We start from the raw sequence: 228,813 nt of genomic DNA, 5'->3' as shown, positions 1-228,813 counted from the left end.
GCGGAAACCGAGCGTCGCTTTTCGGGATCACCCTCTAACACGGCTCACCAGGCCGGAAAAGCAGCCGATTTGCCCGGCGGCGCAGTTGCATTGGCAACGTTACCGACTATATTCCGGCCAAATTTGGCGGGGCCGTCAAATTCCCAGAACGGTTAAGGCGGCTGTTTTTAAAATTCAGGAGTACCTCGATGTTCGTGACACCGGCATACGCCCAAGGCATCGGCGGGGACTCGTCCGCAATGTTTATCCAGATCGTGCCGTTTGCTCTGATTTTCGTGATCATGTATTTTCTGATCATCCGGCCGCAGCGTACGCAGCTAAAGAAGCGCGGCGAGATGCTGGCGGCGGTTCGTCGCGGCGATACCGTTGTCACCGGCGGCGGCTTGGTCGGCAAGGTGACCAAGGTGATCGACGATAACGAGCTGGAGATCGACCTTGGCGGCGGCACCAAGGTGACGGCGCTGCGCTCGACGATCGCCGACGTACGCGTCAAGGGCGAGCCGGTGGCAAACCAGAACGCCAAGAAATAACCGAATTGAAGGCGGAACGCAGCCGCTTGTACGCCTGAACGGACGATAACCAATGCTCTATTTTTCGCGCTTCAAGATGATCCTGATCTGGCTGGCCGTGGCCGCCACAGTGGTCCTCGCTGCGCCCAATCTTTTCTCGGCAAGCACGTTGGCCCAACTGCCCAGTTGGGTGCCGAAGCGGCAGATGACGCTCGGCCTCGACCTGCAGGGCGGCTCGCACATCCTGCTCAGGATGGATCCGAACGATCTGATCAAGGATCGGCTGGAGACGACGCGCGACGAAATCAGGACGCTGCTGCGCGATGCCAAGATCGGCTATACCGGCCTTGCCGGGTCGGGGCGCACGGTGCAGGTCCGCATCACCGATCCCGCACAGATCGACGCCGCCAAGAACGCACTGAAGCCGTTGACCAATCCGGTGGCGGCCGGCCTGTTCAGCGGCGGGTCCATCCAGGAGATGACCCTGGATGATTCCGAGGCCGGCCTGCTTAAATTCACCGTCACCGATGCCGGCATCAAATACCGTACGTCGACGGCGCTGACCCAGTCGATCGAGGTTGTCAGCCGTCGTGTCAACGAACTGGGAACGACCGAGCCGATCGTGCAGCGGCAAGGCGACGACCGCATCCTTGTGCAGGTGCCTGGTTTGCAGGACCCGCAACGGCTGAAGGAAATTCTCGGCCAGACCGCCAAGCTGACCTTCCAGATGGTCGACCAATCGATGCCGGTGCAGGATGCGCTGAACGGCCGTCCGCCGCCGGGGTCCTCGGTGCTGTATTCGCAGGACGATCCGCCGGTTCCGTATCTGATCGAGAACCGCGTCATCGTTTCGGGTGAAAACCTCGTCGATGCCCAGGCGACGTTCAACTCGCAGACCAATGAGCCGGTGGTTTCGTTCCGCTTCGATTCCAAGGGGGCGCAGCGGTTCGGCCAGGCGACAGCGCAGAATGTCGGCAAGCTGTTTGCCATCATCCTCGACAATCAGGTGATTTCGGCGCCGCGGATCAACGAACCGATCCCTGGCGGTTCCGGCCAGATATCGGGGAATTTCACTGCCGAGAGCGCCAACGATCTCGCCGTGCTGCTGCGCGCCGGCGCCTTGCCGGCGACCCTCACCGTGATCGAGGAGCGCACGGTTGGTCCTGGCCTCGGCCAGGACTCCATCCATGCCGGCAAGGTCGCCGGCATCATCGGCTCGATCCTGGTGGTGGCGTTCATGTTCGTCGCGTACGGTTTCCTCGGCTTCCTCGCCAACATCGCGCTGGCGGTGCATGTCGCGATGATCGTCGGGCTGCTGTCGCTACTTGGCGCGACGCTGACCTTGCCGGGTATCGCCGGTATCGTGCTGACCATCGGCATGGCGGTCGATTCGAACGTGCTGATCTATGAGCGTATTCGCGAGGAGCGACGTGCCGGCCGCTCGGTGATCCAGGCGATCGATACCGGCTTCAGCAAGGCGCTGGCGACCATCGTCGATTCCAACGTCACTTCGCTGATTGCCACCGTGGTGCTGTTCTACCTCGGCACCGGGCCAGTGAAGGGTTTTGCCGTCACCTATGCCATCGGCATCCTGACCACGGTCTTCACCGCCTTCACCTTCACCCGCCTGCTGGTGTCGATCTGGCTTCGCCGGGCCCGTCCGAAGGAGTTGCCACGGGCGCCGGTGACCTTCATTCCGCCGGGAACGAAAATTCCGTTCATGGGCATCCGCCGCTGGACGTTCACACTGTCCAGCGTGCTTTCGGTGCTGTCGGTCATCGGCTTCATGACCATCGACATCAATTACGGCATCGATTTCAAGGGCGGCTCACTGATCGAGGTGCAGTCCAAGGCCGGCAATGCCGATCTGGCCGACATCCGCGGCAGGCTGACGGAACTCAATATCGGCGAGGTGCAGGTTCAGCAATTCGGCGAGCCGAACGACGTTCTGATCCGCGTCGGTACCCAGGAGGGCGGCGAGAATGCCGAGCAGACCGTCATCGACAAGGTGCGCGGCGAGCTGCAGGACCAGTATGATTTCCGCCGCGTCGAAGTGGTCGGGCCGACGGTCTCGGGCGAGCTTGCCAAGCAAGGCACCATTGCCATGCTGGTCGCGCTGCTCGGCATCCTGATCTATGTCTGGTTCCGCTTCGAGTGGCAGTTCGCGGTCGGCGCCATCGTTGCGACCGTTCACGACGTGGTCATGACGATCGGCTTCTTCGTCCTCACCGGCCTCGAATTCAACCAGTCGTCGCTGGCGGCGATCCTTACCATCATCGGTTATTCGCTCAACGACACGATTGTCGTCTATGACCGTGTTCGCGAGGATCTGCGAAAATACAAGCGAATGCCGCTGCCGCAACTGCTGAACAATGCCATCAACGAGACGCTGTCGAGGACGACGCTGACCTCGGTGACGACGATCCTGGCGCTGCTGGCCCTGGTGCTGTTCGGCGGCGAGGTGATCCGCTCGTTCACCATGGCCATGCTGTTCGGCGTCGTGTTCGGCACCTATTCGTCGATCTTTATCGCCGCGCCACTGCTTATCCTGTTCAAGCTGCGACCGCAGGCCACAGCGTCGGACGAGGAAAAGCCGGTGGGCGGCGGCAAAGCCATAGCCACCTGACGGCTTGCCTCAAAAGTGGTCAAGGGCATCGTCATCCGCGAGGCGCATTTCCCCGGCCGCGCACCGATCGAGGCTTACGGCAACGGCGGCTTCCGTTTTGCCGACATGTCGCATCGCGGCTCGCTGCTGTGCCTGCCTTCGGGCATCTATGGCTGGGAGCCGGCCGATCCGCTGGCGCTGACGGCAGCGGATTTCGCCAAGCTGTTCAACGAGGCAGACAAGGTCGAGATCCTGCTGGTCGGCAGCGGCAAGGATCTGAGGCCGTTGCCGGCCGCGCTGCGTGCCGCGCTGAAGGATGCCGGCATTTCCGCCGATCCGATGTCGACCGGGGCGGCGGTGCGGACCTACAATGTGCTGCTGGCTGAAGACCGCGCCGTGGCCGCAGCACTCATCGCCGTCGACTGACGTGGCCGAAAACACCAAACTCGTCATGGAGACGGTGCGCGCCGCTGATCATGACCGCTACCTGACCGCGCTCTACGCGCCCGAAGACAAGCGGGACGCGCTGTTTTCGCTCTATGCCTTCAACGCCGAAATTGCCGGCATACGCGACCGCATCCACGAGGCGCTGCCGGGCGAGGTGCGGCTGCAATGGTGGCGCGACGTCATCGCAGTCGAAGAGGATGGGGCTGAGGTCGGCCATCCCGTGGCGGACGCGCTGAAGGCGACTATTTCCGCCCACCATCTGCCCAAGGCCGCTTTCGAGAACATGCTCGAAGCGCGCATCTTCGATCTCTATGACGACCCGATGCCGTCGCGCAGCGACCTCGAAGGCTATTGCGGCGAGACTGCCGCAGCACTTATCCAGCTTGCGGCGATGGTGCTCGATCCGGTCGAAGCGCCGCGCTTTGCCGAGCTTGCCGGCAGGGCAGGTTGTGCGCAGGCGATGACCGGTCTGCTGCTTCTGCTGCCGCTACATCGCGAGCGGGGACAGTGCTTTGTGCCGGCCGATATTTTGGCGGCGGCGGGATCCTCGCCGCAAGAATTCGTTACAGGTGACGGCGGGCCGGGCGCGGAACGCGCCGCTGCCGCGATAATCGCGCTGGCACGGGAACATCTTTCCGCCTTCGAGCAGGGGGCGTCCGCTCTACCGGTTTCGCTGCGCCCGGCGTTTCTGCCGCTGGCTCTTTCGGGCGCCTATCTCGACAAAATGGAGCGCGCCCGCCGCTCGCCTGTCAAGGAGGTGGCGCGGCTCTCTGTCCTGCGCCGGCATTGGCTCTTGTTCCGGCGCGCGACGCGGGGCTGGCCGGTCGCATGAAGGCTGCCGCGTAGCCAACCCGACCGTTATTCCGCAGCTTCCGCCTGGGAAGGCAGCCCCAGCCATTCGCGGCAGGCGGCGAGCGCGCGCGACGTTACCGCGTGCCGCTTGGCGACCGTCTTGTCCTTGCCACGCAGACGCTTGCCTTCGATCTTCGGCGCGTCCACCGGCGGGAACAGGCCGAAATTGACGTTCATCGGCTGGAAGGAGCGCTTTCCCGGCTCATCGTCTGAAACGATATGGCCGCCGGTGATGTGGTTGAGCAAGGCGCCGAAGGCGGTGGTCAAGGGCGGCAGCGACGGCGCATGGCCAAGCCTTTCGGCGGCTGCAAAGCGCCCGGCGAGCAGGCCGATGGCGGCGCTCTCGACGTAGCCCTCGCAGCCAGTGATCTGGCCGGCAAAGCGCAGGCCGGGCCGCGACTTCAACTGCAGCGACGCGTCGAGCAGCGTCGGCGAATTGATGTAGGTGTTGCGGTGCAGGCCGCCTAGGCGGGCAAATTCGGCGTGTTCCAGCCCGGGGATGGTGCGGAATATGCGCACCTGCTCGGCGTGCTTCAGCTTGGTCTGGAAGCCGACCATGTTGTAGAGCGTACCCAGCGCGTTGTCCTGCCGGAGCTGGACGACGGCATACGCCTTTACAGACGGATTATGCGCATTGGTCAGCCCCATCGGCTTCATCGGCCCGTAGCGCAATGTCTCGACGCCGCGCTCGGCCATCACCTCGATCGGCAGGCAGCCGTCGAAATAGGGCGTGCCTTCCCATTGCTTGAATTCGGTCTTCTGGCCGTCGACCAGCGCCTGCACGAAGGCAAGGTACTGCTCCTTATCCATCGGGCAGTTGATGTAATCCTTGCCGGTGCCGCCGGGACCGACCTTGTCGTAGCGCGACTGGAACCAGCAGATATCCATGTCGATCGTGTCGAAATGGACGATCGGCGCGATGGCATCGAAAAAGGCGAGCGCGTCGGCGCCGGTTGCTTCCGCAATCGATTGGGCGAGCGAAGGCGCCGTCAGCGGGCCGGTGGCAACGATCGCCTGGTCCCAGTCCGCCGACGGCAGGCCGGGCACTTCCTCGCGACGAATGGTGATGAGCGGGTGCGCTTCGAGCTTTCTGGTGACCGCTTCGGAAAATCCGTCGCGGTCGACGGCCAGCGCTCCGCCGGCCGGCACCTGATGCGCGTCGCCGGCGCTCATGATCAGCGAACCGGCCAGCCGCATTTCGGCGTGCAGCAGGCCGACGGCATTGGTTTGCGCATCGTCAGAGCGGAAGGAGTTGGAACAGACGAGCTCGGCCAGCCCGTCGGTCTTGTGCGCGTCGGTACCGCGGACGGGACGCATTTCATGCAGGACAACTGGAACGCCGGCTTCGGCCGCCTGCCAGGCGGCTTCGGAGCCGGCGAGACCGCCGCCGATAACGTGAATGGGGTTCTTGTCCATGAGCGCCGAAATAGTCGCTTGGCGCAAGGATTGCAATTGCCACGCGGGAGAATGGCTGACGGGGGAAGCCGCCCCAAAACAACAACACCCGCCGGGGGAGGAGGTCCGGCGGGTGTCGTTTTGTTGGTCGATCCTCGGGAGGAGGTGAAGATCGACCGTATTCGTCATCGCCGGGGAGGAGGTCGGCTTTGACGAAATTCCTTTCGCCATTTGAAAGGGCGCGAAACCCTTTTTAGAAACAGCGCCCGCCGGGGGAGGAGGTCCGGCGGGCGCCGTTTTTGTGGTCAACCCTCGGGAGGAGGTGAAGGCTGACCGTATCCGTCAGGGTCGGGGAGGAGGTCGACCCTGGCGAAATTCTTGTTGTTAGATCGCCCTGCGAGCGACCATCTTGATCTCGTCGCGGACGATGCCGAGATCGTTGAGCTGGCGGTTCGACAGGCGACCCAGCTCGGTAACCGTCTCGCGGTACACGCGCCAGTTACGATAGTTGCGGATCAGGTTCATTGTCGTTCTCTTTTCAAAACTGGTTCGGACCATTTGCGGCCCGAAGGATTAGACCGCCTTGCGGGCGACGTAGTGAATGTCGCTGCGGCTGATGCCGAGATCGGTCAGTTCACGGGTGCTCAGGCGGCTCAGCTCGGACACGGTGTCCCTATAGCGGCGCCAGTTGCGATAGTTGCGGATCAGGTTCATGGTAGTCTCGTTTCGTCTTTCTTTCGGATCATTCCGTCTTTGTGTGCACCGTGAAAATAGGTGGGGTCATATCGATTTAAAAGCGCTATTGGTGCATGGCAGCAATGCAAATTGTGCAATGCAGCATTAACGCGCGTCCAGTTTTCCGCCCAGATCGGAAAATGCCGTTAAGTCAAACGCTTGGCAGGACGAGCTAAAAGAACCAGGGAAAGGGGGAGGGCATGGCGAGCTATTCGTCACGGGTCAGGTCGGATATCGCGCGATGGCAGCAGGCCGGCCTGATCGACGCGCCGACAGCCGAGGCTCTAACGCGCGACGTCGAGGCAAACGAACGCAAATCGCTGAGTTTCGGCTCGATCCTGGCGATGATGGCGGCGCTGCTGTTCGGCGCGGCTATCCTGATCTTCATCGCCGCCAACTGGGAAGTCATCCCGCGGCTGGTGCGGGTCGCGGCACTTTTTGCCGTTATCCTTGCCGGCTATGTCGGCGGCGCGGTGCTGAAGATGCGCGACCATGCGGCGATCGGCGAAGCACTGTGGATCGTCGCGGCGGCGGCATTCGGCGGTTCGATCGCGCTGATCGGCCAGATGTATCATTTGTCGGGCGACGAGGCCTCGGCCTTGATCACCTGGGGGGCCGGCACGGCGCTGGCGGCGGTGGCGCTGCGCTCAAACCCACTGACCGTCGCTGCCGTCGGCATCGCCGATGCCTGGCTGTTCCTGAGAGGGTTCGACTACTTCCGGCGCACGGAATTTCCGCATCTCTTCGTGGTCATGGCGCTAATACTGTTCGCCGTTTCGTTCTGGACGCGCAGCCAGGCGGCGCGCCACCTGATCATCCTGTCGGTCCTTTTCTACCTCGTGCTGTTGGCCATGGAATACGACACGCTGCAAGTCGCCATCCCGCTCGTTGCCGCGTCGGTGCTGCTTTTTACCGCTGCGATTTTTGCTGCCGGGCCGGTCGAGAGGGTTTTGCAACTCGGCGGCAGGTTGACCTTGCACGCGCTGATCGGCTTTCTCACCGGACTGGCGATGATCCAATTCGAACTGGCGGATGAAAGCAGCTACAATAGCGGCTTTGCCATTGCCTCGGCTGTTGCGCTGGCCGGCATCATCGCGGCGATCGTGCTGGGCGGCCGCGAGAGCCGGGGACTGCGCTGGGTTGCCTATGCGGGCTTCGCCTTCGAACTCGCCATCATCTATGTGGTGATGCTGCAATCAATGCTCGACACGGCAGGCTTCTTCCTTGCGGCGGCGGTGCTGCTCGCCGTTCTTGCTTTCATTATCATCCGCATAGAAAGGCGCATGAACGCCTCGAACATGACAGGAGCGGCGGCATGATGACCGGCAAAAGACTGATCATCTCGGCGCTGGTCCTGGCGCTCGTCCAGATCGGCTTTCTGAGCTGGATCATCGCCGGACGCGCCGCGATCCTGCGCGATGGCAAGCAGGTCCTGCTCAAGGTCGAGCCGATCGATCCGCGCGATCTCTTGCGCGGTGACTACATTCTGCTCGGCTACGACATTTCACGCATACCGGTGAAACTGATCGGCAACATTCCGGCCGGCAAGCTTTCCAGCGAGGAAACGTCGATCGTGGTCAGGCTGAAGCAGGGCGCCGATGGCTATTGGGGGCCGACCGCGGCCTGGTTCGGGCAAGCGCCGGCGCCGGCAGCATCCGATGAAGCCGATATCGTCGGACACGTCTCCGAGGGCTGGAATATCAGCCAGGGAGCAACGACGATCGCGCCGGAGTACGGCATCGAGCGCTTCTATCTGCCGGAAGGCGAGGGGATGGCGATCCAGAACGACATGCGTGTGCGGCCGTTCGGCATCCGGGTGGCGATCGCGGCCAACGGCACGGCGCAGATCAAGGCGCTGGTGGACGGCGACAAGACACTGTTCGAGGAGCCGCTTTACTAGATCGCGCTACGGCCTTGGCAATGATCTCCTGCGCCAAGGCTCGGAGGAGCTTCGAGTGGCCTGCCACCCCAAGCTCGAAGAGCGAAGGGTGGTGCGGATGAAGGGACTCGAACCCCCACGCCTTTCGGCACTGGAACCTAAATCCAGGGCGTCTACCAATTCCGCCACATCCGCATTGCCCGGCCAATCCCATGTAGCCATCATTCTGTCAATGTCAGAGCCCACATCGGCATCATTGGCCGGAATGCAAAGATGGTTGAAAATCAGCGTCGCCTGTGACAAAAGGCGTGTCGAATGTGACGGGACGCGACGATCCGCTTCTGCAGAATGTGATAAGAAGTAGGAAAAACAAAGACTTATTCACATTTTGGAGCGTATTTCTGGAGGATTTGTGCCGCGTTGAGCGGACAGATCGCCAAGTCCCGCACCAAAAGCCATTCCCGGCAAGATCATACCGGCAGGCTGTAAACGGCAGGGGCCGTTTGACGGCCTCATTGGTGGAAACAAAGGTTTTATGATGCAGGTCACCGAAACGCTCAACTCCGGTCTCAAGCGCGAGATCAAGATCACCGTGCCGGCCGGTGACATGGAAGCCAAGCTGATGGCGCGGCTCTCCGATGCCAGGAACAAGGTCCGCATCAACGGCTTCCGCCCCGGCAAGGTGCCGGTGCAGCATCTGCGCAAAGTCTACGGCAAGTCGTTCATGGCCGAAGTGGTCAACGAGATCCTCAATGATTCGACCCGTTCGATCATCACCGGGCGCGGCGAAAAGGCCGCCATGCAGCCCGAAGTGATCATGACCGAGGACGAGAAGGAAGCCGAGAAGATCCTGGCAGGCGGTGCCGATTTCGAGTTCCGCCTGAACTATGAGGTCATTCCGCCGATCGAGATCAAGGATTTCTCCGACATCAAGGTGACGCGCCAGGTGTTCGACGTGCCGGATGAAGAGATCGACGAGCAGGTCAAGCGTGTCGCCGAATCCGCTCGGACCTACGAGCCGAAGACCGGCAAGGCCGCCGAGGGCGACCGCGTGACCATCGATTATGTCGGCAAGATCGACGGCGAAGCTTTCAACGGCGGCGCCGGCACCGATCAGCCGCTGGTGCTCGGCTCGAAGGAATTCATCCCCGGCTTCGAGGACCAGCTGGTCGGCAGCAAGGCCGGCGACGAGAAGCAGGTCACGGTTACCTTCCCGGAAAACTACCAGGCGGCGCATCTGGCCGGCAAGGAAGCCACTTTTGACGTGACGGTCAAGGAAGTGTCGAAGCCCGGCGCGCTTGAGATCAACGACGAGATGGCCAAAAATCTCGGCCTTGAATCGCTGGAGCGCCTGCGCGAGGTGGTGCGCGGTCAGATCGAGAACCAGTTCGGCTCGATAACGCGCCAGAAGGTCAAGCGCCAGTTGCTCGACCAGCTCGACGCTGCCTACTCGTTCGAGGCGCCGTCCAAGCTCGTTGACGCCGAGTTCAACAACATCTGGAACCAGGTCAATCGCGATCTCGAAGCTGCCGGGCGCACCTTTGCCGACGAAGAGACGACTGAAGAAGAAGCGCGTGCAGAATATATGCGGCTTGCCGAGCGCCGTGTGCGTCTCGGCCTGGTTCTCGCCGAAATCGGCGAGAAGGCCGGCGTCACGGTGACGGACGAGGAATTGCAGCGCGGCCTGTTCGAGCAGGTGCGTCGCTATCCGGCCAACCAGCAGCAGGAAGCCTTCGAATTCTATCGCAACAATCCCGAAGCGCTGAACACGTTGCGCGCGCCGATGTTCGAAGAGAAGGTGGTCGACCATCTGCTCGGCCAGATTTCGGTCACCGACGTCAAGGTCAGCAAGGAAGAGCTGCTGGCCGACGAGGAGGATACGGATACAACCAAGGCCAAGCCGGCGAAGAAGGCGGCTGCGAAAAAAGCGGACACCAAGAAGGCCGACGACGACGCTGAAGAGCCGAAGAAAAAGGCCGCGCCGAAGAAGAAGGCCGCCAAGGACGCTGAATAACGTCCCTGCTGAATTCCGAAAGGCCGCCTTCTCGAGGCGGCCTTTTTCGTTGTGGCACAGACGCAACGGATTTCACGCATCTGGCGCTCGAGGTAGCGATATGAAGCTTTGATGATTATCTGCGCTGGGTTGCTGACCGCAGCGGTTGTTGGAGGCATCGTTGAGACAGTTCTTCGGTATCGGAAGCGTGGCGGCGGCGTTCCTGCTTGCGTCGGTCTGTGGCATTGCCCAGGCTGATACGGTTCTCGACAACTGGCGGTTCGACAAGAGCAGCGATGGCCTTGTCACCGCCTCGCTTTATGCGACCAACAAGCTCATCACCGGCGGCGGCGCATTGAGCTACAGCCCGGTTTTGACGATCGCGTGCCGGACCGCCGGCGAACCGCGTTGGAGCGAATGGCTGCAGCTGAGCGACACCGTTTCCGCCAGCCGAACCATCGCCATGTCGGTGACTGTCGGCCAATCCGGCAAGCTCAACGAAAGCTGGTCGGTCGGCCCGCGCAGCAGGATGCTGGTCCGCGACGGTGCCGACGGCATCAGGCGACTGATTGCCGCGGACCGGCTGCTGCTGTCCTGGCGGTTCGGGCTGCTGTCGGGGCGCGGCAAAGCCGAGTTTGACCTCACCGGAGTTGAAGAGGCGATCGGCCGGATCGCCGCCAGCTGCAACACCAAATTGCCTTGAGCAGATTGTCCGCATTAAACCTTGGCACGGCCGAACTCTATCTGCCGGCCGGGTTCCGTGGTATGTAGGTGCCGCAACCCCAGGCAGTGGATATCCGTTCTGCCATTCAAGAGCGCATGCCAGCGGACTAAATGTCGGCCTGTGCAGGTCAGCCAGGGCAAATTGGCGATCAGGGAGGAAATGCCATGCGTGCCTTTGTGTTTTTTGTCATCATGTCCGTCGCCACCGTCATTGCCGGCCCCTCGCGGGCACAGGATGCCGCGGCGGGTGAGAAGGTCTTCGCCAAATGCAAGGTCTGCCATATCGCGGACAAGGATCAGAACAAGGTCGGCCCGTCCTTGAACGGCGTCATCGGCCGAACGGCCGGCACGCATCCAGGGTTCAGCTATTCCAAGGCCATGACCGAGGCCGGCAAGTCCGGCGTCAAATGGGATGAGGCCACGCTGACGACCTACCTTCACGATCCCAAGGCGATGGTCAAAGGAACCAAGATGGCATTCCCCGGCCTCAAGAAGGACGAGGACGTCGCCAATGTCATTGCTTATCTGAAGCAATTCTCCAAATAGCCCGGCTCTTCCGCCGGATCTTGGTATAGCAAACAGGTCGAGGCATAGCCTCGGCCGCAATCTGCCGGCAGTGTCGGTGGGGAGGGCGACTCGTTGCAAAAAAGACATTGGCCGGCTAGGCTGCCATTCCCATCGGTGGTCGTCTGAATGTCGACTGAAGAAAGCCGTCTCAAGGATACCGGCATCCGCCTCTCGGAGGCGACGGCGGGTGATTTCTTTGCGCTTTTGAAACCACGCGTCATGGCACTTGCCGTGTTTACGGCCTTCGTCGGCCTGATGATGGCGCCCGGCGTGATGAATCCAGTTATCGCCTTAATTGCCATCGGCGCAATCGCGGTTGGAGCGGGAGCCGCCGGCGCGCTCAATATGTGGTACGACGCAGACATAGACGCCTTGATGTCTCGCACGTCCAAGCGACCGATTCCGTCCGGTCGCGTCACGCCTGGCGAAGCTCTCAGCTTCGGTCTGGTGCTTTCCGCACTGTCGGTCATGACGCTCGGCGTGCTGGTGGGGTGGCTCGCCGCATCGTTGTTGGCGTTCACCATCTTTTTCTATGTCGTTATCTACACGATGTGGCTGAAGCGCTCGACGCCACAGAATATCGTCATAGGCGGCGCGGCAGGCGCCCTTCCTCCGGTGATCGGGTGGGTTGCTGCAACCGGCGCAATCGGCATTGAAAGTCTCATCCTGTTTCTGATCATTTTCCTCTGGACGCCGCCTCATTTCTGGGCGCTGGCCCTTTTCAAGGTCGGTGACTATGCCGCGGCTGGGGTCCCGATGATGCCGAATGTGGCCGGCCAGCACTCGACCAGAAAACAAATCTTCGCCTATTCACTGCTCTTGGCGCCAATCGGCGTGCTCCCTTGGGGTTTCGGCTTCGCGAGCGGATATTACGGCACTGCTTCAGCCGCGTTGGGTGCAGGTTTCATTTGGCAGGCCTGGAAGGTTCTCGTCGCCGACAAGGAGATGAAGCCGGCAAAGGCGCTGTTTGCGTATTCGATTGTCTATCTTTTCGCAATATTTGCAGCGTTGCTTGCCGACACCATTGTAATGCGAGTGATCGCTTCAGCCGACTATTGACCCCGGCTCAAAACATCACATTGGCAGAGCACAAAATCCCAGCAACAGCAGAATAACGACGCCAAGGCCGAGTATGAGAACTGTCCTTCCGTCCATGACCTTCACCTTCGACTAGAAGAGCATATCGGAGAACGGCGTCCGTAGCTAGTCAGGCTACCCGGGACCTCTTACTCCCGGGCCTTCCTACAAAGCGCGACAAGTCCCCCGCATGAGAGTATATTGATCATGGTGCAGGTCGCGGTTTGCGTGGGCCAATCATGCGGAACGGCAGCACCGTAAAACGCGACCTTACCGGACCTGGTCTGGAGGAATGGTCATGGCAAGCTTTCACGTAATAGCAGGCGCCAGCGAGACGCTGGAACACACCAGAATTCGAAAAATCGGTGTCTCCGATCTTTTTGATGCGCTCAGGCGTGGCGTCGATGATTTCATGGTCAAGCCGTCGCACATCGTTTTTCTCTGCCTGATCTATCCGATTGCGGGTGTCGTGCTTGCTGTCTGGACATCAGGTAACAACACGCTGCCATTGCTGTTTCCGCTTGTGTCCGGCTTTGCACTGATTGGTCCGTTCGCGGCGATCGGCCTCTATGAGATCAGCCGGCGACGGGAAGCCGGGCTCGACGCCTCGTGGAGGCACGCCTTTGAGGTCAGGAGTTCTCCAGCACTGCCGGCTATTGCAGCGGTCGGCGTCATGCTGCTTGCGATCTTCATCGCCTGGCTTTTGACGGCCCAGATATTCTACCAGACCCTGTTCGGCCCGGCGCCGCCGCAATCGCTGTCCAGTTTCATCAGTGAAATATTTGCCACGGGACGCGGCTGGACGCTCATCATCCTGGGTCACGCCATCGGCTTCGTGTTCGCCGCGGTTGTGTTGTGCACCACGGTCGTCGCATTCCCGTTGTTGCTCGACCGCGATGTCGGCGCCTACGAAGCCATCCACACCTCGGTGCGCGTTGTCCTGGCCAACCCGATCGTGATGGCCGTGTGGGGCCTTATCGTCGCCGTCGCCCTGATCGTCGGCTCGCTGCCAGTGTTCGCCGGGTTGGCAGTCGTGCTGCCGATCCTTGGTCATGCGACCTGGCATGTCTATCGGAAAGTTGTGGAATCGCCGCCGGCCACCAGACCGTGAGCTGAAAAAAACCAGCCCTGCGCGCACCGGTGAAAGTGCCGGTGCGGGCAGGTGGGGCAGAGCTTTCAATAGGCCGGGTGGCTGAAACGGGCCTGGCGCGCGTCCTTTGTCAGGTCGCGAAAATCCCTGCCGCTCACATGCACCAGCGTCCTATGATCACCGCCCTCGAAATAGATTTCGGGAGCGTCGCCGAGGCTTTCATCGAGGACCACTGGCACATCATAGGCAGCGCCGATCGGTGGCACAGCGCCGACATCGCAATCGCCGAACAACGAGACCACCTCGTCTTCGGAGGCAAGTCCAAGAGGCTTCTCCATGACATCCTGCAATGTCGCGAGTTCTATCCTGTGCGTGCTTGGAACCACGGCGAGCGCGTAGCCACGGTCGTGGTGAACGACCACCGATTTGGCCATTATGCTGCCAGGCACATGTGCCGCAATGGCGGATTGTCTGCTTGTCGCCGTGCGGTGATGCTCGACGGTGTCGTAGGAAATTCCTTTCCTATCGATGAAGTCCTTCAGTCTGGTTGCGATGGTCATCTTGGGCGCCCCTTGCTGGTGTTCGCGACGCATGTGGAAACGCCGGCATCGCCTGTCGTTTCCGATACCAACAGAAATGGACCAGTCGTGGATTGTTTCAAGGCGAAGGCTCCAGGACCGGACGGCCCGGATCCGGATTGTATGTCAGGGCCCGGCTCCGAAAAACGCCATTCGGGTGAGAAGCGTGTAGTCCGCTTCGAAGACCATCATCGTCACGAACACCAGAACCAGCACCGGCGGCAGGATAATTGCATATGCCAGTGCCAGCCGTTCCCAGGCCATGTGCATGAAGATGGCGACGATCAGTCCTGCCTTGAGGATCATGAAGATCAGGATCAGCGACCATCTGAGATAGCCGTGGAGACCGAAATAGTCGACCAGATAGGAGCAGGTGCTGAGGATGAACAACCACGCCCAGACCACCAGATAGAGCTTGATCGGGTGCTCCTGATGAACCTCCGCCGGGGTAACGCCGGTCGTCGTCGCATCATGGGTACGGGCGCTGTCCAGTGCGTGTTGTCCCAGGCCGTTTGCGGTTGCTTCAGCCATGTCCTGCCTCTCACCAAAGATAGAAAAATGCGAAAATGAACACCCAGACCAGGTCGACGAAATGCCAGTAAAGCCCCATGATTTCGACGTTCTCGTAGCGGCCCCTTCGGCTGGTGAAGAAGCCGGGCCGTCCGACATCGTAATCCCCGCGCCAGACCTTTCGCGCCACGATGATCAGGAAGATCACCCCGATCGTCACGTGCGTGCCGTGGAAGCCGGTGATCATGAAAAAGGATGCGCCGAACTGGGCAGCGCCCCAGGGATTGCCCCAAGGCCGCACGCCCTCGGTGATCAGCTTGGTCCATTCGAAGGCCTGCATGCCGACGAAGGTCGCGCCGAGTGCTGCGGTCAAGAGCATCAGCACTGCCGTCTTGCGGCGGTCGCGGCGGTAGCCGAAATTGACCGCCATGGCCATCGTTCCGCTGCTCGAGATCAGCACGAAGGTCATGATGGCGATAAGGATCAGTGGAATGTCGGAGCCACCGATGCGCAGGGCGAAGACCTCGCTCGGATTGGGCCACGGCACACGTGTTGAGATACGCGCGGTCATGTAGGAGAGCAGGAAGCAGCCGAAGATGAACGTGTCGCTGAGCAGGAAGATCCACATCATGGCCTTGCCCCAGGACACGTTTTTGAACGCCCGCTGATCCGAGGACCAGTCGGCGGCGATGCCTTGCCAGCCTGCGGGCCGCGGCTCTGTTCGGCCGATGTGGGCCAGTGTCGTCTCTGCCATCCGCCCGTTCCTCCTAGGTCAGCAACCCTCGGCAAATGTCGATTAAAGTCGAAGCCCAGCCGGCCAGAAGCGCAAAGATGGCGAGCCAGACGAAAAGCAGGAAATGCCAGTACATGGCGCACAGCTCGACACTGAGGCGAAGCCGCTGCGGCTGCGCTCCGTTCCAGGCGCCGACGCTCGTTCTGCCCAGCCCGACCAGTCCTCCCAGTATATGCAGGCCATGCATTCCCGTTAGCAGGTAGAAGAAGCTGTTGGCCGGATTGGATGCCAGAAAATAGCCATCCGCACTCAGTTCCCGCCATGCCACAAGCTGTCCAATCAGGAAGACGAGCGCCGTGAGTCCAGCGGTGGCGAGGCCGAGCCTGACCATATCCACTTGACCCTTGCGCACCGCGAGCGAAGCGCACTGTATCGCGATGCTGCTCAAGACCAGTACGCCGGTGTTAAGCCAGAGCAGGGGCGGGATGGGCAGCGGCCGCCAATCCGACAGCGCCATGCGCATGAAGTAAGCACTGGTGAACAGCGCGAACAGGCAGCCGACGACGGCAAGGAAGACGCCGAGACCGATCTTTGCGGTCGGCAGCGCCGATCGGTCCAGAGCGACAAAATCCCCGATCATACCTTGCTCGAGCCACGGCTTCGTCATTAGCCGCTGATGGGAAAGCCACCACCCGGCAATACCGGCGATCACGAGCAGGAAGACCAGGATTACGCTCATGCCGGCTCCCTGGAGGGCGCGAAGGAGCCCGGAACGTTTTGCGGTATGAAGTCCTCCTTGGCTCCCGGTACGCTGTAGTCATAGGCCCAGCGATAGACGATCGGCAGATCCTTGCCGAAATTGCCGTGGGCGGGCGGTGTTTCGGGCGTCTGCCACTCGAGCGTCGTTGCCCGCCACGGATTGCCGCCAGCCTCACGGCCATGGCGGATGCTCCAGATGAGATTAAACAGAAACACAATCTGAGCAAAACCGACTATAAAAGCCATGATGCTGATAAACGAGTTCAGGTGGTGGGCCGATTCCGTCATGATCGTCATGTCGGTCAATTCGTTGTACCGCCGCGGCACGCCCATCAAGCCGAGATAGTGCATGGGAAAGAAGATCAGATAGGCGCCGAGGAAGGTGACCCAGAAATGGAACCGGCCCAGTGTCTCGTTCAGCATCCGGCCGGTGACCTTCGGATACCAGTGATAGATCGCGCCGAAGATTACGATGATCGGGGCAACCCCCATGACCATATGGAAATGGGCGACGACGAACATCGTGTCCGAAAGCGGAACGTCGACGACGACATTGCCAAGAAATAGCCCAGTCAACCCGCCATTGACGAAGGTGACGATGAAGGCCAAGGCAAAAAGCATCGGTATGGTGAGGTGGATGTCGCCGCGCCACAGCGTCAGCACCCAATTGTAGACCTTGATGGCTGTTGGGACGGCGATGATCAATGTCGTTGTGGCGAAGAAAAAGCCGAAATAGGGATGCATGCCACTGACATACATGTGGTGCGCCCAGACCACGAAGCTCAGCGCGCCGATGCCGACGATGGCCCAGACCATCATGCGGTAGCCGAAGATGTTCTTGCGCGCATGGGTGCTGATCAGGTCGGATACGATGCCGAAGGCCGGAAGCGCCACGATGTAGACCTCCGGATGGCCGAAGAACCAGAACAGATGCTGGAACAGGATCGGGCTGCCGCCGCCGTGCTGCAACTGTTCGCCCATCTCGACGATCGCCGGCATGAAGAAGCTGGTGCCGAGCGCCCGGTCGAGCAGCATCATCACGCAGGCGACGAACAGCGCCGGGAAGGCGAGCAGTGCCATGACGGTGGCGGTGAAAATACCCCAGACAGTAAGCGGAAGGCGCATCAGCGTCATGCCGCGCGTGCGCCCCTGCAGCACCGTCACGACATAGTTCAAGCCGCCCATGGTAAAGCCGACGATGAACAGGATCAGCGAGACAAGCATCAGGATGATGCCCCAGTCCTGGCCGCCTGGCGTACCGGTCATGATCGCCTGCGGCGGATAGAGCGTCCAGCCGGCACCCGTCGGTCCGCCGGGCGCAAAGAAGCTCGACACCAGGACCAGCACGGCGAGCAGATAGATCCAGTAGCTCAGCATGTTGACATAGGGAAAGACCATGTCGCGAGCACCAACCATCAACGGGATCAGATAGTTGCCGAAGCCGCCCAGGAAGAGTGCCGTGAGCAGGTAGATCACCATGATCATGCCGTGCATGGTGATGAACTGGTAGTAGGCTTCCGGGGTGATGAAGTCGAATGTGCCGGGGAAGCCGAGTTGCAGCCGCATCAGCCAGGATAGCACCAGCGCGACCATGCCGATCGCTGTCGCCGTCGCCGAATACTGGATGGCGATGACCTTGGCGTCCTGCGAGAAAACGTATTTCGTCCACCAGCTGTGCGGATGGTAGAGTTCCATTTCCGCGACTTCGGCCGGCGGTACCGCATCTGCAGGTGTGATATCGACCATAGGAACACCTCCGTGCCCTTCTCGGCCAGCCCGACAGTTCGGACTTGCCGCATTAACTTCAATCCCGACGGCGCGCCGTCGTTCCGGTTTCCTACTCTGCCGAGCCCATCTGCTGGGGCGCGGACAGCTGCGCAAAAGTCTGCTGCTGGCCAAGCCACGCCAGATAGTCTTCCTGAGTATCGACCATGACCACGCCATGCATCATCGGATGTCCCTGGCCGCAGAGTTCGGCACACAGGACCTGGAAGGTTCCGGTCTTGGTAGGAGTGAACCAGAAATAGGTGACCGAGCCCGGGATCATGTCCATCTTGGCGCGGAATTCCGGCACGTAGAAATCGTGCAGCACATCGATCGAGCGGAGCAGCATCTTGACCGGTTTGCCTACCGGGAGGTGCAGGTCGGCCGCTTCCACTACGACATCGTCCTGACCGTTGGCATCGGTGGCGATGACGCCGAGTGGATTTTCAGCGTTGACGTCGCGAGTGTCGGATGTGCCGAGCTTGCCGTCCTTGCCGGGGAGGCGGAAACTCCATTGCCACTGCTGGCCGACGACTTCGACCTCGGTTGCGTCGCTTGGAACGGTAACGAACCGGCTCCAGACGAACAGGCCTGGAACGAGCAAAGCGGTGACACCAACCGCGGTGACGACCGTCAGCCAGGATTCGAGCCGCCTGTTCTCAGGTTCGTATGCCGCCTGATTGCCTTCCCGATGACGGAAGCGGAAGACGCAATAGGCCATGAAAAGAACCACGGCGGCGAAGACGACACCGGTGATCCAGAAAGTTATGATGATGGTGTTGTCGATATAGTCCCAGTTCGAGGCAATCGGCGTCCACCACCATGGGCTCAGGAAGTGGAACAACACCGAGCCCACAACTATCAGAACGAGTACAAGCGCAACGGCCATGTCCCGGTTCCTCCCGGTATTCCAAGCGGCGCAAGCCGTCCCGGGAAATACCAAGTGCATCATAACTTGATTTGCGATGAAAATTCTAGAGCCGGCTGTGGGAAGGGCAAAAATACCATTTCGCGGCGCTGGCGGTCCTTCGGTTCGGCGGTGATCAGCGGCAGGCCCTCATCTATTTCCAGCTCACCCGCCCGATGCGGCCACGCGGCAAACATCGTCAGCGTGGAGTAGCCGGCAATGGCGGGCACGCCGAATGCGCCTAGCAGAACCACCGGAACGGCGATCGTCGGGGATCCCTCCACCTGCTCGACCGACAGCTCGACGAAGGGAGTGGAGCCACTTTATTGGCCGGCAGATGTCACCCGCCAAACTGTGTTGCCGACGTCGTCGGCGATGAGCAGGGCCCCGGTTTTGTCGACAGCCAGGCCGACAGGCCGGCCGCGCGCCTTGTTGTCCTTGTCCAGGAAGTCAGTCACCACGTCGGTAGCGACGCCGCTCGGACGGCCGCCGCTGAATGGTACGAAAACTACCTTGTAGCCATTGAAGCGCGTGCGGTTCCAGCTGCCATGCTCGCCAACGAAGGCGCCGCCGCGATATGCCTCGGGAAGGCTGGTTGCCGCATAGAAGGCCAGCCCCAGAGGGGCGACGTGGGAACTCAGTGCATAATCCGGAACGATCGCTTTTGCGACCAGGTCCGGACGTTGGGGCATGACGCGGGGATCGAGATGCTGGCCGTAATAGCTGTATGGCCATCCGTAGAAGCCGCCATCCTTTACCGAGGTCAGATAATCCGGCACGAGATTGGGGCCGAGCTCGTCGCGTTCATTGATCACTGCCCAGAGCGCCCCGGTCTGCGGCTCCCAGCTCAGGCCGTTTGGATTGCGCAAACCGCTGGCGAAAATGCGCGACCGGCCGGTGGCCCTGTCTACCTGCCAGATGGCGGCGCGGTTCTTCTCCGCCTCGATGCCGTTTTCGGCGACGTTGCTGTTCGAGCCGATGCCGACATAGAGCAGCGAGCCGTCGGGGCTTGCCACCAGGCTCTTCGTCCAATGGTGGTCGATCGGGCCGCCGGGCAGGGCGGTTAGCGGCGTCCCGGGCGCGGTGATCTTTGTGTCACCGGTGTTGTAGGGATAGCGGACGATGGAGTCGGTATTGGCGACGTAGAGATCGCTTCCCACCAGCGCCACGCCAAAGGGGGAGCTCAGGTGGTCGAGGAATACGCTGGTCAGCTCCGGCTTGCCATCGCCATCGGCGTCGCGCAGCAGCGTAATGCGGTTGCTTGGGCCGCTGTCGCCGCCCGAGGTGACCCAGGATTCGATCCAGCCCATCACCAAATCCTTGGGCCGTTTGATCGGTTCGCCACCCGGCGCCTTGGACTCGACCACCAGGACGTCGCCATTGGGCAGCACATAAAGCGACCGCGGATGCTGCAAGCCGTGGGCGAAAGCCTGGATCTGCAGCCCCTGCGCGACTGTCGGCTTCTCGTCGCTCTTCCATCCGACCACGGAAGCGAGATGCATCGGCGGGAAGAAATATTGGATCGGCTCCGGCAGTTTTGGATTCGGCCCTATCTGACTGCTGGGGTCCGGGTCGTTGCCGCTGCACGCTGCAAGAGTGATCGCCGCAGTGCAAACTAGGACGGACACCGCGATGCGCCTGGTCTGACCGATGGAGCTTGCTATGCGCATCAATCCGCCACTCCGACGTGATGCCTGTACACCATGGACCAGCCCAGCCAACCGGTGAAGATGAGGACGAGCACGACAACCGCCGAGAGGATCAAGCCTGTAGGAACGATGGAGGTCCATGCATCGCGGGTGTGCACGAGCATGTTGATGATGGATAACGCCAGCGCCAGAAGATTGCCGAGCACGTGCGGCCAGGCGGGGGGCTGTGCCCTTATCAGCGGATTGGCCAGGAAATCGATCAGCCCCGCGATCGCTGCCAGGCAGCCCATGATCACGCCGACGGTAACCAGCCAAGCGGAGAAGTCAGCCCACATCATCTCCGCTGTTCGCCAATAGGCTAGATCCGTCAGCAGGGTGCCGACGAAGCAGGCGATCGGAAATGGCACGAGCATCGGATGAATAGGATGTCCCGCAATCCTGGCCGTCGAACGCGGATTGTCACCGACCATAATGCGTCATCCTTCCTATTCTCGTCCAAACAAACGCCGCCTGCCCGGCCTCCAGCGGCTGTTGCCGAGAGGCCGGCAGACGACCGATAGATCCGTCAGGCCCAAAAAAGGGCGCTGGCTGGCTGCGCCTGTTAGGCGGCGGACTGGGTCGGCGGGTTCTGATACATCATCCAGAGCTCGATCGCCGCCAGCACGGCGACCAGAATGCCGATCACGACATGCACGGTCATCGCCGTGGACGCCTGGAATCCAAGCACCCAGGGCGATGCGAGAACCCACAGTCCGACGACCAGGTTCACCCACTCTTCCCACACGGCAAATGCTGCGAGGGCGGCAACCGAAAGCACGACAATCAAGATTCCGCTGCCGAGGGCGTTCTGCGTCTGCGGGCCTGCCGCAAAGGTGAAGATCCAGGGGGAGAAGAACAGAATTGCCCCAAGGATCAGGTTGGCTACGTCACAGAGCCTGGCGTTTGTCCACTGGTTCATGGCATCCTCCATAAGGAGCGTTTATGGCTCCTGAGTTCGGCAAGGTGGTGCCTGAGTTCGGTGAGATGCGCCCGAAGCCGCTCACTCCGTGTCAAGGTAGTGCCCTGCCCGGCTGGAATTCCGCATCTGGCGGTACTCCAGCCAAATCCGGCTATCTAACTGAATTCCGGGCTTTATGTTCCATTCGGCACCGGCACGCCTGGATCACTTGGTGGTGATCGAGCGATCCAAAGCTGCCTGTCAGGGGGCGGCGGGGCGGCGGCGCGTAGCTCATTCTGTCTTTTTATCGAGCCGGTGAAACATTTCTCATGGATCGCAGTTCTTGGATGCAGAGGAGTTGAATAAGGGCAACCTGATTGCACGGGAGGAGCACGGACGGCACAACTATAAATACGCTCTGCATAGAATACTTCGCAACTGGAAGCTCTCGCTTGTCTTGGTTGCCGCCGAAGCTTGTTTGAAAGACGGCGATCGCCGCCGAAAAGATTTCTAAATGAAAATAGCCCAGATCGCGCCGCTAACCGAATCCGTGCCGCCCCGAACCTACGGTGGAACGGAGCGAATTGTTTCGTATCTGACCGAAGAACTTGTCCGACAGGGCCACGAGGTGACGCTGTTCGCCAGCGCCGATTCTCGTACCTCAGCCGAGCTGGTGCGGTGTTGCGACGTCGCGCTGCGCCTGAACCCCAGGGTCCAGGACGGTGGTCCGCACCATGTTATGATGCTTGAACGGGTGCGCCGGCGAGCCGGTGAATTCGACGTTTTGCATTTCCACGTCGATGTTCTGCACTTCCCCATAATTCGGGATTTTGCCAGACGAACGGTTACCACGCTTCACGGCAGGCTCGACCTGCCCGATCTGGCGCAGCTTTATGCGATGTTCGACGACGTTCCCCTGGTCTCGATTTCCTTCGACCAGCGCCGGCCCATGCCGCCCGTCAATTGGGTTGGAACCGTGCATCATGGCCTACCCCGCGATCTTCTGCCGTTCCACCCGAACACCTCCGGCTATCTTGCGTTTCTCGGTCGCATCTCGCCGGAAAAGGGGCCGGAAGCGGCCATACAAATAAGCGGCACGGGCCGGGTTTCCCCTGAAGATCGCCGCCAAAATCGACAAGGTGGACCAGTCGTTCTGGAAGGAAAGGGTCGAGCCGCAAGTGCTGCGGCATTCGAACGTGGAGTTCATTGGCGAGATCGATGAGCGGCAAAAGGCGGATTTTCTGGGCAATGCGAAAGCGCTTTTGTTTCCGATCGACTGGCCGGAACCCTTCGGTCTCGTAACGATCGAAGCAATGGCCTGCGGTACGCCGGTGGTTGCGTTCCGGCGTGGCGCCGTCCCGGAGATCATCGATGACGGTGTGTCCGGATGGATCGTGGATACGGTGGAGGAAGCCGTGGGCGCGCTCCGGCGCATAGACAGGCTCGATCGCGCACGAGTGCGGCAGACGTTCGAGAAGCGGTTCACGGTCGAGCGCATGTGCAGCGATTATCTGGCACTCTACCGAGCACTCACGAGCGGCACGGCAGACGCAGTTGCCCCCACAAACGAGCTCTCCAGAAATATCGCGATGGTGGCTGTGCCGGGCTGAGGAACCGACTGATCCACATACAGACCACGACGGCGGAGTCCGGGAGCGCCTGCGGGGTCTTGTCGCCGGGCGCGGCGATCGCGCCAGAAGCCTTTGATCAGCAGCAAGCCTTCCCGGGACTAATGCTTTCGCGAGCGGCGTCGTACTGCCGCCCGGTCCGGATTGACGCGCGCTACTTTCGCTGCAAAGGTGCTTTAACGACTTGTTTACCATGCGTCGGTCAGGGGTGGGGGAATTTGGAACGGTTTCTGGGCGCGAACCGCCTTAATTGGGATGATCGGGCCGAACTGCACTCGACCGACACGACGGGCAGCTACCACATCGAGAATGTGCTGGCCGGCGGATCCAATCTCTATGAGCTGGAAACGCGCGAGCTCGGCGATATCGCCGGCAAGGATATCGTCCACCTGCAGTGTCACATTGGTCTTGACACGATCAGCCTGAAGAATCTCGGCGCAGGCAGCGTGACCGGGCTCGACTTTTCACCGACGGCGATCGTGGCGGCGCGGGATTTTGCTGCGAAGGCAGGCACCGACGTGCGCTTCGTGGAAGCGCCACTGTTCGAGGCGGTGGAAGCGCTCGGCCGGACCTTTGATATCGCTTACGTTACCTGGGGTTCGGTAAACTGGCTGGACGACGTGTTCCGTTGGGCGCGGGTGGTTGCCGATCTTCTGCGACCCGGCGGCCGCCTCTACATGGCCGAGGGCCATCCATTGCTGTTTCAGTGCGATCGAAAGGCCGCGGCCCTGGAATTGAAGCACGACTGGCGAACGCCGATAGCTCGGCCGCTCGCCTGGAACGAGGAACTGACCTACACCGGCGATGATCGCATCTTGAAGCATCCTCGCTATTATGAATGGATCCACCCGATCAGTGACGTGGTGAATGCGCTGATTTCAGCTGGTCTGACGCTCGATTTTCTCAATGAGCATGACACGGTTTCGTGGCAGCACTTTTCATTTGCCGTGCGGGCCGGCAAGGATATGTACGGCTTGCCGGAGAACTCTCCCAAGATACCGATGGCTTATTCCATTGGCGCGACGAAGCGCAGCGTCGGCAAGATACCATACCTTGTGTCTCCCAAGGCGATTGAGGGGCACTAGTCCAGGTCAACGCTCCAGAGTACTCGGGTCGGAGCGTCGACTTGTGCAATCGCGCTCGCGCTCCTCGATCTTCCGAGCAAGCCAGGTCTAGCCGGCCTCTCTCTCGGTCCGCTTCCACAGACGAGCGCCTTGAGATGAGCAGATCTCCTCGCGAATGGTCGACAGACGCTGGATCGCCGGCGCCAGCGCATCTCAATCAGTGGGACCATGGCAGTGGAAGTCGGCAGCTGGCTCCAACCGCTCGGGCCTGCAACATCAGCAACGGTCGGAAGTGCAAAAGCTCTAAGGAGCGTGAAGGTCAAATTAAACATTGAAAGCTAATGTTCCTCATCGGGTCGACCCGAAAACCTGAAATGGCACTTGAGGAATCGCCTATTGGCTTTTTTCCGCGCTAGGTTCGGCGGCATCAAGGAGGTCGTCTTTTCGTCGGCAAATATTCCGGCGGCGATCGCGCTTGTCGTCATACTTATCAGCGCTGCGTTCGCGGAGCACCAGAACAAAGTCGTCTCGGACCAGGCCGTCCGTTCGGACGTGCTGACCAAGGTCAACCTCATCCGCGCCAAGCTCGAAGGCAATATCAACGGAAACCTTCAACTCGTGCGTGGATTGGTCTCCGCGGTCGTGACCGAGCCCTATATGGGACAGCAACGCTTCGCCTCACTCGCGAGCAATCTGTTTGGCGCCGACTCGCAATTGAACAATATTGCCGGCGCGCCCGATCTGGTCGTTTCCCTGATGTACCCGATGGAGGGTAACGAGCAGGCGATGGGCCTGGACTACCGCAAGAACGAACGACAGCGTGCGGCTGCGCTAAGGGCGCGAGACGAACGCAAGCTGGTGCTTGCCGGCCCCGTCGAGCTGAAGCAGGGAGGACAAGGCTTCATCGGCCGCTTTCCGGTTTTCGTGCGGAGCGCGGGCAATACGGAAAGGTTCTGGGGCATCATTTCCGCCGTTGTCGACGTGCAGCGTCTTTATCGGGCGAGCGGGCTGCTTGACGACGATCTCGGGATTGACATAGCGCTGATCGGCAGGGACGCTCTCGGCCAAAATGGAGACCAATTCTACGGTAGTGAGCGGATCAGCAAAAGCGATCCGGTGACAGCCGACGTTGTGCTCCCGTCCGGTTCGTGGCAAATCGCGGCCATTCCCAAAAATGGCTGGCCTTCGACGCCAAGCAACGCATGGTTGTTGCGCGCTATCATGGCGACGGCCGGAGCCTTGGTTGTGTTCCCTTTCCTGGTCACAGGCCGCCTGATTGGCGAAAGACAGCGCAATTATGCGGAATTGCGTCGATTGTCACGACGCTTGGAACTCGCCCTGGAAGCTTCGGCTATTGGGGTTTGGGAACACGATCTCGCGACCAACGAGCTTACGTGGGATGATCGCGTCAACGAAATATATGGCAAACCAACCGGCGAGCACCGGGGCTATCCAGACTGGGCGGGAGCAATCCACCCAGATGATTTGGCTGGCGCCAACGCGGACTTCGACAGGGCGGTGGCCAGCGGACGACCATATTTGTCGGAGTACCGGATTGTGCGTCAGGATGGCGAGATCCGTCATGTCCGGTCCAAGGCGATCGTTTACCGGGTCGCAAACGACACCCCAAAAATGATCGGCGCGGAATGGGACGTGACTGCCGACGTCCTGCTGAACAAGGATCTGGTTCGTGCAAAACAGCTGTCCGAGTCGAAAAATGCAGAACTCGAGTCGGCCAAAGCGCGCATAGAGCACATCGCGCTTCATGATTCGCTGACCGGCTTGCCCAACCGGCGTTACCTCGACCAGGTACTGGAACATTACGCGGCAAACGCCAGGCGCTCAGGCGGGCACGCGGCACTGCTTCACATAGATCTGGATCGGTTCAAGCACATCAACGATACGCTGGGCCACGCCGCCGGTGACGCGATGTTGGTTCACGCGTCAACCGTGCTCAGGTCGAAGGTCGGCGACGAGGGATTCGTCGCCCGTATCGGGGGAGACGAATTCATCGTTCTGTGCGTGGTGCGCGACGATACCAAGCAGCTGGCGCTGCTCGCCGACCGCGTCATCAGCCAGATGCGCGAACCGGTCTACTATCAGGGTCATCGATGCCGTTTTGGTGTCAGCGTGGGAATCGCTGTCGACAACGGAAAAGATGTCGAAGCCAAACACCTGCTGGTGAACGCCGATATCGCGCTTTACCGAGCAAAGGGGCGGGGGCGCAATCGATACGAATTCTTCACAGACGCGATGCAAAGCGAAATCGTCGATACCAAGCGGATTGCCGACGAAATTCTCGGCGGCCTCGAGCGCAACGAGTTCATCCCGTTCTACCAGCCCCAATTTGACGCAAAGACGCTCGAAATCGTTGGGGTTGAGGCGCTGGCGAGGTGGAAACATCCAATAAAGGGTATTTTGGCGCCCGACGTCTTCCTGAGGATTGCAGAAGAACTGAACGTTGTCTCGATCATCGACCAAGCCATATTGAAGCAATCGCTTTCGGATTTCGAAGCGTGGTCCGCTGCAAAACTTCACATTCCGCGGGTGTCGGTCAATGTCTCGGCCAGGCGCCTTCAGGATGAGGAGCTCATCAAGAGCCTGCGAGAGCAAAATATCAAGAAGGGAACAGTTTCGTTTGAGCTTGTTGAGTCGATTTTCCTGGACGAGAACGACGACCTTGTCACGTGGAACATCGAGCAGATAAAAGAACTGGGGATTGACATCGAAATAGACGATTTTGGTACCGGTTACGCTTCGATGGTCAGTTTGCTGAAGTTGCAGCCGCGCCGGCTGAAGATAGATCGGCAGCTGGTCACCCCAATCGTCAAATCGCCGCAGAGAAGGCAGGTTGTCTCGTCGATCATTGAAATCGGCAAGTCGCTGGGTATCGAGGTCGTGGCGGAAGGCGTCGAGACGATGCAGCATGCACGGCTACTTAAGGGCCTGGGCTGCGACATATTGCAGGGTTATGCCTTCGGCCACGCGTTCGATTCCGAGGGACTTAAGACCTTTGTCCGATCGCGACGCCTGCGCACGGCCAGCTGAGCCTCGGCGCCAGAATTTATCGAGCCGACCGCCTTCACGTTGCGGTACATAGGCGTACAGCGGACAAAGCTGAAAACAACGCCAAACCTCAGATCAGCAGCAGCCCCTTCATGCTGGAGTGGCCTTTCCTGCCGATGATGATGTGGTCGTGAACGGCAATACCAAGCGGTTTGGCCGTCTCGATGATCAGCTTGGTCATCTCGATGTCGGCGCGCGACGGCGTCGGGTCTCCCGACGGATGGTTATGCGCCAGAATGATCGCCGTGGCGGAGAGCTCCAAGGCGCGCCTGACCACCTCGCGCGGATAGACCGGTGTGTGGTCGACGGTGCCGACCTGCTGGACTTCGTCGGCGATCAGCGCGTTTTTCTTGTCGAGGAACAGGATGCGGAACTGCTCGCGCTCCTCGAAGGCCATCACCGACCGGCAGTATTCGAGAACCTGCGTCCAGGTCGACAACAGCTCGCGGCCGGCGATCTCGCCGCGCGCCATGCGCTGCGCCGATGCCGCAACCACCTTGAGGTCGAGCGCCACCGCCGGGCCGATGCCCTTCACCTCCTGCAGGCGCTCGACGGACGCACCGAGGACCTCGGCCAATGTACCGAAGCGTGCCAGCAATGCCTTGGCGACCGGCTTGGTGTCGGCGCGCGGGATCAGCCGAAACAACAGAAGCTCGAGCAGTTCGTAGTCGGGGAGGGTGTTGGCACCGGCGGCGAAGCGCTCGCGCAGGCGGTCGCGATGGCCGAGATAATGCGGCTTGTCGGCGGCCACCGCCTTCGCGGGCGATCGCACTGGCCTTTCGGGAAAGAAGGCCCGCTCGTCGTCGTTGCCGTTCATGGCTGCCCCACCCAGCATTTGCCGGGCAAGGTAACGCCCGATCTGCCAGACACTAGGCCCGCAGGCCGGGGCGGTCGAGGTTTTTTGGCGACAGCGTGAAGATCTCGCAGCCGGTCTCGGTGACGCCGATCGTGTGCTCGTACTGCGCCGACAGCGAACGGTCGCGCGTCACCGCGGTCCAGCCGTCCGACAGCACTTTCACATGCGGCCGGCCGAGATTGATCATCGGCTCGACGGTGAAGATCATGCCCGGCCGCATCTCGACGCCTTCGCTGGCGCTGCCGTAATGCAGGATATTCGGCGCGTCATGAAACAGCCGGCCAACCCCGTGGCCGCAGAAATCGCGCACCACCGAGCAACGCTCGGTTTCGGCATAGGTCTGGATGGCGGCGCCGATGGCGCCGGTTCGGGCGCCCGGCTTGATTGCCGCGATGCCGCGCATCAGGCACTCATACGTGACTTCGAGCAGCCGCTCCGCGGCACGCTTGATCGTGCCCACCGGATACATGCGCGAGGAGTCGCCATGCCAGCCGTCGAGGATATAGGTGACGTCGATATTGACGATGTCGCCATCCTTCAACGGCTTGTTGTCGGGTATGCCGTGACAGACGACGTGGTTGATCGAGGTGCAGGATGATTTCGTGTAGCCACGGTAGTTGAGCGTCGCCGGAAGCGCGCCATGGTCCATCCCGAACTCGAAGACGAAGCGATCAATCGCTTCGGTGGTGACGCCGGGCGCCACAATCGGTGCCAGTTCGTCGAGGCAGCGCGCGGTGAGATCGCAAGCCTTGCGCATGCCGACAAAACCTTCCTCGTCGTAAAGACGGATCTGGCCGGTGTTTCTGAGCGGTGCCGTGGCGGCGTCGAGATAGGTGACCATTTTATCCGTCTTGCAGGGATGCGGGGCTGGATGAGCCTCGGCGAGAGAAACCTTCCCAGATTTGGCACTGGAAAGCGCAAGGTTCAAGGACGAACTGCCAGCGACGGGCCGAAGACCGGCGATATTCACGCCTGGGGGCATTCTCCTTGCCTCTAGCGGCCCATACTTCGCTGGGTTCATTGACCACCGTAGTGACGACACATTTCTAGGCGAGAAGCGGCCCAAGCATTAAGCCGCCACGGCAATTTTTTGCGACGAACGGCGTTGCTGCGGGGGTGTCAGTTCGGGAGAGATCGAATGGACAGACTGCAATTCGAGGTGCCGGTGCGGATCGCGCCTGTGCCCGGCCAGCCGGTCGAGGAAATCTACAGTGTCGAGCAGGCGCTCGATTTCCTGCAAACATGGCCGGTTCGCCGGAAGGGACCAACCTACCAGGCCGCGTTCAATGCCTGTTTTGGCGCCACGGTGGACATCGTCGAGACCGAAGACGCATGGCGGGCCTTCATGGCCTTTTGCCGGGTGAGCGGCCTGCTTGCCAGGGACATGATGGTTCCGCGCAAGCGCGGCGGCGAGGCGAGGGGACTGCGGGCTTAGACAGCCTTCGACGAAGTCCTCAGTCGTCTTCGCCTCTTCTTGCCGACACCCCTATCAGAGTGGCGGGTCCAGCAGAGCTGGCGCAGCATCACGCTGGCGATAGACATATGCCAAGTTGAAATGCTGGTACGCCCAAGGGGAATCGAACCCCTGTTACCGCCGTGAAAGGGCGGTGTCCTGACCGCTAGACGATGGGCGCGCTCAGATGTGAGCGCTTATAGTTGCGTCACGACAAACCGGCAACCCGTCTGCCGCCGGCTGCGACAACTTTTTTCCTTTGGCTCCAAACCGCGTGTTTTTGCCGGCGAAGCTGGTTGCGGCAAAGTACAACGTCGCCGGGGAAGGGGCGTCGCGGCGCCGGAAAGAACCTAGCCGCGCCTGCGGCAGCGCCAGTTCCAGTCGCGCTCGGGGCCGACATCGACATGGACGGATTCGGTGTGGCAGTAGGTGCCGACGCCGCCGCGGCCCGGCATGGTGCGGATGTAGCTCGCCAGTTCCCACTTCGAGACGCCGGGAACCTGGATGTCGGCGGCGGCGCAGTACATATGCAGCGAATTCTTGGCGCCGTTGGCGCGGCGGTTGCGGGCCGGATCGCGATAGCCGGAGGTGACCGTCATCTTGCGGCCGTAGTGGCCTTCGATCGTCTTCAGCACGCGAACCAGCGACGGCTTCAAGCAGGCGACATCGACGCTTTCGTTCTGTTTCAGGAGGCCGTTGGGCGCCAGCCGGGCAAGGCCGGCGGCGGAGGCGACCTGGTAGGCGCCACCCGAACCTTCGTCTTCGTTGAGATCGACGTCACTCTCATCGTCGAGGCCGGATTTGCGCTTGATCTCGAACAGCGCCGTCTGTCGCACGCCGGGCAGCGCATCGGCCGTGAAGTGACTGGTATCGCCCGTCGACACCAGCTGCACCGGCTTTTCAGCCGGATTGGCCGAGGCCAGGGTGACGGTAGGTGTTGCCGCAGGCGTCGCCTTGGCCTGCATGACCGTTGGCTGCCCGCCCGCTCTGCTGTTGGCCGGCGAAGAAGGTGCCGCCGAAGCAGGCGTGGCGCTGAACAGTGAGGCCAGGAAGTTTTTCTTCGGTGCGTAGGCCTGTGGCTGCGGCATCTCGCCGGCGGTCACATAAACCGGGTTGGTCATCGCCGGTGCGGCGGCCTTGGCGTCGGGCTTCGATGCATCAGCACTGTTCTGCGCCACGGCCTGTTCGGCTGTCTGGGCGTTTGGTTGCAGCGGTTGCGGCGTGTGTCCCGCGATCGTCTCGGCTGCCGTGGGGACGGCGATCGGGAATCCAGCGTCGAGCTTGGCCCCTGGCTTGGCCACCGGCACATAGGCGACCTGCTCGGGAAGGTTGGCGTCGCCGTCGGCATTCATCGTCATTTGTGCGCTTGTCATCTGCGACGATGATGCGGCCGTGCTGGCCTGGGGCGCACCGGCGGCCGTGCTGATTTCGGTAGCCGAGGTATTGTAGCCTGGCATGCCGACCGACATGGTCGGGTCGCCGGCCGAGGTGCAGGACGCCAGGAGCACCGAGAAAAGCGCCGCCACAATGGCGCGGCTTTCTCCCTTCGCGAGGCGCGATCCTGCTGATCTCAAAACAAAATTCCCCCTCGATATCCGACCGGTTCGTCATTGGCGCGGCGTCGAAACGTCTCGTCGAAATGACCCTTGTTCCCCGAACCGGAAACGAGACCTGTGTCAAATCTGCAAGCCTCAAAGTAATTTGGCGGCTAGAGGATGAATCAAGGCTGCTCAGGGTTGACGGCACCATTTCGCCCGCTTTTGGCGGCGCGTCAACTCACCACACATTACAGATGGTTACACGCGCACCTTGACATAGGTGCCGGGGGCTTCGCCTAGAACTTGCATATGCTCGCCCGGTTTGCGGGCCGGTACGCGGGTATTGTCCTTGGCTTCGATCCAGCGTTGCCAGTGCGGCCACCAGGAACCGGGATGGTCGGTGGCCCCGGCGAGCCACTGGTCGAAGTCGCCGGCCGGCTTGCCGCCGGTCCAGTAGTGATATTTCTGCGCCACCGGCGGATTGACGACCCCGGCGATGTGGCCGGAGCCGGCCATGACGTAATCGACCTCGCCGCCGAAATATTTCGAGCCGAGGAAGACCGAAAGCGCCGGCGCGATATGGTCCTCCTTAGAGGCGAGGTTGTAGACCGGAATGGTAACGTCCTTCAGCGAAACCGTGCGGCCCGCCAGTTCCATCATGCCTTGCGAAAGCCTGTTCTCGAGATAGCAATTGCGCAAATAGAAGGAATGGTTGGCAGCGCCCATGCGGGTCGAATCGGAATTCCAGTACAGCAGGTCGAAAGGCAGGGGATCCTTGCCGCGCATGTAGTTGTTGACGACATAGGGCCAGATCAGGTCGCCCGAGCGCAGCATGTTGAAGGCGGTCGCCATCTTGGTGCCGTCGAGATAGCCTTTCTCGTTCATCGCCTTTTCGACGGCCGCGACCTGCTCCTCGTCGACGAACACTTTTAGATCGCCGGCATAGGTGAAATCGACCTGGGTGGTGAAGAAGGTGGCGGATTTGATGCGGTTGTCGCCTTCCTGCGCCATCAGTGCCAGGGCCGCCGCCAGAAGCGTGCCGCCGACGCAATAACCGATGGCGTTGACTTGCCTTTCGCCGGTGGCCTTCTCGATCGTGTCGAGGCCGTATTGCAGGCCCTCCCTGATATAGGCCTCCCAGCTCTTGGCGCCGTGCCGCTCGTCCGGGTTGATCCAGGAGATGACAAAGACGGTGTGGCCTTGCTCGACTGCCCAGCGAATGAAGGATTTTTGCGGGTTGAGGTCGAGGATGTAGTATTTGTTGATCCATGGCGGGCAGATCAGCAGCGGCCGCTTGAGCACGGTGTCGGTAGTCGGTTCGTATTGCAGGATTTCGGCGACGTCGCTGCGGCCGACCACCTTGCCGGGAGTGGTGGCGAGATTCTTACCGATCTCGAAAAGCGAATAATCGGCCTGCCGCAGCTTCAGGTCGCCCTTGCCGGCGGCAATGTCCTCGGCCAGCATCTTCATGCCGCGCACCAGGTTTTCGCCGTTGGAGGCGACAGTCTCGCGAAACAATTCCGGATTGGTCAGGATGAAATTCGACGGCGAGATGGCATTGGACACCTGCTTGACATAAAAGCCGGCCTTGTGGCGGGTGTGCTCGTCCAGGCCGTCGGCGTGCTCGACCAGTTCGGCCGCCCAGCGCGAGGTGACCAGATACGCCTGTTTGAGGAAATCGAAGAAGGCGTTGCGGCCCCATTCCGGGTCCTGGAAACGCTTGTCACCGCGCTCGGGCTTGACCGCGTCCTCGGCGTCCTCGGCGCCGGCGCCGATGCGCTGGACGGCGTTGGCCCAGACGGTCATGTAGCCGGAAAACAGCCGCGTTTGCGCCTCCAGCGCGCGCTGCGGGTCGGAGAGCCAGTACTCGGTGAGCTTGGAGAACGTCTTCACCATGTCGACGACCGGCTCAGCGACGTGATCGCGCACCTCGCCTTTTTCCCGCGGCTCGGCCCATGCCGAGGCGGCCTTGCCGGCCTGCTCGATCATGCGAGCCATGTTCAGCGCGAAGCGTTCCGGGTCCTTCACCAGATATTGCTCGACGGTCGAAGGTTGGTCATCTTCCGCTTTGCCCGAATCGGGTGTTTTGGACATGGTTCGCGGGGTTCCTCCCGAAGCGTTTTGTTGACATATTACCATGGGATACCGAACAGGGTCCAATGTGCTCTAACCCGGCCGCCAGGAAAACAACATGACGATTAATATTGGCAAGAACGTTTTTTCCGGCACTGGTCGTTTTTGCCGCATGGCGCTCGTCATGTTGGCGATGGCCGGTTGCACGAGCAGCAACATGGAAGGTGCGGCGCCCGCCACCGGCCTTGTCGGCGCGAAGGACACCGGTTCCTATCCGAACCTGAACATCCGGCCGCAGGTGGCGGCCGAGCAATTCACCGACGAGGAAAAGAACGCCAAGCTCGCCCAACTGAAGGCCGAGGAGCAGAGCCAGGCCGCCAAGGGCGGCGGCGTCAAGGTTGCGGACCAGGCAGCGCTGGACCAGCTGGCAAAAAAACACGGCGCCGAGGCGCTGAAGCAGATCGAAGGCAAATGCGACCCCGCTCTCGACCCTAGTTGCAAATAGGCTTATACGCGCGACCGCAACCTCACTGTCTGGAACTGCCATGGAAGAATTTCACAAGGTCCGCCGGCTTCCGCCCTATGTCTTCGAACAGGTCAACCGGCTGAAGGCCAGCGCGCGCTCGCGCGGCGCCGACATCATCGACCTTGGCATGGGCAATCCGGACCTGCCGACGCCCAAGGCCATCGTCGACAAACTCTGCGAGGTGGTACGCGATCCGCGCACGCACCGCTATTCGTCGTCGCGCGGCATTCCGGGCCTGCGTCGTGCCCAGGCCAACTACTATGCCCGCCGCTTCGGTGTGAAGCTCGACCCGGACAGCCAGGTGGTGGCGACGCTCGGCTCGAAGGAGGGCTTCGCCAATATGGCGCAGGCGATCACCGCCCCCGGCGACGTGATCCTTTGCCCTAATCCGACCTATCCGATCCATGCGTTCGGCTTCATCATGTCGGGCGGCGTCATCCGCTCGCTGCAGGTCGAGCCGGACGACGGCTTCATCCCGGCCCTGGAGCGCGGCATCCGCCATTCGATCCCGAAGCCGCTGGCACTGATCCTCAATTATCCGTCCAATCCGACGGCACTGGTCGCTTCGCTCGATTTCTACAAGGAGGTGGTGGCCTTCGCGAGGAAGAACGACATCATCATCCTGTCGGATCTTGCCTATTCGGAGATCTATTTCGACGGCAATCCGCCGCCTTCGGTGCTGCAGGTGCCGGGCGCCATAGACGTCGCCGTCGAGTTCACCTCGATGTCGAAGACCTTTTCGATGCCGGGCTGGCGCATGGGTTTTGCGGTCGGCAATGAACGGCTGATCTCGGCGCTGACGCGAGTGAAATCCTATCTCGACTACGGCGCCTTCACGCCGATCCAGGTGGCGGCGGCGCATGCACTCAACGGCGATGGCGCCGACATCGCCGAAGTGCGCGACGTCTACCGCAAACGCCGCGATGTCATGGTCGACGCTTTCAGCCGCGCCGGCTGGACCATTCCCGCACCGGCGGCATCGATGTTCGCCTGGGCGCCGATCCCGGAGCCGTTCAAGCACCTTGGCTCGCTTGAATTCTCCAAGCTCCTGATCGAGCACGCCGACGTCGCGGTGGCGCCGGGCGTCGGCTTCGGCGAGCATGGCGACGATCACGTGCGCATCGCGCTGGTCGAAAACGAGCACCGGATCCGGCAAGCGGCGCGCAACATCAAGCGCTTCCTCGCATCCAGCGCCAAGCAGCCGAATAACGTCGTACCGCTCGCCGCGCATCGCTGATTTTCTACACATCGACCGACTGAATGGGGCGTCGCCGGACATGGCTGAAGCGTTGCGTGTTGGAATTGCCGGGCTCGGCACCGTCGGTGCGTCGGTGGCCCGCGTGCTGCGCGACAAGGCGGCTGAACTGACGCGACAGTGCGGACGCGACATCGTCGTGTCGGCGGTTTCGGCCCGCGATCCCAAACGCGACCGCGGCGTTGATCTTGGCACAGCACAGTGGTTCGACGATGCCGTCAAGATGGCGCAGACCGCCGAGATCGATGTCTTCGTCGAGCTGATCGGCGGCGACGAAGGCCCGTCACGCTCGTCCGTCAAAGCGGCGCTCGAGGCCGGCCGCCACGTCGTCACCGCCAACAAGGCACTGCTTGCCAAGCACGGGGTGGCATTGGCCGAGATCGCCGAGAGGAAAGGCGTGCTGCTCAATTACGAGGCGGCGGTGGCCGGCGGCATTCCGGTCATCAAGACGATGCGCGAGGCGATGGCCGGCAATTCGGTGACCCGCGTTTTCGGCATCCTCAACGGTACCTGCAATTATATTTTGACGCGCATGGAAGCCGAGGGCCTGTCCTTTGATGCCTGCCTGAAGGATGCGCAACGGCTGGGCTATGCCGAAGCCGACCCGACCTTCGACATCGAGGGTCACGACACCGCGCACAAGCTGTCGATCCTGACCAGCCTTGCCTTCGGCACGAGGATCGCCGCCAACGATATCTACATGGAAGGCATCTCCAACATCAGCCAGGCCGACATCCGCGCGGCCGGCGATCTCGGCTACCGGATCAAGCTGCTTGGCGTCGCCCAACGCACCGAAAGCGGCATCGAGCAGCGCGTGCACCCGACCATGGTGCCGACGGCCTCGGTCATCGCGCAGGTGCACGGCGTCACCAACGCGGTGGCGATAGAAACCGACATCCTCGGCGAATTGCTGCTTTCCGGCCCTGGCGCCGGCGGCAACGCCACCGCGTCGGCGGTGATCGGCGACATTGCCGACATCGCCAAGAGCCGGCCTGGCTTCCAGCATGGTCCGGTCTTCGGCCGGCCGGCGAAGGAATTGAAGCCTTACAAGAAAGCGCAGATGCGCAGCCATGCCGGCGGCTATTTCATCCGGCTGACCGTGCACGACCGCCTCGGCGTCTTCGCGGCAATAGCCAAGCGCATGGCCGACAACGACATTTCGCTGGAATCGATCGTCCAGCATGCCGCCGGGCCGGAAACCGAGGCACAGAAGACGGTCATCCTGGTGACCCACGAGACGACCGAGGCGGCGGTGCGCAAGGCCGTCGACGGCATCACCAGGGACAGCCTTCTGACCGACAAGCCGCAAGTCATCCGCATCGAGCGGGCCGGATAGCAGTCTCACATTTTGCGTTTAATCGATTGATATTGCTGCGCTTTCAAAAAGGTCCAACGCAGGTCTTGCTGTTGTCACGGGGCTTTGACACAAGAAGCGCGTCTCTGGCGGGAGGCTAAACTGCCAACGAGGATTGTCCATCGATGAATGTGGCCCAGAACATTGTCGCCGGCCTCGACAGGATACTGACCATGGAATTGGTGCGCGTCACCGAACGCGCCGCGGTCGCGGCCGCCAGATTGCGCGGACGCGGCGACGAGAAAGCCGCCGACCAGGTCGCGGTCGATGCCATGCGGCAGGAGCTCAACCGTCTTGCCATCAACGGCACGGTGGTGATCGGCGAAGGCGAGCGCGACGAGGCGCCGATGCTTTATATCGGCGAAGAGGTCGGTACCGGCCAAGGCCCGGCTGTCGACATCGCGCTTGATCCGCTCGAAGGCACGACGATCTGCGCCAAGAACCTGCCCAACGCACTGGCCGTTATCGCCATTGCCGAAAAAGGCAGCCTTTTGTTCGCGCCGGACGTCTATATGGACAAGATCGCGATCGGTCCGGGTTATGCCGACGGCATCATCGACATCGATGCCTCGCCGGCCGAAAACATCGCCAGCCTCGCCAGGGCCAAGGGCGTGCCGGTGGCGGAGATCACCGCCTGCATCCTCGACCGGCCGCGCCATGGCGCCTTGATCGAAGCCGTGCGGGCGACCGGCGCCGCGATCCGTCTGATCGGCGACGGTGATGTCGCCGGGGTCATCCATACCACCGACCCGGACGAGACCGGCATCGACATCTATCTCGGCACCGGCGGCGCGCCGGAAGGCGTGCTCGCAGCTGCCGCCTTGCGCTGCACCGGTGGCCAGATGCAGGGCAAGTTGATCCTCGATACGCCGGAAAAGCTGGCGCGCGCCGCCAAGATGGGCATTTCCGACCCTAAACGGATCTACCATACGCAAGACATGGCACGCGGCGACGTGCTGTTTGCCGCGACCGGCGTCACCGACGGCAATATGCTGGCCGGCGTCAAGTTCGGCCGCAATTTCATCACCACGCATACGATCGTGCTGCGCTCGTCATCGCGAACCGTGCGCGAGATCAAGGCCAGGCACCAGGATCTGGAAAAGTTTTGATTTCGACTCAGTTAGCCGTTGCATATTGTGCGCAATGACAAATTGCAGACGGCGCGTCACGTGACGGGGGAAAGACGCTTTTTCCTCGATGTCAGGCAATCGGCCACCGGCGTTTCCTGGGAACACCGGCTGACCGAGCGCCAGGACATGGCCGCGCTCGCCATCGCGCAAGGTTATGGCGTGCCCGACATCGTGGCGCGCGTGCTGGCCGGGCGCGGCGTCACCGCCGATCAGACCGAGCGGTTTCTGGATCCGACCATCCGCAACCTGCTGCCCGACCCGGCATCGCTGACCGACATGGACAAGGCCGCGTCTCGCATCGCCCAGGCGGTGATGGCCAAGGAAAAGGTGGCGATCTTTGGCGACTACGATGTCGACGGCGCCGCCTCATCGGCGCTGCTCAAGCGCTTTCTCGCACATTTCTCGGTGCCGTCGGAGATCTACATACCGGACCGCATCTTCGAGGGTTACGGCCCCAATCCGGAAGCGATGCGCGAACTCGTTTCGCGCGGCGCGACGCTGATCGTCACCGTCGATTGCGGCACCAATAGTGCTGCTTCCATCGACGCGGCGAAGGCCGCCGGCGCCGACGTCGTGGTGCTCGATCACCATCAGGTCGGCGGGCCGTTGCCGGCGGCGGCTGCGGTCGTCAACCCCAATCGCGAGGACGACCTTTCCGGCCAAGGTCATCTTTGTGCCGCCGGTGTCGTCTTCCTTTGCCTGGTGCAGACCGCGAAGATTCTGCGCGGCCGCCTGCCGGATGCCGCACCGCCGGACCTGCTTGGCCTGCTCGATCTGGTGGCGCTTGGCACCGTCTGCGACGTGGTGCCGCTCACCGGCATCAACCGCGCCTTCGTTATCAAGGGGCTGCAGGTGGCGCGGCAGCAGAGAAACGAAGGGCTGGCGGCACTGGCGCGGGTCTCGCGTATAGGCGAGCCGATCAGCACGTTCCATCTGGCCTTTCTGATCGGTCCGCGCATCAACGCCGGCGGGCGCATCGGCGACGCAGCACTTGGCAGCCGCCTGCTTGCCACCGACGACCCGGTCGAGGCCCGCACCATCGCCGAGACGCTGGACCGGCTCAACCAGGAGCGGCAGTCGATGGAGCAGGAGATGCTGGCCGCCGCGCGCTCAGAGGCCGACGCCGAGCTTGCCGGCGGCAATGGTCCGGCCATCGTGGTCACAGCCAGCAGCAACTGGCATCCTGGCATTGTCGGCCTGCTTGCCTCGCGGCTCAAGGACCATGCAAGACGGCCGGCCTTTGCCATCGCCTTCAACGCCAATGGTGTCGGTACGGGGTCAGGCCGTTCGGTGTCGGGCTTCGACCTCGGCCGGCTGGTGCGCGAGGCCGCCGATGCCGGGCTGATCGTCAAGGGCGGCGGCCACGGAATGGCGGCCGGCATCACTGTCGAGCGGGCGAAGCTCGGCGAACTCAGGGCTTTCTTCGAAGAACGCGCGGCGGTGGATGTATTCCGGCTGCAAGGCGAGGAGAGCCTGGCGATCGACGGTGCGCTAGCGGCCGAGGGCGCGACGCTTGGGCTGCTCGATGCACTAGAGAGGGCAGGGCCGTTCGGCGCTGGGCATGTCGCGCCGGTGTTCGCGCTGCCGCGTCACCGGCTTGTTGATGCGCGGGCGGTCGGCAGCAACCACATCCGCGCCGACCTGCAGTCGGAAAGTGGCGGCCGCATCCAGGCGATCGCCTTTCGCGCCGTCGATACTGCGCTCGGCGAATTCCTGTTCAAGAACAGGGGCAAACCGGTGCACGTCGCCGGCTCGCTGTCGGGCAATCACTGGAACGGCAACCGCACGGTGCAGTTCCGCATCATCGACGCGGCGCTTGCCTGAGAGCTCGCTGCCGCCCTGCCTAAGCGAGGACGGTCTGCAGCCGGGTCAGGTCGCCGATCTGCGCCATCGTTGCCTGGTAGCCGATACGGATCGCTTCGTCTGCGCGGTGGAATTCGGTCAGGCCGATATGGCTGAGCTTCGGCTGCAGCGATATGTCCGGCGGGTCGCCGGCCAGCCTGGCGCGCGAAATGCGGTCCTGGATGATGTTAAAGGCCTCGACCATGACGCCGGTAATGCCGAGCCGCGTCTCGCGCGACTGGCGTTCGGGATCGGCGTGGCCGGCCCTCGGCGCGTCTTTCTCGATGACCAGCTCGCCGGCATTGTGCTTGATCACGGCGGCGCGGCCGAACAGATCGTAGTGAAGGTTCACCGCAACTACGAGCGGCTGCTCGTAGGCACGGCAGACCGAGACCGGCACCGGATTGACCAGTGCGCCGTCAACCAGCACACGCCCATTGCAGGCGACCGGCTCGAACACGCCGGGCAGCGCGTAGGAGGCGCGCATTGCGGTGCTCAACGAGCCGCTCGACAGCCAGATCTCATGGCCGGTGCGGATTTCCGAAGCGACGCAGACGAATGGTTTTGGCAGGTCCTCGAAGCGGATGCCGGCTATGTGCTCGCGCAGCCGCGCATCGAGCTTCATGCCACCGAACAGGCCGCTGCCGCGTAGATTGAGGTCGAGAAGGCCAAAAATGCGCCGCCTGGTCAGGCTGCGCGCGAATTCTTCCAACTCGTCGAGCTTGCCGGCAACATAGCAGCCGCCGACCAGCGCGCCGATCGAGGTGCCGGCGATCATCGACACTTCGATGCCGGCTTCATCAAGCGCGCGCAGCACGCCGATATGCGCCCAGCCGCGCGCACAGCCGCCACCCAATGCCAGCGAAATCCCGGTTTTGCCCGGAGATTTGGTTTCGGATGCGCCCGCGGCCGAGGAGAGGCCATTGGCCTCCCGAACGTCAGGTCTGTTGCGCAATGACGCCCAGTCGAGCATCACAATCTCCCTTGTCCCACGGTCATCCTACAGGCGGGCCGTATCGAAATCATGAATATACGTGGCTGAAGTGCTGCGAATGGTTCATATTGATGGTGTATTGGGCTTTCGATAGGTTTTTTCCGCATCGAACAGCGGCTTGCTGCCGTCGCTGGCAAGCGTCCCTTTGCCATCGCTCAGCCCCACCGTCCGATAAAAGCATGAACGTCGGCCGGTGTGACAAGTTGCTTCGTGACCCAGCACTTTGACGCGCAACCATATCGCGTCCTGGTCACAATCCGTGAGCATCTCGACGACCTGCTGGACATTGCCCGAGGTTTCGCCCTTCTTCCACAGCGCGTTGCGCGAACGCGACCAGTAGTGCGCGATGCCGGTCTCGAGCGTCAGCGCCAGCGCCTCGGCATTCATATGCGCGACCATCAGCAGCATGCCGTCTTCGGCATCGGTGACCACGACAGTGACGAGGCCGGCAGCATCGAAGCGCGGTGAAAGGACCGCGCCTTCCTCGAGTGCCTTCTTGTCTGTTGGAGCTTTCGGGAATTCCAATGCCGACATTCGCCGGTCCTTATCTAGCGAAGCCGGCAGGCCGATCAGATCCTGCCGCCGCGCACCATGGTGACGAAGCGGACCTGCTCTTCGGGTGTGTCCTTGAAGACGCCGGTGAAGGTTGAGGTCAGCGTGGTGGAGCCCTGCTTGCGGATGCCGCGCATGGCCATGCACATATGCTCGGCCTCAAGCATAACGGCCACACCGCGCGGATTGAGCACGTCCTGGATGACCCCGGCAATCTGCGCCGTCATCGCTTCCTGGGTCTGCAGACGATGGGCGAAGATGTCGACGACGCGGGCGATCTTGGACAGGCCGACGACCTTGCCGTCCGGCAGATAGCCGACATGCGCCTTGCCGATGATCGGCACCATGTGGTGCTCGCAATGCGAGTGGAACGTGATGTCCTTGACGATCACGAGGTCATCGTAGCCGGCGACTTCCTCGAAGGTGCGGCCGAGTTCCTCGGCCGGACACATGTCGTAGCCGTTGAACATTTCGCGGAACGCCTTAGTAACGCGCTTCGGGGTGTCGATCAGACCCTCGCGGTCAGGGTTGTCGCCGGTCCAGCGCAACAAGGTGCGCACAGCGGCTTCGACTTCGGCCTCGCTCGGCCGGTCGGTGACCGGCTTTTCCATATAGGCAGACCGCGGCATGAGCTTCTTGATAACGGCGTCCATAAAGGCGTCTCCCGTAGTTCCTCTCTCAGGAGGAACGAGTTGAACGGACCACGACCTTTCGGGTGTCAGAAACTCGCCCGGTTTCCAGCCCGTAAGTGGCGTGAACAGAATTGGGTATGACGAGGTTTGTGGTCGCCTTGTCGATACCCGACTACCGCCATTATATATGTTCGTGCCGAGCGAAAGGAAGACGCCAGAGCGGCAATGACTGTTCGCTGGGCGGCGACGGATTGGAAAAATATGATCGACGATGTCTACAATGCGAAAATTCTGGGTTTTGCCGGAAACATCGCACGGATCGGCCGGCTCGACCGGCCCGACGCAACCGCACGAGCACATTCCAAGCTGTGCGGCTCGACGGTGACCGTCGATCTGAAGATGGATGATGGCGTCGTCAGCGATTTCGCGCATGACGTGAAGGCCTGTGCGCTTGGCCAGGCGTCGTCGTCGATCATGGCGCAGCATGTCGTCGGCGCCAGCGCCGAAGAATTGCGCAGCGTGCGCGAGACGATGCTGAAGATGCTGAAGGAAAACGGCCCGCCGCCCGAAGGCCGCTTCGCCGATCTGAAATACCTGGAACCGGTGCGCGACTACAAGGCGCGCCACGCCTCGACCATGCTGACCTTCGACGCAGTGGTCGATGCGATCGGCCAGATCGAAAAGAAGCGGGCGGAAGAGGCGGCTTAAACCTTGGCAAGAGAACGCCGGCTTTCGGCGAATTCCGCCCGGACCCAGTCGGCAAAAGCCTTGGCTGGCTCGGAAAGGTCATTCAGCCTTCTGGCCACTAGCCAATAGGCGCCCGACGCGACGTCGATGTCGAAAGGCTTGATCAGCGCGCGGGACGCAAGTTCTTCGCCGATCTGCAATAGATCGCCCAGCGCGACACCATGTCCAAGCAAGGCTGCCTGCTTCGAAAGCGAAGCATCGGCCAGCATCGGGCCGCGCGCAGGCACGGCATCAGCCGTCACGCCCGCCGCTTCGAACCAGCGCGCCCAAGCCTGACGGTTTTCTTCGTGCAGCAATGTATAGCGACCAAGGTCGATCGGCTTTTCCAGAGCTGGGCCGGATGCAAGAAGTGCCGGCGACAGAACTGGGGAATCGACGACCGCGGCAAGCTGTTCGGCTTCGCTGCGTGGCCATGAGGTGGCGTGCGCACTGAAACGCAGGGCAAGTTCGGGCTGATCGCCGCGAAACTCTATCAATCTCGGGTCGACCTCAAGGGAAACGTCGATGTCGGGTCGCAACTCGCGAAAGCGGTTGAGCCGCGGCACCAGCCATACGGATGCAAGCGATGGCTCGACGCTGACACGCACCACGGACTGCGTCGGGGCCGCCGTCAATTCCGAAAGCAGCCTGTCGATGCCCTCGAAACTTCTGACCAACTGGTCGAGCAGCCGCTGGCCGGTGTCGGTCAACTCGACGCGGCGATGATGGCGGAAGAACAAAGGTTGGCGCAGGAAGGTTTCGAGCTCGCGGATCTGTCGGCTGATCGCCGCCTGCGAAACATAAAGCTCCTCGGCCGCACGGCTGAAGCTCAGGTGACGACCGGCTGCTTCGAAGCTTCTCAGAGCCGTCAGGGGGAGGTGTCCGCGCTTCATTCGCATAACTCAGAGTTATCTGACGTGGACGTTATACTCGTTTGAAGAGCAAGGCCAGCGGCGCTCTAATCGGTGCTCAAGGAGTGCCGCCATGATCCAGTTTCTCAACATTCTGGGCGATGTGATGCGGATCGCGACGTTTCAATGGTACGACGAGAAACCGCATAGGGATTGGTGCGAGGAGAGGCCGCCGACCAGCGTCGCCGTATGCCGAAGGCCGACGCCCGACCGCTATCCGGTTCGCCCTACCAGGCCATGACGGGATTGCCGGAACGGCATTGCGTTCCTGGCCCGATGCGCACATCTATCGCGTAGGGAAACGCGATGTGGAGACTGCGGTGGTCGGCCAACATCGGCATGCGCACGGCGCCAGGCCGATTCGACAAGGACGCAACTGGTCCGGCCCGTGGCGCAAGACGCCGGGCCGCGTCTTCGGCACGTCGCTTGTCCGACTTTACCAGCTGACGCTGTCCGGCTTCGTCGGCAATTCCTGCCGGCATCTGCCGACCTGTTCCGAATACGCGTACGAAGCGATCGCCCGCCACGGGCTGTGGGCCGGCGGCTGGATGGGGTTTTTCCGGGTGCTGCGCTGCGGACCGTTCGGCACGCACGGCATCGACCGGGTGCCTGAGGCACTGGCTGATCGCTACCTCTGGTTCACGCCATGGCGGTACTGGCGGATCGGGAAAAAACGTGGCGACCTGGACAGTTGACCGCAACTGTGCGGTGCACAGAGGGGTCGCTTTTTACGATCTGGTAGGGTTAACCGCAGCTTGCGCTGACATAGCGCATTTGAGACAAAATCGAGACAAGACACCTCGCTAAGCCGCTCCTGACACCCTTCAGGAGAGATTACCAAATGCGCCGGATGCCGGATAGATCGTCGTCCCTTCATTTTCGCCGTGGTTCTCTACGTCCTGGCGTGGCTGATGGGTTTTCCGATCCGTGCGCAATCGGCGCCGCTCGGGGACGTCGAATGCACGCTGATCGTCGACGCCGCAAGCGGCGAGACGCTGTATCGCCAAGGGACCTGTGATCAGCGCTTCAGCCCCGCCTCGACATTCAAGGTTCCGCTGGCGCTGATCGGCTATGATGCTGGAATCCTGAGCGACGAGCATACGCCAAGCTGGGAGTACAAGGCAGAGTTCAATGCCCCGAAACGGGACCGCAAGACCGTCGACCCGACGATCTGGGAAAGGGATTCGGTCCTTTGGTTCTCACGCGAGATTACGCGCCGGCTCGGCAGCAAACAGTTTGCCGGCTATGTGTCCAGATTGGACTATGGCAACACCGAAGTCTCCGGCACTGCCGGCAAGAATGACGGCCTCACCCATTCCTGGGTGAATTCTTCGCTCAAGATATCGCCGGTCGAGCAGGTCGATTTCCTGCGCAAGCTGCTGGCGCGAAAACTGCCGGTTTCGGACAAGGCCCATGCGATGACCAGCGCGATTGTCCCGACCTTCCGGGCAGGCGGCTGGACGGTGCAGGGCAAGACCGGAACGACCAGGCTCGGCGACAGCGCCGACAAGCGCTCGCTTGGCTGGTTTGTCGGCTGGGCGCAGACCGATGCTCGCAAGATCGTCTTTGCCCGCCTGGTAGTCGATACGAAACGTTCCGACACGCCAAAGGGACTCAAGACGCGGGCGATGTTCCTGAAAGATCTGCCGAATCTCCTCAGGTGACCTACATCCGGCTTTACGGCGCCGAAAACTGCCCATAAAAGACCGCTCGCCGCCGGACGCATCCGGCTCTTACTGATGCATGTCGTAGCGCCAAAACCGCTAAGCAGTCTTGGGCGACATGCATTTTACCACCCGCGCTCGTTTGCGGGACTGGATAGGAGAATCTTATGCTGAATTCCGTTTCCCTGACATTTCCCGATGGTTCCGTTCGCGATTACGACGCGGCGATGACCGGCGCCGGCCTGGCGGAATCGATCTCGAAGTCGCTGGCCAAGAAGGCCGTTGCCTATTCGATCGACGGCACGCTGCGCGATCTTTCCGACCCGATCGGCAGATCGGGCAAAGTCGAGATCATCACCCGCGAGGACCCGCGTGCGCTGGAGCTCATCCGCCACGATGCAGCCCATGTGCTGGCCGAAGCCGTGCAGGAACTTTGGCCGGGAACGCAGGTGACCATCGGGCCGGTGATCGAAAACGGGTTCTACTACGATTTTGCCCGCAACGAGCCGTTCACGCCCGACGATTTCCCGGTGATCGAGAAGAAGATGCGCGAGATCATTGCACGCAACAAGCCGTTCACCAAGGAGGTCTGGTCGCGCGAAAAGGCGAAAAGGATCTTTGCCGACAAGGGCGAGCGCTACAAGCTCGAGTTGATCGACGCCATTGCCGAGGACCAGGATCTCAAGATCTATGCACAGGGCGACTGGTTCGACCTCTGCCGCGGCCCGCATATGGCCGCGACCGGCCAGATCGGCAGCGCCTTCAAGCTGATGAAGGTCGCCGGCGCCTATTGGCGCGGCGACAGCAACAATCCGATGCTGACCCGCATTTACGGCACGGCCTGGGCCGATCAGGCGCAGCTCGAAGCCTATCAGACGATGCTGGAGGAGGCCGAGAAGCGCGACCACAGGAAGCTCGGCCGTGAGATGGACCTGTTCCACTTCCAGGAGGAGGGCCCCGGGGTCGTCTTCTGGCACGCCAAGGGCTGGAGGATGTTCCAGAACCTGGTCAATTACATGCGTCGCCGCCTCGACGAGCAGGGCTATCAGGAAGTCAACGCGCCGCAGGTGCTCGACAAGAGCCTGTGGGAGACGTCAGGCCACTGGGGCTGGTACCGGGACAACATGTTCAAGGTGACCGTTGCTGGCGACGACACCGACGACGACCGGGTGTTTGCGCTGAAGCCGATGAACTGCCCCGGTCACGTCCAAATCTTCAAGCATGGGCTGAAATCCTACCGCGATCTGCCGGTAAAACTTGCGGAATTCGGCAATGTGCATCGCTATGAGCCGTCCGGCGCGCTGCACGGGCTGATGCGCGTGCGCGGCTTTACCCAGGATGATGCGCACATCTTCTGCACCGAGGAACAGCTCGCCGACGAGTGCATCAAGATCAACGATCTGATCCTCTCGACCTATGCCGATTTCGGCTTCGACGAAATCACCGTCAAGCTGGCGACCCGCCCCGAAAAACGGGTCGGCACCGACGCGATGTGGGATCATGCCGAGGGCGTGCTGCAGGACGTGCTCGACAAGATCGCGGCGCGGTCGGGCAACCGGATCAAGACGGGCGTCAATCCGGGCGAGGGCACGTTCTACGGGCCGAAGTTCGAATATGTGCTGAAGGACGCCATCGGCCGAGACTGGCAATGCGGCACCACGCAGGTTGATTTCAACCTGCCTGAACGGTTCGGCGCCTTCTACATCGGCTCGGATTCGGAAAAGAAGCAGCCGGTGATGGTGCATCGCGCCATCTGCGGCTCGATGGAGCGGTTTCTCGGCATCCTGATCGAGAATTATTCCGGCCATTTCCCGCTCTGGTTCGCGCCGCTGCAGGTGATGGTGGCGACGATCACTTCCGATGCCGACGATTACGCCCAGAAGGTCGTTGCGCAGCTGAAGGCGGCGGGGCTGATCGCCGAAGCCGATCTGCGCAACGAGAAGATCAACTACAAGGTCCGCGAGCATTCGCTGGCCAAGGTGCCGGTCATCCTCGTCTGCGGCAAGCGCGAGGCCGAGGAAGAAACGGTCAATATCCGTCGTCTCGGGTCGCGTGACCAGGAATCACTCGGCCTCGCAGCCGCCGTGAAGCTGCTTGCCGACGAGGCGGTGACACCCGACCGCAAGCGCCGCGCGGCCTGAACCAGTCGACCAGCAACGAATGGCGGTGGAGCGATCCACCGCCATTTTTTATATTTTATATGCCTGTCACGCCGCGCGCCTATCTGGCAGATCGATCGACGTGCGCGTCGGCGACGCGCTGGCGCGACCCATGCACAAAGCAGCTTAGAGGGGCGCGTCTCAGTCGGCGCCTTCCTCGGAATCGATGGCCGAAGCCTCGGTGGCCAGAACCTCGATATCCTGGTTGTGCCCAGCCACCACCGTAAAATCCTTCTGGTAGATGCGATCGCGGTTCTTGGCGATGATGGTGTAGTCGCCCTCGGCCAGCACCATCGAGGCAAAGGCGCCGACGGTTTCCTTGATCGGATCGCCGGATTCGTTGAGCAGGGACCAGGAGGTGTCGGCGATCGCCTCGCCGCCTGGTTCGCGCACCAGCTTCATGGTCATCTCGGCGGCACGGTGCTCGACGGTCGCTTCGGTCAGCTTGCCGGCCTCGACGCGGATGTCGGAGCGGATGACCGCGTTCACCGCGCCATAGGTCGACACGACGTGGTAAGTGCCGGCATTGAGCCGCACGACGCTGTTCGGCTCGACATCGGGTATGATCAGGGCGCGATCGCCATCGGCCGCGGCGTGGCTCTCATAGATCGAGAAGCGCAGCTTCTTCGGCGGTATGCGTACCCCGCCGGACAGCACTGCATCGAGCTTGAGGCCACCGGCATCGAGCACGAGACTCTCGCGCTTGGCTTCCTTGCCGACGGTGATGCGCTTGGTGGCGCCGGCCCGCCCGTAGGAGGCGTGGACCAGATACGAACCCGGCTCGAGCTGGAATATGGCGGTGCCGCCATGAGAGGAGGCGACCATCGTCAGCTTGCCGTCGCTGGCCGATTCGGGTTTGAAGACGCGCCAGACTATGCCGCGCGTGATGTCGGCGCCCTTGTCGGTCAATTGCGCCGACAGCGTGATCGCCCCGCTGCTGCCCAATGCCAGCGATGTCTCGCTTTTCGGAGGCGCATAGCCCGAAATTCCGGGAAGCTTCAGCTCGCCGAGGCCGTCTACATCCTGGGCGACGGCAAGCGAAACCGGCACTATCAACAGTGCGGCAGCGAGCCATATCAGGAAAAGACGCAATGTCCCCTCAAACATGCCTTGCGTTGAAGCCCAAGGCGGTGGCAATTTCAAGGCTTAAGAGTCCGGTCGGCTTCTGCTACAGGGCTCTTTGTCCGGCGCGCCGCGCCAATGGCCAAGCCGCCCGATGTCCCGATGGTGCGCTTCAGCTCAAATTCCAGGAGACTTGCGCCCATGGCGTCGCCGATCATCGATCTTCTGCTGACCCGAAATTCCGCGCCGATCCCGGATTTGAAAGAACCGGCACCGGGCGATGCGGAGATCGCGACGATGATCGCCGCCGCCTCACGGGTGCCGGACCATGGCCGGCTGGAGCCTTGGCGTTTCATCCTTTATCGCGGCGAGGCCCGCATCGAGATCGGCAAGAAGCTGGCAGAACTTGCCGAACAGCGCGAAGGGCCGCTGCCGGAAGGCCGGCGCAACCAGGAACTGGCGCGCTTTTCGCGCGCGCCGCTGGTCATCGGCGTGATTTCTATCCCCAGGGAAAACCCAAAGATCCCGCAATGGGAGATGTTCCTGTCCGGCGGCATGGCGGCGATGAACCTGATGCTTGCCGCCAATGCGCTGGGCTACGGCACCAACATGATCAGCAACTGGTATTCCGACGTGCCGGAGGGCAGGGCGATCCTCGGCCTGGCGCCGCATGAGCGGGTCGTCGGCTTCGTCCATATCGGCTCCTACCGGGGGCCAGCGCCGGAACGACCGCGGCCCGATCCGGCAAAGCTCTATGCCGACTATTCAGGGCCGTGGGTGGGATAATTCCGGCGCGGAACAGACCCCTAAGGATCAAGCTCCGATGCCTTGGCTCGCGCCAGGAGCCGCTCTGCGAGCTTGAGATGCGGCCGATCGTACATCTTGCCGTCGATGCCGACGACGCCTGGATTTCCTGCCGCCTCGAACGCCTCGACGATCGCCAGGGCGCTTTTCACCGCTTGCGCCGAAGGCGTGAAGGCGGCGTTGATGACCGGCACCTGCGCCGGATGGATCGCCATCTTGCCGGTGAAACCGTCGCGCTCGGCCTCGGCGCATTCGGCCTCGAAGCCGGCCATGTCGCGAAAATCCGGAAAGACGGTGTCGATTGCCGCGACTTCCGCGGCACTTGCGGCAAGCATGGTCATGGTGCGGGCGAGGCGGAACACATCCGTGTAGCGGCCGTTCCCGTCGCGCGTCGCGCGTGCGCCGATTGCCGCCGACAGATCTTCCGCCCCCCAAGTGACGCCGACAAGCCGCGCGCTTGCCTTGGCGTAGGTTGCAGCGGCCATTACGCCGGCTGCGGTTTCGGTGATGATCGGCAGGATCCTTATCGCGCCATCCGGCAGGCCGCTTTCGGCTTCGTGCACCCTGAGCTTGGCCGAGAGATGCTGGACATCCAGTCCGCTGTTCGACTTAGGCAGCATGATGCCGTCTGGTTTCACCGGCACGAGCGCCGCCAGATCGTCGTCGGTCAGTCCGGTCGAAAGATCGTTGACGCGAACATAGATCGCGGAGCTGGTCCGGTGCCTGTGCGCGGCGATGAAACGCGCCGCTGTGTCGCGTGCCAGACCTTTGTTCTGCTCGGCAATCGAATCCTCGAGGTCGACGATGACCACGTCGGCGCCTACGCCAAAGCCCTTCTCCAGCTTCTTTTCCGAATCGCCGGGAACGAAGAGCAGAGAACGCATCGGCTATGCCTTTTTCATCATCATGGCTTGCCTCGTGCATTTGGCAACCAGCACATCGTTCTGGTTATAGGCGCGGTGCTCGAACTCGACGATGCCGCGGTCCGGCTTCGACCTGGATTCACGCACCGAAACCACCGTGGTCTCGACGCGAATGGTGTCGCCATGGAAGACGGGATGTGGAAACACCGTCTCCTTCATGCCGAGATTGGCGATGGTGGTGCCGACGGTGATGTCGTTGACTGAAATGCCAATCATCAGGCCCAGTGTGAACAGCGAATTGACCAGCGGCTTGCCCCATTCGCTCTTCGCCGCGAAGTCGAAGTCGATGTGCAGCGGCTGCGGGTTCAACGTCATCACCGAAAACAACATGTTGTCGCTTTCGGTCACGGTTTTGCGCAGCGTGTGCGTGAACACTTGGCCGACAGCGAACTCCTCAAGATAAAGCCCGGCCATGGTCGATCTCCTCCGCTGCTTCAGGGTTGATAGGCGTTGCATATAGCGCTCGCAAGCCAGTTAACGAACATGGTGAACCGTTCGTAAACCATTTGTGCCTACGGTCTCCACCAGGGTCAGAAGCGTTCTGGCAAGGGGCGTAAGCAGGCGACATGGTCGTTTCGCATTTCCTGAAATGGATCCATACGGCGAAGGTGTCGGAGCGTGCTGCGGCGGCAACCGCGCTGGCTCGCGCCTATGTCGACTCGGACCTGCCTTTCGAGGACCGCTGCGCTGCGGAGGCGGCGCTGACGCTGCTGCTCGACGACGCATCGTCGAAGGTGCGACTGGCAATCGCCGACGCGCTTTCCATGAGCCACCACGCGCCGCCGCAGATTGTCAGCGCGCTGGCGTCGGACCAGCCCGAGGTGGCCGCTTTGGTACTGGCGCGCTCGCCGCTGCTTACCGATGCCGACCTGATTGATCGGGTTGCCGGCGGCCAGAAAGCGACGCAGAAGGTGATCGCCGACCGGCCGCGTGTCTCGATGTCGGTTGCGGCGGCGATCGCCGAGATCGGTGAGCCGGAGGCTTGCACCACGCTGCTCGCCAACAGCGGCGCCGATATCGCATCCGTCAGCTTTCGCCGCATGGCCGAGCGGCACGGCCATCTGCCTCTGGTGCGCGAGGCGCTGATCGCCGACACCCGGCTGCCCGCCGATTGCCGGCATATGCTGCTGGTCAAGCTCGGGGAGATGCTCAAGGGGTCGCCGCTGGTGCTGGCGCTGATGGGCGCCGCCAGGGCCGAGCGCGTCACGCGCGATGCTTGCATCAAGGCTTCGCTGACGCTGATCGAAGGCACGCGGACAGAGGAACATACCGCACTTGTCGAACATCTGCGCCTGCGCGGCGACCTGACCGCAAGCTTCGTCGTCCGCACCATTGCGCACGGCAAGGTCGACTTCTTTGGTTCGGCGCTGGTCGCGCTCAGCCAACAGTCCGAACAACGGGTGAGAGCACTGCTGGCCGGCGGCCATGACGTGGCTCTGCAGGCACTGTTCCGCAGCGCCGGGCTTGCCGCCGCCACCCACGCCATCATTCTGCGCGCGCTGAAGGTCTGGCGCGAGGTCGCCAACGGCAAACGCCTCGCCGGCGTCCAGGAAGTCAGTTGGCTGATGCTGAAGGAATTGGGCGGACAGTCCGCAGAAGGCGATCTCGCCGGGCTGGTCAAATCGATCCATCTCGACGCGCTGCGCGAGAACGCACGCGGGCACGCGCTGGCGATCGCCGCTGCTTAAACCCGGTCCTTCGCGAAAAAATCCGGAAAATCCTCGATCGCGGCGGCAATGATGCGCAGCGAGGCGGCGATCTGCAGCATTTCGGCTGCTTCGCTTCGCTCCGCGATGCCAGCTGCATATTGCCTGGCGACGGCGACGGTCGCCGTCTGCGGCTCGCCGGGCCGCCTGAACAGCAGCTCGCGTGCCAGACCGCGCAGGAAATTGGCGATGGAAAGTGCTGTTTCAGGTGGGATCGCGGAACTCTGTTGCGCGTTGCGCAGCCGTAGGATTTCGAGGCCGACGGTAACCGCAGCTATGCCGCCGCCGAGAACCGCGTCGCCTTTCTTGCCGGCGTTCTGCAGCAGTGGCATCAACTGGTTGATCCGGTCGTAGGCAAGGCTTTCGAAGGCCGATCGCCGCGGCAGGCGGTCGTGCAGGCAAAGGCGGGCAAGATCTTCGCGCATGGTTTGCAGGATGCGGTTGACTGTAACCCAAGGGTCGGCGGGCAGCACGACGGCGAAGACGCCGATCGCCAGAAGAATGCCGACAAGGACCGCTGCCGAATTGGCGAGGAACGGCTCCGGATCGTAGGTCATGACCTGATGTGGGCTGAGGAAGGCGAGGAAATTGATCGCAAAGGCCGTTGCCACGCCGACGTAACGCGGATTGGCCATGCCCAGTGCCGCTGGCATCAGGATCGGGACGACGAAAACCGCGAACCAGCCAAAGCCCGGCAGCGCTGGAAGTGCTATCTGCCCGACCACAAACGCGAACGGCAGGGCGAGCAACGTGCCCTCGAAGAAGTTCCATGCCGACCGGATCGGATCGGGGCGAGCCGCGAACAGGCTGGAGACGACGGCGACCAGAATGACCGTGCCCGTCGCGTCCGACCATTTCGTCGCCAGCCAGAAGCCGGCGACCAGAAGCGTGGCGATTGCTGCGCGCACGGCATTGCGCGATGCCGCACGATAATCGCGGTGCACCACCAGCGCTGGCTGCCGCCGTTCGCGACTGGCACGAGACGAGGGAGAGCGGAGTGCATCCAGGCCGCGCAGCACTTGCTGCATGGCCTCGGCGAAGTCGGCGGCAATAGTTAGGCGGGTGACAGTGCCAGCCCAGTCAATGTCTTGCCCGGCCGCGATGCCAGGCATCTGCCGTGCCTTGCCGGCGATTGCGTCGAGCCGCGCCACCCAGGGCGCCGTATCGTCCAGCGCGCCCGGCTTGGCTACCAGTTCGCCGACAACGGCCTGCAACTCGGCGCGAACGGGGATGAGGGCTGCATTCTTCGGAGCGGCATGGGCATGCAGCGCACGCGCCGCCGACAGGGCCGACAGAAGCTGGCCGATGGTACGCCGGACCGGATAGGCGCGGGTGGCGAGGCTCGGCCCCTCCAGCCTTGCGTAGGTGCGCATCTCGCCGAGCGTCTGGACGTCGCCGATCAGCTTGCGGTGCAGCCCGGCAAGCTTTTCCGCATCGCCGCCGGAAAAAGCGCCGTCCGCATAGGCCGCCAGGTCGAGAATGCTGCGTTTCAGTCTTGAGATGATGGCGTCGGCGGCCAGTTTCGGCAGGATCAGCCGGCTGGTCAGCGCAGCGCAGACGATACCAAGCACGATTTCCGCGCAGCGCGCCACGGCGAGATCGATGACGAGGTGCGGCTGGCCGAAAGCCGGCAGGCCGATGATCATCGCGGTGTAGCCGGCAAGCGCCGCGCCATAGGCTTCCGGATTGCGTAGCAGCGACGAGACCAGCGAGCAGATGCCGATCCAGACGGCAAGAACTGCAACCAGCAACCAGGGGTTAGCATCGAAAACAGTGGTAATGCCGATCGCCGCCAGCGCGCCGGCAAACGTGCCGAGGAGACGATAAAACCCCTTCGCCAGCACCATGCCGGCGACCGGCTGTGCGACGATGAACACCGTCATCATCGCCCATTGCGGGTGGTCGAGCTTCAGCGCATAGGCGGCCAATATCGCGATGAGGCCGGCCGAAACGGTGCGCAGGGCAAAGATCCAGTCCGAACGCGTCGGCCGCGTCAGGCCAGCGATCCGCGTGCCGATATCGTCCTTCAGCCGCGCCCAGGTCAAGTGCTCGTCTCCAGCTCAGAAGGCCAAGCTAGCGGCGGGAGCTCAGATATCCAGCACTTCCGTCTCGGCGAATTCCGCGCGTTCCTGGATGAAGCGGAAACGGGCCTCGGGCTTGGTCCCCATCAATGCGTCGACCGCATCCTTGGTCGCCGCCTCGGCATCGATAACGTCGACCCTGAGCAGCGTGCGCTTTTTCGGGTCCATGGTGGTTTCCTTGAGCTGGGCAGCCATCATTTCGCCCAGCCCCTTGAAGCGGCCGATTTCGACCTTGCCGCGCCCGGTGAATTCGGTGCGCAGGAGTTCGTCCTTGTGCGCATCGTTGCGGGCATAGGCGACCTTGCCGCCTTGCCGGATCGAATAAAGCGGCGGCACCGCCAGATAGAGATGGCCGCCGCGGACCAGGCTCGGCATCTCCTGGTAGAAAAAGGTGATCAGCAACGAGGCGATATGGGCGCCGTCGACGTCGGCATCGGTCATGATGATGACCCGGTCGTAACGCAGGTCCTCGTCGCGATATCTCGAGCGCGTGCCGCAACCAAGCGCCTGGATGAGGTCGGATATCTGCTGGTTGGCGGCAAGCTTGTCGTTGCCGGCGCTGGCGACGTTGAGGATCTTGCCGCGCAGGGGCAGCACCGCCTGGCTGGCGCGGTCGCGCGCCTGCTTTGCCGAACCGCCGGCCGAATCGCCCTCGACGATGAACAACTCGGCACCGGCGGCGGCATTCTGCGTGCAGTCGGCGAGCTTGCCGGGCAGGCGCAGCTTGCGCACCGCACTCTTGCGCGACACTTCCTTTTCCTGGCGGCGGCGCACCCGCTCGTCGGCGCGCGCGATCACCCATTCGAGCAGTTTCGAAGCCTCCTGCGGATTGTCGGCCAGCCAGTGGTCGAACGGGTCGCGGATGGCGCTTTCGACGATGCGGATCGCCTCGATCGTCGCCAGCCTGTCCTTGGTCTGGCCGACGAATTCCGGTTCGCGGATGAACACCGACAGCATGCCCGCCGCCGAGATCATCACATCCTCGGAAGTGACGATCGAGGCGCGCTTGTTGCCGACCAGGTCGGCATAAGCGCGCAAGCCGCGCGTCAGGACGTTGCGGAAGCCGGCCTCATGCGTGCCGCCTTCGGCGGTCGGAATGGTGTTGCAATAGGAATTGATAAAACCGTCGCCGCCGAACCAGGTTACCGCCCATTCGAGCGAACCGTGGCCACCCTGCTTCTCGCTCTTACCGGCAAACATTTCACGGGTCACCTGGAATTCATCGCCGAGCGAGGCTTTCAGATAATCCTTGAGGCCGCCCGGAAAATGGAATTCTGCCTTGGCCGGCGTCGTATCCTTTTCCCTGATCAGCGACGGGTCGCAGGTCCAGCGGATTTCGACACCGCCGAACAGATAAGCCTTTGACCGCGCCATGCGGTAGAGCCGCGTCGGCTCGAAAGCAGCGCCCTTGCCGAAAATCTGCTCGTCTGGATGGAAGCGGATCTTCGTGCCGCGGCGGTTGTGCACCTCGCCGAGCTGCTCCAGGCCGGTCACAGGAATGCCGCGCGAGAACTTTTGCCGATAAAGTTTCCTTCCCAGCGCCACCTCGACCTCGAGATGGTCGGACAGCGCGTTGACCACGGAAACGCCGACACCGTGCAGGCCGCCGGACGTCTCGTAAACCTTGCTGTCGAACTTGCCGCCTGAATGTAGCGTCGTCATGATGAGTTCGAGCGCCGGCTTCTTGAATTTCGGGTGCGGATCGACCGGAATGCCGCGGCCGTTGTCGGTGACGGACAGGTATCCGTCGGCGGAAAGCTCGACATCGATGAAGGTCGCATGGCCGGCGACCGCCTCGTCCATCGAATTGTCGATGACCTCGGCGAACAGATGGTGCATCGCCTTGTCGTCGGTGCCGCCAATGTACATGCCCGGGCGGCGGCGCACCGGCTCCAGGCCCTCCAGCACTTCGATGTCGGCGGCACTATAGCTCTCGCTGGCGTCGCGGGCCGCCGGCCGCTTCGCCGCCTGCACGAGCGGGTCGGCCGGGCGCGCGGCGGCGCGAGCCGGTTGCGGCTGCTTGTCGAATTTGGCGAAAAGATCGTTATTGTCGTCCATGCCGGTCCTGGATTCCGATGCTGCGAATCACCACCCGATACTGCCACGCTTTTGGCGGGCAGGCGACGGAGGTTCCTGTTACGTTCGAGGATAGGGCTTCTTACTGCAAAACCATTCGACAACCAAGCGGCGGAAATGGGGTCGAGGGTGGAGCATCGACGCTTTGTAAACCCTGTCCGAAGGTTACGCCGCAAGATTGGCTGAAAAAACGGTATTTGCGGACTGTCGCTGACCTATAATGCAGCGAAACCCTCAAGAGGCTGTCGCTTAAGCATGTTGGATTACAGTTCGCTCCTGCTCGCGGCGGCGCTGTCGGGCACGTGCCTTAGCATCACCATGTTTGCGATCTGGTTCAGCGCGCCAAAGGCACGCTTTGTGCTGACGGTGGCCTGCGGCATTCTCGTGCTGGTCGCACATGTCGTGTTGTTCTGGCATTACACCAGGGATCCAAGCGCCTGGCTTTGCCAGATCGTGCTTGTGCTTCTCAGCCTCGGCTTCCTGATCATCTGCCTGTCGGCCATGCAATACCTCGGCATAGGCGACTACAGGCGAGCCATCTTGCCGACCTTGGTTGCGATGGCCGTTTGCGCGGGCGCGACGTATCTCGGGTTTGATGGTGTCGGCTTTATTGTCACCTACGCGACGGTAACGGCGCTGCTCTCGCTCATCGGGGCGATGTTCTGGATTGAGGGTGGTCACGATCGCCGGATATTGCTGGTCGTCTCGTTCCTGAGCGGCGTCTGTGCCCTGTCGTTCGGACTTTGCGGCGCGGTCCTGCTGGTCACGGGCCAATGGGTGCTCGGTGTAGCACCGGACAATTGGGCCGAGCGGGTGAATTCCGTCGTGGCCGTCGCCTGCATGACCGGGCTCGGCGCATTGACGCTCTCCCTGCACCATTTGCAGGCGCAGATCGAACTGAAGGCCGAGACGATGACCGATCCATTGACCGGGCTGATGAATCGGCGGGCGTTGACGGCACTCTACGGCGAGCGGGTCTTCGGTCCGTTCATGTCCGTTGCCATGTTCGACCTTGACCATTTCAAGAGGACGAACGACGTATTCGGTCACCCGGTCGGCGACCAGGTTCTGTGCCGCTTTGCCGCCGTCATCAGGAAATACGCCCGGACCGGCGTCGACGCCTTCCGGTTGGGCGGCGAGGAATTCGTGCTCGTCATGTCGCGGATGACGGAAGAGAAGGCCTATGACATTGCGAGCAAGATCAGCGTCGCCTTCGGCACGGAAGTCGTGGCCACCCAACTCGGTCCGTTGCGAAGCACAGTCAGCGGCGGCATCGGCTTTGGCGGAACAAACGGCACCGGTCTCGACGATGTGCTGGCCGAAGCCGACGCAGCACTCTATGCGGCAAAGCGCGCCGGGCGAAATCGCGTCGTCGTCCGGGACCGGGCGAGCAAGGCCGACGGGCCGGCCTTGCGTTCTGCCTGATTGAGGTTTCTATCTTCTTGTTAGACCCATGATCTTGTCCGAAAACCGGATTCCACTTTTCGGGATCATGATCTATTCCGCCGCACCCAGATATTCCGACAGCGGCGGGCAGGAGCAGACAAGGTTGCGGTCGCCGGCGACATTGTCGATGCGTGACACCGGCGGCCAGTACTTTGCTGCGGTGTCGGCATCGCCGGCTGGATAGGCTGCCTCCAGACGCGAATAGGGATGGGTCCACTGGCCGGCCAATGCCTCGGCGGCGGTGTGCGGCGCGTTGACCAGAGGATTGTCGCCCAACGGCCATTCGCCCTTCGCCACCTTGGCTGCCTCGCCGGCTATGGCGATCATCGCCTCGCAGAAACGATCCAGCTCGCGCTTGGGCTCGGACTCGGTCGGCTCGACCATCAGCGTGCCGGCCACCGGGAACGACATGGTCGGCGCGTGGAAGCCATAGTCGATCAGCCGCTTGGCGATATCGTCGACGCTGATGCCGGCGCTGTCCTTGAGCACGCGGGTGTCGAGGATGCATTCATGCGCGACGCGTCCGTTGCGCCCTTTGTAAAGCAGTGGGAAATGCTCGCCAAGCCGCGTCGCCACATAGTTGGCGGAGATGATCGCCGTCTCGGTCGCCTGCTTCAGGCCGGAAGCGCCCATCATGCGGATATACATCCAGGTGATCGGCAGGATGGAGGCACTGCCGAACGGTGCCGCCGCCACGGCATGGGCCGAGCCTTCGGTGACGTGGCCGGGCAGATATGGCTTCAGATGCGCCTTGACGCCGATCGGGCCGACGCCGGGGCCGCCGCCGCCATGCGGGATGCAGAAGGTCTTGTGCAGGTTCATGTGGCAGACATCGGCGCCGATATCGCCGGGACGGGCGAGGCCGACCAGCGCGTTGAGATTGGCGCCGTCGAAATAGACCTGGCCGCCATGGCTGTGGACGAGGGCACAAAGGTCGCGCGCGCCCTCCTCGAATACGCCATGCGTCGAAGGATAGGTGAACATCAGCGCCGCAAGGTTGTGCGCATGCTCGGCCGCCTTGGCCTGCAGGTCGACCATGTCGATATTGCCGTCCTCGGTGCAGCGCACGACGACGACGCTCATGCCGGCCATGGCAGCACTTGCCGGATTGGTGCCATGCGCCGAGGACGGGATCAGGCAGACGGTGCGATGGCCTTCGCCGCGCGACAGATGATAGCCGCGAATGGCGAGCAGCCCGGCATATTCGCCCTGGCTGCCGGCATTGGGCTGCAGGGTCACCGCGTCGAAGCCGGTGATCTCGGCCAGCCAGCCTTCCAGCTCGTCGATCATGGCGCGATAGCCTGTCGAATGGTTTGCCGGCGCGAAGGGATGCAGGTTGGCGACATCAGGCCAGCTCACCGGCATCATTTCGGCGGCGGCGTTGAGCTTCATGGTGCAGGAGCCGAGCGGGATCATAGCGCGGTCAAGCGCCAGGTCCTTGTCGGCCAGCCGGCGCAGGAAGCGCATCATGTCGGTTTCCGAGTGGTTTTCGCGGAAGACGGGCTGGGTGAGGAACTCCTTGCCGCGCGTTTTTCCGGGCATGGAACTGCCGGCGACAACGACGGCCTTAGCGCCGAAAAGTGCTGCGATTGCCTCCAGATCGGCTTCAGTGGAGGTCTCGTCGAAGCTGATGCCGACATGGTCGGCGTCGATGACGCGCAGCAGCCGGCTGGTCTTTTCTGCGGCGGCGGCAATCGCGCCGGCTCTGCCCTTCACTTCCACGGTCACAGTGTCGAAGCGGCTGTCGCCGAGCACCGAAACGCCCGCTGCCTTGAGGCCGGCAGCCAGGCGGTTGGCCAGCGTGTGGACGCGGCCGGCAATCGCCTGCAGCCCGGCAGGGCCATGCCAGATCGCATAGGCCGTCGCCATGTTGGCGAGCAGCGCCTGCGCGGTGCAGATGTTGGACGTCGCCTTGTCGCGGCGGATATGCTGTTCGCGTGTCTGCAAAGCGAGGCGATAACCAGGACGGCCCTTGCTATCCGTCGACTGGCCAACGAGCCGGCCGGGCATCAGCCGCGTCAGCCTGTCGGAGACGGCGCAATAGGCGGCGTGCGGCCCGCCAAAGCCCATCGGCACGCCAAAACGTTGCATCGGGCCCACGGCGATGTCGGCGCCAAGCCTGGCCGGCGCATCGGTCAGCGTCAGGCCAAGCGGGTCGGCGATGAAGACGACCAGCGCGCCGGCCGCGCGGGCCTTGTCGATTGCTGCCTTGTGATTGCCGTAGACGCCGAACGTATCGGGCCAGGAGACCAACAGGGCGGCGGTGTTGTCGTCGATCACCTCGCCGTCGACCTCGATGCCAAGCGGCTCGGCGCGCGTGCGCACGACGTCCAGCGTCTGCGGGTGCGGCGTGCCGGCCAGTGCCACCTTGGTGCGCTTGTCGCGATGATGGCGCAGCGCGATGCCAACCGCTTCGGCCACCGCCGTCGCCTCGTCGAGCAGCGAGGCCGATGCCACCGGCAGGCCGGTCAGTTCCGTCACCAGTGTCTGGAAGTTGAACAGCATCTCCAGCCGGCCCTGACTGATCTCGGCTTGGTAAGGCGTGTAAGCCGTATACCAGGCCGGGTTCTCGAACAGGTTGCGCTGGATCACCGGCGGCACGTGGACGCCATGATACCCGGCACCGATGAAGCTCTTCTGCACCGTGTTCTTTGCCATCGTCGCCGCGAGCTCGGCCAGCGCTTCCGCTTCGCTTGCGGGCGCGGGCAGGGCCAGCGGCCGGTCGAGCCGGATCGACTTCGGCACTGCCTGGCTGATCAGGGTCTCGACCGAAGGAACGCCGATCGTCGCCAGCATGGCTCTGACGTCATGGAGGCCCGGGCCGATATGGCGAGCCGAGAAGGGGTAGGGTGCTGCGGTCATCTTCCTGGTCCTGCTATCAACCAATATGGGCTTTGTAAGCGGCTTCATCGAGGAGTCCGTCGAGTTGGCGCACATTGGCCAGCTTCATCTTCCACAACCAGCCGTCGCCGGTTGCCGCCGAATTGACGAGCGAAGGATCCGATGACAGCGAGGTGTTGGCCTCGGTGATCTCGCCGTCGACCGGCGCGTAGACATCCGATGCGGCCTTGACCGATTCGACCACCACGGCGGTGTCGCCCTTGGCCAGTTTTCTGCCCAGTTCCGGCAGTTCGACGAAGACGAGGTCGCCGAGCTGCTGCTGCGCGTAGTCAGTGATGCCGACCGTGGCGATGCCGCCCTCGACGCGCAGCCATTCGTGATCTTCGGTGAAATAGGTCTTTGCCATTGAAATCATCCTTTGCGGTAGCGATGGGGCGTGAAGGGCAAGGGGTGGATGTCGACCGGGATTTTCGTCCCGCGGACATCGGCGAACAGTTTTGCGCCGGATTTGGCAAGCGGCGTCTGGACGTAGCCCATGGCGACCGGATGACCGGCCGAGGGGCCGAAGCCGCCTGAGGTGACATGGCCGGCAGGGTTGCCGTCAGCATCGAAAAGGGCAGCACCGGCGCGCACCGGCTGGCGGCCTTCCGGCTTCAGGCCGACGCGTTTTTGCGCCGGACCACGCTCCAGGATGGCGCGCAGCGCATCGGCGCCGATGAAGGCGCCAGAGGCGCGAACCTCCTTGGGGATGGCCCACATCAGCCCGGCGCTGGCCGGATCGATCTCCGGCGTGATGTCCAGCCCGTGCAGGCACAGTCCGGCTTCGAGCCGCAGGCTGTCGCGGGCGGCAAGGCCGACCCACATCACCCGCTCGTCCTCGAGCAGCCTGGCGACGAGGTTTCTTGCATCCGCTTCCGGCAGGCCGATCTCGAAGCCGTCTTCGCCGGTATAGCCGGACCGGCTCATGAACCATTTTTCGCGCGGCTCGATGCCGTGCATGAACACCAGCGAACCGGTCTCGATGCCGGCGCGGGAAAGGGCAGCCCACGCCTCGGGGCCCTGTATGGCCAGGAAGACGCGGTCGAGCGCATCCACTTTTACATCGAAATCGCCCTCTGCATCGAAATTTTTGGCCAGTGCGCGCAGATGCTTTTCGTCGGCGGCGGCGTTGCCGGCATTGGCGACCATCATGAAGCGCTCGGCGCCGAGCCTGGTGACGATCAGATCGTCCAGAATGCCGGCCGCCTCATTGAGGAAGAACGTGTATTTGGACTGGGAAACCTCAAGTGCGCCGGCATCGAACGGGCAGGCGCGGTTCAGAAGCGCTGCTGCGCCCGGGCCGCTGATTTCGAACAGCTTCATGTGCGAGATGTCGAACAGGCCGGCATGCTCGCGGCTGTGCAGGTGCTCCTTCATCACGCCGGCCGGGTAGGTCAGCGGCATCGACCAGCCGGCGAAGGCGCCGAAGCGCGCACCGGCTGCCATGTGCAGATCTTCAAGGGGGAGGTGTTTGGTGTCGTCGCCCGTCATGTCATCTCCAGAGTCGCACGCAAGCGGCCGCGAATGGCGACCAGTCCGTGCCCCTCTGTCTGAAGCCTGAGAGACTCGCGCCCCGTAACTCTGTCGGCAGCGCTTACACCTTCGGCGCGGGGGCAAGCCCCGACTTTCCAGAGTGTCTTTCCCGTCTACGGTTCTTTTGCCTGAGAGATTTCGGGCGATTTCCCCTTCGGCGGCAGCTCTCGCTGCTCTCTCCCACAAACAGGTAGGACTCGGTCAGGAGCCCTCGACTCGTCATCCATAGCCCGTGGACGACACCTTGTCACCTGCCGGCGACATTTTTACTGCCAGGTCTTCTGCGGGCCTTCTTTACAGGCAAGCCTTCGCTAACCACGCCGCTTGCCGGTTTCTCAAGACCTTGCCGATATACCGCATAAGGGCCGGCAATTACCGGCGGCGGGCGGGGAACAAAATGGGCGAATTGATCATGAGCGCGCCGGTGGCCGGGCTGACCTCGAAAAATCGGATCACGGCGGAAGACGTGGTCATGCTGCGCGGCGAAGTGTTCGGCGACGGCGTGGTAACGCGCGGCGAGGCCGAGGCGCTGTTTGCGCTGGATGCAACGGCGAGGGACAAATGCGCAGAATGGCTTGAGTTTTTCGTCGAGGCCGTCACCGATTTCATCGTCCACCAGGAAAAGCCGGCGGGCTATGTTTCGCAAGACAATGCCGACTGGCTGATCCGGACGATTTCGCGCGACGGCATGGTCGACAGCCAGACCGAACTCGAGCTGCTGGTGCATGTGCTGGAAGTTGCCAAATCATCGCCGAGCACGCTTTCCAGCTATGCGTTGGAGCAGGTCGCTCATGCGGTCGTGGACGGCAAGGGGCCGCTGATGACCGGCGGCAGGCTTATCCCTGGGTCGATTGCCAAGGCTGAGGTCGAGCTGTTGCGCCGCATCCTTTACGCCTACGGCGGCGATGGCAACATCGCCATCAGCCGCGCCGAGGCCGAGGTGCTGTTCGAGATCAACGAGCGGACAGCGGCGGGCGACAACGATCCGTCCTGGAACGATCTGTTCGTCAAGGCGATCGCCAATTTCGTCATGTGTTCGGCCGGCTACGAACCGCCGGTGCGCGACGTGGCGCTGCGCCGGGATTCGTTCTTCGAGCAGGCCGATCCGGAGATCGGCGGGTTCTTCAGCCGCATGGTATCGGGCGGCCTGTCCGGCATCATGGAAGCCTATCTCTCACCGGGCGACGTCGAGGCCGAATGGGAATCGAGGAACAAGGCAGCCGAGGCACTGGCCCGCCGCGCCGAGACGGTCGACGCCGGCGAAGCGAAGTGGCTCGCCGAACACATCGGCGACCGGCCGCTGCATGAGAACGAGCGCGCGCTGCTGACGCTGATCAAGCACGCCTCGCCGGAAATCCACCCGGCGCTGAAGCCGCTGATCGACAAGGTTGCGTGAGCCTTTCACGAGCAACCGAGCGTCACTGCCAACCCTGAAGCGATGCGAACGGACAGGCAGCCAATTAACTGGACAGGCTCAAGCGCATCTCTAGCGACTGATTACAGCCGACGGCAGCGCATTAACCTTTCCGAGGACAGGCAACATCAGCCAGGATCGGTAGGCAGCCCTTAAGCGACAATGTCCTGAATCAGGCGCGTGAGTGGGGCTTCGTCGCCGGAAAAGCTTGAGATCATGGCCTTCATTACACGATCGCGATCCAGCTCGTCATCGTCGAAACCATGGCCGGCGTTATCGGCTAATATCGCCAGAAACGCCAGCTGAGTGCGGCCGTTGCCTTCTCGGAAGGGGTGTATCGCATTGATCTCAGCGAGAACGTGCGCTGCGCCAGCTGCAAAGACCTCGGCTGATGTGCTGGAATAATGGCCGGCGGCTGAGAGTTCTCCGAAAACCCGCTGCATCTCGGCATCGATGTACTCGGGGTAGCAAAACCAGTTACCGCCCTTGCCGATGCGGATGGTGCGCGGTTCACCGGCCCACGCATAGACGTCCTGAAACAGGTGACGATGCAGTGCCAGATAGTGCGGATAATCCAGATCACCAGCTGGAAAAGCCTCATCGGCCCGGGTCAGAAACAGAGCGAGCTCAAACTCGTCGAGCTCGGACTGATCATGAATGTCGAGGAGGTTGCGAAGGACGGTCGTGCCCGGATAGCACAGAGGATCGGATTCTGCGGCATAGACCAAGGTCCGCTACTTCTTGCGCGCCTGTTCTTTGATGAGCTTGCGTCGCTCATCACCGCTCAGCCCACGCTGCGAGCTTTGCTCAAGGATATGCCCCATGCGTGGACTTAGCTTCATACCTTCGACGGCGCTGATTTTGGCGCCTCGACTGCTCGTCAGGACATAGTGTCCGCTCTTTGGCGAGCGATCTAATTTGGGGGAACGACTTTTCATCTGGCAACGCTAGCACATGCCGGCCAAGGGGACCAAAGCGAATTTTGCGGCCGTGAAACAGCTGAATCCGACGATCATGGAGCGAGCGCGCCACTGTCGCTGAAATACGGTCGCTGATCGACAAGGTCGCATAAGCAGTCGCGCGACGCTATTGTTTGGCGGGCTCCGGCTTGGCGCTGGTGTCGAACCGCGACATCCATTTGAAGCTGCCGAACCAGTAGCGGCGCACGCCGCCTATGGTGCCGTCGGCGGTGCGCGCGCCGATCCAGTTGTTGACGTATTGGATGAGGCGCACATCGTCCGGGCGCATCGCAAACGCCTCCGGCGTCCGCAACAGCGGGCCGCCCACCATTGTCAACTTCGCGTCATAGAGCCTGGCGGCCATTTGGGGCGTTGGCGATGTCGCGACCATTGCCTGTGCGTCGCCGCCGATGATCGCGGCGAAAACATCTGAGGTATTGTCGAAAGACAGGATGGTCGCCTTGGGAAAAGCTTCCTTCGCGGCGGCTTCATCGGTGGAATTGGACAGCACGGCGATCTTGTATCCCGGCGCCGCCACTGCCTTTCCCGGCCTTTTCCCAAGGCTGGCGATCGTCGCAACCATGCGGATATCGGCGGTGCCGGTCTGGTTGGAGAACACCACCTCGCGTGCGCGTTCCGGCGTGCTGGCGTAGCCAGCCGCGATCATGTCGAAATCACCCTTGAGCAGTCTTGTCTTAAGGTCGTTCCAGGGCACCTCGACCAGCTTCAGGTCGACGCCGAGATCAGACGCCAGCGCACTGGTCAGGTCGACATCATAGCCGGCCAACTTCCCGTCGGCCTTCTTGAGGATCCATGGCGGGTTGAGCGCCACGCCGATCGTCAGTGCCTTCTGGTCGATGATGCGCTTGAGGCTGTCGTCCGCCCGGGCCGGCAGCAGCGACAAAGCCAACCAGGCAGAAAGGGCAAGTATAGTTGTGGCGATCATCTTAGCGCGCATTAATATAACCTCGCTGAGCCCGTCCGGTTGTCAGATTTACACAGAGGTGCCATTCTGTCGATAGCGGACCCTGATGGAGAGTTGCGATGTCGACACGGATGACGGTTACCGGTTCGATGATGTTCCTGGTTTGCATCCTGGGCAATCCGGCGAAGCTTTCGCTGCTGCCGGCGGCAGCGCAGGCTGCGGGGGCAAAACGCGTGGTCTGCTCCAGCGCCGATTACCGCTATTCCTATTGCGGGGTCGATACGCGCCGCGGCGTGCAGTTGACCTCCAGGCTTTCGAAGGCGCGTTGCGTATACGGTAGAAGCTGGGGCTATGACGGCGGCGGCATCTGGGTCGACAATGGTTGCTCGGCCGAATTCGCAGTCGCCGGCCCCGACCGCAATCCCTCTGCTGGCGACGTCGCCGCAGCCATTATCGTCGGCGGCGTGGTAGGCGCCATTCTCGACAACGGCAATTCGCATCGCCATCATTCCGATAATTACTATCCGAAGCCGCGCCCGCGCCGTTACGACCAATCGATCGATCCGACGCCGCAATTCGACAATCAGGGCAACCCCAACTTCGATACCCACGGCAACTACCAGGGACCGCACGGGCTGGGCAAGCTTGTCACCCCTGACGATAATCCTGACCTGAATCCGGCCCTGCGCAGCGACGGCGACGACAGTTAGATGAAGCTTGGGTCAGGTTTCGGTCAGATGCCGCCGTACCAGTCGTAGCCATTGTCCTCCCAATAGCCGCCTCTGCCGCCGCCGAGATTGGCGAAGCCGTCGACCAGCTCGATCTTGTAGAGGTATTTCGGCATCTTGTAGCCGAGCTGGCGCTCGACGCGGACGCGCAGCGGCGCGCCGTTTTCGACCGGCAACGGCTTGCCGTTGAGGCCATAGGCAAGGATCGTCTGCGGATGGCGGGCATCGACCAGGTCGATCGAGCCGTAATATTTGATGTCGCCGGCCAAGCTGCGGTCGATCGTGTCGAGGCAGTGGAACATGACGTAGCGCGCCTGCGGCTTGACCACTGCCTGGTCGAGCACCAGCGACAGCGGCGTGCCGGTCCATTTGGCAATGCAGCTCCAGCCTTCTACGCAGTCGTGGCGGGTGATCTGGGTGCGGCTCGGCATGTTCATCAGCTGCTCGCGGCTCAGCGACAGCGGTTTTTCGACGAGGCCTGAAACCTCCAGCCGCCAGTCGGCGAAATCGCTGGCGAGCAGGCCCTTGTAGAAATCGTCGTCCGGTGCGGTGACGCCGTTCGGCCGCTGTGGCTGGCGAATGTCGGCCTCGGTGAACTCCGGCGCCAGCGCGTCAGCGCCGGCAAGCAGTCGCTGCGCCCGCCAGGTCAGGCCATTGGCGCTTTCGAGGAAGCTGCGCAGGCTGTCGCCGACGCCCAGCTGGCTGTCGAAGGCGTCGCAGCCCGACAGCATGATGCCGGAAAGGCCGAGGCTGGCCGAGGTCAGGAACTTTCTTCGGCTTATCTGTAGCTTGGAGCTGATCTCGAATTTCGCCATGTCAGGCACTCCTCTCTGGCGCATTGTCGCCATGCGCCTGCGGGTCGGTTCGGTACCACCCGGTGATGATGGAGCGCAGCTCGTTGATTGGACCGGCGGCCAGGATCATCAGGATGTGGATAATGAAGAAGGCGACGAGCAGCAGCATCACCGTGAAATGAATGGTGCGCGCCGTCTGTCGGCCGCCGAGCAGATCATTCAGGAACGGCAGCACCGAATCCATGCTCGGCGACATGGCAAGGCCGGTGATGATCATCAGCGGCAGCAGCACGAACAGCACGCCGCCATAGGCCATCTTCTGCAGCGTGTTGTAGTCGCGCGTGTGGTGGAACCTGAGCTTGGCGTGCTCGACAATGTCTCGCGGCAGCCGCCTGAAATCATCGAGGCGCGGGGCAAGATCGCGGCGCAAATGGCCGTTGATCAGGCTGGCGACCAGCCAGACCAGCAGCGTGGTGGTCAGCACCCAGGCAAAGAAGAAATGAACGACGCGCGCGGTGCCGAGATCGTAATAGGAAGGGATCGTCGCCCAGGACGGGAAGGCACGGGAGGTTTCCTGGCCGGCCGGACCCGACCAGCCGAGCACGCCAGTGGTATCGAAGCGCTTGCCGAAGATTTCGGTATAGCCGCGCGGGCCAGTCGCCGTATTCTCGGCGCCAATGGCGAAGACGGTGTTGTTGTAGCCAAAACCCGACTCCTTGCCGATATAGAGCTGCGGGCGGGCGTTGAAGATCTGCAGGCCGGAAAGCAGCATGAAGAACAGCGCGATCGCCCACAGCCAATGCGTCAGCCGCGTCCAGCGCGACTGCCGATAGATCAGCGTCGCATCCGTCGAAGCAGCGCTATCTGCCCCGGTGCTGGCTTCGCCTCTGGCAACTGATTCCATATTTTCCGTGCCTCCCTGCCAAGCGGTTCCGCGGCCTCGTCAGATCTCTTCTCCTCCCAATACGTCGCCAGCCTAAGCGATGTTTCACCCGATCACGGATTTATTACGGACTGCCGAGGCTGACGGCGAGGTTGACCGCGGCTGCCACGATGACCGTGTTGAAGAAGAACGACAGGATCGAATGCACAAGCACGACACGGCGCATTTGCGAGGTCGTGATGTTGGTGTCGGCGGTTTGCGCCGTCATGCCGATCACCGTGGCGAAATAGAGGAAATCCGAGCCTTCCGGCCGCTTGCCGCCCGGGAAGTCGAGGCCGCCGACCGGAATTTTCTTTTTTGTGTCGCCATCCATCGCATCGCCATCCAACCAGTAGATATGCGCGTAGTGAAGTGCGGCCATCGCATGGATGGTCAACCAGCCAAGCGGGATAGACAGCAGCGCCACCATAAGCTCGACGGTGTCCGCGCTCTTCTCCCTGTTGATCAATTGAAACAACGACATGATGGCAATAGCGACGACAATCAGCGTGACCGCGAAGATGGCCAGTACCGGCAGGTCCGTGTCGCCTGCATTCTTGCGCAGATAGCTGCCGGTAAGCCGCGGCATATGGGCGATGACAAGGACGAGATAGGCGGCAAAGAACACATTGGCGCCGATCGAATAGGCAAGCGGCGCACGCCAGACCAGCGCGGCGCCAAAGGCTGCCACGCCGATGCAGGCCGACACCGCGAACGGCGTGTGGCGTCGCATGGGCATCTTGGTCGGGGTACCGGTCGCCATGGCCTTCAGTCCGCAGACGCGGATTTCAGCGCCCGCCGTAGGATGCGGTCAAGCTCGCCGAGGAACCGCGAGCGGTCCTGCGGCGCGAAGCTCGAATTGTAGCCCTTGCTTTCGCCGGTCTCGCGCAGATGCTGCTTGAGATCGCGCATTGCCACCGCCATGCCGATCGTTTCAGGCGTAAACGGGCGTCCGGCCGGACCAAGTACGTGGGCGCCAAGCGCCACCGCGCGCGCGGCAAGCGGGATATCGGCGGTCACCACAATGTCGTTGGACCGGGCATTTTCGACGATCCAGTCGTCGGCGGCATCGGCACCCTTGGAGACGACGACATTGCGGACCATCGGATCGCGCGACGGACGCAAGCCGCCATTGGAGACGAAGGTGACGACGATGCCGTGCCGCTCAGCGACTTTTTCGACCTCGGCCTTCACCGGGCAAGCGTCGGCATCGACGAGAATAGCAGGTGCGGGCATCGTTGTTCCAAATGCGAAAGAGCCGGGCGGCGTCGCCCGGCTCGATCGATGATAGTCGAGCGGCTACTAGGCCGGCAACGCGCCGGATCTCTTGGCCGTCCAGGTGGCGATATAGTCCATCAGTCCTGGATTGAGGCAATCATAAGGTTCGAGCCCGATCGACTTCAGCTGTGACCTTATGCCGTCCATGCGGCTCGGATCGACACCGGACTCGATGATCGAGGAGACAAAGGCGGTGAAGCCCGGCGGCGACCAGCCGTCTTCCTGGAAGCGCTCGGGATGGATGAAGGACAGCCCCTTGAAAGCGTGGTCGCGCTCGACCGGGCCGTGCATGTGGACGCCGCAGCCGGTGCAGGCATGGCGCAGGATCAGCGCGCCCGGATCGACGATCTTCAGCTTGTCGCCGTTTTCGGTCACCGTCACGTCGTTTGTACCGGCAACCGCCACGACCGAGAACAGCGCGCCTTCCGGCTTCCAGCATTTGGTGCAGCCGCAGGCATGGTTGTGAGCGATCTGGCCCTTGACCTTGACCTTGACCGGGTTGCTGGTGCAGGCGCAGACCAGCGTGCCGCCGGCAAAGTCGGCCTTTTCCCGTGGCAGTCCATTGTCGATTTTAGGATGCAGTTTTTCCGGCATTTTTGTCTCCTCCCTTGGTTCTATGCTGGTTCCGTTTCGATTACCGCTTCATTCTCCATACGGTGTTCTTGCTTGACGCGCTCTACCACCTTGAGCGCCTTGCTCAGATATGTATCGCGCACGAGAAACGATATTTCTTCTCTGCCGCGGTCGATCTCATCGAGGTCGATGCGAACGCGGTTGTTATTCCTAAGCGCTACCCAAAGATGTTCGCCGAATTGCCAGCTCTGCATACTGAGCGACTCGCTGAAATTCGGATATCGGATCCGAACCCGGATCAGTACCTCCTTCAATAGACTACCACGCTCCTGATCGACTTGCCTTCATGCATCAGGTCAAAGCCCTTGTTGATGTCCTCGAGCTTCAGCGTGTGGGTGATCATCGGATCGATCTCGATCTTGCCGGCCATGTACCAGTCGACGATCTTCGGCACGTCGGTGCGGCCGCGCGCGCCGCCGAAGGCGGTGCCCATCCAGGTGCGGCCGGTGACCAGCTGGAACGGCCGCGTCGATATCTCCTGGCCGGCGCCGGCAACGCCGATGATGACCGACTTGCCCCAGCCGCGATGCGACGCTTCCAGCGCCTGCCGCATGACTTTGGTGTTGCCGGTGCAGTCGAAGGTGTAGTCGGCGCCGCCGATCTGGTCGGCGCCGCGCTTGGTCATGTTGACGAGATAAGCCACGACATCGCCGTCGATCTCCTTCGGATTGACGAAATGCGTCATGCCGAATTTCTCGCCCCAGGCTCGTCTGTCATTGTTCAGGTCGACGCCGATGATCATGTCGGCGCCGGCAAGGCGCAGGCCTTGGATGACGTTGAGGCCGATGCCGCCGAGGCCGAACACGACCGCCGTCGCGCCTTGCTCGACCTTGGCCGTGTTGATCACAGCACCGATGCCGGTGGTGACGCCGCAGCCGATGTAGCAGATCTTGTCGAACGGGGCGTCGGCATTGACCTTGGCCACCGCGATCTCGGGCAGCACGGTGAAGTTGGAGAAGGTCGAGCAGCCCATGTAGTGGAACAGCTTGTCCTTGCCGATCGAGAAGCGCGAGGTGCCGTCCGGCATCAAGCCCTGACCCTGCGTGGCGCGGATGGCGGTGCACAGATTGGTCTTGCGCGACAGGCAGGACGGGCACTGCCGGCATTCCGGCGTATAGAGCGGGATGACATGGTCGCCCTTCCTGACCGAGGAGACGCCCTTGCCGACGTCGACGACGATGCCGGCGCCCTCATGGCCGAGGATCGCCGGAAACAGGCCTTCCGGGTCGGCGCCCGACAGCGTGAACTCGTCGGTGTGGCAGATGCCGGTTGCCTTGATCTCGACCAGCACCTCGCCATCGCGGGGACCTTCGAGGTCGACCTCCATGATCTGCAGCGGCTTTCCGGCGGCAACGGCGACAGCGGCGCGCGTTTTCATCAGGCAATCCTCCCAAGGCAGTCTGCAATCCAGGTTAGATTTAACTTACCATTCAGCTCTGCGCTATGCACGAAGCGACGTTCTGACCCCGGATTTTCGTCAGCGCCCGCCGATTTGCATGCGGGATAGGCTCCGACTTTGCCTTGACCGGCCCCCTGAAGCCCATAAAACGGGAAGCCCGCAAAAGAAGGGCAGCCGAGGGACGAGGCCTGCATGTTCACAAAGATCCTGGTCGCCAACCGTGGCGAGATCGCCTGCCGCGTGATCAAGACGGCGCGCAAGATGGGCATCGCCACCGTCGCGGTCCATTCCGACGCCGACCGCGACGCCGTGCATGTCGAAATGGCCGACGAGGCGGTGCATATCGGGCCTTCGCCGGCTGCGCAAAGTTATCTGGTCGCGGAAAAGATCGTCGCCGCCTCCAAGGCCACAGGAGCAGAAGCCGTGCATCCCGGCTACGGTTTCCTGTCCGAGCGGGCATCCTTCTGCGAAGCGCTGGAGCAGGAAGGCATCGTCTTCATCGGCCCGAAGCCCAAGGCCATCAAGGCGATGGGCGACAAGATCGAATCGAAGAAGTTCGCCAATGCGGCCAAGGTGTCGACGGTGCCCGGCTGGCTTGGCGTCGTCGAAAACGCCGCCCATGCCGAAAGAATAGCCGGCGAAATCGGCTATCCCGTGATGATCAAGGCTTCGGCCGGCGGCGGCGGCAAGGGCATGCGCATCGCCTGGAGCAAGGCAGAGGTGCGCGACGGCTTCGACCGGGCGCGGTCTGAGGCCAAAAGCTCGTTCGGCGATGACCGCGTCTTCATCGAAAAATTCATCGTCGATCCGCGCCATATCGAAATCCAGGTGCTCGCCGACGCGCATGGCAACACGCTCTATCTCGGCGAGCGCGAATGCTCGATCCAGCGCCGCAACCAGAAGGTCGTGGAGGAGGCGCCGTCCCCCTTCCTCGACGCCAAGACCCGCAAAGCCATGGGCGAGCAATCGGTGGCGCTGGCCAAGGCCGTCGAGTACCAGAGCGCCGGCACGGTCGAGTTCATCGTCGACAGCGACAAGAACTTCTATTTCCTAGAAATGAACACGCGGCTGCAGGTCGAGCATCCGGTGACGGAACTCGTCACCGGCATCGACCTGGTCGAGCAGATGATCCGCGTGGCGGCCGGCGAAAAGCTCGCCATCAAGCAGAGCGACGTCAAGCTGAACGGCTGGGCGGTGGAAAGCCGCCTCTATGCCGAAGATCCGTATCGCAACTTTCTGCCGTCGATCGGCAGGCTGACGAAATACCGGCCGCCGGAAGAGGGAAAATTCGGCGAGGTCGTCATCCGCAACGATACCGGCGTTACCGAAGGCTCGGAAATCTCGATGTTCTACGACCCGATGGTCGCCAAGCTGTGCACCTGGGCGCCGACACGGCTGGCGGCGATCGACGCGATGTCGGAAGCGCTGGACAGTTTCGTCGTCGACGGCATCGAGCACAACATACCGTTCCTGGCGGCGCTGATGCAGCATCCGCGCTGGCGGGAAGGGCGGCTATCGACGGCGTTCATCGCCGAGGAATATCCCGACGGCTTCGCGCCCATTGTGCCGAACAGCGAAGAAAACGCGGTGCTGGCCGCGATCGCAACCGCGGTCGAACTGCTGCGCCGCGACCGGCTCGACCGGCTGGGCGGGCGGCTGGCGCCGCATTCGGGCGCCTTGAAACGCGATTGGGTGGTGAAGATCGGCCGGGATTATCTTTCGGTTGCCATCGTCGAAGGCATGATTTCCATTCCGATGGAGCTCGACCTCACAATCGACGGCGGCAAACCGCTGACGGTGGCATCCGACTGGCGGCCGGGCGATCTCATCTGGCGCGGCACGGTCGGCGGCCGCAAGGTCGCGGCGCAAGTCAGGCCGGTGCTGAACGGGTTCCGCATCGCCTGGAAAGGCATCTCGGTGACAGCCCGCGCCATGCTGCCGCGCACCGCCGAACTCGAAAGGCTGATGCCGGAAAAAGGCGCGCCGGATACCTCGAAGATGCTGCTATGCCCGATGCCCGGCCTCGTCGTGTCGATTGCCGTTGCCGAGGGGCAGGAGGTCAAGGCCGGCGAGACGCTGGCCGTGGTCGAGGCGATGAAGATGGAAAACGTCCTGCGCGCCGAGCGCGATCTCATCGTCTCGAAGCTCAACGCCAGGCCAGGCGATAGCCTTGCCGTCGATGCGGTGATCATGGAATTCGCGTGAGGCCGAAACCCCCGCCCTCGACGCCCGTCAGAAGTTGGCGGGACAGCGCCCCCCTCTGCCCTGCCGGACATCTCCCCCTCCAGGGGGGAGATTGGCAGCCTCGGCGCCTCGCTCGCTCCTGCAACGTTGGAAATTGGCGAAAGCCGAGATGATGGCCAATCTCCCCCCTCGTGGGGGAGATGTCCGGCAGGACAGAGGGGGGCGCGAAGGAACGCGACCTTGCAATTGGTTGGGCACGCTCAGTGGAGGAGGGACAAGGCGAGGCCGCGAGGAATTCGCATTTTTCCCCGTCGCGCCGTATTTTGTTCTTGCTTTGTGCCGGCAGCTATGCTACTAATTTGGGTATGGTGCTAATTGGCTCCAGCGACCCGCCCGCAGTGGCGGGTTTTTATTTGCAGCCTGACGTCGGCGGGACAGCGCCCCTCTCTGTCCTGCCGGACATCTCCCCCACGAGGAGGGAGATTGGCAGCTTCGGTGGCAGCGCCTTTCTGCCGGCGGAAGCGATTGCTAAGTTCACAAAGCTCCAATCACTACCGCTGGACTCGTGTTACCCGGTGCCGGACAATACAATACATCTTCATCGACTGAGTCCTTGTGAGGCGGCGCGAAAAAACCATGGCGGATGAAAGACTTCCACGCGATCCCTTGCTGCGCGAGGCCTATGCAAAGGCGTCGCGGGCGGAGGCGGCGGCGCGTCGATTCATTCATCTGCGTGTGCATTCGGCCTATTCGCTGCTCGAAGGTGCCTTGCAGCTCGGCAAGATCGTCGGCCATGCGGTGCAGGACGAATGCCCGGCAATCGCCGTCACCGACACCAACAATCTGTTCGGCGCGCTGGAATTCGCCCAGAAGGCGGTAAAGGACGGCATCCAGCCGATCATCGGCTGCCAGATCGACCTCGCCTTTTCCGGCGAGGCGAGCGACAGCCAGCGCGACCGCAGGCGGCAAGGACCGGAGATGCGGCCGGTCGTCCTGATCGCCGCAACCGAGGCCGGCTACGGCAATCTGGTCAGGCTGGTCAGCCGCGTCTACCTCGAGACACCGCCCGGCGAAGCGGTGCATCTGACGAGCGAGATGCTGCAGGGCCACACCGACGGATTGATCTGCCTTACGGGCGGACCGCGCGGTCCGATCGGCAGTGCCTTGAAACAGGATCGCCGCGAACTCGCCGAGACCCGGCTCTCGGCGCTCAAGAGCCTGTTCGGCGACCGGCTCTATGTCGAGCTTGAGCGGGTCTCCGGCTACGACCGCGCCATCGAGCAGTCGTCGGTCGACCTCGCCTACCGCCACGATCTGCCGCTGGTTGCCACCAACGAGGCGTTTTTCTTCTCTCGTGAAGACTATGAGGCGCATGACGCCCTGATCGCCATCGCCGAAGGTTCCGTGGTTGCGGCCGACAATCGCCGCCGCCTTTCGCCCGACCACTTCCTGAGAAGCCAGGCCGATATGGCGAGGCTGTTCGCCGACCTGCCGGAAGCAATCGACAACACCGTCGAGATCGCGCTGCGCTGCTCGTATTACCCGAAGACCCGCAATCCGATTCTGCCGCGCTTTGCCGGCCGCGATGTCGCCGACGCCGATGCTGCGGTCAAGGCGGAGGCGCAGGAGCTTGCCAGGCAGGCGCATGAAGGGCTGGAGGCGCGGCTGGCGGCGCACGGCCCGACGCCCGGCTATACCGTCGAGCAATATCGCGAAAGGCTGGATTTCGAGCTCGGCGTCATCGAGAAGATGAAATATCCGGGCTATTTCCTGATCGTTGCCGACTTCATCAAATGGGCCAAGGCACAAGGCATTCCGGTCGGCCCGGGCCGCGGTTCGGGCGCCGGCTCGCTGGTCGCCTATGCCACGACCATCACCGACATCGATCCACTGCGTTTTTCGCTGCTGTTCGAGCGCTTCCTCAATCCCGACCGCGTGTCTATGCCCGACTTCGACATCGACTTCTGCCAGGACCGGCGCGAGGAAGTCATCCGCTACGTCCAGCAGAAATACGGCCGCGACCAGGTTGGCCAGATCATCACCTTCGGCACGTTGCAGGCGCGCGCGGTGCTGCGCGACGTCGGCCGCGTGCTGCAGATGCCTTACGGGCAGGTCGACAAGCTGAGCAAGATGGTGCCGTCGAACCCGGCCAATCCGGTCAAGCTCGCCGACGCCATCGCCAACGAGCCGCGCTTTGCCGAAGAGGCGGAGCGTGAGCCGATCGTGCAGACGCTGCTCGATACGGCGCAGAAGCTGGAAGGTCTTTATCGGCACGCCTCGACGCACGCCGCCGGCATCGTCATCGGCGACCGGCCGCTGTCGGAGCTGGTGCCGATGTACCGCGATCCGCGCTCGGACATGCCGGTCACGCAGTTCAACATGAAATATGTCGAGCAGGCGGGGCTGGTGAAATTCGACTTCCTTGGCCTGAAGACGCTGACGGTGCTGGACAGGGCCGTCAAGCTGATCCGCCGCCGCGGCATCGAGATCGATCTTGCCCACATTCCGCTCGACGACCCCGAAACCTACGCCATGCTGTCGCGCGGCGAGGTGGTCGGCGTGTTCCAGGTGGAAAGTGCCGGCATGCGCAAGGCGCTGATCGGCATGCGGCCCGACTGTATCGAGGACATTATCGCGCTGGTCGCGCTCTACCGGCCGGGGCCGATGGAGAACATACCGACCTACAACGCCAGAAAGCACGGCGAGGAGGAGATGGCGTCGATCCACCCGAAGATCGACCATCTCGTCAAGGAGACGCAAGGCGTCATCGTCTACCAGGAACAGGTGATGCAGATCGCGCAGGAGCTCTCCGGCTATTCGCTGGGCGAAGCCGATCTGCTGCGCCGCGCCATGGGCAAGAAGATCCGCGCCGAGATGGACAAGCAGCGCGAGCGCTTTGTTTCGGGCGCGGTCGAGCGCGGCGTCGGCAAGCCGCAAGCCGACTTCATCTTCGACCTGCTGGCAAAGTTTGCCGACTACGGTTTCAACAAATCGCATGCCGCCGCCTATGCCGTCGTCTCCTACCAGACCGCCTATCTGAAGGCGCATTACCCTGTCGAATTCCTGGCGGCGTCGATGACGCTCGACATGGGCAATACGGACAAGCTCGCCGATTTCCGCCAGGATGCGCTGCGCCTCGGCATCGAGGTGGTGGCGCCGTCGGTCATGACGTCGTTCCGGGATTTCGAGGTCGGCGAGAACCGCATCTTCTATTCGCTGGCCGCGCTCAAGGGCGTCGGCGACGCGGCGGTCGAGCACATCGTCGCCACGCGCGGCGAAAAACCCTTCAAGAGCCTTGCCGATTTCTGTGAAAGGGTCGATCCGAAGATCGTCGGCAAGCGCGTCTTCGAAAGCCTGATCATGGCCGGCGCGCTCGACTGCTTCGGTCATGACCGCGCGGCGATGATGGCCGGCGTCGAGCGGATGATGGGGCTGGCGTCGCTGGCGCAGCAGAATGCCGTCACCGGCCAGCATGACATCTTTGGCGCCTCGCTCGGCGCACAGTCGCAGGCGCTCAACTTGCCGGCGACCGATCCCTGGCTCGCCGCCGACCGCCTGCACCGTGAATTCCAGGTGGTCGGGTTCTATCTCTCGGCGCATCCGCTCGACGAATACAAGGCGGCGCTGCAGAAAATGCGGGTGCAGACCTGGGGCGAGTTTTCGGCCGCCGTCAAACGCGGTGCTGCCGCCGGCCGGCTCGCCGGCACGGTGACCACCAAGCAGGAGCGCAAGACGCGCACCGGCAACAAGATGGGCGTCGTGCAGTTCTCCGACACCTCCGGCCAGTATGAAGCGGTGCTGTTTTCCGAGGGGCTGGCGCAATACCGCGACCTGCTCGAACCCGGCCGCTCGGTGGTGATCACCGTTTCGGCCGAGGACAGGCCTGAAGGCGTCAATCTGCGCATCCAGACCGTGCAGTCGTTGGAGGAAGAGGCAAGCCGTATCCAGAAAGCGTTGCGCATCTTCGTCAGAAATGACGCACCGGCATCGACAATCCAATCGCAGCTTGGCCAGCGTGGCGACAGTCAGGTGAGCATCATCGTCATCAAGGAAGGCGGCGAGGGCGAGGTCGAGATCGAGTTGCCCAACCGCTACCGCGTATCGCCGCAGATCGCGTCGGCGATGCGGGCGGTGCCGGGCGTGGTCGAGGTGGAACTGGTCTAAGAGTTAGCGCACGCTTATGAAGCGGCGATCTCCGCCGGTTGCGGTGCTCTCCGCTGCAGGTTGAGCAGATTTCCCATGAGGATCAGCAGGGCGCCACCGGCGGTGAAGGCGTCGATCTGCTCGTGATAGAGCAGCCATCCGATCACCGCCGACAGCGGCACGCGCAAAAAGTCCATTGGCGAGATGACCGTCGCATCGGCATAGACAAGTGCGCGGGCCATGCAGAAATGCGACGACATGCCGGTGAAGGCGATGAGCAGGATCCACGGCCAGAGCTCAAGCGGCGGGTTGCGCCATTCGTAAAGCGCCGGGACGAGGCCAAGCAGCGACTGGATGATCAACATCCAGAAGATGATGCGCACGACGCTGTCCGTCCGCGTCAGCGACTTGACGAGAACCACCGAGACGCCGAAGCAGACCGCGGCTCCCAGCACGATAACATGCCCCGGATTGACCGCGCCGACGCCCGGACGCACGATGATCACAACGCCGATCAGCCCGAGCACGATTGCCGCCAGCCGTGGCCGGGAGAGCCTTTCGCCGAGGAAAGCGACGGCCAGCAAAGCGGTCCAGATCGGCGTCGTGAATTCGATCGAGATCAGTACCGCAAGCGGGATCAGCGTCAGGGCGTAGAGCCAGGCAGCCTGGCCGGTATAGTGGACGACGTTGCGGGCGATATGAGCCAGCGGGCGTCCGGTGCGCATCGCCGCAAAACCGCCTGACATCATGACCAGCGGCAACAGGATGAAAAAGCCGATCACCGAGCGCAGCTCGAGCACCTGGAAGACGTTTAGTTCGGCCGTCGTGGCACGGCCGGCCACCGACATCGCCAGGAACGAGGCGATCGACAGCGCCATCCAGAACGCGGCCTTGGGGATCGAGGGTGCGGGTGCCATGCGGCTATGTCGCAAGCCGGAGCGCTCATCGCAACCGCTAGCCGACGCATTCGACTGGGCCAGCCGTGCAGCGTTGCAAACAGTGATGTTGAAGCCGGAACCCGCCGCTGAGGGAAGCGTTGGTCCCTCAGTGTTTGCGTGCTGTGTTTTGGATACCAACGAGGAGCGGTCCGATGAAATCACTTGCACGATTTGTACTTGCCGGCTGCCTGACGGCCGGGGCCGGGGCCGGGGCAGCGCATGCCGACGATCCGGATTTTCTTCGCTCATTCCAGGGGAATTTCGCCGGCAAAGGCATCGTCAAGGTGACCACCGATGCGCCGACGGTGAATGTCTCCTGTTATTTCAATTCCGACGCAACGTCGAGCTCGCTATCGCTCGACGGCAGCTGCCGCGGTCTTATCGTGGTAACGCGCGCCATCAGCGCCGATCTCAAATCGAGCGGGACGAAATACACCGGCACCTATGTCGGATCGCGCACCGGGCCGGCGCAATTGAGCGGCAGCCGCTCCGGCAACGCAATCAATCTCGGCATCCGTTGGGCCAAGGAGGTCAATGGCGATCGCAAGGCGCAAATGACGGTCGAGAAGAACGGCGAGAATGGCATGCGGCTGATCGTCGTCGATACCGATCCGAAAACCGGGAAGAGTGTGGTGACCACCCGGATCGATCTGCAGCGCACGTGACTGGGGCAAGTTGATATTCAGGTGAGGCCGGCCTGCGAAAGGCGGTTTCCTGCGCATCCAGTGCTCACGTACTCACAAGTGCGCTCCGCTCCGGTTCTCGGAAACCACCCTTCTCGACTCGGCCTGACCTGAATCTCAAACATGCCGGTATCATTCCTCGACCGGTTCGGGCGGATGGGCATCGCGGCCCTTGCCGAAGGTATAGCCGGTTTCCACCGCCCTGCGGCCGAACTTGCCGCGCAGCGTGTCGATGGCGCCTTCGGCCATGGCGCGCTTGCGTGACTGGACGTCGACCAGGTCGGGCGGGTCCGCCCGGTCATCGTCGGAGAGATCGCTGACGCCAATGCCGAGCAGCCGGTATTTCGTGCCATCCGCTTCCTTGCGCAGCAGCTCGAGCCCGGTCTGAAAGATGCGGTCGGCCAGCCGGGTCGGATCGCCGAGTTGGCGATTGCGCGTGCGGATCTTGAAATCCTGGGTCTTCAGCTTGAGGACGACGGTGCGTCCGGCAATGCCGGATTTCTTCAGCCGGGCCGAGACTTTTTCCGACAGCGCCCTCAGCACCGAAACCAGTTCGTCGACGGAGGCGATGTCGGTATCGAAAGTGGTTTCCGCCGAGACGCTTTTCGCGTCCTGGTCGGGAACGACGCGACGGTCGTCCTCGCCGCGCGAAAGCCGGTAGAGCCGGTCGCCCATGACGCCGTAGCGGCGCATCAGATCGCTACGTTCCATGCGCTGCAACTGGCCGATGGTGCGGATGCCGTCGCGCTCGAGGGTGGCGGCAAAGGCCTTGCCGACCCCCCAGATCAGCGTCACCGGCTGCTCGGCCAGGAAGCCGATAGCCTCGGCCTCGCCGATCACCGAAAAGCCGCGCGGCTTGCGGAAGTCCGACGCCACCTTGGCCAGGAACTTGCAGTAGGAAAGGCCGGCCGAAACGGTGATGCCGATCTCCTTTTCCACGCCGAGTGCGAAGCGCGCCAGCACCACCGCAGGCGGCAGGCCATGCAGGCGCTCGGTGCCGGCGAGGTCGAGAAAGGCCTCGTCGATCGAGAGCGGCTCGACCAGCGGCGTCAGCGCCTGCATCATGGCGCGTACCTCGCGGCCGACGCGCACGTATTTTTCCATGTCCGGCGGCAGGACCACCGCTTCCGGGCAGGCTTCGAGCGCCTTGAACATCGGCATTGCCGAGCGCACGCCGTGGATGCGGGCAATGTAGCATGCGGTGGAGACGACGCCGCGCTTGCCGCCGCCGATGATCAATGGCCGGTCCTTCAACGCCGGATTGTCGCGCTTTTCGACCGCCGCGTAGAACGCGTCGCAATCGATATGGGCAAGGCGCAGCCGGTAGAGCTCCGGATGGCGGGCGAGCCGTGGACTGCCGCAGCGCTCGCAACGGCGTGCCTCGCTGCGCTGAAAACTCAGGCAGTCGCGGCAAAAACCGTGTTCGGGATTGTTGACAGGGGCCGCCATCGCTGCGAACATAAAGAGAACAAATGCAATGGTACGTCAGGACGGATGCCACGACAAGGCGGTGGGCCGGGAGAGAGCTCATGAATACGACCATAGCGCCGCTAGTGCCCGAGCTTTGGGCGGATTTCGAAGATCTTTTCGGTAGGCAAGGCGCCTGCTACGGCTGCTGGTGCACACATTTCCGGCTGTCGCCCGCAGCACGCCGCGCGAGCAACCGGGAGCGCAACAAGGACCACATCAAGGCGCGGATCGAGGCCGGGCCGCCGCCCGGCCTGTTGGCCTTCGAGGGTGGCCAGGCGGTCGGCTGGATGCAGATCGGCCCGCGTGCCGACGTGCCCGAATGGAACAACCAGGGCAGGGGGTCGGCGCCGATCGACCCCGCCGACGCCAGCGATCCGGGCGCCTGGGCGATCTCCTGCTTCTTCATCCGCGCCAAAGCACGCGGCAAAGGCCTGTCGCACCGCCTGGTCCAAGGCGGCATCGAGTTCGCCCGCGAGAACGGCGCGCGGCTGATCGAGGCCTGCCCGATCGACCTGTCGAAGGATTCGCGCTCGATCGGACTGTTCGTCGGCTCGTCGCGGGTCTTCGAAAAGGCCGGGTTCCAGCGATTGGTCGAACGTAAGCCAGGCCGACCGCTGGTGCGGCTGGTGCTTTAGCCGGATGCGCTTTTGGCCTACAGTCGGCGTCTTGCGGCTGCAACGCTGTTTCACTAACACAAGCAATGATTTGGCCCGAGACAACGGAGAATCGACGTGAAGCGTGTATTGCCACTTGTTCTCGCCGTCGCGTTTAGCGCGCCCGCTTTCGCCCAGACCGTCGACAGCCAAGGCGCGAAGAAGCTTACCGATGATCTGGCACATTATTTCGGCAGGCAGGGTTTCGATATCGGGCTGGTGAAAATCACTGCCGACGGCGATGCGTACAAACTCGCCGTCGATTTCAAGCCGCTCGTCGCTTTGCTGTCGAAACAGGATTCCTTCAAGTTCGACGTCACGCCTTACGACATGCGGGTCAAGCCGCGCCAGGACGGGCAGTGGGACGTGTCGGCGGATACGTCGCTGACCGGATCGTTCGATTTCAAGGGGCCTCAAGGGCCGCAGCACATCGACTTTTCGGTGTCGAACAACAAGTTCACCGGTGTGTATGATCCGGCCCTGGTGGCCTTCGTCAGCGCCACGGGGTCAATGGACGCTATGACGATGAAAACCCGGGAGCCGAAGCAAGAGGCCGATGTCTCTGCCGGTGCCGGCACCGCCACGCTAAATTCGACGAAATCGGCGAACGGCGGCATCGATTTCACTGTCGCGGAAAAGATCTTGAATTTTGCTGAAGTCCTCAAAATCAACGATCCCGAGCGAGGGTTGAATTTTCCGGTCACCCTCAATGCGCCGGAACTTTCGGTGCATGCAAACGGCAAGGGTGTTCGGACAAAGCCGTTGATGGATCTGCTTGCTTTTGCCGTCGCTAATGAAGACGAGGCGAAACTGAAAGTAAATCAGGCGGAACTTAAGTCACGTCTCCTTGCGGCGTTGCCTGTCTGGGAAAGAATCGACGGAACGTACGCCTTCAAGGATTTCGCAATTGAGAGCCCAGTCGGCAAGTGGGGTGCGAAGCAGTTGGATTTGGCCAGCGGCATGGATGGCGTCTCCCAGAACGGCAAGATCAACTATGGGATCAAGGCCTCCGGTCTGACGATCCCCCGGCAATTGCTGCCCGCCTGGACTGGTCCACTGGTGCCGACGGATATCGACCTCAACTTCGGCGGTGCCAATATCGATCTCGACACGATGGCGAAGAAGGCGATCGAAGCCTTTGATCTCAATAAGAATCCGCCGTTGCCGGGGGAATTCGGCAAGGCTTTGGTCGCCGATTTCAAGGCCAAGAAACCCAAAGTAATCCTCGGCCACTCGACCGTGAAGAATGGCGACGTCGAAGTCGCCATGGAAGGCGAGATGACTTTCCCGGGCGGCGAAAAGCCTGATGCGACCGTGACCGTCGCTGTGGCCGGCTACGACAGGATCGTCGATGCCTTGAAGGAAGGCGCCAAGAGCGATGAGCCGATGGCGCAGGCCTTCCCCTTTGCGCTGGCCGTCAAAGGTTTTGGCAAGACGCTGCCGGATGGCCGGCTGGAATGGGTGATCAACACCAAGGCCGATGGGTCCGTTTCGGTCAACGGCGCCATGCTGAAGGGGCCGGATGAAGTCCAGGACGACAGCGCCGGCCAGGATGACAACTCGGGCGATGATGGCGCGAATGGAACGGACAATTCGACCGGGGGCGAGGATTCGGACGGCGGCGACAATGGCGGGGCAGGACCGAAGCTGCAGCCCTGAGCGCTCCCATTAAAGCCCCAGAGCGCTCGCGATCTTCGGCGCGGCGTCGCGCCAGTCTTCGACGACTCTGACGCCGTCCGGCGGCGGCGGCAGGAAAGCGCGCAGCGAATTGTCGGCCATCAGATGGAAGAGATACGCATCGGCGACCGAGTTCTGCACCGACACAAGATTGGACGGCTGATCGTCGACGAAAGCGACCGGGCGGCCCTTGTTGCCGCGCAATTTGGCCACCGCCGGTCCCTTGGCCATTTCGGTGGTCAAAAGCGGGTAGGGCAATCCGAGCGCGTCGAGATGCGCACGGCGCACCACGCGGTGCTTGTGCGGCATGGCGGTTAGCAGAACGATCTCGGCGCTGTCGCTAAGCGCTGCAAGAGCATCCTCGGCACCGTCGGTGATGCTTTGCCAAGCGGCCTGGGCGTCAAAGAATTCCCCCAGAAGTGCCGTAACCTCGGGCTGTTCGATCAAACGGCCGCTCGCCGTTTCGGTGATGTTGCCGGTGAGGCGGAAGGAAGCCAGCGTCAGGCCGAAGCCGCGCGATTTGAGGAAATGCGGAAACGGCCGGATGAATTCGAGCACGACGTCGTCGACGTCGAGCACCAGCAGCGGCCGGTCGTCGTCGGCCAGCTCCTCGATCTGCCGCGCCGTCTCGGGATCGTCGCTCATACCGAATGCTCATGATTGTCGTCGCCGAGCGGCAGCGCCCGCAATGCCTTGCCGACTGCGGCCGGCGGCGTCCCGGTCTCCTCGGAAAAACGCATCAGCGTCGGCTCGTGGGCAAGGATGAACTGCAGCACGCCGGCCAGGAATCCAGGCTCGCCCGCCGCCCGGCGGATGGAATGGGCTTCGATGCCGGTGATCGCCAGGAAGCGGGGCAGAAGTTCCGGATCGGCGGCGACGAAGCCCAACGCCTTTACGGCAATGGTTTCCGCTTCCTCGCGCATTGACGCTGCGTTTGCCATCGCTACCTTCCTTCATGGGCGGAATCGTTCTGTTTTCGCAGTAGTGGCAAGTGTCGCCGGCAGCAAGCTCGCCCACCTGGAATCCGAACGCTTTTAGGGCGGCCGGTTTGCGTTTCGTCAATCATATTGCCGTATAGTGGGAACAGGTTTGGTGCGTGCCGACAAGGGGGCGCATGACGGCACCCTTCGAGTGGAAGGTCAGCCGGGACGGGAAATCGATGCCAAAGAAGGTTATGATCGTCGAAGACAACGAGCTCAACATGAAGCTCTTTCGCGACCTCATCGAAGCGAGCGGCTACGAGACGGTGCGCACACGCAACGGCCTGGAAGCGCTGGATCTGGCGCGGCAGCACAGGCCGGACCTCATCCTGATGGACATCCAGCTGCCGGAAGTGTCGGGCCTCGAGGTCACCAAATGGCTGAAGGAGGACGATGATCTCCACGTCATCCCGGTCATCGCCGTCACCGCCTTCGCGATGAAGGGGGACGAGGAGCGCATTCGCCAGGGCGGCTGCGAGGCATATATCTCCAAGCCGATCTCGGTGCCGCGTTTCATCGAAACCATCAAATCCTACCTGGGCGATGCCTGATGTCCCTTTCCAGCCGAGCCGGAGCTTTGTGAAATGACCGCGCGGATCCTCGTCGTCGACGACATCCCAGCCAATGTCAGGCTGCTGGAGGTTCGGCTACTCGCCGAATATTTCGAGGTCCTGACCGCCACCAACGGGCCGGACGCGATCGAGATCTGCGAGAACGGCAAGGTCGACGTCGTGCTGCTCGACGTGATGATGCCCGATATGGACGGGTTCGAGGTCTGCCGGCGGCTGAAGGGCGACCCGGCGACGTCGCATATCCCTGTCGTGATGATCACCGCGCTCGACCAGGTTTCGGACCGGGTGCGCGGCCTCGAGGCCGGCGCCGACGATTTTTTGACCAAGCCGGTCAACGATCTGCAGTTGATGACGCGCGTCAAGAGCCTGGTCAGGCTGAAATCGCTGACCGACGAGCTGCGGCTGCGCGCCTCGACGACACGCAATATCGGCATCGAGGAGCTTTTGAGCCGCAACTTCGCTGCCGACGATGCGGTGCCGAAGGTGCTGCTGGTCGACGAGCGCAAATCCTCGTTCGAGCGCATCCAGAAGATGCTGCGCGGCAGTGCCGATCTCGACGTCGCCAACGATCCGCATGCCGGCTTCTTCCAGGCCGCCGAGCAGCCGTATGAATGCGTGATGATCTCGACGGCCTTCGCCGATTTCGACCCGCTGAGGCTCTGCTCGCAATTGCGCTCGCTCGATCGCACCCGTTTCCTGCCGATCATCCTTCTGGCGGACGAGGGCGAGGAGGGACGTATCATCCGCGGCCTCGAACTCGGCATCAACGATTATCTGATGCGGCCGATCGACCAGCAGGAGCTGACCGCGCGGCTGCGTACGCAGGTGCGCCGCAAGCGCTACAACGACCAGCTTCGCGCCAGCGTCACCCAGACCATCGAGATGGCGGTGACCGATGCCCTGACCGGCCTGCACAACCGGCGCTATCTCGACAGCCATCTGCAGACGCTGTTCGACCGCGCCGTGGCACGGCGCCGGCCGCTGTCGGTGATGATCACCGATCTGGACCGCTTCAAGAGCATCAACGACGCGCATGGCCATGACGGCGGCGACGACGTGCTGCGCGAATTCGCGCGGCGGCTGCGCAAGAATGTGCGCGGCATCGATCTAGCCTGCCGCTTCGGCGGTGAGGAGTTCGTCGTGGTGATGCCGGACACCGACGGCGCGGTAGCCGAAAAGGTCGCCGAGCGCATTCGCGCCGAAATCGCCCAGCTGCCGTTTGCCATCGGCACCGAAGGCAAGGCCGTCGAAGTCACCGTCAGCGTCGGCGTGTCGTCGGTGCTGAAGGGGGTAGACACGGTCTCGGCGCTGATGAAACGCGCCGACCTCGCGCTCTACGAAGCCAAGAGCGGCGGCCGCAATCGCGTCGTCGCCAAGGCGGCTTAGCACCGAACACCAATTGCCCGGTCAACGCGACAAGGTTACGAATTTACCTTAATCCAAGCGATTTGCGAGGCTTGGTTAAGAAACGGTTGATTTCCATAAGTTGTTGCGCAAATGTGCAGCCCTTAGACGTAACCGGCACGAGGCTAGATCGCCGGTTCGACCCGAAGAATACCCCATGATGCTCAGGTCCGCCGCATCTCCTGGGTCCGTGGGGTCGGCCGGCCGGCGCTGGCACATAGTGGCCTCCTCGTACCGCTGCCAAACGCCGGCCGGCCCCCAATTTTCAAAACACATCAGGATTCTACGCCAAGACCCGGAAAACGCTTGGTTTTTGTTGCGGCAGGGACAGCGCCTTTTGAAATAGCCGGCTGGGCAGAGCGTATGCGACCGCAGTCGGTTGACAGGGCCTGTCTTCTATGCAGAAATTGGTTGGACCATTGAGCCATTTGGTGACCCGTTGGCATGACCGAATTCGGCCTTTCCCCCATACAGGCAACTGCTCGCGACGACGCGGTGCTCAAGGCGCTGGCCGGCTTTGTGATACGGGAAGCTCTCGGGCCCGGCCAGAGACTGCCGACCGAACGCATCCTTGCCGAGCGCCTCAAGGTGAGCCGCAACACCGTGCGCGAGGCGCTGACGCGCTGGGAAGGGCTCGGCCTGGTCGAACGGCGGCAAGGCAGCGGCACCTATCTCAAGGGAGTGGTCTCGCTGGACATGCTGCACATGCCGCTGACGCTGGCCGGCGGCAATGATTTCACCAGCCTGATGCAGACGCTGGAAATCCGCCGCGCACTGGAAGCGGAAGCCGCCGCCCTGTGCGCCGTCCGCGCGGGCCAGGCAGATCTCGTGGAGATCGGGCGCAAGCTCGACATTATGGAGCAGGCCTTCCACACCCGCGCCGGGATGTCGGCGGAGGAGGACTGGGAATTCCACCAGTCGATCTACCGCAGTTCCGGCAATCCGCTGTTCGAGCAGATCATCGCCGCCATGCACGAACTGTTCCATCGTTTCTGGGAGCATCCGCTCGGCGTGCGTGATTTCGGCCACGCCAGCTTTCCTTACCACCGCACCATCTACGAACGCATCGCCGCGCACGATCCGGAGGGGGCCCGGGCCGAGGCGCTCAAGCTGATCGCCACCGTCGAGGACGATCTGAAGCGCGGCGCGGCCAAACTCGAACTTTCAGGCCAGAAATGAGCGATCATCCCGCCGGTTTCGAAAACGACTATCTCGCCGAGGCAGCGACGCTTCTCGCCCATGACGAGCCTTTCCCCGGCGGCGCGGTGGTCCCGCCGATCTACCAGACTTCGCTCTTCACCTTCGCCAACTATTCCGAGATGGCCGACACATTCGCCGGCAGGCGACGTCAGCCGATCTATTCGCGCGGCGACAACCCGACGGTCATGGAGTTCGAGGCGCGTGTCGCCGCTCTCGAAGGCGCGGAGGCCGCGCGCGGCTTTTCCAGCGGCATGGCGGCGATCAGCGCCACGGTGCTTGCTTTCGTCGGTGCCGGTGAGCGCATGGTTGTCGTGCGCAATTGCTACGGCGATGCCTACCGGCTGTTCGAACGGCTTTTGCCACGGCTCAACATCAAGGTCGACTATGTCGACGGTTCGGATCCGGACGCGGTCGCGGCAGCACTTCCCGGCGCCAAGCTGCTCTACCTGGAAAGCCCGACGTCGATGATGTTCGAGCTCCAGGACATAACCCAGCTGGCGCGGCTGGCCAAAGAGCAGGGCATCATCACCTCGATCGACAATTCCTGGGCGACGCCGGTGTTCCAGAAGCCGATTTCGCACGGTGTCGACCTGGTGCTGCATTCGGCCTCGAAATATCTCGGCGGCCACAGCGACACCGTCGCCGGTGTGGTGGCCGGTTCGGCCGCCCATATCCGACAGATCAACGAGCAGACCTATTCCTATCTCGGCGGCAAACTTTCGCCTTTCGAGGCCTGGCTGTTGCTGCGTGGCCTGCGCACATTGCCGCTGCGGTTGCCGCATCACATGAAGAGCGGGCTGACCATCGCCGAACGGCTGAAAGCGCATGACCATGTCGAGCGGGTCAATCACCCGGCCTATTCCAACCATCCAGGCAAGGCGACGCTTGCCGGCTATGCCGGGCTGTTCTCGTTCGAAGTGACGGAAGACATCGACATCCCGGCCTTCGTCGATGCGCTGAAACTCTTTCGCATCGGCGTCAGCTGGGGCGGCCATGAGAGCCTGGTCGTTCCGGCAAAGGCCTCGCTCGAGCAGACGCCGGGCCTGAATTCGATGGCGCGCTTCGGCGTCAGCCCACGAACCATCCGCTTCAGTGTCGGATTGGAAAGTGTCGAAGACCTGTGGGCGGATGTTGCCCAGGCCTTCGACAGAGCAAAAAGATAAAGGAGCCGTTCAAAATGGGAGTGCTGAACATGAAAAAACTGAGCATCCTTCTTGGTGCCGTCGCGGGTCTGGCGATTTCCGCCGGCAGCGTGCTGGCCGATTCCACGATCAAGATGGTCGAGGTCATCACCAGCCCGCCGCGTACCGAATTCCTCAAGAAGCAGATCGCCGAATTCGAGGCGGCCAATCCGGGTGTCAAGGTCGAGCTGGTATCGCTACCCTGGGGACAGGCGTTCGAGAAGTTCCTCACCATGGTGCAGGCCGGCGACACGCCCGACATCGTCGAGATGCCGGAGCGCTGGATGGGCCTCTATGCGACCAACGGCCAGCTCGAGGATCTCGGGCCATACATGGCCAAATGGGATGATGCCAAAACGCTTGGCGAGCGTGCCAAGCAGTTCGGCTCGACGGTCGATAACAAGCAGTACATGATCCCTTACGGCTATTACCTGAACGCGCTGTTCTGGAACAAGAAGCTGTTCAAGGAGGCCGGTCTGGACGGTCCGCCGGCGACGCTCGATGAATTCGTCGAGGACTCCAAAAAAATCTCGGCGATACCGGGCAAATATGGCTACTGCCTGCGCGGCGGCCCGGGCGCCTTCAACGGCATGCATATGTTCATGAACATCGCCGCTGGCAAGGGCGGCTATTTCAACGAGGACGGCACCTCGACCATCAACGAGGAAGGCTCGGTCAAGGGCCTGCAGATGCTCGCCGACATGTACAAGAACGGCCTGGCGCCGAAAGATGCGGTGAGCTGGGGTTTCAACGAGACCGTCACCGGGTTCTACAGCGGCACCTGCGCCATGCTGAACCAGGATCCCGACGCGCTGCTCGGCATCGCCGACAAGATGAGCGCCGACGATTTCGCCGTGGCGCCGATGCCGGTCGGGCCGAGCGGCAAATCCTATCCGACGCTCGGTTATGCCGGCTGGGCGATGTTCGCCAATTCCCAGCACAAGGACGATGCCTGGAAGCTGATGGCGACGCTGTTGTCGCCCAAGGACAATCTGGAATGGGCAAAGGAAGTCGGTGTCATTCCAATCCACAACGGCGCCGACCAGGACGCCCACTTCAGGACCGAGCAGTTCAAAGGCTGGTTCGAGGAACTGAACAACGGCGACAAATACGAGATGGTGACGCCTCCGACGCATCTGGAAAACCTTGGTAATTTCGTAGACCAGGTGGCGATCAAGAATTTTCAGGAAGTGCTGCTTGGTCAGAAGGCGGCCAAGGACGTGGCCGACGAATGGGCCAAGTTCCTGACCAAGGAACAGCAGGACTGGCTGGCCAAGAACAAGAAATAGCTTTTCTTCCTTCTCCCGTTCACGGGGAGAAGGTGTCACGACGTGACGGATGAGGGGCGGCGCCAACCCGACTTGGCTCGCGCTGCTTCTCATCTGCCTGCCCGTCCTCCGCAGCAGCTGCGCTGCAGCTGCGGAGGGTGGACCGGCATCTCCCCGCAAACGGGGAAGGCGCTGTCGCCAGCCCGTGCTTACCCAGGAGACGATCAAGTACCAATGACCTATGCCGTGTCCGAAATCCGATCCGCCGGCAGGCCGCGAAAGAAGCGGCTATCCCATGCCGCGATCGAGCCTTGGCTCTATCTCAGCCCGGCGATCGCGCTGCTGGTCGTCGTGCTCCTGGTGCCGCTGGTTATCGGTGTCGGCTACTCGTTCCGCAAATTCTCCGCTTTCAAATCCGAATATGTCGGGCTTGGGCAGTATCAGGCGATGCTGTCGGATCCTGTGCTCGGGCAGGCGCTCGTCAACACGCTATGGTGGACGGCAGCCAGCCTGTTCTTCCAATTTTTCCTTGGACTTGGCCTGGCGCTGCTGCTCGATACGCCGTTCCGGGGCAGAAAGATCGTGCAGGCCGTGGTGTTCCTGCCTTGGGCGGTACCGTCCTTCCTCTCGGGCCTGACCTGGGCCTGGCTGTTCAACCCGATCATCGGGCCGCTGCCGCATTGGCTCTACGCCTTGGGGCTGAAAGCCGAGCCAACCAACGTGCTCTCCGATCCCTCGACAGCCATGTGGGGGCCGATCGTCGCCAATGTCTGGTTCGGCATTCCCTTTTTTGCCATCACCCTTTTGGCGGCGTTGAAGTCGATCCCGTCAGAACTGCATGAGGCGGCGGCGATCGACGGCGCCTCGCCGTGGCAGCGCTTCACCAAGGTGACGCTGCCGTTCCTGGCGCCGACCATCGTCATTACCGTCATGCTGCGCACGATATGGATCGCCACATTCGCCGACCTGATCTTCGTCATGACCGAAGGCGGGCCTGCCGGTTCGACCGCCACAGTGCCGGTCTATATCTATGTCAGCGCGTTCAAGTCGCTGGACAAAGGCTATGCCTCCGCAGTGGCGGTCCTGCTGCTTGTGCTGCTCATCGTCTACGCGGTTGCGCTTATCGGCATCCGCCGTTCGCTGGTGAGGCACGTCTGATGATTGCCGGACGCTCCGCTTCCTCGCGCGTCCTCGGCGGTATCGGCCTTTACGGCGCCATCGCCGCCTATATGGCCTTCGCGTTGTTCCCGATCTTCTGGACGTTGAAGATCTCGGTTACGCCGGAGCGGCTGCTCTATTCCGAAGGCATCACTTTCTGGCCGTCGCAAGCGACGCTGCAGAACTTTGTCACCGTGCTCGAAGCCACCGATTTTCCGCGCTATTTCCTGAACAGCGTTATCGTTTCGGTGTCGACGGCAGCCTTCGTAACGGTCATTGCCACGCTGGCCGGCTACGCCATGTCGCGATTTTCGTTCCGCGGCAAGGCGACCCTGGCCATCCTCCTGTTGCTCACCCAGACTTTTCCGCTGGTGATGGTCATTCCGCCGATCTACCGCATCATGGGGCAGATCGGCCTCATCAACAGCCTGACCGGCCTCGTCATCATCTACACCGCGTTCAATACGGCCTTTGCGACCTTCCTGATGCAATCTTTCTTCGACGGCATCCCGCGAGACCTGGAAGAGGCAGCCATGATCGACGGCTGCACGCGCCTGCAGGCGATGCGCAAGGTGATCGTGCCGCTGACGCTACCCGGCATGGGCGCGACGCTCGGTTTCGTCTTTACCGCCGCCTGGAGCGAGTTGCTGTTTGCGCTGATGCTGATTTCCAGCGACGACCAGAAGACCTTCGCGGTCGGCCTGCTCACCTATATCGGCAAATTCGCGGTCGACTGGGGACAGATGATGGCGGCTTCCATCCTGGCGCTGATCCCGGTCTGCGTCTTCTTTGCCTTCCTGCAACGCTACCTCGTCACCGGCCTTACCGCCGGCGCCGTCAAGGGATAGATCGATGGCCTCCGTTACACTCGACAAAGTCCGCAAAGACTATGGAGCGGTGCGCGTTCTGCACGCGGTCGATCTCGAAATCGCCGACGGCGAGTTCGTCGTTCTGGTCGGCCCGTCCGGCTGCGGGAAGTCGACACTGCTGCGTATGATCGCCGGGCTGGAGGAGGTCTCCGACGGCGAAATCCATATTGGTGAGCGCCTGGTCAACGACATTGCGCCAAAGGACCGCGACATTGCCATGGTATTCCAGTCCTACGCGCTCTATCCGCACATGGACGTGTCGAAGAACATGGGCTTCAGCCTGATGCTGAGGAAGGCCGGGAAGCCGGTGATCGATGCAAGGGTGGACGGGGCCGCCAAGCGGCTCGGGCTCGATGCGCTTCTGCAGCGCCTGCCTCGGCAATTATCCGGCGGCCAGCGTCAGCGCGTCGCCATGGGCCGTGCCATCGTACGCGACCCGAAGGTCTTTCTCTTCGACGAGCCGCTTTCGAACCTCGATGCCAAGCTGCGCGTTCACATGCGTGCCGAGATCAAGGCGCTGCACCAGCAATTGAAGACCACTTCGGTCTATGTCACCCACGACCAGACCGAAGCGATGACAATGGCCGACCGCATCGTCGTCATGCATGACGGCCTCGTCCAGCAGGTCGGTGTGCCGCTCGATCTGTACGACCGGCCGGTCAACATGTTCGTCGCCGGGTTCATCGGCTCGCCCGGCATGAATTTTCTGTCTGCCGTGGTTGAAAAGGGCGCCAAGCCGGATGCCATCCTGGCCGACGGCCAAAAGCTGAGGCTGCCGGACGGACTGCCGCTCAGGGATGGCGATGCGATCACCGTCGGCTTGCGGCCCGAGCATATCCGGCTCGCCGACAATGGCGCGCTGAAGGGCGAGGTGGGTGTCGTGGAGCCGCTCGGCCTGTCCACCCAGTTCTATGCCAGGCTTGCCGGCCAGCAGGTCTGCGTGTTTGCCATGGGCCGGGCCAGCGTGAAGCCAGGTGAGGCCGTGCGCCTGTCGGCTGATCCGGCATCGCTCCATCTGTTCGATCCGGCATGCGGCGATCGCATCGGCTAACCCTGCATCCCGAAATGAAAAACGCCGCCCGGAAGGCGGCGTTTCGGTACTGCGACAGAAAACCCGATTACTTGATCTTGGTTTCCTTGAATTCGACGTGCTTCTTGGCGACCGGGTCGTATTTGCGGAACGACAGCTTGTCCGTCTTGGTGCGGCTGTTTTTGCTGGTCACGTAGAAGAAACCGGTGTCGGCGGTCGACAGAAGCTTGATCTTGATGTTTGCGGCTTTGGCCATGATATTCGTCCGTTAAATGTTCGTGGAGTTTTGGCCGCTGGAGCACGGGGAAACACCCGGACGCGGGAAACTTGCCGCGACACATAAAGAACGCGCCCGGAAAGTCAACCCTTGTCCAGGTTCTGTGTCGTAAGCAGATGAGTTGTCCGGATTAGGTAGCACATGAGTTGTCCGGGTTTATGCCAGCCGATGGAGGCTGGGGACGAAGCGGACATTGAGTGCTACCAAAACCCGACAAGTTGATTGGGTGCCGACAGCCGCGGGAGGCTCCTGTGTGCCTCCGGCCGTCCTCTGGGTGGCGTCTCAGTTTGAATGCTGGCTATGAATATCGAGCGATGGACGGCTGATCGATCACCCAAAGCCAGTTCCCGTCACCTTGCCGGCGAGCGATTTCCGCAGTAACGGTGCCGTCGGCAAGGCGCGTGGAAGTGAGCGCCAAATCCCTGTTGATGATAGCCGGACGCTGATCTCCGAGATCAAACTTTCGTCCCGCTGCCACCAACTTGGCGTAAAATCGGCGGATGGCATCTCTGCCGCAGGCCAACTGTCCGTTGCCGGTATCGAGGATGGCACCGGGTTCGTAAAGAGCAGCCATTCCTTCCGCGTCTCCCGCTTGCTCGCGAGAAACCAATAGCCGCGCCAGGTCCTGGGGATCGCTTGCCGGTTTGCGGTTTGCTTCATCATTCATCGGCAGGCTTCCTGACAGCCAAATTCAAACCGAGATACGACCAGGTTCCGGTCACTCCGCCGCGACGGTTTCCGGTTGTAACGCCTTCTTCCAGTCTCCCGTCGTGTTCCACCAGCGGTTCGGGTTGGTGCGGTCGTCGAGACCCTTGGAGCGGCTGGCAAGCAGTGGCTGAATGCGGATCACCGGTTCCTGATAGCTGTGAACCTGATAAATCGCCTCGACGACGCGTGCGGCGAGCTTCTGGTCATCAGGCAGTTCGAACGACACCTCGACAGTCCCCGACCGCCTGCGCAATTCCGTCTCGGCGCCGGCGGCGGCACCTTCAAGCGGCCGGTAACGTTCGATGCCGTCCGCCGACTGAAAGGCATTGCGGTCATATTTGCCCATTCCGAGCGGCGCGATCGCGACCACCGCCTCCATGATGCGGTCGACATCGGCTGCCGGTGCCTGAAAGGTCACCAGCAGCAGCAGTTCCATCCGCAGCGATTTCGTTTCAAAGCCACTATCGATCATCCGAGGTCTCCCTGCTTATGCACTTTGGGGGAGCATATACTCGAGCCCTCCTGACATGGTTGTGTCAGTAGTTGGTCAGCAGTGGGAGCGATGTCGGCAGCTGGGCCGACTCAGAGGATTTTGCGGAGCAGCCTGGTGCCGACCAGCACGATATAGCAGGCGAAGAACAGGCCGAGCGCCCAACCGAAGCCCGACGGCCCGAAAGCGTCCATGCCGATGCCGATCGCCTGCGGGCCAAGCACCATGCCGACGCCGTAGCAGAGCACGAAGGCGGCGTTGGCGGAGGCCAATTCGTGGCCGGAAAGCTGCGAGCCGAGATGCGCCAGGCCGATTGTGTACATGGCAGCGACCACACCGCCCCAGACGAACAGAAGCGCTGCCATCAAATGCCAGTTCTGCGCGAAGTACGGCATGAAGACCGTGCCGGCAAGCCCGACGGTGGCACAGGCCATCAGCAGATAGCGACGGTCGCTTACGCGGTCGCTGATCATGCCGATCGGGATCTGTAACAGCACGTTGCCAAGCCCGATCATGGTGAGCAAAAGGGCGGCGTCCGCCTCTGAGTAGCCGATGCGGCTACCGTAGACCGGGAACAGTGCAAAGCCGCCGGTCTCGACCGCGCCGAACACCAGCACGGCGGCGGTCGCCGTCGGCACCAGCCAGATGAAACGCAGGAAATTGCTGGTTTCGCCGTCCGAGACGATCGTCGGGCTCTCGTTGCGTGCCGCCAGGACCGGTATGGCAGCGAGCGTAACCAAGGCGATGGTAACGCCGAAGGGCAGGAAGCCACTGCTGCCGAGATGGGCGAACAGCCAAGGCCCGGCGGCAAAGCCGAGAGACAGCACGGTGGCATAGATGCCGAGGACCAGTCCGCGCCGGTGTGGCGGCGCCGAGGTGCTGATCCAGAATTCCGACAGGATGAACAGCACCGTCAGCGCGATATGCAGCAGCACGCGCAGCGGAAACCACATCCAGAAAGCTGGCGCGAAATGGAAACCGACAAAGGCCAGCGCCCCGGCGGCGATCATGGCAAGCATCGTCCAGGCGACCCCGAACCGCATGGCAAGCGGAGTGGCGAGCGGCGCGCCGGCTATCGAAGCGAGGCCAGCGACCGCGGTGTTGAGACCGATCATCGACGCGGAATGGCCACGCGTTTCCAGGATCACGCTGAGCAGCGGCATGCCAAGGCCGATGGCAATGCCGACGACGCTGATCGACGAGATCGCCGCGACCATCGGCAGCCAGTGTACGCGTTCCTTGCCCTGCGGCTGGATATCGACTGTCATGGAATGCCTGGCTGCTCTAGAGAATTTCGCGGACGAAGCGATTGCGGACAAGCCGGTAGAACGGCACGGGACCGCCGGGGCTCAGCAGCGGATCCCGGGCGAGCCGCGTTACCAACTCCTCCAGGACGGTGCGCGTGATGTCTGGAATATCGGTTTGCCGAGCCTTGGCCAGCGGCAGCCAAACGACGTCTTCCAACTCGTCGGTCGGACCGCCATCCGGCAGTTCAACGGCGACATCGTCGCGCCATGCGGCGAGAAAGCGCGTATCGAAGCGGCGCACCCGGTTGGGCGGGGTGATGGCGCGTGCGACGAAGCGCAGCGCTTGCAATGATGGGATGACGCCGTGCTCGACAAAGCCCTGCCAGTCGCGCCTGGCGGTTGCGAACACGCCTTTTTGACCGATCAGCAGGCCGGCCTCCTCATAGGTTTCGCGGATTGCCGACAAGGCTATGGCGCGGGCGCGAGCCGGGCTGGTGCGACCGATGCCAGCGGTCAATCTCGCTTCTTCCTCGGGATGAAGTGCGGTGGCTGTCGAGATGCGGCTGTCGGCCGGATCGGTGCGGCCGCCGGGAAACACGAATTTTCCCGGCATGAAGGCATGACCGGCGTGGCGGCGGCCCATCAGCACCAGGAATTCGTCGCCTTTGCGGTCGAGCAGGATCAGCGTCGCGGCGTCGCGCGGGCGTATAGGCTTGGCCTCGAGCGCGTTCCGCTCAACCTTGTCGACTTCCGCCTTGGTCATAACGTCCATGCGCTCGACCTAGCGGAATCTTCTCCGATGCGAAAGTGGCGTCCAGCCATGCCGATTGCGCCAGCCTCGGTTTCAAGCCTCGGGATGCGACTCGATCAGATCTTCTTCACCGCCAAAGCCGTGCATATAAAATGCCCATTGCAGGCCGATGACAGCGCCCTTGACTGGCTGCAGCAGGACGACGGCCAGAATGATGGTCAATGGCACCCAGATGGCGATGTGCTGCCAGGTAGACAGCGTCGAGGTCGCCTCGACACCCATGAAGGCCCCGAGCACGATGTGGCCGACAATGACGACCACGAGATAGGCCGGCAGGTCGTCGGCGCGATGGTGGTGGAGCTCCTCGCCGCAATGATCGCATTTGTCGACGGTCTTGACGAAGGCGCGAAACAGCTTGCCCTCGCCGCAATGCGGGCAGCGGCCGAGCATGCCGCGCTTCATTGCCGTCCATAGCGGCCGGGCGGTCCGGCCCGAGTGATGTTCGCCACCGAAAATCCGTTCTTCCACCTGCAGTTCTGTTGGCATTACCGTCTCCTGCCGCGCGAGCCTGGACGCGATTGCGACGCCCGGGCGCGGCCTTTGGCCTTGTGGAACGACCGTTTGGAGCCGGGCAGCGGCTTTGGCTCGGTCAGCATCTCGAAACGCATCGCGCCGGCCATCGGCGCCACCTCGATCAGGCGAACCTCGACGCGATCAGCAAGCTGATAGCCCTTGCCGGTGCGTTCTCCGAAAAGCGATCGAGCAGTTTCGTCGTATATATAGTAGTCGCCGCCCAGGGTTGAAACCGGAATGAAGCCATCCGCGCCGTACTGCGGCAATTGGACAAACAGGCCCGATTTGGTGACGCCCGAGATGCGGGCGTCGAAACGGTCGTCGATGCGCTCGGCGAGAAAGGCGGCGATCAGCCGGTCGACCGTGTCGCGCTCGGCGGCCATCGCGCGCCGCTCGGTCGCCGAAATCAGCGCCGAGACCTCTTCCAGCCGCTCCGCCTCGTCCTGCGTCAGGCCCCCCGGACCAAGGCCGAGTGCGGCAATCAGCCCACGATGCACGATCAGGTCGGCATAGCGACGGATCGGCGAGGTGAAATGCGCGTAGCGCTTCAGGTTGAGGCCGAAATGGCCGATATTGGCGGGCGAATATTCGGCCTGGCTCTGCGAGCGCAGCACCACTTCGTTGACCAGCCCCTCATTATCGGCGCCGCGCACGCGAGCGAGGATGCCGTTGAACTGGTTCGGCAGCATTTGCGCGCCGCGCGCCAGCGACAGGCCGAGCGTCTGCAGGAATTCACGCAGCGATTCCTGCTTGGCGAGCGAGGGCGCATCGTGGATGCGGTAGACCAGCGCCTGGCGCTTCGCCTCGAGTGTCTCGGCGGCGGCGACATTGGCCTGGATCATGAACTCTTCGATCAGTTTGTGCGCGTCGAGCCGCTCCGGCACGACGACCTTGTCGACGGTGCCGTCCTGCTTGAGCAGGATCTTGCGCTCGGGCAGATCGAGTTCGAGCGGCTGGCGGGTGTCGCGGCCGCGCTTCAGGATCGCGTAGGCGTCCCATAGCGGCTTCAGCACCGTATCGAGGATCGGGCCAGTCGTGTCGTCCGGTGCGCCGTCGATCGCCGCTTGCGCCTGCTGATAGGCGAGTTTCGCCGCCGACTTCATCATGACGCGATGGAAGGAATGTCTGAGTTTGTGGCCATCGGCCGAGAAAGTCATACGCACCGCTATCGCCGGACGATCCTGGCCCTCGCGCAGTGAACAGAGGTCGTTCGAGATGCGCTCCGGCAGCATCGGTACGACTCGGTCGGGAAAATAGACCGAATTGCCGCGCTTCAGCGCTTCGCGATCGAGCGCCGTGCCATAGCGCACGTATGCAGCGACATCGGCAATGGCGACGGTGACAATCACGCCGCCGGCGTTCTTCTCGTCGGTGTCAGGCATGGCGAACACCGCGTCGTCATGATCCTTGGCATCGGCCGGATCGATGGTGAGCAGCGGCAGCTCGCGCCAATCCTCGCGGCCGGCAAGCGTCGCCGGCTTGACCGCCTCCGCCTGGGCGATGACGTCGGCGGGGAAAATATGCGGAATGTCGTGTGCGTGGATGGCGATCATCGAGACCGCCTTTTCGCTGGTCAGCGACCCCAACACCGCCAGAACCTTGGCTCGCGGCAGCCCGTAGCGCGAGGCCCGTGCCGGCTCGACCTCGACCAGGTCGCCGTTCTTGGCGCCGTTCTGGAATTCCTTGTCGACGACCAGCTCCGGCTGACGCCTTTCCACCGGTTCGATGCGGAACGTGCCGTCCTTCAGCACACGGAAAACGCCGAGAACCGCATCGGTGCGCTTCTCGAATATCTTCATCACCCGGCCCGTATAGGCCGGGCCTGCCGGATCGTCGGTCGGAAAGGTCTTGGCCAGCACGCGGTCGCCGATGCCCGGCGTCGGCCCATTGCCGCCGCGCGACACGCGGATCGCTATGACCGGAGGTTCGCCATTGCCGATCGCTTCGGTCGGGTGCGCCAGCAGCACACCGTCGGCGTCACGGCCGAAGATGTCGAGCACCGCGACGTGGGGCAGGGCGCCGACACGGGCAAGCCGCTTGCGCTCCTTGGTCAGCAGGCCTTCATCCTGCAGGTCGCGCAAGACGTCCTTCAGCCAGATACGGTCTTCGCCGCGCAGCGCAAACGCCTTGGCGATGTCGCGTTTTCCGGCGCGGTCCGGATTTTCGGCGATGTAACGCAGTATCTCGTCGCGTGAAGGCCGGTAATTGTCCCTGACCTTGGCACGGGTATCGGCGGTGCGCAGATCGCCGTGGCTTCTTCCGGAGACTTTGCGCGCCAACCCGTCCTATCCCTTTTTCCTGGCCGCCGGTTTTTTGGCCGCAGCCGGTTTCTTCGCAGGCGCGGCCGCTTTGCGGAAGGGCTTCCTGGCACCGTTGCCGCCCTTGGCTTCCTTTTCCGCAATGAGCGCCACCGCATCCTCGATCGTCACCGATTGCGGATCCTTGCCCTTCGGCAGCGTCGCATTGACCTTGCCGAAATTCACATAAGGCCCGTATTTGCCGTCGCGCACGACTATTTTGCCGCCGCCGGCAGGATGCTCGCCTAGTTCCTTGAGCGCAGCGGCTGTGCCGCCATTGCGGCCGCCTTTGCCCTTCAATTGCTTCTCGGCGATCACCGAGACGGCGCGATTGAGGCCGATCGAGAACACGTCCTCGATGCTGTCGAGATTGGCGTAGGTGCCGTCATGCAGCACGAACGGCCCGTAGCGCCCCAGCCCGGCCGAAATCATCTTGCCGGATTCCGGATGCTTGCCGACGTCGCGCGGCAGCGACAAAAGGGCGAGTGCTTTTTCGTGATCGATCGAATCGACAGTCCAGCCCTTGGGCAGGCTGGAGCGCTTGGCATCCTTGCCGTCGCCGCGCTGGATATAGGGGCCGAACCGGCCATTGCGCAGCGTGATCTCCTCGGCGGTATAGGGGTCCTTGCCGAGCACTTTGGTGCCGTCTTCGCCACCGCCGTTCTCGCCATTGGGATTGGCGGCGTCGCCGAGCTGGCGGGTGAAGGAGCATTCGGGATAGTTCGAACAGCCAACGAAGGCGCCGAACTTGCCGAGCTTCAGCGACAGGTTGCCGGTGCCGCATTTCGGACAGATGCGCGGGTTCGAACCGTCTTCCCGCGCGGGAAAGACCAGCGGCGCCAGTTCCTCGTTCAACGCATCGAGGACGTCGGTGACGCGCAACTCCTTGATGTCGGCGACGGCGCCGGAAAAATCCTTCCAGAAATCGCGCAGCACGTCCTTCCATGCGAGCTTGCCGTCGGAAATCTCGTCGAGCTTTTCCTCCAGCGAAGCGGTGAAGTCGTACTCGACATAACGCTCGAAGAAGCTTTCGAGGAAGGCCGACAATAGCCGGCCCTTGGCCTGCGGCACCAGCTTGCGCTTGTCGATGGTGACATAGTCACGATCCTCGAGCGTCTTCAGGATCGCCGTATAAGTCGACGGCCGGCCGATGCCCAACTCTTCCAGCTTCTTGATCAGCGAAGCTTCCGAATAACGCGGCGGCGGCTCGGTGGTGTGCTGGGTGGCGTTGATCGCCTCGCGTGTGAGCTGCTCGCCGGCACGGATCTCGGGCAGGCGGCGGCTTTCCTCGTCTTCCGAATCTTCTTCCTTCTGCTCGATGTAAGCGGCAAGGAAGCCGTCGAAGCGAACAACCGAGCCTACAGCGCGAAGCTCGGCGGTGCGCGGGCCGTTGACTGCCTCTATCTCGACCGTGGTGCGCTCTATCTCGGCCGGCTGCATCTGGCTGGCGATGGCGCGTTTCCAGATCATCTCGTAAAGCCGCGCCTGGTCGGCGTCGAGATACTGCCTGACGGAAGCCGGCGTGCGCATGAAATCGGTCGGACGGATCGCTTCGTGCGCCTCCTGGGCATTCTTGGCCTTGGCGGAATAGTAGCGCGGCTTTTCAGGCAGGTATTTAGGGCCGAATTCCTTGGCAATCGCATCGCGTGCGGCAGAGATCGCCTCCGGTGCCATCTGCACGCCGTCGGTCCGCATATAGGTGATCAGGCCGGTGGTCTCACCGCCGATCTCCATGCCCTCATAGAGCCGCTGCGCCACCTGCATGGTGCGGTTGGCCGAAAAGCCGAGACCCGATGAGGCTGCCTGCTGCAGCGTCGAGGTGGTGAAGGGCGGCCCGGGATTGCGCTTGGTCGGCTTCGCTTCGACAGACGCCGCCTTGAAGCTGGCGCCTTCGAGCATCGCTTTGATGTCGTCGGCCTGCGCCTTGTTGGAAATGTCGAGCTTTTGCAGCTTCTTGCGCTCGAAGGCGGTCAGCCGCGCCTCGAAATTATCCTTGCGCGGCGTACCGAGAATGGCGGCGACCTGCCAGTATTCCTCGCGGATGAAGCGCTCGATCTCGGATTCGCGGTCGCAGACCAGACGCAGCGCCACCGACTGGACGCGGCCGGCGGAGCGGGCGCCGGGCAGCTTGCGCCACAGCACGGGCGACAGCGTGAAGCCGACCAGATAGTCGAGCGCGCGGCGAGCGAGATAGGCATCGACCAGCGGCGCGTCGATCTGGCGCGGATTGGCCATCGCCTCCAGCACGGACGCCTTGGTGATGGCGTTGAAGACGACGCGGCTGACCGGCTTGTCCTTCAATGCGCGCTTTTGCTTCAGCACTTCCAGGACATGCCAGGAGATCGCTTCGCCCTCGCGGTCCGGATCGGTGGCGAGGATCAGCCCGTCGGCGTCCTTGACCGCCTTGGCGATATCGGCGAGACGCTTTCCAGACGCGGTGTCGACGGCCCAGGACATGGCAAAGTCCTCATCCGGACGCACCGAGCCATCCTTGGCCGGCAGATCGCGGACATGGCCGAACGAGGCCAGAACCTTGTAGTTCTTGCCGAGGTACTTGTTGATTGTCTTCGCCTTGGCCGGCGATTCGACGACGACGACGTCCATACGGTCTCATATCAGTTGTGATGCGGCAGAAGAATTCCGCTGCGCGCGACGAAATCTCGTTCAATGTGTCGCTCACATGGCCGCGCTTTTGCATCCGGTCAAGGCCAAGCAGTCAAAATGCGGCCCTGTACCGAATGCGCAACCCAACGGCGCGCCATGCGATTTCCGCAATCCTGGACAAGGGAAATGAGCAGCCTATCGCTGGACAAACCCGGCAATTGATCCTGGAGAACGGGACAAACTCTCCCGCGGATATAAGAGAAACATGGAGCACGCGCCAGCCCTGCTTGAACAGATGCTGTAAAGCGCGCAATCGCTTGCCCGGCATTTTGCTCGGACAGTCGCAAGGAAGTACCGTGCTGAAAAGCTGGCCGCCGGGGCGGTTGGGTCGAGTTCCCAGCGACCAGCCGTGTTACCGCCCGTTACGGCCGATCAGAAGCTCAAGGCCTAGTCGGCCTTGGCGATATGCCAGACGCCGCCGACACCCTCGCCGGTCACGTCGCCGGCCTTCTTGTCCTTGATGAACGTGTAGAGCGGCTTACCTTCGTAGGCCCACATCCTGGTGCCGTCGGTGCGGTCGACGATCGTCCACTCGCTCTCGGCCTTGGCGTTGGCGTCAGCCTTCAGCGGCGGCCAATTGGCGGCGCATTTGTCGTAGCAGTTCGACTTGCCCGCCTCGTCCTTGTCGTAGGTGTAGAGCGTCATGCCGCTGGCGTCGGTGTAGATCTTGGTGCCGCCGACCTCCGCTTCCTTCCACGCCTCGGCAGCGAAGGATGCGGCAGTGCCGAGCAAAAGCGCGGCCATGCCAATTGCGATCGTTTTCATGGACTTCTCCCTGGGTCATTTCGAAAAGCGTGCGGAACAACGCAGTTTCGTTTGATCAACGCTGCCTGGCTGCCCTTTCTTCCCGGGCGGGCGCCGACTTGCTACCCAATGTGATGGGGCCACGCGATGGTGATTGGCGGACGGCTGTTGTCGCGGCTATATGGCTGCGCAGTCATCGGGAGACGGAAATGGCATTGGACGTCGGCTATGTCAGTGCGATCGGGGCGGGAGCAATTTCCTTCCTGTCCCCCTGCGTGCTGCCGCTGGTGCCGCCTTACCTGTGCTATATGGCCGGCGTGTCGGTCGACGATTTCCGCGGCGAGGCCGGCATTACGGCAAAGGCCGGCGCGCGAGGCGCGCTGATTAATTCCTCAATCGCCTTCGTGCTCGGCTTCTCGACCGTCTTCGTCGCGCTCGGCGCCGGCGCCTCGACCATCGGCCATTTGCTGCGAGTCTGGCAGGAGCCGCTGGCAATGGCGGCAGGCGTGCTGATCATCCTGATGGGGCTGAATTTCCTCGGCGTACTGCGCATCCCTTTGCTTTCACGCGAGGCGCGCTTCCAGTCACAAGGCAAGCCGGCCAGCCTGATCGCCGCTTACGTCATGGGCCTGGCCTTCGCCTTTGGCTGGACGCCCTGTATCGGCCCGGTGCTGGGGCCGATCCTGACGCTTGCCGGCGGCCGCGAGACGGTGGGCGAGGGCGCGCTGCTGCTCGCCGCCTATTCGCTCGGCCTCGGTATTCCCTTCCTCGTTGCGGCGCTGTTTTCAGGCGCCTTCATGCGCTTTCTCGGGAAATTCCGCGTCCATCTCGGCCGCGTCGAAAAGGCCATCGGCGCGTTGCTGGTGGTCGCCGGCGTGTTTTTCCTGACCGGCGGCGTGCAGGCGGTGTCCTATTGGTTGCTCGAGAATTTTCCGGTGCTGGGGCAATTGGGATAGGTTTGCCGCCCGACATGGGTCTGTTCAGCCTTCGAAATAGCCCGGCTGGTCGATATCAGCGATCAGCCCGGGTCCGCTCGGCTGCCACCCCAGCAGCGCCTGGGTCCGTTCGCTCGAGGTCGGGACATCCATCGCCGCGAACATAGCGAACCAGCCAAAATGATCGGCGGCTTCTTCCGCGGACTTGGCGACGACCGGCACGTTCAGGCGCCGGCCGATCACGCCGGCGATGTCCTTGAACGGCACGCCTTCTTCGGCGATCGCGTGATATCGCCCGCCATCGGCTCCATGCTCGAGCGCAAGCCGGTAAACGCGGGCGGCATCGAACCGATGCACGGCAGGCCAGCGATTGAGCCCTTCGCCGATATAGGCCGACACGCCCTTCTTGCGAGCGAGGTCGATGAGAATAGGAACAAAAGCGTGGTCGCCTTGGCCATGGACCGACGGAGGAAGGCGCACAACCGACGCGCGCACGCCGCGTGCCGCCAGCGCGGCGGCTGTCGCTTCGGAGGCGCGGGGATACGAAGCGGAAGATGGGACAGGCGCATCTTCCTCGGTCGCGATACGGCCCCGCGCCTGGAGCGCGGTCCCGGAGGTGACGAGCAGGGGCCGCTCGGAGCCTTCGAGTGCACCGCCCAAGGCCTCGATGGCGCGCCGGTCCATCTCGCAATTTTGCGCGAATTTCGAGAAGTCGTGGTTGAAGCCGGTATGGATCACTCCATCAGCTGCCGCTGCGCCCCTGCTGAGGCTTTCGAGGGCTTCGAGGTCACCTCGATGCACCTCGGCTCCGGTGGCTGCAAGCGACTTGGCCGACGCCGCCGAGCGGGCGAGGCCGAGCACCTGATGGCCGGCGCCGATGAGTTCTTGAACGACGGCAGAACCGACGAATCCGGTCGCTCCGGTAACGAAAACACGCATCACGACTTCTCCTGTCCGTTTCTGGCCACGACCATTTTCGCGGCTCAGTTGTGTCGTGATAGGCGCTTGAGAAAATACGATCTATGCGGCAAAGTCCGTATTATCTTCGCAATCGTCCGGAATGACCTGTGGATCCCCTTTCAGATGTGCTCTCGCTGCTGAAGCCGCGAAACTATATGTCGGCCGGCTTCGATGCTGGTGGTGAATGGTCGATCCAGTTCCCCGACCAGCAGCAAAGCATCAAGACCGGAGCGGTGGTCTCCGGCCGGTGCTGGCTGTCTGTGGAGGGTGTTGCTGACGCAGTGCGCCTTGAGACGGGAGACAGCTTCTTGCTGCCGAGTGGACGGCCTTTCCGCCTTGCAAGCGACATGAGCTTGACGCCTGTTGAAGCCGTCAAGATTTTTCCGCCTGCGCGAGCCGGCGGTGTTGTGACCCACAATGACGGTGGTGATTTCTTTCTGGTCAGCAGCCGCTTCGCGCTTGGCGGCAATCATGCCGGCATGCTGTTGCGGATGCTGCCAGCCATTGTGCATATCCGCAAAGAGTCGGACCAGTCGGCGCTGCGCTGGTCTGTGGAGCGGATGATGCAGGAGCTGCGCGAGCCGCAGCCGGGCGGCTTTCTGATGATCCAGCACCTCGCCCACATGATGCTGGTTCAGGCGCTGCGGCTGCATCTTTCGGAAGGATTGAAAGGTGGCATCGGCTGGCTCTTTGCCCTCGCGGACAAACAGATCGGCGCGGCGATCAGCGCCATGCATGACGATCCGGCGCATGGCTGGACGCTACAGGAACTGGCGGAACGGGCCGGCATGTCGCGATCGACCTTTGCGCTCAGATTCAAGGAGACGGTTGGCGCGTCGCCGATGGACTATTTGACGCGCTGGCGAATGCTGCTGGCTGGCGACCGGCTGACGAATTCCAGCGATCCCGTCGCCGTCATAGCGCTTTCGCTCGGCTACGAATCCGAAAGCGCCTTCAGCACAGCCTTCAAGCGGGTCATGAACTGTTCGCCACGGCAATACGGCCGTGGCCGAGCCCCCAGCTTCGCATCACGCAACGAGGCGGAAGCCGCCTGAGCCGATCGGCTTGAGCGTGTCGCGGGTTGGAGGTTCCACCGTCTCACCGGAATTTAACCGCATTGGTGCAGCATGGCGCCGGTGCTACTAACGCTTCGATTCCAGACCCCTTTCAACGGTTGCTGTCCCCATGAGCCAGAGATCCTGCCTGTCCATCATCCTCGCCGCCGGTGAAGGCACGCGCATGAAGAGTGCAGTGCCGAAAGTGCTGCACACAATCGCGGGCCTGCCGATGGCTGCCCATGTCGTCAAGGCGGCCGAAGCCGCCGGCAGCGGCGAATTGGCGCTGGTGATCGGCCATGGCGCCGATGAGATGCGCAAGGCTGCACTCAAGTTTGCGCCGAAGGCCGAGGCTTTCGTTCAGGAAAAACGTCTAGGCACCGCGCACGCCGTGCTTGCCGCACGTGCAGCAATATCAAAAGGTTATGACGATATCTTGGTGATGTTTGGCGACACGCCGTTGATCGATCCGGAAGCGCTCGCGGCGGCGAGGCTGAAGCTGGCGGAAGGTGCGGCCGTCGTCGTGGTCGGCTTCCGTACGGAAAATCCTTCGGGCTACGGCCGGCTTATCGAAAAGGCCGGCAAGCTCGTGGCCATCCGCGAGGAGAAGGACTGCTCGGACGAGGAGAAAAAGATCACCTTCTGCAATGGCGGGCTGATGGCGGTCGCCGGCAGGCACGCGCTGAAGCTGCTCGATCAAGTCGGCAGCAAGAACGCCAAGGGCGAGTATTATCTCACCGACATCGTCGAGATCGCCGCTGCCCAGGGACTTGATGTCGTCGCCACCGAAGCCAGTTTCGAGAACGCGCTCGGCATCAACAACCGTGCCGAGCTTGCCCAGGCGGAAGGTATCTGGCAGCAGCGCCGGCGGCGCGAGGCGATGCTTTCTGGCGTTACGCTGATCGCGCCCGAAACTGTGTTCTTCTCGCACGACACCGAGATCGGCGCCGATACGATCGTCGAACCCAATGTCTGGTTCGGGCCGGACGTGAAAATCGCGACGGGGGTCAAGATCCATGCCTTCAGCCATATCGAAGGCGCCACCATCGCGTCGAATTGCGATGTCGGGCCGTTCGCGCGGCTGCGGCCCGGGGCCGATCTGAGAACCAAGGCCAAGGTCGGCAATTTCTGCGAGGTCAAGCAGGCGATCGTCGAGGAGGGCGCGAAGGTCAACCATCTGACGTATATCGGCGATGCCCGCATCGGTGCCGGCGCCAATATCGGCGCCGGCACCATCACCTGCAATTATGACGGCTATTCGAAATTCTTCACCGATATCGGCGAGGGCGCCTTCATAGGCTCAAACTCCTCGCTGGTGGCGCCGGTGTCGATCGGCAAGGGCGGCTACATCGCCTCGGGCAGCGTCATTACCGAAAGCGTACCCGACGATGCGCTGGCTTTCGGCCGCGCCCGCCAGCGGACTCTACCCGGCAAGGGCAAGGAGTTGCGAGAGCGTTTTTCTCAGGCCGCGGCGGCCCGCAAAAAAGGGTAGACTAGCGGAACTCGGCGACAAGCTGGATTTCGCCAACAATTGCATCGTTGAAGGCCGACAGGTCTTCGGCCGGGATCCAGTATTCCAGATGCGCCCGGCTGCCGGCATGCTGGACGCTGTAACGATCCAGAAAGCTGCGACGCACCTCGAAACGCGTCACGAAACCTGATCCGCTCGCGGGCACGTTCCAGTCTCGGGCGATCTGGGTGGCATAGGCCTCGCTGGTAACCGGATAGAAGATCGGCTGATCGGCAAGTCGAGGAGGAAAGGCGCGCATCCCTGCCCTCTGGATCAACTCCAGTTCGCGGGGACCAACCGGACGCCAAAGCGTCACCGTGTCAATTCGTTCGTTCATAGCCGCATCATGTCTTTGACTGATTTCTGGAGCCGTTGAGCCGAGATAGGATACATAAGCGGAGAAACTGAGCAATTGCAGTAACCGGATTGCAAGTGCGCCCTGTCATGGTGCATCTGTGCAGGATAGTCCGGCTGATACCGGACGAAATGGAATGTGATTTTTCGCGACAGCCCGGCAGTCTCTAAATAGCGCCGGGTTTGAGGTCGGAATCGGGGGCAAGCGCCATGTGCGGTATCGTTGGAATTGTCGGTGACTCGCCGGTCGCGCCGCTTATCGTCGATGCGCTGAAAAGGCTCGAATATCGCGGCTATGACTCGGCCGGCGTCGCCACGATCGAGCACGGCAGGCTTGACCGCCGCCGCGCCGAGGGCAAGCTGGTCAATCTCGAGCGCCTGCTGAAGGACGAACCGCTCGACGGCATGATCGGCATCGGCCACACGCGCTGGGCCACGCATGGCGTTCCGAACGAGAGCAATGCGCATCCGCATTTTTCCGACGGCGTCGCCATCGTCCATAACGGCATCATCGAAAATTTCGCCGAATTGCGCGACGAGCTGATGCGCGACGGCTACAGCTTCGCCTCGCAGACCGATACCGAAGTCGTCGCTCATCTGGTGGCGCGCGAACTGGCCAAGGGGCTGAAGCCGGTTGAGGCGGCGCACAAGGCGCTGAAGCGGCTGGAAGGCGCCTTTGCGCTCGCCATCATGTTCAAGGGCGACGAGGATCTGATCGTCGGCGCGCGCAATGGCCCGCCGCTCGCGGTCGGTCATGGCGACGGCCAGATGTTCCTTGGCTCCGACGCCATTGCGCTTGCCCCTTTCACCAATTCGATCACCTATCTGGAAGACGGCGACTGGGCGGTGGTGCGCCGCAACGAGGTCGATATCTTCGACATGGGCGGCAACAAGGTCGACCGCAAACGCCAACAGTCGCTCAGCACGAGCTTCATGGTCGACAAAGGCAACCGCCGCCATTTCATGGAAAAGGAAATCCATGAGCAGCCGGAAGTGATCTCGCACACGCTGGCGCATTATGTTGATTTCATCAGCGGCGTCTCGAAGCCGCTCGACCTGCCGTTCGATTTCGCCAAGATCGACCGGCTGGCGATCTCAGCCTGCGGCACCGCCTATCTCGCCGGGCTGATCAGCAAATACTGGTTCGAGCGCTATGCGCGGCTGCCGGTCGACATCGATGTCGCTTCGGAGTTCCGCTATCGCGAGATGCCGCTGTCGAAGAACGATGCCGCTTTCTTCATCTCGCAATCGGGTGAGACCGCCGACACGCTGGCGTCGCTGCGCTACTGCCGCAAGGCCGGCATGAAGATCGGCGCGGTCGTCAATGTGCGCGAATCGACCATGGCGCGCGAATCCGACGTCATCCTGCCGACATTGGCCGGCCCGGAGATCGGCGTCGCCTCGACCAAGGCGTTCACCTGCCAGCTTTCCGTGCTGGCCTCGCTGGCGGTGCGGGCCGGCGTGGCGCGCGGAACGATTTCGCAGGAGCAGGAGAAAACGCTGATACGCGAGCTGTCGGAAGCGCCGCGTTATGCCAACCAGGTGCTAAAGCTCGACGGGCAGATCGAAAAGATCGCGCGCGACCTCTCGCACTACAAGAACGTGCTTTATCTCGGCCGCGACACCAATTTTCCGCTGGCCCTGGAAGGCGCGCTGAAGCTCAAGGAAATTTCCTATATCCACGCCGAAGGCTATGCCGCCGGCGAGTTGAAACACGGCCCGATCGCGCTGATCGACGAGAACATGCCCGTCATCGTCATCGCCCCGCATGACCGTATCTTCGAAAAGACCGTCTCGAACATGCAGGAGGTGGCGGCGCGCGGCGGCAAGATCATCCTGATCACCGACAGCAAGGGCGCCGCGCACGCCACGGTGAAGACGATGGAGACGATCGTTTTGCCGGACGTGCCGGAAATCATCTCGCCGATCATCTACGCACTGCCGATCCAGATGCTCGCCTATTTCACCGCCGTGTTCATGGGCACGGATGTCGACCAGCCGCGCAATCTGGCGAAATCGGTAACGGTGGAATGATCGGTTTCCAAACGGCTGCCGATAGGGTCCAGCGACAATTTAGTATCAGTTATTGATACGTATTTCTTGCACCCTGTCTTGTATCAATGTATGATACAAGACGAGGGCAGAAGTTGATCGTTTCGTTCAAAGGCAAAGCGGTGGAAGCGGTTGCCGAGGGGAAGACTCCGAAAGGTTTTCCACCGGATCTGGTTGCCCGTGGCGAACGTCGTCTTCGAGCGATCGAAAACGCCGCACAATTGGTCGACCTTCGATCGCCACCCGGAAATCGCCTTGAAGCCCTGAAAGGGAGCAGAGCTGGGCAGCATTCAATTCGTATCAACGACCAATGGCGTATCTGCTTCAAATGGACCAACGCTGGCGCCGAAGAGGTGAAGATCGTCGACTACCATTGAGCGGGCACTTGCCCTAAACCCTTGAGGTCTCTGAACCATGCTCAAGTTCGTACGTCCAATTCACCCCGGAGAGTTCCTGCGCGAGGAATATCTCGTCCCGCTCGGTATGAGTGCCGGTGCGTTGGCGAAGAAGCTCAATCTTCCTCGTACCCGTATCGAACGCATTGCCAAGGAAGAGATCGGCCTGACTCCTGATACCGCGCTTCGCCTCGCCAGGTTCTTCAACACCACGCCGGAATTCTGGATGAATTTTCAGCAGGCTTATGAACTTGAAACCGAGGCGAAGAAACTCGCACCGGAGCTCGAGAAGATCGAACCGCTGGAAGCCGCGGCATAGTTGATCTTTTAAAAACTTCGCCATTCCAAAGCGCCTTGGGGTTCAGTAGTGTCGCGCTGCAAACACACGCTGCGGTGAACCATGTCGGATGCTCTCAAGACCTCAGGCATGACCCGGCTGAGAAACTATTTCCTGACCGGCTTCGTCGTTTGCGCGCCGCTGGCGATTACCGCCTACATTGCCTGGTCGCTGATCGGCTGGGTCGATTCCTGGGTGAAACCCTACATTCCGGTACGCTACAATCCGGACACGTACCTGCCGTTTCCAGTGCCGGGTTTTGGGCTGATCGTTGCCCTGATCCTCATCACCTTCATCGGCTTTATGACTGCAAATATCGTTGGCCGCGCCATCGTCAACTTCGGCGAGCGCCTGCTTGGCCGCATGCCGCTGGTGCGCGGCATCTACCGTTCGCTGAAGCAGATTTTCGAGACAGTGCTGTCGAACAAGGGCGACATGTTCCGGCAGGTCGGGTTGGTCGAATATCCGCGCAAAGGGGTCTGGTCGCTTGTCTTCGTCGCCAGCGAGAAGGAAACCGAGATCAACCAGAAGCTCGACCGGGAAGGCGATCCGCTGATTGCCGTGTTCATGCCGTGTACGCCCAACCCGACGACCGGCTTTCTGATGTATGTGCCGAAATCCGACATTGTGCTGCTCGACATGACAATCGAGGACGGAGCCAAGCTGATCGTGTCGGCCGGCCTGGTGGCGCCAGCTGTCAAAATGGTGACGGTGAACGGCGAGCATATCCACGGCGCGCTTGCCAATCCTCCGCTCGACACGATGCCTCAGCCGGCACGCAGGAGCCGCACGGCCTCGTCGCGGCCGAACAGATAGAGCAACAGGCGCAGCGCCGTGCCGCGTTCGGACTGCAGTTCCGGATCGCGCGACAGGATCAGCCGCGCATCGTCGCGAGCGGCCTCGAGCAGGTCGGCATGCACCTCGATGCGCGCCACCTGGAAGCCCGGCGTGCCAGACTGGCGAGTGCCGAGCAACTCGCCTTCGCCGCGCAGCTTCAGATCCTCTTCGGCGATACGGAAGCCGTCCTCGGTCTCGCGCATCACCGACAAACGGCGTTTTGCCGTCTCGCCGAGCGGGTCCTTGTAGAGCAGCACACAGGATGAAGGCTTGTCGCCACGCCCGACCCGGCCACGCAATTGGTGCAACTGGGCGAGGCCAAAACGCTCGGCATGCTCGATGACCATGATCGTCGCATCAGGCACATCGACGCCGACCTCGATGACGGTGGTGGCGATCAGGATACGGGTGTCGCCCTGCTTGAAGGCGCGCATCGCCTCGTCTTTGTCGGTGCCTTTCATGCGGCCGTGCACCAGGCCGATGCGGTCGCCGAACAGCGGCTTCAGCGAGGCAAAACGGTCCTCGGCCGACATCAGCTTGATCTCCTCGGATTCCTCGATCAGCGGACAGATCCAGTAGATTTTCTGGCCATCGGCGACGGCGTCGAGCATGCGTCCGATCAGTTCGTCGAGCCGTTCAAGCGGCAAGGTGACGGTGCGGATCGGCTGGCGGCCGGCCGGCTTTTCCGTCAGCTTCGACACATCCATGTCGCCGAATGCAGTCAGCACCAGCGTCCGCGGTATCGGCGTTGCTGTCATCACCAGCATGTCGGGCGCATCGCCCTTGGCGGTAATGGCAAGGCGCTGATGGACGCCGAAACGGTGCTGCTCGTCGACGACGGCGAACACGAGGTCACGGAACGTCACCGTTTCCTGGAACAGCGCATGGGTGCCGACGACGATGTCGATGTCACCATTGGCCAGCCCGGTCAGCGTGTCGGCACGCTCGCGGCCCTTTTCGCGACCTGTGAGGACGGCGACACGCAGGCCGGCCCGTTCCGCCAACGGCGCAATTGTTGCCAGATGCTGGCGCGCCAGGATTTCGGTCGGCGCCATCAATGCCGCCTGGCCGCCGGCCTCGACGGCACGCGCCATGGCAAGCAGCGCGACCACCGTCTTGCCGGAGCCGACATCGCCCTGCAAAAGGCGCAGCATGCGTTCGGGGTCACCGAGATCGGCGTTGATTTCGGCAAGCGCCATTTCCTGCGACATGGTCAGCGAATAGGGGAGTGCCACGCGCAGTTGTTCGACTATGCGGCCGTCGCCGACCAATGGCCGGCCAGATAATCGGCGGACCTTGGCCCGCACCAGCGCCAGCGATACCTGGCCGGCCAAGAACTCGTCATAGGCAAGGCGCCGCCACGCTGCGCCGTCGACAGAGACGTCGATCGGGTCGGCAGGATTGTGGATGCGGTTGAGCGCATCGCTGAAAGCAGGAAAGGCATGGCGGCGCCGGAACTCACCGTCCTGCCATTCGGGTAGCACCGGCAGGCGGGCCAGCGCCTGGCCGATGGCCCGGCGCAGCACCTTGCCCGAGAGCCCGGCGGTCAGCGGATAGACCGGCTCGACCAGCGGCAGGTTTTCCGCGTCACCGGCAAGTGCGATATGGTCGGGGTGAACCATGGTCGGGCGGCCGTTGAACCATTCCATGCGGCCGGAGACGACGACATGCTCGCCTACGGGCATTGCTTTTTCGAGATAGGCGGCATGGGCATGGAAGAAGGTCAGCGCGATCTCGCCGGTGTCGTCATGGGCGTAGACCCGGTACGGGACCGACCTGTTGCCGCGTGGCGGCGGCTGGTGGCGGTCGATGCGGACGTCGAGCGTAACGATGGCGCCTTCCGCCGAGCCGGCGATGCCAGGCCGGTTGCGGCGGTCGATGACAGTATGCGGCAGCACGAACAAGAGATCCCCGGCGCGCGCGGCCCGGTCGCCGAGGTCGGCTGCTACGACTTTTTCGATCAGGGCGCCAACTTTTGGCCCGACCCCGGCAAGCGAGGTGATCGGGACAAACAGCGGATCGAGGAGGGAGGGACGCATGATGTCAGCTTATGTTGCGGCGACTGTCGCGCAAGGCTGACACCGCCTTCTATCCACGCTATATGCGCCGCCTGGGCAAGGATATTGCAAGATGACCGGAACGAAACGATCAAGCGAGGGCCTCGATGCCCGCCGCCGCAAGCTTCTGTTTCGTTCGTGGCACCGCGGCATGCGCGAGATGGACCTTATACTCGGCAGCTTCGCCGATGCCGAGATCGGCGCCTTGACCGGCGACGAAATCGACCAATATGAGAGGCTCCTCGACATTCCCGACACCGAATTCCTGCCTCTCGTCACTGGCGAACGCCCGGTTCCGGCGGATATCGACTGTACCGTCCTGCAAAAAATCCTGGCTTCGCGCCGGGAGATGACCTTCTGAACAACGTGTAGCCATGAGCCTTATCCCTACGATCGGTCTGCCGAAAGGCCGCGCCGGCCAGTTCATCGTCGATGGCGTCGCCGACGGCTACGAAGCCTTTGCGCTGGTGCAGGCTGCGCACGAGATCGCCCCTGACAAGCCGGTGCTGTTCGTGGCGCGCGACGGCCAGCGCCTGCCGGCGATCGTCGAGGCGCTTGCCTTTGCCGCGCCGGGCCTGCCGGTGCTGGAACTGCCGGCCTGGGACTGCCTGCCTTACGACCGCGTCTCGCCCGGCGCCGACGCCGCCGCAAGGCGGCTCGATGCGCTGGCAGCGATGATCGCGCTGGCGAAGAAGCCGCACCGCGCCGTCATTCTCACCACCGCGAATGCCTTGCTTCAACGCATTCCGCCGGCGGAACTCGTCGAGGCGCAGACCTTTCACGCCAAGCCCGGCAACCAGATCGACATGAACGCGCTGGTGTCACGGCTGGAGACTTCCGGCTTCGAGCGGGTGCCGACGGTGCGCGGCATCGGCGAATTTGCGGTGCGCGGCGGCATTCTCGATCTCTTCGCGCCCGGCTGGACGGAGGCACTGCGCCTCGATTTCTTCGGCGATACGCTGGAATCGATCCGCGTCTTCGACACCGCAACCCAGCGCACCATCGGCCAACGCAAATCGATGGCGCTGCAGGCGATGAGCGAGGTGGCGCTGACGCCGGAAACCATCAGCCGCTTCCGCCGCGCCTACATCGAAGCCTTTGGCGCGCCCTCCCGCGACGATGGGCTCTATGCGGCGGTCAGCGAGGGCAGGCGGTTTGCCGGCATGGAGCACTGGCTGCCGTTCTTCTATGAGCGGCTGGAAACCGTCTTCGATTACCTGCCGGATGCGCCCGTGGTGTTTGATCATCTGGCGCATGAGGCACTGGCCGAGCGCCACACTCTGATCCTCGATCATTACGAGGCGCGCAAAAAACAGGCCGACGGCGCCTTGAAGGATGCCGTGCCCTACAAGCCGGTGTCGCCGGATCAGCTTTATCTGTCGCCCGAGAACCTGATTGCCTCGCTTGGTCCGCGCGAAGCGATCGACTTCACCTCCTTCGACGCGCCCGATGCCGGTGCGAAAAAGGTGTTCCATGCCGGCTCGCGCCATGGCCGCAGCTTCGTCGAGGAACGCGCCGACCCTAACGCCAACGTCTTCGACGTCGTCGTCAAACACATTTCCGACGAGCGCGCTGCACGCCGCCGTGTCGTCGTCGCCGGCTGGACTGAAGGTTCGCTCGACCGGCTCGGCCAGATCCTGGTCGAGCATCACCTTGGCAATCTGGAGCCGGTGGCGACGCTTGCCGAAGCCGAAAGGCTTGAGCCAGGGCAGGCGGCCCTGGCCGTGCTGCCGCTCGAATCCGGCTTCGAGACCGAGAAACTGGTCGTCGTCGCCGAGCAGGACATTCTCGGCGACCGGCTGATCCGGCGCTCGAAGCGCAAGAAGCGCGCGTCCGACTTCATCGCCGAGGCTTCGGCATTGTCTTCAGGCGATATCGTCGTGCATGCCGACCATGGCATTGGCCGCTTCATCGGGCTGCGCACCATCGAGGCGGTCGGTGCGCCGCACGATTGCCTTGAAATCCACTATGCCGGCGACGATCGGCTGTTCTTGCCGGTGGAAAACATCGAGCTGCTGTCGCGCTATGGCTCGGATTCGGCCGAGGCGACGCTCGACAAGCTTGGCGGCGGCGCCTGGCAATCGCGCAAGGCACGGCTGAAGCAACGTCTGCTCGACATGGCCGGGCAGCTGATCCGCATCGCCGCCGAGCGACAAATGCGGGCCGCACCGGCGCTGGTGCCGGCGGAAGGCCTCTATGGCGAGTTTGCGGCGCGTTTCCCCTATGAAGAAACCGACGACCAGCAAACGGCAATCGATTCGGTCATGGGTGATCTGGGCGCGGGAAAGCCGATGGATCGGCTGATCTGCGGCGATGTCGGCTTCGGCAAGACCGAAGTCGCGCTTCGTGCCGCCTTCATCGCGGCGATGGAAGGCTTTCAGGTCGCGGTGGTGGTGCCGACGACATTGTTGTCGCGCCAGCATTTCAAGACCTTCTCGCAGCGCTTCTCCGGCCTGCCGATCCGCGTCGCCCAGGCCTCGCGGCTGGTCGGCGCCAAGGAACTGGCCGAGACCAAGAAGGGCGTCGCCGAAGGCCAAGTCGACATTGTCATCGGCACGCACGCACTGCTCGGCTCCTCGATCTCGTTCAAGAATCTCGGCCTGCTGATCATCGACGAGGAGCAGCATTTCGGCGTCAAGCACAAGGAGCGGCTGAAGGATCTCAAGACCGACGTCCACGTTCTGACGCTGTCGGCGACGCCGATCCCGCGAACGCTTCAGCTTGCCTTGACCGGGGTGCGTGAGCTGTCGCTGATCGCCACGCCGCCGGTCGATCGCATGGCCGTGCGTACCTTCATCTCCCCTTTCGATCCGCTGGTCATCCGCGAGACGCTGCTGCGCGAGCGCTACCGTGGCGGCCATTCCTTCTACGTCGTACCGCGTATCAGCGATCTCACGGAAATCCATGATTTCCTGCGCGAATCCGTGCCTGAGCTGAAAGTGGCGGTGGCCCACGGCCAGATGCCGCCCGGCGAGCTCGACGATATCATGAATGCCTTTTATGACGGCCAGTACGATGTGCTTTTGTCGACCACCATCGTCGAATCCGGCCTCGATATACCGACCGCCAATACGCTGATCGTACACCGCGCCGACATGTTCGGCCTGTCTCAGCTCTATCAGTTGCGTGGCCGCGTCGGCCGTTCGAAGGTGCGCGCCTATGCGCTGTTCACTCTGCCCGCCAACCGCAAGCTAACCGATACAGCCGAGCGTCGGCTGAAAGTGCTGCAATCGCTCGATACGCTAGGCGCCGGTTTCCAGCTGGCCAGCCACGACCTCGACATCCGCGGCGCCGGCAATCTGCTTGGCGAAGAGCAGTCGGGCCACATCAAGGAGGTCGGCTTCGAGCTCTACCAGCAGATGCTGGAGGAGGCGGTGGCCGAAGTGAAGGATTCCGGCGAGGTGCAGGACGGCGGCTGGTCGCCGCAGATCGCCGTCGGCACGGCGGTGATGATCCCGGAAAGCTACGTCCCGGATCTGCAGCTCAGGCTGGCGCTCTATCGCCGTCTTGGCGATCTCGAAAATACGGAAGAGATCGATGCTTTCGGCGCCGAGCTGATCGACCGGTTCGGACCGTTGCCGGAAGAGGTAAAGCATCTGTTGAAGATCGTCTTCATCAAGGCGCTTTGCCGCAAGGCCAACGTGGAGAAGCTCGACGCCGGGCCGAAAGGTGTCGTCGTCCATTTCCGCAAGCGGGAATTCCCCAATCCGGTCGGGCTGGTCAAGCTCATCGGCGAACAGGGCTCGCTGGCCAAGATCCGACCCGACCAGAGCGTCGTCTTCAGCCGTGACTGGGCGACGCCCGAGAAGCGGCTGGCTGGCTCAGCGGTTGTCATGACGCAGCTGGCGCGGCTGGTGGAGAAGGCGGCGTAGCAGCGCGTGGCTGGTGCTCTGGGCACAGCCGCATCGGCACTTTCGCAGTGCCGTGCTCATTCGCCACGCGACCACTTCCGGTCTAGAATAGGAAATCGGCTTCGTGTATGGAGCCGCGACCCCATATGGGGCGGATTGGCGGGCGATGGCGTCCGTGTGAAAGAGCGTTAGGTGCTTCGATGACGAAATGGTCGCCGAATTCGTGGAGAGCCAAGCCGATCCAGCAGGTTCCTGCCTATCCGGATCTTGCCGCGCTGAGGAACACGGAAGCCCAGCTTGCCACGTTTCCGCCGTTGGTTTTTGCAGGTGAGGCACGCAAGCTGAAGAAGCAGCTTGCAGCCGTCGCTGCCGGTGACGCATTCCTTCTGCAGGGCGGCGATTGCGCCGAGAGCTTCGCCGAGCATGGCGCCGACAATATCCGCGACTTCTTCCGCGTCTTCCTGCAGATGTCGGTGGTGCTGACCTTCGCCGGCGCCCAGCCGGTGGTGAAGGTCGGCCGTGTCGCCGGCCAGTTCGCCAAGCCGCGCTCGTCCGACAATGAGACCAAGGGCGGTGTAACGCTGCCGAGCTATCGCGGCGACATCATCAATGGCATCGAGTTCGACGCCAAGTCGCGCATTCCCGATCCTGCAAGACAGGAGATGGCGTACCGCCAGTCGGCGGCGACGCTCAACCTTTTGCGTGCCTTCGCCCAGGGCGGCTACGCCAGCCTGGAGAACGTGCATCAATGGATGCTCGGCTTCGTGTCCGACAGCCCGCAGGGCGAGAAATACGAATCGCTCGCCAACCGCATCACCGAGACGATGGACTTCATGAAGGCCGTCGGCATCACCTCGGAGACCAATTACGCGCTGCGCGAGACGGATTTCTACACCAGCCACGAAGCGTTGCTGCTCGGCTACGAGGAGGCGCTGACCCGCGTCGATTCGACCTCCGGCGACTGGTACGCCACCTCTGGCCACATGATCTGGATCGGTGATCGCACGCGCCAACCCGACCATGCGCATGTCGAATATTGCCGCGGCATCAAGAACCCGCTCGGGCTGAAATGCGGTCCGTCGCTGACGCCGGATGGCCTGTTGCAGCTCATCGACCTGCTCAATCCGGAGAACGAGCCCGGCCGGCTGACGCTGATCGCCCGCTTCGGCTCCGACAAGGTTGCCGACCATCTGCCCAAACTGGTGCGCGCGGTGCAGAAGGAAGGCCGCAGCGTGGTGTGGTCGTCCGATCCGATGCATGGCAATACGATCGAGGCCGCCGGCTACAAGACACGGCCGTTCGACCGCATCCTGAAGGAAGTGCAGACCTTCTTCGAGGTGCACCGCGCCGAAGGCACGCATCCGGGCGGCATCCACATCGAGATGACCGGCAAAAACGTCACCGAGTGCACCGGTGGTGCCCGCGCCATCACCGCCGAAGAACTGCAGGACCGCTACCACACCCATTGCGATCCGCGCCTCAATGCCGATCAGGCGATCGAGTTGGCGTTCCTGGTCTCCGATCTGCTCAAGAAGACCCATCCGGTCCAGCACAAGCAGGCCGTTAACGGCTGATATGATCTGAACTTTGATGTCATTGAAGAAGCGCCGGGCGAAAACCGGCGCTTTTTGTATTCAATCCCGCCGGTGTCGCATTTGCTCGTGCCTAACGCGCGCAAAACTGGAATCCTGCCAGGCGATGGCAATTGCATCGGGAGGCCGACATGGCTGACAGTCACACCGGATCATGCTTGTGCGGGGCAGTGCGGTTCAAGACACGAGGACCGCTACGCGGTGTCATCTACTGCCATTGCTCGCAGTGCCGGAAGCAGAGCGGGCATTTTTATGCGGCGACCAACGTTGCCGACCGCGACATTACAATCACCGGCGCGGAGAGCATCACCTGGTACGAGGCCTCTTCGTTCGCCAGGCGCGGCTTCTGCAAGACATGCGGCTCTCTGTTGTTCTGGAAGCCGAGCGATGACGGCTATGTTTCGGTGATGGCAGGGCTGTTCGACGCGCCAACTAGGCTCCAAGGCGAATGTCATATCTTCGTCGGCGACAAGGGCGATTATTACGCCATCGATGACGGGCTGCCGCAGTTCGAGAAGTCGACGCCGTCGATCAAGGTGGCAGACGGCTGATTCTTTGCAGAGGCCGCCTTATTCCCTTGGTCCAGCCATTGCGCTATCCCCTGCCGGTGATTCCGAAGGGTTTTGGCATGCAGCGACTGATCGACGCTTTTTACAATTCGGTGCGGGCGTTTCGCAAACTGGCCGCCGGCGAGGAGGCCTTCCAGCTGGAGCTGATGCTGCTCGTGCTTGCCTTGCCGCTCGGCTGGTTCCTTTCGGAATCGTGGCGCGGCTATGCGTTGCTGATCGGCGCGGTGCTGCTCATGATCATGATCGAGGTGCTGAACACCGGCATCGAGGCGGCATGCGACGCGTTCAGCCGCGAATTCAACGTCGATATCCAACTGGCCAAGGATTGCGGTTCGCTGGCGGTGCTGATTTCGGTGGTGATCGCTGCCGGGGTATGGGGCGTCGCCGTCATCGAGCGGATCCTCGGGGTACCGATCTGACGTTTCAGACACTACATGCCGGTCAACTGAGGGGCCCGACATGGCCGATACCACCGGATTTCTGTTGCTTGAACGTGACGGCCTGCCGGACGATCTGCACTGGCTGGTCGAAAAATTTCCGCGCGAGGACTGGCAGGCGCATGCCAATATCCACGGCATAGCCAATATGTGGCTGCAGCGGCACGACATGTTCCGCGAGCTTGGCGGCATGCTCACCAATGGTATCGGCGATTATCGAGAAAGTAGGCTGAACGCGCCGGAATTCGCGCGCTGGTTCGCGCCGCGCCTCAACCATTTCCTCGGCAATCTCGACGGCCATCACAATGTCGAGGACCATCATTATTTCCCGGTCTTCGCCAGGGCCGAGACCCGTCTGAAGCGCGGCTTCGAGATTCTCGATGCCGATCACCACACAATCCATGAGGGACTGGAGCGCAATGCCGAGGCGGCAAATGCCTTCATCCGCACGCTTCAGGAGAGCGAAGACAAACAGCGTTTCGCCGCCGATGCCTATGCCGACGAGAACGGCCGGTTGATCGCCATGTTGACCCGGCATCTTGCCGACGAGGAAGACCTGATCATTCCGCTGATCCTCGAGAAGGGTGATCGTGCGCTCGGCATTGATTGACGATGATTGACGATCAGCTTCCCTTGTGGAGTTCCTTCTTGGCGACGATATGGGCCGCGAGCCAGCCGAGGATGGCCACAACGAGGCCGATTGCCAGAGCGATCAGTAATCGCTCGTGACGAGCCAGCGCTTGGCCGACGATGTGCTCCGCGCCCAGCCCGAAGACATAACCGACAGTGCAGAACAGTGCCGCCCAGACCACCGATGAGATGGCGTTGAGGATGACGAAGCGCGCCGCCGCAATGCCCGACAGCCCGGCGGCGATGCCGCCGACCAGGCGGAGGCCATAGATGTAGCGGTTCGACAGCACGAAAATGTTGGGATGAGAGGTGACAAGGCGGTAGGCGTGGCTGAAGCCCGGCCGGGCTCGGAGCCTGATCACGAATTTATGGTCGGCGAAGCTCCGTCCCAAGATGAAGAAGAACGTGTCGCCACCGAAGGCGCCGAGCGCGGCTGCGAGAAACGCCTGCCACGGGATGAAGACATGCTGATGCGCAAAAAAACCGCCAAGAATTGCGGCGCTTTCGCCCTCTGCGACGCAGCCCAGAAAAACCGCGACCAATCCATATTGCTCAATGAGACGATGGATGACTTCCGTCATGAAGACGTTCGCTGCTTCGACAGAATGTCGTCGATGCGCTTCACCTGCTCGGCCAGCCGGGCGATCTCGTCTCGCATGCCGATGATCTGGCTGTGGCGCAGTTCGTCGAGCTTTTCGTGTAACGCCATGATCTCGATCTCGGCCTTGAGATTAACCTCATAGTCGTGGGCGGCGTCGATTCGATCGCGCTCCGTCTGGCGGTTTTGCGCCATCATGATCACTGGCGCCTGCAGGGCGGCAACCATGGAAAGCACGAGATTGAGGAAGATGAAGGGATAGGGATCGAAGGCGGCGCGCGACAAGAGCCAGACATTGCCTGCCGTCCACAGGATCAGGAAGCCAATGAATGCCAGGATGAAGGACCAAGAGCCGCCGATCCGGGCGATGGTGTCGGCCAGGCGATCTCCAAACGTCTGGTGAAAGGCGACGGCCTTGTTGGTGTCCTTGGAGATCGTGGTGCGCTCGAGCGTAGATTGCAGTACCCGGCTTTCGAGCGCGCTGAGGCCGTCCGGCTTTCGCTTCAGCCAGCGGCTTGCCAGGTCCTCGATCGTTTTGTTCATCGTCGCCTCCGTCGTCCGCGATGAGGTAGAAGCTGCCGGTTCCTACGGGAAGTGGTAGATTGACGCGATGGGGTCAGGAAACAATGGTGGATTTTCAGAAAATTCGCGCCCGTGCAGCGAAGCGCAAAGGCGGTGAGGCAGCGCTGACGTCGCTGCTGGGTCCTATGCCCGACAATGCCGCGGTGGCAAAGATTGCGGACGACCGGATCCTGTCGACTATGGCCGAGCGGGTTTTTGCCGCCGGCTTTGTCTGGCGCGTCCGACCGTAGTCTTTTGGACATAGGGAGGGCCTTGCAACGGCGTGGGTTTAACCTACATGCGTCCGAAGGATGCTAACCACATGAATTATAATGACAAAGTTATGATAGAAAATCTCAGAACAATTGAAAGTTTTGAGCCGGCCAAGCGTATGGCTCTGAGCTATGCACGTGTATCGAGACTGATTCAGGCTGAAGGTGATGGGCTTAGGCGGCAAAAAAGTTTGAACGATGAAGGTTGCGAACGGTTTGGTGTGACCATCGCCACCAAACATCAAATGACAGACATGGGATTGTCAGCTTACCGGGGCAAAAATCTGGAATCCGGTGCCCTTGGTGCACTCTTGAAAGAGGCAGAAGCGGGCAGATTTCCAGATGGCACAATCCTGTTCGTGGAGTCGCTTGACCGTATCAGCCGTGCGAAGCCGGAAGACGCATTGCGGCTGTTCCTACAGATCATCAACACCGGGCTGGTGGTGGTCACAACGATTGACTGGCAAGAGTACCGAACCGGCCAAATGGATATGATGAAGCTGTTCGGTTCCATCATGATCATGTCGGCAGCGCATGAGGAGTCAGCCAAAAAAGAGTTCCGGACCAAACAGAGCTATGCCGAGCGATACGCCAAAGCAGCCGCTACCGGTGTTTTGCCACGGCAGAGCATGTTTGGATGGCTGACCAAAGACCCGGTGACAGGATTGGCCGTGTTGGATGGTGTGCGCAAGCCAGAGATTGTGCGACGCATTTTTGACATGTGCCTGAACGGTTGTGGTCTGCCCAAAATCGCCAAGACGCTGAATGCAGCCGGTGAAAAGCCTTTTGCGATGGACAAGAAAACTAAGGGCCGTGCGACGTATTGGACGGTTGCGAACGTCGCACACATTTTGAAATCCAAGGCAGTGTACGGGGATTACCATCGCAAGAATGGTGAAGTGCTGATTGGGATTTTTCCAGAGGTGGTTTCGAAGGAAGATTTCTATCGGGCACAAGCCGCCATGACGTCCCGTTTGAAGGTTGGCAGAGGCAGAAAGGGGGAAGCCTATTCGAACCTGTTCGGTGGCATTGCCAAGTGTCACTATTGCGGGGAACCCATGACGATCAGGAACCCTAAAAAGGGCAGGGCCATACAGTTCTATTGCAAGGGGTCGTTGGTGGGTAAGTGCACGGACGCAGCCCCATGGAACTACGAACGGTTTGAAAAATCGTTCCTGTCATTCGTGGCCGAAATCGATTTGCAGGCCATCATCCATGGCGGCACAGGATCACGCCAAGGCACCATCACTCAACAGATACAGCAACTGGAAGGCGAAGGGATTGCTATTTTTAAATCCCAACAAGCCTTCATTGGAATGATCGAACAGGACGCAGTGCTAGGAGATTCGTTGAGGCCTTCCATGGTGAAGAACGCCACCAAGCTGAAAGCCGTCGGCGAACAGATTGCGGCGTTGGAAATCGAGCGGAACAAAATCCAGTCAGAACAGCAGGCGGCCAGTGATGGCAACCGGATTGCCTTTCCAAAGGTAGGAACTGGACCCGGTGACGTGACGATGGCCGAACTGTGTCTGCTACGAACAAAGGCGGCTGAGCACATCAGGACCATTGTGGAATGCATCGAACTGGACCGGCCACACTTGACCAACCGGGCTAGGAAAGCAGCGCAGAGCGAACCTAACGAAGCTGGTAAGGCGTTGTGGATGGATTACGCCAAGCGGGTTGCGAACAGTCGGGACGCATTGGATTCAAAATATCTGGTGCGTTTCAAGGGTGGCGCATCACGCTTGATCTATCCAGATAACCGGGATGCCACAGAGTCATTTGTCGTAGCCAACATGGGCCTTGAAGGTGACAGGTCCAAGCTACCCCAAGCCACAAGAACCATTGAACAATTTGCAGAAGCCCGGATGGCGTGATGATGAACTGGTCAAACATCGAGTTCGCCCGTTCGCCCACCTTGTCCGCTCCTTTCCTCGCCGCTGGTGACGTCGCAACCACGAACAGGCTTCTAGGCTGCCAAAGGCAGACGACCTACAAGTACGGCAAGAAGTTGATCAGTAAAATACGAGCCGTGAATGGCTGCTAACGATTATCGCTTGGAGAATTGGACGGGAACCATAACTAAAACAATACCTTGCGAGGCAATCCAACAGCCGTCAATCAGGTGTCAGAAAACTAACCGATTGCAAGGAATTCTCTAGAGGGGGAGTTTCCGATATCGTCACGGTACGTTTTGATGATCTGCCGGCTTTCAGGATCGTAGGAAATGCTCCCTTGCATCATGGCCGCCGCAACCTTGGGGTTATCTTTCAACAGGCGGCCATAGTTCTTTCTCGTCCAGCTGAGGACGATGCTTTGTATAGGGAACGATTCTTTTCGGTCATTTCCATTCCTTTTTATCGGCGTTAGACCGAGCACATTAAGGCAGTATCCTATCGTGCGAGCACCCTTGAAATTCGCATACCTATCCATTTGAATCACATCATTATAAATCAATCGATGGACCTTCTTTCGGAGAATTTTAAAGGGGTACGAGTCGTCAAACGAAAATAGCTCAGCCCACAGTTCGTTGTGCTGAACTACCCATGAAGTCCAAGAGGGTTGTGCAACGCTGCCGGAGGAAAGAATAAGTTTATGAACTAGTGATGACAGCTGGTCATATATATTGAATTCGCTTCGATCAACATATTTCAGCGATCCAATTCTGTGATTGCCTTCTTTCAGCATTATCAAGGTTCCTTTGATAAACTCAACAGTTTCGACCAGTGAATGATAGTCCCTTGATTCGTAAAGCTGCTCTGAAGGCGCTCCATTAAGGCGATATATACTTGATGAAAATGCGCTGAAGGTGGCAAATACGTCATAAACCCCTTGTGCACGGGCGGTGCCGCCTGTCTCAACCAAGTAGTCCTTCAGATAGTGGAGAGCAGCTCTCGAATAGCCGTTCATGCACACTCGGTCGAACGTGCGGGAGTAGGAAAATCCGATGCTCAGCGGAGTTAGACTGCTCTCCGATCCGCACCGCTCAACAAATCGATACGATCCAAAAATCGCAGTAGTAATTGGCTTCTCGTAGCCAAAATAGCTGCCGTCGAGGGGCTCAGCCTCTTCATAGTAAGCAGAGTCCGGGTTGGAGATGAAGGATATTGCAGCCTGTCGAGCAAACTTTCCAACCGGAATCAGTTCGAACTCCGGCTTCTGGCATAGCCGGAGTACGATCACGGCTAGGTACGGAACACGATCCCCGATCACCTTACAAAATCGACGATCGGAAATTAGTAAGAAAAAGTCATGCGCAAAAGCGATTCGTGCTGGAATTCTTCCCTTCCCTTTCTCCCGAATCGTTGGTGCTAAGAGGCGGGCGAAGCGGGCAACTGACAATATTGAATGGCTTAATTCATCTGCGATCACACGAAGCTGATCAGGGTCAGCTTGATGCAAATAGTGATAGTGGACATCAAAAAAGCGCTGGGCGTTAAAGCGCCCATACATTGGAGGTAAGACATAAGCTTTTATGGCAACAACAAATAGGAGCGCTATAATAATTAGTCCGATGACGCCCTTAATAATGCTAGGATCATTTAGGAGGGACGGTATGGGAAGTCTGTTTTCAAACCAAAATTGCACAAACAGAAGTAAAACACCAAGAGAAGCGGAGATCGAGAGCGATAGAAACTTCCAGTTTATCGTTTGTAGGTGGAGACGATATCTGTAGCGAAACTCGGATATCGAGAATATTACAAGGAGAAGAGCTAGAGCGGCCAGATACTCGGAAAAACCGAAGATAGCACTGCCGCTAGACGGTTCAGCAGGGACGAGGGTGTACCAAGCCAGAATACTTTGTGCGTCAGTCATATTTTGAAACCTGCCGTCCTTTGCGATTTTGCAACGTTGGCTTGAATACCACAGACATCGGTCTTTACCCTAGGTGACGTGAGATAATGCTTCGATGCGTAGGCCACCATCTTCCGCATATCAGTGTCGGCTTACGCAGGAGCCAAATGCACTTCTGTAAATGGATGAGGCCGAGCAGCCCATTTTCTCAGATCCTTCGAAGAATCTGTCTGGACACCAGCAAACGGCATGGATGTGCGGGCAGGACATGCCTTCGTATTTGTCATCAATGTAGGCGTGGCAAATGGGCTGTAGGGAACGTTGCAGCGGTCGATGGAACTGGGGAAAATACCTTTTCAGGCCTCCGATCCACCAGCCTCGAAAGCGGTCAAATATCACAGGGGCAAACTGGCTGACCACCTATGCTCTCTATAAGGGCCACAGCGGCCCAACAGACGGCATGGACGTGTCATAGGCATCGTTTTAGCGCTTGTCGTTCAGAAAGCCGCTGCTTGTCATTGTTGGCAAGGAGTGCCCTTATGGAATGTGTTGTATCCGGTGGCGGGGGCCTCATGGAATCCTTCTTGGTCTCGAATCGAATGCAAGGCATGGGTCCGATAGGACTGTCGCCTTGTATACCTACGCTCGATCCGATGGTTCGGCCTGCAAAGGCAAGTCAGGGGTGCTGACGACCTACAAGTACGGCGAGACGTTGATTAGCAAAATACGGGCCCGAACGGGTGCTAACGCCGAGGAATTGGACACACAATGCGCAGTTGGTGGGTGAATCATAAGCAGACGTTTCGGGAAGAAACTGAGGGTGGCTACATCTGGTCACCAAAACAAAACCAAAACGGTGCTCGCAATCAGACGTACGACAATATGGCGTTAGTCGAACCGGGCGATTTCATATTCTCCTATGCGAACCAACTTATTCAACAAGTCGGCATCGCTTCTGATGGTGGAATTGTCAGCACCAAACCCGCCGAATTCGGCACCAAGGGAGAAAACTGGAATGCCAATGGTTGGCTCGTGCCTGTGGAGTGGCGAGCGCTTCAACGACCATTGCGTCCCAAGACCTTTATTGCCGAACTGGTATCGCTGCTCCCCGAAAAACATTCGCCTGTATCGCCTGATGGTGATGGCAGGCAAAACGTGTATCTGGCGGCGATTTCAGATCAGATGTCCCGAGTGCTGCTTTCCAAGATTTCCGAACGGGCGACTCTCGAATCTGCAAGTGTTCACGTCCAGATCCACAACCCAGTTTTAGAAAACGAGGAGGACCACGTTGAACGGTCGATCCTAAACAACACCGATATCAATGCAACCGAGAGAGAAGACCTGATCAAAGCCCGCCGTGGACAGGGGAGGTTTAGGCGAAATCTCGAAGGCATTGAAGGTTGCTGCAGGATAACAGGGGTAGCTGACCGGCGCCTATTGAGGGCAAGCCACATCAAACCGTGGCGGCTCTGCGAAACGAACCATGAGCGGCTGGATGGTCACAATGGGCTGCTTCTCACCCCAACATTCGATCTGTTGTTTGACCGAGGATACATATCATTCAACGATGAGGGCACTTGCCTCGTTGCAGATAGAATCGCTGCATCGGAGCTTGCGCTTATCGGGCTAGTGAACGGTCGGTTTCCGACAGCATTCGACGAAACACAACGCACGTACCTGCGATTTCATCGGCGCCTATTTTCGTTCGCCGATTGATAATTTAAATCTTGGCTGAACAGATTTCAATTCGTGGCTCGCAAATCGAACCTGTCGAAAACAGGTTGCCCGGCCGTATCATGGAAAACAACACGCTCGCCATGAAGAAATTTCTGCGCAACTATCGCCGCCTGCGCAATCGTCTGGCGGCAGCACCGCTGCTTGAATCGTTGGAAGTCATCCATGCTTACATGGTGTTCTTTCAGTTCAAAACGCCGCTTCCTGCTTGGATCAAGCCCATAGAAAATTTCGAGACCAGAGATAAAATCGAGTTGGGACTTTTTGAATGGGAACTGGACATTCTTTGCCGTGAATTGCTGCGTTATGCTTCCCGGTGGGGAACTCTTAACTTTGCACATTGGGATGGACTGGCCGACGCAATAAACCACATGAAGGAGATTCATGACGATGTTCAGAGTGCCTATTCGGACATATTGGACACTAAGATCATGTCCGAAGTATTCCGGATTCAGAACCAACAGTTTCCATGGCAGACGAAACCCAGTAGCCGCTGGCTTGTGCGGTATCTAAAGATATTTGGAGTGAAAGAGTTGGACGAAATGGTCGTCCAGAAGGTCGGATTGCCAGTCGAGAAGATCTTAAGAATAGGTATGGCTTTCTTTGCGATCTATATGAAGAACTTTTCTCAAGGTATTCCGATTGCGGTGGATAATAAGTTTGCTACGACCGAAGAAATGTCGACTTTTGTAAAGCATTTTTCGAGTCAGTTTTGGAACTTGTTTGAAGAGTCGGAAAAAAGCGGAAGCATGGGGGAGGATTTTATTTATGTCAGGAATCCGTTAGTCGTTAAGCCTCTCATACTCCACGATCTGAATGGATCAATGGAACTTGTATGTCCTGTCCCTAACTACCTTATCCGGCGGGTATCGGAAGGCTTATATTATGATATATGCGCTCTGCCGAATTTCTCAGACTTTTTTGGGCCTGCATTTCAGAGTTATGTTGGCGAGATGTTTGAAGCGGCAAATAGGGCTGGGACGTTCGAAATTACGCCGGAGGAAACGTATATTTCTGGTGGCAGTCCCAAGCACACCATCGATTGGATTGTTTCCGACAAAACGGCGCATCTCTTTGTGGAGTGCAAAACAAAGAGAATTACGTATCTCGCCAAAACTAAGGTTCTGGACAGTTCTGCGCTCGACGCAGATGTAAAGGAATTTGGCAAGGCGGTAGCACAGATGTATAAAGCTCTACAGGCTGCGCTCGATGGTGAACATCCGCTTTGGACGGGCGACAATCGGCCGATTTATCCTATGGTTGCAATGTTGGAGGATTTCTATTCGGTGGGGCTATACGAACCAATCCGGAAGGTGGCCATTGAGCGACTCGGAAAAGCCGGGATCGATGCGAAGCTGATGGACCAATACCCATTCACGTTGGCATCCGTGTGGGATTTGGAACTGGCCGTGTTGATAATGTCAGATGTCGGAATTGAAACTTTCATGTCTAGGAAGGTCAATGGCGAGCCCAAGGAATGGGATCTACAGGCCTACACGATGAACAATTTCAGGGATAAACTTAAAGGAATGAACGGAAGCCTATTTCCAGAGGAAATGGATCGGATCTTTCCGGGACTTGCCCAAGGCAAAGGGCGGTGAAACGGAGGCGCCTGATCCATGAAGCAAACCACGTACAAGAGCAGGGGCAGGCCCTGGTTGGCGGCACTGAGCGGTGTCCCGTCGTGTGAGCGTCGGCGCTAGGCCGGCAGCGACATTCGAAGTTCGTATGCGCTTTCGTGCAGAACCCATTTGGCATGATACTTCGATGCATAACGCACCGTGTTGGCAAGGTGCTCGTGCGTTTCATCCGCCGCACGGACATCAAGTTTGTCGAAGCTCGGCCACGGCCTGTCGGACCATCGCCCAAAGCCCTCTACAAGGGCCGTAGGGACCCAACAGACGGCATGGATGTGTGGATATGGCTCGCCATCGCCTTTGTCGTCTAGGAAGGCATGGCAGACTGGCTGAAGAGGTTTTTTGTTTGGCCGGTAGAAGTTTGGAATGTAGTCGGCCAAGCCGTGGACCCACCATTGCCTGAATAGGCCCAAAAGCTCCGACGCAAGTTTCCCGATCAACTCGTGCCGGGCCAAGCCGGTCTTGCCGCTCCACACTCTGCCGTTGAACCAATGGGGGCTAAAGACCGCCGTCACGTGATAGATACGTGATTGTGGTTCGCATCGCTGGCGCTCTGCGAAATCTTCGATTATCCGGTCAGTCTCAAATGTTTTGTAATAATGTAACAACTCTAGTTTCGTAAGCAATCGAACAGGTCCTTATTTTTAGGCAGTTTATAGGTAATAACGTAATTACAGCCGTATAAAATACGTCAGTACAAATGGGGTGATGTGGCGGGGTTCTCGTTCAGGGGCGTTTAAATGAGATACAAAAGCTCCCCGCCGACATCTTGCATGTCAAAGATTGGTCATCTCAAACGACCATAGGTATATATAACGAAAGAAAGCAGTGATTCTGATTTTAATTAAAGATCTTATTCGTGTAGGCCCGACAGCTCATTCGAAAATGTACTCCTTGTTCAGGTATCCAGAAAAGACGACGCCTTCGACGAAGGAGTCAACTACGTCAAACATTTCCTTCAGAGCCTCTTTTTCATGTACCGGCAGCGGTTCTCCAACCTCTGATTTGAGCAAGCGGTCGTTCAAATCGGCAAGGATATTGTATAGAGTATTAAAAAATGCAATTGGATTTATCTGAATGTCTGAGCCAATTACAAAATATGAATCTGTCGCTTCCTTAGCCTTAAGTTCCATGCGATATACTCCTTTTCACGTTGACATCACATGGATATATGTAGCGTCGCATTCGCACAATTCAAATGGCAATCCGGTCAACTGATGAAGTTCGCAAAATGGTTCTAATCAATACATGAAAACTCCAATATATTACAAATGTTGGATTATCGGAGGCCTGTCAAGGCGGCCTTTAGAAAACTATTCCAACCCAAGAAGCACCAATCGAGCGAATTGGACGAACATAACCCCTATTTATACCGTGCTTCATGCAAGTCGCAGAGAAACGTTCTGGCCGGGATAAGCGGCAGACCTAATGTGTCCTGTTTTGACCATGGCGACAGAGCCTCATTACGGTTTTGTGGATGCGAGCAGCGAGCGCCCAATCCCATCGCCACCAACCAAGCCAGATGCCGGCAGTTTCCGCAGCTTCGCTGGACGGCTGCTGCTCGGTTGGATTCTGAGTTAGTCACAACGTGGTGCCAAGGCTGCGTTCGAAGTCCTCAAGCTCGGCTCTATGTTCCTTCCAGTGCTTGGTGAAATTCTGGACGCCGGTTTCCTTTAACAGTCTATCGATTTCGATGCGGGCGGCAGGGCTCAGATGCTCAACCCACCACTTGGCATCGTCCGGTAGTTGTTCCACCAAAAAGCTCACTGAATTTTCGCTCATGCCGACACCGCCATCATTCAGATTTTTCCGGTGTTGCGGCACTTTTTGCCGCCTTGTGTTCCTCGCTGGCGAGATATTTGTCCAAATGGTCCATCAGATGTTCGAAACGCTCGACGCCATCCCTTTCGTCAAGTTCAGCCAGCGTGAACCTGGGGACCGCTTCTTTTTTGCCTTTGTCGATTTGCTGTTCAATGCGTCTTCGCTGCAGATTGCTGGTTGTCCATTATGTCCGATATCACCCTGCGGACTGTGGATCGGCTCAACCCTGTCACGGCTGCAATTCGGCTCGGGCTTTTTTCACCCAAATGCATTTCGATGATCCGGAGCGTCTTCTTCTGGGTCTTCGGGCGACGATACATCAGTCGATTTTCGGGCATTGGGAAGTCTCCTCCTGGTTACTAAGCGGCTTCCTCCAAAATCCGATAGACGGATGACCGTCCAATGCCGAGTTCCTTGGCAATGTCGGTTGGCTTCCTGCCTGCACGATGCATAGACACGACATCGGATGTTTTGCGGCGAGCGGTGGGCGCACGACCCTTGAACTTGTGCTCGGCCTTTGCCTTGGCTATGCCCTCTCGCTGGCGTGCCAGCATGATCTCACGTTCAAACTGCGCAATCGATCCGACGAGGTTCATCAGCAGCCGGCCGGTAGGCGATGTGGTATCTATGGCCATGTCGAGGATTTTCAGACCGACCTGCTTGGCTTCGAGTCTGGCAACGATCTGGCTTAGGTCCGAAACAGAACGGGCAAGGCGATCCAAGCGGGTAACGACGAGCACGTCGTTCTCTCGAACGAAGTCGATTGCCCGCTCCAATTCCGGCCGATTGGAATTAACGGAAGCAACCTGCTCGCTGAAAATCTTGTCGCAGCCCTGCGATTTCAAATCCCGAAGTTGCGCCTCATAGCCGGCCTGCTGCTCAACTGTGCTGGTTCTTGCGTAGCCCACAAACATCCCATGTCCTTCCCAATAGCCTCCAAGACACTGTGGGACAAAATTCCCAAAATGTCAATACAACCCTTGTGGGGCACGGATGGTCGGATACAGTCATTCCCACAAGAGCAGGGCCTATTGGGAAGACCGCCAAGCTGTGATTTGAGCGACGGGGAATTGGAATATGGCGAATGCTTACTTTGATATCGAAGGCGTGTGGATGTCCGAGTTGGGCAATCTTCTCGTGCAAGTCTACCTGTATGAAGATGACGATCATCAAGGTGTCAACCTGCTAGGAAAGTCGCTGGCTCATTGTCGTTTTAGCAACGCAGCTGCCATCACCGTCAGCGCCCCATCCGATGACTCAAGGGTCTGGCTCTGGAGCGTCGCAATACCAGAACGAATGAAGGAAAGTGTCCAGAAGCTCGGTAGCAACTTTCGCTTTTACCGTTTGGCGGCCTCAGTACGAAAGGAGAAGTATTCCACAGTAGCGATTGCCAAGGAAGAGTCATGCTCGCCAGCGCAAAGGCGTGAGGGGTTCTTGGACTTGGAGGTGTGCTTCAATATTAGCGACAAGGACCACTTTTCGAAGGTAGGATATTCTTCGTACGAGTATGGAAAAACTATACTAGACGACTACAAGGCGCCTGAGATCGACGCATACTCTAGGAGCATTGCTGCGATATGGAAAATATTTCTGTCAGAGAGGGAATCTATTGCTTCGTTTGATCAAAAACAGCTATTACTTCCTGCAGAAAAACAGATCATCATAATGAAGCATGACACTGTTCAGAGCGTAGGTTTAGCTACTTCCGATTTGCTAATTTATCGATCCGCATTCATTTACGAAAGCCTATACAGAATTGTTGCTGAGATAAGTTTGGATAGTATCTGCGAGGAACATTATCTTGCGAGTAGTCAAGATCAGGGCGTAGGTGCCCTATTTGATTATTCTATTTTCTACCAATTTTCCAAGGTGGAAGATATTCTGAATGAGATCGTTGAGAGGACGACGAGAAATAATTGGACGTCAGTTCATTTGCCTATGCTAGAAAATTCAAGGAGGATCTTCTCCTCTAAGACGATAGAATTTGTTGGGGCAGAGCGGTATCACGATACGCATTACTCACTGCCACGGCTAATGAGGGCATCTCGCACTTTATTGATTTGCGTCGGATTTTTATTGTGCGGAGAAGTGACCTTAAAAACGACAGCCATAAGAGATCTAAACTGGCTTTTTCAGGACTTCTTTCGGCGTGGAAACGACCCGAGTGCGCTTATGGCGCTTGAGATAATGGAAAGCGCACTCTGGGAGGATTTTCCGATATTTTGCTTTTACAGCCGGGGGCACATTCACGGACCTCAGAGGCTCATGCGATGGAGTGACGATTCCTCAGCGTTGAGGCCAGTCTAAACTCCAAGGCTGCCGGCAAGGCGACAATCTGCAAGGACGACGGACCGGGGTTATTTGGATTTCACAGAGCCAGAAATCATACGATCTTTTTCAAACCGGGATTTGGGTGGAGCGAATGAACAGAAATCGGTCTGAGACATCTGCCGTAAGAATCCTTGCATCGATATTTGCAATTCTTGGAGCGCTGTTTTCCAGCTCATCGTCGGCCAAGACCGCAGAAGAGATAACTGTTCCTTTGATAAAACTGGAATACCCGGGGAATCCACCCAACATCCGGATGCTGTATGTAAAAATACTGCGCCTTGGAATTCGCAAAATAAATCAGCCGCTTTTGTTGGACACCGGCTCGAGCGGCATGACCATCGATTGCGCCGCTGTCCTTCCTGTCAGATTATGTTCCACCAAAGGAATAAAAATCACGAAAAACCTGGAACTGGATGGGATAACCGTCACCACCCAGAAAGCCATCACCCATTACGGAACCTACGACGAGTACGGCAATGTTGCGTTGGCCCGAGTGACGTTCGGCTCATCGAGTTCTCCCGCCTCCACCGAGGCATCGATCCCGTTCCTCATTCGCTACAAGATAGTCAGGCGCAGCACTGGTGAGATTGTCGGTGGCCCGCTGTGGCCAAAAGGCGTTTTTGGCATCTCCCCTGTTGGAGGTGGAGGGCCCAATCAAATGCTCAAATCGCCAATGGACGCAGTGAATGCAAGAAATGGCCTGCGAAAGGGGTACTATCTCTCACCGGTAGGGACCGATTGGAGAGCTTGCACGAACGAGAATGCGAATTGTCCGACGGTCAAGGCCCTCCACATTGGGATACCGGATAGCGTGAAGAGCGGATTCAAAATCCAGAAATGGAAAACCGCCGATGAAAGATACAATTTCCCGACCATCGGCTCTTGTATCTTATTGAAAGAAGAAACAACTTGCCGACCGACGCTGTACGACACCGGAAATTCCACAATCGTGATAGCGAACAACCCGCCAAAAGACTCGGGCGGATCAATGGATGTCGGGACCAAAGTGGCCGTAAAAAAAATGCTGGGGGAGTGGAAGTTCGTCACGTCATACAGTTCCGAGTTGGAATTCTCTCCAACGATCGGTCATAGCATTATTGGCATAAGATACTTCGAGACCAACAGTTTGCTTATTGATTTCGAAGCGAAAGAAATCGGCATCCGCATCGGTAATTGAGCGGAATTATGCGCCCTGACACCGCTTAGTGAACGGGTCCGCCGTCGTGCAGAAGAAGGGAGGCAGCTTTGCACTGGATCCGATTGGGGTACGGCTCTCCCGGCGCTAGACATTTGGCCGTGGTTCGCTGCGACACCCTTGGCAAGGTCAGTTCAGGGGCTGGGCATTGGCAAGTTAGGCAAGTTTAGTTGCCGAGAGCTCGGCGAGCTTTCCTATCAGACTCTCGTTCGTCTTGGCATAGCCCAAGCCGCCGACCCAACTCGACGCCCACCGGCTCTCCAGTTGAAGGAAGCGGCGTGTGCTGGAGTCTCCGCTGAGAGATACGGAGCACCCGGCGTGAAGCGCTTGGCCGTGACTCGGGAAATTCGGTGTGTAACTGGTCACGTGCCTAGCGTTAGCTAACAATCCAAGGCATGCCTATGTCGTCGAACGGTGACTGAAAGCAGCTTTCCTATGTTCGCTGAAAAAACGCTTTTGATCCTTGGGGCAGGGGCCAGCTTCAAGCTTGGCTTGCCCGTGGGCGATGCTTTGAAGTCGATAATCGCAAGCGCCTTGTTCGTGAAAAGCTCTGGTCCGATGGATTTCTCCCTCGAAGATCAAACAATTGAGTCCGCCTTGAAACATCTGGCGGCGCACGACAATCCCCAAGGCTTGAGTCAGGCTATGCTCATTAATGCCTGTAGCCAGATTAGTTCAGCAATGCCCTTAGCCCGTTCGATAGACAACTTTTTGTATTCGCATCAGGAATCCAAAGAGATTGAATTGTGCGGCAAGCTAGGCATCGTCAAATGCATTTTGAATTCAGAGGCTAATAGCCTTCTTCGGCTTGAAAACCAACCCTTTGGCGGGTCAGCAATCGACTTCGCTAAGTTGAATGTCTCATGGCACAACCGGTTTGCAAGCCTGCTTTTCGACTCGACCTATGAAGAGCTAGTGGAGCGACTGAAAAAACTAACTGTAATCATCTTCAACTATGATCGGTGCTTTGAACATTTCCTTTATCATGCGATCAAAACTCACTATGGCACTTCAAGTAAGGAAGCTGCCTATCTAGTCAACTCCATGGCAATCTACCATCCTTACGGAACCGTTGGGAAACTTCCATGGATGGGAGAAACGGGACCATTCGCTGATTATGGAGAAGCTGTGAGCGGATTTCAGTTGCTGGAACTTGTTGACGGCATAAAAACTTATACTGAAGGAGTGGACCGGGAGTCGAGCGAAATCCAAGAAATTCATGAAGCCATCCGCCAAGCCAAAACGGTAGTGTTCCTTGGCTTCGGCTTCATTCCGTTGAACATGCAATTGCTTAGGCCAACTGTTACTGAGAACACTGTAAAAAACAAGACAGTCTATACGACGGCAGTAGGCATATCGCCATTAGATTTCGGCATAGTGCAAGGGTCCATTTCCAACCTTTTATGGAGTACAACGATACGTAGCGGTGTCCATATGTCCTGTGAGAGCCTTTTCAATGACTACGCATTCAGCCTGTTCAATACCTGACCCACGAAAAACCCCGGATAAACCGGGGTTCTGTGTAAAGTGTGTAGAGACGATTTCAGACTCGCTTCAAACCCAACTGTGCCAGTTCTTCGGCATTGAATGGCTTCTTCTGGCCTTCCGGCTGATGCCGATGCCGCCGTGCATCATGCGGCGGTTCGGTGCGGAATTCACAGATTGGGCAAACCTTGTCAGCCGCCATTGCGCCCTTGCCGGTTCCGGTTGCCCCTTTGGATTTGGCAGGGCCACGTGTTACCCGTGAAGACAATCCCGAAACATCCGTGATGCGATAATTGAAGCCAAGCGCATTCAAGTCCGCAATAGCTTCTTCCACCTTCTTCATCGCTTCTGTCTTGGCAGATTCACGAAGCTTGGCCTTCTTTTCAGCAAGTGCTGCTTCTTCCTTTTCCAGCTTCTTCATTTCGTCAATGAACGAGATTGCCATAGGTTCCCTCACGCTTGGTTGAAGGATGCCAAATGGCGTCCCTTGTTGGCGATGAAAAACCATTACCGGATTCCAACAATCAAAGAAAGACCTTTTAGTGGGTTATCTGGATGTATCGGCAATCAGCGTAAAACTTTCCTGTCTTCCACGTGTAGCGGTGTTCCGTTTGATCGTGGGTTGAACAACTCGCCTTGGCGTAATCGGTGCCCGTTGGATTGGTGATAATTTCCTTGGTCGTGTAATTCCAAAACAGCCCTGAATCAGCATCATCCGGCTTTGCCAATTCGCTATAGGTGATGGTTCCACATGGGTCATTGGCTTGCACGGTTGATTGCCATTTCTTGGTGGAATTATTCACTTTGAAATTCCGTTCGAACGAATCCGTGGTGATTGTGCATGTGTTGCCTTCAAATTCTTGCACTGCCCTTGCCATGGCATCAGCATTGGGTGGATTTCGAGATTTACAGAAATCGAACATGCTTTGGACTAGGCGGGTTTGATCGGCTCTTTCCACCGGCGATTGCTTCCGCCAACTTTCCTGAAATTCCTGTTTGTCGGTTATGTCCGATGACGCAGCAGCGTTGCCAGTCTGAACGGCGGTCAAAAGCTGGGCTATGGCGTCGCACTCGTTTCCTTTTGGAACCGGAGTTTTGAGCAAATCCCCCACCAGTTTCTCAATGCGCTGCGGCGCTTCGGCTGCATCTGGTTTTGAAATTGAAATTCGCTTAAACTGGCATCGCATTCCGTCAGCGGACGGCGCATTGCAAGTGGCCGACAACGTTTCATTTCTATCGAAGTTTTGCACAATGATAGGAAAGACTGGAAAATCTTCATTGGCTGCGAATGCGCTGGTCGTAGGCATGATAGCCAGTGTCAGAAGCCAAGCTTTTCGCATGACAAAATTCCTCTTAGTTGCGGCCTTGTGCACATCGGTATGCCGCTGTCGAATTGTTGGGGTATGCACGAACGCATGAATGATAGGGGCTGAAATAAATGTACATCGCCATTGCAACCAATACGGCACCGGCGATGATCAAAGCGGCTCTGATTTGAACGCTCATATAAAAATCCCTCCGACAGGCAATTCATACCATCTGGCGGCACACGCTGAAAGTTCTGAAAAGTTCTATGTTCAATTGACTGTTGTCGGGTCATCGAGCAGAAATGGCCGGGTTTCGAGGAAGCATTTCTTGGCTTCGAGCCGAAGCGGCTGCTGTTCCAGCCTGACGATTTCTGGCACGATCTCACAGCCGACAAGCGCATCGTCCGCAATCCGCAGAAGATCAAATCCGTACGCGACAACGCAGCCTTCGTCGAGCGCGTGTCGAAGGAGCATGGCAGCTTCGGCAAGTTCCTGGCCAATTGGCCGGCGGATGACCAGGTCGGATTGATGGCCTATCTCGGCAAGCATGGCAGCCGGCTCGGCGGCAATACCGGCCAGTATTTTCTGCGCTGGCTGGAGTGGGACGCCTTCATCGTCTCGGCCGACATGGCGGCAGCGCTGCGCGACGCCGGGCTCGACCTCGCGCAGAGCCCGACATCGAAGAAGGACCTGGGCAAGATCCAAGTGCAGATAAACGCCTGGGCGGCGGAAACCGGACTGCCGCGCCGGCACATTTCGCGCATTCTGGCAATGTCGATCGGCGAGAACCATCCGCCGGAAGCCTTGCGCGAATATATGGGCGAATAGGATCGACTGTTTGGTCCAAACGAACGCCATTGCTCGACGAATTTTGCCGCGCTAAACCCACGGGCATGACAGACAAGACCGCTCCAGACATATTGCGCATCGCCGTCGCCCAGCTCAATCCGACGGTCGGCGACGTCGCCGGCAATCTTGCCAAGGCACGCGAGGCGAGGGCGGATGCCGCCCGCCAAGGCGCCGACCTCGTGCTGTTTACCGAGCTTTTCCTTGCCGGCTATCCGCCTGAGGATCTGGTGCTGAAGCCCGCCTTCCTGAAGGCCTGCGAGCGGGCGGCGGAGGATTTCGCCGGCGATACCGCCGACGGCGGCCCGGGTTTCGTCATCGGCACGCCGTTGAAGCGCAAGACCGGCACGCACAATTCGATCATCTTTGCCGATGGCGGCAAGATCCTTGCCGAACGCTACAAGCTCGATCTGCCGAATTACGGTGAGTTCGACGAGAAGCGCGTCTTCCAGGCCGGTCCCGAGATCCAGGGGCCGGTCAATTTCCGCGGCGTGCGCGTGGGAGTGCCGATCTGCGAAGATATCTGGGGCGAGGTTGCCGTCTGCGAGACGCTGGCCGAAAGCGGCGCGGAAATCCTGCTGGTCCCGAACGGCTCGCCCTATTACCGCGGCAAGGTCGACGTCCGCCACCAGATCGTTATCCGCCAGGTCATCGAATGCGGACTGCCGATTATCTATGCCAACCAGCTTGGCGGTCAGGACGAGCTGGTTTTCGATGGCGCATCGTTTGCCATAGGTTCTGACAAGACGCTGGCCTTCCAGATGAGCCAGTTCGAGGAGACGGTCAACGTCACCACCTGGAAGCGAAAGAATGACATCTGGGTCTGCTCTGACGGACCGATGTCGAAAATCCCGGAGAAGGAGGAGGCCGACTACCGCGCCTGCATGTTGGGCCTGCGCGATTACGTCAACAAGAACGGCTTCAAGAATGTCGTGCTCGGCCTCTCAGGCGGCATCGATTCGGCGATCTGCGCGGCACTTGCCGTCGATGCGCTCGGCGAGGAACGGCTGCGCGCCGTGATGATGCCTTACCGCTACACTTCGAAGGACTCGCTGAAGGATGCCGAGGACTGCGCCCGCGCACTCGGCTGCCGCTACGATATCGTGCCGATCTTCGAGCCGGTCGAAGGTTTCCTGCACGCGCTGACGCAGCTTTTCGAGGGCACCAAGGAAGGTATTACCGAGGAGAACCTGCAGAGCCGTGCACGTGGCACTATCCTGATGGCGATTTCCAACAAGTTCGGCTCGATGGTGGTCACCACCGGCAACAAAAGCGAGATGTCGGTCGGCTACGCGACGCTCTACGGCGACATGAATGGCGGCTTCAATCCGATCAAGGATCTTTACAAGATGCAGGTCTATGCATTGTCGCGTTGGCGCAACGCGCATGTGCCGCCGGGTGCGCTCGGTCCGTCCGGCGAGGTGATCCCGACCAACATCATCGACAAGGCGCCCTCGGCGGAACTGCGAGAGAACCAGACCGACCAGGATTCGCTGCCGCCCTATCCAGTGCTCGATGACATATTGGAGTGTCTGGTCGAGAACGAGATGGGCGTCGACGAGATCGTTGCGCGCGGCCATGACCGGGCGACGGTGGCGCGTGTCGAGCACCTGCTTTACGTCGCAGAATACAAGCGCCGGCAGGCGGCGCCCGGCGTGAAGATCACCAGGAAGAACTTTGGCCGCGACCGCCGTTATCCCATCACCAACCGGTTCAGGGATCGCGGGTAGGCCATTGGCCTGCGTAACGGTTTAGCCATGGCCAACCTTGAAATTAGCTTTGACCTGTCGCGGATCGACTTCCGGGCGACATCCGACATTTTGAAGGCGAGCTATTGGGGCAGCGGCCGCAGCGATGAACTGCACCGCCGCGCTTTTGCCAACTCACTGTGCGTCGGCGCCTATGTCGGCGGCAATCAGGTCGGCTTCGGCCGGGCGATCACCGACCGTACGGTATTTGCCTATCTCGCCGACATAATTGTCTGGCCCGGGTATCGCGGACAAGGCATCGGAACCCGGCTTGTCCAGGCGCTTATCGACCACTCGGACGTCAAGACGGTCACGCATTGGAGCCTGTCGACCAACGACGCCCATGCGGTTTACGAGAAGCTCGGCTTCAGGCCTTCCACCGATGGCCGCTATATGCGCCTCGACCGTATCCCGGCAACCTGAACAGAGGCAGCGCACAACCCGCGATTGTTGCAAAATCGTCTCACTGCTTGGACCAGATGCGCTTTTGGCTATCTACTGACTTGGCGCGGCGTTGAGGCGTCTCTATAAACACCTCTCCGCGATTCCCCTTCAGGAGGAACCGAATGCCAGGATTTGACATCGTTATGCGAGGCTGCGAAGCCTAGGTCTTGGTCAGTGCGCCGCGAGATAGCCTCGCGGCAAGGCTGAACCGAGGCAGGTATTTCGCCGCTGCCGGTCGCCGCCCCTCTACAGGGCCGCCAAATACGCCAAACCTCCGCATCTCCGGGCGCCAAACGGCGCCGACGCGGTTTTTCAATTTCTACTTTCGTGGGATCGGGCTCGTTTGCGCCCGAATGACATCATGACTCGTTTTCGAATAGATTTGCGCGCGGGCGCCTTTCGCAGCGTTCTTGGCTTCACGCTCAGCCATTGGCGGTGTCAGCCGTGGCGGCTTGCCGGCATTATGGGCACATTCCTGCTGTCGACCTTGGCCGACGTGCTGACGCCGCTCTATTCCGGCCGGCTGGTGGATGCCGTCGCCAGCAGTGCTGCGGCCGACGATGTTGCGTGGAACGCGGCGACAGCGGCCTTTTCGATGCTGGTGGCCCTGGCGCTCACCGGTGTCGTGCTGCGCAATCTCGCCTTCATGGCCATTGTCGAGCTGACGTTGAAGATGATGGCGGATATCGCCGCCGACGCCTTCCACCGCGTCCAGCGCTTCTCCACCGACTGGCACGCCAACAGCTTCGCCGGATCGACGGTGCGCAAGATAACGCGCGGCATGTGGGCGCTCGACCTGCTCAACGACACGATCCTGATCGCGCTGCTGCCATCGGTCGTCATGCTCGTCGGCTCGACGCTGCTGCTTGGCTGGTTCTGGCCGCTGATGGGTGCTGTCGTCGCCACCGGTTCGGTTCTGTTCATCGCGGTGACGACGATGCTGTCGCTTGGCTATGTCGCGCCCGCGGCAAGGCTTGCCAATGCGTGGGATACACGGCTTGGCGGCTCGCTGGCCGACGCGGTGAGCTGCAACGCCGTGGTCAAGGGTTTTGGCGCCGAGGAACGCGAGGAGACGCGGCTTGCCGAGGTCGTCGCCAAATGGCGCGGTCGCACGCGCCGCACCTGGATGCGCGGCACCGTCAACGGCACCACGCAAGGGACGATGCTGCTGCTTTTGAGGGCAGCGGTCATCGGGTTCTCCCTGCTGTTGTGGTCGTGGGGGCAGGCGAGCGCCGGCGATGTCGCCTTCGTGCTGACCTCATTCTTCGTGCTGCAAGGCTATCTGCGCGACATCGGCACACATATCCGCAATCTGCAGCGCTCGATCAACGACATGGAGGAACTGGTCGACTTCCAGTCCGAACCACTCGGCATCGAGGGTCGGCCCGGAGCCAAACCGATCCGGATCACCGATGGCCGTATCACCTTCGACAATGTCACGTTCCACTATGGCAGCCACCGCCTGCCGCTCTATCGCGACTTTTCGGTGGACATCGCGCCGGGCGAACGGGTTGGGCTGGTTGGCCATTCGGGCTCCGGCAAGACGACATTCGTCAAGCTGATCCAGCGCCTCTACGACGTGACTGCGGGCAATATCCTGATCGACGGCCAGGATATTGCGAATGTGGCGCAGGCGTCGCTGCGCGCGCAGATCGCAATCGTCCAGCAGGAGCCGATCCTGTTTCACCGGTCGCTGGCCGAAAACATCGCCTATGCTCGGCCGGCCGCCACGCAGGCCGAGATCGAGCACGCGGCGCGATTGGCCAGCGCGCATGACTTCATTGCCAATTTGCCGAAAGGCTATGGCACGCTGGTCGGCGAGCGTGGCGTAAAGCTATCGGGTGGTGAACGTCAGCGCGTTGCAATCGCACGCGCCTTTCTTGCCGATGCGCGCATTCTCATCCTGGATGAGGCAACGTCGAGCCTCGATTCGGAATCGGAGGTGCTGATCCAGCAGGCGATGGAGCGGTTGATGGTCGGCCGCACGACGCTGGTCATTGCCCACCGGCTGTCGACGGTGCGGGCGCTGGACAGGCTTTTGGTGTTCGATCGCGGCCGCATCGTCGAAGAGGGCTCGCATGACCAACTGATCCGGCTGCAAGGCGGCATCTACCGCCGGCTGTTCGAACGCCAGGCGCTTGAACTGACCAAAGGCCTGGTGATCTGACGGTTGCGGTGCCGCGCGTCTTGATAGACGTGCGGCGCTGCAGTCTTTTCTTCGCCTTTGTCATGTTCTATGTCTGCCGCCGAGCGCGGGGGCGCGTCTTGTCAACAGCAAAACCATCCGGTACGCCCCGCTCATGACAGTTACCGTCCGTTTCGCCCCGTCACCGACCGGCCGCATCCATATCGGCAATGCGCGCACCGCTTTGTTCAATTGGCTGTTCGCCATCAAGAACAAAGGCCGCTTCATCCAGCGCTTCGACGACACCGACGTCGCCCGTTCGACGCAGGAGTTTTCCGACGCTATCCTATATGACCTGCATTGGCTGGGCATCTTCCCCGATGCCACGGAGTACCAGTCGCGGCGGGTCGAAATCTACGATGCCGCACTGGAGAGGCTGAAGGAGGCGCGCCTCGTCTATGCTTGCTATGAGACGCCTGAAGAGCTCGACCTGAGGCGCAAGGTGCGCCGCACGCGTGGCCTGCCGCCAGTCTATGGCCGCGAGGCGCTGACGCTGGCACCCGAGCAGGTGGCGGAATATGAGGCCGATGGCCGGCGGCCGCACTGGCGCTTTCTGCTGCCCAACTTCAGCAGCGATCCGCTACAGCCGGAGCGCACCGAAATCCACTGGAACGACCTGGTGCGCGGCGAAGAGACCGTCGACCTCGCCTCGCTTTCAGACCCGGTTCTGCGGCGTGAGGACGGCACCTACCTCTACACATTGCCTTCGGTTGTCGACGACATCGACATGGGCGTCAGCCATGTCATTCGCGGCGACGACCACGTCACCAATACCGGCGTCCAGATAGCCCTGTTCCGAGCACTTGGCGCGGAGCCGCCGGTGTTCGGCCACCACAATCTCCTGACAACGGCATCAGGCGAGGGACTTTCGAAGCGCACCGGCGCGCTGTCCATCCAGAGCCTGCGTGAGAGCGGCATCGAGCCGATGGCGATCGCTTCGCTGGCGGTGCTCGTCGGCACCTCGGAAAACGTCGTGGCGGTGCCAACGATGGCCGAGCTAGTCGAGCGCTTCGATCCGACTGCAACATCGAAATCCGCCGCCAAATTCGACCCGGACGAACTCTTCGTGCTCAACCGCACGCTGCTGCATCACATGCCGTTTTCCGAGGCGCGCGACCGGCTGATCGTGCTCGGCATCTCCGGCGAACAGGCCGAGTCTTTCTGGCTGGCCGTGCGCGGCAATCTCGACAGGCTGGCCGATGCGGCGATCTGGTGGCGTACGCTTCGAGACGGTCCAGAGGAGCCGGCGGAGTTTTCCGACGAGGACCGCGACTTTCTTCGCCAGGCATTCGAGTTGCTGCCGGAAGAGCCTTGGAACGGCACCGTCTGGAAGGACTGGACGGGCAAGATCCGAGCGGCGAGCGGCCGTAAGGGCAAGGCGCTGTTCATGCCGCTCAGGCTGGCGCTTACGGGACAGCCTTCGGGTCCGGAGCTTGCAGATCTGTTGCCGCTGCTGGGTCGGGAAGGAACGTTGGCCCGACGACCCTGACCTTGCGCTGCTCCGGCGGCGGCAGCGATGTCGGCGAGGGCACAGGTTTGACAGCAAGGCGTCTGATCGCCCCACGGTCGAGGCCGTCTTGCGCATTGGCCAACGACTCCGGGTCGGCGCCCGGATCAGGCCTGGCAACCGGCAGCGGAATGAACGGGGTACTCTCTACATTCGCCTCGGATTGTTCCCGGGTTGGCGGGTTGCCGGCGATGATCTCGAAATTCTGCGCGGCGTTGCAGCCGCAGGTCGGCGGCCGCGGCATGTCGGATTGCTTGTAGAGGTAGGCCGTCGGCAGTTCGATATAAGGCCTGCCCGTCACCGAAGACGTCATCGACGCCGAATCGCTGTTCACGCCGCGCGTGTAGAAAACCTGCATCTCGGTGCCGGGGCAGCTCGATTCGCAATTCTTCTGATCGCGCTCGAAATCGCCCAGCGAGGCAGCATTCGACATCGGGAAGAAATAGCCGTCGCAGGTGCGCACACACATGGTGCGGAATTCGCCTTGGGGCTGGCCCATGTCGGCGCTGTTGAGCACGGTGCGGATGTTGCCCGGCTGGCTCAGTTCTTCAGCCTGGTCGGCCTCTTCGGGCTGACTGCCCAAAAGCTGGTCGAGCAGGTTTCGCTTGCCGTTTTCACGGTTGGCTTCGCGGACCGGCGGGGGCGTCGGCGCCGCCGCATCATCGCGGCAGCCATTGGCGTCAAGCAACGTCAATATGCGCGCACGATCACGTCGCGAACCACCGCCGGCAAGGTCGCCGCGCTTGGCCTGCAGGGCGTCGAGATTGGCTGCCATGCGATCGATGGTGGCGTCGAGTGCTGCGCATGCGTTGGCGTTGCGGCGAGACAGCGAAAAGCCGCAGCCGGCGCTGCTGGCCTGCCTGACGGCCTTTGAAATCTGCTGGCGCTGCCGGACGATTGCGTCGTCATATTTCCTGAGCAATGCCGGTTTGCCGCCGCCACCACGAGAAGCGGCGGCAAGATCGGCTTCAAGCTGGCGGCAGAGGCGGGAAGCGGCCTGTGCCTGAGTGGCGGCAATGCCGCACAGCACCACGGCGCCGAGCAGCGCAGCGGCCCGCGTCAGCTTCCAACTTGCGCCCGTCATCCCTCCGGAACTCCGACTGCCTGTCGTTCAGAAAGCTACCGCGCTTGCGGTTAACCGTTTGTTTAGCATACCGCCGATTCCGCCTTCAGCCCAAATCGGCGATGGCTTGCGCCTTGTGCGCGGCTTCGATCACGACCGGTGCTGTCATATCGACTACGCCACACGACATATTCGGAAAGAGCCAGATCCGCGACATCCTGGCGTTGCACGAAAAAAGGCGTATTCGCCCAGAAGAATGCCCGGATCCAGCAATGCCCGGAGGCTTGGCATGACCGCGATTACCCGTCGAGCCGCACTGCAATTTGGTCTTTTGTGCCTGGCGATGCCGGTTGCCTTGGCGCAGGAAAAGCCCATCACGCCGGATTGGGGTACCAAATTGGTCGAAGCTGCCCGTGGGCAGATCGGCGTCACCACACTCTACGATCCGACCTATACACGCCTGGCCTATCCGGGCGGGGACGTTGGGCCCGAGCGGGGTGTGTGCACGGATGTCGTGATCCGTGCCTATCGCCGCGCCTTCGATCTCGACCTGCAAAAATTGGTGCATGAGGATATGCGGGCCAATTTTGCCGCCTATCCGAAGGCTTGGGGCTTGAAAGCGCCGGACCGCAACATCGACCACCGCCGTGTGCCCAATCTTGCGGTCTATTTCGAGCGGCGCGGTGCCGCCTTGCCCGTCAGCCAAGACCCCGCCGATTATCGGCCTGGGGATCTCGTCGCCCAGATGCTGCCCGGCAATCTGCCGCATATTGCCATCGTGTCGTCCAATCGCTCCACATTGGTACCGACAAGAAGACTGGTCATTCACAATATCGGCGGCGGCGCCAGGGAAGAGGACACTTTGTTTGCCTTCAGGCAGACAGGGCATTTCCGGTTCAAGCCAATCTGAGAAGGCCCATGGCTAGCCCAGCTCGACGATGGCTTGCGCCTTATGCGCGGCTTCGACCACTGCCAGTGCCGTCATGTTGACGACACCGCGCGACGTCACCGACGGCGTCAATATGTGCGCCGGGCTGTCGGTGCCGAGCAGGATCGGGCCGACATGCAGCGCGTCCATCATCGTGCGCAGCGCGGTCAGCGTGATGTTCGCCGAATCGAGATTGGGGAACACCAGCAGATTGGCTTCGCCCTTCAGCCGCGAATGCGGATAGACGCGCTGGCGCAGCTGCTCCGACAGTGCCGAGTCGGCATGCATCTCGCCGTCGCATTGCAGGTCGGGCGCGATGCGCGCCAGGATCGCCGCCGCCTGCCGCATCTTCATGGCGCTTGGCGAATCGCGGGAGCCGAAATCCGAATGCGAAAGCAGGGCTGCCTTGGGCTCGATGCCAAAACGCTGAATCTCCTCGGCCGCCAGAACGGTCATCTCCGCAATCTCCTCGGCGGTCGGATCGACGGAGACATGGGTATCGGTGAGGAAAATGATGCCGCGCTGCGAAATCAGCATGGAAAGCGTCGACAGGTCGCGATCCCTAATGCCGGCGCGTGGCCCGATGATCAGCGTGACGTTGCGCAAATGGCGCTCGAAACGGCCTTCGAGGCCGCAGACCATGGCGTCGGCGTCGCCGCGCTTCAGGGCAAGGGCGGCGATCACCGTATTGTCGGTGCGCACCATGGTGCGCGCCGCTTCCGTCGTCACCCCACGCCGGCCGGCAAGCTCGATCAAAAGGTCGACATAGTGGCGGTAACGCGGATCGTCTTCCGGGTTGATCAAGCCGAAATCGACGCCCGGCTTGATGCGCAGCCCATAGCGTTTCAACCGCACCTCGATGACATGCGGGCGGCCGATCAGGATCGGTTCGGCAATGCCTTCCTCGAGCACGACCTGCGCGGCGCGAAGCACGCGCTCGTCCTCGCCGTCGGCATAGATGACGCGCTTGGCGCTCGACGTCTTGGCCATCGAGAATACCGGCTTCATGACCAGGCCGGAGCGGAAGACGAAGCGGTTCAGCTTGTCGATATAGGCGGCGAAATCGGTGATCGGTCGGGTCGCGACGCCGGTCTCGCAGGCTGCCTTGGCAACGGCGGGGGCAATGCGCAGGATCAGCCGCGGATCGAAAGGCGAGGGGATCAGGAACTCCGGGCCGAAGATCGGCGTCTCGCCGGAATAGGCGCGCGCGGCAACGTCGGACGGCTCTTCGCGGGCAAGCGCTGCGATCGCCCGAACGGCGGCCATTTTCATCTCTTCGTTGATGGCACTTGCGCCGCAATCCAGCGCGCCACGGAAGATGTAAGGAAAACAGAGTACGTTATTGACTTGATTGGGGAAATCGGAGCGGCCGGTGCAGATCATCGCATCGGGTCGCGCCGCCCGTGCCGCTTCCGGCATGATCTCGGGATTGGGGTTGGCCAGCGCCAGGATCAGCGGCTTTGGCGCCATGTGGTGCAGCAATTCCGTCTTCAGCACGCCGGCGGCAGACAGGCCGAGAAACACGTCGGCGCCGGGCAGAACGTCGGCCAGCGTGCGCGCCTCGGTGTCCTTCACATAGGGGTCTTTCCAGCGGTCCATCTCCTCGACGCGGCCCTTATGGGCGACCCCGAACCGGTCGGTGACCCAGATGTTTTCGACCCGCGCGCCGAGCGAGACCAGTAGGTTGAGGCAGGCAAGCGCCGCAGCACCGGCGCCTGACGTAACGATCTTGATGTCCGCGATGGATTTGCCGGCGAATTCCAGCCCGTTGAGCACGGCGGCGGCGACGATGATGGCGGTGCCGTGCTGGTCGTCATGGAAGACTGGTATGCCCATGCGGGCTTTCAACTGCTCCTCGACCTCGAAGCATTCGGGCGCCTTGATGTCTTCCAGGTTGATGCCGCCGAAGGTTGGTTCCAGCGCCGAGATCGTCTCGACCATGCGCTCGATGCCCGGTGCGTCGATCTCGATGTCGAAGACATCGATGCCGGCGAACTTCTTGAACAGCACCGCTTTGCCCTCCATCACCGGCTTGGAGGCGAGCGGACCGATATTGCCGAGGCCCAGCACCGCCGAACCGTTGGTGACAACGCCGACCAGATTGGCGCGGGCTGTATAGTCGGCGGCGGTTGCCGGGTCGTCGCGGATTTCAAGGCAGGGGGCGGCGACCCCCGGCGAATAGGCAAGCGCCAGGTCGCGCTGATTGCCCAGTGGCTTCGTCGCCTGGATTTCCAGCTTTCCGGGACGGGGGTGCTTATGGAAATAGAGCGCTGCTTCGTCGAGGTCGGATCGGGCCGCCTTCTTGCTTTCGCCTGTCATGACGGCCGCCTCCTCAGTTCAGTCCGTTTGATGTTTTGAGTCTCTTAGCATGCAGCCGAGGCTTTTCGAGAGGTGATATGTCGCAAGCGCGAGCTTGCGGCTTGCACCCCCGCCCTCCTGTGCGGTCTGCCATTGAGATGTTGGGGCGATAGGCGGGGTGCTGCGGCGAGGTACGCCGCCCAGTTCGAATGTCTGGTGGCGCTCGTCGCTCAGAGGCCTCGCGGCGAAACAAGTCGACATTGCAGTTCTCCAAAATCCGTGAGATTCTTCGAAAAGTCGCACGAAATAGCGTGCGAACAACAAAGCGCCCCGACGTTTTCGGCGGACATCCAAACGCATCACAGATCGTGCCCCTGATTGTCGGTCGGACTGCTTAACCTGCCAAGGGAGGACGACAATGACTGTACGGCCAGACCCGACTTTCCACGCGACTGCCAAGCTCGCAATGCAGGCGCCAGTCGAAAATTTTGCCTACACTTTGATGTTGAGTCCCGACTTCTCTCAGCCAGATGGACTAGCCATAGTTGACGTAAACCCGAAGTCGAAGGACTACGGCAAGGTCGTCCATAGCGTGATAATGCCGAACAAGGGCGACGAGTTTCACCATTTCGGCTGGAACGCGTGCTCGTCGGCCCTTTCGCCGCTGAATGGTCACCCGTTTCTCGAGCGCCGCTTTCTGATCATTCCCGGTATTCGATCTTCGCGCATTTACGTCATAGACACCAAGGGCGGACCGACCAAGGCCAAGATCCACAAGGTCATCGAGCCAGAAGAGGTGTTTGCCAAGACGGGCTATTCCAGGCCTCATACGATTCACTGCGGTCCGGAAGGTATTTATGTCTCGACGCTTGGGGGCGGTGGCCCTGACGGCACCGACGGACCTCCCGGCATCTTTGTCATGGATTGCCAGACGTTCGACGTCATCGGGCGCTACGAGATCGATCGCGGGCCGCAGGACAAGCAATATGATTTCTGGTGGAACCTGCCACGCGACTACATGGTGTCGAGCGAGTGGGCCCTTCCGCCCCAGTTCGAGCAGGGCATCGTGCCTGAAGACCTCCTGTCGAACAAATATGGACACCGGGTGCATTTCTGGAATTTGCGCGAACGTAGGAACGTGCAGACCATCGATCTGGGCGCCAACCACCAGATGGCGCTGGAAGTCCGCCCCGCCCATGACCCGGTCAAGGAATACGGTTTCCTTGGAGTGGTCGTCGACACGACAAACCTCGAGGGATCGATCTGGACCTGGTGGCGCGAGGGCGGCAAATTCCATTGCGAAAAGACGGCGACCATCCCGCCCGAGGCAGCCGCCAAGGATGACCTGCCGCCGTTGCTTCAGGGCTTCGAGGCGGTGCCGCCGCTAGTAACCGACATCGACCTGTCGCTCGATGACCGATTCCTCTACGTATCCTGCTGGGGCACCGGCGAGATGCGCCAATACGATGTGACCGATCCGATGAAGCCTAAGCTTGCAGGGTCCATCCATATTGGCGGCATCACGCGCAAGACCAAGCATCCCGGCGGCGGCGACTACAGGGGCGGACCGCAGATGGTCGAGATCAGCCGCGACGGCAAACGCGTTTACTGGACCAACTCCCTGTATTCGACTTGGGACGACCAGTTCTATCGCGATGGTATTCCGGCAGCCATGGTCAAGGCCAATGTCGGCGAGAACGGTGGGATCACCCTGGACAAGGACTTTTATGTCGAGTTCCCCGAGGGGTATCGCTCCCACCAGATTCGTCTGGAAGGCGGCGATTGCTCGACGGATTCGTTCTGCTATCCGTCGGTGTAACCGACTGCCCGGGTCAATAAAGCGATGAGCGAGTGGACGACGGCCGGTCTCTGGCTGGCCGTCGTCGCCAGCGGTATTTATCACGGTATCAATCCTGGCATGGGCTGGCCGTTGGCCGTTTCGACCGGACTTTTGGATAGACGTGCCGGCGAATTGTTCCGGGCGCTCGGCCTTTTGGCAATGGGCCACTTTGTGGCGATGATCGGTATCCTGCTGCCCTTCGGCGCGATGCTGACGCTCATCGTCTGGGAACGACAGATTCGCATCGCGGCGGGATTGATTGTGATCGCAGCCGGGATCTATCTCCTGATCAACCGGCGCCACCCGCGTGTTCTTGCCCGTATCCCGCCGGCACAACTGGCCTTGTGGTCCTTCGCGGCCGCCACCGCGCATGGCGCCGGGCTGATGCTGGTGCCGATTTATCTCGGCCTGTGCCAGGCAGGCGATCTCGATGTTGGACACCAGGCGGCTATCACGCTCATGGCAGGTAATCTGATCACCGCCACCGCCGTCTCCGTAGTCCATACGGCCGCGATGATTGTAAGCGGCGGTGTTATCGCCATTGCCGTCTATCGATGGCTCGGACCCAAGTTCATCTCACAAAGCTGGTTCAATCTCGACACTGTGTGGGCCGTGAGCCTGATCCTGGTGGGGGGAATTGGGATCGCGAGTATCGGATTCGCTCGGTAGGTTGCATGCATTGGCAAAGGAATTCTCCCTTCTCCGGATGTCAGGAAAGATCAGATCGCATCATGCGGCGCTCGCAACCCAACAACCGCAAAGGGTCGTTCTTCCGCCGTCCAGCGGGTATCAAGCCTTGGATTCTGCCACTAAAACGCGCTGACATAGAGGCCGCCGTCCACCGGTATGTTCTGCCCGGTCAGGTAGCCGGCATGGACCGAGCACAGGAAGGCGCAGATCTGGCCGAATTCCTCCGGCGTGCCGAGTCGCTTGGCCGGAACGTTGGCCGCGGCGTTGGCCTTGCGCGCGGCGGCGGCGACCGGATCTTCGGGCGTGCCAGGCTCGTGCGGGCCGCGCAGCCGGTCGGTGTCGAGCTTGCCGGGCAGCATGTTGTTGATCGTCACGTTGCGGTCGATCACTGTCCGTGCGACGCCGGCAAGGAACGAAGTGAGGCCGGCGCGGGCGCCGGACGACAGGTCGAGGCCGGGGATAGGCACATAGACCGACAGCGAGGTGATGTTGACGATGCGGCCGAAGCCGCGCGCCGCCATGCCGTCGATCACGGCCTGAACCAGTTCGACAGGGGTCACCATGTTCTGGGTGACGCCCTCGAGGATCTTTTCGCGGTCGAGCGCGCGGAAATCGCGAAACGGCGGACCGCCATTGTTGTTGACGAGGATGTCGGGATCGGGGCAGGCGGCAAGCAGCGCCTTCTGGACATCGGGCTTGGATACGTCGCCGACGATTTCGGTCACCTTGACGCCGAATTTCTCGCGCAGTTCAGCGGCAGTTTTGCCCAGCACGTCGGCGTTGCGGCCATTGACCACCAGATCGCAGCCTGCCTCCGCCAGTGCCATGGCGCAGCCGCGTCCCAAGCCTTTGCTCGAAGCGCAGACGATGGCCTTCTTGCCGCGAATGCCGAGATCCATGGTGATTTTCTCCTCTGATTGCCGCGGCAACCTATCCGGATGGCTGGACCAATCGCAACCGTCATACGGTTGTTGCATGATCGGGGCATAGCCTCACCGAAAGCAACGGTGACAAATGATGTCCGGCGCAGAGCCCTGCACTTTCCGCAGCATGTTCATCTCCGACGTCCATCTCGGATCGAAGGCGGCGAAGGCCGAGTTCCTGATCGATTTCCTGCGCCATCACGATGCCGATATCATCTATCTCGTCGGCGACATCGTCGACGGCTGGCGCTTGAGACGGAGCTGGCATTGGCCGCAGAGCCACAATGACGTCGTCCAGAAGTTGCTGCGCAAGGCGCGCAAGGGCGCCAGTATCACCTACATCGCCGGAAACCATGACGAGTTCGCGCGCCAGTTCCAGGGCGTTCATTTCGGCGGCATTGTCGTCGCCGACCGCGCCATCCATGAGACCGCCGATGGCAAACGCCTTCTTGTCATCCATGGCGACCAGTTCGACACCGTCGTCCATAATGCGCGCTGGCTGGCCTATCTTGGCGACTACGCCTATGACGCGGCGATGCTGGTCAACCGCGTCATCACGCGCCTGCGCCAGGTGCTCGGCCTGCCTTACTGGTCGTTCTCGTCCTGGGCCAAGGTCAAGGTCAAGAAGGCGGTGAATTTCATCGGCTCGTTCCAGACCGTGCTGACCGAGGAGGCGCGCCGCTCGCACGTCGACGGCGTGATCTGCGGGCACATCCACCATGCCGCGATCGAAAGCTACGAGGACGTGCAGTACATCAACACCGGCGACTGGGTGGAGAGCTGCACGGCGGTGGTCGAGCATTTTGACGGCCGGATGGAGATCCTGCACTGGGCGCATGTCCTGCCGGAGACTCCGGTCGGCAGCGAGATGCTCGTGCCGATCGACATCAAGGGCAGGGCAGTCCAGGCGGCTTGACCAAATCCGGCCGCATCTCGCTTCAATCGGTTAGTCCAGCGGTTTCATCGACTTTTTCGCCGTGTTAAGCAGCGGCAGGTGTGGCGGGCCGACTCGGCTGAATGCCGTGCCGACGGATCGCCTGTCAATGTCCTCGCTGCCGCCGCTTTCGCCCGAACAGCTCGTCAAGCCACGCCATTTCGAACTGCGCATGAGCTTGATCTTCTTTACGCTCTTCGTTCCGCTCGGGACGCATGTGCCGTATTTCCCGCTGTGGCTGCAGGCGAAGGGGTTCCATGCCGAACAGATAGCCGTGATCCTCGCCGCGCCGATGTTCCTGCGCGTGGCGACGACGCCTTTTCTTACTGCGCTGGCAGACAAAGCGAGCGACCGCGCCAATGTCTATGTTGCGCTGGTCGCCGCATCGCTGATCCTGTCCGCCGGCTACCTCCTGCCGCCGACCTACGCAACGGTACTTGCCGTGTCGTTGGCCCTGACGGTCGTCTGGACGCCGCATTCGCCGATTGCCGATTCGCTCGCCCTTTCAGGTGTTCGCCGCTTCGGCTCGAATTACGCAAGCATGCGCAAATGGGGCTCGATCTCCTATCTCTGCGCCAATCTCGCCGGCGGTTTCATCCTGTCGGCGAGCGGTGCCCAGGCTGTCCCGGTGATCATCTTCGCGGCGCTGTTTGCCGCGCTAGCCGCCGGACTGATTGCGCCGCGCCTCGGCCGCCCACGCCGCGCCTCGCCGCTTTCGGCCGCCGATATCCAGCAATCGGCACCGAAACTTCTCAACCGGTACTTCCTCTATTTTTCGACAGGCGTCGGCGTCATCACCGCCAGCCACGCATTTCTCTACGGTTTCGTGTCGATCTACTGGAAGTCGATCGGCATCAGCGATTCGGTTGTCGGGCTTCTGTGGGGGTGGGGCGTCGTCGCCGAGATATGCATGTTCGTCGTTTTCACCCGCGCTTTCGCCTCCTTCTCGGTCGTCTCGATCATGCTGATTGCCGGGATTGGCGCAATCGTGCGCTGGTTCGCCTTTCCGCTGATCTGGCCGCTTGGGCTTGGCGTTGGCGGGTTTTTCGCGATCCAGACGCTGCACGCGGTTTCGGTGGCGCTGGTGCTGATCGGCCTGCAAAAGATGATCGGTGAGACGGTCGCGGAAGAACGCACCGGGGCGGCGCAAGGCATCGCCTACTTCTCCAATGGCTTCTTCATGGCGGCGGCGACGCTGATTTCCGGTCCTCTTTACGACCGCTTCGGCGCGAATGGCTTCTTTGCGATGATCCCGATCGTCCTGACGGGCCTGGCTCTGATCGGGCTTGCCGCGCGTTCAGCCCCACAGCGCCCGCTCGGGCGGTGACACCAGCGAACCTTGGTAGACGAGACCGGGAACGCGGTCGCGGGCCAGCAGCAGCGGACCGTCGAGATCGACGAAATCGGCATCCTGCGCCAACAGTACGGCCGGCGCCATCGCAAGCGATGTGCCGACCATACAGCCGACCATGACACCAAGACCCAGTTCGCGGGCGCGGTTGCGAAGCACGAGTGCAGCGGTCAGGCCACCCGATTTGTCGAGCTTGATGTTGACGGCGTCGTAAAGGCCGACAAGCGCTTCAAGGTCCTTCGCCTCGTGCACGCTTTCGTCGGCACAGATCGGTACCGGATGCGCGATGTGGCGAAGAATACTGTCATGTCCCGCCGGCAGCGGCTGTTCGATCAAGGCGATACCGTGCTCGGCGGCAAAGGCGAGGTTTGCGACGATGTTGTCGTTATTCCAGCCCTCGTTGGCGTCGAGAATGATTCGGCTGTCGGGTGCTGCCGCCGTCACTGCACGGATGCGCGCGATGTCGTTGTCGCCGCCGATCTTGACCTTGAGTAGCGGGCGCTGGGCGTTGGCGCGGGCCTGCGCCGCCATCGCCTCCGGCTCGGCGAGCGACAATGTATACGCAGTCTCGAGCGGTCGTAACGGAACGGTTCGTATCGTATGCGCCACCGGTGTTCCGCTGATCTTCGCTTCCAGGTCCCAGAGCGCGCAATCGATGGCGTTGCGTGCCGCGCCGGCAGGCATGGCATCGAGCAGGGCGATGCGGCTGATGCCGTGCGCGATCTCGCTGCGCATCGCCTCGATCGCGTCGCGCACACCCTCCATGGTTTCGCCATAGCGCTTGTAAGGGACGCATTCGCCGCGTCCTGTACGGCCGTTTTCGGTGATGGCGCAGGAAATCACCTCCGCTTCGGTCTTCGAGCCGCGCGAAATGGTAAAGGTCCCGGCTATCGGAAAGCGCTCGGCCTCGACCGAAATGACACGCGCCATATTTTTCTGCTCCGGCTGTGCAACAAGGAGGATGTCGGCAAATCGACAGGTCGGCCCCGTCAGGCTAAACAGGACGCCATGTTGACCATCCGCAAACGCGACGCAAGCGGCCCTGCCAAGGAGCCCGACCACCAGCCGCGCATCGCGATCGGCGAGGAGGGCGGCGTTCTCGGCTGCGCTTTCTCGGGAACCTGGACGACGCGCACCGTGGCGCTGGTCGATGCCGAGATGCGCAAGATCGAGAAGCGCAGCGGCTTCAAGACGCTGGCGCTCGACCTTTCACAAATCGAGAAGATGGACACAGCCGGGGCGTGGCTGATCGACCGCCTGGTCAGCAGCTTCGAAAAGAAGGGCGTCGAGATCACGATGCAGGGGCAAAGCGAGATAGCCTCGATCCTGCTTGGCGCCGTCGGGGACGCCGTTCGTCGCGAGCCCGAATCAGGTCCGGCAAAGCCGCCCAACTTCATCATTCGCGGGCTCGAGGCGGTTGGCCGGCGCGTTTATGAGATGCGCGACGATTTCCTGGCCGCAATGAATATCCTCGGCGCCACGATACGCGGCTCGCAGATGAAGCTTGGCCGTGGCCATGCCGTCAACATGGCGGCAATCTTCAACCAGATCGATCGCATGGGTGTCGGCGCCATACCGGTAGTCGTGCTGATGTCGGCCATCGTCGGTGCGATCGTCGCCCAGCAAGGCGCTTATCAGCTCAGCTATTTCGGCGCCGACATCTTCGTCGTCGACCTGGTCGGCGTGCTGATCCTGCGCGAGCTCGGCGTTTTGATGACGGCGATCATGATCGCCGGCCGCTCCGGTAGCGCGATCACCGCCGAGATCGGCTCGATGAAGATGCGCGAGGAGGTCGATGCGCTGAAGGTGATCGGCCTTAATCCAATCGGCGTGCTGGTGTTTCCGCGGCTCGTCGCGCTGGTCGTCGCGTTGCCTTGCCTGACGATCATCGCCAACTTTGCCGCACTGGGCGGCGGCATTTTGGCAGCATGGCTCTACTCCGATATTGCACCGGCAGCGTTCATCGACCGGCTGCGTGTCGCAATCGACCTCAGCACCATCTTTGCCGGCCTGATCAAGGCGCCGTTCATGGCCATGATCATCGGCATAATTGCCTCGGTCGAGGGCATGAAGGTTGGCGGCAGCGCCGAATCGCTTGGCCAGCATGTGACCGCCTCCGTGGTGAAGTCGATCTTCGTGGTCATTATCCTCGACGGGCTTTTCGCCATGTTCTATGCAGCGATCGAGTTCTGAGATGGCGCTGCCGGGCACAAACACGACCAAGGTGGCGGCGAAAGCCAAAGAAGACGAGATCGTGCTGTCGGCGCACGACGTCACGGTGTCGTTCGCCGATCAGGTCGTTCTCGACAAACTGTCGCTCGATATCTGGCGCGGGGAGATTCTCGGCTTCGTCGGTGCCTCCGGTGCCGGCAAATCTGTTCTCTTGCGCACCATCCTTGGCTTGACGCGCAAGCAATCGGGAACAATCAAACTGTTCGGCGTCGACGTCGAGAAGGCAACCGAAAGGGAGCGCCTTCGCATCGACATGCGGCTTGGCGTGCTGTTCCAGCATGGCGCCCTTTTTTCGGCGCTGACGGTCCTCGAAAACGTTCAGGTGCCGATGCGCGAATATCTCGATTTGCCGAAGAAGCTGATGGACGAACTTGCCATGCTCAAGGTCGAGCTGGTCGGATTGCCGCCGGATGCGGCGCAGAAATTCCCCTCCGAGCTCTCGGGCGGCATGATCAAGCGTGCTGCGCTGGCGCGCGCCCTGGCACTCGACCCGGACATCGTTTTTCTCGACGAACCGACGTCCGGGCTCGATCCGATCAGCGCGGCTGAGTTCGACGAATTGGTCGTCAAGCTGCGCGATACGATGGATTTGACCGTGTATATGGTCACGCACGATCTCGACACGCTGTTTACGGCGTGCGACCGCGTGGCGGTGCTCGGCAACAAGAAAGTGCTGGTCGAGGGCACGATCGACGACATGCTCAGGAGCGAGGAACCCTGGGTAAAATCCTATTTCCGCGGAAAACGCGCCCGGCAACTTGATCTTGCGGCGCGCGCATAGCCATAAGTGAGCAATGGAAACCAGGGCCAACTACGTCATTGTCGGCATTTTCACGCTGGCCGCGATCCTCGCGGCTTTCGCTTTCGTCTATTGGACGGCCGCGATCGGCGACAGGGGTGAGACGGCGATGCTGCGCGTGCGCATCCCGGGCTCGGCTTCCGGCCTTGGCCGCGGCAGCTTCGTGCTGTTCAACGGCGTCAGGGTCGGTGAGGTCAAGCGTGTCTATATCGACCTCAACAATCCGACCGCCGCCATCGCCGACACCGAGATCGGCCGGAATACGCCGATCACCAAGTCGACGCAGGCCGATATCGGGATCGTCAGCCTCGCCGGCCAGGCCAGTATCGAATTGAAGGGCGCCGACCCCAAGGAAGTGAACCTTCTCGACCAGGCGGAAGCGGAGGGCAAGGTCGCCGAGATCGTCGCCAATCCGTCGGCGGTCACCAACCTTTTGCAGACGGCGCAGAACATCTTCACCCGCGCCGACAAGGTCCTTTCGGAGCTCGAAGGCTTCACCAAGGATGTTCGCGGGCCGCTGACGCAAACCGTCAACAATGTCCAGACCTTCTCCGATGCACTGGCCAGGAATGCGGACGGCGTCGACAAGTTCCTGGCCAGCGTCAGCTCGCTGGCGGACGAACTGAAGGGTGTTTCGGGCAAGCTCGACGGCACCCTGAAGGCGGCGGAAGGGCTACTCAACGCCGTCGACAAGGACCAGATCAAGAGCATCGTCGCCAATGTCGACACAGTCACTTCCAACCTGAAGGAAACCAGCAAGCAGTTCGACACGGTCATCAAGAACGTGGACACCGCGGTCGGCTCGATCAACGACTTCGCCCAGAAGACGCAAGGCACGCTGGCCAAGGTCGACGGCGTTCTCGACGGCATCGATCCGGCTGAGGTTCGCACCGCGCTGGCCAATATCCAGAAGGCCAGCGAAAACGCCAACGAGGCTGCCGCCGACATCGCCAAGGTGACCAACAAGTTCGCAAACCGAGCCGACGACATCGATGAAACCATCAAAGACGCGCACCAGCTCGCAGGACGCCTCAACGATGCCTCGGTGCGAGTCGACGGTATCCTTGCCAAGGTCGACAAACTGCTCGGCTCCGGTCAGGCCGACGGCGTCATGGCCGATGCGAGGGCGACGCTCAAATCGTTCAAGCAGGTCGCCGACACGCTGAACGCCCGCCTCGGCACCATCACCGACAATCTGGCGCGGTTCTCGGGACAGGGGCTGCAAAACGTCGAATCGCTGGTCCAGGACAGCCGTCGTTCGATCAACCGCATCGAAGAGGCGGTGACCGACCTCAGCCGCAATCCACAGCGGATCCTGTCCGGCGGCGAGGGTGAGGTCCGGCAGTTCGACGGCAGGGTGCGCCGTTGACTTCGGCCTGCGCCCACCGCAAGAACATAGCTTGCGGATGCGCGTTGTTTCCACGATCCGGGGGGGATCGCGTTTGAAATCGATCAGTTCAGGCAGCGTCAGATCGAGTGGGTTCAAGACCGGAGCGGCACTGCTGGCGCTTTCGCTCGCCGGCTGCGCGGCGCTGGGCGGCAAGCCGGCGCCGCTGGATACGTTTGAGCTTTCGGCGCCGTCGCTGGAAGCGCGTGCCCACAGCCGTCGCCAGATACTCATCGCTCAGCCATCGGCGCTCAAGGCGCTGGACAGCCAGAACATCGTCATTAAGCCATCGCCGCGATCGATCCAGTATCTCAAGGGCGCGCAATGGGCCGACCGGCTGCCGATGATCGTACAGGCGCGGCTGGCAGAGACGTTCCAGCGCTCGGGCAGCTTCACCGGCGTCGGCAAGCCAGGCGAGGGGCTGGCGATCGACTATCAGGTGATCGTCGAGATCCGCTCGTTCGAGGTGCGTGTCGATGGCGGCGAACATGCCGAGGTCGAGCTGTTCGTGCGCCTGTTGAATGACCGCAACGGTGAAGTGCGCGCTTCGAAGACGTTTAGCGCCATCGCGCCCGTTTCGGGCAATGGCAACCAGGCCTATGTCGGCGCGCTCGATGCCGCGTTCGGCGATGCGGCCGGGCAAATCGTCCGCTGGACGGACACCGTGATCTGAACCGGGCTAGCTGCTGTGAGGCGGCTGGAGACCGAAGCAGCTCACGGAGCGTATTCGACAAGCGTATGATCTTCGCCCGCGAGTTCATCGTTGATGATTGAGGCTATGGTTTCCCAATCACCTCCAGCCAGCCCTGCGCCAATTTTCGGGTAGCCGATTCTTTTGCCCGCGAATTTACCTTTGACGGCCTGCATGACTTTTCGAATTGCCTGGTAGTCGGCTTTCACGCCTTTGCCCTGCCAATGGAACTGAGTGTAGCCGTTGACAACATGGAAAATGCGGCTGCCTCGCTTGATTTCGGCAACGGATATGCTTCCCAGCTTGGCTGGGTCACCCTTCAATGTCGCGCAATCCGCAGCATATGCTTCGGGAAAACGCTGCTTTATGGAAAGAGCAATTCCTTTGCCCATCTGGCACTGGCAGTTGCATCCATGCACAATGACATCGAACGTTCCGTCGAGCGCAAGCTGAAGCAGATCACCGCGAATTGTCTGCATTGCCACGAGATACCGGCCTCTGCTCTGGGCGCAAACATCCGACCAAATCAGGAGATTTGCGGACTATCTTTTTCAGTATCGGGTCTAAGCAGAAAGGGCAGAGTGCACTTTCTGTTTTCCTGTCCCGCCGCTTAGTGCAGACGGCCGCTGGCATGGGCAAGCATGGTGTAGACCTTGCCGGTGTCCGACGTCAGGTAGGTCTGCGCCATGATGTTGTCGCGGTCGTTGCGCGACACGTCCTTGAGCAGCTTTTCGAAATCGTCGCAGTAACGATCGACAGCAGCGCGGAACTCCGCCTCTGACTGATATTTGCGGCGGATCTCGTCGAACGTCTGTTGGCCCTTCAGCGTGTAAAGTCGGCGCGTGAAGACGTCGCGCTCGCCGCGCCGGTAGCGGTTCCACAACTCGATCGAGGCGTCGTGATCGATGGCGCGTGCGATATCGACCGAGAGCGAGTTCAGCGATTCCACGACATGAAGCGGCGAACGCGCAGCGGGAGCCGGGCGCGGCGCTTCGGCAGGCGCTGCCGGCTTGGCGTCGTCTTCGCGCGATGCACCGGTCAGGAGGTCACGCACCCAACCGCCCTGCGGCGTGCGGCCGTTGGGGTCGCGCTGGCGCGGCGCTTGGTCTGCGGGACGTTCGAGGTCGAGCGTGCCGCGCAGCGCCGTCTCGCCCGAAGGCGCCTGCGGTGCACGGCGCTGTTCGGGAGCCGGAGCCGGGCGACGTGGCGGTTCGGCGGGGCGTGCGGCAGGCGCTTGCGGCGCCGGACGCAGGTTGCGCTGTTCCGAACTGTCGGCGCTGCGGCCAGATTTCGCAACGATTTCAGAAAGTTCCTTCAGCGCGTTGATCTGCTCTGAAACGGCACGGCGGATAGCCGTGGTTGATTCCTTTGCCTCTTCCGGCATCTCGATGACGCCTTTCTTAAGCTCGGCCCGGGTGAGGTCGAGCTCGCTCTTGATCGAGCCGGCGGTACGCCGCATCTCCTCGGTCGCATCGGCAAAGCGCTTGGTTGCCGAATCGACCACTTCGGAAATCGCGGTACGGATCTTGTCGGCGGATTCCAGCGTCTTGCCCTCGGCGTTCTGCAGCGTCTGGCCGACCAAATTCTCGAACGAGCGCATGACCCTTTCGAGATCTTCCGACTTCTTGACAAGGCCGACGGCGAGGTCCTCCAGCGACGATTGCCTTTCGAGCGTGTGCTCAAGATTGCTCTGGGCCGAGCTCAACAGGTCCGAGGCACTGGAAAGCAACCGGCTGTGCTCGTCGAACTTGGTGGCGATTGAAGCAACCTCGCGTAAGGTCGACGACGACAGCTCGGTGAGCCGCGTCGTGTTCGAATCGACCAGACGCGCCGAACTGGCGAAGGTCTGCGCGGTCTTTTCCGTGGTCGCCGCGAAGCTTTGCGTGCTCCCGGTCAGGCGTTCGTCGACCTGGCCGAGATTGGTCGCAGCCTGCTCGATCAATTGACCGAGCTGCGAGCTGGAGGTGGTCATGCGGCCGATGAGGTCGGCAACGCTGTCGGCAAGCGTCGAGCGCGCGCCTTCGACGGCCGACAGGGTTTCGGCCGTGCGGCTGGCGATGGCGTCGACGAGGGCGGCGTTTTGATTGCGCAGCTTCTCGGTCGCACGTTCGGTGACCTCTTCCATGCTCTTTTGCAGCTCGGAGCCGCCCTGGGCGAAGCGCTCGACCAGAGGCCGCGCCGTCTCGTCCAGGATTTTCGATATTTCGGCCGAACGGGCCGCAAGCATCGTACTGAGCTCGCGAGTATTGGCACCGATGGTCTTTGCAGCGTCATTGGTGCTCTGGCCGATATGCTGGCCGACCGCGGTGAAGGTTTCGGCGATGGTGTTGGCACGCGAGACCAGTTGCGCTTCGGCACCCGAGACTTGTTCGTTGAGCTTTTGGCCCATTGTCTCGGCGGAGTAAGCGAGGCGGTTCTCGACGCTGGCGACCTGCTCCTCGACGCGGGCCGCAGTGGCGGCAGCACTCGATGCCAGGCGTTCGTCGGCACCGGCAAGCAGTTGCTCGATTTCACGGGCATGGACTGCGAGTTCCTGGCCAGTCTGCCTGGCGCGTTCGGCAACCCGCTGCTCGGTGCTGGTGAAGGCACCGACAATGGTGTCGGCATGTTCGCCGATTGCGGTGCTGCTGTCAGCGATACGGGACACCAGGCGATGATCGGCCTCCTCGAAGATGCGGCCGATCTCGGACGCACGGGCCGAAAGTGCTTCGGAGCCCTCGGCAATGCGCGAAATAAGTTGCTGGTCGGCGGCATCGAAAATGCGGCCGAGATCCGACGCACGTGCCGCGAGCGCTTCGGCGGATTCGCCGATGCGCACGCCCAGCCGCTCGTCGGCTGTTTCGAAATTGCGCAGGATGTCGCCGGCACGTGCCGCCAGCGACTGGGCCGTTTCGATGGCGCGAGAGACCAGCCTGTGGTCCGCCGCGTCGAAGGTGCCGGCAATCTCACTTGCTCTGGCTGCCAGCTGATCGGCCGTTTCCTGGGCACGCGCGAGCAAGCTGTTCGACGTGTCGTCGACGCGGGCAATCAGTGCGCTCGACGTATCCTCGGCGCGGGCGGCGAGGCGACGATCCGCCTCTTCAAAGGTGCGGGCGATGTCCTCCGCCCTGGCGAGCAGGGCGGCCGAGGTCTGCTCGGCGCGCTCGGCGATCTTGCGGTCGGCATCGCTGAATGCCGCGCCCGCCTGCTCATGCAGCGCGCTGGTAACTTCCATGACCTTCTCGCGCAGCGCGCCGGCGACGAAGACCGCGCTTCTTTCGAGCACACTACGCACATTGTCGACACCCGTCGACAGCGCCCGCTCCATTGTGCTGGCGCGCTCTTCAATGATGCCTGTCTGCCGGCTGAACGCCTGCTCGATCTTTTCTACGTCCGCAGCGATCGCATCAGAGATGTCGGTGCTCCTGGCGGCGATCTGATCGATATGGCCGGACAGCGAACGGTCGACATCCTTGCGCGTTTCGGCGAGCCTGGAGAGATCGTCCTGCAGTGCGCGGGTCAGCATGTCGCGGCCCTCGCTCAGCTTGCCGACATGACCGGCGACAATCTCGTCGACCTCGCTGCGGCTCATTGCAAGCCTCTCCAGGTCGGCTTCCAACGCGCGCCTGAGGATGTCGCGGCCTTCCGCCAGTTTCTCGACCTGGCCGGCGACCAGCCCATCGATGCTCGAGCGGCTTTCGGCCAGCTTGGCGAGATCGTCCTCGAGCGCCTTCGACAGGGTCGAGCGGTCCTGGACGAGCTTCTCTGCGTGGGTTGCGACAAGGCTGTTGACGTTGCCGAGATCGGCTTCCAGCGCACGCGAAAACTGCGCGCGATTATCGGTCAATAGCTGCGACTGATCGGCGATGGCGCCCCTGATCGTGTTGAGATCGGCCTCCAAGGCGCGCTTGAGGATATCGCGGCCTTCGGCCAGTTTCTCGACCTGGCCGGAAACCAGTCCGTCGATGCTCGAGCGGCTTTCGGCCAGCTTGGCAAGATCGTCTTCCAAGGCGCGCTTGAGGATGTCGCGACCCTCAGCCAGCTTCTCGACCTGGCCGGCGACCAGCCCGTCGATGCTCGAACGGCTCTCTGCCAGCCTGGCAAGATCGTCCTCGAGCGCTTTCGACAGGGCCGAACGGTCTTCGGCAAGCTTGTTCATATGTTCGGAGACGACGCCCCGCACGGTCTCGAGATCGGTCTCCAGTGCCCGCGACAGCTGACCACGGTCTTCCGCCAGCTTTTCGGAATGGCTGGCGATGACGCCCTTGACGGTGCTCAGATCGGCTTCGAGCGCACGCTTGAGGATGTCGCGGCCCTCTGCCAGCTTTTCGACCTGGCCGGCAACCATCACATCGATGCTCGAGCGGCTTTCGGCCAACTTGGCGAGATCGTCTTCGAGCGCCTTCGAAAGCGTCGAACGGTCTTCGGCGAGCTTGTTCATGTGATCGGAGACAACGCCCCGCACGGCCTGCAGGTCGCTCTCCAGTGCCCGCGACAACTGGCCACGGTCTTCCGCCAGCTTTTCGGACTGGCCGGCGATGACGCCCTTGATAGCGTTCAGGTCCGATTCCAGCGCGCGCTTGAGGATGTCGCGGCCTTCGGCCAGCTTCTCGACCTGGCCGGCAACCAGCCCGTCGATGCTCGACCGGCTTTCGGCCAGCTTGGCAAGATCGTCTTCAAGCGTCTTCGAAAGCAGGCTGCGATCATCGGCGAGCCTGCCCGAATGATCGGCGATCAGGCTCCTGATGTCGGACAGGTCGTTATCGAGTGACTGGGAAAGCCCGCTGCGGTCTTGCGCCAATTTCGCCGAATGGGCCTCGATGAGGCCATTGATGCCGGCAATGTCGGCTTCCAGCGCACTGGCGAGTATGGCGCGGCCCTCGGCGATCTTTTCGACCTGACCGGCGACGAGGCCGTCGATGCTGGCGCGACTCTCTGCCAGTTTGCCGAGGTCGGCCTCGAGCGCGCGCGAAAGGATGCTGCGGCCTTCGGCGAGCTTGCCGACATGCCCGGCAACCATTTCATCAATTATCGTGCGGGCTTGCACGAGTTTTCCAGAGTCTTCGTTCAAGGCCTGGGCAAGCCTGTTGCGACCCTCTTCAAGGCTTTCGAGATGGCTGCCCAGCGAAGCGTCGATCGCTGCGCGCGATTCATTGACCTTGCGCAGATCCTCTTCAAGGGCGCGCGAGATCAGGCCGCGGCCCTCGGCTAGCTTCTGCACCTGGTTAGCCACCGCTGCGTCGATTTCGGCGCGACCTTCGGCGAACTTCGCCAGATCGGCCTGCATTGCCGCCGCCATCCGGTCGCGGCTTTCGGAAAGCTTGCGGCTGTGGTTCTCGACGGCTTCCTCGATGCCGGCGCGAGCATCGGCAAGCCGCTCGATGTCCGTATCGAACGAACGCGATACGACATGGCGCGCCGCTTCCATGCGCCCGGCGAAATCGCCGGCGCGGGCTTCAAGCATGGTCGAGGTCGATGAAATGATATCGGCCATGTCGGCGCCGATCTGGGTCTTGCCCTGATCGATCATCGCCGACAGCGTCTCCTTGCTATCCTGGAAGGTGTGGGCGATTTCGCGCGCGCGCTCGACGAGCGTCTCGTTGATCTGGCGTGCGCGAGCCTCCAGCGCGGCGTTGAGCTTCTGCGTGCCGGTGTCGAGCGCCTCGGCGCGGGTCTGGAACTCGCTGATCAGCGCCTGGCCACGTTCAGCAAGCGTCCGTTCGATGCCGTTGAGACTGGCTTCGAATTCCGAATTGAGTGTGCGAGCGGCACCGCCGAGCAGCGACACCATGCCGCTCGTGCGGTCGTCGAGCAGGTCGGTCAGTGACCGCGTCAGGCCGTCGGTGGTGTCCGTCAGCTTGGCGATCCGGGTGTCGAGCAGGCTGGCGAAGGCCTCGCCCGACGTCGACAGCCGATCGGTGATCGATTCGAGCCGGCCTTCCACCGAATCGAAGATCGACATCGAGCTTCCGTTGATCCTGTCGATCAGCGTGTCGCCGGATTCGTTGATCGTCATCGACAGCTTGGTCGAGGCGTTGAGAATGCTGTCGCGAATGATATCGCTGGCGGCGTTGATCTCGTCTTTCAGTGTCTCGTGGGCGCCGGTGATCGAGGCGCGCACGCGCTCGGCATGGGTGACGACCGCTTCGCGCTCGCTGCCCAGCCCGTCGACCAGCGAGCGGATGCGGGACTCGTTCTCTGAATAGGAGCGCTCGATCTGGTTCACCTCGCTGTGGACCAGCGTTTCGAGCTCGACGGCACGCGCAAGCGTGCGTTCGATGCCTTCGCCCATGGCTGCCACCTCGCGGCGAACCGCTTGGCCGATCATCATGACGCGATCCTGGGCAAGATTTTCCGGCTCGGCCAGACGGAAGGCCACCTCGGTCATCGACTGCGCGGCAAGGCGCATCTCCTGAGCGCGGCGAATCATCACTGCGAATGCCCAGAACAGGATGACGGGCACGATTGCCGCGACCGCCAGGCCGATCAGCTCGGGACGGGCGAAAAACTGATCGAAGGTGCGGATGTTCCAGATGCCAGGTCCGAACAACAGGTTCGCAAGGCCGCCAGCGCCGGCGATCCAGGCCAGCGAAACGAGAGCCACGACCCAGTAGATCGTGTTCGAGGCGCGCCGATTGAGGGTGTGCAGGAGCGTCTTATAGTCTTTTTGACGATCGTCGTTGGCCGGCGAGAAAGCTGCCGGCTGGGAGCCATTGCGCGTTGCGACAGGACGCAACTCAGCCGGCTTGGTCTTTGGCGCGGGATTTGCGATCTGGCCTTGATTGGCGGCAGGTGCCGCGTTCTGGGTCTGGTCCGGGGCAGGCGCTTCGTTCTGGCTGCGACCTTCGCGCGCCAGCTCGTCGGCGGCTTGCGATATTTGCGCTTCGAGATCTTCCATGGATGCAGCCATGTCGAAGTCGCCGCCGGCATCGCCGCTCAGATCGATATCAAGTGCCTTTTCAAGTTCCCTGGCTACGTCGCTGTCGAGCGTTCTTGTCGTCGTTGGTTTCTTCGCCATGCCTTCGCTACCCTGTACAAGCTGCCGCGGGACCTATGGTTGTGCTTATTGATTCTGCCTAGCGTGTCCCGCGCAGGAGGCTGAAAATGGACCTGTCGTATCGTAATGACACAGCCGGGTAAAGAAAACATGCATTCCGCCCGATACGTAAAACTTTAAATATAAGGTTAACACAGCCGTGATTCCGGCGCCGTTATCGCGACATTTTTCCGGGCCAATCATTAACCCGTTGTCCACCGGATACGCCTAGTTTTTGCGGCGGTCGAAGAACGGAGTCTCAAAGTGATACGTGGCGAAAACGGCATTGCCTTCTCGATGCCCGGCGGCGACGTGTCGGGGACAGCCGGGGCGCGGCCGATCGACTTGGCGCATCTTGCGCGCCAGACGATGGGCGATCGGAGCCTCGAGCAGGAGGTGCTGGCTCTGTTCGTGCAGCAGGCGCTGTCGGTGCGCGACAAGATCGTCGATGCGGATGTCAGGCAGCGGCTGCTATTGGCACACGGGCTCAAAGGCTCGGCGCGCGGGGTCGGCGCCTTCGCCATTGCCGATTGCGCCAGCGCGATCGAATGCCGGCCCGAAGACGCCAGCACGCTGAAGCGGCTTGGCTCGCTGATCGAAGAAGTGCGCGACTTCGTCGCCGCCATCAGCCGATAGGACTTATCCCAAAGACGCCACGCACGGGCGCTTTCGCGCCGCAGTTGACTTGTCCGGCAGAGTGATTATGTCGGCTCAGACTCCCTTCAGGTGACAAATGACCAAGCTGACCTTCATCGCCCATGACGGCACGCATTTTGACGTGGATGCCGAAAACGGCTCGACCGTCATGGAAAATGCGATCCGCAATGCGGTGCCGGGAATAGAAGCGGAATGCGGCGGCGCCTGCGCCTGCGCGACCTGCCATGTTTATGTCGACGAAGCCTGGACGGCGGAGGTCGGCGAGCCGGAAGCCATGGAAGAGGACATGCTGGATTTCGCCTACGAGGTCCAGCCGAACTCGCGGCTGTCATGCCAGATCAAGGTGCGCGACGCTCTCGACGGGCTGGTCGTGCGCGTGCCGGCCCGCCAGGGCTGAAGCCGATTTTTGCGGCTGCCGCTTGGCAGCGGACCAATGGTCATGCAGTGTCGCGCCGTTTTCCCATAAAGGCGCATGCCTCATGACCGCTATCACCAAGACGGACGTACTCATTGTCGGGGCAGGGCCTGTCGGCCTGTTTGCCGTATTCGAGCTCGGCCTCTTCGACATGAAGTGCCATCTGATCGACATACTCGACCGGCCCGGCGGGCAATGCGCCGAACTCTACCCGGAAAAGCCGATCTACGACATTCCGGGCTGGCCCTCGATCTCGGCGCAAGGCCTGGTCGACAAGCTGCTTGAGCAGATCGCGCCGTTCAAGCCCGAATTCACCTATAGCCGCATGGTTTCGAGCCTGGAAAGGCTGGACGACGGCAGCTTCCGCGTCATTACCGACGAAAACGAGGTGTTCGAAGCCAAAATTGTGGTGATTGCCGCCGGCGGCGGTTCGTTCCAGCCGAAGCGGCCGCCGATTCCAGGCATCGAACCCTACGAAGGCAAGAGCGTGTTCTACTCGGTGCGCCGGATGGAGGACTTTCGCGGCCATGACCTCCTCATCGTCGGCGGCGGCGATTCGGCGCTCGACTGGACGCTGAACCTGCAGCCGGTCGCCAAGAGCGTGACGCTGGTGCACCGGCGGCCCGAATTCCGCGCAGCGCCCGACAGTGTCAACAAGATGTATGCCATGCAGGAGATGAAGCAGCTGGAATTCCAGGTTGGACAGGTGACTGGCCTGACCGGCAGCGACGGCCAGCTAGTCTCGGCCACGATCAAGGGGCCGGAGGGCGATGTCGAAGTGCCGTGCACGCGGATGCTGCCGTTCTTCGGCCTGACGATGAAGCTCGGCCCAATCGCCGAATGGGGGCTCAACCTCCACGAGAACCTGATCCCGGTCGACACCGAAAAATTCCAGACGTCGGTGCCCGGCATCTTCGCCGTCGGCGACATCAACTGGTACCCCGGCAAGCTGAAGCTGATCCTGTCGGGCTTCCATGAGGTCGCTCTAATGGCGCAGGCAGCCAAGCGCATCATCAGCCCCGGCGAGCGCATCGTATTCCAGTATACGACCTCGTCGACCAGCCTGCACAAGAAGCTCGGCGTGGTCGACTGAAGCTCGCCGGATTTCGCCGGACAGGTCTATTCGGCCAGGGTTGGGGCCACAGCCTCGGCATGGCCGCGAAGCGTTTTCTCCGGCATCAGCCAGAGCGTGATCAGCGACAACAGCAAGATCGCGGCCGCGGCAAGAAAGATCATCACGAACGGCATGGCCGAGGCGATATGGCCGGCCGGCTGCGTGCCTTCGCTGGCCAGCGGCAGCCCGTAACCAAGGGCGACGGCACCGAGCATAGCGACGCCAAGCGCGCTGCCCAGCGAGCGCAGGAAGGTGAGAACGCCGGTCGCCACGCCAAGGTGCATACGATCGACGGCGTTCTGGACCGAGACGGTGGCAACCGGAAAGGTCGTGCCTGTGCCCAGGCCTACGCAGGTCGTCAACACCTCGACGAGCAACAGTGAGGCATGCCCGGCGACCAGGCTGAGCACGCCGAGGCACAGGATCGAGAAAACAGTTCCGATCATGGCAATGCGCTTATAGTGGAAAAAGCGCGGGATCATTCGCGCGCTGAAGGTCGCACCGGCCACCGTGCCGAGCATCAGCCCAAGCAATGCGGTGCCCGATTGACTGACCGACAGGCCGACGACCGACTGCAGGTAGACCGGCAGATAGACCGACAAGCCGACATTGGCGGCCTGCAGCAGGAACATCGACAATGTGCCGGCGAGAACGATCGGATTGCCGAGCACTTCGAGCGAGATCAGCGGTTCGGCCGCGCGCATGAGCCGCAGCGCGAACGCGCTCCAGAACACCGCCGAGCAGGCGAGCAGTCCAAGGATTTCAGGCGACAGCCACGGATACTCGCTGCCGCCCCAGTTCAAGGCAAGCAGCAGCAGCGAGGTGGCCGCGACCAGAAGCAGCGCGCCGAGGCCGTCGATGCGGTGATGTTTTGCGGCGATCGGCAGCTTCTTGAGCGGGTTGTTGATGATCGCCATGGCCAGCAGGCCGAGCGGAATGTTGATCCAGAAGATCAGCGACCAATGCAGATGTTCGGCGAAGGTGCCGCCGAGCAGCGGCCCGGCGATGCTGGCGACGGCCCATGTGCCCGAGATCCAGGCGGCGTAGCGGGCCCGCTCGCGCGGCGGCACGAGGTCGCCGATCACGGTCTGCGTCAGGGCGAACAGACCGCCGCCGCCGGCGCCCTGGATCGCCCGGCCGACCACCAGGACCAGCATGTTGGGGGCCGTGGCGCTGACCAGCGAGCCGGCGAGAAAGATCAGGATTGCAGCATAGACGGTCGGCCGGCGACCATAAATATCGGAGATCTTGCCGTAGAGCGGCGCCACGGCGGTCGCGGTCAGAAGATAGCCGGTCACGATCCATGGCAGATATTCGGCATGCCCGAGCAGACGTGCCATCGTCGGCATCGCCGGCGCGACGATGGTCTGGTCGAGCGCCGCCAGCAGCATCGACAAAAGCACGCCGCCGATGATGGCGTTTTTCTCGGTTTCGGTCAGCGGCGCGCTGGTTTCCACCATCGTTTGCTTGTCGACAGCCTGGTCCATATCCGTTCATCCATTATGCCTGCGTGCCCGTCCGCGACGGGCTGGGAAGCATCTAGTACGCCGATTGGCGTTGCCGGAGGCTGATCCCTGCGAACCTGGCATATGTCGTTCGCTATAGGCCGATTTCGACAGCGGCTCGAAAGTTTTCCGAAGCTGGCACTATGTTTCGGCAAAATTGGCTTTGCCCGACGACGCGGAGTTCAGCCGGGAGAGAGCCGGCCGTTCTCAATGCGCTCGATGCGATAGTGCAAAAGCCGCAGGATGCGGCTTTGGAAATTGGCGCTTTCGACACGATCGAAGCGCATCTGGTCCTGGTCGTGTTTGGCAAGCATGGCCGCAGTGATTTTTGCGGCCTTGGTCTTTGCCAGTTCGCAGGTCTTTTCCGGGTAGCTCGCCTTCAAGGCGTCTTCTAGTTCGCGGCCGTGGTTCTTCGCAATCTCGACGTGGCGTTCCTCATGGCGCTTGATGTCGGCGGACAACGTATCCCAGAACAGCCTGACGCCGGCATCGGCTTTGCGCGGGCGGCGCCACTCAGGAAGGATGACCTTGACCTTGACGGTGACGACAGCGTCGGCAATCCAGCACGAGCCCGGCTTTTGCGCATAGCTGACGCGGGTGGTGAACGCCATCTGGGTAGCTCCCGGATGCCGCGACCCGGTGCTTTTCACCTGAGGCCCGAGTTTCGACAGCTGGGTCTCGATGTCGTCGAGCGTCCTGCCGCCGATCGGGAAATAACTATATGTCTTGACGAGCGTTGCAGCGCCGGCCGGGAATGCGGTCAGGGCGAGCACCAGGGCGCAAAGGAGGGATCGTTTCATCGTGTTGCCTCTTTGCCCACCTTGCTTTACCGCCGTCCTCGGCGCAACGGAATTGATCCCCCGCCACGCCGCGGGATCGAACATGGTTGATGGGCAATGATGACAGGGCGATGGCAGTTGGCGCACGGACGCCATCTCGACCTTGGCGGCAAGGCCGTGGTCGTCGGCATCCTCAACATCACGCCGGACAGTTTTTCCGACGGCGGCCTGTTCGATGCGCCGGAAAAAGCAGTGGCCCAGGCGCGCCGCATGGTGGAGGAGGGGGCCTCTGTCATCGACATCGGCGGAGAATCGACACGTCCCGGGGCGTCTGCGGTCTCCGCAAAGGAGGAACAAACCCGCATACTGCCCGTCATCGAGGCGCTGGTGAAGGCCGGCGGAACGCTGATCTCGGTCGATACCTATCGCGAGGATACGGCCCGGCTTGCCGTCCAAGCCGGCGCGCATATCGTCAATGACGTCTGGGGCCTGCAGCGCGAACCGGGCATTGCCCGCGTCGCGGCCGAAACCGGCGCTGGCCTTGTCGTCATGCACACGGGACGGGACCGGCAGAAACTGCCCGACGTGATTGCCGATCAGCTCTTCTTCCTCAGGAAGTCGCTGGAAATCGCGCGGCGGAGCGGTGTTGCCGACGATCATATCGTGCTCGATCCGGGCTTCGGCTTTGCCAAGGAGACGGCAGCGGAAAATCTTGACCTGATGGCACGGTTTTCCGAACTTCATGCGCTGGGTTTTCCACTGATGGCCGGCACATCGCGAAAGCGCTTTATCGGCACCGTCACCGGCCGCGACGCAGCCGCAAGAGGCGCCGGGACCGCGGCCACCAGCGTCATCCTGAGGCTCAAAGGCGCGCATCTCTTTCGCGTCCACGATGTCGCAATCAACGTGGATGGGCTGGCCATCGCCGATGCTATGCTGGCACGTGAGATCGGGGAAAGCTGAGCCATGTATGTCATCCGCATGAAGAACTGCGCCTTCTTTGCCCGGCACGGTGTGCTGGACGAAGAAGAGACGCTCGGCCAGCGCTTTTATGTCGATGCGGCACTCATGGTGGATCCCGGGCGGGCGCTGGTCGAGGATTCCATCGAGGACACCGTCAATTACGGCATCGCCTTTGCGGTCATCGAGAAGATCATTACCGGCGAACGGCGCTTTCTGATCGAAGCGCTGGCGCTCGAAGTGGCGAGGGCGCTGACGGCGCGGTTTCCGCAGATCAAAAAGGCCGAGATCACCGTGCGCAAGCCGAACGCCCCGGTGCCGGGTGTGCTCGATCATGTCGAGGTGACCGTTGTCTGGCCAGAATAGTAACAACAACACCGTCTATCTCAGCCTTGGCGGCAATCTCGGTGATCCGGCGAAGTCAATGGCTGCGGCACTGGGCATTCTGGATGCCAACGAGAGAACGCGCGTCGTTGCCGTTTCGTCGCTCTACCGCACGCCGCCCTGGGGCAAGCTCGATCAGCCGGATTTCCTCAACGCGGCGGCCGAAATCTCGACCGCGCTCGCGCCACGGGCTTTGCTCGACCTTTGCCTCGACGCCGAGCGAAAACTGAAGCGGGTGCGCGAGGAGCGCTGGGGTCCACGCCTGATCGATATCGACATTCTGGTGTTCGGCGACCGCATCATCCACGAGACCGGACTGGAGGTGCCGCATCCGCGCATGCTGGAGCGCGCCTTCGTGCTGGCGCCGCTGGCAGAAATTGCGCCGGAGCTTGTGGTCGACGGCAAGAGCGTATCGGAGCGGCTGGCCGCCGTCGACACATCGGGCATTGAACGGCTGGCGTCAGGCCGGGATTGGTGGAAAACCTGATGCTGTCGCCATCGGTGCCTGAAATCAGCCGGAGAACCCACCTCCGTCGAGGAACATTTGTTCGTCCGGTGTCGTCTCGCGGCCAAGCATCCTGTTTCGATGCGGAAAGCGGCCGAAGCGCTGGATGATGTCGCGATGCTCGATCGCATATTTCAGATAGATCGGGGCTTTGGCGGCGGTAAGCTCTACCGATTTGAGCTGATCGGCGAGGTCCTCCGAATGCTCATAGGGCAGATAGAGAAAAACGCGGAGCTCTTCGTCGAGTGCCAGGTCATGGCCGGCAGCGATCGCTTTCCCGGCGAAATGCCGCGCCAGCGGGTCCGTGGCGTACATGTGGCCGGTGGCGCGAAAGCAGTTTCGCGGAAACTGGTCGAGCAGGATCATCAGTGCCAGCGACCCTTCGGCGTGTTCGGACCAGCCGTCGCATTCGCGGCGGGCGGCGGCAAAGTGCAGATCGAGAAACCGGGTGCGGAAGTCGGCATCAAAGGCGTCGTTCTTCTCGAACCACGCGTCCTCCCCGGCGTCGCGCCAGAATCTGGTGATGGAGACAGCGCGGTCGTCCAGTTCGTTCATAATTCGCGTCTTTCCAACGTTTAATCGGCCGGTTCGGATTTCTGCAGCACGCCGGCGGTCTCCTCGTTGAGCGCCTGGCCCACGCGCCGTGGCGTGCTGAGCGGCGTCGGGATGGGGGTGCCGATATTGCCTTTGAGGAAGCGCCGCCCGGCGCGGATGCCTTCTGCCTGTTGAAGTTCGAAACGGGCAGCATCGCGGCGGCGGACGTCCTCGACTACCTCGGCGACCTCTTCCGGATCGACGCCGAGAGCTTCCAGTGTCGAGCCGCCGAAGACAAGCGCCGATTCGAACGTCTCGCGGAGCTGATAGTCGACGCCGGCACGAATGAGCTGCAATGCCGTGCCGCGGTCGAAAGCCCGCGCCAGCACCGTCAGCAATGGAAACTCCGCCTTGATGAGCTCGGCGATGCGCACGGCGGCATCGGGCTTGTCAACGCAGATCAGGACGGCGCGTGCGCGCCCGGCTCCCGCGGCACGCAGAATGTCCAGCCGCGTGCCGTCGCCGTAATAGACCTTGAAGCCGAAATCGGCCGCCGCCTGGATCATCTCGACCTCATTGTCGATGATCGACACATCAATCCCGCGCAACAAAAGCGGCTGGCTGGCGATCTGGCCGAACCGGCCAAAGCCGATGATCAGCACGCTGCCGGTCAGGCCTTCGGCGACATCGACGCCTTCAAGCGACTGCTCGTCGCGTGGCGTCAGATACCGCAATGCTATGATCGCTAAGGGCGTCAGCACCATGGAAATGATGACGATGGCGGTCAGCATCGCATTGGCCTGGCTATCGATGATACCGACAGCCGCCGCTGCGGAATAGAGGACGAAGGCGAATTCGCCGCCTTGCGCCATGAAGACCGCGCGCTCGAGCGCTTCCCGGTGGCCGGTTTTGAGAATGCGGGCGACGATATAGATGCCGATCGCCTTCATCATCATGTAGGCGACGACATAGATGGCAATGAGCTGCCAGTTGACGACGACCACATGCAGGTCGAGCGACATGCCGACGGCGAGGAAGAACAGTCCGAGCAGAATGCCACGGAACGGTTCGATGTCCGCCTCCAGCTGATGGCGGAAGGTCGATTCCGACAAAAGCACGCCGGCCAGGAAGGCGCCCATCGCCATCGACAGGCCGGAAAGCTGCATGGCGAGCGCCGACCCGAGCACGACCAGAAGGGCGGCTGCGGTCATCACCTCACGGGCGCGCGCATCCGCCAGGATACGGAAGAACGGATTGAGCAGATAGCGTCCTGCAAGCACCAGCCCGACGATCGCGGCAAGGCCGATGCCGACCTCCGTCAACCGATCCGACAGGCTCATGTCGGCGCCGCCCGGCGCGAGGAAGGCGATCAGCGCCAGCAGCGGCACGATGGCCAGGTCTTCCAAAAGCAGGACCGAGACGATGCGCTGGCCCTTGGGCGTGGCCAGGTCGCCGCGTTCTTCCAGCAATTGCATGACGATTGCCGTCGAGGTGAGTACGAAACCGGCGCCGGCGACGAAGGATTGCGCGATCGGGAAACCTCCCGCCAGGCCGACGCCGGTCAGCAGGACCGCGCAGACGCCGACCTGCAGCGCGCCAAGCCCGAAGATCTCGCGGCGCATGCCCCATAGCCGTGACGGCTGCATCTCCAGCCCGATAATGAACAGGAACATGACGACGCCGAGTTCGGCGACATGAAGAATGGCTTCCGATTCGGAAAAAATGCGCAGCCCGAACGGACCGATCACGACGCCGGCCGTCAAATAGCCGAGGATGGAGCCAAGTCCGATACGCCTGAAGATCGGCACCGCAACGACGCCGGCGGCAAGCAGCGCCACCACCTGGATCAGATCGCCGTTTGATGCCTCTGCCGCCATGCCTGCCGTTCCGCTCTCTTGCAACAAGCGGCCAAGATAGGGGCTTCGGGGCGGATCGAACAGTGCGAATCCGGCGCGTTGTGAAGGCGATATTGCAGGCGCACTGAACAGGATAATGGGCTCCTGCGCGTTGCTTGTTCCAGCAATCCGGCGCTAAGGACCCGGCTTCGGCCAGTGAAGGGCGAGCGACGATCAAGTCGCGGCCCTTTCAGGCGGTGACAACCAAGTATCAGGGCGGCACGACAGCAGCCGAGGCCTGCAAGGCCTATGACGAGGTGATTGCCGCGATCGAAGGCTGAGCATTTATTTGCAAATCAAAAGAGGCGGCGCCGTTTGGCCGCCGCCCTTCTCACGCTGAAAGTCAGTTCGGAGTTATGGAGCCGACCTCGACTGCATCGATCCGCTTCAGCTTCATGCCGATGACCGGGACCAGCTGCTGGTCGACGCGCACGGCAACGGTCACCGTCATTGAATTGTCGTCGGGGACAAGCGCCTGCATAACGCCGCGCAATTGATTGCGATTGATGGTGAAAACCACCTTGTGCGCATCGACGACATTGCCGCCGATAATGTCGAGGCCGGAGCCGGCGGCCCCGCCCATAAAGCTGCCCTTGTAGCCCTGCCGGCCCTTGTGTTCGATCGTTGCCGACATCTGCTGGGTGAACATGCCTACCCGACAGCCGCCGTCGAGCGACATGCCGACCTTGCCGTCAGGCGTCGAGCCGATGAAGCTGCAGGTGAATTTCGTGCCCTTGTATTTGCCGGCAACGATTTCCCCGGGGCCGACCCATTTGCCTTCGACCGACCGAAAGAACTGCTTGTCCGGTTCCGCCGCCGAGGTCTTTCCGGCAATGCCGACGGTTGCGACAAGCGCGAGCGCCACGGGCAGCCCGCTGGACAGAATAACGCTTTTCATCGACGACACCCGGCAACAAAGAGACTGGTTTGGACGCTTCCGACCATGGACAAGATTGGTTAATGCTTTGTCACCCCAAGGCAATAGTCACGTTCCGGAAGCGGATGTTTCTTTTTCTTTCTTTGCTGCAAAGGAGGTCAGCGCGGAGAGGAAATCGCCCAATCCGGGCCGCCTGACCGCGTAAAAGGGCAGGGGCCTTGCGGTTTCCATCGCTGCAATGCCGATGCGCGCAGTCATCATGCCGTTGACGACGCCTTCGCCGAGCTTGGCCGAGAGCCGGGCGGCAAGGCCGTGGCCGACGATCTGCTGGACGAAACTGTCGCCGACGGCGATCGACCCGGTGACCGCGAGATGGGCCAGAACGCTGCGCGCCAGGCGAAAAAAGCCAAGCGTGCCGGGGCGGCCGCCATAAAGCTCCGACAGCCGGCGAATCAACCGGCCGGCTTCGAACACGACATAAGCGACGTCGACCAGCGCGCGGGGGCTGACCGCGGTCACCAGGGAGACGCGCTTCGCCGCTTCGAGGATCATCACCCTGGCGCGGGCATCGAGCGGGCCGAGTATCTCGGTCTCGGCCAGCCGCACCAGATTGCCGCCGTCAATGATCTCGCCGCGCAATTCGGCCAGCGAGCGCCTGCCGGCCGCGGTTTCAGGCTTGGCCGAGACAAAGACCGACAACTCGTCGGCCACGGCGCGGGCGGCCTTCGGATCGTCGCGGGCAATCGCATCGAGCGCCCGCTTCTGCAACTTTTCGACCTCGGCAAGGCGGGCAATCGCCATGAATTCGCGCACGAGGATGATCAGAAGCGCCAGGATGGCGATCGCGGCCATAGCGGCAGCCAGCCAGCCCAGCCACTCGGCGCGCTCGAACAGGTCGCGAATCAGCTGGTCGGTCCAGAGGCCGACGGCGAGCGAAACCAGAACGCCCAGCGCGCCGAAGAACAGGCTGCCAAGCAGCGAACGTTTTCGCGGCGCAATCGCCGGCGGCGGTTCGGCGGCGACGATATCAGGCTCGTCGAAGACGTCGATCTCCGCCGGTGTGACCACGGCAAGATCCGCCGTCACGGTACGCGGCTTTCGCGCCGGCGCGGCCCCGGACGCAGCATGGTGAGCCGTCGAATCTTCCTTCTGCTGGGGCTCCGGCTCGATGCGAAAGGCCGCCGGTCTGCGGGGCGCACTCATGCGAGATGATCTCCGATCAGGAACTGCAGCGCGCGGTCGAGCCTGATATGCGGCAGCGACAGCGTGACGCCCTCGGCGGTGCGCTCGAGTTTCGGCGGGCGAAAGCGCACGAAGCGGATCGCGGGGTCGTCATCGTTCTGCCGGCGGGTCGATTCGGAAACATCGAACACCGCATCAACTTTCTCCGGCAAGTCACCGGGAAATATGGCTGTTTCTGTCTTTCCGTCAAAGGTTTCGCCATCGATTTTTTCGCCGCGCAACGGCATGCCGATAATGACCGGCAAAGTCTCGCGGCCCTGCTTGACCGTGCCTTCCCGGGTCGCGCGCATGGCAGCCATAGCGACGACGTTGACGTCGGCGCCGGTGAAATTCGCCCGCGCCACGGCTCGGTCGGCTAGCCGCCGCACGATCGCCTGCAGCCGGTCGTGGCTTTCGTGGTGCAGATGGTCGGCCTTGGTCGCGGCCACCAATATACGGTCGATACGCCTCGAAAACAGGTCGGTCAGGAAATTGCCCCGGCCGGGCCGGAAACAGGACAGGATTTCGGTGACCGCGCGCTCTAGATCGGCCATCGCACCGGGGCCGGCATTCAATGCCTGCAATGCGTCGATCAGCACGATCTGGCGGTCGAGACGCGTGATGTGTTCGCGAAAAAACGGTTTGACGACATGCGTCTTGTAAGCCTCGTAGCGCCGCTCCATCATAGCCTGCAGCGATCCCGAGCGGGCGCGCCGGCCGCCCAGATTCGGCAGCGGCGCGAAGGTGAGAGCGGGCGAGCCTTCAAGATCGCCGGGCATCAGGAAGCGGCCGGGCGGCAAGGTCGAAAGCGCCCGCTCGTCGAGTTTACAGGCCTTGAGATAGGCCGCGAAGCTCTCAGCGAGACGGCGCGCCGTCATCTCGTCGGCCTCGGCGTTGGGGTCGACCGGATCGGAGAGCGCCCGCCATTCCCGCGAAAGGTCGACACGCACCGCCAACACGGCCATCTCGAAGGCCTCACGCGAAAAATCGGCGTAGGACTTGCCGAGCAGCGGCAGGTCGAGCAGCCATTCGCCGGGATAATCGACGATGTCGACCGACAATTTGCCGGCGGAAAACATGCGGCTCCAGCCAGAGGCCGATTCGTATTCGATGGTGAGCCTCAGTTCGGAAATCGCACGCGTCGAATCCGGCCAGACGCGATCGTCGACAAGAGCTGCGATGTGATCCTCGTACTGGAAGCGTGGGACCGCGTCGTCCGGCTGCTCTTCGAGAAAAGCCCGGGCGATGCGCCCCGATTTTTGTGCCTCAAACAGCGGCAAGCGTCCGCCATGGACGAGATTGTGCACAAGGGCCGAGATGAACACCGTCTTGCCGGCGCGGGACAGCCCGGTCACGCCAAGACGCAGTGACGGAGCGAAAAGCCCGGCAGCGCGGCCTGACAACGTATCCAAGGCAATCTTCGCCTCGTCGGTAAAAGTCGTCAGCGCTGATGGCAAATCTGTTCTCGCGGGCCGGTCAGGATCCGATATAGGCTTTGATGCGCGGCTTTGAAATGGCCTCAGATATCGGCAGGCGTCAGGAAGGCTTCGAGATAGCCGGTGCCTGGCGCAGCCTCGGCAAGTCTGCCGTTGAACCGGACCACCGCAAGTGCGGAGGTCGGGAAGCCGTGGTTCAGCATGGCCCGCGCGGTCTCGTCGCCGTCGCCCGAGAGCGCCATGGCGAGATCCTCAATCATCGGATTGTGGCCGATGACGAGCAAGGCATCCAGCCCGCCATTCTGCCGGATGGCAGTGAGGTACGCGGCGGCATCGTCGCTGTAGAGGGTGTCACAGAACAGCACCCGGCCCGTGTCCGTGTGGCCAGCCAGGCTTTCCAGCGTCTGGCGGGCGCGCTTGGCGCTTGAGCAAAGGGTGAGGGCCGGTGCGTATTTGCGGGAACGCATCAGGACGCCCATCGCTTCGGCATCGGCGAAGCCGGATGGATCGAGCGGGCGGTCGAAGTCAGCCACGCCAGGCAGCGCCCAGCCGGCCTTCGCATGCCTCAGCAGGTAAAGTCTGGTCACCGGATCCCCGTTGTGCCGGGCACCGAACCCGCCAGCACGCGGCAGGATTTGCCATCAGAAGAGCTCCGTGCGCAATGGCAAGCGCCCCTCAAGCATAGCGAATCATGTACGGATTCGGTCGTATTCTTCGCAAAAAGGGCATCGCCGATCCGTTTTGTCCGAGACTAACAATTGCGTGAAACTGTCGTCGATTGACCTTGTGCAGCTTTCGGTCCGCGAATATATAGGCGCCAAATTTGGGGTTTGTTGGGTGAGTCGAATGAACGACATCGTTACCGCCGATTACGTACCCTCCGAAGACGAGCCGTTCATGAACGAGCGGCAGAAATCCTACTTTCGCATGAAGCTCGTCACCTGGAAGAACGACATCTTGCGCGAAGCGCGCGAAACTCTCGAAATCCTGCAGCAGGAAAACGCCAACCACCCCGACCTCGCCGATCGCGCCTCCTCAGAAACCGACCGCGCCATCGAACTTCGCGCCCGCGATCGCCAGCGAAAACTCATCTCCAAGATCGATTCGGCCCTCCAGCGCCTTGACGAAGGCACTTACGGTTATTGCGAGGAGACGGGCGAGCCGATCGCGCTGAAGCGGCTCGACGCGCGCCCGATCGCGACCTTGTCGATCGAGGCACAGGAGCGCCATGAGCGGCGCGAGAAGGTCTACCGCGACGACTGAGTCGCCGGGAAAAACAGCGGCATCGGTAAAGCGTTCAAAATGGCCGGTTTTCCGGCCATTTTCATTGGCCGTTCGCTATCGGCCTATCTTTTCTGATTGGACAACTCGCCGAGGAGCTTCGTCATCTCGTCGTCGAGAGAGGGTGATGCCTTCGCCACCGGCTTGCTCGGCGTTTGGCTGAAGCGTGGCTCGTCGAGGGAAACCTCCAGCTCCTTCATCAGCGCATCGTCAATCGACTCGTGCTGTGCCGGCGGCTCGTATCTTGCCGGGGAGTCCTGTCTTGCCGGCGGCTGCGCATGCCGCGAGGCACTGGCGTTGACGGATCCATAACTTGGCAACGGCGTGACGTTCGATGCCGGTTTCGGCGCCGGCGCCGGCATTGTTGCCGGCATCGTCGCCGTCTGGCGGGCTCGGACAGGGGTCGCGGTTACGCTTGCCGGCTGCGGTGGCGCTTGCCTCACCGGCGCGGCTGTGGTCGAAGCAGACCTTGCTGCCGGCTGGTGGCCGTTGTCTCCGGTCAATGCCGGGCGCCGCAACGCCGAGAGCCTGATGTCGCGCTCGACGACGACGTCGGTCGGACCACCGATCAATAGCAGGTGCTCGATATCGTCACGGCGCACCAGCACCAGCCGCCGGTGACTGTCGACCGCTGTGGCATCCATGACAGCCAGCCGCGTCTTGCGGTTCCTGCCGCCGGCGACGAATGTCCCGAACGTCAGGCTGCGGACCAGCCTGATGATAAGAAGAATGATGAGCAGAAGGACAAGTACTGCAAACGTCCATAGGATTGCTGCGGCATAACCAGGACCCGCCACGCCATCCAGCCATTGCAGCATTGGTTCCCCCAAAATCAGCTTTCGAAGAGAAGCGACACTAGACTGTTGCGGCAGGCCACCGCAAGTTGCCTTTCACGCTTCGTGAACAGCTTGAAACGCCGGGAGCCGAACGGCGTCATTTTTAGCGGACATCTGCAGCCGGGCCTTTTCCCAACCCTGAGAATATGATTCAACCGACACCGGAATTCACGAGCAGGGGGCACATGGCCAAGGAAGCGCGCGGCGATTTCTATCCGGTACCTATCGTCGACCAGAACACGCGACCGGGAGCGGTCACCCGGCTCATCGTCTTCATCGTCGTCCTGACTGGGGCAGCGATCGTCTTCGGCCTTTTCCGCGAGCGCCTTGGCGATCCATTCCTGCTTGGCATGCTTGGCGTGCTGGCGATGATCGGCGTCGGCTTTCTATTCGCCACTGCGATCGGCTTCGTGCACATCACGCCGCGCTCGACAAGCGACGAACTGTCGAAAGCTTTCGTCGATTCGATGTCGCAAGGTCTCCTGGTCACCGACACCAAAGGCCGTATCATCTACGCCAACCGGACCTATGCCGATATGACGGGTGCCGAGTCGGCCGCCGACCTCAAGACCGTCGAAGGTTTGCTTTCAGACGTTCCCGAGGCCTCGGTGACCATATACCGGCTGGCGTCAGGCCTGCGGGACGGCCAGCCGGGCGACGGCGAGTTTCGGCTCGCGCAGTCCATTCGGCCAGGCGCCGAACCGGGCGCGCGCTGGTACCGCGTTCGGGCCCGCGCCTTCAGCGTTCCCGGCCAGCGGCTGCCCATGCTTGCCTGGCAGCTTGCCGATATCTCGCGGGAACGGGCCGAGCAGGAGCGGTTCTTTCTCGACCTGCAAAAGGCGATCGATCACCTCGACCATGCGCCGGCCGGTTTCTTTTCGGCCGACCAGGAAGGCCGCGTCACCTATATCAACGCGACCCTTGCGGAGTGGTTGGGCATCGACCTGGCCAGCTTCACTCCCGGCGCAATCACGTTGCCGGAGATCGTCGCCGGCGACGGCATGGCGCTGGTCCGTTCAGTCAAGGCCGACGCTGGTACCACACGCAATGCCGTTATCGACCTCGATCTGACGACGATGACCGGCGAGGCGCTGCCGGTGCGCTTCATGCATCGTGTCTCGGCCAGCCGAGAGGGGCTCAACGGCCCGACTCGCACCATCGTGCTCAACCGGACGCAAGGCGAGGACGCTTCGGCCGACCTCCGCGCATCGGAAATACGCTTCACGCGGTTCTTCAACTCGACGCCGATGGCGATAGCCGGCGTCGATCATGCCGGCCGCATCCTGCGCACCAATGCGCCATTCCTGTCGCTGTTTTCCTCGGTCGTCGACCGCGACGCGGTCGATCGGCGTGTGCGGCTGGATACGGTGATCCACGAGCGCGACCGGCCGGCTTTCGCCGCGGCCTTCGAAAAGGCACGCCAGCAACAGGCTGACATCGAGCCGATCGATACGGTGCTGCCCGGCAATGAGGAGCGCCACATACGCTTCTACGTCAACGCGGTCGCAGACGGTACCGGTGGCGAGGGCGCCGAGGAATCGGCCATCGTCTATGCCGTCGAGACCACTGAGCAAAAGGCCCTCGAGGGCCAGATGGCGCAGAGCCAGAAGATGCAGGCGGTCGGCCAACTCGCCGGCGGCATCGCGCATGATTTCAACAATGTGCTGACCGCCATCATCATGGCCTCGGACCTGCTGTTGACCAACCACCGGCCGTCCGATCCGTCATTCCCGGACATCATGAACATCAAGCAGAATGCCAACCGGGCGGCCTCGCTGGTGCGGCAGTTGCTGGCCTTCTCGCGCAAGCAGACGCTGCGGCCGGAGGTGCTCAACCTGACCGACGTGCTCGCCGATCTCAGAATGCTGCTTGCCCGGCTGATCGGCAACGATATCAAGCTCAAGATCGACCATGGCCGCGACCTGTGGCCGGTCAGGGTCGATATCGGGCAGTTCGAGCAAGTGGTGGTCAATCTGGTGGTCAATGCGCGCGATGCGATGCCGGCCGGCGGCGACCTCACGGTGCGCACCCGCAACGTCAGCGCCGGAGAGTGCAAGACCTTTTCCTACCGCGAACTTACTCCGGCCGACTATGTGCTGGTCGAGGTCGAGGACAGCGGCAGCGGCATCGCGCCTGATGTGCTGAAAAAGATCTTCGAGCCCTTCTTCACGACAAAGGAGGTTGGCAAGGGAACCGGACTCGGCCTGTCCATGGTCTATGGCATCATCAAGCAGACAGGCGGCTTCATCTTCTGCGATTCCGAAGTCGGCAAGGGATCCGTGTTCCGCATCTTCCTGCCGCGGCACATTGCGGAGGCAAGGAAGGCGGGCGAGGCTGGAGAAGTGCCGGCCGCCCCTGCCAAGATCACCGACTCAGCCAAGGATCTGTCGGGCTCGGCCACGGTGCTGCTGGTTGAAGACGAGGACGCCGTGCGCATGGGCGGCATGCGGGCGCTGAAATCGCGCGGCTACACCGTCCACGAGGCGTCGTCGGGCGTCGAGGCGCTTGAAGTCTACGAAGCGCTCGGCGGCAAGGTCGATGTCGTGGTGTCGGACGTGGTGATGCCGGAAATGGATGGCCCGACGCTGCTTGGCGAATTGCGCAAACGGCAGCCCGACATCAAGTTTATCTTCGTGTCCGGCTATGCCGAAGACGCGTTCGCCAAGAACTTGCCGGCCGACGCGCATTTCGGCTTCTTGCCGAAGCCGTTTTCGCTCAAGCAATTGGCCACGATCGTAAAGGACATGCTGGAATCCTGACCCTTCCAACGCTCCGCTTGCGCATTGTCGTGAGACTGCCATGATTACAGGCGAAACGGGCGACGGGTTTTGGAAAGCATGCCGTGACGCCACACAACGAGGCTAGCAAAGGCGACTACGCAAGCACGGTGCTGCTGCCGGGCGACCCGCAGCGCGCTGAATGGATGGCGGAGACCTTTCTGGAAGCGCCGCGCTGCGTCAACCGCCGCCGCGGCGCGCTCGGCTTTACCGGGTTGTTTCGCGGCAAGCCTGTCAGCGTCCAGTCCACCGGCATCGGCGTCCCGTCATTCCTGGTCTACGTGCACGAGCTACTGGACTTCTACGGTGCGAAAACGTTGATCCGCACCGGCACCTGCGGTGGCCTGACCGCCGAGATGGCGCTGCGCAGCCTGGTGATCGCACAATCGGTGCGCGGCGAAAATGCGGAGAGCGGCCAGGTTTTTGGGCTCTATCGTGCCGATGCCGGCCCCGATCCTGCATTGTTGGCCCAGGCGTTGGCCCGCGCTGCGGAACTCGGCATCGACCATCGGGCCGGGCTGACGATCTGCAGCGATATTTTTTATCATCCGCTGGGGCGCGAACGCTTTGCCGAAGCACAGGCACAGGGGGCGCTCGCCGTGGATATGGAAACCAGCGCACTCTACCGCATTGCGGCCGATTTCGGCGCCCGGGCGCTGTCCATCCTGACCGTCGTCGACAATGTGGCAACCGGCGAGCAGACCGACTATTCCGAACGCCAGGGGCTTTTCACCGATATGACCCGGCTGGCGCTCGACATGGCGGCGGAGAGCTAGGCGGGTTCTACTTCGGAGTACGGAAGCTCGCCAGGTTCCGTACTTTTCAACGCTTCGTGCAGGTCGAGGCGGTAAAGGCGCCGTCTGGCTGCTTCATGATGATGTCGAAGGACGGGGTGGTTCCGCTTTCCAGGGTCGCTTGCGTAAGCGAGATCGAGTTGCCACCGCTGGTGTAGCCGCCCAGCGGACCCAGCCAGGTAATCACCCCATCTGCATCCATCTGGTAGTTATAACTCTGCGGCGCGGTGCCGAAGCTAACCGGACCGCTATAGACGTTTCCCTTGATGGTGATGTCGCCGAGGCTGAGGAACATGCCCAGCAGATAGACTTCGCAATGATAGGAGCCGTCCGGCAGCTTGCCGTCGCTGAAGCCGGCGCGCGCTACGGTCGTCGTCGCCAGCAGAAGCATGGTGATGAAAATGCAAGACGTTCGGAAGGCCATGGCGTCGCTCGTTTAAGGGTTCGAACTTGCCCCATTTCGCTGCGGCGCTGCAATCCTCGCCAGCGCTCATATGATGCTGCTCAAAATTCGGGCATTGGCCTGTATATGAGTAAAACGTAGGCTGGTACGAGTGATCTTTTCTCATTTCAAACCTGGCAGGCGAGGTTCATCTCCTGCGGCTAATACATTAACCGACTGACAGGGCTGGGAAATCTCAAACCCTCCGATCTTTCGCCGGTGATTGGCACAGCCGTTGCATGGTCTGTTCCGATGCAGTTAACCAGGTTGGGAGTTTAAAAGTATGAGGGGCAGTTTCTCGACAATAACAAAAATGTTTTCGGCCGGCGTGGTCACCGCCGGCCTGCTGATGAGCGTTCCCGCCAAGGCGGCCGACGACACCATCAAGGTCGGCATCCTCCATTCGCTGTCGGGAACCATGGCGATCTCGGAGACGACGCTGAAGGACGCCATGCTGATGCTCATCGAACAGCAGAATGCCAAGGGTGGCCTGCTCGGCAAGAAGCTCGAGGCGGTGGTCGTCGATCCGGCTTCCAACTGGCCGCTGTTCGCCGAAAAGGCGCGCGAGCTGATCTCCAAGGACAAGGTCGCGGCGGTGTTCGGCTGCTGGACCTCGGTGTCGCGCAAATCGGTGCTGCCGGTGTTCAGCGAACTCGACAACATCCTTTTCTATCCCGTCCAGTATGAGGGCGAGGAGAGCGAACGCAACGTGTTCTACACCGGTGCGGCGCCGAACCAGCAAGCCATTCCCGCGGTCGACTATCTGATGAGCGAGGACGGCGGTTCGGTGAAGCGCTGGGTTCTCGAAGGCACCGACTACGTCTACCCGCGCACCACCAACAAAATCCTCGAGGCCTATCTGAAGGCCAAGGGCGTCGCTGCGGAAGACATCATGGTCAACTACACGCCGTTCGGCTTCTCCGACTGGCAGACCGAAGTTTCGGCGATCAAGAAGTTCGGCTCGGCCGGCAAGAAGACCGCCGTGGTCTCGACCGTCAATGGCGACGCCAACGTGCCGTTCTACAAGGAGCTCGGCAACCAGGGCATCAAGGCCGAGGACATCCCGGTCATGGCCTTCTCGGTCGGCGAGGAAGAGCTTGCCGGTCTGGACACCGCGCCGCTGGTCGGCCATCTCGCCGCCTGGAACTATTTCGAGAGCGTCGACACGCCCGAGAACGCGAAGTTCATCGCCGACTGGCACAAATTCATCAAGAACGACAAGCGCACCACCAACGACCCGATGGAAGCCCATTATATCGGCTTCAACATGTGGGTGAAGGCGGTCGAGAAGGCCGGCACCACCGATCCGGACAAGGTAATCGACGCCATGGTCGGCGTCTCGGTGCCGAACCTGACCGGCGGTTATTCGACGATGATGCCGAACCATCACATTACCAAGCCGGTGCTGATCGGCGAAATCCAGGCCGACGGCCAGTTCGAAACCGTTTCGCAGACGCCCGGCCTGGTGATGGGCGACGAGTGGTCCGACTATCTGCCTGACTCCAAGGACCTGATCTCCGATTGGCGCGCGCCTCTGTCCTGCGGCAACTTCAACGTTGCCACCGGCAAATGCGGCGGCAAGGGAACCAACTGATCCTCCCGGTCTGTCCTCCCAGACCCGCAAGCCTCCGGGCAGGCTGCTCCTCCAGCCTGCCCGGAGGCGACATTCAATCTTCAAGAGCCACCAGAAACCAATGATCCTGATCCGCGCGATTGGCCTGATGCTGCTCCTTCTCCTGGGGACGCTGCTGCCGTCGAACGCCAGCGAAGCAGATCTGCGCGTGGTCATCGCCAAATTCGCTACCGCCGCCAATTTTCCGGCGATAGAAGCCGTGGTGCGGGAGCTTGCGGCTTCCGGCGATCCGGCCGTAGAACGGCCGCTTGCCGCGCTTGCGGAGGGCAGCCTTTACGTGCGCAAGGCCGATTCACTGGTCTTTGTCGGCAAGGAGAGCGGCGACGGCATCGAGCTGCTCGATGCGCTTACCGGCGAAAGATCGGGCGAAGCTGCCAAGGCCGACATCACCAAGATCAAGGTCAACAACACGCTGCGCCGCGTTATCCGCGACGCGCTGGGCACACTGACGCTTGGCTCCAAGGATCCGGCCGTGCGCATTGCCGCCGCCGACACAATGTTCAAGACGCCGGACGCGGCAAACATCGAGCCGCTCGACACCGCGATCGCAAATGAGAGCGTGGCAAGCGTCAAGGCGCTGCTAGAACAGGCCCGCGCCGCGTCGATTCTCGTTTCCGACAGGCCGGAGACCGACAAACTGGGCGCGATCGCGCTCATCGGTGCGCGCGGCGACCGCGATGCGGTGTCGCTGCTCACGTCGGTAGAGGCCAGTTCCGAAGGTGCGGTGAAGGACGCGGCGACGGCTGCGATCGCCAACATCAATTCGACGCTGGCGCTGTGGGATGCCGGCCAGAATATCTGGTATGGCATATCGCTTGGATCGGTGCTGCTGCTGGCGGCGATTGGCCTTGCCATCACTTTCGGCGTCATGGGCGTCATCAACATGGCGCATGGCGAGATGGTCATGCTCGGCGCCTACACGACCTTCGTCGTGCAGGAGGTTATCCGCAATTCCTTTCCCGGCCTGTTCGACTGGTCGCTGGTCATCGCCCTGCCGCTGGCCTTCCTGGTGGCGGCGCTCGTCGGCCTTGTCATCGAGCGCGGGCTGATCCGCTATCTCTACGGTCGGCCGCTGGAAACCCTGCTGGCGACATGGGGTGTGTCGCTGATCCTGCAGCAGGCCGTACGCACCATCTTCGGGCCGACCAACCAGGAGGTAGGCAACCCGTCATGGATGTCCGGCTCGTTCAATATCGGCCAGCTTGCCGTGACCTGGAACCGGCTCTGGATCCTGGTATTCGCGCTCGGCGTGTTCGCGGTGCTGCTCTACGTGATGAAACGCACGCCCTGGGGGCTGCAGATGCGTGCCGTCACCGCCAATCGCCGCATGGCCGCCTCGATGGGCATCAGGACGCCTTGGGTCGATGCGCTAACGTTTGCACTCGGCTCCGGCATTGCCGGCATCGCCGGTGTCGCGCTCAGCCAGATCGACAACGTCTCGCCCAATCTCGGCCGCGGCTACATCATCGACAGCTTCATGGTCGTCGTTTTCGGCGGTGTCGGCAATCTTTGGGGCACGCTGGTCGGCGCTTTCTCGCTCGGCATCGTCAACAAGTTCCTCGAACCTTATGCCGGAGCAGTGCTCGGCAAGATCGTCGTCCTGGTGCTGATCATCCTGTTCATCCAGAAACGCCCGCGCGGTCTGTTCGCGCTAAAGGGCCGGTCGGTGGAAGCATGATCACGGGACGCTTCTTTGCCGCCGGCGCCGACCGCCGCGTCGCCATCACCATCTTCATCCTGCTGGCGGTTGCAATCGTCGTGCCGCTGCTCAATCTTGCGGTCTCGCCGACAAGTGCGTTTTACGTGCCGTCCTATATCGTCGCGCTCACCGGCAAATACCTCTGCTATGCACTGCTCGCCTTGGCGCTCGATCTCGTCTGGGGCTATTGCGGCATCCTCTCGCTCGGCCACGGCGCCTTCTTCGCACTCGGCGGCTATGCGATGGGCATGTATCTGATGCGCCAGATCGGGTCGCGGGGCGTCTACGGCAATCCGCTGCTGCCGGATTTCATGGTGTTCCTTAACTACAAGGAATTGCCATGGTTCTGGTATGGCTTCGACCACTTCTGGTTTGCCGCGGTCATGGTGCTTGCGGTGCCCGGCCTGCTCGCCTTCGTCTTCGGCTGGTTTGCCTTCCGCAGCCGCGTCACCGGCGTCTACCTGTCGATCATCACCCAGGCGATGACCTATGCGCTGCTGCTTGCCTTTTTCCGCAACGACATGGGTTTCGGCGGCAATAACGGCCTGACTGATTTCAAGGACATTTTGAGCTTCAACGTGCAGGCCGACATGACGCGCTCGGCGCTGTTCGCGGCCAGCGCCGTCATGCTGGCGTTTGCCGTCTTCGTCACCTGGGCAATCGTCGGTTCCAAGTACGGCAAGCTTTTGATGGCGGTGCGCGACGCCGAAAGCCGCACACGCTTCCTCGGCTGGCGGGCGGAGAACGTCAAACTGTTCGCCTTCACCGTGTCGGCGGTGATGGCCGGCATCGCCGGTGCGCTTTACGTGCCACAGGTCGGCATCATCAACCCTGGCGAATTCGAGCCGTCCAATTCGATCGAGGTGGTGGTGTGGGCGGCCGTCGGCGGGCGCGGCACCATCGTCGGGCCGATCATCGGCGCGCTTCTGGTCAATGCCGGTAAATCCTGGTTCACCGGCGTGCTGCCTGAATTCTGGCTGTTTGCGCTGGGCGGACTGTTTGTCGCCGTCACGCTGTTCCTGCCCAAGGGCATCATCGGCATGTGGGATTCCTGGCGCGGCAACGCCAAGGCGCTGCGGGCGGCCTCGGTTGCCGAAGAAGCCGGCATCGATCCCGATGCGCCGGTGCCGCCGAAAACCGACCGCTCGGCGGCGAGAAGGCCGGGCGACTGGTCGGCCTCCGGCGCCGAACCGCAGCCGGCGGAGTGATGGCCTGATGTCGAAGAGCAACACCATCCTCTATCTCGACGGCGTGTCGGTTTCCTTCGACGGGTTTCGCGCCATCAACAACCTTTCGCTGGTGCTCGACAAGGGCGAGATGCGGGCGATCATCGGCCCCAACGGCGCCGGAAAGACGACGATGATGGACATCGTCACCGGCAAGACGCGGCCCGACGCGGGTGAAGTTTTCTTCAACGGTGAGGTCGACCTAACCAAACACGACGAGGCCGAAATCGCCATGATGGGCATCGGCCGTAAATTCCAGAAGCCGACCGTCTTCGAAAGCCACACGATCGAGGACAATCTGATGCTGGCGCTGAAAGGCCCGCGCTCGATCTTCCCGGCACTGTTCCATCGTCGCTCGGCCGCGGACGTGCGGCAGATCGACGACATCCTCGGCATCATCCGGCTTGGCGACAAGCGTGACGAACTCGCCGCCAATCTGAGCCACGGCCAAAAGCAATGGCTCGAGATCGGCATGCTTCTGGCGCAGGATCCGAAGCTGCTGCTGGTCGACGAACCGGTTGCCGGCATGACCGACGCCGAGACCGAGGAAACCGCGCGGCTGCTCAGGGATATCGCGCGCGACCATTCGGTCATCGTCGTCGAGCACGACATGCATTTCGTGCGCGAGCTCGGCGTCAAGGTTACCTGCCTGCACGAAGGCTCGGTGCTTTCCGAGGGCAGCCTCGACTTCGTTTCGGCCGACGAGCGCGTCGTCGAAGTCTATCTGGGGAGATGAACATGGTCTGGCGCGTTCCGTTCCATCATTTCGACCTTTCGTTCTTCACGCGTTGGAGAAAGCGCTGACCATGCTCGAAGTCTCCAATGCCACGCTGCACTACGGCGCTGCCCAGGCGCTGCGCGGCGTCTCGCTGAAGGCCGGCGCCGGCAAGATCACCTGCGTGCTCGGCCGCAACGGCGTCGGCAAGACCAGTTTGATGAGATCGATCGTCGGCCATCACCGGCTGACGAGCGGAAGCGTTGCCTTCGAGGGGAAGGCGCTCGACCGGAGCGCGGCGTATGATCGCGCCCGGTCGGGCATCGCATTCGTGCCGCAGGGCAGGGAGATATTTCCGCTGCTTACGGTGCGGGAAAACCTCGAATCGGGTTTTGCGCCGTTGAAGCGCGCCGATCGCAACATTCCCGGTCACGTCTTCGAATTGTTTCCGGTGCTGAAGCAGATGCTCGCGCGCCGCGGCGGCGATCTTTCCGGCGGCCAGCAGCAGCAGCTTGCCATCGGCAGGGCGCTGGTGATGCGGCCGAAGCTGCTGGTGCTCGACGAGCCGACCGAAGGCATCCAGCCGTCGATCATCAAGGACATCGGCCGCGCCATCCGGTATCTGCGCGACCAGGCCGGTATCGCCGTGCTTCTGGTCGAACAATATCTCGACTTCTGCCGGGAATTGGCCGACGAGGTCAACATCATGGACCGCGGACAGATCGTCCATACCGGCCCCGCCGAGGATCTCGACCGGGCGGACGTCCGCAAATTCCTGACTGTCTGAATTCTTATTGATTCCATTACTTTGCAACTCTGGCGCGCTGCAGATTGCGTGCTAGATTTTGCTTGGCCTTGGTGAGTCGGCCGCTTTCCGTACCAGTTTCAACTTGGCAGATCAGGGGAAGGCGCGGCTGCGTCCGCACGCTTGCGCGCAAGCCCTTCCAGCGATCTGTTGTCGTCCAACATTTCGGGTGCTTGGGAGCCAGGGCCAGTCAATGGAGCGCTATGTCGAGGACTACCAGAAACGACGGCTCACGGAGCGCGTCGACATCCTGACAGCCATCAACATTCTGAAATCGCAGGGGTATGACCACGACGAACTCATCGCGGAGATCACCAAGGTCTTCTATGTCGATCTCGATGCCTTTAACGAGATCGTCAGGGTTGATCGGCGTCCGGACGAACGCGCCGCATAGCCGGTAGTTTAGGACCAAGCCAGGCGGACCACCGACAGCGGGGCGTCAGCCTGCGACCCGCTTCATCAGCGCGATGGCGCCGAATGGAGCGCGGACCTTGCCCTCGGTGATGAAGTAGACGAACACATCGCGTGGCTTGACCGGCGCGTCGGTTGAAGGATCGGCGCGCGACAGGTCGGCCGGCACCTTGCCTTCCGCCCAGGTTTTTGCGCGCGCCGCCCATTCGTCGAGCGCCTTTGGCGTATAGCAATCGGGATTGTCGTCGCTGCCGGTCTGCAGCCGCGCATAGATGAAATCGCCGGTAACGTCGGCAATCCCCGGATATTTGGCGTGGTCGGCATAGACGATGGCGGCCTTGTGCTTTCGCGCCAAGGCGGCGAACTCCGGCACGATGAAGCTGTCGTTGCGCACCTCGACCGCGTGGCGCAGCGCAACGCCGTCCTGCTTTTCCGGCAACAGCTTGAGGAAGGCCTCGAAATCGTCCGGATCGAATTTCTTGGTCGGCGCGAACTGCCACAGGATCGGCCCGAGCTTGTCGCCAAGTGCCGCGACGCCCGACCCGAGGAAGCGCATGATCGATTCCCCGGCCTCGCCGAGCACGCGGCGGTTGGTGACGAAGCGGTTGCCCTTCAGCGAATAGACGAAACCATCCGGCGCCTCGTTGGCCCATTTGACGAAGGTCGGCTCCTTGAAGCTCGAATAATAGGTGCCGTTGACCTCGATAGTGAGCACCTGCCGGCTGGCATAATGCAGTTGCTTGGCCTTCGACAATTTGTCCGGGTAGAAGGACGTGTCCCACGGCTCGAAGGTCCAGCCGCCCATGCCGGCGCGGATTGTTCCTGATTGAGTCATGGTCGTCCTCCCGGTTTGCAGAAAAGGATCACGCGATGGCGGTCGTCTCGACGGCTTTCGCCATGTCGACGACCGTCCATCCTGGCCGATATGGATTGGGCCGGCGACCCGTTTCGCGAAAGCCGTAGGCCTTATACAACGAAACGTTCCGTTCCATTCTGGCATTGGTGTAGAGTCGGATTTCCGGCAAGCTCCACAGGCGCGTCTGTTGCTCGGCCCAGTCGAGCAGCCCGATGCCGAAACCCTTGCCCTGAAAGGCGGGCGCAACGGCGACGCTGAAGATCATTGTATGGTCCGCATGTCGTTCGAGAACGATCAAGCCGGCCGGCTGTCCGTCCTGCTCCGAAAGCCAGACCTCGCCGCGTTCTATGCGCGGCGCGTAGTCCTCGGTGACAGGGATCGGCGGTGCGCCGAGCAGGGCAGTGTAGGGCGCGTAGGCGTCGGTGGTGAGCGAGATCACCGTGGGGAGATCATCGGCCCGAGCGGCTCTCATGATCAAAACTGGCCCGCGCCGGCAGCGGCCGCAATCACCTTGTCCATGCCGGCCGCTATCGCGGCGACGGCATTGCGACTGGCGTCGCCCAAGCCGTGGCGCTCAGCGAGCCAGTGCGCGTCATTGTAGGAGAGCCAGACCTTGCCTTGCTTATCCTCCCAAGCCAGTGCCTTGACCGGCAGATCGATGCCGGCAAGCTGCCGGTCCTGCATCAGCGGCGTCCCGCCTTTCGGGTTGCCAAAAATCAGAAGCTGGGTCGGACGCAGGGAAGCTTCGACACTGCGCGCACCGGCGGCGTGGTCAATGCGGGCGAAGACCAGCAATCCTGCACCTTCCACAGTCCCGACCAGGCGATCGATCGTCTCGGCCACGCCGAAGCGGCTTTGGACCGTGATGAGACCGTTCTTTGCCATCACTCCGCCGCTTCGCGCTTGCCTCCGGGGCGCCGCCCCAGCAATTCCCTCAAGAACTGGCCGGTATAGCTGCGTTTTTCGCGGACGATGTCCTCCGGCGTGCCGGACGCTACCAGCTCGCCGCCGCCGTCGCCACCTTCGGGGCCAAGATCGAGCACCCAGTCAGCGGTCTTGATCACCTCTAGATTGTGCTCGATGACGACGACCGTGTTGCCCTGGTCGACCAGCTCGTGCAGCACTTCAAGCAGCTTGGCGACGTCGTGGAAATGCAGGCCGGTGGTTGGCTCATCGAGAATGTAGAGCGTCTTGCCGGTCGCCTTGCGCGACAGTTCCTTGGCAAGCTTGATGCGCTGCGCCTCGCCGCCCGACAAAGTCGTTGCCTGCTGGCCAACATGGATGTAGCCGAGGCCGACCCGTTTCAGCGTCTCCAGCTTGTCGCGCACGCCGGGCACGGCGGCGAAGAAATCGACGCCTTCCTCGACCGTCATGTCGAGAACGTCGGCGATTGATTTGCCCTTGAACAGGACGTCGAGCGTCTCGCGGTTGTAGCGCTTGCCGTGGCAGACGTCGCAGGTGACATAGACGTCGGGCAGGAAATGCATCTCGATCTTGATGACGCCGTCGCCCTGGCAAGCCTCGCAGCGGCCGCCCTTGACGTTGAACGAGAAGCGGCCCGGCTGGTAGCCGCGCGCCTTGGCCTCCGGCAGGCCGGCGAACCAGTCGCGGATCGGCGTGAAGGCGCCGGTGTAGGTGGCGGGGTTGGAGCGCGGGGTGCGCCCGATCGGCGACTGGTCGATATCGATGACCTTGTCGAGGAATTCGAGCCCCTCGATGCGGTCGTGCTCGGCCGGATGCTCGCGCGAGCCCATGATGCGGCGTGACGCCGCCTTGAACAGGGTCTCGATCAAGAAGGTCGACTTGCCGCCGCCGGATACGCCGGTGACGGCGGTAAACGTGCCGAGCGGGATTTCGGCGGTGACGTTCTTCAGATTGTTGCCGCGCGCGCCGACGACCTTCAGCCGGCGGTTCTTCTTGGCCTCACGCCGCACCGCCGGCGTCGCCACTTCGAGCTCGCCCGACAGGTATTTACCGGTGATCGAAGCGGGCGTCGCCATGATCTGCTGCGGCGTGCCCTGGGCGATGATGTGGCCGCCATGAATGCCGGCCGCCGGGCCGATATCGACGACGTAGTCGGCATGCAGGATGGCGTCCTCGTCATGCTCGACGACGATGACCGTGTTGCCGATGTCGCGCAGATGCTTCAGCGTGTCGAGCAGGCGGGCATTGTCGCGCTGGTGCAGGCCGATCGACGGCTCGTCGAGCACATAGAGCACGCCGGTCAGGCCGGAGCCGATCTGCGAAGCCAGCCGGATGCGCTGGCTCTCGCCGCCCGACAACGTGCCGGAGTTGCGCGACAGCGTCAGATAGTCGAGACCGACATCGTTGAGGAAGCGCAGCCGCTCGCGGATTTCCTTGAGCACGCGCACCGCAATCTCGTTCTGCTTGTCGTTGAGCGAAGCGGGCAGATCGGTGAACCACTGGTCGGCCTTGCGGATGGACAGCTCGGTGACCTCGCCAATGTGCTTGCCGGCGATCTTGACCGCGAGCGCCTCGGGCTTCAGCCGATAGCCGCGGCAGGCCGGGCAGGGCGTGGCCGACATGAAGCGCTCGATCTCCTCGCGCATCCAGGCGGATTCGGTTTCCTTCCAGCGGCGCTCGAGATTGGGGATGACGCCCTCGAAGGTTTTCGTCGTTTTGTAGGAGCGCAGACCGTCATCATAATGGAAGGTGATTTCGCGCTCGCCGGTGCCGTGCAGGACGGCTTGCTTTGCCTCCTCGCTCAAATCCTTGAACTTGTCGCCGAGCTTGAAGCCATAGGCAATGCCCAGCGCTTCCAGCGTCTGCGCATAGTAGGGCGAGCTCGACTTCGCCCAAGGGCTGACGGCGCCGGCGCGCAGCGAGACATTCTCGTCGGGCACGACCAGGCTGGCATCAATGGCGCGTTGGCTGCCGAGCCCGTCGCAGGTCGGGCAGGCGCCGAACGGATTGTTGAAGGAGAATAGCCTGGGCTCGATCTCGGGAATGGTGAAGCCGGATACCGGGCAGGCGAACTTTTCCGAGAACAGCATGCGTTCATGCGTCTCGTTCTTCGATTTGTTGACCGAATCCTCGCCGGTCTGGCTGGCGTCGAGCGGCTTGTCGGCAAATTCCGCCACTGCCAGCCCGTCGGCCAGCTTCAGCGCGGTCTCGATGGAATCGGCGAGCCGCGTCGCCAGATCGCCGCGCACGACGATGCGGTCGACGACGACGTCGATGTCGTGCTTGTACTTCTTGTCCAGCGCCGGCACGTCGGCGATCTCATAGAAGACGCCATCGACTTTGACGCGCTGAAAACCCTTCTTCTGCAGCTCCAGCAGTTCCTTGCGGTACTCGCCTTTGCGGCCGCGCACCATCGGCGCCAGAATGAACAGCCGGGTGCCTTCCTCGACAGCAAGCACCCGGTCGACCATCTGCGAAACCGTCTGGCTCTCGATCGGCAGGCCGGTGGCCGGTGAATAGGGTACACCGACGCGGGCGAACAAAAGCCGCATATAATCGTAGATCTCGGTGACGGTGCCGACCGTCGAACGTGGATTCTTCGAGGTGGTCTTCTGCTCGATGGAGATGGCCGGCGACAGGCCGTCGATCTGGTCGACGTCAGGCTTCTGCATCATTTCGAGGAATTGCCGTGCATAGGCCGAAAGGCTCTCGACGTAGCGGCGTTGGCCCTCGGCGTAGATGGTGTCGAAGGCAAGCGACGACTTGCCCGACCCCGACAGGCCGGTCATGACGATCAGGCTGTCACGCGGCAGGTCGAGATCGACATTCTTCAGATTGTGTTCGCGTGCCCCGCGAATGGAGAGATATTTATGGTCGGCCATCGCCGGTCGCCGCCTCAGAATCTGGAATTCGTGGGATGGGCGGGTTTTCCCGACCATCCCCTATGTAGGTAATTTCGCCGCCTTTTCGAGAGACGCCACAACTCTCGACCAAAGCGTTTAACCGCCTTTCGCGCGAACGGGCAAGCGGAAAGAACAAAGGCCGAACACGCTCCTGACAAAAGCTGCCCGCGCAGCCGGCTTCACAAAGCGTCTCGCGATCACATTTTTCGGTAATCGGCTATTCAAGGTTGACGTCCCCGCGTCATGGGGGCAGAATCCACACGTCAACGAAGCCGGCCGTCTTTCGATGGCCTCGCGGCCTCGGGCTAGCCTGCGAGACGCCGCGGGTTATGCGATGAGCGCTTCGACGACGACAGTCGCAACGAACAGAAGGAGAGCAGAGGCATGACTCCACCGGATTGTTCCTTGAGGCTCCACGTGTCGCTGGAGCCGCGGCAGGTATAAGTGGCCAGGGTCAGGCGTTTTCGCTGCCCGCCAAACGGACCTGCCGATTCCCATAAAATCAGAGACTGCTAGTCGGATCGTCGGCTGAATGCCGCGAAGCATCCGAAATAAAATGCCGGCAGTACACTCCCGGCAATTTGGATTTTAGATCCAAGAAGCCCCGTCAGTTGCAAAAGCAATGGCGGGGCTCTTCGTTTGAAGCGCAATATTTGTGGTTCACACCAGGCGAACTTAGCGGCTGGAGGGCCTGATCCCGCCGGTAGCGACATCGATGGTGATGCTACCGGAAATCCGAACGTCGGTATCGCCAATCTTGAAGGTGCCGTTGCCGCTGCCTGGAGCCACGTCGTCAGGCTCAGGCTGCGGCGCTGGCTCGGCGATGCGATAATCGCTGGTCACACCGGGCAGGGCGCCCTTTTGCGAAGACATCGAATTATCTTGGGCAAGTGCCATACCCACCAGCATGTTCGTGCCGGCTACGGTAGCGATAGCAAAGCATAACAGGCTGGATGAGCGGCTGGCGGTCATCGCCGGACTATAGTGCCGCGATAGCGTCAAGACCAGACCGATGGCGCTGAAATTGCGGGGGCTCAATCGCCTCAGTTCCGTCCGCCGGCCCGGCTCGTTCATGCGGCCTGCTTGCGAGTGTCGAAAACATAGTCGACGAGGCCCCAATCCTTGGCCTCCTGCGCGGTCATGAAAAAGTCGCGGTCGAGCGTGCGTTCCACTTCTTCGTAGGTGCGGCCGCAATGGCGGGCGTAAAGATCGGTCATGCGCCGCTTGGTGCGAAGGATGCCCTCGGCATGGCGCTGGATATCGGAGGCTTGGCCCTGGAAACCGCCGAGAGGCTGATGCAGCACGATGCTGGTGTTGGGTAGCGCGATGCGCCGCCCCGGTGTGCCGGCCATCAACAGGAACGAGGCCATCGAGGCGGCGAAGCCCATACAAACCGTGGAGACCGGGCAGCTGATATACTGCATCGTATCGTAGATGGCGAAACCGCTGGTCACCACGCCGCCCGGCGAGTTGATGTAGAGCGAGACCTCCTTGTCGGGATTGTCGGATTCCAACGACAGAAGCTGGGCGCAGACCAGCGCCGAGGTGCCGTCGTCGATCGCCCCGTTGATGAAGACGATGCGCTCGCGCAGCAGCCGCGAAAATATGTCGAAGGCACGTTCGCCGCGGCTCGACTGCTCGATCACCATCGGCACCAGATTGGCAAGGCCGCTCATCGGTTGTCTCCGTTGACTGTTGTCGTTCAGGCCGCGCGCAGGAAGAGGCGCGGGGTGTTTGCGGCGATCTGCTTGTGCCTGGGAGTGCGCGCTTCAAAGGAAAGCCGGCAACCGGCGCCTGCCATCGCGATCTCCGGCACTGCTGCCCGAGCAAAACCATCATGGACGATGCGCAGATGCGTGCCGCCGGAAACGGTGCGGTCGAGCGTAAAGGTGACGATGCTGTCCACTGGGCTGTCGTTCATTGCGCTGTCCAGGGGGCTGCCGGGCGGCACCTGCGTATCGCCGGGCGCCGGCCGCTCCCGCCAGGAATAGCGCAGCAGCCGTCCGGGATCCGCGTCGAGGATTTCGCACTCGATCGGCGCATTCGGCGCTTTAAAGGCAAAGCGGTTGCCGATTTCGGGCTTGATGTCGTTCGGCATCATCCAGGCCGCGAGCAGGTCCGGCACCGTCAGCGCCCGCCACACCTTTTCCGGCGGTTCGGGCAGCTCGCACTCGAACTCGATCTTGTCTGCGGCCATTTCGGCGCGTTCTTTGCCTCGGCTGGTCATTGGTCCATGCCCTTCAAAACCGTCTTGAGCCTTTCGATGCGCTCTGGCCAGAACGCACGGTAGCGTTCGATCCAGCCGAGCAGTGGCGCAAGCCCCTTCGGATCGACGCGGTAATAAGCGTTGCGACCGGCCCGGCGCTCGACCACGAGGCCGGCGCCGCGCAGCACTGCGAGATGTTGCGATACCGCCGGCTGCGATACCGGTATGCCAGTGCGCAGTTCCGACACCGTCATCTCGCCGTCGGCGAGCCGCTCATAGACGGCGCGACGCGTTGGATCCGCCAGTGCCCGAAAAATGTCTGCTTCGATCATGCCGAAAGCATAAGTCAATACTTATCGGTTTGGCAAGCCGTGTTTTTTAAGACAGGCGGTGTTTTTTAAGACAGGCGAGGTTTTACAAACTCGCCGGAAACCAGCGTCTCACCATGTCGGGGGATCCGTTGAACGTCGCCTCGAAAACTGGTGACGCGAGCACAGCATGAATATGAAGCAATTCGGAGCCGATGTTTCGGAAGCCATGTTGCCTGTGCGCGGCAACAACAAGCGACTGTCCGGCAGTCAAGACGAGATGCTCTTCGTCGATCCACATCTCGGCTCTGCCAGCGATGACGGTAAGCACTTCCTCGACCGGGTGCCAATGTGTCGGGGCGCCAACCGCGGGTTCGACCCATTGTTCGAATATGCAAAGTTGAGTTGCGCCGTTGCAGGCCGAGACATGCATGCGGGTCTTTACTCCCGTCCGCCACTCTTCTTGCGGCTGATCGTCATGCGCAACCATCTTCATTGAGTTCGCCTCGATCCCATGGTCTGTGGAAATTCGACGCCAAGACACTACTTCTTACTGACAACTATTGACAGTGCAGGGCCTCTCCTATAGAACGAAAAGAGAACAAAAACGTTGTGGGAAAAGGCAGCGACGGCAGGCAGGGATTGTCCATAGCCTGTAAGGTGCGGCGACAAAAATCTGGTTTCGGATGAGCGCGGAGAAGTATCATGGCGGGTAGTGTCAACAAGGTCATTCTGGTGGGCAACCTCGGGGCGGACCCTGAAATCCGCCGCCTGAATTCGGGTGACCCGGTCGTCAACATCCGCATCGCGACGTCGGAAAGCTGGCGCGACAAGACGTCCGGAGAGCGCAAGGAAAAGACCGAGTGGCACAATGTCGTGATCTTCAACGACCAGATCGCCAAGGTGGCCGAGCAGTATCTGAAGAAGGGCATGAAGGTCTATGTCGAGGGCCAGCTGCAGACGCGCAAATGGCAGGACCAGACCGGCAATGACCGCTATACGACCGAAATCGTGTTGCAGAAATTCCGCGGCGAGCTGCAGATGCTCGATGCGCGGGGCGAGGGCGGCGGCCAGGTCGGCAACTATGCCGGTGGTGGTGCGAGCCGCGGTTCCGATTTCGGCCAGTCCGGCCCGGGCGAAAGTTTCAATCGCGGTGGCGCCAACAAGGGCGGCGGCGGTGGTTCGTCGCGCGAGCTGGACGACGAAATCCCGTTCTGATTTCTCGGGCGGACTGCCCTTGCGGCGAAAAGCGCCGGCACCTTGGCCACGAAATGGCGTCCCGAAAATCTGTCTTGGATTTTCGGGACGTTGTGCGTTTGAGCGGTGAAAGGACGTATCAGGTGAAGGCAAGGGTCAAATGGGTCGAGGAGCGCACTTTCGTTGGCGAGTCCGCCAATGGGCACAAGCTGGTGCTAGGCACTGCGTTCGGGCCGGAGGGCAAGACGCCGGGGCCGAGCCCAATGGAACTGGTGCTGATCGGCACTGGCGGCTGCTCGGCCTATGACGTGGTCCATATTCTCGAAAAGGGGCGCGAGGCGGTCGAAGATTGCGTGGTCGAACTCGATGCCGACCGTGCAGAAGCCGAGCCCAGAGTGTTCACCCGCATTCACATGCATTTTGTCGTCAAAGGCCGGGCGCTATCACACGACAAGGTGAAGCGGGCGATCGGGCTTTCGATCGACAAATACTGCTCGGCCTCGGCAATGATGGCCAAGACTGCCGAGATTACCCACGACTTCGAAGTCATTGAAACGACAGCGAAGTAGGGCTGTCCCTACGTCGCCATCAGCGCCTTGATGCCGTCGGCGACGAACTGTACGGCGAGCGCCGCCAGGATGACGCCGAGCAGCCTTGTCAGGATCGAACGGCCGGTTTGGCCGAGGATACGGTCGATGCGCTCTGACAGCACGAACACCAGGTAGGTGATGACGAGGCAGATGGCGATGATGCCGACAAGGGCTGTCTGCGCGCCCAAACCCTGAAACGAGCTTGAGAGCAGGACGGTCGCCGAAATCGCGCCGGGACCGGCAATAAGCGGGATCGCTAGCGGAAAGGCGGCGATGTTGTGGATCATGTCCCTGGTGATGGCGACGTCGCCGATCTTCTCCTTGCGGTCCTGCCGGCGCTCGAACACCATTTCGAAGGCGATGAAGAACAGTAGAAAGCCGCCGGCGACGCGGAAGGCCGGCAGAGTGATGCCGAAGACTGACAGGATCGACGCGCCGGCGATTGCGAACAACGCCATTACCAGGAAGGCGATGACCGAGGCGCGCACGGAGACCTGGTTGCGCTCCTCGCGGTTCATGCCGCGGGTCACGGCGAGGAAGAGCGGCGCCAGGCCGGGCGGATCGATCGTCACCAGTATGGTGACGAAGGCGTTGAACAGGCTGTCGAAGCTCGGCATGCTGACCCTCCCCGCCGGCAAAGCCGGATAACGGGATTGGTAGAGCAAAGCAGAGCCAGTGGAAACCGTGCGGATCAGGGGCTGACGGCCCGGCGCGCCAGAAACTCGACTTCGAGACGCCAGGCGGCGCCGTCGTCCTGTGAGCGTTCGCCCAGCCAGCGGAACGAATTTTCGGTGATGCGCGAAAAGCTCCAGCGCACAGCAGATCCGGTGCCGTCTGCGCCTTGCTGGATGATGGTATCGCCCTCCGCACGGCCGAGCTGGCGGCTGTAGTACTGATTGCGCGGATCGCTCCAGAAGATGTGCCAGGCGTCAACGCCGGGATCGTAGACGCGCAACGTCGTGCCATAGAAGGTCCATTTGCCGAGCGAGGGCGAGGGGCCGGCGTCACGGGCAGGCAGGATCCATACGTCCTGGATCGCGCGGCCTTCGAGCACCCAGCCGAAATGCACTTCGCCGCGCCCGGTCAGCACCTGACCGTCCTCGAGATGGCGCGTGGCGTCGAACGTCCAGGCGCCGACGAAGCGGCCATAAAGATTCAGTTTCTCGGCAAGGGCCGGTACGGGCCCATCGCTGTGCAGGACCTTGGCAAAGGAATTGGACATGGCTTCGCTCTCATCTTGTCAGGAGACCGGCAAGCATAGAGGCCGACAGGGGTTCTGCGCTTGGGAAAAGTTGCTATGTTTCGGCGATGACGACGAGCGCGCACAGGCTGGCGTCGGGCCGAGGCTGGCAGGTGTCGGATGTCATCTGCACCGCCAGCGCCGCCGACAGGCCATTCGAGGAGGAGCATCGGGATTTCTGCGTTGCCGCCGTAACCAACGGCACCTTCCGCTATCGTGCGCGCGAGGGCACGGCGATGCTGGCGCCGGGCGCGCTCCTGCTCGGCAATCCCGGCACATGCTATGAATGCGGGCACGAGCATGGCGCCGGCGACCGTTGCCTCTCCTTCCATTTCGGACCGGCCTATATGGAGCGGATCGTCGCCGACGTGCCGGGCGCCAAGACGCTCGATTTCGGCACACCGCGCCTGCCGCCCTTGCCGGCGCTGGTGTCGCTGCTTGCCGAAGCGGAGGCGGCGCGCGAGATGGCCGACACCGGCGCGTTCGAGGAACTCGCCCTGCGCATTGCCGGTGCCGCGGTAACAGCGGCTTGCAGCGCTACGGATCGGGGGCGGACGCCGAGCCGCCGTGACCAGAAGCGTGTCGCCGAAGCGGTGCGGCGCATCGAAGTCGATGCCGACCGGCCGATCTCGCTTGCCGAACTCGCCGACGAGACCGCCACCAGCCCTTACCATTTCCTGCGCACCTTCCGGCACGTTGCCGGTATGACGCCCTACCAATTCCTGCTGAGAGCGCGGCTGCACAGGGCAGCCGTGCGGCTGCGGACGTCGGATCAGACGATTTCGGCGATTGCCTTTTCGGCGGGATTCAACGATCTATCAACCTTCAATCGCCGTTTCCGGCGGCTGATGGGCGAGGCGCCGGGTAATTATCGCGCCCGCCGGCGACGCCCGTGAAAGGGTACACGGCCATATCGTCGCAATTGGTTTATCCTTTTGAATTTGCCGCTAAAAACCACACTGGAAAACTGCCGCGATTGTTGGAGTTTCAGGCTGGCTTCCTATATAAGCACCAAGTGATTCCTGATTAGATTGTGATCCGATTTGACCGACCAAAAGACACCGCGCGGCGCCGACGGCGGCCCCACCGGCATCGAGCCGATATCCATCATCGAGGAGATGCAGCGCTCCTATCTCGATTACGCCATGAGCGTGATCGTCAGCCGCGCGCTGCCGGACGTGCGCGATGGCCTCAAGCCGGTGCATCGCCGCATCCTCTACGCCGCCTATGAGAGTGGCTATCACTGGAACCGCAAATATGTGAAATCGGCACGCCCGGTCGCCGACGTGATGGGTAAATACCATCCGCATGGCGACGCCTCGATCTACGACGCTTTGGTGCGCATGGCGCAGGATTGGTCGCTGCGCGTGCCGCTGATCGACGGGCAGGGCAATTTCGGCTCGATCGACGGCGATCCGCCGGCGGCGATGCGCTACACGGAATCGCGGCTGACCAAGGTCGCGCATGAGTTGCTGGAAGACATCGACAAGGACACCGTCGATTTCCAGGACACTTACGATGCGTCGGGCAGCGAACCGAAAGTCCTGCCGGCGCGCTTCCCGAACCTGTTGGTCAACGGCTCCGGCGGTATCGCCGTCGGCATGGCCACCAACATCCCGCCGCACAATCTGGGCGAGGTCTGCAACGGCGCCATCGCCCTCATCGATAATCCGGCGATCGACCTTCCGGCGCTGATGGAGATCATTCCGGGACCGGATTTCCCGACCGGCGGCATCGTGCTTGGCCGTTCCGGCATCTACAGCGCCTATTCGACCGGCCGCGGCTCCATCGTCATGCGCGGCCGCGTCAACGTCGAGGCGCGCGGCAACGATCGTGAATCGATAGTCATCACCGAGGTTCCCTATCAGGTGAACAAGGCGTCCATGATCGAGAAGATGGCCGAGCTGGTGCGCGACAAGCGCATCGAAGGCATTTCCGACATTCGCGACGAGAGCGACCGCCAGGGCTACCGCGTCGTCATCGAACTGAAGCGCGACGCCGTCGCCGATGTCATCCTCAACCAGCTTTACCGCTTCACCCCGCTGCAGACGTCCTTCGGCGCCAACATGGTGGCACTGAACGGCGGCAAGCCGGAATTGCTGACGCTGACCGACATGCTGAAGGCGTTCGTCGCCTTCCGTGAGGAGGTGATCAGCCGGCGCACGAAATTCCTGCTGCGCAAGGCGCGCGACCGCGCCCATGTGCTGGTCGGCCTTGCCATCGCTGTTGCCAACATCGATGAAGTCATCAAGCTGATCCGCAGCGCTCCGGATCCGCAGACGGCGCGCGAGCAGTTGATGGAGCGGCGCTGGCCTTCGGGCGACGTGGAATCGCTGATTCTTCTGATCGACGATCCGCGCCATCGCATCAACGAGGATGGTACCTACAATCTCTCCGAGGAGCAGGCGCGCGCCATCCTCGAACTGCGCCTGCAGCGCCTGACCGCGCTCGGCCGCGACGAGATCGCCGACGAGCTGAACACGATCGGCGACGAGATCAAGGACTACCTGGACATCCTCTCGTCCCGCGCCCGCGTCCAGCAGATCGTCAAGGACGAGCTCATCGCCGTGCGCGACGAGTTCGGCACGCCGCGCCGCACCGAGCTCGCCGAGGGCGGGGCGGACATGGAAGACGAGGACCTGATCCAGCGCGAGGACATGGTCGTCACGGTCAGCCATTCCGGCTACATCAAGCGCGTGCCGCTGTCGCTCTACCGGGCGCAGCGCCGCGGCGGCAAGGGCCGCTCCGGCATGTCGACCAAGGAAGAGGATTTCGTCACCCGGCTGTTCGTCGCCAACACGCACACGCCGGTGCTGTTCTTCTCCTCGCGCGGCATCGTCTACAAGGAAAAGGTCTGGCGCCTGCCGATCGGCAACCCGCAATCGCGCGGCAAGGCGCTGATCAATATGCTGCCGCTCGAACAGGGCGAGCGCATCACCACGATCATGCCGCTGCCGGAGGATGAGACGAGTTGGGGCGAGCTCGACGTCATGTTTGCCACCACGCGCGGTACCGTGCGTCGCAACAAGCTGTCGGACTTCGTCCAGGTCAACCGCAACGGCAAGATCGCCATGAAGCTGGACGAGGAAGGCGACGAGATCCTCGGCGTCGAGACCTGCACCGACAATGACGACGTGCTTTTGACGGCAAGTTCCGGCCAGTGCATCCGCTTTCCGGTCAGCGACGTACGCGTCTTCCAGAGCCGCAATTCGGTCGGCGTGCGCGGCATTGCGATGGCAGATGGCGACCGGGTGATCTCGATGGCGGTGATCGAGCATGTCGATGCGCCGCCGGCGGAGCGTGCCGCCTACCTCAAGCGGGTGGTGGCCGAACGCCGGCTCGCTGCTGACATCGCGGCTGGCGAGGAGGAAGAAATCCAGCTCACCAATGAAGAGGTCGGCGAAGAGGCAGAGCTTTCCGACGACCGCTATGAATTCCTCAAGGCGCACGAGCAGTTCGTGTTGACGGTGACGGAATATGGCTACGGCAAGCGTTCATCGTCCTACGATTTCCGCCTGACTGGCCGTGGCGGCAAGGGTATTCGCGCCACCGACGTCTCGAAAACGGCCGAAATCGGCCGCCTAGTGGCGACCTTCCCGGTCGGCAATGACGATCAGATCATGCTGGTTTCGGATGGCGGCACCGTTATCCGTGTTCCAGTGAACGGCATTCGTTTCGCCAGCCGCGCCACCAAGGGCGTTACCATCTTCAATACCGCTGAGGGCGAGAAGGTCGTTTCGGTCGAGCGAATTTCAGAACCGCAAGCGGATGAAGAGATCGAAGAGAATGCTGAAAGCGGCGCTGTTGCCGATGCCGATGGTAGGGAGCCCGATACTTCCGTCGAGTGAGTTTGGCACGACGACGCCAGCCCTGTGGGCCGGCGTGTGAAGACACCCGCAATCTAGAAGCGGCGATAAGGCCTGCGGTTGCCGAAGCCTTCGAACCGCTTGGTGTTGGCCTTGGCGCGGACGCGCTGTGCTTCCTGATGCAACCCGAATACGGTGGCGATCAGCATGGCGACGGTCATTGCGGTGGCGAGCATGTAGATCAGCATGTGCGTGTTCTCCTGCGCCTAACAACGATTAGATGGGTGTTTGGTTTCATCTCCTGCAGCTGCAACTTAGTGAACACTGCGTGAAGCTGTTGTGAGCGGCACATTCATCTGTCGTTCACGTCGGCCAAAAGGTTCACGGCGCGGGCTGGCGATCGGATTTGCCTTTAGGAGAGAGGCTCGCTAGAAGCACCTGCCATGACCGAACGCATCGCCCTTTATGCCGGCTCTTTCGACCCGCTGACCAACGGCCATCTCGACGTGCTGAAGGCGTCGCTGGCCGTGGCGGATACAATCTATGCGGCGATCGGCATCCATCCCGGCAAGAAGCCGTTGTTTTCCTTCGAGGAACGGGTTGGCCTGATCGAAACGGCCGCGAAGGCAGAATTCGGCAGCGACGGTGCGCGTATCAAAGTAGTCGCCTTCGACGGGTTGGTAATCGACGCGGCCAGGAAGCATGGCGCCTCGATCATGATCCGCGGCCTGCGCGACGGCACCGACCTTGACTATGAGATGCAGATGGCCGGCATGAACGAGACCATGGCGCCGGAGCTGCAGACGGTGTTCCTGCCCGCCAGCCCTTCAGTGCGCACCATTACCGCCACACTTGTGCGCCAGATAGCTTCGATGGGAGGCGACATCCGCCCCTTCGTGCCGGCGGCCGTGGCCGGCGCGCTCACCGCCAAATTCGCGAAATAAAATGCATGTCACCCAAAAGTGGAACCCGGCTTTGGGTAACGACATGCATGAACGAAGATATTCGGAGAAAGATCCCATGCAGCTGAAAAAGCTTGCCTTCTTGCTTGCCGTGCTTGCCGGTCTTGTGACCGCATCCGTGTCGGCCTTTGCCGCCGATCCGGAAAACACCATGATCGTAACGCTGAAGGACGGCGACGTGACCATCGCGCTGAGGCCCGACCTTGCGCCGAAGCACGTCGCGCAGATCAAAAAGCTGGTGCGCCAGGGCGCCTACGACAACGTCGCCTTTCACCGCGTCATTGACGGCTTCATGGCGCAGACCGGCGACGTCAAGTTCGGCAACATGAAGAGCGGCTTCAATGCCGACGCTGTCGGCACCGGCGGCTCCGATCTTCCTGACCTGCCGGCCGAATTCTCCAGCACGGAGCACTACCAGCGCGGCGTGGTCGGCATGGCCCGCTCCGACGATCCGAATTCCGCCAATTCGCAATTCTTCATCATGTTCGCGCCGGCACCGCCGCTCGATGGCCAGTACACCATCGTTGGCAATGTCGTCAGCGGCATGGAGTTGGTGGACCACATCAAGAAAGGCGACGAGGCGCAGAACGGCACGGTGACCGACCCCGATCGCATGATCAAGGTGCGCATCGCCGCGGACGGCAAGTAACCCCAATTGTTCAAAAGGATATTTCTGACATGGCCGAAATCAAGGACCGCGAGAACGCGCTTATCATGGACACGACCAAGGGCAAGGTCGTCATCGAATTGTTTCCAGATCTGGCGCCCGGCCATGTCGGCCGTATCAAGGAGCTGGCGCGCGAAGGCGCCTATGACGGCGTGGTCTTCCACCGCGTCATCGACGGCTTCATGGCGCAGACCGGCGACGTGAAGTTCGGCAATTCCAACAAGCCGTCTTTCGCGCCATCGCGCGCCGGCACTGGCGGTTCCGACAAACCCGATCTGAAGGCCGAGTTCTCCAACGCCAACCACGGCCGCGGCACCTGCTCGATGGCGCGCTCGCAGAACCCGAACTCGGCCAATTCGCAGTTCTTCATCTGCTTCGACGATGCCGCCTTCCTCAACCGCCAGTACACGGTATGGGGCCAGGTCATCGAAGGCATGGACAACGTCGACAAGATCAAGCGCGGCGAACCGGTGCAGGATCCTGACAAGATCGTGTCGCTCAAGGTCGCGGCCGACGTGAAATGACCGGCCGGGCTGTCGCGGCAATCGCATTTGTGCTCGTCGCGGCGGCCACTCCGGCGCTGGCAACGGAATCGATCGTCTGCAGCGCCGACGGCGGCGCGGCATCGATCGACGTTTTGATGGGACACACGGCCGTCATTGCGGTCGCGCGTGTGTGGCTGGATGCCGGCGGCAAGACATGGACCACGGATGGACAGCCAGGCTCAACGAAAGTCATCGTTGGACAGGCATTCGAAGACGACGAGCGCATGCTGATCGACCTCACCGACGAAGGCATCAGCTCGATCGTCGCCAAATTGCGGCTGGTCAAGGCCAGCGAGCAGTCCAGCTTCGCGATGGGCGGCACATTGAGCATAGACGGTGTCGGCGCCTGGGCGGTGACCTGCCCGGAACCTTGAGGCGGGGATCTCTTGCGCGTCGACCTTTTCGACTTCGATCTGCCGGAGGAGCGCATCGCGCTTCGCCCAGCCGAGCCGCGCGACAGTGCCAGGATGCTGGTGGTCAGGCCGGGTGAGGGGCTCGAAGACCGGACGGTGCGCGACCTGCCGGCCCTGCTCAAGGCCGGTGATGTGCTGGTCTTCAACGACACCAAGGTCATTCCGGCACAGCTGAAAGGCATCAGGCGGCGCGGCGAGGCGGCGGCGCAGGTCGAAGCCACGCTGCATATGCGGATGGCGCCCGACCGCTGGCTCGCCTTCATGCGTCCGGGCAAGCGCATCGCCGCCGGCGATCGTATCCATTTCGGTCATGACGCCAATTCCTGCCTTCTCGGCCAGCTCGACGCGACCGTGATCGAGAAGGGAGAAGGCGGCGAGGTGCTGCTCGGCTTCGACCTGTCAGGTCCGTTCCTCGACGAGGCGCTGCATGCAGTCGGCCACATCCCGCTGCCGCCCTACATCGCCTCCAAGCGTGACGACGACGAACGCGACCGCAGCGACTATCAGACCATTTATGCGAGGGAGGAGGGCGCGGTCGCCGCGCCGACGGCAGGGCTGCATTTCACGCCGGAGCTGTTTGCGACGCTCGACGCCAAGGGCATAGAGCGCCGTTTCGTCACGCTGCATGTCGGCGCCGGCACGTTCCTGCCGGTGAAGGCGGACGACACCGCCGACCACAAGATGCACGCCGAAACCGGTTCGGTCAGCCCGGAAACCGCCGAGGCGCTGAATGCGGCGAAAGCAAAAGGAGGGCGCATTATCGCCGTCGGCACGACATCGCTGCGCTTATTGGAGAGCGCGGCTGGCGAGGACGGCAGGCTGGCCGCATGGTCAGGCCCGACAGACATCTTCATCACGCCCGGCTATCGTTTCAAGACCGCAGACTTGCTGATGACCAATTTCCATCTGCCGCGTTCGACGCTGTTCATGCTGGTTTCGGCCTTCTGCGGTTTGCAGACGATGCGGGCGGCCTATGCGCATGCCATCGAGAATCGCTACAGGTTTTATTCCTATGGAGACGCAAGTCTTCTGTTCAGGGAGGATACCGATGGACGATGACCTGGAAACCTTCGACCGGGAAGCCTTGATCGCCGAGGTCAGGAAACTGCGCGCCGGCATCCGCCAACACCGCGACGCCACCGGCCATGATCTGTGCTGGCACCATCCCGACCTCTGGTCACTTTTGCCCGAAAAGACCGACCCGGCGATTGCCGTGCCGCCGTGGCCGAAATTCATGCGCGGCTGCATCCGCTACCGGCAATCACTCGACAAGCAGGCCCCGGACGCGCCGGTATTCGACAAGGAGTTCGATGGCTAGGGAATTCAATGACTGACGCATTCACCTTCAAGGTGCTGGCGACCGACGGCAGGGCGCGGCGTGGTGCAATCACCATGCCGCGCGGGGAAATCCGCACGCCTGCCTTCATGCCGGTCGGTACCGGCGGCACGGTGAAGGCCATGTATATGGATCAGGTGCGCGGCGTCGGCTCGGACATTATCCTCGGCAACACCTACCACCTGATGCTAAGACCCGGCGCCGAGCGCGTGGCGCGGCTCGGCGGCCTGCATGAATTCGCCCGCTGGCCGCATCCAATCCTGACCGACAGCGGCGGCTTCCAGGTGATGTCGCTGTCGAAGCTGCGGAAACTGACCGAGAACGGCGTTACCTTCCGTTCGCATATCGACGGCGGCGCCTACGAGATGTCGCCAGAGCGTTCGATAGAGATCCAGGGGCTGCTCGATTCCGACATCCAGATGCAGCTCGACGAATGCACGGCTCTGCCGGCCAAGCAGAACGAGATCGGGCGTGCCATGGAGTTGTCGTTGCGCTGGGCCGAGCGTTGCAAGACGGCATTCGGCGAGCAGCCCGGCAAGGCGATGTTCGGCATTGTGCAAGGCGGCGACGTGCCGGATCTGCGGCTGCGCTCGGCGCAGGCGCTGAAGGCAATGGAGCTGAAGGGCTACGCGATCGGCGGGCTGGCTGTCGGCGAGCCGCAAGCGGTGATGCTGGAGATGCTCGACATCACTTGCCCGGAGCTGCCGGCTGACCGGCCGCGCTACCTGATGGGCGTCGGCACCCCGGACGACATTTTGAAGTCGGTGGCGCGCGGCATCGACATGTTCGACTGCGTGATGCCGACGCGGGCAGGGCGCCACGGCCTAGCCTACACACGGCGCGGCAAGGTCAATCTGCGCAACGCCCGCCATGCCGACGATCCGCGTCCGCTCGATGAGGCAAGCGACTGCCCGGCCGCACGCGACTATTCGCGGGCCTATTTGCATCATCTGGTGCGCTCGCAAGAGGCGCTTGGGGCGATGCTCCTGACCTGGAACAATCTGTCCTATTACCAGCAGCTGATGCGAGACATTCGTGAAGCGATCGAGGCTGGCAGGTTCGCCGAAGAAGCCGAGATCATCACGCAGCAATGGGCAAACGGTGACCTCGCCGTCCGGTAGGCATGCTCGCCAGGAATCCGGCTCCAGGGAGGAGTTGTCCCTGCCATGAACTGTTTTGAAACGACTGCCCAATAAGCATTGCCGGACGACATCGGGCGAGGATCAAGAACCTGTTCGTTTCGCGGCAAGTTTCAGTTCCTGGCACGACGGTGCGGACGAACGGCATCGCCGAGCCTTCGCCTTCGACCCCCATCGCGGTTCAGCGATGGACGGCTGGGTCGTTGCTTGCGATTCTGGCGATCGCAGTGACCGGCCTGGTCTTGCGCTTGCTTGGCGCGCGCGGCGACCTTTGGCTGGACGAGATCTGGAGCTTTGCGCTGATCGAGCCGCTGACCTCGATCGACCAGATATTCTGGCGCGTCAATCACGACAACAATCATTTCCTCAACTCGGTCTATCTCTATCTCATTGGCCCCGATGCTTCGCCGCTGATCCAGCGAGGTCTGTCGATAGCATTAGGTGTTGCCACGATCGGTGCGGCGGCAGCGAGCGCCGCATCGCGCGGACGACAGGCGATGATTGCCACAAGCCTGTTGTTTGCCGTGAGCTACCCAATGGTCCATTACGGCTCGGAGGCGCGCGGCTATGCCGGCCTTGTGCTGTTCACGCTGCTCTCGGTGGTTTTTCTGGAGCGCCGGCTCGACAATAGACGGTGGTCTGGCGCGGCCTTGGCAGCGGCGATCCTTTTCGGCTTCCTGTGCCATCTCACAATGATCGGAATGGTGGCGGTCCTCGCAATCTGGACCGCCTGGCTCGCCTGGCAGCGTACGGCGAAGGTCGGCCGCGTCGTTGCGGACCTGGCGTCGATCTTCCTGCCGGGCTTGCTTGCCGTGCTGCCGCTGGCTGTCGGCGTGTTTGTCGGCTGCAGGCTGTTCGGCTTCAGTGTCGGTGGTGTTTCGCCATTCTCGATTGCCGCCTTCGCGCAGGGCTATGGCGGGATGATCCGCTCTCTGTTCGGCCTGCCACCCTGGTTTGGCGACGGGCCTTATATAGTTGCCGCCTGCGGTCTTGTCGGCCTCTCCGCCGGTGTCTGGCGCGGTCGTCGAGCCAGCCTTTATGCCATCGGGATTATCGGACTGCCTTTGCTCATGGCGGCGGCGCATCTGCCCAACCTTGAGTTCCCGCGCTATTTCATCATCAGCGGAACATTGCTGCTGCTCTGGGCCGGCGAGATGATTGGCCGCGGCTTGGATGCTCGCGGGACTGCCAGGCTGCTTGCGATGGGAGCGCTGGCGATCGTGGTGAGTGGAAGCATTTCGTCGCTGCTTCAGTTCTATAAATTTGAACGCGGCTCCTACGCCGCTATCGTTGATGAAATGACCAGGAACGGCGCAACCACCTATGCCAGCGACGGTAATTTCCGCACCCCGATTGTCGTCAACTATTTTGCGGCGCGAATGGATCGTCGGGCATTGCTGGTTCCAGACGACGGGATGTGCACCGAACGGCCCGCCTGGCTGGTCCTCGAGGGGGACGTGGACAAACAAGCCGAACATGTCCAACCGACGGCCGCATGCGCTCTGGCGTATGAACGGGCCGATGCGTCGAGGCATTGGGGGTTTTCTGGCCTGAGCTGGACGCTCTACCGGCGACAGGATTGAAACACCCCTTTAGGTGCTGAGCGACGTGGACGCACGCAGGCTGCAGCCGGTGATCCGAAAGCTGCCGTCAGGCTGTAGTTCGAGCGTGTAGACCGCCTCGTAGTCCTTGCCATCCGGGCCGACGATCAGCACTTGCTGGATGATCGACGTCGGGCTCGTCTCACGAACCTTGCCGAAGGAGTAGGTCTGCGGTTGGCGCACCGGTGGATACCCTTTTGTCACCATGTTCATGAAGGTATCGACGGTCGGAAAGATGCGTTTCACATTCGGTGCGGCAAAGCTGTAGGCCGTCATTCCGTCATTGGCGATGAAGGCCCTCAACTGCCCATCGATGACTGTCTGCGCCGCTTTGACTTCGGCGTCGCCAGCAAAGGCCTGGGATGCGAAAATGAATGGAACGACTGCGAATGCGAAAAACGCGCGGCGCATGGCCTGTCTCCGTTGTCCCTGAGAAATCGCTGCCTGAAGGTACATGATACCATACGCTTTGCAGTGCTTCAGGGTTTCAGCCGAGCGCAAACATTCGGCGTGGCAGTCCGTGTCCGAGCCGAGAAAGCATTGTCGAGGCGAGAACAGCCTGAGCGATTGCCGATGCTTGAAAGCCGGGCGGCAGTCTGCCACAAGGGCCGCTCGATTAGAGCGTGCGATGTGAGCAGGACCAGGCAATGAAGGCATTTTTCGTGCAGATAAAATGCGATCTGGGCAAGGCCTACGACGTTGCCAGCGCCCTGGCCGATGCCGAGATCGCTTCGGAAATCTACTCGACAGCCGGAAACTACGACCTGCTCGCCAAATTCTATGTCGACGACGAGGAAGACATCGGCCACTTTGTCAACGAGAAAGTGCAGATTCTTCCCGGCATCAAGGACACGTTCACGGTCGTCACCTTTCGCGCGTTTTGATCCGCATCCGGCATCTGCCCGGACACCAGGCAAAGCCTGATCAAGGCCCTATTGGTGCTGCCTTAATTTTAGGCAAGTGCGATATACTGATCGCCGGCGCCCAACAAATCACCGATTGCGCTTGATTTTCTCCAGCCAGGCCAGTGAAATGGCGCCACAGGGGAGTATGCGATTGGCAGCGTTCGATGAAATGCTTCCGGAAGTTTCCGGGCTGAGAAAACCGTATTCGGCTTACGATCGCTGGCTGAAGGAACAGGACCCGGCCAGACTTACCGAGAAGATGCAGGACGCCGAACGCGTCTTTCGCAAGACAGGCATCACTTTCGCCGTCTACGGCGAGCAGGAAGCATCGGAGCGGCTGATACCCTTCGATATCGTTCCGCGCATCATTTCGGGCAACGAATGGCGACGGCTGACGCAAGGCATCGAGCAGCGCGTCCAGGCGCTGAACGCCTTTCTCGACGACATCTACCATCGCCAGGAGATCTTACGCGCGGGCCGGGTGCCGAAGGAGTTGATCGCCAAGAACGAGGCGTTCCTGCCCGAGATGATCGGGGTGCGGCCGCCGGCCGGCGTCTATACCCACATCATCGGCGTCGACATCGTACGCATCAGCGAGAACGAGTTCTACGTGCTGGAGGACAACGCGCGCACGCCGTCCGGCGTCTCCTACATGCTGGAGAACCGCGAGACGATGATGCAGCTCTTTCCCGAGCTGTTCCAGCAGATCAAGGTGCGGCCGGTTGAGAATTACCCGCAGCTCTTGCGCCAGTCGCTGGCGGCAGTGCGGCCGCAAAGCACCAAGGGCGCGCCGACCATTGCCGTGCTGACGCCGGGCAGCTTCAACTCGGCGTATTTCGAACATGCTTTCCTTGCCGACCAGATGGGCGTGCAGCTTGTCGAGGGGCAGGATCTGCGCGTCGTCGATGGCCATGTCGCGATGCGCACCACCGAGGGCTACAAGCAGATCGACGTGCTTTACCGTCGTGTCGACGACTCGTTCCTCGATCCGCTGACCTTCCGCCCCGACTCGGCACTTGGCGTGCCGGGCATTATGGACGTCTACCGCGCCGGCAACATCACGATCGCCAATGCGCCGGGAACCGGCATCGCCGACGACAAGGCGATCTATTCGTACATGCCCGAGATCGTCGAATTCTACACCGGGCGCAAGGCGATCCTCGGCAACATCCCGACCTGGCGCTGCTCGGAGCCGGACAGCCTGAAATACGTGCTCGAGCATATCGATGAATTGGTGATCAAGGAAGTCCACGGCTCCGGCGGTTACGGCATGCTGGTCGGCCCGGCGGCGACCAAGAAGGAATGCGAAGAGTTTTCCAAAAAGGTCGCGGCAAAACCGTCGAACTACATCGCCCAGCCGACGCTTGCGCTGTCGACCTGTCCGATCCTGACGGACAAGGGGCTGGCGCCGCGCCATGTCGATCTGCGCCCCTATGTGCTGGTTTCCGACCGTATCCAGATCGTGCCCGGCGGGCTGACCCGAGTAGCGCTCAAGGAAGGCTCGCTGGTCGTCAATTCCTCGCAAGGCGGGGGCACGAAGGATACGTGGGTGTTGGATGATTAGAGTGAAAGTAGTGAATAGTGAATAGTGAATAGTGAATAGTGAATAGTGAATAGGTAAGGATGTGGGTCGTTTATGTTGGTGAAATGCCCTGAAGTGAAGCGCGCGGAATCGTGCCCTGGAATCCGGATAGTCACCATTCACCATTCACCTTTCACTATTCACCACAGGACCGCCTGACATGCTTCTCGGCCGCACCGCCAACGGGCTCTACTGGATGAACCGCTACATCGAGCGGGCGGAAAACATGGCGCGGCTGGTGGATGCCGGCTTGCGCATGGCGCTGACTCGTACCCAGAACGCTTCGGAGGAGTGGAATTCGGTGCTGCTCAGCGCCGGTTCGGACGCCAGCTTCACGCAGAAATATTCCGACTACACCGCCGCCAATGTCGCCGACTATCTGCTGCGCGACACATCGAACCCGTCGAGCACGATGTCGTCTATCGAAACGGCCCGTAACAATGCCCGCATGGTGCGTACCGCACTGACGCGTGAGACCTGGGAAAGCATCAACGAAGCCTGGATGTCGCTGAAGCGGATACTGGCCAAGCCGATCGACGAGCGCGACCTGCCCAACGCGCTCGACGCAATCAAGCGCGAGACGGCGCTGATCCGCGGCTCGTTCTACGGCACGATGCTGCGCAACGAAATTTTCGATTTTTCGCAGCTCGGCACGTATGTCGAACGCGCCGACAACACCGCGCGCATCCTGGATGTGAAATACTACGTGCTGTTGCCGTCGATCTCCTGGGTCGGCTCGACGCTCGACAACTACCAGTGGGAATCGATCCTGCGCTCGGTGTCGGCGCACCGTTCCTATCGCTGGGTCTATGATGCCGACTACAAGCCGAGCAACATCGCCGATTATCTGATCCTCAACGTCCGCATGCCGCGCTCGCTGACCTTTTGCTACCGCTTCCTGACGGAGCATCTCAAATTCCTGGGTGACGACTATGGGGAGCGCCACGCCTGTCATGCGACGGCTGCCAAGACCCAGGCCATGCTGACGGCCGGGTCGATCAAGGATATTTTCGACGCCGGCCTGCACGAATTCCTGGCCAATTTCATCCGCGACAACACCAGGCTCGGCGACGAGATCGCGCAGGATTACAGGTTCTATTGAGCATGATCCCAAAAAGCGGAGACCGGTTTTCGGAAAAGCTCATGCTCCAGGGACGAGTGCGATGCGGCTGAAGATCACCCACCGGACGGAATACCGCTACGATGCGCCGGTGCACTATCTGTTGCAGCGTTTGCGGCTGCTCCCGGTGAACGGGCGCACCCAGACGGTACTGTCCTGGGCGCTGAAGATCGAAGGCGCACGCGAGGAAGTGCGCTTCACCGACCATTTCGGCAATGATACCCGGCTGTTGAGCGTCGAGGGCGAGCGCGACTTCATCACCGTCGAAGCAGCCGGCGAAGTGGTGACGCGCGACACCGCTGGCGTCTGCGGACCGCACCAGGGTTTCGCGCCGCTCTGGCTGTTCGGCCAGGAAACGCCGCTGACGACGATCGGCAGCGGCATTCGCGAGCTTGCTGCCTCGGTCGGCAAGGGTACCGACATCGAAAGGCTGCACCGGTTGATGGCGGTGATCGGCGAGCGCGTCGCTTATACGCCGGACACCACCAACGTGACGACGCCGGCCGAAGAGGCCCTGGCGCTCAAGACCGGCGTTTGCCAGGACCACAGCCACATCTTCGTTGCCGCGGCGCGTGCCATGGATTTTCCGGCCCGCTATATCAGCGGCTACCTGATGATGGATGCGGCCATCGAGCAGGCGGCAAGCCACGCCTGGGCCGAGGCGCATGTCTCGGGCCTCGGCTGGGTCGCCTTCGATGTCGCCAACGGCATTTCTCCGGACGAGCGTTATGTGAAGGTGGCGACCGGCCGCGATTATCGCGACGCCACGCCGGTATCTGGAATTCGGCTGGGACAGGCGGAAGAACAGCTTGCGGTCACCGTCACCGTGGAGCAGTAATCCCCGGCAAGATTGTTGCCAAAGAGATTCGATGACCTATTGCGTCGGCCTGAAGATCGATCGCGGGCTCGTGTTCATGTCGGACACGCGCACCAACGCCGGCATGGATTCGATCTCGACCTTCAGGAAGATGCATGTCTGGGAAGAGCCGGGCGAGCGCGTCATCGTTTTGATGTCGGCCGGCAATCTGGCGACGACGCAGGCCGTGGTCAGCCTGCTCGACGAACGCACCAAGGCAGTGGCGGAGCGCCGTGCCACACTGCTCGAAACGCCCTCCATGTACCAGACAGTCCGGTTGGTCGGAGACACCGTCAAGGAGGTCATCGCCAGTTCGTCGCCGGCGGGCGAAAAGGCGGATTCCTACTTCAACGCCTCCTTCATCCTCGGCGGTCAGATCAACGGCAGCGCGCCGCGCCTGTTCATGATCTATCCGGAAGGCAATTTCATCGAATCCACCGAGGACACGCCGTTCTTCCAGATCGGTGAGACCAAATACGGCAAGCCGATCATTATCCGCGCTTATGAAAGGACGATGAGTTTCGCCGAGACGGTGAAGTTACTGCTGGTGTCGTTCGACTCGACGCTGAAGTCGAACCTGTCGGTCGGCCTGCCGCTCGACCTGCTGTTCTATGAAAAGGACACTTTCAAGGTCGGCCTCAAAAAGCGAATAACCCAGGACGATCAATATTATCGTACGATCTCGGATAGCTGGTCGAACGCGCTGAAGACCGCCTTTGCCAGTCTGCCTGATTTTCCCGAATGAAAACCTTCGTTTTTCGTGCTCTTTGATCGCGGCTCGATGAGGCGCTACGGAGGCGAAGATGAATAGCAACGAATTCCGCGAATGGTCGCTGCGAGCGGCTGAATGGGGCGCCGACTACAGAAACAGCCTTCGCGAAAAACCGGTGCGGCCGCTTGTCGAGCCGGGCGAAATCTTCAAAAGCATCGATGCCGCGCCGCCGGAAGACGGCGAAACGATGCAGGCAATCTTCGCCGATTTCGAACAAAAGATCTTGCCGGGCATGACGCACTGGCAGCATCCGCGTTTCTTCGCCTATTTCCCGGCTAACGCGGCACCGGTCTCCGTCGTGGCCGAGTATCTGGTTTCCGCGATGGCCGCGCAATGCATGCTCTGGCAGACCTCGCCGGCGGCAACCGAGCTCGAGACGCGTGTCGTCGACTGGATGCGGCAGGCGCTTGGTTTGCCGGAGGGATTTTCCGGCGTCATGCAGGATTCGGCTTCATCGGCGACGCTTGCCGCCGTGCTGACAATGCGCGAGCGCGCGCTCGACTGGCAAGGCAACAAGAACGGCTTGCAAGGGCAGCCGGTCGTGCGGATCTATTCTTCCGACCAAGTCCATACTTCTATCGACCGGGCGATCTGGGTGTCGGGCATCGGCGAGGCGAACCTCGTGCGCATTCCGGTCGCCGGACGCTTCCGCGCCATGCAGACGGCGGCTCTGGAAGCCGCGATCGTTACCGACCGCGAAAACGGCATGCTGCCGGCGGGCATCATCGCCAGCGTCGGCGGCACAAGTACCGGCGGCACCGACAATGTGGCGGCTGTTGCCGAGGTGGCGAGGCGGCACGGGCTCTACCTGCATGTCGATGCCGCATGGGCCGGCTCCGCCATGATCTGCCACGAGTTCCGGCATTTCTGGACCGGCGCCGAAAATGCCGATTCCATCGTCTTCAACCCGCATAAATGGTTGGGGGCACAGTTCGATTGCTCGATGCAGTTCATCCGCCAGCCGGAAGAGCTGGTCCGCACGCTGGCGATCAAGCCCGAATTCCTGAAAACGCATGGCCGCGACGGGGTCATCAACTACTCCGAATGGTCGGTGCCGCTCGGACGGAGGTTCCGCGCTCTGAAACTTTGGTTCCTGCTGCGTGCGTATGGCTTGGAAAATCTGCGGAACATGATCCGCAACCATGTTGCCTGGAGCGAGAGCCTCGCCGCGCGGCTGGCTCGGGAACCGGATTTCGAGATCGTCACGGAACCCATGCTGTCGCTATTCTCATTCCGCCATCTCGCGGCTGCGGCCATCGACTCTGACGAGCACAATTTGCGGTTGGTCAGCGCGATCAACGATGACGGCCGCATTTACCTGACGCAGACCCGGGTGGACGGGCAGGTGGCGATCCGCTTTCAGGTCGGGCAGTTCGAAACGACTGCGGCGGACGTCGATACTGCTTTCTCGGTCATCACTGAGATCGCGCGGGGGCTGAGTTGATAGCCTCGTCGAGATTGCACCGGAGCTTTTCTCGCTGCAGTCGCCCGATTTTCATTAGCCGGCCCATACCTGTTCATGGCTTTCGTTTTCAGCTATAAACGAGAAAAACGAAAATGAGAGGTTGCTAGATGTATCTGTCGCCGCGTCATTCCGAAATCATCCAGATGGCCAAGGACCATGGCCGGGTACTGGTCGAGGAGCTGGCGACGCATTTCAACGTGACGCCGCAGACGATCCGCAAGGATCTCAACGATCTCTGCGACCAGCGGCTCTTGTCCCGCATCCATGGCGGGGCATTGTTCCCCTCCGGCATCGAGAACATGGAATATGAGGCTCGGCGCAAGATCGCCGCCGAGGAGAAGGAGGCGATCGGCCGCGCAGCAGCCCGGCTGATCCCCGACAACGCGTCTCTGTTCATCAATATTGGGACAACGACGGAAGCTGTCAGCAAGTCGCTTCTCGATCACAGCGGCCTGATGGTCATCACCAATAACATCAATGTTGCCAACAGGATGCGCATATATCCTTCGATCGAGGTGGTGATCGCCGGCGGTGTCGTGCGCGGTTCCGACGGCGGTGTGGTCGGCGAGGCCGCGGTCGATTTCATCAGGCAGTTCAAGGTCGATTTTGCGGTGATCGGCGCCTCGGCCATCGACCATGACGGCGCACTGCTCGACTTCGATTTTCGCGAGGTGAAGGTGGCTCAGGCGATCATCGCCAACGCCCGACATGTGATCCTGGTGTCGGACCAGACCAAATTCGAGCGCACCGCGCCCGTCCGCATCGGCCATCTGTCGCAGGTCAACACCTTTATCACCGATCGTTGCGACATCCCGTCGGTGCGTAAGATCTGCCAGGAGGCAGAAGTTCAGCTGATCGAAACGTCGCTATCCTAGAGATGCCGTCGCGGCATCTTCCGCCTATCACATTTCGTTTGACATTCGTTATCATTTCGAAATAATTCCCGTACGGTTTCGCAAGAACCCAAAAATGCTGCAATGCGAAATCGAGGGAGGATTCTTTGAGCGCATCACCGATTCATGACATTTTCGTCATCGGTGGCGGCATCAATGGCTGCGGCATCGCCCGCGATGCCGTTGGACGTGGCTTTTCGGTCTTTCTTGCCGAGATGAACGATCTGGCCAGCGGGACCTCTTCCGGCTCGACCAAACTGATCCATGGCGGCTTGCGCTATCTCGAATTCTACGAATTCCGCCTGGTACGCGAAGCGCTGATGGAACGCGAGGTCCTGTGGAGGAACGCGCCGCACATCATCTGGCCGATGCGCTTCGTGCTGCCATACGCCAAGGGGCTGCGTCCGGCCTGGCTGATCCGGCTCGGGCTTTTCCTCTACGACCATATTGGCGGGCGCAAATTGCTGCCGCCGACGAAAACGCTGGACATGGCTAAGGATCCGGCCGGCAAGCCGCTGAAGCCGCTGTTTCGAAAGGCGTTCGAATATTCGGACGGTTGGGTCAACGATGCCCGGCTGGTTGTGTTGAACGCCCGCGACGCTGCCGAACGCGGTGCAACCATTCGAACCCGAACAAAGGTCGGCAGCGCACGCCGCGAAGGCAATCTCTGGACGGTCAGGCTTGAAAATGTGCGGACCGGCGATACCGAGGAGGTCAAGGCGCGGCTGCTGGTCAATGCCGCCGGCCCGTGGGTCGATCAGGTGCTGTCGGCCACCGTCGGCCTGAACGACGTGCACAATGTCCGCCTCGTACAAGGCAGCCATATCGTCGTGGGCAAGAAATTCGACGACCCACGCGCCTATTTCTTTCAGAACAAGGACGGGCGCATCATTTTCGCCATCCCTTACGAGGACGAATTCACGCTCATCGGCACCACCGACCGTGACTATCCCGGCGATCCGCACGACGTCAGGATCAGTGACGCCGAGATCGGCTATCTCTGCGCTGCGGCAAGCGAATATTTCGCGCAGCCGGTCAAGCCGTCGGATATCGTCTGGACCTATTCCGCGGTGCGACCGCTCTACGACGATGGCGCCTCAAAGGCGCAGGAAGCCACCCGAGACTATGTGCTGAAGGCCGATGGAGGCGAGGGTGCCGCCCCGATCGTCAACGCCTTTGGCGGCAAGATCACGACCTACCGCCGATTGTCGGAATCGATGCTCGAGAAGATCGAGGGTTTTCTCGGCAAGCGCGGCAAACCATGGACGGCAAACGCGCCGCTGCCCGGCGGTGACTTTCCCGTCACCGGCTTCGATGCCGAGGTGGCGAAACTGAAAACGGCGTACCCGTTCCTCGACGCCCGGCTGGCCCGCCGGTTGACCCGGCTCTACGGCACCCGCGCAAGGAAGCTGCTGGGCCTCGCCAAGTCGAACGTCGATCTTGGCCGCAACTTCGGCGCCGATCTCTACGAAGCCGAGGTGCGCTACCTCGTCGAAAACGAATGGGCGATGACTGCCGAGGATGTATTGTGGCGCCGGACCAAGCGCGGCCTGCGTCTCAGCCGTGAGCAGGCGGCAGTGCTCGACGAGTTCATGCGCGGAATAAGCCGGCAGCACGTAGCGGCTGCCGAATAGGAACGGCCGACTGATGGAGAAAGCCTGGGAGGAGGCATCATGCTTGAACTGAGAAACGTGACGAAGACGGTGGGTGCGGCGGAACATATCCGCGACGTCTCGCTGACGCTTCAGCACGGCTCGCTCAACGTCCTGCTCGGGCCGACGCTCTCCGGCAAGACCAGCCTGATGCGGCTGATGGCGGGCCTCGACGTGCCGACCTCGGGCTCGGTCTGGTTCGATGGCAAGGATGTCACCGGCATGCCCGTGCAAAAGCGCAACGTCGCCATGGTCTACCAGCAATTCATCAATTATCCGGCGATGACGGTCTACGAAAACATCGCCTCACCGCTGCGGGTGGCCGGCACTGAGCAGGCAACGATCGACAGGGAGGTGCGCAATGCCGCCGCCCTTCTCAAACTAACGCCCTATCTCGACCGGACGCCTCTCAGTCTGTCGGGCGGCCAGCAGCAGCGCACCGCGCTGGCCCGCGCGATCGTCAAGAATGCCAGCCTCGTGCTGCTCGACGAGCCGCTCGCCAATCTCGACTACAAGCTGCGCGAAGAATTACGCGCGGAACTGCCGAAAGTCTTCGCGGCCGCCGGTACAATCTTTGTCTATGCCACGACCGAGCCGCACGAAGCCTTGCTGCTCGGCGGCAACACGGCGACGCTTTCCGAAGGCAGCATCACCCAGTTCGGGCCGACCATCGAAGTGTTCCGCAAACCGGTTGATCTGGTGACGGCGAGAACCTTCGCCGATCCGCCGCTCAACACCATCGTGCTTGCCAAGAAGGGTCTGGATTTCCTGCTCGAGGGCGGCGTGAAATTGCCGGTGCCGGCGGAACTCTTCGGCATTGCCGATGCGATCTATACGATCGGCTTCCAGCCGCATCATCTGTCCCTCGATCGGCCCAACGCCGCCGCAGTGCCGGTGCGCGCAAAGGTGACGATCACCGAGATCACCGGATCGGAAAGCTTCGTCCATCTCGATTTTGCCGATGCGCGCTGGGTCATGCTGACCCATGGCATTCGCGACTTCGAGCCGGACGAGGAGGTCGAGGTGTTCATCGACCCGCGCCACATCATGGTCTTCGACGAGCACGGCCGTGCCGTGGCCGCGCCGAAGCTGGCGGCCTAGGAGGAAGCGATGGCGCGCATCGATGTTAATCATATCCGCCACTCCTATCTGCAGAACCCGCGCACGGATGCCGATTTCGCGCTGAAGGAAGTGCACCACACCTTCGAGGATGGCGGCGCTTATGCGCTGCTCGGCCCATCCGGCTGCGGCAAGACCACGCTGCTCAACATCATTTCGGGATTGCTGCATCCCTCGCATGGCCAGCTGCTGTTCAACGGCAGGGACGTGACCAATCTGTCGACCCAAGAGCGCAACATCGCCCAGGTCTTCCAGTTCCCGGTGATCTACGACACGATGACCGTCTACGACAATCTGGCGTTCCCGCTGCGCAATCGCGGCGTGCCGGAGCCCGACGTCGACCGCAAGGTGCGCGAGACGCTGGAGATGACCGGGCTGGCCGATATGGCCAAACGAAAGGCGCGCGGACTGACCGCCGACCAGAAGCAGAAGATCTCGCTCGGGCGCGGGCTGGTGCGCTCCGACGTCAACGCCATCCTGTTCGACGAGCCTTTGACAGTCATCGACCCGCATATGAAATGGGTGCTGCGCTCGCAGTTGAAGCAGCTTCACCGCCGCTTCGGTTATACGATGGTCTATGTCACGCACGACCAGACCGAGGCGTTGACCTTCGCCGACAGGGTGGTCGTCATGTATGACGGCGAAATCGTGCAGATCGGCACACCGGCAGAGCTGTTCGAGCGCCCGCGCCACACCTTTGTCGGCTATTTCATCGGCTCGCCCGGCATGAATGTCATGCCGGTGGCGATCGACGGCAAGACAGCGAAGCTGGGCTCGCAGCAGATCGAACTGCCGGGCGTGCCCAAGGCGGGCGGCGGCGCCATCGAACTCGGCATCCGTCCCGAATATGTGCGCCTGGGCAGTAAGGGCATGGCCGTCCGGATCAGCAAGGTCGAGGACGTCGGCCGCCACAAGGTGGTCCGTGCCAATCTTGAAGGGCGCGAGATCGCCGCCGTCATCGGCGAGGACGAGACAGTTCCGGCTGATCCGAAGGTGCGGTTCGACCCGGCCGGCATCAACATCTATGCCAATTCCTGGCGCGTCGAGATGGGAGCCTGAAGTGGAAAAGACCTGGAACAACAGAGCCTGGTTCCTGGTGCTGCCGGTGCTGCTGCTGGTGGCGTTCTCGGCGGTCATACCGCTGATGACGGTCGTCAATTATTCGGTGCAGGACACTTTTGGCAATAACGTCTTCTTCTGGGCCGGCACGGAATGGTTCGAGGAACTGCTTTCCTCCAGCCGCTTTTGGCAGGCGATGATCCGCAACCTTGTCTTCTCCTTCATCATCCTGGCGATCGAAGTGCCGCTCGGCATCTTCATTGCGCTCAATATGCCGAAGAAGGGTTGGGGCGTGCCTGTTTGCCTTGTTTTGATGGCGTTGCCGCTGCTGATCCCGTGGAACGTCGTCGGCACCATCTGGCAGGTGTTCGGGCGCAACGACATTGGCCTGCTCGGTTATTACGTCAATGCGCTCGGCATCGACTATAATTATGTGCAAGACCCATACGACGCCTGGATCACGGTCATCATCATGGACGTCTGGCATTGGACCAGCCTCGTCGTTCTGCTCTGCTACGCCGGCCTGGTCTCGATCCCGGATGCCTTTTATCAGGCGGCCAAGATCGACGGTGCCTCGCGCTGGGCGGTGTTCCGCTACATCCAGCTGCCGAAGATGAACCGCGTGCTGCTGATCGCCGTGCTGCTGCGCTTCATGGATAGCTTCATGATCTACACCGAACCGTTCGTGGTGACCGGCGGCGGACCCGGCAACTCGACGACCTTTCTTTCGATCGATCTCGTCAAGACCGCGCTCGGCCAGTTCGACCTCGGCCCGGCGGCGGCGATGTCGCTGGTCTACTTCCTTATCGTCCTGTTGTTGTCATGGGTGTTCTACACCGTGATGACCAATTACGACGCGGAGCGTTGAGATGAGCCGCACCGAAGAGAGAGCCGATAGGGTGAGCGAGACGACAGCTTCGGAAGGGCTCGCCAGCACGCTACGGCAGGACGAGATCGCACGGCTGATGCGCCGTCGCGGCGAGGAGTCGCGTTGGTGGTGGATCGTGCCGACGCTCTACATCATCGTTCTGCTTTTGCCGATCTACTGGCTCATCAATATGAGCTTCAAGACCAATGGCGAGATCGTCTCGTCGCTGACGCTCTACCCGCACGCACCGACATTGGCGAATTACCGCACCATCTTCACCGACGCGTCCTGGTATTCGGGCTACATCAACTCGATCACCTATGTGGTTATGAACATGGTGATTTCGGTGGCTGCGGCACTGCCTGCTGCCTATGCCTTTTCGCGCTATCGCTTCCTCGGCGACAAGCATCTGTTCTTCTGGCTGCTGACCAACCGCATGGCGCCGCCGGCGGTGTTCGCGCTGCCATTCTTCCAGCTTTATTCGGCCTTCGGCCTTATCGACACCCACATCGCCGTGGCTCTGGCGCATTGCCTGTTCAACGTGCCGCTGGCGGTGTGGATCCTCGAAGGCTTCATGTCGGGCGTGCCCAAGGAGATCGACGAGACCGCCTATATCGACGGCTATTCGTTCCCGCGCTTCTTCATCAAGATCTTCATGCCGCTGATTGCGAGCGGCATCGGCGTGGCGTGCTTCTTCTGCTTCATGTTCTCGTGGGTCGAGCTCTTGATCGCCCGCACGCTGACGACCACCGACGCCAAGCCGATCGCCGCGACCATGACCCGCACCGTTTCGGCCGCCGGTATGGATTGGGGGCTGCTTGCCGCCGCCGGCGTGTTGACGCTGATTCCTGGCGCGCTCGTCATCTGGTTTGTGCGCAACTACATCGCCAAGGGCTTTGCCCTGGGGAGGGTATGATGGAGCAGGTCGACAGAAGCCCATGGTGGTGGGCCGTGCTGTTTCTCGCCCTGGTCGTCGTGGCCTGGGTGGCACTTCAAATCGATTTCGTGGCAATAACGGTAGGCTTCAGCGATCCGGCTAATATCCGCCTGTGGGGATTTAACCTCTCGTCCAACCTCGATTTTTCGTGGATGGCCTGGACGTGGCCGACCGCGGCCTTCTTTGGAACCATCTTTCTGCTGCTTTGCGGCATGGCGGTGTGGGAATACGTCTCGCCGGGCGGCAATCCGCGCGTCGGCGTGCTGCGGTTCGAAACGACGCGTGGCGACCGCCTGTTCCTGTCGCTGCTTGGCAGCGCCTTTATCCATCTCGCTTGGCTGGGTCTAGTCGGACCCAATTTGTGGTGGGCTCTCGCTCTCTCCGTGGTCTACGCCGTCGGCGTGTTCCGCTACGTATAGAGGGGGAAACTGTTGGAACGGCGGCGTGCCAGCCGCCGATCCAGATCGCACTTTGAACTTTAACAGTGGAGGAAATACATGCGACGGCAATTCTTGACATCAACAACTGCGCTTGTCCTGTTGCTCGGGGCAAGCAATGCCTATGCCGGAATGGACGAGGCCAAGACCTTCCTCGATAAGGAAATCGGGCCCCTTTCGACGCTTTCGCGCGCCGACCAGGAAGCCGAGATGCAATGGTTCATCGATGCCGCGAAACCTTTCGCCGGCATGGATATCAAGGTGGTTTCCGAAACCATCGCCACGCATCAGTATGAATCGCAGGTGCTGGCGCCGGCCTTTACGGCCATCACCGGCATCAAGGTTACGCATGACGTCATCCAGGAAGGCGACGTCGTCGAGAAGATCCAGACCCAGATGCAGACCGGCCAGAACCTCTATGACGGCTGGGTCAACGATTCCGATCTGATCGGCACGCACTGGCGCTACCAGCAGGTGCGCAACCTGACCGACTGGATGGCGGGCGACGGCAAGGATGTCACCAACCCGAATCTCGACCTGAAGGATTTCATCGGCACTTCGTTCACCACCGCGCCCGACAAGAAGCTCTACCAGCTTCCCGACCAGCAGTTCGCGAACCTCTACTGGTTCCGTTACGACTGGTTCAACGACGAGAAGAACAAGGCGGACTTCAAGGCCAAATACGGCTACGACCTCGGCGTGCCGGTCAATTGGTCGGCCTATGAGGACATCGCCGAGTTCTTCACCGGGCGTGAGATCGACGGCAAGAAGGTCTACGGCCATATGGACTATGGCAAGAAGGACCCGTCGCTCGGCTGGCGGTTCACGGACGCCTGGCTGTCGATGGCCGGCAATGGCGACAAGGGCATTCCGAACGGTCTGCCCGTCGACGAATGGGGCATCAAGGTCGACGAGAATTCGCGTCCGGTCGGTTCCTGCACGGCGCGCGGCGGCGACACCAATGGTCCGGCTTCCGTCTATGCCATCCAGAAGTACCTCGATTGGCTGAAGGCCTATGCACCGGCGGAAGCCCAAGGCATGACCTTCTCCGAATCGGGGCCAGTTCCGGCGCAGGGCGCGGTTGCCCAGCAGATCTTCTGGTATACCGCCTTCACCGCCAGCATGGTCGACGCCAGCGCCAAGGCGGTGCTGAACGACGACGGCACGCCGAAGTGGCGCATGGCGCCGTCGCCGCATGGCGTCTACTGGAAGGACGGCATGAAGCTCGGCTATCAGGACGTCGGTTCCTGGACGCTGATGAAGTCAACGCCGACCGACCGCGCCAAGGCCGCCTGGCTCTACGCGCAGTTCGTCACCTCGAAGACGGTCGACGTGAAGAAGAGCCATGTCGGCCTGACCTTCATCCGCGAGAGCACGATCCACGACAAGAGCTTCACCGAACGTGCGCCAAAGCTCGGCGGCTTGATCGAGTTCTACCGCTCGCCGGCGCGCGTCCAGTGGTCGCCGACCGGCACCAACGTGCCGGACTATCCGAAGCTGGCACAGCTCTGGTGGCAGGCGATCGGCGATGCTTCGTCGGGTGCCAAGAGCGCGCAGGAAGCGATGGACTCGCTCTGCGCCGAGCAGGAAAAGGTGATGAGCCGCATCGAGAAGTCGGGCGTCCAGGGCGATATTGGCCCGAAGATGGCCGAAGAGCATGACCTCGCCTACTGGAATGCGGACGCGGTCAAGAAGGGCAATCTCGCTCCTCAGCTCAAGATCGAGAACGAGAAGGAAAAGCCGGTCACCATCAACTACGACGAGCTGGTGAAGAGCTGGCAGCAATAGGGCCGTTTGATGCGGGCGTCCGCGCCCGCATCGCCATGCTCAGGGGAGGCGGCATGTTGCCGTCTCCCCTGTTTGCGTAAACGGCTCCGCGCCATCTGGCGTCGAGACATCGCAGCACCTTGAATTCGCTTCGACGGGAGAGAGAATGACCGGATATATCCTTGCAATCGACCAGGGGACGACATCGAGCCGGGCGATCCTGTTCGACGACAAGATGATGGTCGTCGGCAGCGGGCAAAAGGAATTCACCCAATATTATCCGGCCTCCGGCTGGGTCGAGCACGATCCCGAGGAGATATGGGCAAGCGTCGTGGAAACGGTGAAGGCCGCGCTGAAGACAGCCGGCCGCAACGCAGCGGAAGTCGCCGCGATCGGCATCACCAACCAGCGCGAAACGGTCGTCATCTGGGACAAGGAGACCGGCAAGCCGATCCACAACGCGATTGTCTGGCAAGATCGTCGCACCGCGCCGCTATGCCAGAAACTGAAGAAGCTGGGGCTGGAGAAGAAATTCACGAAAAAGACCGGCCTGCTGCTCGATCCCTATTTCTCCGGCACCAAGATCGCCTGGATGCTGGACAAGGTGAAGGGCGCCAGAAAATGCGCCGAGAAGGGCGAACTGCTGGCCGGCACCATCGACAGTTTTTTGATCTGGCGGCTGACCGGCGGCAAGGTCCACGCCACTGACGCCACCAACGCCTCGCGCACGCTGGTCTACAACATCGAACAAAACGCCTGGGACGACGAGCTGCTGGCCATTCTTGGCATACCTGCAAGAATGCTGCCACAGGTGAAAGATTGTGCCGACGATTTTGGAATCACGGACAAGAGCCTGTTTGGTGCGGAGATCAGAATCCTCGGTGTGGCCGGCGACCAGCATGCGGCGGCAATCGGCCAGGCCTGTTTCGAGCCAGGCATGATGAAGTCGACCTACGGCACCGGTTGCTTTGCGCTGCTCAACACCGGAAGCGATCTGGTGCGTTCTAAGAACCGGCTTTTGACCACCATCGCCTACAGGCTGAACGGCAAGACCACCTATGCGCTGGAGGGCTCGATCTTTATCGCCGGCGCCGCCGTGCAATGGCTGCGGGACGGCATCAAAGTGATCGGCAAGGCCGAGCAGAGCGGCAAATTGGCTGCGGAAGCCGATCCAACGCAGAACGTCTATCTGGTGCCGGCTTTCGTCGGGCTCGGCGCACCGCACTGGGATGCCGAGGCGCGCGGCGCCATCTTCGGGCTAACCCGCAATTCGGGGCCGGCGGAATTTGCCCGCGCGGCACTGGAATCCGTTGCGTTCCAAACGCGCGATCTGCTTGACGCCATGCGCCGGGACTGGAAAGGCGCCTCGGTCAAGACCGTGCTCAGGGTCGATGGCGGCATGGTGGCGTCGGACTGGACGATGCAGCGGCTGGCCGACATTCTCGATGCGCCGGTCGACCGGCCGACAATTCTCGAGACGACAGCACTCGGTGCGGCTTGGCTGGCCGGCTCGAAGGCGGGTGTCTGGCCGAAGGCCGCGGAATTCGCCAGGAGCTGGGCGCTCGAGCGCCGGTTCAAGCCGGACATGGATGCTTCGACACGTGCCGCCAAGCTGGCAGGTTGGCGCCACGCTGTGCGCAGGACGCTAAGTGCGCAATAGGCAGGGATGCCACCGGATTCGCACTAATGAAAAACCCGCGCCGTTGCGGGCGCGGGCTTGCAGCCTCTAATCTGGGACTCAGTAAGGCGACCGGCACTGCCGGCGCGGACCGTAGTTGGGCTGGTAAGTGTTGTCAGAAGCGCGATAGCTCCGATAATGATCATAGCACCACTGCACGTGGGCATCGCCACGATAGACACGATTCTGGTTGACGATTGCGCCGGTAATCAGCGCTCCGGTAGCAAACGCAGCCAGCGGGAACCAGAAGTCGCCGTGACGGCGATAGCCGCGACGATATTCGCGATAGCCGCGATGGCCACGCCAGTACATGCCGTCGTCACGCGCAAAATTGCGACGGAAATCGCGACGCGAGAAATCGCGATTGAAATTCCGGTGCCTCCGCCACGGCTCGTACTGGACGGTCTGGACATTCGAGGTGAGCCCCTCGGCCGGGGGCGCATAGCTGGGCTGAGCGTTGACTGGCACGATCTCCGCGGCAGCGAATGAGATCGAAAGAGTGGTCGCCAGTAGGCCCGACATGATCCTATTCATGGTCTTCTCCTTGAAACGCATGTCCCTTATCGCGGGAAACGGGCAGGCTGCGCAAATTGTTCCGCCAAAAATCCCAAGTTGCTGATCTGCAAAGGTTCTCTCGATTCGCTGCTTGCGCTTGTCCCGCAAAGCGCGAGCTTCGGCCTTGCGCTAGAGGGAGGCAGTTCCGTCAACGCCGAAGCGCACCGCACGGCATGATGACGCCGCAGGAAAGTCCGGTTTGGGAGCCGTCTTTTTCCGGTTGACCGGCAGAGGCACTCTCCCTATGTTCCGCGCAATTTCGAGGGCGGCCTTTCTGAGCCCGCGGGAGCGCGTAGCTCAGCCGGTAGAGCAACTGACTTTTAATCAGTAGGTCATGGGTTCGAATCCCATCGCGCTCACCAAAATCAAGATTGTCCAACCCGGAGACATAGGTAACAGATTGTACCTAAGACATGGGTGACAACCTCGTGCCGAACGGGTTGTCGATGGTCTGCAAGGTCCTCTGTTCCAAGTCGATATACCCGAGATCGTAATGCATGAAGCTGACGA

211 protein-coding genes, 3 tRNA genes, 3 pseudogenes and 1 riboswitch are annotated in these 228,813 nt (G+C 61.4%); of the genes and pseudogenes, 122 read left to right on the top strand and 95 right to left on the bottom strand.

The annotated features are described in order from the left end of the window. Positions 1-188 precede the first annotated feature (188 nt). The 4 genes from yajC to NKH49_RS05740 are packed head-to-tail and all read left to right on the top strand — an operon-like array spanning position 189 to position 4,393. Positions 189-530 (top strand): preprotein translocase subunit YajC, encoded by a 342-nt coding sequence (gene yajC / locus NKH49_RS05755; protein ID WP_352451381.1) that lies wholly within the window; start codon positions 189-191, stop codon positions 528-530. 52 nt (positions 531-582) lie between these two features. Beyond that, positions 583-3,135: a protein translocase subunit SecDF gene (gene secDF, locus NKH49_RS05750; protein ID WP_352470433.1), complete on the top strand. Its 2,553-nt coding sequence runs from the start codon at positions 583-585 to the stop codon at positions 3,133-3,135. A gap of 15 nt (positions 3,136-3,150) precedes the next feature. Continuing rightward, positions 3,151-3,540 carry an Mth938-like domain-containing protein gene (locus NKH49_RS05745; protein ID WP_352539746.1) on the top strand — a complete coding sequence of 130 codons (390 nt, stop codon included), beginning with the start codon at positions 3,151-3,153 and terminating at the stop codon, positions 3,538-3,540. Between the two features lie 25 nt (positions 3,541-3,565). Then, entirely contained in the window at positions 3,566-4,393 is an 828-nt protein-coding gene (locus NKH49_RS05740) for a phytoene/squalene synthase family protein (protein ID WP_502907843.1), read from the top strand. Positions 4,394-4,419: 26 nt separating this feature from the next. Here the strand turns inward: NKH49_RS05740 and trmFO are convergent, their stop codons facing one another. The 3 genes from trmFO to NKH49_RS05725 form a co-directional block, all read right to left on the bottom strand. Further along, positions 4,420-5,829 carry a methylenetetrahydrofolate--tRNA-(uracil(54)-C(5))-methyltransferase (FADH(2)-oxidizing) TrmFO gene (gene trmFO, locus NKH49_RS05735; protein ID WP_352500862.1) on the bottom strand — a complete coding sequence of 470 codons (1,410 nt, stop codon included), beginning with the start codon at positions 5,827-5,829 and terminating at the stop codon, positions 4,420-4,422. A gap of 363 nt (positions 5,830-6,192) precedes the next feature. Further along, the gene (locus NKH49_RS05730) at positions 6,193-6,333 is read right to left on the bottom strand and encodes a DUF1127 domain-containing protein (protein ID WP_023678914.1); all 141 of its coding nucleotides are present in this window, start codon (positions 6,331-6,333) and stop codon (positions 6,193-6,195) included. A 48-nt stretch (positions 6,334-6,381) separates the two neighbouring features. Then, positions 6,382-6,522, bottom strand: a complete 141-nt coding sequence (locus NKH49_RS05725) for a DUF1127 domain-containing protein (RefSeq protein WP_091596947.1) — start codon at positions 6,520-6,522, stop codon at positions 6,382-6,384. A 221-nt stretch (positions 6,523-6,743) separates the two neighbouring features. Between NKH49_RS05725 and NKH49_RS05720 the strand changes: the two genes are divergently transcribed. Both NKH49_RS05720 and NKH49_RS05715 read left to right on the top strand, forming a co-directional pair. Next, positions 6,744-7,862: a DUF2157 domain-containing protein gene (locus tag NKH49_RS05720; protein ID WP_352819156.1), complete on the top strand. Its 1,119-nt coding sequence runs from the start codon at positions 6,744-6,746 to the stop codon at positions 7,860-7,862. Continuing rightward, a complete protein-coding gene (locus NKH49_RS05715) occupies positions 7,859-8,443 on the top strand; it encodes a GDYXXLXY domain-containing protein (protein ID WP_352925388.1) in 585 nt (194 codons plus the stop codon). Before NKH49_RS05720 ends, NKH49_RS05715 begins: the two co-directional genes overlap by 4 nt. Positions 8,444-8,532: 89 nt before the next feature. Here NKH49_RS05715 and NKH49_RS05710 read toward each other — a convergent pair. Beyond that, a tRNA-Leu gene (locus tag NKH49_RS05710) sits at positions 8,533-8,617 on the bottom strand. Positions 8,618-8,960: 343 nt separating this feature from the next. Between NKH49_RS05710 and tig the strand changes: the two genes are divergently transcribed. The 5 genes from tig (at position 8,961) to NKH49_RS05685 (ending at position 13,893) form a co-directional block, all read left to right on the top strand. Then, complete coding sequence (gene tig, locus NKH49_RS05705) at positions 8,961-10,436, top strand: trigger factor (RefSeq protein WP_352925595.1); 1,476 nt, start codon at positions 8,961-8,963, stop codon at positions 10,434-10,436. A gap of 160 nt (positions 10,437-10,596) precedes the next feature. Further along, complete coding sequence (locus NKH49_RS05700) at positions 10,597-11,118, top strand: hypothetical protein (RefSeq protein ID WP_352470439.1); 522 nt, start codon at positions 10,597-10,599, stop codon at positions 11,116-11,118. Between the two features lie 212 nt (positions 11,119-11,330). After that, positions 11,331-11,684, top strand: coding sequence for a c-type cytochrome (locus tag NKH49_RS05695; protein WP_502893720.1), 354 nt, complete (start codon positions 11,331-11,333; stop codon positions 11,682-11,684). 147 nt (positions 11,685-11,831) lie between these two features. Further along, positions 11,832-12,764, top strand: a complete 933-nt coding sequence (locus tag NKH49_RS05690; RefSeq protein WP_352470441.1) for a heme o synthase — start codon at positions 11,832-11,834, stop codon at positions 12,762-12,764. Positions 12,765-13,080: 316 nt separating this feature from the next. Then, positions 13,081-13,893 (top strand): DUF2189 domain-containing protein, encoded by an 813-nt coding sequence (locus NKH49_RS05685; RefSeq protein ID WP_023678906.1) that lies wholly within the window; start codon positions 13,081-13,083, stop codon positions 13,891-13,893. 65 nt (positions 13,894-13,958) lie between these two features. Here NKH49_RS05685 and NKH49_RS05680 read toward each other — a convergent pair whose 3' ends face one another. The 10 genes from NKH49_RS05680 to NKH49_RS05635 form a co-directional block, all read right to left on the bottom strand. After that, positions 13,959-14,432, bottom strand: coding sequence for an aminoacyl-tRNA deacylase (locus NKH49_RS05680; RefSeq protein WP_352470443.1), 474 nt, complete (start codon positions 14,430-14,432; stop codon positions 13,959-13,961). Between the two features lie 144 nt (positions 14,433-14,576). After that, positions 14,577-14,981, bottom strand: coding sequence for a cytochrome C oxidase subunit IV family protein (locus tag NKH49_RS05675; RefSeq protein ID WP_352470444.1), 405 nt, complete (start codon positions 14,979-14,981; stop codon positions 14,577-14,579). A 10-nt stretch (positions 14,982-14,991) separates the two neighbouring features. Further along, complete coding sequence (locus NKH49_RS05670; RefSeq protein ID WP_023678903.1) at positions 14,992-15,714, bottom strand: heme-copper oxidase subunit III family protein; 723 nt, start codon at positions 15,712-15,714, stop codon at positions 14,992-14,994. 13 nt (positions 15,715-15,727) lie between these two features. After that, positions 15,728-16,432, bottom strand: coding sequence for a cytochrome c oxidase subunit 3 (locus tag NKH49_RS05665; RefSeq protein ID WP_352470446.1), 705 nt, complete (start codon positions 16,430-16,432; stop codon positions 15,728-15,730). Next, on the bottom strand, positions 16,429-18,198 hold the full coding sequence (gene ctaD, locus NKH49_RS05660) for a cytochrome c oxidase subunit I (RefSeq protein ID WP_352470447.1): 1,770 nt from the start codon (positions 18,196-18,198) through the stop codon (positions 16,429-16,431). The genes NKH49_RS05665 and ctaD overlap by 4 nt, the downstream gene beginning before the upstream one ends. Positions 18,199-18,289: 91 nt before the next feature. After that, positions 18,290-19,105, bottom strand: coding sequence for a cytochrome c oxidase subunit II (gene coxB / locus NKH49_RS05655; protein ID WP_352500857.1), 816 nt, complete (start codon positions 19,103-19,105; stop codon positions 18,290-18,292). A gap of 59 nt (positions 19,106-19,164) precedes the next feature. Continuing rightward, positions 19,165-19,353: a hypothetical protein gene (locus NKH49_RS05650; protein ID WP_352567649.1), complete on the bottom strand. Its 189-nt coding sequence runs from the start codon at positions 19,351-19,353 to the stop codon at positions 19,165-19,167. A 93-nt stretch (positions 19,354-19,446) separates the two neighbouring features. Further along, complete coding sequence (locus tag NKH49_RS05645; protein WP_352766775.1) at positions 19,447-20,793, bottom strand: PQQ-dependent sugar dehydrogenase; 1,347 nt, start codon at positions 20,791-20,793, stop codon at positions 19,447-19,449. Beyond that, positions 20,793-21,242 (bottom strand): DUF2231 domain-containing protein, encoded by a 450-nt coding sequence (locus NKH49_RS05640; protein ID WP_352470450.1) that lies wholly within the window; start codon positions 21,240-21,242, stop codon positions 20,793-20,795. The genes NKH49_RS05645 and NKH49_RS05640 overlap by 1 nt, the downstream gene beginning before the upstream one ends. A 131-nt stretch (positions 21,243-21,373) precedes the next feature. Next, the gene (locus NKH49_RS05635; protein ID WP_352925386.1) at positions 21,374-21,730 is read right to left on the bottom strand and encodes an SPW repeat protein; all 357 of its coding nucleotides are present in this window, start codon (positions 21,728-21,730) and stop codon (positions 21,374-21,376) included. Positions 21,731-22,223: 493 nt separating this feature from the next. On the opposite strand from NKH49_RS05635, the pseudogene NKH49_RS05630 reads away from it, so the two are divergent. The 3 genes and pseudogenes from NKH49_RS05630 to NKH49_RS05620 all read left to right on the top strand — a co-directional run bounded on the left by NKH49_RS05630 (position 22,224) and on the right by NKH49_RS05620 (position 27,449). Then, a pseudogene (locus NKH49_RS05630) lies at positions 22,224-23,319 on the top strand (glycosyltransferase family 4 protein). Positions 23,320-23,555: 236 nt separating this feature from the next. Next, entirely contained in the window at positions 23,556-24,422 is an 867-nt protein-coding gene (locus NKH49_RS05625; protein ID WP_352473922.1) for a class I SAM-dependent methyltransferase, read from the top strand. A 447-nt stretch (positions 24,423-24,869) separates the two neighbouring features. Next, positions 24,870-27,449: a bifunctional diguanylate cyclase/phosphodiesterase gene (locus tag NKH49_RS05620; protein ID WP_352766965.1), complete on the top strand. Its 2,580-nt coding sequence runs from the start codon at positions 24,870-24,872 to the stop codon at positions 27,447-27,449. A gap of 88 nt (positions 27,450-27,537) precedes the next feature. Here NKH49_RS05620 and radC read toward each other — a convergent pair whose 3' ends face one another. Both radC and map read right to left on the bottom strand, forming a co-directional pair. Further along, positions 27,538-28,284, bottom strand: coding sequence for a RadC family protein (gene radC, locus NKH49_RS05615; protein WP_352925384.1), 747 nt, complete (start codon positions 28,282-28,284; stop codon positions 27,538-27,540). A 52-nt stretch (positions 28,285-28,336) separates the two neighbouring features. Next, on the bottom strand, positions 28,337-29,164 hold the full coding sequence (gene map / locus NKH49_RS05610) for a type I methionyl aminopeptidase (RefSeq protein ID WP_352925382.1): 828 nt from the start codon (positions 29,162-29,164) through the stop codon (positions 28,337-28,339). A 297-nt stretch (positions 29,165-29,461) separates the two neighbouring features. On the opposite strand from map, the gene NKH49_RS05605 reads away from it, so the two are divergent. Next, positions 29,462-29,758: a DUF982 domain-containing protein gene (locus NKH49_RS05605; RefSeq protein ID WP_023678889.1), complete on the top strand. Its 297-nt coding sequence runs from the start codon at positions 29,462-29,464 to the stop codon at positions 29,756-29,758. A 124-nt stretch (positions 29,759-29,882) separates the two neighbouring features. Here the strand turns inward: NKH49_RS05605 and NKH49_RS05600 are convergent. The 3 genes from NKH49_RS05600 to phaC form a co-directional block, all read right to left on the bottom strand. Then, positions 29,883-29,957, bottom strand: a tRNA-Glu gene (locus NKH49_RS05600). A 169-nt stretch (positions 29,958-30,126) separates the two neighbouring features. Beyond that, positions 30,127-31,245: a YcbK family protein gene (locus NKH49_RS05595; protein ID WP_352925593.1), complete on the bottom strand. Its 1,119-nt coding sequence runs from the start codon at positions 31,243-31,245 to the stop codon at positions 30,127-30,129. A gap of 327 nt (positions 31,246-31,572) precedes the next feature. After that, a complete protein-coding gene (phaC, locus tag NKH49_RS05590) occupies positions 31,573-33,408 on the bottom strand; it encodes a class I poly(R)-hydroxyalkanoic acid synthase (protein WP_352925380.1) in 1,836 nt (611 codons plus the stop codon). 97 nt (positions 33,409-33,505) lie between these two features. On the opposite strand from phaC, the gene NKH49_RS05585 reads away from it, so the two are divergent. From NKH49_RS05585 to recJ, 5 genes are all read left to right on the top strand, one after another. Beyond that, positions 33,506-33,892: a hypothetical protein gene (locus NKH49_RS05585; protein ID WP_352614042.1), complete on the top strand. Its 387-nt coding sequence runs from the start codon at positions 33,506-33,508 to the stop codon at positions 33,890-33,892. Positions 33,893-33,932: 40 nt separating this feature from the next. Next, on the top strand, positions 33,933-35,150 hold the full coding sequence (locus NKH49_RS05580; protein WP_023678886.1) for an LL-diaminopimelate aminotransferase: 1,218 nt from the start codon (positions 33,933-33,935) through the stop codon (positions 35,148-35,150). Between the two features lie 40 nt (positions 35,151-35,190). After that, a complete protein-coding gene (locus NKH49_RS05575) occupies positions 35,191-36,504 on the top strand; it encodes a homoserine dehydrogenase (protein ID WP_352500850.1) in 1,314 nt (437 codons plus the stop codon). A gap of 143 nt (positions 36,505-36,647) precedes the next feature. Beyond that, a complete protein-coding gene (glpX, locus tag NKH49_RS05570) occupies positions 36,648-37,631 on the top strand; it encodes a class II fructose-bisphosphatase (RefSeq protein ID WP_352614043.1) in 984 nt (327 codons plus the stop codon). A 60-nt stretch (positions 37,632-37,691) separates the two neighbouring features. Then, on the top strand, positions 37,692-39,476 hold the full coding sequence (gene recJ / locus NKH49_RS05565; RefSeq protein WP_352925377.1) for a single-stranded-DNA-specific exonuclease RecJ: 1,785 nt from the start codon (positions 37,692-37,694) through the stop codon (positions 39,474-39,476). Between the two features lie 19 nt (positions 39,477-39,495). Here recJ and NKH49_RS05560 read toward each other — a convergent pair whose 3' ends face one another. From NKH49_RS05560 to folE, 3 genes are all read right to left on the bottom strand, one after another. After that, positions 39,496-40,467, bottom strand: a complete 972-nt coding sequence (locus NKH49_RS05560) for a patatin family protein (RefSeq protein ID WP_023678882.1) — start codon at positions 40,465-40,467, stop codon at positions 39,496-39,498. 84 nt (positions 40,468-40,551) lie between these two features. Continuing rightward, positions 40,552-41,022: a phosphoribosyl-AMP cyclohydrolase gene (gene hisI / locus NKH49_RS05555; protein WP_352925375.1), complete on the bottom strand. Its 471-nt coding sequence runs from the start codon at positions 41,020-41,022 to the stop codon at positions 40,552-40,554. Positions 41,023-41,057: 35 nt separating this feature from the next. Then, positions 41,058-41,693 (bottom strand): GTP cyclohydrolase I FolE, encoded by a 636-nt coding sequence (gene folE, locus NKH49_RS05550; RefSeq protein WP_352925373.1) that lies wholly within the window; start codon positions 41,691-41,693, stop codon positions 41,058-41,060. 240 nt (positions 41,694-41,933) lie between these two features. Between folE and NKH49_RS05545 the strand changes: the two genes are divergently transcribed. After that, on the top strand, positions 41,934-42,380 hold the full coding sequence (locus tag NKH49_RS05545; RefSeq protein WP_023678879.1) for an iron-sulfur cluster assembly scaffold protein: 447 nt from the start codon (positions 41,934-41,936) through the stop codon (positions 42,378-42,380). On the opposite strand, the gene NKH49_RS05540 is transcribed toward NKH49_RS05545, so the two are convergent. Continuing rightward, positions 42,377-43,291 (bottom strand): LysR substrate-binding domain-containing protein, encoded by a 915-nt coding sequence (locus NKH49_RS05540; RefSeq protein WP_352925371.1) that lies wholly within the window; start codon positions 43,289-43,291, stop codon positions 42,377-42,379. The genes NKH49_RS05545 and NKH49_RS05540 overlap by 4 nt on opposite strands. A 91-nt stretch (positions 43,292-43,382) precedes the next feature. Between NKH49_RS05540 and NKH49_RS05535 the strand changes: the two genes are divergently transcribed. From NKH49_RS05535 to thrS, 4 genes are all read left to right on the top strand, one after another. Further along, positions 43,383-43,550 carry a hypothetical protein gene (locus NKH49_RS05535; protein WP_352473909.1) on the top strand — a complete coding sequence of 56 codons (168 nt, stop codon included), beginning with the start codon at positions 43,383-43,385 and terminating at the stop codon, positions 43,548-43,550. A gap of 79 nt (positions 43,551-43,629) precedes the next feature. Continuing rightward, complete coding sequence (yidD, locus tag NKH49_RS05530) at positions 43,630-44,004, top strand: membrane protein insertion efficiency factor YidD (protein WP_352451412.1); 375 nt, start codon at positions 43,630-43,632, stop codon at positions 44,002-44,004. Positions 44,005-44,142: 138 nt separating this feature from the next. After that, complete coding sequence (gene blaOXA, locus NKH49_RS05525; RefSeq protein WP_352925591.1) at positions 44,143-44,973, top strand: class D beta-lactamase; 831 nt, start codon at positions 44,143-44,145, stop codon at positions 44,971-44,973. A gap of 167 nt (positions 44,974-45,140) precedes the next feature. Then, the gene (thrS, locus tag NKH49_RS05520) at positions 45,141-47,114 is read left to right on the top strand and encodes a threonine--tRNA ligase (protein ID WP_352925369.1); all 1,974 of its coding nucleotides are present in this window, start codon (positions 45,141-45,143) and stop codon (positions 47,112-47,114) included. Positions 47,115-47,273: 159 nt separating this feature from the next. On the opposite strand, the gene NKH49_RS05515 is transcribed toward thrS, so the two are convergent. After that, entirely contained in the window at positions 47,274-48,239 is a 966-nt protein-coding gene (locus NKH49_RS05515; RefSeq protein ID WP_352817173.1) for an RgsD C-terminal domain-containing protein, read from the bottom strand. Positions 48,240-48,395: 156 nt separating this feature from the next. On the opposite strand from NKH49_RS05515, the gene NKH49_RS05510 reads away from it, so the two are divergent. Further along, positions 48,396-48,980, top strand: coding sequence for a nitroreductase family protein (locus NKH49_RS05510; RefSeq protein ID WP_352925367.1), 585 nt, complete (start codon positions 48,396-48,398; stop codon positions 48,978-48,980). 20 nt (positions 48,981-49,000) lie between these two features. On the opposite strand, the gene NKH49_RS05505 is transcribed toward NKH49_RS05510, so the two are convergent. Continuing rightward, positions 49,001-49,882, bottom strand: coding sequence for an HpcH/HpaI aldolase/citrate lyase family protein (locus tag NKH49_RS05505; protein ID WP_352540658.1), 882 nt, complete (start codon positions 49,880-49,882; stop codon positions 49,001-49,003). Positions 49,883-49,885: 3 nt separating this feature from the next. Further along, entirely contained in the window at positions 49,886-50,377 is a 492-nt protein-coding gene (locus tag NKH49_RS05500) for a MaoC family dehydratase (RefSeq protein ID WP_502901046.1), read from the bottom strand. Positions 50,378-50,487: 110 nt separating this feature from the next. Here NKH49_RS05500 and NKH49_RS05495 point away from each other — a divergent pair, with 110 nt between their 5' ends. After that, positions 50,488-51,609 (top strand): DUF2336 domain-containing protein, encoded by a 1,122-nt coding sequence (locus tag NKH49_RS05495; RefSeq protein WP_352925365.1) that lies wholly within the window; start codon positions 50,488-50,490, stop codon positions 51,607-51,609. Here the strand turns inward: NKH49_RS05495 and NKH49_RS05490 are convergent. Then, the gene (locus NKH49_RS05490) at positions 51,606-53,672 is read right to left on the bottom strand and encodes an FUSC family protein (RefSeq protein WP_352925363.1); all 2,067 of its coding nucleotides are present in this window, start codon (positions 53,670-53,672) and stop codon (positions 51,606-51,608) included. The two genes, NKH49_RS05495 and NKH49_RS05490, sit on opposite strands and share 4 nt — an antisense overlap. Positions 53,673-53,714: 42 nt before the next feature. Continuing rightward, complete coding sequence (gene parE / locus NKH49_RS05485) at positions 53,715-55,766, bottom strand: DNA topoisomerase IV subunit B (protein WP_352925361.1); 2,052 nt, start codon at positions 55,764-55,766, stop codon at positions 53,715-53,717. Positions 55,767-56,039: 273 nt separating this feature from the next. Here parE and NKH49_RS05480 point away from each other — a divergent pair, with 273 nt between their 5' ends. After that, positions 56,040-57,209 (top strand): GGDEF domain-containing protein, encoded by a 1,170-nt coding sequence (locus tag NKH49_RS05480; RefSeq protein ID WP_352925359.1) that lies wholly within the window; start codon positions 56,040-56,042, stop codon positions 57,207-57,209. 72 nt (positions 57,210-57,281) lie between these two features. Here NKH49_RS05480 and gcvP read toward each other — a convergent pair whose 3' ends face one another. The 3 genes from gcvP to gcvT are packed head-to-tail and all read right to left on the bottom strand — an operon-like array spanning position 57,282 to position 61,601. After that, positions 57,282-60,092: an aminomethyl-transferring glycine dehydrogenase gene (gcvP, locus tag NKH49_RS05475; protein ID WP_352925357.1), complete on the bottom strand. Its 2,811-nt coding sequence runs from the start codon at positions 60,090-60,092 to the stop codon at positions 57,282-57,284. A 16-nt stretch (positions 60,093-60,108) separates the two neighbouring features. Next, positions 60,109-60,477 carry a glycine cleavage system protein GcvH gene (gene gcvH, locus NKH49_RS05470; RefSeq protein ID WP_352925355.1) on the bottom strand — a complete coding sequence of 123 codons (369 nt, stop codon included), beginning with the start codon at positions 60,475-60,477 and terminating at the stop codon, positions 60,109-60,111. A gap of 5 nt (positions 60,478-60,482) precedes the next feature. Then, the gene (gene gcvT, locus NKH49_RS05465; RefSeq protein ID WP_352500837.1) at positions 60,483-61,601 is read right to left on the bottom strand and encodes a glycine cleavage system aminomethyltransferase GcvT; all 1,119 of its coding nucleotides are present in this window, start codon (positions 61,599-61,601) and stop codon (positions 60,483-60,485) included. A gap of 148 nt (positions 61,602-61,749) precedes the next feature. Beyond that, positions 61,750-61,836: riboswitch (glycine riboswitch) on the bottom strand. Between the two features lie 204 nt (positions 61,837-62,040). Between gcvT and NKH49_RS05460 the strand changes: the two genes are divergently transcribed. After that, positions 62,041-63,039 (top strand): hypothetical protein, encoded by a 999-nt coding sequence (locus NKH49_RS05460; protein ID WP_352925353.1) that lies wholly within the window; start codon positions 62,041-62,043, stop codon positions 63,037-63,039. 170 nt (positions 63,040-63,209) lie between these two features. Here the strand turns inward: NKH49_RS05460 and NKH49_RS05455 are convergent, their stop codons facing one another. Next, positions 63,210-63,785: a Fic/DOC family protein gene (locus tag NKH49_RS05455; RefSeq protein WP_352816759.1), complete on the bottom strand. Its 576-nt coding sequence runs from the start codon at positions 63,783-63,785 to the stop codon at positions 63,210-63,212. A gap of 358 nt (positions 63,786-64,143) precedes the next feature. Beyond that, positions 64,144-64,974: a transporter substrate-binding domain-containing protein gene (locus tag NKH49_RS05450; protein WP_352451339.1), complete on the bottom strand. Its 831-nt coding sequence runs from the start codon at positions 64,972-64,974 to the stop codon at positions 64,144-64,146. Positions 64,975-65,060: 86 nt separating this feature from the next. On the opposite strand from NKH49_RS05450, the gene NKH49_RS05445 reads away from it, so the two are divergent. Continuing rightward, positions 65,061-65,651 carry a DUF3011 domain-containing protein gene (locus NKH49_RS05445; protein WP_352925351.1) on the top strand — a complete coding sequence of 197 codons (591 nt, stop codon included), beginning with the start codon at positions 65,061-65,063 and terminating at the stop codon, positions 65,649-65,651. Between the two features lie 23 nt (positions 65,652-65,674). On the opposite strand, the gene NKH49_RS05440 is transcribed toward NKH49_RS05445, so the two are convergent. From NKH49_RS05440 to NKH49_RS05410, 7 genes are all read right to left on the bottom strand, one after another. Continuing rightward, a complete protein-coding gene (locus NKH49_RS05440) occupies positions 65,675-66,484 on the bottom strand; it encodes a molybdopterin-binding protein (RefSeq protein WP_352451337.1) in 810 nt (269 codons plus the stop codon). 1 nt (position 66,485) lies between these two features. Further along, a complete protein-coding gene (locus NKH49_RS05435; RefSeq protein ID WP_352925349.1) occupies positions 66,486-67,367 on the bottom strand; it encodes a cytochrome b/b6 domain-containing protein in 882 nt (293 codons plus the stop codon). A 103-nt stretch (positions 67,368-67,470) separates the two neighbouring features. After that, positions 67,471-68,148 (bottom strand): DUF1345 domain-containing protein, encoded by a 678-nt coding sequence (locus NKH49_RS05430; protein WP_352473888.1) that lies wholly within the window; start codon positions 68,146-68,148, stop codon positions 67,471-67,473. A 5-nt stretch (positions 68,149-68,153) separates the two neighbouring features. Continuing rightward, a complete protein-coding gene (locus tag NKH49_RS05425) occupies positions 68,154-68,621 on the bottom strand; it encodes a YaiI/YqxD family protein (RefSeq protein WP_352770259.1) in 468 nt (155 codons plus the stop codon). Positions 68,622-68,687: 66 nt separating this feature from the next. Further along, entirely contained in the window at positions 68,688-69,257 is a 570-nt protein-coding gene (gene gfa, locus NKH49_RS05420) for an S-(hydroxymethyl)glutathione synthase (RefSeq protein WP_352451333.1), read from the bottom strand. A 20-nt stretch (positions 69,258-69,277) separates the two neighbouring features. Continuing rightward, the gene (locus NKH49_RS05415; RefSeq protein WP_352451332.1) at positions 69,278-69,550 is read right to left on the bottom strand and encodes a hypothetical protein; all 273 of its coding nucleotides are present in this window, start codon (positions 69,548-69,550) and stop codon (positions 69,278-69,280) included. Further along, the gene (locus NKH49_RS05410) at positions 69,547-70,674 is read right to left on the bottom strand and encodes an S-(hydroxymethyl)glutathione dehydrogenase/class III alcohol dehydrogenase (protein ID WP_352770261.1); all 1,128 of its coding nucleotides are present in this window, start codon (positions 70,672-70,674) and stop codon (positions 69,547-69,549) included. The genes NKH49_RS05415 and NKH49_RS05410 overlap by 4 nt, the downstream gene beginning before the upstream one ends. Before the next feature lie 213 nt (positions 70,675-70,887). On the opposite strand from NKH49_RS05410, the gene NKH49_RS05405 reads away from it, so the two are divergent. Further along, positions 70,888-72,900, top strand: coding sequence for an acetyl-CoA carboxylase biotin carboxylase subunit (locus NKH49_RS05405; RefSeq protein WP_352770263.1), 2,013 nt, complete (start codon positions 70,888-70,890; stop codon positions 72,898-72,900). Positions 72,901-73,515: 615 nt separating this feature from the next. Continuing rightward, the gene (dnaE, locus tag NKH49_RS05400) at positions 73,516-77,043 is read left to right on the top strand and encodes a DNA polymerase III subunit alpha (RefSeq protein WP_352770264.1); all 3,528 of its coding nucleotides are present in this window, start codon (positions 73,516-73,518) and stop codon (positions 77,041-77,043) included. 14 nt (positions 77,044-77,057) lie between these two features. Here dnaE and NKH49_RS05395 read toward each other — a convergent pair whose 3' ends face one another. Next, positions 77,058-77,939, bottom strand: coding sequence for a DMT family transporter (locus tag NKH49_RS05395; protein ID WP_352471788.1), 882 nt, complete (start codon positions 77,937-77,939; stop codon positions 77,058-77,060). A gap of 173 nt (positions 77,940-78,112) precedes the next feature. Between NKH49_RS05395 and NKH49_RS05390 the strand changes: the two genes are divergently transcribed. Further along, positions 78,113-78,625 (top strand): hypothetical protein, encoded by a 513-nt coding sequence (locus tag NKH49_RS05390; RefSeq protein ID WP_352925346.1) that lies wholly within the window; start codon positions 78,113-78,115, stop codon positions 78,623-78,625. A 150-nt stretch (positions 78,626-78,775) separates the two neighbouring features. Here the strand turns inward: NKH49_RS05390 and NKH49_RS05385 are convergent, their stop codons facing one another. Beyond that, complete coding sequence (locus NKH49_RS05385) at positions 78,776-80,104, bottom strand: DNA polymerase IV (RefSeq protein WP_352682952.1); 1,329 nt, start codon at positions 80,102-80,104, stop codon at positions 78,776-78,778. A 68-nt stretch (positions 80,105-80,172) separates the two neighbouring features. Between NKH49_RS05385 and NKH49_RS05380 the strand changes: the two genes are divergently transcribed. Both NKH49_RS05380 and NKH49_RS05375 read left to right on the top strand, forming a co-directional pair. After that, complete coding sequence (locus NKH49_RS05380) at positions 80,173-80,748, top strand: GNAT family N-acetyltransferase (RefSeq protein WP_352925344.1); 576 nt, start codon at positions 80,173-80,175, stop codon at positions 80,746-80,748. A gap of 501 nt (positions 80,749-81,249) precedes the next feature. After that, on the top strand, positions 81,250-82,425 hold the full coding sequence (locus tag NKH49_RS05375; RefSeq protein ID WP_352925342.1) for a hypothetical protein: 1,176 nt from the start codon (positions 81,250-81,252) through the stop codon (positions 82,423-82,425). 9 nt (positions 82,426-82,434) lie between these two features. On the opposite strand, the gene NKH49_RS05370 is transcribed toward NKH49_RS05375, so the two are convergent. Both NKH49_RS05370 and NKH49_RS05365 read right to left on the bottom strand, forming a co-directional pair. Further along, on the bottom strand, positions 82,435-83,088 hold the full coding sequence (locus NKH49_RS05370; RefSeq protein ID WP_352925340.1) for a hypothetical protein: 654 nt from the start codon (positions 83,086-83,088) through the stop codon (positions 82,435-82,437). Continuing rightward, a complete protein-coding gene (locus NKH49_RS05365; RefSeq protein ID WP_352502452.1) occupies positions 83,085-83,384 on the bottom strand; it encodes a DUF3572 domain-containing protein in 300 nt (99 codons plus the stop codon). The genes NKH49_RS05370 and NKH49_RS05365 overlap by 4 nt, the downstream gene beginning before the upstream one ends. 218 nt (positions 83,385-83,602) lie before the next feature. Here NKH49_RS05365 and NKH49_RS05360 point away from each other — a divergent pair, with 218 nt between their 5' ends. The 8 genes from NKH49_RS05360 to NKH49_RS05325 all read left to right on the top strand — a co-directional run bounded on the left by NKH49_RS05360 (position 83,603) and on the right by NKH49_RS05325 (position 92,126). Then, positions 83,603-83,974, top strand: a complete 372-nt coding sequence (locus tag NKH49_RS05360) for a response regulator (RefSeq protein WP_006334976.1) — start codon at positions 83,603-83,605, stop codon at positions 83,972-83,974. Between the two features lie 33 nt (positions 83,975-84,007). Further along, positions 84,008-85,381, top strand: a complete 1,374-nt coding sequence (locus tag NKH49_RS05355; protein WP_352925338.1) for a PleD family two-component system response regulator — start codon at positions 84,008-84,010, stop codon at positions 85,379-85,381. Between the two features lie 462 nt (positions 85,382-85,843). Then, positions 85,844-86,578 carry a FadR/GntR family transcriptional regulator gene (locus NKH49_RS05350; protein WP_352925336.1) on the top strand — a complete coding sequence of 245 codons (735 nt, stop codon included), beginning with the start codon at positions 85,844-85,846 and terminating at the stop codon, positions 86,576-86,578. Further along, a complete protein-coding gene (locus NKH49_RS05345) occupies positions 86,575-87,762 on the top strand; it encodes a PLP-dependent transferase (RefSeq protein WP_352925334.1) in 1,188 nt (395 codons plus the stop codon). The genes NKH49_RS05350 and NKH49_RS05345 overlap by 4 nt, the downstream gene beginning before the upstream one ends. Before the next feature lie 29 nt (positions 87,763-87,791). Next, positions 87,792-89,069: an ABC transporter substrate-binding protein gene (locus NKH49_RS05340; protein WP_352925332.1), complete on the top strand. Its 1,278-nt coding sequence runs from the start codon at positions 87,792-87,794 to the stop codon at positions 89,067-89,069. Positions 89,070-89,282: 213 nt separating this feature from the next. Next, positions 89,283-90,206, top strand: coding sequence for a carbohydrate ABC transporter permease (locus tag NKH49_RS05335; protein ID WP_352705847.1), 924 nt, complete (start codon positions 89,283-89,285; stop codon positions 90,204-90,206). Continuing rightward, on the top strand, positions 90,206-91,054 hold the full coding sequence (locus tag NKH49_RS05330; protein ID WP_352502457.1) for a carbohydrate ABC transporter permease: 849 nt from the start codon (positions 90,206-90,208) through the stop codon (positions 91,052-91,054). The genes NKH49_RS05335 and NKH49_RS05330 overlap by 1 nt, the downstream gene beginning before the upstream one ends. Before the next feature lie 4 nt (positions 91,055-91,058). Continuing rightward, entirely contained in the window at positions 91,059-92,126 is a 1,068-nt protein-coding gene (locus tag NKH49_RS05325) for an ABC transporter ATP-binding protein (RefSeq protein ID WP_352925329.1), read from the top strand. A 67-nt stretch (positions 92,127-92,193) separates the two neighbouring features. Here the strand turns inward: NKH49_RS05325 and rpmG are convergent, their stop codons facing one another. From rpmG to NKH49_RS05280, 9 genes are all read right to left on the bottom strand, one after another. Continuing rightward, positions 92,194-92,361 (bottom strand): 50S ribosomal protein L33, encoded by a 168-nt coding sequence (rpmG, locus tag NKH49_RS05320; RefSeq protein WP_006201775.1) that lies wholly within the window; start codon positions 92,359-92,361, stop codon positions 92,194-92,196. A gap of 319 nt (positions 92,362-92,680) precedes the next feature. After that, entirely contained in the window at positions 92,681-93,049 is a 369-nt protein-coding gene (locus tag NKH49_RS05315) for a YybH family protein (RefSeq protein ID WP_352471772.1), read from the bottom strand. A gap of 51 nt (positions 93,050-93,100) precedes the next feature. After that, positions 93,101-93,562: a YqfO family protein gene (locus NKH49_RS05310; RefSeq protein ID WP_352925327.1), complete on the bottom strand. Its 462-nt coding sequence runs from the start codon at positions 93,560-93,562 to the stop codon at positions 93,101-93,103. 110 nt (positions 93,563-93,672) lie between these two features. Continuing rightward, on the bottom strand, positions 93,673-94,848 hold the full coding sequence (locus NKH49_RS05305; protein ID WP_352925325.1) for an MFS transporter: 1,176 nt from the start codon (positions 94,846-94,848) through the stop codon (positions 93,673-93,675). 16 nt (positions 94,849-94,864) lie between these two features. Then, positions 94,865-95,599 carry an NUDIX hydrolase gene (locus tag NKH49_RS05300; RefSeq protein ID WP_352925323.1) on the bottom strand — a complete coding sequence of 245 codons (735 nt, stop codon included), beginning with the start codon at positions 95,597-95,599 and terminating at the stop codon, positions 94,865-94,867. A 72-nt stretch (positions 95,600-95,671) separates the two neighbouring features. Next, complete coding sequence (locus NKH49_RS05295) at positions 95,672-96,124, bottom strand: DUF983 domain-containing protein (protein WP_023679976.1); 453 nt, start codon at positions 96,122-96,124, stop codon at positions 95,672-95,674. After that, positions 96,124-98,430 (bottom strand): ribonuclease R, encoded by a 2,307-nt coding sequence (gene rnr / locus NKH49_RS05290; protein ID WP_502907837.1) that lies wholly within the window; start codon positions 98,428-98,430, stop codon positions 96,124-96,126. Before rnr ends, NKH49_RS05295 begins: the two co-directional genes overlap by 1 nt. Before the next feature lie 6 nt (positions 98,431-98,436). After that, positions 98,437-101,052 (bottom strand): type I DNA topoisomerase, encoded by a 2,616-nt coding sequence (gene topA, locus NKH49_RS05285; RefSeq protein WP_352925321.1) that lies wholly within the window; start codon positions 101,050-101,052, stop codon positions 98,437-98,439. A 447-nt stretch (positions 101,053-101,499) separates the two neighbouring features. Then, positions 101,500-101,877 carry a COG4315 family predicted lipoprotein gene (locus NKH49_RS05280; protein ID WP_352540636.1) on the bottom strand — a complete coding sequence of 126 codons (378 nt, stop codon included), beginning with the start codon at positions 101,875-101,877 and terminating at the stop codon, positions 101,500-101,502. 188 nt (positions 101,878-102,065) lie between these two features. Between NKH49_RS05280 and NKH49_RS05275 the strand changes: the two genes are divergently transcribed. Further along, complete coding sequence (locus NKH49_RS05275) at positions 102,066-102,812, top strand: cytochrome c biogenesis CcdA family protein (protein WP_352471765.1); 747 nt, start codon at positions 102,066-102,068, stop codon at positions 102,810-102,812. Positions 102,813-102,836: 24 nt separating this feature from the next. Here the strand turns inward: NKH49_RS05275 and NKH49_RS05270 are convergent, their stop codons facing one another. Beyond that, a complete protein-coding gene (locus tag NKH49_RS05270) occupies positions 102,837-103,730 on the bottom strand; it encodes an SDR family oxidoreductase (RefSeq protein ID WP_352766709.1) in 894 nt (297 codons plus the stop codon). Between the two features lie 128 nt (positions 103,731-103,858). Here NKH49_RS05270 and NKH49_RS05265 point away from each other — a divergent pair, with 128 nt between their 5' ends. Together NKH49_RS05265 and glmU are read left to right on the top strand one after the other, a co-directional pair. Continuing rightward, positions 103,859-104,806, top strand: a complete 948-nt coding sequence (locus NKH49_RS05265) for an AraC family transcriptional regulator (protein WP_352925318.1) — start codon at positions 103,859-103,861, stop codon at positions 104,804-104,806. Positions 104,807-104,936: 130 nt separating this feature from the next. After that, complete coding sequence (glmU, locus tag NKH49_RS05260) at positions 104,937-106,298, top strand: bifunctional UDP-N-acetylglucosamine diphosphorylase/glucosamine-1-phosphate N-acetyltransferase GlmU (RefSeq protein ID WP_352925316.1); 1,362 nt, start codon at positions 104,937-104,939, stop codon at positions 106,296-106,298. Position 106,299: 1 nt separating this feature from the next. Here the strand turns inward: glmU and NKH49_RS05255 are convergent, their stop codons facing one another. Continuing rightward, positions 106,300-106,653 carry a hypothetical protein gene (locus NKH49_RS05255; protein ID WP_023679968.1) on the bottom strand — a complete coding sequence of 118 codons (354 nt, stop codon included), beginning with the start codon at positions 106,651-106,653 and terminating at the stop codon, positions 106,300-106,302. A gap of 227 nt (positions 106,654-106,880) precedes the next feature. Here NKH49_RS05255 and glmS point away from each other — a divergent pair, with 227 nt between their 5' ends. From glmS to NKH49_RS05235, 4 genes are all read left to right on the top strand, one after another. Next, positions 106,881-108,704: a glutamine--fructose-6-phosphate transaminase (isomerizing) gene (glmS, locus tag NKH49_RS05250; protein WP_352925314.1), complete on the top strand. Its 1,824-nt coding sequence runs from the start codon at positions 106,881-106,883 to the stop codon at positions 108,702-108,704. Positions 108,705-108,817: 113 nt separating this feature from the next. Beyond that, positions 108,818-109,099: a type II toxin-antitoxin system RelE/ParE family toxin gene (locus NKH49_RS05245; protein ID WP_352471757.1), complete on the top strand. Its 282-nt coding sequence runs from the start codon at positions 108,818-108,820 to the stop codon at positions 109,097-109,099. A 37-nt stretch (positions 109,100-109,136) separates the two neighbouring features. Continuing rightward, positions 109,137-109,436 carry a HigA family addiction module antitoxin gene (locus NKH49_RS05240; protein ID WP_031212869.1) on the top strand — a complete coding sequence of 100 codons (300 nt, stop codon included), beginning with the start codon at positions 109,137-109,139 and terminating at the stop codon, positions 109,434-109,436. An 81-nt stretch (positions 109,437-109,517) separates the two neighbouring features. After that, a complete protein-coding gene (locus tag NKH49_RS05235; protein WP_352471756.1) occupies positions 109,518-110,270 on the top strand; it encodes a DUF502 domain-containing protein in 753 nt (250 codons plus the stop codon). Here NKH49_RS05235 and recG read toward each other — a convergent pair. Then, entirely contained in the window at positions 110,222-112,330 is a 2,109-nt protein-coding gene (gene recG / locus NKH49_RS05230; protein ID WP_352471755.1) for an ATP-dependent DNA helicase RecG, read from the bottom strand. The genes NKH49_RS05235 and recG overlap by 49 nt on opposite strands. Positions 112,331-112,421: 91 nt before the next feature. Between recG and NKH49_RS05225 the strand changes: the two genes are divergently transcribed. From NKH49_RS05225 to NKH49_RS05200, 6 genes are all read left to right on the top strand, one after another. Further along, the gene (locus NKH49_RS05225) at positions 112,422-112,709 is read left to right on the top strand and encodes an FAD assembly factor SdhE (RefSeq protein ID WP_352471754.1); all 288 of its coding nucleotides are present in this window, start codon (positions 112,422-112,424) and stop codon (positions 112,707-112,709) included. Between the two features lie 13 nt (positions 112,710-112,722). After that, on the top strand, positions 112,723-116,220 hold the full coding sequence (gene mfd / locus NKH49_RS05220; RefSeq protein ID WP_352925311.1) for a transcription-repair coupling factor: 3,498 nt from the start codon (positions 112,723-112,725) through the stop codon (positions 116,218-116,220). Between the two features lie 179 nt (positions 116,221-116,399). Further along, positions 116,400-117,773 carry a class II 3-deoxy-7-phosphoheptulonate synthase gene (locus NKH49_RS05215; protein ID WP_352471752.1) on the top strand — a complete coding sequence of 458 codons (1,374 nt, stop codon included), beginning with the start codon at positions 116,400-116,402 and terminating at the stop codon, positions 117,771-117,773. 149 nt (positions 117,774-117,922) lie between these two features. Beyond that, positions 117,923-118,342 (top strand): GFA family protein, encoded by a 420-nt coding sequence (locus tag NKH49_RS05210; protein WP_352471751.1) that lies wholly within the window; start codon positions 117,923-117,925, stop codon positions 118,340-118,342. Between the two features lie 77 nt (positions 118,343-118,419). After that, on the top strand, positions 118,420-118,779 hold the full coding sequence (locus tag NKH49_RS05205) for a diacylglycerol kinase (protein WP_352925309.1): 360 nt from the start codon (positions 118,420-118,422) through the stop codon (positions 118,777-118,779). Positions 118,780-118,819: 40 nt separating this feature from the next. Beyond that, positions 118,820-119,407, top strand: coding sequence for a hemerythrin domain-containing protein (locus NKH49_RS05200; protein ID WP_352816417.1), 588 nt, complete (start codon positions 118,820-118,822; stop codon positions 119,405-119,407). A 13-nt stretch (positions 119,408-119,420) separates the two neighbouring features. On the opposite strand, the gene NKH49_RS05195 is transcribed toward NKH49_RS05200, so the two are convergent. Together NKH49_RS05195 and NKH49_RS05190 are read right to left on the bottom strand one after the other, a co-directional pair. Next, positions 119,421-120,008: a DedA family protein gene (locus NKH49_RS05195; RefSeq protein ID WP_352502473.1), complete on the bottom strand. Its 588-nt coding sequence runs from the start codon at positions 120,006-120,008 to the stop codon at positions 119,421-119,423. Further along, entirely contained in the window at positions 120,005-120,568 is a 564-nt protein-coding gene (locus NKH49_RS05190; protein WP_023680015.1) for a DUF1003 domain-containing protein, read from the bottom strand. The genes NKH49_RS05195 and NKH49_RS05190 overlap by 4 nt, the downstream gene beginning before the upstream one ends. Before the next feature lie 83 nt (positions 120,569-120,651). Here NKH49_RS05190 and NKH49_RS05185 point away from each other — a divergent pair. Both NKH49_RS05185 and NKH49_RS05180 read left to right on the top strand, forming a co-directional pair. Beyond that, positions 120,652-120,828, top strand: a pseudogene (locus NKH49_RS05185) (DNA-3-methyladenine glycosylase I); the annotation flags it as partial. Between the two features lie 80 nt (positions 120,829-120,908). After that, positions 120,909-122,735 (top strand): recombinase family protein, encoded by a 1,827-nt coding sequence (locus NKH49_RS05180; RefSeq protein ID WP_352925306.1) that lies wholly within the window; start codon positions 120,909-120,911, stop codon positions 122,733-122,735. A gap of 259 nt (positions 122,736-122,994) precedes the next feature. Here NKH49_RS05180 and NKH49_RS05175 read toward each other — a convergent pair whose 3' ends face one another. Further along, on the bottom strand, positions 122,995-124,674 hold the full coding sequence (locus NKH49_RS05175; RefSeq protein ID WP_352925304.1) for a hypothetical protein: 1,680 nt from the start codon (positions 124,672-124,674) through the stop codon (positions 122,995-122,997). A 747-nt stretch (positions 124,675-125,421) separates the two neighbouring features. Between NKH49_RS05175 and NKH49_RS05170 the strand changes: the two genes are divergently transcribed. After that, the gene (locus NKH49_RS05170) at positions 125,422-126,369 is read left to right on the top strand and encodes an HNH endonuclease (protein WP_352925302.1); all 948 of its coding nucleotides are present in this window, start codon (positions 125,422-125,424) and stop codon (positions 126,367-126,369) included. A gap of 11 nt (positions 126,370-126,380) precedes the next feature. After that, complete coding sequence (locus tag NKH49_RS05165; RefSeq protein ID WP_352925300.1) at positions 126,381-127,988, top strand: hypothetical protein; 1,608 nt, start codon at positions 126,381-126,383, stop codon at positions 127,986-127,988. Between the two features lie 98 nt (positions 127,989-128,086). Here the strand turns inward: NKH49_RS05165 and NKH49_RS05160 are convergent, their stop codons facing one another. The 3 genes from NKH49_RS05160 to NKH49_RS05150 all read right to left on the bottom strand — a co-directional run bounded on the left by NKH49_RS05160 (position 128,087) and on the right by NKH49_RS05150 (position 129,848). Continuing rightward, entirely contained in the window at positions 128,087-128,650 is a 564-nt protein-coding gene (locus NKH49_RS05160; protein ID WP_352925298.1) for a hypothetical protein, read from the bottom strand. 249 nt (positions 128,651-128,899) lie between these two features. After that, positions 128,900-129,157: a hypothetical protein gene (locus NKH49_RS05155; RefSeq protein ID WP_352925296.1), complete on the bottom strand. Its 258-nt coding sequence runs from the start codon at positions 129,155-129,157 to the stop codon at positions 128,900-128,902. 448 nt (positions 129,158-129,605) lie between these two features. After that, a complete protein-coding gene (locus tag NKH49_RS05150; RefSeq protein WP_352925294.1) occupies positions 129,606-129,848 on the bottom strand; it encodes a hypothetical protein in 243 nt (80 codons plus the stop codon). A gap of 55 nt (positions 129,849-129,903) precedes the next feature. Between NKH49_RS05150 and NKH49_RS05145 the strand changes: the two genes are divergently transcribed. After that, positions 129,904-130,125, top strand: coding sequence for a hypothetical protein (locus tag NKH49_RS05145; protein WP_352925292.1), 222 nt, complete (start codon positions 129,904-129,906; stop codon positions 130,123-130,125). A 79-nt stretch (positions 130,126-130,204) separates the two neighbouring features. On the opposite strand, the gene NKH49_RS05140 is transcribed toward NKH49_RS05145, so the two are convergent. After that, complete coding sequence (locus NKH49_RS05140) at positions 130,205-130,759, bottom strand: recombinase family protein (protein ID WP_352925290.1); 555 nt, start codon at positions 130,757-130,759, stop codon at positions 130,205-130,207. Between the two features lie 163 nt (positions 130,760-130,922). Between NKH49_RS05140 and NKH49_RS05135 the strand changes: the two genes are divergently transcribed. The 3 genes from NKH49_RS05135 (at position 130,923) to NKH49_RS05125 (ending at position 134,859) form a co-directional block, all read left to right on the top strand. Then, on the top strand, positions 130,923-132,152 hold the full coding sequence (locus NKH49_RS05135; protein WP_352925288.1) for a hypothetical protein: 1,230 nt from the start codon (positions 130,923-130,925) through the stop codon (positions 132,150-132,152). A 115-nt stretch (positions 132,153-132,267) separates the two neighbouring features. Then, positions 132,268-133,353: a hypothetical protein gene (locus tag NKH49_RS05130; RefSeq protein ID WP_352925286.1), complete on the top strand. Its 1,086-nt coding sequence runs from the start codon at positions 132,268-132,270 to the stop codon at positions 133,351-133,353. A 453-nt stretch (positions 133,354-133,806) separates the two neighbouring features. Beyond that, positions 133,807-134,859, top strand: coding sequence for a hypothetical protein (locus tag NKH49_RS05125; protein WP_352925284.1), 1,053 nt, complete (start codon positions 133,807-133,809; stop codon positions 134,857-134,859). Between the two features lie 55 nt (positions 134,860-134,914). On the opposite strand, the gene NKH49_RS05120 is transcribed toward NKH49_RS05125, so the two are convergent. Then, a complete protein-coding gene (locus NKH49_RS05120; RefSeq protein WP_352925282.1) occupies positions 134,915-135,364 on the bottom strand; it encodes a hypothetical protein in 450 nt (149 codons plus the stop codon). 31 nt (positions 135,365-135,395) lie between these two features. Continuing rightward, positions 135,396-136,196 carry a hypothetical protein gene (locus tag NKH49_RS05115; protein WP_352925280.1) on the bottom strand — a complete coding sequence of 267 codons (801 nt, stop codon included), beginning with the start codon at positions 136,194-136,196 and terminating at the stop codon, positions 135,396-135,398. A gap of 252 nt (positions 136,197-136,448) precedes the next feature. On the opposite strand from NKH49_RS05115, the pseudogene NKH49_RS05110 reads away from it, so the two are divergent. The 5 genes and pseudogenes from NKH49_RS05110 to gltX form a co-directional block, all read left to right on the top strand. After that, positions 136,449-136,991: pseudogene (locus NKH49_RS05110) on the top strand (DNA-3-methyladenine glycosylase I); the annotation flags it as partial. A gap of 65 nt (positions 136,992-137,056) precedes the next feature. Further along, positions 137,057-138,739: an NAD+ synthase gene (locus tag NKH49_RS05105; protein WP_352925278.1), complete on the top strand. Its 1,683-nt coding sequence runs from the start codon at positions 137,057-137,059 to the stop codon at positions 138,737-138,739. Between the two features lie 27 nt (positions 138,740-138,766). Then, positions 138,767-139,180 carry a GNAT family N-acetyltransferase gene (locus NKH49_RS05100; RefSeq protein WP_352613798.1) on the top strand — a complete coding sequence of 138 codons (414 nt, stop codon included), beginning with the start codon at positions 138,767-138,769 and terminating at the stop codon, positions 139,178-139,180. Between the two features lie 382 nt (positions 139,181-139,562). After that, positions 139,563-141,368, top strand: a complete 1,806-nt coding sequence (locus NKH49_RS05095) for an ABC transporter ATP-binding protein (RefSeq protein ID WP_352925276.1) — start codon at positions 139,563-139,565, stop codon at positions 141,366-141,368. A 133-nt stretch (positions 141,369-141,501) separates the two neighbouring features. Continuing rightward, positions 141,502-142,875, top strand: coding sequence for a glutamate--tRNA ligase (gltX, locus tag NKH49_RS05090; RefSeq protein WP_352925274.1), 1,374 nt, complete (start codon positions 141,502-141,504; stop codon positions 142,873-142,875). On the opposite strand, the gene NKH49_RS05085 is transcribed toward gltX, so the two are convergent. Further along, positions 142,793-143,977 carry a DUF2865 domain-containing protein gene (locus tag NKH49_RS05085; RefSeq protein WP_352925272.1) on the bottom strand — a complete coding sequence of 395 codons (1,185 nt, stop codon included), beginning with the start codon at positions 143,975-143,977 and terminating at the stop codon, positions 142,793-142,795. The genes gltX and NKH49_RS05085 overlap by 83 nt on opposite strands. A gap of 115 nt (positions 143,978-144,092) precedes the next feature. On the opposite strand from NKH49_RS05085, the gene NKH49_RS05080 reads away from it, so the two are divergent. Beyond that, the gene (locus NKH49_RS05080; protein WP_352925587.1) at positions 144,093-144,866 is read left to right on the top strand and encodes a DUF1287 domain-containing protein; all 774 of its coding nucleotides are present in this window, start codon (positions 144,093-144,095) and stop codon (positions 144,864-144,866) included. Between the two features lie 12 nt (positions 144,867-144,878). Here NKH49_RS05080 and NKH49_RS05075 read toward each other — a convergent pair whose 3' ends face one another. Beyond that, positions 144,879-147,203, bottom strand: a complete 2,325-nt coding sequence (locus tag NKH49_RS05075; protein ID WP_352925270.1) for an NADP-dependent malic enzyme — start codon at positions 147,201-147,203, stop codon at positions 144,879-144,881. Between the two features lie 397 nt (positions 147,204-147,600). Here NKH49_RS05075 and NKH49_RS05070 point away from each other — a divergent pair, with 397 nt between their 5' ends. Next, the gene (locus NKH49_RS05070) at positions 147,601-149,001 is read left to right on the top strand and encodes a selenium-binding protein SBP56-related protein (protein ID WP_352750196.1); all 1,401 of its coding nucleotides are present in this window, start codon (positions 147,601-147,603) and stop codon (positions 148,999-149,001) included. A gap of 24 nt (positions 149,002-149,025) precedes the next feature. Further along, positions 149,026-149,691 carry a hypothetical protein gene (locus NKH49_RS05065; RefSeq protein WP_352448725.1) on the top strand — a complete coding sequence of 222 codons (666 nt, stop codon included), beginning with the start codon at positions 149,026-149,028 and terminating at the stop codon, positions 149,689-149,691. A 140-nt stretch (positions 149,692-149,831) separates the two neighbouring features. Here NKH49_RS05065 and NKH49_RS05060 read toward each other — a convergent pair whose 3' ends face one another. After that, on the bottom strand, positions 149,832-150,611 hold the full coding sequence (locus NKH49_RS05060) for an SDR family oxidoreductase (RefSeq protein WP_352925268.1): 780 nt from the start codon (positions 150,609-150,611) through the stop codon (positions 149,832-149,834). A 118-nt stretch (positions 150,612-150,729) separates the two neighbouring features. On the opposite strand from NKH49_RS05060, the gene NKH49_RS05055 reads away from it, so the two are divergent. Together NKH49_RS05055 and NKH49_RS05050 are read left to right on the top strand one after the other, a co-directional pair. Then, positions 150,730-151,551, top strand: a complete 822-nt coding sequence (locus tag NKH49_RS05055) for a UDP-2,3-diacylglucosamine diphosphatase (RefSeq protein WP_502907836.1) — start codon at positions 150,730-150,732, stop codon at positions 151,549-151,551. 127 nt (positions 151,552-151,678) lie between these two features. Next, the gene (locus tag NKH49_RS05050) at positions 151,679-152,896 is read left to right on the top strand and encodes an MFS transporter (protein ID WP_352925266.1); all 1,218 of its coding nucleotides are present in this window, start codon (positions 151,679-151,681) and stop codon (positions 152,894-152,896) included. On the opposite strand, the gene dgcA is transcribed toward NKH49_RS05050, so the two are convergent. Then, the gene (dgcA, locus tag NKH49_RS05045; protein ID WP_352925264.1) at positions 152,867-153,850 is read right to left on the bottom strand and encodes an N-acetyl-D-Glu racemase DgcA; all 984 of its coding nucleotides are present in this window, start codon (positions 153,848-153,850) and stop codon (positions 152,867-152,869) included. The two genes, NKH49_RS05050 and dgcA, sit on opposite strands and share 30 nt — an antisense overlap. 78 nt (positions 153,851-153,928) lie before the next feature. Here dgcA and NKH49_RS05040 point away from each other — a divergent pair, with 78 nt between their 5' ends. Genes NKH49_RS05040 through NKH49_RS05025 form a run of 4 tightly spaced genes read left to right on the top strand, consistent with a single transcriptional unit; the run spans position 153,929 to position 158,011 of the window. Beyond that, positions 153,929-155,113, top strand: a complete 1,185-nt coding sequence (locus tag NKH49_RS05040) for an ABC transporter permease (RefSeq protein ID WP_352613793.1) — start codon at positions 153,929-153,931, stop codon at positions 155,111-155,113. Position 155,114: 1 nt separating this feature from the next. Then, the gene (locus NKH49_RS05035; protein ID WP_352502486.1) at positions 155,115-155,933 is read left to right on the top strand and encodes an ABC transporter ATP-binding protein; all 819 of its coding nucleotides are present in this window, start codon (positions 155,115-155,117) and stop codon (positions 155,931-155,933) included. A 13-nt stretch (positions 155,934-155,946) separates the two neighbouring features. Further along, positions 155,947-157,320, top strand: a complete 1,374-nt coding sequence (locus NKH49_RS05030; protein ID WP_352455679.1) for an MlaD family protein — start codon at positions 155,947-155,949, stop codon at positions 157,318-157,320. Positions 157,321-157,357: 37 nt separating this feature from the next. Continuing rightward, on the top strand, positions 157,358-158,011 hold the full coding sequence (locus NKH49_RS05025) for an ABC-type transport auxiliary lipoprotein family protein (RefSeq protein ID WP_352502487.1): 654 nt from the start codon (positions 157,358-157,360) through the stop codon (positions 158,009-158,011). Positions 158,012-158,052: 41 nt separating this feature from the next. Here NKH49_RS05025 and NKH49_RS05020 read toward each other — a convergent pair whose 3' ends face one another. Continuing rightward, a complete protein-coding gene (locus tag NKH49_RS05020) occupies positions 158,053-158,508 on the bottom strand; it encodes a macro domain-containing protein (protein WP_352448960.1) in 456 nt (151 codons plus the stop codon). Between the two features lie 131 nt (positions 158,509-158,639). Beyond that, complete coding sequence (locus NKH49_RS05015; protein ID WP_352925261.1) at positions 158,640-165,026, bottom strand: apolipoprotein A-IV repeat region-like domain-containing protein; 6,387 nt, start codon at positions 165,024-165,026, stop codon at positions 158,640-158,642. Positions 165,027-165,311: 285 nt separating this feature from the next. Between NKH49_RS05015 and NKH49_RS05010 the strand changes: the two genes are divergently transcribed. The 3 genes from NKH49_RS05010 to NKH49_RS05000 all read left to right on the top strand — a co-directional run bounded on the left by NKH49_RS05010 (position 165,312) and on the right by NKH49_RS05000 (position 167,209). Continuing rightward, on the top strand, positions 165,312-165,680 hold the full coding sequence (locus tag NKH49_RS05010) for an Hpt domain-containing protein (protein ID WP_292660938.1): 369 nt from the start codon (positions 165,312-165,314) through the stop codon (positions 165,678-165,680). A 97-nt stretch (positions 165,681-165,777) separates the two neighbouring features. Next, on the top strand, positions 165,778-166,098 hold the full coding sequence (locus NKH49_RS05005; RefSeq protein ID WP_023674833.1) for a 2Fe-2S iron-sulfur cluster-binding protein: 321 nt from the start codon (positions 165,778-165,780) through the stop codon (positions 166,096-166,098). Between the two features lie 82 nt (positions 166,099-166,180). After that, complete coding sequence (locus tag NKH49_RS05000; RefSeq protein WP_352925259.1) at positions 166,181-167,209, top strand: NAD(P)/FAD-dependent oxidoreductase; 1,029 nt, start codon at positions 166,181-166,183, stop codon at positions 167,207-167,209. Between the two features lie 26 nt (positions 167,210-167,235). On the opposite strand, the gene NKH49_RS04995 is transcribed toward NKH49_RS05000, so the two are convergent. Together NKH49_RS04995 and NKH49_RS04990 are read right to left on the bottom strand one after the other, a co-directional pair. Further along, positions 167,236-168,717, bottom strand: a complete 1,482-nt coding sequence (locus tag NKH49_RS04995; protein WP_352455682.1) for an MDR family MFS transporter — start codon at positions 168,715-168,717, stop codon at positions 167,236-167,238. 200 nt (positions 168,718-168,917) lie between these two features. Further along, a complete protein-coding gene (locus NKH49_RS04990) occupies positions 168,918-169,535 on the bottom strand; it encodes a DUF922 domain-containing Zn-dependent protease (protein ID WP_352766681.1) in 618 nt (205 codons plus the stop codon). A 96-nt stretch (positions 169,536-169,631) separates the two neighbouring features. Here NKH49_RS04990 and folP point away from each other — a divergent pair, with 96 nt between their 5' ends. From folP to folK, 3 genes are read left to right on the top strand one after another with little or no spacing between them, the layout of a single operon-like run. Beyond that, on the top strand, positions 169,632-170,477 hold the full coding sequence (gene folP / locus NKH49_RS04985; RefSeq protein WP_352925257.1) for a dihydropteroate synthase: 846 nt from the start codon (positions 169,632-169,634) through the stop codon (positions 170,475-170,477). Positions 170,478-170,480: 3 nt separating this feature from the next. Beyond that, positions 170,481-170,840 (top strand): dihydroneopterin aldolase, encoded by a 360-nt coding sequence (gene folB / locus NKH49_RS04980; RefSeq protein WP_352471721.1) that lies wholly within the window; start codon positions 170,481-170,483, stop codon positions 170,838-170,840. Further along, the gene (gene folK, locus NKH49_RS04975; RefSeq protein ID WP_352921233.1) at positions 170,824-171,345 is read left to right on the top strand and encodes a 2-amino-4-hydroxy-6-hydroxymethyldihydropteridine diphosphokinase; all 522 of its coding nucleotides are present in this window, start codon (positions 170,824-170,826) and stop codon (positions 171,343-171,345) included. Before folB ends, folK begins: the two co-directional genes overlap by 17 nt. Before the next feature lie 24 nt (positions 171,346-171,369). Here the strand turns inward: folK and NKH49_RS04970 are convergent, their stop codons facing one another. Then, entirely contained in the window at positions 171,370-171,918 is a 549-nt protein-coding gene (locus tag NKH49_RS04970) for a DUF924 family protein (protein ID WP_352471797.1), read from the bottom strand. 20 nt (positions 171,919-171,938) lie between these two features. Then, positions 171,939-173,774 carry a monovalent cation:proton antiporter-2 (CPA2) family protein gene (locus tag NKH49_RS04965; RefSeq protein ID WP_352682898.1) on the bottom strand — a complete coding sequence of 612 codons (1,836 nt, stop codon included), beginning with the start codon at positions 173,772-173,774 and terminating at the stop codon, positions 171,939-171,941. A 134-nt stretch (positions 173,775-173,908) separates the two neighbouring features. Here NKH49_RS04965 and NKH49_RS04960 point away from each other — a divergent pair, with 134 nt between their 5' ends. Then, positions 173,909-174,073, top strand: coding sequence for a hypothetical protein (locus tag NKH49_RS04960; RefSeq protein WP_352613783.1), 165 nt, complete (start codon positions 173,909-173,911; stop codon positions 174,071-174,073). Between the two features lie 62 nt (positions 174,074-174,135). Here the strand turns inward: NKH49_RS04960 and NKH49_RS04955 are convergent, their stop codons facing one another. From NKH49_RS04955 to NKH49_RS04940, 4 genes are all read right to left on the bottom strand, one after another. After that, a complete protein-coding gene (locus NKH49_RS04955; protein ID WP_023674843.1) occupies positions 174,136-174,690 on the bottom strand; it encodes a hypothetical protein in 555 nt (184 codons plus the stop codon). 87 nt (positions 174,691-174,777) lie between these two features. Then, positions 174,778-175,872 (bottom strand): YcjF family protein, encoded by a 1,095-nt coding sequence (locus NKH49_RS04950; RefSeq protein ID WP_352770349.1) that lies wholly within the window; start codon positions 175,870-175,872, stop codon positions 174,778-174,780. Next, entirely contained in the window at positions 175,869-177,347 is a 1,479-nt protein-coding gene (locus NKH49_RS04945) for a YcjX family GTP-binding protein (RefSeq protein WP_352502493.1), read from the bottom strand. The genes NKH49_RS04950 and NKH49_RS04945 overlap by 4 nt, the downstream gene beginning before the upstream one ends. Before the next feature lie 62 nt (positions 177,348-177,409). Then, entirely contained in the window at positions 177,410-177,913 is a 504-nt protein-coding gene (locus NKH49_RS04940) for a SixA phosphatase family protein (RefSeq protein WP_352471715.1), read from the bottom strand. A gap of 259 nt (positions 177,914-178,172) precedes the next feature. On the opposite strand from NKH49_RS04940, the gene dksA reads away from it, so the two are divergent. After that, positions 178,173-178,589: an RNA polymerase-binding protein DksA gene (gene dksA, locus NKH49_RS04935; RefSeq protein WP_023674847.1), complete on the top strand. Its 417-nt coding sequence runs from the start codon at positions 178,173-178,175 to the stop codon at positions 178,587-178,589. A gap of 83 nt (positions 178,590-178,672) precedes the next feature. Here dksA and NKH49_RS04930 read toward each other — a convergent pair whose 3' ends face one another. Beyond that, positions 178,673-179,425: a hypothetical protein gene (locus NKH49_RS04930; RefSeq protein WP_352925254.1), complete on the bottom strand. Its 753-nt coding sequence runs from the start codon at positions 179,423-179,425 to the stop codon at positions 178,673-178,675. A 203-nt stretch (positions 179,426-179,628) separates the two neighbouring features. Between NKH49_RS04930 and cckA the strand changes: the two genes are divergently transcribed. Both cckA and NKH49_RS04920 read left to right on the top strand, forming a co-directional pair. Beyond that, on the top strand, positions 179,629-182,202 hold the full coding sequence (gene cckA / locus NKH49_RS04925) for a cell cycle histidine kinase CckA (RefSeq protein ID WP_352766672.1): 2,574 nt from the start codon (positions 179,629-179,631) through the stop codon (positions 182,200-182,202). Between the two features lie 83 nt (positions 182,203-182,285). After that, positions 182,286-182,996 (top strand): purine-nucleoside phosphorylase, encoded by a 711-nt coding sequence (locus NKH49_RS04920; protein WP_352613778.1) that lies wholly within the window; start codon positions 182,286-182,288, stop codon positions 182,994-182,996. 46 nt (positions 182,997-183,042) lie between these two features. Here NKH49_RS04920 and NKH49_RS04915 read toward each other — a convergent pair whose 3' ends face one another. Continuing rightward, the gene (locus NKH49_RS04915) at positions 183,043-183,438 is read right to left on the bottom strand and encodes a hypothetical protein (protein ID WP_352502497.1); all 396 of its coding nucleotides are present in this window, start codon (positions 183,436-183,438) and stop codon (positions 183,043-183,045) included. A 301-nt stretch (positions 183,439-183,739) separates the two neighbouring features. Here NKH49_RS04915 and urtA point away from each other — a divergent pair, with 301 nt between their 5' ends. The 6 genes from urtA (at position 183,740) to NKH49_RS04885 (ending at position 189,928) form a co-directional block, all read left to right on the top strand. Continuing rightward, positions 183,740-185,050 (top strand): urea ABC transporter substrate-binding protein, encoded by a 1,311-nt coding sequence (urtA, locus tag NKH49_RS04910; protein WP_352925251.1) that lies wholly within the window; start codon positions 183,740-183,742, stop codon positions 185,048-185,050. A 100-nt stretch (positions 185,051-185,150) separates the two neighbouring features. Then, positions 185,151-186,767 (top strand): urea ABC transporter permease subunit UrtB, encoded by a 1,617-nt coding sequence (urtB, locus tag NKH49_RS04905; RefSeq protein ID WP_352925249.1) that lies wholly within the window; start codon positions 185,151-185,153, stop codon positions 186,765-186,767. Continuing rightward, positions 186,764-187,996: an urea ABC transporter permease subunit UrtC gene (urtC, locus tag NKH49_RS04900; protein ID WP_352921221.1), complete on the top strand. Its 1,233-nt coding sequence runs from the start codon at positions 186,764-186,766 to the stop codon at positions 187,994-187,996. The genes urtB and urtC overlap by 4 nt, the downstream gene beginning before the upstream one ends. 7 nt (positions 187,997-188,003) lie before the next feature. Next, a complete protein-coding gene (gene urtD / locus NKH49_RS04895; RefSeq protein ID WP_023674855.1) occupies positions 188,004-188,750 on the top strand; it encodes an urea ABC transporter ATP-binding protein UrtD in 747 nt (248 codons plus the stop codon). Positions 188,751-188,820: 70 nt separating this feature from the next. Beyond that, entirely contained in the window at positions 188,821-189,516 is a 696-nt protein-coding gene (gene urtE / locus NKH49_RS04890) for an urea ABC transporter ATP-binding subunit UrtE (RefSeq protein WP_126041867.1), read from the top strand. A 211-nt stretch (positions 189,517-189,727) separates the two neighbouring features. Beyond that, positions 189,728-189,928, top strand: coding sequence for a hypothetical protein (locus NKH49_RS04885; protein ID WP_023674857.1), 201 nt, complete (start codon positions 189,728-189,730; stop codon positions 189,926-189,928). Positions 189,929-189,973: 45 nt separating this feature from the next. On the opposite strand, the gene NKH49_RS04880 is transcribed toward NKH49_RS04885, so the two are convergent. The 9 genes from NKH49_RS04880 to NKH49_RS04840 all read right to left on the bottom strand — a co-directional run bounded on the left by NKH49_RS04880 (position 189,974) and on the right by NKH49_RS04840 (position 197,638). After that, a complete protein-coding gene (locus NKH49_RS04880; RefSeq protein ID WP_023674858.1) occupies positions 189,974-190,780 on the bottom strand; it encodes a DUF72 domain-containing protein in 807 nt (268 codons plus the stop codon). Between the two features lie 28 nt (positions 190,781-190,808). Beyond that, positions 190,809-191,279, bottom strand: coding sequence for a GNAT family N-acetyltransferase (locus tag NKH49_RS04875; protein WP_352833104.1), 471 nt, complete (start codon positions 191,277-191,279; stop codon positions 190,809-190,811). After that, complete coding sequence (locus NKH49_RS04870; RefSeq protein WP_352448755.1) at positions 191,276-191,686, bottom strand: DUF302 domain-containing protein; 411 nt, start codon at positions 191,684-191,686, stop codon at positions 191,276-191,278. Before NKH49_RS04870 ends, NKH49_RS04875 begins: the two co-directional genes overlap by 4 nt. Continuing rightward, positions 191,686-194,607 carry an excinuclease ABC subunit UvrA gene (uvrA, locus tag NKH49_RS04865; RefSeq protein ID WP_352925246.1) on the bottom strand — a complete coding sequence of 974 codons (2,922 nt, stop codon included), beginning with the start codon at positions 194,605-194,607 and terminating at the stop codon, positions 191,686-191,688. Before uvrA ends, NKH49_RS04870 begins: the two co-directional genes overlap by 1 nt. Positions 194,608-195,303: 696 nt before the next feature. Continuing rightward, positions 195,304-195,702, bottom strand: a complete 399-nt coding sequence (locus NKH49_RS04860) for a hypothetical protein (protein WP_352540602.1) — start codon at positions 195,700-195,702, stop codon at positions 195,304-195,306. After that, complete coding sequence (locus tag NKH49_RS04855) at positions 195,699-196,304, bottom strand: ATP-dependent Clp protease proteolytic subunit (protein WP_352540601.1); 606 nt, start codon at positions 196,302-196,304, stop codon at positions 195,699-195,701. The genes NKH49_RS04860 and NKH49_RS04855 overlap by 4 nt, the downstream gene beginning before the upstream one ends. A gap of 26 nt (positions 196,305-196,330) precedes the next feature. After that, the gene (locus tag NKH49_RS04850; protein WP_352455703.1) at positions 196,331-196,855 is read right to left on the bottom strand and encodes an SRPBCC family protein; all 525 of its coding nucleotides are present in this window, start codon (positions 196,853-196,855) and stop codon (positions 196,331-196,333) included. Then, positions 196,852-197,166 (bottom strand): ArsR/SmtB family transcription factor, encoded by a 315-nt coding sequence (locus NKH49_RS04845; RefSeq protein ID WP_352540600.1) that lies wholly within the window; start codon positions 197,164-197,166, stop codon positions 196,852-196,854. The genes NKH49_RS04850 and NKH49_RS04845 overlap by 4 nt, the downstream gene beginning before the upstream one ends. Before the next feature lie 82 nt (positions 197,167-197,248). After that, on the bottom strand, positions 197,249-197,638 hold the full coding sequence (locus tag NKH49_RS04840) for a cupin domain-containing protein (protein WP_352540599.1): 390 nt from the start codon (positions 197,636-197,638) through the stop codon (positions 197,249-197,251). Positions 197,639-197,847: 209 nt separating this feature from the next. Between NKH49_RS04840 and NKH49_RS04835 the strand changes: the two genes are divergently transcribed. Together NKH49_RS04835 and NKH49_RS04830 are read left to right on the top strand one after the other, a co-directional pair. Then, a complete protein-coding gene (locus tag NKH49_RS04835; protein WP_352448761.1) occupies positions 197,848-198,360 on the top strand; it encodes a single-stranded DNA-binding protein in 513 nt (170 codons plus the stop codon). Positions 198,361-198,482: 122 nt separating this feature from the next. Next, positions 198,483-198,908: an OsmC family protein gene (locus NKH49_RS04830; protein WP_352925243.1), complete on the top strand. Its 426-nt coding sequence runs from the start codon at positions 198,483-198,485 to the stop codon at positions 198,906-198,908. 8 nt (positions 198,909-198,916) lie between these two features. Here the strand turns inward: NKH49_RS04830 and NKH49_RS04825 are convergent, their stop codons facing one another. Both NKH49_RS04825 and NKH49_RS04820 read right to left on the bottom strand, forming a co-directional pair. Continuing rightward, the gene (locus NKH49_RS04825; RefSeq protein WP_023674869.1) at positions 198,917-199,546 is read right to left on the bottom strand and encodes a MarC family protein; all 630 of its coding nucleotides are present in this window, start codon (positions 199,544-199,546) and stop codon (positions 198,917-198,919) included. A gap of 74 nt (positions 199,547-199,620) precedes the next feature. Then, a complete protein-coding gene (locus tag NKH49_RS04820; protein WP_352540597.1) occupies positions 199,621-200,151 on the bottom strand; it encodes a hypothetical protein in 531 nt (176 codons plus the stop codon). A gap of 86 nt (positions 200,152-200,237) precedes the next feature. On the opposite strand from NKH49_RS04820, the gene NKH49_RS04815 reads away from it, so the two are divergent. Both NKH49_RS04815 and gyrA read left to right on the top strand, forming a co-directional pair. Then, a complete protein-coding gene (locus NKH49_RS04815; protein WP_352925241.1) occupies positions 200,238-201,065 on the top strand; it encodes a helix-turn-helix transcriptional regulator in 828 nt (275 codons plus the stop codon). A gap of 147 nt (positions 201,066-201,212) precedes the next feature. Further along, positions 201,213-204,017: a DNA gyrase subunit A gene (gene gyrA / locus NKH49_RS04810; protein ID WP_352471697.1), complete on the top strand. Its 2,805-nt coding sequence runs from the start codon at positions 201,213-201,215 to the stop codon at positions 204,015-204,017. A 53-nt stretch (positions 204,018-204,070) separates the two neighbouring features. Here the strand turns inward: gyrA and NKH49_RS04805 are convergent, their stop codons facing one another. Then, a complete protein-coding gene (locus NKH49_RS04805) occupies positions 204,071-204,223 on the bottom strand; it encodes a hypothetical protein (RefSeq protein WP_352540595.1) in 153 nt (50 codons plus the stop codon). Between the two features lie 195 nt (positions 204,224-204,418). Here NKH49_RS04805 and coaD point away from each other — a divergent pair, with 195 nt between their 5' ends. The 8 genes from coaD to NKH49_RS04765 all read left to right on the top strand — a co-directional run bounded on the left by coaD (position 204,419) and on the right by NKH49_RS04765 (position 210,620). After that, complete coding sequence (gene coaD, locus NKH49_RS04800; RefSeq protein WP_352448768.1) at positions 204,419-204,919, top strand: pantetheine-phosphate adenylyltransferase; 501 nt, start codon at positions 204,419-204,421, stop codon at positions 204,917-204,919. A 76-nt stretch (positions 204,920-204,995) separates the two neighbouring features. Continuing rightward, positions 204,996-205,586, top strand: coding sequence for a peptidylprolyl isomerase (locus NKH49_RS04795; RefSeq protein WP_352471695.1), 591 nt, complete (start codon positions 204,996-204,998; stop codon positions 205,584-205,586). 29 nt (positions 205,587-205,615) lie between these two features. Further along, entirely contained in the window at positions 205,616-206,128 is a 513-nt protein-coding gene (locus tag NKH49_RS04790) for a peptidylprolyl isomerase (protein ID WP_254817363.1), read from the top strand. Next, positions 206,125-206,523: a hypothetical protein gene (locus tag NKH49_RS04785; protein ID WP_352682863.1), complete on the top strand. Its 399-nt coding sequence runs from the start codon at positions 206,125-206,127 to the stop codon at positions 206,521-206,523. Before NKH49_RS04790 ends, NKH49_RS04785 begins: the two co-directional genes overlap by 4 nt. Positions 206,524-206,535: 12 nt before the next feature. Continuing rightward, on the top strand, positions 206,536-207,621 hold the full coding sequence (queA, locus tag NKH49_RS04780) for a tRNA preQ1(34) S-adenosylmethionine ribosyltransferase-isomerase QueA (protein WP_352540593.1): 1,086 nt from the start codon (positions 206,536-206,538) through the stop codon (positions 207,619-207,621). After that, positions 207,611-207,880: a hypothetical protein gene (locus NKH49_RS04775; RefSeq protein ID WP_352471691.1), complete on the top strand. Its 270-nt coding sequence runs from the start codon at positions 207,611-207,613 to the stop codon at positions 207,878-207,880. The genes queA and NKH49_RS04775 overlap by 11 nt, the downstream gene beginning before the upstream one ends. Positions 207,881-207,888: 8 nt before the next feature. Then, entirely contained in the window at positions 207,889-209,019 is a 1,131-nt protein-coding gene (gene tgt, locus NKH49_RS04770) for a tRNA guanosine(34) transglycosylase Tgt (protein WP_352925239.1), read from the top strand. A 221-nt stretch (positions 209,020-209,240) separates the two neighbouring features. Continuing rightward, positions 209,241-210,620: a glycosyltransferase family protein gene (locus tag NKH49_RS04765; RefSeq protein ID WP_352925237.1), complete on the top strand. Its 1,380-nt coding sequence runs from the start codon at positions 209,241-209,243 to the stop codon at positions 210,618-210,620. Positions 210,621-210,629: 9 nt separating this feature from the next. On the opposite strand, the gene NKH49_RS04760 is transcribed toward NKH49_RS04765, so the two are convergent. After that, entirely contained in the window at positions 210,630-211,049 is a 420-nt protein-coding gene (locus NKH49_RS04760) for a DUF4864 domain-containing protein (protein WP_352455762.1), read from the bottom strand. Between the two features lie 236 nt (positions 211,050-211,285). Here NKH49_RS04760 and NKH49_RS04755 point away from each other — a divergent pair, with 236 nt between their 5' ends. From NKH49_RS04755 to glpK, 15 genes are all read left to right on the top strand, one after another. After that, positions 211,286-211,522 carry an Lrp/AsnC ligand binding domain-containing protein gene (locus tag NKH49_RS04755; RefSeq protein ID WP_023674883.1) on the top strand — a complete coding sequence of 79 codons (237 nt, stop codon included), beginning with the start codon at positions 211,286-211,288 and terminating at the stop codon, positions 211,520-211,522. A 172-nt stretch (positions 211,523-211,694) separates the two neighbouring features. After that, positions 211,695-213,107, top strand: coding sequence for a circularly permuted type 2 ATP-grasp protein (locus tag NKH49_RS04750; protein ID WP_352925235.1), 1,413 nt, complete (start codon positions 211,695-211,697; stop codon positions 213,105-213,107). 178 nt (positions 213,108-213,285) lie between these two features. Next, on the top strand, positions 213,286-214,227 hold the full coding sequence (locus NKH49_RS04745; RefSeq protein ID WP_352540590.1) for an alpha-E domain-containing protein: 942 nt from the start codon (positions 213,286-213,288) through the stop codon (positions 214,225-214,227). 61 nt (positions 214,228-214,288) lie between these two features. Then, complete coding sequence (locus NKH49_RS04740; protein ID WP_352455718.1) at positions 214,289-215,083, top strand: transglutaminase family protein; 795 nt, start codon at positions 214,289-214,291, stop codon at positions 215,081-215,083. Positions 215,084-215,114: 31 nt separating this feature from the next. Then, the gene (locus NKH49_RS04735; RefSeq protein WP_352925233.1) at positions 215,115-215,846 is read left to right on the top strand and encodes a proteasome-type protease; all 732 of its coding nucleotides are present in this window, start codon (positions 215,115-215,117) and stop codon (positions 215,844-215,846) included. Between the two features lie 58 nt (positions 215,847-215,904). Continuing rightward, positions 215,905-217,317, top strand: coding sequence for a pyridoxal phosphate-dependent decarboxylase family protein (locus tag NKH49_RS04730; RefSeq protein ID WP_352925231.1), 1,413 nt, complete (start codon positions 215,905-215,907; stop codon positions 217,315-217,317). Between the two features lie 128 nt (positions 217,318-217,445). Then, positions 217,446-218,213: a DeoR/GlpR family DNA-binding transcription regulator gene (locus NKH49_RS04725; RefSeq protein ID WP_023674889.1), complete on the top strand. Its 768-nt coding sequence runs from the start codon at positions 217,446-217,448 to the stop codon at positions 218,211-218,213. Between the two features lie 125 nt (positions 218,214-218,338). Next, entirely contained in the window at positions 218,339-219,865 is a 1,527-nt protein-coding gene (glpD, locus tag NKH49_RS04720) for a glycerol-3-phosphate dehydrogenase (protein ID WP_352925229.1), read from the top strand. Positions 219,866-219,904: 39 nt separating this feature from the next. Then, positions 219,905-220,984: an ABC transporter ATP-binding protein gene (locus NKH49_RS04715; RefSeq protein ID WP_352682851.1), complete on the top strand. Its 1,080-nt coding sequence runs from the start codon at positions 219,905-219,907 to the stop codon at positions 220,982-220,984. Between the two features lie 9 nt (positions 220,985-220,993). Next, on the top strand, positions 220,994-222,061 hold the full coding sequence (locus tag NKH49_RS04710; RefSeq protein WP_352471682.1) for an ABC transporter ATP-binding protein: 1,068 nt from the start codon (positions 220,994-220,996) through the stop codon (positions 222,059-222,061). A gap of 1 nt (position 222,062) precedes the next feature. Continuing rightward, on the top strand, positions 222,063-222,929 hold the full coding sequence (locus tag NKH49_RS04705; protein ID WP_352925227.1) for a carbohydrate ABC transporter permease: 867 nt from the start codon (positions 222,063-222,065) through the stop codon (positions 222,927-222,929). A gap of 1 nt (position 222,930) precedes the next feature. After that, complete coding sequence (locus NKH49_RS04700) at positions 222,931-223,845, top strand: carbohydrate ABC transporter permease (protein WP_352448784.1); 915 nt, start codon at positions 222,931-222,933, stop codon at positions 223,843-223,845. Between the two features lie 173 nt (positions 223,846-224,018). Next, a complete protein-coding gene (locus NKH49_RS04695; RefSeq protein WP_031193610.1) occupies positions 224,019-224,285 on the top strand; it encodes a DUF2160 domain-containing protein in 267 nt (88 codons plus the stop codon). A gap of 78 nt (positions 224,286-224,363) precedes the next feature. Beyond that, complete coding sequence (locus tag NKH49_RS04690) at positions 224,364-226,091, top strand: ABC transporter substrate-binding protein (protein WP_352455724.1); 1,728 nt, start codon at positions 224,364-224,366, stop codon at positions 226,089-226,091. A gap of 145 nt (positions 226,092-226,236) precedes the next feature. Then, positions 226,237-227,730, top strand: a complete 1,494-nt coding sequence (glpK, locus tag NKH49_RS04685; protein ID WP_352502511.1) for a glycerol kinase GlpK — start codon at positions 226,237-226,239, stop codon at positions 227,728-227,730. 78 nt (positions 227,731-227,808) lie between these two features. Here the strand turns inward: glpK and NKH49_RS04680 are convergent, their stop codons facing one another. Beyond that, entirely contained in the window at positions 227,809-228,282 is a 474-nt protein-coding gene (locus tag NKH49_RS04680) for a BA14K family protein (RefSeq protein WP_352502512.1), read from the bottom strand. Positions 228,283-228,589: 307 nt separating this feature from the next. Between NKH49_RS04680 and NKH49_RS04675 the strand changes: the two genes are divergently transcribed. Further along, positions 228,590-228,665: transfer RNA gene (locus NKH49_RS04675), tRNA-Lys, on the top strand. Positions 228,666-228,813 lie beyond the last annotated feature (148 nt).

It is taken from the genome of Mesorhizobium sp. M1088, from assembly GCF_040318575.1.
GTDB lineage: Bacteria > Pseudomonadota > Alphaproteobacteria > Rhizobiales > Rhizobiaceae > Mesorhizobium.
The sequence above is the reverse complement of the archived record's forward strand: the minus strand, read 5'-3'. Positions and strand labels throughout refer to the sequence as shown.

Excerpts from the sequence above, each read along its gene's own strand:
- NKH49_RS05380 (WP_352925344.1), top strand. The coding sequence starts at position 80,173 with ATGAATACGACCATAGCGCCGCTAGTGCCCGAGCTTTGGGCGGATTTC.
- NKH49_RS04745 (WP_352540590.1), top strand. The coding sequence starts at position 213,286 with ATGCTTCTCGGCCGCACCGCCAACGGGCTCTACTGGATGAACCGCTAC.
- NKH49_RS04775 (WP_352471691.1), top strand. The coding sequence starts at position 207,611 with ATGGACGATGACCTGGAAACCTTCGACCGGGAAGCCTTGATCGCCGAG.
- NKH49_RS05510 (WP_352925367.1), top strand. The coding sequence starts at position 48,396 with ATGGCGTCGCCGATCATCGATCTTCTGCTGACCCGAAATTCCGCGCCG.
- NKH49_RS05595 (WP_352925593.1), bottom strand. The coding sequence starts at position 31,245 with ATGTCGGTCGGCATGCCAGGCTACAATACCTCGGCTACCGAAATCAGC.
- NKH49_RS04790 (WP_254817363.1), top strand. The coding sequence starts at position 205,616 with ATGGCCGAAATCAAGGACCGCGAGAACGCGCTTATCATGGACACGACC.
- NKH49_RS05140 (WP_352925290.1), bottom strand. The coding sequence starts at position 130,759 with ATGTTTGTGGGCTACGCAAGAACCAGCACAGTTGAGCAGCAGGCCGGC.
- topA (WP_352925321.1), bottom strand. The coding sequence starts at position 101,052 with ATGGACGTCGTCGTCGTCGAATCGCCGGCCAAGGCGAAGACAATCAAC.
- NKH49_RS05075 (WP_352925270.1), bottom strand. The coding sequence starts at position 147,203 with ATGACAGGCGAAAGCAAGAAGGCGGCCCGATCCGACCTCGACGAAGCA.
- NKH49_RS05105 (WP_352925278.1), top strand. The coding sequence starts at position 137,057 with ATGACAGACAAGACCGCTCCAGACATATTGCGCATCGCCGTCGCCCAG.
- NKH49_RS05635 (WP_352925386.1), bottom strand. The coding sequence starts at position 21,730 with ATGAACCAGTGGACAAACGCCAGGCTCTGTGACGTAGCCAACCTGATC.
- mfd (WP_352925311.1), top strand. The coding sequence starts at position 112,723 with ATGAGCCTTATCCCTACGATCGGTCTGCCGAAAGGCCGCGCCGGCCAG.
- trmFO (WP_352500862.1), bottom strand. The coding sequence starts at position 5,829 with ATGGACAAGAACCCCATTCACGTTATCGGCGGCGGTCTCGCCGGCTCC.
- rpmG (WP_006201775.1), bottom strand. The coding sequence starts at position 92,361 with ATGGCCAAAGCCGCAAACATCAAGATCAAGCTTCTGTCGACCGCCGAC.
- NKH49_RS04680 (WP_352502512.1), bottom strand. The coding sequence starts at position 228,282 with ATGAATAGGATCATGTCGGGCCTACTGGCGACCACTCTTTCGATCTCA.
- map (WP_352925382.1), bottom strand. The coding sequence starts at position 29,164 with ATGGTCACCTATCTCGACGCCGCCACGGCACCGCTCAGAAACACCGGC.
- NKH49_RS05410 (WP_352770261.1), bottom strand. The coding sequence starts at position 70,674 with ATGAAAACGCGCGCCGCTGTCGCCGTTGCCGCCGGAAAGCCGCTGCAG.
- NKH49_RS05025 (WP_352502487.1), top strand. The coding sequence starts at position 157,358 with ATGCGCGTTGTTTCCACGATCCGGGGGGGATCGCGTTTGAAATCGATC.
- NKH49_RS04725 (WP_023674889.1), top strand. The coding sequence starts at position 217,446 with ATGTATCTGTCGCCGCGTCATTCCGAAATCATCCAGATGGCCAAGGAC.
- NKH49_RS05605 (WP_023678889.1), top strand. The coding sequence starts at position 29,462 with ATGGACAGACTGCAATTCGAGGTGCCGGTGCGGATCGCGCCTGTGCCC.
- NKH49_RS04955 (WP_023674843.1), bottom strand. The coding sequence starts at position 174,690 with ATGAAAAGCGTTATTCTGTCCAGCGGGCTGCCCGTGGCGCTCGCGCTT.
- gltX (WP_352925274.1), top strand. The coding sequence starts at position 141,502 with ATGACAGTTACCGTCCGTTTCGCCCCGTCACCGACCGGCCGCATCCAT.
- NKH49_RS05535 (WP_352473909.1), top strand. The coding sequence starts at position 43,383 with ATGATCCAGTTTCTCAACATTCTGGGCGATGTGATGCGGATCGCGACG.
- NKH49_RS04880 (WP_023674858.1), bottom strand. The coding sequence starts at position 190,780 with ATGACTCAATCAGGAACAATCCGCGCCGGCATGGGCGGCTGGACCTTC.
- NKH49_RS05255 (WP_023679968.1), bottom strand. The coding sequence starts at position 106,653 with ATGAACGAACGAATTGACACGGTGACGCTTTGGCGTCCGGTTGGTCCC.
- NKH49_RS05005 (WP_023674833.1), top strand. The coding sequence starts at position 165,778 with ATGACCAAGCTGACCTTCATCGCCCATGACGGCACGCATTTTGACGTG.
- NKH49_RS05065 (WP_352448725.1), top strand. The coding sequence starts at position 149,026 with ATGAGCGAGTGGACGACGGCCGGTCTCTGGCTGGCCGTCGTCGCCAGC.
- NKH49_RS05175 (WP_352925304.1), bottom strand. The coding sequence starts at position 124,674 with ATGACTGACGCACAAAGTATTCTGGCTTGGTACACCCTCGTCCCTGCT.
- NKH49_RS05340 (WP_352925332.1), top strand. The coding sequence starts at position 87,792 with ATGAAAAAACTGAGCATCCTTCTTGGTGCCGTCGCGGGTCTGGCGATT.
- NKH49_RS05225 (WP_352471754.1), top strand. The coding sequence starts at position 112,422 with ATGACCGGAACGAAACGATCAAGCGAGGGCCTCGATGCCCGCCGCCGC.
- tgt (WP_352925239.1), top strand. The coding sequence starts at position 207,889 with ATGACTGACGCATTCACCTTCAAGGTGCTGGCGACCGACGGCAGGGCG.
- tig (WP_352925595.1), top strand. The coding sequence starts at position 8,961 with ATGCAGGTCACCGAAACGCTCAACTCCGGTCTCAAGCGCGAGATCAAG.
- NKH49_RS05480 (WP_352925359.1), top strand. The coding sequence starts at position 56,040 with ATGTTGGATTACAGTTCGCTCCTGCTCGCGGCGGCGCTGTCGGGCACG.
- NKH49_RS05035 (WP_352502486.1), top strand. The coding sequence starts at position 155,115 with ATGGCGCTGCCGGGCACAAACACGACCAAGGTGGCGGCGAAAGCCAAA.
- NKH49_RS04785 (WP_352682863.1), top strand. The coding sequence starts at position 206,125 with ATGACCGGCCGGGCTGTCGCGGCAATCGCATTTGTGCTCGTCGCGGCG.
- NKH49_RS05270 (WP_352766709.1), bottom strand. The coding sequence starts at position 103,730 with ATGCGTGTTTTCGTTACCGGAGCGACCGGATTCGTCGGTTCTGCCGTC.
- NKH49_RS04840 (WP_352540599.1), bottom strand. The coding sequence starts at position 197,638 with ATGAAGATGGTTGCGCATGACGATCAGCCGCAAGAAGAGTGGCGGACG.
- dksA (WP_023674847.1), top strand. The coding sequence starts at position 178,173 with ATGAACGACATCGTTACCGCCGATTACGTACCCTCCGAAGACGAGCCG.
- NKH49_RS05135 (WP_352925288.1), top strand. The coding sequence starts at position 130,923 with ATGGCGAATGCTTACTTTGATATCGAAGGCGTGTGGATGTCCGAGTTG.
- NKH49_RS05295 (WP_023679976.1), bottom strand. The coding sequence starts at position 96,124 with ATGCCAACAGAACTGCAGGTGGAAGAACGGATTTTCGGTGGCGAACAT.
- secDF (WP_352470433.1), top strand. The coding sequence starts at position 583 with ATGCTCTATTTTTCGCGCTTCAAGATGATCCTGATCTGGCTGGCCGTG.
- NKH49_RS05355 (WP_352925338.1), top strand. The coding sequence starts at position 84,008 with ATGACCGCGCGGATCCTCGTCGTCGACGACATCCCAGCCAATGTCAGG.
- NKH49_RS05325 (WP_352925329.1), top strand. The coding sequence starts at position 91,059 with ATGGCCTCCGTTACACTCGACAAAGTCCGCAAAGACTATGGAGCGGTG.
- NKH49_RS05195 (WP_352502473.1), bottom strand. The coding sequence starts at position 120,008 with ATGACGGAAGTCATCCATCGTCTCATTGAGCAATATGGATTGGTCGCG.
- NKH49_RS05450 (WP_352451339.1), bottom strand. The coding sequence starts at position 64,974 with ATGCGCGCTAAGATGATCGCCACAACTATACTTGCCCTTTCTGCCTGG.
- NKH49_RS04970 (WP_352471797.1), bottom strand. The coding sequence starts at position 171,918 with ATGAACGAACTGGACGACCGCGCTGTCTCCATCACCAGATTCTGGCGC.
- NKH49_RS05130 (WP_352925286.1), top strand. The coding sequence starts at position 132,268 with ATGAACAGAAATCGGTCTGAGACATCTGCCGTAAGAATCCTTGCATCG.
- NKH49_RS05445 (WP_352925351.1), top strand. The coding sequence starts at position 65,061 with ATGTCGACACGGATGACGGTTACCGGTTCGATGATGTTCCTGGTTTGC.
- NKH49_RS05385 (WP_352682952.1), bottom strand. The coding sequence starts at position 80,104 with ATGTTCGCAGCGATGGCGGCCCCTGTCAACAATCCCGAACACGGTTTT.
- NKH49_RS05440 (WP_352451337.1), bottom strand. The coding sequence starts at position 66,484 with ATGGCGAAATTCGAGATCAGCTCCAAGCTACAGATAAGCCGAAGAAAG.
- NKH49_RS04930 (WP_352925254.1), bottom strand. The coding sequence starts at position 179,425 with ATGCTGCAATGGCTGGATGGCGTGGCGGGTCCTGGTTATGCCGCAGCA.
- gcvT (WP_352500837.1), bottom strand. The coding sequence starts at position 61,601 with ATGACGGGCGACGACACCAAACACCTCCCCCTTGAAGATCTGCACATG.
- folP (WP_352925257.1), top strand. The coding sequence starts at position 169,632 with ATGATGACAGGGCGATGGCAGTTGGCGCACGGACGCCATCTCGACCTT.
- NKH49_RS05170 (WP_352925302.1), top strand. The coding sequence starts at position 125,422 with ATGCGCAGTTGGTGGGTGAATCATAAGCAGACGTTTCGGGAAGAAACT.
- NKH49_RS04995 (WP_352455682.1), bottom strand. The coding sequence starts at position 168,717 with ATGGACCAGGCTGTCGACAAGCAAACGATGGTGGAAACCAGCGCGCCG.
- NKH49_RS05210 (WP_352471751.1), top strand. The coding sequence starts at position 117,923 with ATGGCTGACAGTCACACCGGATCATGCTTGTGCGGGGCAGTGCGGTTC.
- recG (WP_352471755.1), bottom strand. The coding sequence starts at position 112,330 with ATGCGTCCCTCCCTCCTCGATCCGCTGTTTGTCCCGATCACCTCGCTT.
- NKH49_RS05200 (WP_352816417.1), top strand. The coding sequence starts at position 118,820 with ATGGCCGATACCACCGGATTTCTGTTGCTTGAACGTGACGGCCTGCCG.
- NKH49_RS04845 (WP_352540600.1), bottom strand. The coding sequence starts at position 197,166 with ATGATCGAAGCAGACATTTTTCGGGCACTGGCGGATCCAACGCGTCGC.
- glpK (WP_352502511.1), top strand. The coding sequence starts at position 226,237 with ATGACCGGATATATCCTTGCAATCGACCAGGGGACGACATCGAGCCGG.
- urtA (WP_352925251.1), top strand. The coding sequence starts at position 183,740 with ATGAGGGGCAGTTTCTCGACAATAACAAAAATGTTTTCGGCCGGCGTG.
- urtE (WP_126041867.1), top strand. The coding sequence starts at position 188,821 with ATGCTCGAAGTCTCCAATGCCACGCTGCACTACGGCGCTGCCCAGGCG.
- NKH49_RS05095 (WP_352925276.1), top strand. The coding sequence starts at position 139,563 with ATGACTCGTTTTCGAATAGATTTGCGCGCGGGCGCCTTTCGCAGCGTT.
- NKH49_RS04755 (WP_023674883.1), top strand. The coding sequence starts at position 211,286 with ATGAAGGCATTTTTCGTGCAGATAAAATGCGATCTGGGCAAGGCCTAC.
- NKH49_RS05345 (WP_352925334.1), top strand. The coding sequence starts at position 86,575 with ATGAGCGATCATCCCGCCGGTTTCGAAAACGACTATCTCGCCGAGGCA.
- NKH49_RS05505 (WP_352540658.1), bottom strand. The coding sequence starts at position 49,882 with ATGCGTTCTCTGCTCTTCGTTCCCGGCGATTCGGAAAAGAAGCTGGAG.
- NKH49_RS05685 (WP_023678906.1), top strand. The coding sequence starts at position 13,081 with ATGGCAAGCTTTCACGTAATAGCAGGCGCCAGCGAGACGCTGGAACAC.
- radC (WP_352925384.1), bottom strand. The coding sequence starts at position 28,284 with ATGAACGGCAACGACGACGAGCGGGCCTTCTTTCCCGAAAGGCCAGTG.
- NKH49_RS05500 (WP_502901046.1), bottom strand. The coding sequence starts at position 50,377 with ATGCAACGCCTATCAACCCTGAAGCAGCGGAGGAGATCGACCATGGCC.
- NKH49_RS05425 (WP_352770259.1), bottom strand. The coding sequence starts at position 68,621 with ATGCCCGCACCTGCTATTCTCGTCGATGCCGACGCTTGCCCGGTGAAG.
- NKH49_RS05000 (WP_352925259.1), top strand. The coding sequence starts at position 166,181 with ATGACCGCTATCACCAAGACGGACGTACTCATTGTCGGGGCAGGGCCT.
- NKH49_RS05495 (WP_352925365.1), top strand. The coding sequence starts at position 50,488 with ATGGTCGTTTCGCATTTCCTGAAATGGATCCATACGGCGAAGGTGTCG.
- NKH49_RS05540 (WP_352925371.1), bottom strand. The coding sequence starts at position 43,291 with ATGAAGCGCGGACACCTCCCCCTGACGGCTCTGAGAAGCTTCGAAGCA.
- NKH49_RS05575 (WP_352500850.1), top strand. The coding sequence starts at position 35,191 with ATGGCTGAAGCGTTGCGTGTTGGAATTGCCGGGCTCGGCACCGTCGGT.
- NKH49_RS05240 (WP_031212869.1), top strand. The coding sequence starts at position 109,137 with ATGCTCAAGTTCGTACGTCCAATTCACCCCGGAGAGTTCCTGCGCGAG.
- NKH49_RS04760 (WP_352455762.1), bottom strand. The coding sequence starts at position 211,049 with ATGCGCCGCGCGTTTTTCGCATTCGCAGTCGTTCCATTCATTTTCGCA.
- urtB (WP_352925249.1), top strand. The coding sequence starts at position 185,151 with ATGATCCTGATCCGCGCGATTGGCCTGATGCTGCTCCTTCTCCTGGGG.
- NKH49_RS05360 (WP_006334976.1), top strand. The coding sequence starts at position 83,603 with ATGCCAAAGAAGGTTATGATCGTCGAAGACAACGAGCTCAACATGAAG.
- NKH49_RS04990 (WP_352766681.1), bottom strand. The coding sequence starts at position 169,535 with ATGAAACGATCCCTCCTTTGCGCCCTGGTGCTCGCCCTGACCGCATTC.
- thrS (WP_352925369.1), top strand. The coding sequence starts at position 45,141 with ATGCTGAATTCCGTTTCCCTGACATTTCCCGATGGTTCCGTTCGCGAT.
- NKH49_RS04885 (WP_023674857.1), top strand. The coding sequence starts at position 189,728 with ATGGAGCGCTATGTCGAGGACTACCAGAAACGACGGCTCACGGAGCGC.
- NKH49_RS05145 (WP_352925292.1), top strand. The coding sequence starts at position 129,904 with ATGTTCGAAACGCTCGACGCCATCCCTTTCGTCAAGTTCAGCCAGCGT.
- NKH49_RS04965 (WP_352682898.1), bottom strand. The coding sequence starts at position 173,774 with ATGGCGGCAGAGGCATCAAACGGCGATCTGATCCAGGTGGTGGCGCTG.
- NKH49_RS05730 (WP_023678914.1), bottom strand. The coding sequence starts at position 6,333 with ATGAACCTGATCCGCAACTATCGTAACTGGCGCGTGTACCGCGAGACG.
- uvrA (WP_352925246.1), bottom strand. The coding sequence starts at position 194,607 with ATGGCCGACCATAAATATCTCTCCATTCGCGGGGCACGCGAACACAAT.
- NKH49_RS05190 (WP_023680015.1), bottom strand. The coding sequence starts at position 120,568 with ATGAACAAAACGATCGAGGACCTGGCAAGCCGCTGGCTGAAGCGAAAG.
- NKH49_RS04695 (WP_031193610.1), top strand. The coding sequence starts at position 224,019 with ATGGCCTGGACGTGGCCGACCGCGGCCTTCTTTGGAACCATCTTTCTG.
- yajC (WP_352451381.1), top strand. The coding sequence starts at position 189 with ATGTTCGTGACACCGGCATACGCCCAAGGCATCGGCGGGGACTCGTCC.
- NKH49_RS05100 (WP_352613798.1), top strand. The coding sequence starts at position 138,767 with ATGGCCAACCTTGAAATTAGCTTTGACCTGTCGCGGATCGACTTCCGG.
- NKH49_RS04860 (WP_352540602.1), bottom strand. The coding sequence starts at position 195,702 with ATGAACGAGCCGGGCCGGCGGACGGAACTGAGGCGATTGAGCCCCCGC.
- NKH49_RS05670 (WP_023678903.1), bottom strand. The coding sequence starts at position 15,714 with ATGGCAGAGACGACACTGGCCCACATCGGCCGAACAGAGCCGCGGCCC.
- NKH49_RS05050 (WP_352925266.1), top strand. The coding sequence starts at position 151,679 with ATGTCCTCGCTGCCGCCGCTTTCGCCCGAACAGCTCGTCAAGCCACGC.
- phaC (WP_352925380.1), bottom strand. The coding sequence starts at position 33,408 with ATGTCCAAAACACCCGATTCGGGCAAAGCGGAAGATGACCAACCTTCG.
- NKH49_RS04740 (WP_352455718.1), top strand. The coding sequence starts at position 214,289 with ATGCGGCTGAAGATCACCCACCGGACGGAATACCGCTACGATGCGCCG.
- NKH49_RS05085 (WP_352925272.1), bottom strand. The coding sequence starts at position 143,977 with ATGACGGGCGCAAGTTGGAAGCTGACGCGGGCCGCTGCGCTGCTCGGC.
- NKH49_RS05020 (WP_352448960.1), bottom strand. The coding sequence starts at position 158,508 with ATGCAGACAATTCGCGGTGATCTGCTTCAGCTTGCGCTCGACGGAACG.
- NKH49_RS05715 (WP_352925388.1), top strand. The coding sequence starts at position 7,859 with ATGATGACCGGCAAAAGACTGATCATCTCGGCGCTGGTCCTGGCGCTC.
- NKH49_RS05365 (WP_352502452.1), bottom strand. The coding sequence starts at position 83,384 with ATGGCAAACGCAGCGTCAATGCGCGAGGAAGCGGAAACCATTGCCGTA.
- NKH49_RS05335 (WP_352705847.1), top strand. The coding sequence starts at position 89,283 with ATGACCTATGCCGTGTCCGAAATCCGATCCGCCGGCAGGCCGCGAAAG.
- NKH49_RS05645 (WP_352766775.1), bottom strand. The coding sequence starts at position 20,793 with ATGCGCATAGCAAGCTCCATCGGTCAGACCAGGCGCATCGCGGTGTCC.
- glmS (WP_352925314.1), top strand. The coding sequence starts at position 106,881 with ATGTGCGGTATCGTTGGAATTGTCGGTGACTCGCCGGTCGCGCCGCTT.
- ctaD (WP_352470447.1), bottom strand. The coding sequence starts at position 18,198 with ATGGTCGATATCACACCTGCAGATGCGGTACCGCCGGCCGAAGTCGCG.
- NKH49_RS05695 (WP_502893720.1), top strand. The coding sequence starts at position 11,331 with ATGTCCGTCGCCACCGTCATTGCCGGCCCCTCGCGGGCACAGGATGCC.
- coxB (WP_352500857.1), bottom strand. The coding sequence starts at position 19,105 with ATGGCCGTTGCGCTTGTACTCGTTCTGATAGTTGTGGGCTCGGTGTTG.
- NKH49_RS05310 (WP_352925327.1), bottom strand. The coding sequence starts at position 93,562 with ATGATCGATAGTGGCTTTGAAACGAAATCGCTGCGGATGGAACTGCTG.
- NKH49_RS05515 (WP_352817173.1), bottom strand. The coding sequence starts at position 48,239 with ATGTTTGAGGGGACATTGCGTCTTTTCCTGATATGGCTCGCTGCCGCA.
- folE (WP_352925373.1), bottom strand. The coding sequence starts at position 41,693 with ATGGACGCCGTTATCAAGAAGCTCATGCCGCGGTCTGCCTATATGGAA.
- NKH49_RS05330 (WP_352502457.1), top strand. The coding sequence starts at position 90,206 with ATGATTGCCGGACGCTCCGCTTCCTCGCGCGTCCTCGGCGGTATCGGC.
- dnaE (WP_352770264.1), top strand. The coding sequence starts at position 73,516 with ATGGCGGATGAAAGACTTCCACGCGATCCCTTGCTGCGCGAGGCCTAT.
- NKH49_RS05205 (WP_352925309.1), top strand. The coding sequence starts at position 118,420 with ATGCAGCGACTGATCGACGCTTTTTACAATTCGGTGCGGGCGTTTCGC.
- NKH49_RS05675 (WP_352470444.1), bottom strand. The coding sequence starts at position 14,981 with ATGGCTGAAGCAACCGCAAACGGCCTGGGACAACACGCACTGGACAGC.
- NKH49_RS05055 (WP_502907836.1), top strand. The coding sequence starts at position 150,730 with ATGTCCGGCGCAGAGCCCTGCACTTTCCGCAGCATGTTCATCTCCGAC.
- NKH49_RS05665 (WP_352470446.1), bottom strand. The coding sequence starts at position 16,432 with ATGAGCGTAATCCTGGTCTTCCTGCTCGTGATCGCCGGTATTGCCGGG.
- NKH49_RS04835 (WP_352448761.1), top strand. The coding sequence starts at position 197,848 with ATGGCGGGTAGTGTCAACAAGGTCATTCTGGTGGGCAACCTCGGGGCG.
- NKH49_RS05305 (WP_352925325.1), bottom strand. The coding sequence starts at position 94,848 with ATGACAGTCGATATCCAGCCGCAGGGCAAGGAACGCGTACACTGGCTG.
- NKH49_RS04805 (WP_352540595.1), bottom strand. The coding sequence starts at position 204,223 with ATGCTGATCTACATGCTCGCCACCGCAATGACCGTCGCCATGCTGATC.
- NKH49_RS05180 (WP_352925306.1), top strand. The coding sequence starts at position 120,909 with ATGAATTATAATGACAAAGTTATGATAGAAAATCTCAGAACAATTGAA.
- coaD (WP_352448768.1), top strand. The coding sequence starts at position 204,419 with ATGACCGAACGCATCGCCCTTTATGCCGGCTCTTTCGACCCGCTGACC.
- NKH49_RS04870 (WP_352448755.1), bottom strand. The coding sequence starts at position 191,686 with ATGGCAAAGAACGGTCTCATCACGGTCCAAAGCCGCTTCGGCGTGGCC.
- NKH49_RS05125 (WP_352925284.1), top strand. The coding sequence starts at position 133,807 with ATGTTCGCTGAAAAAACGCTTTTGATCCTTGGGGCAGGGGCCAGCTTC.
- NKH49_RS05430 (WP_352473888.1), bottom strand. The coding sequence starts at position 68,148 with ATGGCGACCGGTACCCCGACCAAGATGCCCATGCGACGCCACACGCCG.
- NKH49_RS05585 (WP_352614042.1), top strand. The coding sequence starts at position 33,506 with ATGACGATTAATATTGGCAAGAACGTTTTTTCCGGCACTGGTCGTTTT.
- NKH49_RS04950 (WP_352770349.1), bottom strand. The coding sequence starts at position 175,872 with ATGAGTGCGCCCCGCAGACCGGCGGCCTTTCGCATCGAGCCGGAGCCC.
- NKH49_RS05060 (WP_352925268.1), bottom strand. The coding sequence starts at position 150,611 with ATGGATCTCGGCATTCGCGGCAAGAAGGCCATCGTCTGCGCTTCGAGC.
- NKH49_RS05720 (WP_352819156.1), top strand. The coding sequence starts at position 6,744 with ATGGCGAGCTATTCGTCACGGGTCAGGTCGGATATCGCGCGATGGCAG.
- NKH49_RS04795 (WP_352471695.1), top strand. The coding sequence starts at position 204,996 with ATGCAGCTGAAAAAGCTTGCCTTCTTGCTTGCCGTGCTTGCCGGTCTT.
- NKH49_RS04700 (WP_352448784.1), top strand. The coding sequence starts at position 222,931 with ATGAGCCGCACCGAAGAGAGAGCCGATAGGGTGAGCGAGACGACAGCT.
- NKH49_RS05395 (WP_352471788.1), bottom strand. The coding sequence starts at position 77,939 with ATGGCACCCGCACCCTCGATCCCCAAGGCCGCGTTCTGGATGGCGCTG.
- NKH49_RS05370 (WP_352925340.1), bottom strand. The coding sequence starts at position 83,088 with ATGAGCGACGATCCCGAGACGGCGCGGCAGATCGAGGAGCTGGCCGAC.
- NKH49_RS04820 (WP_352540597.1), bottom strand. The coding sequence starts at position 200,151 with ATGTCCAATTCCTTTGCCAAGGTCCTGCACAGCGATGGGCCCGTACCG.
- NKH49_RS05070 (WP_352750196.1), top strand. The coding sequence starts at position 147,601 with ATGACTGTACGGCCAGACCCGACTTTCCACGCGACTGCCAAGCTCGCA.
- NKH49_RS05275 (WP_352471765.1), top strand. The coding sequence starts at position 102,066 with ATGGCATTGGACGTCGGCTATGTCAGTGCGATCGGGGCGGGAGCAATT.
- NKH49_RS05040 (WP_352613793.1), top strand. The coding sequence starts at position 153,929 with ATGTTGACCATCCGCAAACGCGACGCAAGCGGCCCTGCCAAGGAGCCC.
- gfa (WP_352451333.1), bottom strand. The coding sequence starts at position 69,257 with ATGCCGGAAAAACTGCATCCTAAAATCGACAATGGACTGCCACGGGAA.
- NKH49_RS04715 (WP_352682851.1), top strand. The coding sequence starts at position 219,905 with ATGCTTGAACTGAGAAACGTGACGAAGACGGTGGGTGCGGCGGAACAT.
- NKH49_RS05545 (WP_023678879.1), top strand. The coding sequence starts at position 41,934 with ATGATCGACGATGTCTACAATGCGAAAATTCTGGGTTTTGCCGGAAAC.
- NKH49_RS04690 (WP_352455724.1), top strand. The coding sequence starts at position 224,364 with ATGCGACGGCAATTCTTGACATCAACAACTGCGCTTGTCCTGTTGCTC.
- NKH49_RS05350 (WP_352925336.1), top strand. The coding sequence starts at position 85,844 with ATGACCGAATTCGGCCTTTCCCCCATACAGGCAACTGCTCGCGACGAC.
- glpX (WP_352614043.1), top strand. The coding sequence starts at position 36,648 with ATGAATGTGGCCCAGAACATTGTCGCCGGCCTCGACAGGATACTGACC.
- glmU (WP_352925316.1), top strand. The coding sequence starts at position 104,937 with ATGAGCCAGAGATCCTGCCTGTCCATCATCCTCGCCGCCGGTGAAGGC.
- NKH49_RS05640 (WP_352470450.1), bottom strand. The coding sequence starts at position 21,242 with ATGGTCGGTGACAATCCGCGTTCGACGGCCAGGATTGCGGGACATCCT.
- NKH49_RS05460 (WP_352925353.1), top strand. The coding sequence starts at position 62,041 with ATGGGCGAATTGATCATGAGCGCGCCGGTGGCCGGGCTGACCTCGAAA.
- NKH49_RS05740 (WP_502907843.1), top strand. The coding sequence starts at position 3,566 with ATGGAGACGGTGCGCGCCGCTGATCATGACCGCTACCTGACCGCGCTC.
- cckA (WP_352766672.1), top strand. The coding sequence starts at position 179,629 with ATGGCCAAGGAAGCGCGCGGCGATTTCTATCCGGTACCTATCGTCGAC.
- urtC (WP_352921221.1), top strand. The coding sequence starts at position 186,764 with ATGATCACGGGACGCTTCTTTGCCGCCGGCGCCGACCGCCGCGTCGCC.
- NKH49_RS04850 (WP_352455703.1), bottom strand. The coding sequence starts at position 196,855 with ATGACCAGCCGAGGCAAAGAACGCGCCGAAATGGCCGCAGACAAGATC.
- NKH49_RS05580 (WP_023678886.1), top strand. The coding sequence starts at position 33,933 with ATGGAAGAATTTCACAAGGTCCGCCGGCTTCCGCCCTATGTCTTCGAA.
- NKH49_RS04730 (WP_352925231.1), top strand. The coding sequence starts at position 215,905 with ATGAATAGCAACGAATTCCGCGAATGGTCGCTGCGAGCGGCTGAATGG.
- NKH49_RS05560 (WP_023678882.1), bottom strand. The coding sequence starts at position 40,467 with ATGCTCGACTGGGCGTCATTGCGCAACAGACCTGACGTTCGGGAGGCC.
- gcvH (WP_352925355.1), bottom strand. The coding sequence starts at position 60,477 with ATGGCAAAGACCTATTTCACCGAAGATCACGAATGGCTGCGCGTCGAG.
- NKH49_RS05435 (WP_352925349.1), bottom strand. The coding sequence starts at position 67,367 with ATGGAATCAGTTGCCAGAGGCGAAGCCAGCACCGGGGCAGATAGCGCT.
- NKH49_RS05690 (WP_352470441.1), top strand. The coding sequence starts at position 11,832 with ATGTCGACTGAAGAAAGCCGTCTCAAGGATACCGGCATCCGCCTCTCG.
- NKH49_RS05235 (WP_352471756.1), top strand. The coding sequence starts at position 109,518 with ATGTCGGATGCTCTCAAGACCTCAGGCATGACCCGGCTGAGAAACTAT.
- NKH49_RS05725 (WP_091596947.1), bottom strand. The coding sequence starts at position 6,522 with ATGAACCTGATCCGCAACTATCGCAACTGGCGCCGCTATAGGGACACC.
- parE (WP_352925361.1), bottom strand. The coding sequence starts at position 55,766 with ATGGACGACAATAACGATCTTTTCGCCAAATTCGACAAGCAGCCGCAA.
- dgcA (WP_352925264.1), bottom strand. The coding sequence starts at position 153,850 with ATGGCGCGTGTCATTTCGGTCGAGGCCGAGCGCTTTCCGATAGCCGGG.
- NKH49_RS05280 (WP_352540636.1), bottom strand. The coding sequence starts at position 101,877 with ATGAAAACGATCGCAATTGGCATGGCCGCGCTTTTGCTCGGCACTGCC.
- NKH49_RS05155 (WP_352925296.1), bottom strand. The coding sequence starts at position 129,157 with ATGGAACTTAAGGCTAAGGAAGCGACAGATTCATATTTTGTAATTGGC.
- NKH49_RS04815 (WP_352925241.1), top strand. The coding sequence starts at position 200,238 with ATGACGACGAGCGCGCACAGGCTGGCGTCGGGCCGAGGCTGGCAGGTG.
- NKH49_RS05390 (WP_352925346.1), top strand. The coding sequence starts at position 78,113 with ATGAAATCACTTGCACGATTTGTACTTGCCGGCTGCCTGACGGCCGGG.
- hisI (WP_352925375.1), bottom strand. The coding sequence starts at position 41,022 with ATGTCGGCATTGGAATTCCCGAAAGCTCCAACAGACAAGAAGGCACTC.
- NKH49_RS05405 (WP_352770263.1), top strand. The coding sequence starts at position 70,888 with ATGTTCACAAAGATCCTGGTCGCCAACCGTGGCGAGATCGCCTGCCGC.
- NKH49_RS04735 (WP_352925233.1), top strand. The coding sequence starts at position 215,115 with ATGACCTATTGCGTCGGCCTGAAGATCGATCGCGGGCTCGTGTTCATG.
- NKH49_RS04710 (WP_352471682.1), top strand. The coding sequence starts at position 220,994 with ATGGCGCGCATCGATGTTAATCATATCCGCCACTCCTATCTGCAGAAC.
- NKH49_RS05030 (WP_352455679.1), top strand. The coding sequence starts at position 155,947 with ATGGAAACCAGGGCCAACTACGTCATTGTCGGCATTTTCACGCTGGCC.
- urtD (WP_023674855.1), top strand. The coding sequence starts at position 188,004 with ATGTCGAAGAGCAACACCATCCTCTATCTCGACGGCGTGTCGGTTTCC.
- NKH49_RS05300 (WP_352925323.1), bottom strand. The coding sequence starts at position 95,599 with ATGGACGTTATGACCAAGGCGGAAGTCGACAAGGTTGAGCGGAACGCG.
- gcvP (WP_352925357.1), bottom strand. The coding sequence starts at position 60,092 with ATGACCGCAGCACCCTACCCCTTCTCGGCTCGCCATATCGGCCCGGGC.
- NKH49_RS05015 (WP_352925261.1), bottom strand. The coding sequence starts at position 165,026 with ATGGCGAAGAAACCAACGACGACAAGAACGCTCGACAGCGACGTAGCC.
- folB (WP_352471721.1), top strand. The coding sequence starts at position 170,481 with ATGTATGTCATCCGCATGAAGAACTGCGCCTTCTTTGCCCGGCACGGT.
- NKH49_RS05315 (WP_352471772.1), bottom strand. The coding sequence starts at position 93,049 with ATGAATGATGAAGCAAACCGCAAACCGGCAAGCGATCCCCAGGACCTG.
- NKH49_RS05680 (WP_352470443.1), bottom strand. The coding sequence starts at position 14,432 with ATGACCATCGCAACCAGACTGAAGGACTTCATCGATAGGAAAGGAATT.
- NKH49_RS04915 (WP_352502497.1), bottom strand. The coding sequence starts at position 183,438 with ATGGCCTTCCGAACGTCTTGCATTTTCATCACCATGCTTCTGCTGGCG.
- NKH49_RS04825 (WP_023674869.1), bottom strand. The coding sequence starts at position 199,546 with ATGCCGAGCTTCGACAGCCTGTTCAACGCCTTCGTCACCATACTGGTG.
- NKH49_RS05120 (WP_352925282.1), bottom strand. The coding sequence starts at position 135,364 with ATGGTTTTTCATCGCCAACAAGGGACGCCATTTGGCATCCTTCAACCA.
- NKH49_RS04855 (WP_352540601.1), bottom strand. The coding sequence starts at position 196,304 with ATGAGCGGCCTTGCCAATCTGGTGCCGATGGTGATCGAGCAGTCGAGC.
- NKH49_RS05115 (WP_352925280.1), bottom strand. The coding sequence starts at position 136,196 with ATGCGAAAAGCTTGGCTTCTGACACTGGCTATCATGCCTACGACCAGC.
- NKH49_RS05215 (WP_352471752.1), top strand. The coding sequence starts at position 116,400 with ATGACGAAATGGTCGCCGAATTCGTGGAGAGCCAAGCCGATCCAGCAG.